Origin of the sequence: Xenophilus azovorans DSM 13620, assembly GCF_000745855.1 — a bacterium.
Lineage (GTDB): Bacteria > Pseudomonadota > Gammaproteobacteria > Burkholderiales > Burkholderiaceae_C > Xenophilus > Xenophilus azovorans.
The window spans coordinates 1-225200 of the sequence record NZ_JQKD01000003.1 but is presented as its reverse complement, the minus strand read 5'-3'; the positions used below and the strand labels follow the sequence as shown (position 1 = coordinate 225200).

The following is a 225200-nucleotide window of genomic DNA, read 5'->3' as shown; positions in this document are numbered from 1 at the left end:
CCGGCACGGCGCCGTGCTCGAGCTGCAGCTTGCGGGTCAGCTCGACCAGCGGGCCCTTGGCCAGCACCGCCGTCACCTGCGCACCGCCGGCCGTGAGGGCCGGGGCCAGGGTCTCCTGCGCGCGCGCGAACCACTTGGCGCGCCAGTTCTCGCGCGCGCTGTGGCTCACCCACTTGCTGATGCGGTGCGTCATGCGCGGGGCGCAGGCCACCAGCACCCAGTGCCGCGGCGCACCGCCGGCCGTGGCAGGGGCGAGCCGTTCGAGGTGTTCGCGGGCGTAGGCCGCGTCATCGACGTAGAGAATGATCTTGTCGCTCATCTCGAATCTCCTCCAGGGAGGGCGGCTCGCGCCGGGATGGAAGGCCGCGCCCGGGGGCGCGGCGGCAGGTGCGGACAGTGTGCCAGATCAGCCGTGCTGCGCGCCACCGCCGGTGCGGCGCGAGGCCAGCAGCTTGCCGATTGCCAGCACCAGCAGCGCGCCGGCGACGTGGGCCGTCCAGTACAGCGTGTCGGAGATGACGGCCTGGCCGTCGGCGCCCATGGTGCCCAGCTTGGGCATCCAGGTCCACTTCTCGGTGTTGACGAAGGCCGGGTCCGTCACCAGCATGCCGCCGGCGATCCAGCCCAGCAGCATGCCGCCCAGGGTGATGATCAGCGGGAAGCGCTCCATCAGCTTGATGACCAGCTGGCTGCCCCAGACGATGATCGGGATCGAGATCAGCAGGCCCAGGACCACGAGCAGCATCGAGTGGTCGCCCGCGTTCTGCGCGGCGCCGGCGATGGCGATCACGTTGTCCACGCTCATCACCAGATCCGCCACGATGATGGTCTTGATGGCCGCCAGCAGCCTGTCGCTGCCCTGGATGTCGCCGTGGCCGTCCTCGTCGGGGGCCAGCAGCTTCACGCCGATCCACACCAGCAGGATGGCGCCGACGAACTTGAGGAACGGGATGTTCAGCAGCGTCATCGCGAACGCGATGAGGATGACGCGCAGGACGATGGCGCCGGCGGTGCCGAAGATGATGCCCTTGGTGCGCTGCGCGGGCGGCAGCTTGCGGCAGGCCAGCGCGATCACCACGGCGTTGTCGCCGCCGAGCAGGATGTCGATGATGATGATCTGGCCCAGCGCGACCCAGAACTCGGGAGCAGTCAGAAATTCCATAGGTTCCTCAGTGTCAGCCACGGATGGGAAGGCGCGTGGGGACGCTGCTTCCCGCTTTGACCTGCCAGGGGCGACGGCCCAGGATGCATGGACCGCACACCGAAGAACGTGAGGGACCGACGCATGACCTTGACCAGCCCGAAGAAGGCTCAATCAAAGGTCTTGCTCGGCTGGCGCGGCGCATGGCGCTGCGCGCTCTGCCCGATCTGCCGGAAGCGGATGCTTCGTATTGACGACAGATCGACGGACCGCGGCGGGTGCATCCGCGTGGATGCATCGACGGGCCGGGAGCTACTCCCCCTCGAATCCGCGGATTGGACCACAGCCCATGCCGCCAGCGCAAGGAGGCCGCACGGCCTGCCGGGGCACTGGCGCTGCGCCTAAGATCGGCGCCCCGCGGCGCACGCCGCCCTTTCTCCGCGTCGCTTCCCGTTCCCTTCCATGGCCGGCATCCACATCACCGACATCGAGGCCGCCATCAACTTCTGGCGCGAGCGCAAGCCCTCGCCCGACGGCCTGACGCTGGCGCCCGAGGTGCGGGCGCTGGCCGAGGTGTATGCGCTCATGGTCTTCCACGGCGAGGACGAGGCCGACGAGGTCGGCTTCCCGCCGCGGGCCTGGGACGCCTGGCTGGCGTGGTACGGGACCACGCCCGATACGCCCTGCATCGCCATCTGCTCGACCAGCCAGGGCGACGACGAATGCAAGGGCTGCGGGCGCAGCTTCGAGGAAGTGCAGCACTGGCCCGCCATGACGCCGGCCGAGAAGCGCCGGACCTGGCGCCGCATCACCATGCAGGACACGGCCTGGCGCTTCAACCGCTACGCCGAGCGCGCGCGCGAGGCCGAGGCTGCGCGCCGCACCGCCGCCGCGGCGCCGGCCGGCGAAGGCAGCCCTTCGGCGGCCTGATCCGGCCCGACCGACCGAGGCCCCATGCGCCGGCTGGCCCAGGCTCCCAACCTCGCCATCGCCACGCTGTGGGCCGATGCGTTGCGCGCCGAGGGGCTGGACGTGACGGTGCAGCGCGAGTACCTCGGCGCCGCCGCCGGCGAGCTGCCGCCCGACCAATGCCTGCCCGAGCTGTGGATCGGCGACGACGCGCAGCACGCGCTGGCGCTGCGCCTGCTGGCGGCGCTCCGGCATCCGCCGCAGCGGCAGTGGCACTGCGCCTGCGGCGAGTTCGTCGAGGGCGGATTCGAGCAGTGCTGGCACTGCGGGGCGCCGATGCCGGGCGCTTGAGGCGGAAGCGCGTTCAGCCCCATTCAACCGTTCACGCTGAGCTTGTCGAAGCGCCGCCCCCGGCTTCGACAGGCTCAGCCCGAACGGTGTCTGTGGTTCGAAGATCCGCGGCAGGCGATGCGCTACTTCCAGCGCACCGGCTCGATGTCCACCGAGCGCGTGCCGTCGCCCAGCATCAGCACGCCCTCCTGGAGCGTCGCCTGCAGCCGCATGCTGCGCTGCGCCAGCGCGCCGAGCTGCTGCACGGCGGCGGTCGGTAGGCGCCATACCTCCAGGCCGGCCAGGCGCGCGAGCTTGCCCTCGATGCCCCGCCACCACACCTCGGCCGCGTGGCCGTAGGCGTACAGGCGCACGGCGTCGGCCTTGCCGCAGGCCTTGGCGATCGGGCGCTCCTCGGGCTGGCCCACCTCCACCCACAGGCGCGTGCGCCCGGTGAAGTCGCGCAGCCAGACGTCGGGCTCGTCCGGGTCCGACAGGCCGGCGCCGAAGGCCAGGGTGCCGTCGCCGCCGCAGCGGTCCTGCAGCTCGTGCGCGTTGAGCGCCAGCGCCGCCAGCCGCACCATCATGCGTTCGTCGGTCTCGCTCGGGTGGCGGGCCAGGGTGAGGGCGTGGTCGGCGTAGTAGCCGTGGTCGATGTCGGCCACGGCCACCTCGGCCTTGAAGACGGTGGATTTGAGCGCCACCGGGTCAGACGCGCCGGGCGAGTTCGGCCGCCTTGCCGGTGTAGCTGCCGGGCGTCATGGCCAGCAGCCGTTCCTTCTCGGCCTCGGGGATTTCCAGCGAGCGGATCAGCGCGTGCAGCGCCTCGGCCGTGACGGCCTGGCCGCGCGTGACCTCCTTGAGCTTCTCGTAGGCGCCGGGCACGCCGAAGCGGCGCATCACGGTCTGGATCGGCTCGGCCAGCACCTCCCAGCTCGCGTCCAGGTCGGCGGCCAGCGCGGACTCGTTCAGCTCCAGCTTGCCCAGGCCGGTGGCCAGGCTCGCATAGGCCAGCACCGCGTAGCCGAAGGCCACGCCGATGTTGCGCAGCACGGTGCTGTCGGTCAGGTCGCGCTGCCAGCGGCTGATCGGCAGCTTCTCGGAGAGGTGGCGCAGCAGCGCATTGGCCAGGCCCAGGTTGCCCTCGGCGTTCTCGAAGTCGATCGGGTTGACCTTGTGCGGCATGGTCGAGGAACCGATCTCGCCGGCCTTCAGCCGCTGCTTGAAGTAGCCCAGGCTGACGTAGCCCCACACGTCGCGCGAGAAGTCGATGAGGATGGTGTTGGCGCGCGCCACCGCGTCGAACAGCTCGGCCATGTAGTCGTGCGGCTCGATCTGGATGCTGTAGGGCTGGAACGTGAGGCCCAGGCCCTGCGGCGCGGGCGTCTCGACCACCTTGCGGCTGAAGGCCTCCCAGTCGAAGCCGGGCCAGGCCGCCAGGTGCGCGTTGTAGTTGCCCACGGCGCCGTTCATCTTGCCCAGCAGCTTCACCGCGGCGATGGCGGAGCGCGCGTTGGCCAGGCGCACGGCCACGTTGGCGATCTCCTTGCCCACGGTGGTGGGGCTGGCGGTCTGGCCGTGGGTGCGGCTGAGCATGGGCACGGCGGCGAAGTCGTGCGCCATCTTCTTCAGGGTGGCAATGATGCCGTCCAGCGCCGGCAGCAGCACCTGCTCGCGCGCGGCCTGGATCTGCAGCGCGTGGCTGGTGTTGTTGATGTCCTCGCTGGTGCAGGCGAAGTGCACGAACTCGGCGGCCGACTCCAGCTCGGGCCGGGCCTCGAACTTGGACTTGATCCAGTACTCCACCGCCTTGACGTCGTGGTTGGTGGTCTTCTCGATCTCCTTGATCGCCAGCGCGTCGGCCTCGCCGAAGTGCGACACCAGCCCCATCAGGTACTTGCGCGCGCCGGGCGTGAGCGGCTTGAACTCGGCGAAGCCGGCGTCCGACAGCGCGATGAACCAGGCCACCTCCACCTGCACGCGGCGGTGCATGTAGCCCTGCTCGCTCATCAGCGGGCGCAGCGCGGCGAGCCGGCCGGCGTAGCGGCCATCGAGGGGGGAGAGGGCGGAAACGGGGGAGAAGCTCATCCCGGAATTGTAGGAGCCGGCCTCCCGCGGGCGGGCCGCGGGCGCGGGGCCGCGCCCGTAGAATCCGGCCGCCACAATGACCACGCCCCCCGGGGGCGCCCGCGCATGAAACTCATCGGATCGACCGCCAGTCCGTACGTTCGGAAGGTGCGCGTCGTGCTGGCCGAGAAACGGCTGGACTGCCAGTTCATCCACGAGGATGTCTGGTCCGATGACACCACCATCTCCGCCTCCAACCCGCTGGGCAAGGTGCCCTGCCTGGTCATGGACGGCGGCGAGGCGATGTTCGACTCGCGCGTGATCGTCGAGTACCTGGACACCCTCTCGCCGGTCGGCAAGCTCATCCCGCCCTCGGGCCGCGAGCGCGCCGAGGTCAAGACCTGGGAGGCGCTGGCCGACGGCGTGATGGACGCCGGCGTGCTGTGGCGCATGGAGGCCATCTGGCCCAAGCGCGCCGAGGGCGAGCGCAGCCAGGCCTGGATGGACCGCCAGCGCGGCAAGGTCGAGGCCGGCATCGCCGCCATGGCCAAGGGCCTGGGCGACAAGCCCTTCTGCAGCGGCATCCACCTGAGCCTGTCCGACATCGCGGTGGGCTGCGCGCTGGGCTGGATCGCCTTCCGCTTTCCCGAGGTCGACTGGCGCGGCCGGCACCCCGAGCTGGCGCGCCTGCACGACAAGCTGCTGCAGCGGCCCAGCTTCGCCGACACCCAGCCGCAGTAGGCGCGTCGTCCGACTCCCAAACGCAAGAAGGGCGCCTCGTCGGGCGCCCTTTGCGTTCGTGCCGCCTGCATCGGCAGGCCGGCGGAAATAAAAATGCTGCGAAGCGCCCCGAAACGAAAGGAGGGAGGGAGGGAGGAGGAGAAGAGTCGCTCCGGGATTGCAGCCGGGGCCGAGAAGGCCCGGAAGGCTTCGCAGCAGCAAACCGTGCCGCCATCATGCGTGGCGGCGAAGTGTGGGAACGTAGGCGGAGGGCGACGGTTCCGGCGACTTCGTAAACGTTTGTGTCGCAGGGGTCAGTGCACGGCCGCCAGCTCGCGCTCGACGGCATGCACGAAGCCCAGGTCGTCGGGCGAGGTCATGCTGGACCAGGCCCGCACCACCCGTCCGTCGCGGGCGATCAGGTACTTGTAGAAGTTCCACTTGGGCGTGGTGCCGCTGGCCCGCGCCAGCTCGCGGAACAGCGGGTTCGCGTCCGCCCCGCGCACGGCGGACTTGGCGAACATCGGGAATTTCACGCCGAAGGTGTTCTCGCAGAACTCGGCGATCTGCTTGTTGGAGCCCGACTCCTGCGCGAAGTCGTTGGAGGGAAAGCCCAGCACCACCAGGCCGCGGTCGCGGTACCTGCGGTCCAGCGCCTCCAGCCCGCGGTACTGCGGCGTGAAGCCGCAGAAGCTGGCGGTGTTGACCACCAGCACCACCTTGCCGGCGTACTGGCACAGCGGCTGCGGCGTCTCGTCCTGCAGCCGCGGAAAGGTGTGCTGCAGGATGGCCGGGCAGGAAGCGGCGGGCTCGGCCGCCATCGCCGGCTGCGCGGCGGCCACCAGGCCGGCGAGAAGAACGAGGGTGCGCATGGCGATGCTCCTGTCGACGTTGGGGGCATGCGGCCCCGGGCGGCGGCGCAAGGCGCATCATCGCGCTTCGCACGCCGAAGGCCAAGGCCCCCGGGAGCGTCCCGGGGCCGCGCCGCCCGGCCTCCTAGAATCGAACGCCCCATGGGAAGGACGTCGATGCTGTATCCGGAACTCTTCAGGCAACTCGAATCCGTGCGCTGGCACATGGACCGGGACATCCCCTGGCAGGACTTCGATGCCGGCCTGCTCACCGACGAGCAGGCGCAGACCATCAAGATGAACGCCATCACCGAATGGTCGGCGCTGCCCGCCACCGAGATGTTCCTGCGCGACAACCGGCACGACAGCGATTTCTCCGCCTTCATGTCGATCTGGTTCTTCGAGGAGCAGAAGCACTCGCTGGTGCTGATGGAATACCTCAAGCGCTTCCGCCCCGACCTGGCACCGACCGAGGAGGAACTGCACGACGTGCGCTTCGACTTCGACCCGGCGCCGCCGCTGGAGACGCTGATGCTGCACTTCTGCGGCGAGATCCGCCTGAACCACTGGTACCGCCGCGCGTCCGAGTGGCACACCGAGCCGGTCATCAAGCACATCTACACCACGCTCAGCCAGGACGAGGCGCGCCACGGCGGCGCCTACCTGCGCTACATGAAGCGCGCGATGGAGAAGTTCGGCGACGAGGCGCGCGCCGCCTTCGCCAAGGTCGGCGTGCTGATGGCCAGCGCGCGCCGCACCGCGCAGGCGCTGCACCCGACCAACCTGCACGTGAACAAGGCGCTGTTCCCGCGCGACACCATCCAGAGCCGCATGCCCGACCCGGACTGGCTGGAGCGCTGGCTCGATACCCAGATCAAGTTCGACGCCGCCTGGGAGGGCAAGGTGGGCGAGCGCATCCTGCACAACCTGAGCCGGCTGCTGGGCCACAGCTTCAAGACGGTGCAGGAGCTCAACCGCTACCGCAAGGAACTGGCGGCCCGGCTCGGCCCGCAGCCCGAGTACCAGGGCGCCTGAGGCGGCGCAGGCCGCCGCCTTGTCACATCGGGCGGCCGCCGTCCGTCTTGACCTCATGGACGCCGCCACCGCCACCTTCGCCCGCCATCGCCCGCGCCTGAAGGGCATCGCCTACCGCATGCTCGGCTCCGTCGCCGAGGCCGAGGACGTGGTGCAGGACGCCTGGCTGCGCTGGCACGCCTCGGCCGGGCAGCCGCCGGACAATGCCGAGGCCTGGCTGGTCACCGTGACCACGCGCCTGGCCATCGACCGCCTGCGCGCGGCCCAGGTCCAGCGCGAGCACTATGTCGGCACCTGGCTGCCCGAGCCCGTGGTGGAAGCCGCCCGGGAAGACGGGCCGCCCACCCCGGAGGAACTGGTCGAGCGCGCCGACAGCCTGTCGGTGGCCTTCCTCGCCGTGCTGGAGCGGCTGGCGCCCGACGCGCGGGCCGCCTTCCTGCTGCGCGAGGTGTTCGAGGTGGACTACGCCGAGATCGCCGCCACGCTCGGCCGCAGCGAGGCCGCCTGCCGCCAGCTGGTGCACCGCGCCAAGGCGGCGGTGCAGGAGGAGCGCCCGCGCTTCGCCGTGCCGCGCGAGCGCCACCTGGCGCTGCTGCACAGCTTCGCCGAGGCGGCGGCCAAGGGCGACCTGCACGGCCTGAAGGCGCTGCTGGCCGAGGACGTGGCGCTGATCGGCGACGGCGGCGGCAAGGTGCCTTCCTTCGGCCGGCCGCTGGTGGGCGGCCAGCGGGTGGCGCAGGTGTACTTCGCGGTGGCGCGGCGCCACCCGGGCGCGCTGCGCGTCGAGGTGGCGCAGGTCAACGGCGCGCCCGGCCTGCTGCGCTGGGTGGACGGCGTGCTGGAGTCCGTGCAGTCCTTCGAATGGGAGAACGGGCGCATCGTGCGCATCCATTCGCAGCGCAACCCGGACAAGCTGGCGCGCGTGGCGGCCGCGCGCGGGGCTGCTGCCTGACCTCGGCCCTCAGGCCCGCATCAGCGCCTCGATCTCGTCGCCCCGGACCGGCACGCCGCGGGTGATCAGTTCGCAGCCGGTCTCGGTGACGACGGCGTCGTCCTCGATGCGGATGCCGATGTCGTGAAACTGCTTCGGCACGTCGTCGGCCGCGCGCACGTAGATGCCGGGCTCGATGGTCAGCACCATGCCGGGCTGCAGGATGCGGCTGGGCCGGTTCTTGATGATCTCGCCCGAGAGCGGGTCCTTGCGCTCGCTGACCTCGCCCACCTGCGAGGGCTCGACATAGCTGCCGCAGTCGTGCACGTCCATGCCCAGCCAGTGGCCGGTGCGGTGCATGTAGAAGCGGAAGTACGCGCGCTGCTCGATCACGTCGTCGACGCTGCCGACCTTGTTCGCATCCAGCAGGCCCAGGTCGAGCATGCCCTGCGCCAGCACCTTCACCGTCGCGTCGTGCGGGTCGTTGAAGCGTGCGCCGGCCTTCGTCGCCGCCACGGCCGCCTCCTGGCTGGCCAGCACCAGGTCGTACAGCGCGCGCTGCGGCCCGCTGAAGCGGCCGTCGGCCGGGAAGGTGCGGGTGATGTCGCTGGCGTAGCCGTCCAGCTCGCAGCCGGCGTCGATCAGCACCAGCTCGCCCGCGCGCACCGGCGCGGCGTCGGCGCGGTAGTGCAGCACGCAGGCATTCGCGCCGGCGGCCACGATGGAGCCGTAGGCCGGGAACTGCGAACCGCCGAGGCGGAACTCGTGCAGCAGCTCGGCGTCGAGGTGGTATTCGCGCACGTCCTGGCCGGCGCGCAGCATGCGGGCGCTGGTCTGCATGGCACGCACGTGGGCGCGGGCGCTGATGTCGGCGGCGCGGCGCATGGTGTCCAGCTCGTGCGCGTCCTTGATCAGGCGCATCTCGTCCAGCGGGCCGCACAGGTCGCGCTGCTGCTCGGGGCAGAGGGCACCGAAGCGCACGCGGGCGCGCACCTTCTGCAGCCAGCCGTCCACGCGCGATTCCAGGCCCGCGTGCGTGGCGAACGGAAACCACACCGTCTCGCGGTTCTCCAGCAGCCGGGGCAGGCGCGTGTCCAGCTCGGCGACGGAGAAGGCCTCGTCGACGCCCAGCACGCCCGGCGCGGCCTCGGGCCCGAGCCGGTAGCCGTCCCAGATCTCGCGCTCCAGGTCCTTGGGCGCGCAGAAGAGGGTGGCGCGGCCGCTGCCGTCCAGCACCAGCCAGGCGTTGGGCTCGGCGAAGCCGGTGAGGTAGTAGAAGTAGCTGTCGTGCCGGAACGGGAAATCGTTGTCGCGGTTGCGCTGGCGCTCGGACGCGGTGGGCACGATGGCGATGCCGCCGGTGCCGAGCTGCGCGGCCAGGCGCGCGCGGCGGGCGGCGTAAGGGGAGGAAGGGGTGTCGCTGCGGCTCATGGGGTGGCGTTCAACTGGGCAAGGCGTTCCGGCGTGCCGACGTCGGTCCAGCGGCCGGCGTACAGCTCGGCGCTGACCAGGCCATTGTCCATCGCGGCGCGCAGCAGCGGTGCCAGCGGGGCCTTCGCGCCCTGCGGGTTGCCCGGCGCAATGTCGCAGTACGGCGGCGCGAACAGGGCGCTGCGGTACAGGCCGATGGTGGAGAAGGTGAAGCGCGGCACGTCCGCGCCGGCCGGCGCGTTCAGGGTCAGGCCGCCGGGGCCGATGCCGAAGTCGCCCTTCGGGTTGTGCGGCGGGTTGGGCACCAGCCACAGGTGGGCGAGGGCGCCGCTGGCGGCGAAGCGGTCCACCGCGTGCTGCGTGAAGCGGAAGTCCGGCGCGAACACGTCGCCGGCCGCGACCCAGAAGACGTCCTCCAGCAGCGGCAGCGCGCGCACGATGCCGCCGGCCGTCTCCAGCGCGCCGCCGAAGTCGCGGCCTTCCTCGGAGTAGGCGATCGCCGTGTTGCCGTGCCGGGCGCCGAAGCGCGCGGGGATCTGCTCGCCCAGCCAGGCTGTGTTGATCACCAGCCGCGTGAAACCACCCGCCGCCAGCGCCTCCATCGGCCACTGCATCAGCGGCTTGCCATGCACGGGCAGCAGTGGCTTGGGGCAGGTGTCGGTGAGCGGGCGCATGCGCTCGCCGCGGCCGGCGGCCAGCACCATGGCGCTGGCGCGCGGGCCGGGGGCAGAGAGGGTGGTCGGTGTCATGAGGCGGCGGCGATCGCGCGGCCGCGCTGCAGCGCCTGGCGGTCGGCGGCGGTCGGCTCGAACAGGGCCAGCAGGCCGTCGAGAACGCGCTGCGCCTTGGCCGAATGGTCACCGCCGAAGTTGCACACGTACACGTCGAGCGTGACGGCGCGGCGCTCCGGCCAGGTGTGGACGCACAGGTGCGACTCGGCCAGCAGCACGGTGGCGGTCACGCCGCCCGGCCCGGCGTCCGTGTCGGGGAAGCGGTGAAAGAGCTGGCCGACCGGTTGCAGCCCGGCTGCATGGACGGCGGCCACGCAGCGCACGCCCAGGGCCTGCGCGTCGGTCAGCCAGCGCGTGTCGCACTGGCAGTCGTGGAGGTCGGCGGTGAGGTGCAGGCCCTGCATGCGGCGGACTCTAGCAGCCCACCCATGCGGCGTGCGGCGAGCACCTCGTCCGGGCGAGGCGCCGGCAGCGCTGCCGCCTATGACGGTATCTCTGTGATGGGATACAGGACGAGATAGGCGCCCGATGGGGTGGCGACGTCGGGTCGGGTGTAGTTCCAGGTGCCCGTGACGGTGCCATCGGTGTACAGGCGGCCCGTGAAAAGGATCGGCCCGTTCGACGACGCAGGGCCTGGGGCGGGTGTCATGGTGAACGAGAGATAGCCGCCCACGGCCATCTGCCCCGTGACCACGCCCGTGCCGCAGCAGTCGCCGCCTGGATACGAAGTGCCCTCGGCTGTGCCCGTGATGGCGCCGACGGCGTCGTCGCGCACGCTGAGGTTGCCAGACCACTCGTATTCGCTGCTGCCCCAGCCGCCACTCACGCCGAACGTACCCAGAAGATCGCCCACCGGCGTGTCCGGCGCCACGGGCTCCGGCGGGGGCGGCGGGGGCGGGGGCGTCCAGTCGGCCGTGCCGACCAGGGTGACGCAGGGCAGCAGTTCGACGGTCTGGCCGGGCGCCGTGGACGCGATGTTCAGTGTCTGGGTCGAGCCGTTGCCTGCATCGATGAAATGCAGTGTGAGCGGCGCGTAGGCCGGTGCGTTGAGGAACGAATGCTCGCCCGACGGCAGCGGGTCGGAGAACGGGCTCATGGAGAAACCGGGGCCGTTCAGCACGACCTGCACGCCTTGTCGGTAGGCTGCCCCGTTCTGGAAGTTCACGCAATACTTGATCGTGATGCCGGTGAAGGCGCCGCCCCATTGCCGGTCCAGGTTCCAGGCGCTGAAGTGCGACACCTGCCCGAGGTAGCTGCCGTCGCTCTGCCGCGTGGCCTGGCCCTCGCGGATCCACAGCATGCGCTGCTCGTCGTAGTACCACAGCGGGATCGAAGCCTCGCCGCCGTCCACGCGGCTGACGCCGGGGTAGACCAGCGTGGCCGGCTGGCTGAGCTGCAGCGGGTTGCCGGCCGGGTCGGTCAGCGTCGCCTCGATCACGCCCACCGTCTGCAGGTGGTAGCCGGCGCCGCTGTCCTCGCCGCGATAGGGCTGCAGGAACGCGTCCACGCCCTCGGCGGTGGTGGGGTTGCGGTAGGCCGCGGCCAGGTGCACCGGCCCGTCGTAGGGGTTGCCGGCGGCGTCCTGGATGCCGGCGGCCGGAATGTCGATCACGGCGCCGTTGACGATGGCGACCACCCCGCCGGCCGCCTCGAAGGTGCGCTGCACGTCCACCGGCTGGAGCGCCACGTCCAGGGTGGTGGTTCGTCCCTGCACGAGCGGCGCTTCCTTGGCCATCGTCAGGTGTCCCCTGGACTTGACGAGGACCGTGGCCGGCGCCTGCGCGTCGGCGATGGCCAGGCGGTAGCGGCCCTCGGCGTCGGTACGCGCCGTGGCGCCGCCAGCGCTCACCGCGGCGTCGGCCACGGGCGCGCCGCCGGCGGTCACCTGGCCGGCGAGCACCGTCTCCTGATTGGAGGGATGGGGCGGGGTGGTTGGGGTGGTGGGCGTGGTCGGCGGACCGGACGTCTCGCCCGTGGTGGGGCCGGAGGGCGTGCCCGCCACCGGAAGGAAGCCGCCGCCCCCTCCGCCTCCTCCGCAGCCTGCGAGCAGGCTCAATCCCAGCGCGCATGCCAGCGCGCGAATTCTTGTTCGCATATGCAACTCCCTGTAGTGACAGCTTGGTTTTTGTAAGCGGAAGAATAGATGAGCGTCCGGCGCCATGTCCAGCGCCATCGCGCCCGGTCCGCCGTGTGGCGATACCCCGCCGGCTAAAATCGAGGGCTTTCCCTCACCCCAACCCCCCGAAAGCCTCTCTCCGATGGCCAACCACGCCTTGATGGCCAACGCGATCCGCGCGCTGGCGATGGACGCCGTACAACAAGCCAATTCCGGCCACCCCGGCGCCCCGATGGGCATGGCCGACATGGCGGTGGCCCTGTGGGGCGAGCACCTCCGGCACAACCCCGCCAACCCGCACTGGGCCGACCGCGACCGCTTCGTGCTCTCCAACGGCCACGCCTCGATGCTGGTCTATGCGCTGCTGCACCTGACGGGCTACGCGCTGCCGCTCGAGGAGCTGAAGAACTTCCGCCAACTGCACAGCAGGACGGCCGGCCACCCCGAGGTGGGCATCACCCCCGGCGTGGAAACCACCACCGGCCCGCTGGGCCAGGGCATCACCAACGCGGTGGGCTTCGCGCTGGCCGAGAAGCTGCTGGCCGCCGAGTTCAACCGCGACGGCCACGCCATCGTCGACCACCACACCTACGTCTTCCTCGGCGACGGCTGCCTGATGGAAGGCATCAGCCACGAGGCCGCCGCGCTGGCCGGCGCGTGGAAGCTGGGCAAGCTGATCGCCCTGTACGACGACAACGGCATCAGCATCGACGGCAAGGTCGCGCCCTGGTTCATCGACGACAGCGCCAAGCGCTTCGAGGCCTACGGCTGGAACGTGATCGGCCCGGTCGACGGGCACGATGCGCAGGCCGTCTCCAAGGCCATCGCGCAGGCCCGCAAGGCCAAGGGCGACAAGCCGTCCTTCATCATCTGCAAGACGCAGATCGGCAAGGGCAGCCCCAACCGCGCCGGCACCGCCAAGGCGCACGGCGAGCCGCTGGGCGCCGACGAGATCGGCCTGACGCGCAGCGCCATCGGCTGGACGCATGCGCCCTTCGAACTGCCCGAGGCCGTCTACCAGGACTGGGACGCCAAGGCCCGCGGCGCGGACGCCGAGGCCGCATGGAACGGGAAGTTCGCCGCCTATGCGAAGGCCTTCCCCGACCTGGCCGCGGAGTTCGAGCGCCGCATGCAGGGCGAGCTGCCGAAGCACTTCGACCAGACCGTGGTGGACGCCGTGCTGCACGCCCACACCAAGGCCGAGACGGTCGCCAGCCGCAAGGCCAGCCAGCTCGCGCTGGAGGCCCTCACCGCCCAGCTGCCCGAGCTGCTGGGCGGCAGCGCCGACCTGACCGGCTCCAACCTCACCAAGACCGCCGCCACGCCCGACCTGCGCTTCGACGCGAAGGGCGAGGTGGTCAAGACGGAAGCCGGCCAGATCGGCCGCCACATCAACTACGGCGTGCGCGAGTTCGGCATGGCCGCCATCATGAACGGCGTGGCGCTGCACGGCGGCTACATCCCCTACGGCGGCACCTTCCTCACCTTCAGCGACTACAGCCGCAACGCCATCCGCATGGCGGCGCTGATGAAGCAGCGCGTGATCCACGTCTTCACGCACGACTCCATCGGCCTGGGCGAGGACGGGCCCACGCACCAGTCCATCGAGCACGCCGCCAGCCTGCGCCTGATCCCCAACCTGGACGTCTGGCGCCCGGCCGACACGGCCGAGACCACCGTGGCCTGGGCCTGCGCGCTGCGCAACAGCCAGCGTCCCACGGCGCTGCTGCTGTCGCGCCAGAACCTGCCCTACGCACCGAAGGACGCGCTGGCCGACATCAGCCGCGGCGCCTACGTGCTGGCCGAGCCCGAGCGCGTCGGCCTGAAGAACAAAAAGGCCAAGGCGGTCATCATCGCCACCGGTTCCGAGGTGCAGCTCGCGCTCAAGGCGCAGGAACTGCTGGCCGCGAAGAAGATCGCGGTGCGTGTGGTCTCCATGCCCAGCACCACCACCTTCGACCGGCAGGACGCGAAGTACAAGAAGTCCGTGCTGCCCGCCGGCCTGCCGCGCATCGCGGTCGAGATGGGCGTCACCGACTTCTGGTGGAAGTACGGCGCCGCGGCGGTGGTCGGCATCGACACCTACGGCGAGTCGGCCCCGGCCGGCGTGCTGTTCAAGCATTTCGGCTTCACGGCGGAGAACGTGGCCGAGACGGTCGAGGCGGCACTGGCCCGCTGAGGGCCGGCCGAGCAGTTTTCTCAACTTTCAGGAGCATTCGCATGACGATCAAACTGGGCATCAACGGATTCGGCCGCATCGGCCGCAACGTGCTGCGCGCAGCGGTGCAGAACTTCCCCGACATCGAGATCGTGGGCATCAACGACCTGCTGGAGCCGGACTACCTGGCCTACATGCTCCAGTACGACTCGGTGCACGGCCGCTTCAAGGGCGAGATCGCCGTCGAGGGCAGCACGCTGATCGTGGGCGGCAAGAAGATCCGCCTGACGCAGGAGCGCGACCCGGCCAACCTCAAGTGGAACGAGGTCGGCGCCGACGTGGTGCTCGAATCCACGGGCCTGTTCCTCACCAAGGACACGGCGCAGAAGCACATCGACGCCGGCGCCAAGAAGGTCATCCTCTCGGCGCCCTCCAAGGACGACACGCCGATGTTCGTCTTCGGCGTCAACGACAAGACCTACAAGGGCGAGGCGATCATCTCCAACGCGAGCTGCACCACCAACTGCCTGGCGCCGCTGGCCAAGGTGCTGAACGACAAGTGGGGCATCAAGCGTGGCCTGATGACCACCGTGCACGCCGCCACCGCCACGCAGAAGACCGTGGACGGCCCGAGCAACAAGGACTGGCGCGGCGGCCGCGGCATCCTGGAGAACATCATCCCCAGCAGCACCGGCGCGGCCAAGGCGGTGGGCGTGGTGATCCCCGAACTCAACAAGAAGCTCACCGGCATGAGCTTCCGCGTGCCGACCTCCGACGTGTCGGTGGTGGACCTGACGGTGGAACTGAACAAGGACGCCACCTACAAGGAGATCTGCGCCGAGATGAAGGCGCAGTCCGAAGGCGCGCTCAAGGGCATCCTGGGCTACACGGAAGACAAGGTCGTCGCCACCGACTTCCGCGGCGACGCGCGCACCTCGATCTTCGACGCCGAGGCCGGCATCGCGCTGGACGGCACCTTCGTCAAGCTGGTGAGCTGGTACGACAACGAGTGGGGCTACTCCAACAAGTGCCTGGAGATGGCGCGCGTGGTGAGCAAGTAAGCCGGCCGCTGCCTCCGTAAAAAACAAAAAACGCGCCCCGCGGGGCGCGTTTTTTGTTTCCGGCCTCAGCCGGGCCGCCGCTGCGCGCAGAAGGCCAGCGTGGTGTAGGGGAAGGCGATCTCCCGCCGGCCGCGCAGCTCGGGGTGGGTGGCGATCAGCGTCTCCAGTTCGGCGCGCACCCGGTCGCGTCCGGCGGCGGGCAGCGCGGCGATGAAGCTCACGGACATGAAGCGCCTGACGATCACGTCCTCGGGCGTGCCCGTGTGCAGATGGGGCCACTGCGCCCTCTCCAGCGGGCCGAACAGCGGGCTCGCCTCGAGCGGCCGGCGCCAGTCGCCCTTGTGGAAGCGCGGCGCGTCGCCTTCGTAGGGCGTGATGATCCGCGTGATCCCGGCCACCCAGTCCACCGTCTCGTCGCGCACGTTCCACACCAGCCCCAGGCGGCCCTCTGGCCGCAGCAGGCGATGGAATTCGCGCAGCGCCGCCTCGGAGGCGAACCAGTGGAAGGCCTGCGCGCAGACGATGGCGTCGGCCGAGGCGTCGGGCAGCGGCACGGCGTCCGCCGTGGCGGCCACGGCCTGCACCGCCGGCAGCGCGGCCTGCAACTGCGCGCGCATCGCATCGACCGGCTCCACCGCGGTCACCGCGGCGCCGGTGCGCGCCAGCAGGGCGGTGAACTTGCCGGTGCCGGCGCCCACGTCCAGCACGCTGCGGCCCGGCCCCAGCGCGAGCGTGTCCTGCAGCCAGCCGAGCAGGGGCGCCGGGTAGTCGGGCCGGCCGCGCACGTAGGTGCCGGCCTCGCGCGAGAAGCCCTGCTGCGCGGCGTCGTGCACCTTCGCCGTCATGTCCAGAAGGCCTCGAAACCTTCGAAGGGCTCGAAGCGTCCGGGGCCGGCCACCTTCAGGCGCAGCGGGCCGGGCATGGCGCGCTCGCGCTCGGGGTGCGCCGGGTCGCCGGGATAGGCCATCGCGCGCATGCCGCCGTCCAGCTCGAACACGTGCGGCCGCACGCAGTAGGGCGGGCGCGCCCGGGCGCCGGCCATCAGCGCCGTCACGTCGCGCAGGTGGCCGATGTGGGCCAGGCTCATGATCTGCGGCGGCGCCAGCGCCATCTCGCCGTCCCAGTAGCGCCGCAGCGCCTGGCGCGGGGTGAGCCAGGCGCTGGCGACGGCCTCGTGGTCGTCGTGCACGGCGGTTTGACCGGCCGGCAGCGCGGCGAGGAAGAAGCGGGTGTCGAAGCGCCGGCCCTGGAAGGAGACCGAGCGCTCCGGCGTGATCCAGCGCGACCAGGGCTGCAGCGCGCCCAGGTGCGGCGCCAGCCCGAGCCGGGCCAGCGCCTCGCCGAAGGGCAGGCCCTCGCCGCACAGCCGCGCCGCCTGCGCTGCTGCTGCGGCGTCCGCGCCCTCGGCGAAGAGCACGCCGCATTCCTCGAAGGCCTCGCGCAGGGCGGCCATGCACAGGGCGTGCGCGGCGTCCGGCGCCAGGTCCGGTTCGCCCAGTTGCCGGTGCAGCGCATCGGCCTGCGCGGCGGCGCCCGCCGGGCCGTCGCCGGCATCGACCTTGCCGCCGGGGAAGACCCAGGCCCCGCCCAGCACGGACGAGCGGCTGTGGCGCTGCACCATGAACACCTCCGGCCCCTCGGCGCCGTCGCGCACCAGCAGCACGCTGGCGGCAGGTTCGATGGGCAGGGCGGCGGGTGTCTCCATGGCGGGCTCGGGCGGGTGGCAGCCCGCCATTGTGCGCCGGGCACGTCCTTCGGCCTGTCGCCCGCATCCGGCGTTGCGGCGATGATGCGCCCCGGCATGACGATCAACCTGCAGACCCTCAAGTGTGGCGAGTGCGGCGGCGGCGAGCTGCGGCGCACCGGCCTGAACCAGTACGAATGCGCGCACTGCGGCTCGGTGTCGGTGGTGGAGGACGATGTCTCCGACCGGCTCGACCGCGTGCTCGACCAGGTCCAGCGCGCCGCGGCCGAAAGGCTGGCGGCCGAGGAGGCGGCGCGCCGGCGCCACTTGGCGCGCATCGCCGGCTACGCGGCGATCGGGGTGGCGGCGCTGGCGGGCGTGGTGGTGCTCGTCCAGCTCCTGTCCCCGCGGCCCGAGCCGGCCCGGCGCCCCGCCGTGGCGGCGCGCACGGCGCCGCAGCCGCCCGAGGTGCCGCCCGACAGCCTGGCGCTGAGCGAGGCCGTGCAGGTGCTGGCAGGCACCGGCAGCAGCGCGCGGCCGCGGCTGTTCGTGCTGGCGCGCAACCAGGGGCCGCTGCCGCTGGCCCGCCCGTCGGTCACCGCCGTGCTGCGCGACGCCGGCGGCGCGGTGATCGGCGAGCGCCGCGAGTCGCTGCCGCTGGACGTGCTGATGCCCGGCGAGTCGGCGCCGCTGCTGTTCGACCTGCCGGCGGGTCAGGCGGTCGCCGGCCAGACGCTGCGGGCCGAGCGGCTGGAGGCGGTGCGCGACGGCGTGCCGGCGCCGGCGTTGCGCTTCGCGCGCGTGCGCCTGGTGCAGCAGGACGAGTCGCTGCGGCTGGTCGGCCTGCTGGCCCACCCGCAGCCGCAAGGCGCGGGCGACGCCCTGGCCCAGTGCGAGGTGCTGGCGATGGTGTACGACGGCGCGGGCGCGCCGGTCGGCTTCGGCCGCGGCCACGCATCGGCCGGCGAACTGCCGCCCGGCGCCCGCACGGCGATGGACGTGCGCATCGAGCGCTTCGGCAACCGCCAGGCGCCCATCGGGGCGTGGGACTACCGCATCGGCTGCCGGCGTGCGGCGTCGCAGCCGCCGGGCGGGCGCGCCGCGCTGCTCGGCGCCGACCGCGTGGTGCGCACCGAGGGCGGCCCCGAGCCGCTCAACGCGCGCCTGCGCGTGAGCACCGAGGAGCTGCTGGCCGACGATGACGAGCGCTTCGACCCGGCCCGGCTCGAACTCGGGCCGCTGGTGGCCGGGCGCGACACGGTGCAGCGCCCGGTGTACCTGGCCGAGATCGTCAACCGCAGCCAGGAGGCCGTCGCCCTCGCGCCGGCCGCGCTGATCACGCACTTCAACGGCGCGCGCGCCGCCGGCGAGACGCTGGCCGCGGGGCCGGCGATGCTCTATCCGGGCGAGCGCTTCCCGCTGCTGCTCGACCCCGGCCGCGAGGAGCGCATCACCGCCACCCACATCGAGTGGAAGCCGATGCGCCGCGCCGCGCTGCCGGGCGCGCGCCCGGCGCTGGAGGTGCAGGTGACCGGCACCCGCGCCGACACCAGCAGCGTGCTGGTCAACTTCAGCCGGCGCTACACGTACCGCTATGCCGAGGTGAGCGGTACCGTGCGCAACACCGGTTCGGCCATCGTGCGCAAGCCCGTGCTGTGGGTCAGCCTGCGCGACCGCGAGGGCCGGCTCACCGGCTTCACCCGGGTGGACAGCCTGGGCGCCCTGGCGCCCGGCGAGAGCCTGCCCTTCCAGGCCAAGGTGGACCAGCGTGGGCGCGATTTCGCGACGGTGAGCACGCTGTACGACGCGCAGTAGCGCCGCCCGCGCGGCCTGGATCGCTTGTCATCCGCATGCGGCATCGTCCTGCATGCCGCGGCACGGCACCGGGCTAAGGTCTGTTTCTTGCTGTCCGCATCCAGGAACGCAGGAGAACAACAACCATGCTGCATGTCGAGGAAGGGCTGCCCCATCCCCTGGGCGCCACCTACACCGGCCAGGGCGTCAATTTCGCCGTGTTCTCCGCCCACGCCACGAAGGTGGAGGTGTGCGTCTACGACGAGGGCGGCCGGCACGAGACCGGCCGCGTCGCGCTGCCCGAGTACACCGACGAGGTGTGGCACGGCTTCGTGCCCGGCCTGGGGCCGGGCACCCGCTACGGCCTGCGCGTGCACGGCCCCTATGCGCCGCAGGAAGGCCACCGCTTCAACCCCAACAAGCTGCTGCTCGACCCCTACGCCAAGGCCCACATGGGCGAGGTGCAGTGGGTGCCCGAGATCTTCGGCTACACCGTCGGCCACGAGGACGGCGACCTCAGCTTCGACGAGCGCGACAGCGCCCCCTTCGTGCCCAAGTGCGTGGTGGTCGACTCGCGCTTCGAGTGGAAGCAGCCCATCGGCCCGCGCATTCCCTGGGAGCGCACGCTGATCTACGAGACGCACGTGCGCGGCCACACCATGCGCCACCCCGGCGTGCCCGAGCACCTGCGCGGCACCTTCGCCGGCTTCGCGCAGGACGAGGTGCTGCGCCACATCCGCGAGCTGGGCATGACCAGCATCGAGCTGCTGCCGGTGCAGCGCTTCATCACCCAGGCCTTCCTCGAGGAAAAGGGGCTGGTCAACTACTGGGGCTACGACACGCTGGGCTTCTTCGCGCTCGCGCCCAAGTACCTGCACGAGCCGAGCATCGACGAGTTCAAGTACTTCGTCGACCGCGTGCACGCGCACGGGCTGGAGCTGATCCTCGACGTGGTCTACAACCACACGCCCGAGGGCAACGAGCTGGGCCCCACGCTCAGCTTCAAGGGCATCGACAACGCGAGCTACTACCGCCTGATGCCCGGCGGCGAGGATGCGCCCGGCCCGCGCTACTACATCAACGACACCGGCACCGGCAACACGCTCAACCTCTCCCACCCGCGCGTGCTGCAGATGGTGACCGACAGCCTGCGCTACTGGGTCAGCGAGATGCACGTGGACGGCTTCCGCTTCGACCTCGCCACCATCCTCGGGCGCGAGGACCACGGCTTCGACGAAGGCGGCGGCTTCCTCGACAGCTGCCGGCAGGACCCGGTGCTGGCCAGCAGCAAGCTGATCGCCGAGCCGTGGGACTGCGGACCCGGCGGCTACCAGGTGGGCGGCTTCCCGCCCGGCTGGGCCGAGTGGAACGACCACTACCGCGACACCGTGCGCGCCTTCTGGAAGGGCGACGAGGGCACCGCCGCCGCGCTGGCCGGCTGCCTCACCGCCAGCGCCGACCGCTTCAACCGGCGCGGCCGCCGGCCCTGGGCCAGCGTCAACTTCATCACCGCGCACGACGGCTACTGCCTGGCCGACCTGGTGAGCTACAACGACAAGCACAACGAGGCCAACGGCGAGGACAACCGCGACGGCCACTCCGACAACCGGAGCTGGAACTGCGGCGCCGAGGGCCCGACCGACGACCCCGAGATCCTCGCCCTGCGCGCCCGCCAGCAGCGCAACCTGCTGGCCACGCTGCTGCTGTCGCAGGGCACGCCGATGCTGCTGGGCGGCGACGAGTTCGGCCGCACCCAGCAGGGCAACAACAACGCCTACTGCCAGGACAACGAGATCTCCTGGTTCGACTGGGCCGGCATCGACGACCGCGGCCGCGCGCTGATCGCCTTCGTCAAGCACCTCACGCACCTGCGCGAGACGCTGCCGGTGCTGCGGCGCAACCGTTTTCTCACCGGCGCCTTCGACGAGGAGCTGCAGGTCAAGGACGTGACCTGGCTGGCCTGCGACGGCGCCGAGATGGACCAGGCCCACTGGGACGACCCGCGCACCCGCTGCTTCGGCATGCTGCTCGAAGGCCATGCCCGCGCCACCGCCATCGCCCGCCGCGGGCTGGACCGCAGCGTGCTGCTGGTCTTCAACGCCTGGGAGGACGCGCTGGACTTCCAGCTGCCCGCGCACGGCGACGGCGCGCGGTGGACGCTGTCCGTGGACACCGCCCAGGAGGCGATCGAGGACCCCGACGCCGCGTTCGAGGCCGGGCAGGCCTACACCGTCACCGCGCGCTCGCTGCTGGTCCTCGTCGCCGCATGAAGGAAGCACACGCCATGCCGCCATCCCGTCTCGCCCCCACCGACCTGTACCTCCTGCGCGAAGGCACGCACAGCCGCCTGTACGAGAAGCTGGGCGCGCATCCGGCGCAGGAGGGCGGCGTGCGCTTCGCCGTGTGGGCGCCCAACGCCGCGCGCGTGTGGGCGGTGGGCGACTGGAACGGGTGGAGCGACGCCGACGCCCTGGCGCCGCGCGAGGACGGCAGCGGCGTGTGGGAGGGCACGGCCGCCGCGGCGCAGCCCGGCCACGCCTACAAGTACCGCATCCTCACGCCCGGCGGCGAGGTGCTGGAGAAGGCCGATCCCTTCGCCTTCCAGGCCGAAATGCCGCCGGCCACCGCCTCGCGCATCTGGGCCGGCGCGCACGACTGGGGCGACGGCGAATGGATGGCCGGCCGCGCCCGGCGCAACGGGCTGGATGCGCCCATCGCCATCTACGAGGTGCATCCCGGCTCGTGGCGGCGCGGCGAGGGCGGGCGCTTCCTGAACTGGCGCGAGCTCGCACCGCTCTTGGCCGACTACGTGAACGACCTGGGCTTCACCCAGGTCGAGCTGATGCCTGTCACCGAACACCCCTTCTACGGATCGTGGGGCTACCAGACGACGGGCTACTTCGCGCCCACCGCGCGCTACGGCACGCCGGAGGACTTCATGGCCTTCGTCGACCACCTGCACCGGCGCGGCATCGGCGTCATCCTCGACTGGGTGCCCAGCCATTTCCCGACCGACGCGCACGGCCTGGCGCGCTTCGACGGCACGCACCTGTACGAGCACGCCGACCCGCGCCAGGGCTTCCACCCGGAATGGAACTCGGCCATCTTCAACTACGGCCGCAACGAGGTGCGCAGCTTCCTGCTCTCGTCGGCGCTGTTCTGGCTGGAGCGCTTCCACATCGACGGCCTGCGCGTGGACGCGGTGGCCTCCATGCTCTACCTGGACTACGCGCGCGCGCCGGGCGAGTGGATCCCCAACGTGCACGGCGGACGCGAGAACCTGGAGGCGGTGCACTTCCTGCGCGAGCTGAACACCGCCGTCTACCGCGAGCACCCCGACGCCTTCACCGTGGCCGAGGAATCCACCGCCTGGCCGATGGTCTCGCGCCCCGTCGGGATGGGCGGCCTGGGCTTCGGCATGAAGTGGAACATGGGCTGGATGCACGACACGCTCGACTACATGGCCGAGCAGCCGGTGCACCGCAAGTGGCACCACCACCGGCTGACCTTCTCGCTGGTGTACGCCTTCAGCGAGAACTTCGTGCTGCCGCTCTCGCACGACGAGGTGGTGCACGGCAAGGGCTCGCTGCTGGGCAGGATGCCGGGCGACGACTGGCAGCAGTTCGCCGGCCTGCGCGCCATGCTCGGCTACATGTGGGCGCACCCGGGCAAGAAACTGCTGTTCATGGGCGGCGAGTTCGGCCAGCGCCGCGAGTGGACGCACGACGGCGAACTGGAGTGGTGGGTCACCGACCTGTCCGGCCACGGCGGCGTGCAGCGCTGGGTGCGCGACCTGAACCACCGCCTGCGCGATGAGCCCGCGCTGCACCGCGTCGACTTCAGCGGCGCCGGCTTCGAGTGGGTGCAGGCCGACGACGAGGACCACAGCGTCTACGCCTTCGTGCGCCAGGCCGAGGGGGCGCCGCCGGTGCTGGTGGTCTCCAACTTCACCCCCGTGCCGCGCGAGGGCTACCGCCTCGGCGTGCCGCGCGCCGGCACCTGGGAAGAGATCGCCAACAGCGACGCGGCCTCGTTCGACGGCGCCGGTTGGGGTAACTTCGGGGCCGTGGAGACAGCGCCCGTGCCCGCGCACGGGCGGCCACAGTCGCTGGTGCTGACGCTGCCGCCCTTGTCCACCCTCTACTTGAGGGGGCCTCTATCCAACGGAGCGACGACCTGATGGCCCAAGCCGCGAAGCTGCTGACCCTTTCCCCCATCGGCGTGGCCGACGGCCGCCAGCGCGCGGTGATCGACGCCGTGCTGCCCGGCGTGGACAACGGCCGCTTCGCCGCCAAGTGCGTGGCCGGCGAGCCCTTCCACGTCGAGGCGCACTGCTTCTGCGAGGGCCACGACATGCTGCGCGTGATGCTGCAGTGGCAGCGCGAGGGCGACGCCGCCTTCGCCGAGGTGCCGATGACGCTGAAGTGGAACGACGAGTGGCACGCGCACTTCACGCCGCCCGCGCCCGGCCGCTACCGCTACACGGTGCAGGCCTGGGTCGACGCCTTCGCGTCCTGGCGCCACGAGCTGGCGCGCCGCGTGGACGCGGCCGACATCCGCATCGCCGCGCGCGTGGGCGCCGGCGAGGCCCGCGCGGCCGCGCAGCGCGCCCCGGCGGCGGACGCGCAGGCCCTGCTGGGCTGGGCCGCCGCGCTGGAGGACGGCGCCGCCGACCCGTCGATGGACAGCTCGGTGCTCAAGGCGCTGGCGCTGGACGAGGCGATGGCCGAGACGATGCACCGCTGGCCCGACCGCAGCCATGCCACCGTGCTCGCGCCCGGCTTCCCGCTGGTGGCCGACCGCGAGCGGGCGCGCTACAGCACCTGGTACGAGCTGTTCCCGCGCTCGGCCTCGCCCGAGCCCGGCCGGCACGGCAGCTTCGCCGACGTGCAGAAGCTGCTGCCGCAGATTGCGCAGATGGGCTTCGACGTGCTGTACTTCCCGCCCATCCACCCCATCGGGCGGCAGCAGCGCAAGGGGAAGAACAACGCGCTCGCGGCGCAGGAAGACGACGTCGGCAGCCCCTGGGCCATCGGCGCGATCGAGGGCGGGCACAAGGACATCCTGCCCGCGCTGGGCACGCACGAGGACTTCCGCCGGCTGGTGCAGGCCGCGCGGCATCACGGCATGGAGATCGCGCTGGACATCGCCTTCCAGTGCGCGCCCGACCACCCCTGGGTGGAGCAGCACCCGCTGTGGTTCAAGTGGCGCCCCGACGGCACGGTGCAGTACGCCGAGAACCCGCCCAAGAAGTACCAGGACATCTATCCGTTCGACTTCGAGAGCGAGGACTGGCAGGGCCTGTGGGCCGAGCTCAAGGGCGTGTTCGACCACTGGATCGCGCAGGGCGTGGCGGTGTTCCGCGTGGACAACCCGCACACCAAGGCCTTCCCCTTCTGGGAGTGGGCGATCACGGAAATCAAGCGCGAGCACCCGGAAGTGATCTTCCTGGCCGAGGCCTTCACCCGGCCCAAGGTGATGCACCGGCTGGCCAAGCTGGGCTATTCGCAGTCGTACACCTACTTCACCTGGCGCAACGCGAAGGAGGAGTTGACGGCGTACTTCACGGAGCTGTCCACGCCGCCGGGCGTGCACTACTTCCGCCCCAACGTCTGGCCCAACACGCCCGACATCCTGCACGAGCAGCTGCAGACCGGCGGCGAGGCGATGTTCAGGCTGCGGCTGGTGCTGGCCGCCACGCTCAGCGCCAGCTACGGCATCTACGGCCCGGCCTACGAGCTGAAGGAACATCTGCCGCGCGAGCCGGGCAGCGAGGAGTACCTGGACTCCGAGAAGTACCAGCTGCGCCACTGGGACCGCGACCGGCCCGACAGCCTCGCGCCCCTCATCGCCCGCATGAACGCCATCCGGCGCGAGCATGCGGCGCTGCAGCGCAACGACACGCTGCAGTTCCTGCCCATCGACAACGACCAGCTCATCGCGTACATGAAGACCAGCAGCGACGGGCGCGACGTCGTCGTCACCGTGGTCAACCTCGACCCGTGGAACGCCCAGGTCGGCTGGCTGCAGCTCGACCCGGAACGCATCGGCGTGCCGCACGACCAGTGGTTCCAGATGCACGACCTGCTGGGCGGCGCACGCTTCATGTGGCGGGGGGGACATCACTACATCCGGCTCGACCCGGGCGAGGCGCCGGCGCACGTCATGCACGTGCGGCGCCGGACCCGGACCGAGCGGGACTTCGACTACTACCAGTGAAGCTCAGGGAAAGGACCGGCCGATGAACGCACCCGTGCCGCAACTGGCGCTGGAGACCGCCGAGGTCGACACCTCGCAGGACCCGCAGTGGTTCCGCGACGCGGTCATCTACCAGCTCAACGTCAAGGCCTTCAACGACACCAACGGCGACGGCATCGGGGACTTCAAGGGCGTGACGGCCAAGCTCGACTACGTCAAGGAACTGGGCGTCAACACCATCTGGCTGATGCCCTTCTACCCCTCGCCGCTGCGCGACGACGGCTACGACATCTCCGAGTACAAGAACGTCAAGGCCGAGTACGGCACGCTGGAGGACTTCAAGGAGATGCTGGACGCCGCGCACGAGCGCGGCCTGCGCGTGATCACCGAGCTGGTCATCAACCACACCTCCAGCGACCATCCCTGGTTCCAGCGCGCGCGCAACGCGCCCAAGGGCTCGCCCGAGCGCGACTTCTACGTCTGGAGCGACACCGACCAGATCTACCAGGGCACGCGCATCATCTTCACCGACACCGAGACGTCCAACTGGGCCTGGGACCCGGTGGCCAAGCAGTACTACTGGCACCGCTTCTTCAGCCACCAGCCCGACCTGAACTTCGACAACCCGGCGGTGCTGGAGGCGGTGTTCGACATCATGCGCTTCTGGCTGGACATGGGCGTGGACGGCTTCCGGCTGGACGCGATCCCCTACCTGATCGAGCGCGACGGCACCTCCAACGAGAACCTGCCCGAGACGCACGCGGTCATCAAGAAGCTGCGCGCCGCCATCGACGCCAACTACAGGAACCGCTTCCTGCTGGCCGAGGCCAACATGTGGCCGGAGGACGTGCGCGAGTACTTCGGCGACGCCGACGAGTGCCACATGTGCTATCACTTCCCGCTGATGCCGCGCATGTACATGGCCATCGCGCAGGAAGACCGCGACCCGATCATCGAGATCCTGCAGCAGACGCCGGACATTCCCGACGGCTGCCAGTGGGCCATCTTCCTGCGCAACCACGACGAGCTGACGCTGGAGATGGTGACCCACCGCGAGCGGGACTACATGTACAGCACCTACGCGGCCGACCTGCACGCGCGCATCAACCTGGGCATCCGCCGGCGGCTGGCGCCGCTGATGGACAACGACAAGGACAAGATCAAGCTGATGAACGGCATGCTGCTGTCCATGCCCGGCTCGCCCATCATCTACTACGGCGACGAGCTCGGCATGGGCGACAACGTGTTCGTGGGCGACCGCAACGGCGTGCGCACGCCGATGCAGTGGAGCAACGAGCGCAACGCCGGCTTCTCGCGCGCCGACCCGCAGCGCCTGTACCTGCAGCCGATCATGGACCCGGTCTACGGCTACGAGGCCGTCAACGTCGAGTCGCAGGCGCGCGACAACAGCTCGCTGCTGCACTGGACGCGCCGCATGCTCGCCGTGCGCAAGACCAGCAGCGCCTTCGGCCGCGGCCGCAAGACCTTCCTGCGCCCCGGCAACCGCAAGATCCTGGCCTACCTCAGCGAGTACGAGGGCGACGTCATCCTCAGCGTGTTCAACCTCTCGCGCGCGGCGCAGCCGGTGGAGCTGGACCTCGCCCACTGGAAGGGCCGCGTGCCGGTGGAGATGCTGGGCCGCTCGGTCTTCCCGCCCATCGGCGAGCTGCCCTACCTGTTGACGCTGCCGTCCTTCGGCTTCTTCTGGTTCCGCCTCTCGACCGACGCGCCGCTGCCCGCCTGGCACCAGGAGGGCCGGCCGCTGCGCGACCTGCAGACGCTGGTGTTCTTCGACGGCTGGGACAGCCTGTTCCGCGACAAGGTGATGCCCTGGCGCATCGGCCTCGCGGAGCGGCTGCGCGAGCAGTTCGAGGCACAGGTGCTGCCCGAGCACCTGCAGCTGCAGCGCTGGTACGCCGCCAAGGGCGAGCCCATCCGGCGCGTCGCGCTGGCCGAGCAGGCGATGTGGGCCTACGACGGCCGCCAGTGGATGCTGCCGCTGCTGGACGTGCAGGCCGGCGCGGCGCCGGCGCGCTACTTCATGCCGCTGGCCATCCTGTGGGAAGACATCGACGACGAGCGCCTGCAGCCCTTCGCGCCGGCCGTGGTGGCCAAGGTGCGCCAGCAGGCGCAGATGGGCGTGATGGGCGACGCCCTGTTCGACCCCGACTTCTGCCGCGCGGTGGCGGTGGCGATGGTCCAGGGCACGGTGCTGCCCGCCGCGCACGGCGAGATCCGCTTCACCGGCACGGCCGACCTGGCGCGCGTCGATCCGGCCGACATCCTCACGCTGGAGGCGGGCCGCCCCAGCGCGGCCAGCAGCAACACCGCGGTGACGCTGGGCGACCAGCTCTTCCTCAAGTGCTACCGCCAGGTGCAGGGCGGCATCCACCCCGAGCTGGAGATCGGCCGCTTCCTCACCGAGACGGTGCGCTTCGCCAACTGCGTGCCGGTGGCCGGCGCCATCGAGTACCACGGCGCCGACGGCCAGGTGCTCACGCTGGGCATGCTGCAGGCCTTCGTGCCGCACCAGGGCGATGCGTGGGAGTACACGCTGGCCTACCTGGACCGCGTGCTGGCCGAGCGCCAGCACATGGCCGAGGACGCGCCGGCGCCCGACCACGGCGCCTTCCTCACGCTGATGCGCCTGCTCGGCCAGCGCACCGCCGAGATGCACCTGGCCTTCGGGCAGGCGCCGGCCGACGACGCGGCCTTCGCCCCCGAGCCGCTGACCATGCCGGACCGCGAGTCGCTGCGCCGCACCGCGCTGCAGGCGCTGGACGACACCCTCGAGCTGCTGCGCGGCCGCATCGACGCGCTGACCGACGGCACGCGCGACGGCGCCGGCCACCTGCTGGCGCGCGCCGAGGCGCTGCGCGCGCGCATCGAGGCCTTCGACGGCGAGGCGCCGCCCGGCCAGCGCAAGATGCGCCTGCACGGCGACTACCACCTGGGCCAGGTGCTGGTCTCGCGCAACGACTTCGTCATCATCGACTTCGAGGGCGAGCCCGCGCGCCCCTTCGACGAGCGCCGCACCAAGGCCTCGCCGCTGCGCGACGTGGCGGGCATGCTGCGCTCCTTCAACTACGCGCGCTGGTCGGCGCTGCGCCGCGTGGCGCAGAACGCCGACGACCTGCTGCGCCTGGACGCCACCGCCGCGCAGTGGGAGGCGCAGGTGCGCCCCGCCTTCATGGGCGGCTACGTCGAGACGCTGGCGCTGGCAGGCCAGGAAGACTTCGACGAGGCGATGCTCGCCCTGTTCGAGATCGACAAGGCGCTGTACGAGCTGCGCTACGAACTGAACAACCGCATCGACTGGGTGCAGGTGCCGCTGCAGGGCCTGATCGCGCTGGCCGATGACGCCCCGCAAGGAGGGAACCCGGCATGAACGAGTTCGGAATCCAACTGGAGCCGCTGCGCGCCATCCTGTACCAGGTCGGTGCCTTCGTCCCGCGCCTGCTGGTGGCGGCGCTGGTGGTGCTGGCCGGCTGGCTGGTGGCCAAGGTGGCGCGCTTCGCCGTCACGCGCGCGCTGCGCGCCGTCAACTTCCCGGTGCTCACCGAGCGCGCGGGGCTCGACGGCTTTCTGCGCCAGGGCGGCATGCAGACCGACACCACCGGCGTGGCCGGCGCCCTGGTGTACTGGGTCGTCATCCTGGCCGCGCTCATCGTCGCCTTCAACGGCCTGGGCCTGGTCTACGTCACCGACCTGCTGGGCAAGGTGGTGTGGTTCGTGCCGAACATCTTCGTGGCGCTGCTGGTGCTGGCCTTCGGCGCGTACTTCGCGCGCTTCGTGGGCGACGCGGTGCACGCCTACGGCCGCAGCACCGGCCTGCGCGAGGCGCGCTTCTTCGCCAAGGTGGCGCAGTACGCCATCCTCGTGTTCGTGGTGCTGATCGCGCTGGACCAGGTGCGCGTCGGCGGCGACATCGTGCGCCAGAGCTTCATCGTCATCCTGGCCGGCTTCGTGTTCGCGCTGGCGCTGGCCTTCGGGCTGGCGGGCAAGGACTGGGCCGCGCGCCGCATCGAGGAATGGCTGCCGCGCGACGGCCCGGCGGCCGAGCCCGTCGCACCGCCTGCCGCGGCGGCGGCCGAGGGTGCGGACGAGACGCCCGCTTCGTCCGTGGCGCCGCTGGTGGTGGAGCCGCTTACCCCGGAGCCCGAGGCGCTGCACCACGACGAACCGCCCTTGCCGCGCCGGCCGCCGTCCGAGCCGCTGATCCCGCGCCGCCCGGTCGATCCGCCGCCGCCGATCTGAGAGCCTGAGAGTCTTTCGCCCATGCCCGCTCGTCACGCCAAAACGCCCCCGCTCGTCGTTGCAAATGCTCGCCATAGCCCGAGCCATGGCTGCGCTTTGCGCCTAGATCGGGCACCTTTTGACGCACCGCTCGGGCACGGCCAAAAAACGCCCAGGCTCTGATGCCGGCGGCGTGCACACTCAGGCATGCAGCTTGCAGCCGGACCCTTCCCGTGAATCCCCGCGCAGACCTTCGCTCTTCCTTCACCGGCCAGGCCGGGGGAGGCGCCCATGCATGAGGCCCTGCTGCGCGCCTGCGCGCGCGCCGGCCTGGCCCGCGACTACCACGACGTCTTCGGCCACCGCATCGAGGTGGCGCCGGCGCAGCTCGCCGCGCTGCTGCACCAGTTCGGCTGGGGCGCCCACGCGCCCGGCGACGGCGCCGCCTGGCACCGCGAGATCGAGCAGCGCGAGGACGCCGCCTGGCGCCGGGCGCTGCCGCCGGTGCAGGTGGTCGCGGCCGGCGCGCCCGGCTTCGCGCTGCGCGTGCGCGCGCCGCACGACGCGCCGGCGCGCGGCTGGACGCTGCACGGCGAGGACGGCCGCGTGCTCGGCAGCGGCCGCCTGCTGCCGGGCGAGGGCGCCGAGCACGGCCGCCGCCACGTCGACGGCGTGGAGCGCATCGAGCGCGTGCACGAACTGGCCGCCGAGCTGCCCCCCGGCTACCACCGGCTGTCGCTGGAGGGCGAGGACGAATCCCTGCTGCTGATCGCCGCGCCCGCGCGCTGCCACCTGCCGCCCGAAGGCGAGCGCAGCTGGGGCATCGCGGTGCAGCTCTACGCCCTGCGCTCCGAACGGCAGTGGGGCATGGGCGACTTCACCGACCTGGCCGAGCTGGTGCCGGTGGCGGCGCAGCTCGGCGCCCAGGCCATCGGGCTGAACCCGCTGCACGCGCTGTTCCCGGACGACCCGGGCAAGTGCAGCCCCTACAGCCCTTCCTCGCGCCAGCACCTGAACGTGCTGTACATCGACGTCGAGGCGCTGCCCGAATTCGCCGCCTGCGAGGCGGCGCGGCGCTTGGTGGCCGAGCCGGCCTTCCAGCAGCGGCTGGCCTCGCTGCGCGCCTCGGAGTTCGTCAACCACGCCGGCGTGGCCGCGGCCAAGCTGGAGGTGCTGTCGCTGCTGCACCGCCACTTCGCGGAGGACGGCGCCGATGCGCAGCGCAGCGCCGCCTTCGTCGCCTTCCGCGCCGCGCGCGGCGAGGCGCTGCAGCGGCAGGCGCTGTTCGATGCGCTGCAGGCGCACTTCCGCCGGCAGGGCCTGGCCGCCTGGGGCTGGCCCGCCTGGCCGGCCGAGTACCACGACCCGGCCGCGCCGGCCGTGGCCGCGTTCGCGCGCGAGCACGCGGCCGAGGTCGACTTCCATGCCTGGCTGCAGTGGGCGGCCGACGAGCAGCTGCAGGCCGTGGCCGCGCGCTGCCGCGAGGCCGGCCTGCGCATCGGCCTGTACCAGGACCTGGCCGTCTCCGTGGACCGCAACGGCGCCGACGCCTGGAGCGCGCGCGCCGTGCTGGCCGCCCAGGCCAGCGTCGGCGCGCCGCCCGACGCGCTGGGCCCGCTGGGGCAGGACTGGGGCCTGCCGCCGCTGGCGCCCGAGCGGCTGCGCGAGAGCGGCTACCGCCTCTTCATCGACAGCCTGCGCGCCTGCATGCGCGGCGCGGGCGCGCTGCGCATCGACCACGTGATGGGCCTCACACGCATCTTCTGCATGGCGCCCGGCGCCACGCCGGCCGACGGCGCCTACGTGTACTACCCGGCCGAGGAACTGCTGTCCATCGTCGCGCTGGAGAGCCAGCGCCACGGCTGCGTGGTGATCGGCGAGGACCTGGGCACCGTGGCCGACGCCACCCGGGCGCTGCTGGCGCGCTTCGCGCTGCTGTCGTACCGGCTGCTGTACTTCGAGCGCCACGGCAGCGGCTTCAAGCCGCCTGCCGCGTACCCGCACGACGCGCTGGCCGCCATCGGCACCCACGACCTGGCGACGCTGCAGGGCTGGTGGGCCGGCGCCGACCTGCACACCCGCATCCGGCTGGGCATCCTGCCCGGCCCGCAGGCCGGCTGGCAGCAGCTGCACGAGCGGGCCGCCGAGCGCGTGCAGCTCATGGCCGCGCTCGACGCCGAGGGCCTGCAGGGCCTGGAGGGCGCCGCCCACGCGCTGGGCGAAGGCACGCTCGGCACTGCGACGGCGGCGGCCATCCATGCCTACCTGGCGCGCTCGCCGGCGCGGCTGATGATGGTGCAGGCCGAGGACCTGCTGGCCCAGCAGGCGCAGGTCAACGTGCCAGGCACCGTGGACCAGCACCCCAACTGGCGCCGCCGCCTGGCGCTGCCGGCCGGGCGCTGGGCGGACGAGGCGCGCGTGCAGGCCATCGCCGCCGCGGTGTGCGCCGGGCGGGGCTGAAAAAGACCCCTCGGTCAACCGCTTCGCGCTTGCCCGATCCCCCAAGGGGATGCTTTTCATCTTGGGGCGGCCCGGCGATGAAAAAGGGCCCACGCCGGCGCGGCGGCGCATCGTGCGCCATCATCCGCGCCATGTCCTCCGCACCCACCCTGCCCCTGGCCATCCTCGACCTCTCGCCCATCCGCCACGACGGCGACGAAGGCCAGTCCTTCCGCCATTCGCTCTCGCTGGCGCAGCACGGCGAGACGCTGGGCTTTCGCCGCTACTGGCTGGCCGAGCACCACGGCATGCCCGGCATCGCCAGCGCCGCCACCTCCACGCTGCTGGCCTACATCGGCGCCGGCACCTCCAGCATCCGCATCGGGGCCGGCGGGGTGATGCTGCCCAACCACTCGCCGCTGGTCATCGCCGAGCAGTACGGCACGCTGGCGGCGCTGTACCCGGGCCGCGTCGACCTCGGCCTGGGCCGCGCGCCCGGCTCCGACGGCGCCACCGCCCGCGCCCTGCGGCGCGACCTGCACGAGAGCGCCGAGCGCTTCCCGCAGGACGTGGTGGAGCTGATGGACTTCATGAGCCGCGAGCCGCGCCAGCGCGTGCTGGCGGTGCCGGGCCGCGGCAGCGAGGTGCCGGTGTGGATCCTCGGCAGCAGCCTGTTCGGCGCGCAGCTGGCCGCGCACCTGGGCCTGCCCTTCGCCTTCGCTTCGCACTTCGCGCCGCAGGCGCTGATGCAGGCCCTGCAGATCTACCGCGAGACTTTCCAGCCGTCGGCCCAGCTCGCGCAGCCCTATGCGATGGCGGGCTTCAACGTCTTCGCGGCCGACGACGAGGCGAGCGCGCACCTGGTCGCCAGCTCGTGGCAGCAGTCCTTCGTCAACCTGCGCAGCGGCCGCCCGGGACGCCTGCCGCCGCCGGTGGCGGGCTACCGCGAGCGCATCGGCCCGGCCGAGAACGCGCTGCTGGACTCGGTGCTCTCGTGCGCCGCCATCGGCACGCTGGACACCGTGCGCGCGGGGCTGCAGGCCTTTGCCGACCGCACCGGCGTGGACGAGATCATCGTCGCCAGCGGCATCCACGACCACGCCGCGCGGCTGCGCAGCTACGAGATCACGGCCGAGGCCGGGCGCGGGCTGCGCATGAAGGGCGCCGCAGCCCTCAGAACCGCATCTTGACGGCCGCCACCGGCCCGTGGAACTTCAGCCGCAGGCGCTGCAGGCCGGCGTCGTCGCGCTTGAGGTCCACGTCGGTGACGGCGTAGGCCAGCGACACGCCGACGTTGCGCAGCGGGAACCACTCCACCCCGGCGGTGGCGTTGTAGATGCTGCCGCGCACCCCGCCGCCGCCCCCCTTGTGGATGCCCGAGCCGTCGAGGAACAGGCGCAGGTCGGGCGTGATCGCATGGCGCACGCCCACTTCCAGCATGGGTGCCACGGCGTCGTCGCTGTCGTGCCGCGTGTAGTAGCCGTTGTAGCCGGCGAAGCCCAGTCCCGCCAGCCCCGCGTTCGCGCTGGCGAAGGCGTGCGTTTCGAGCGAGACGCGGTAGTAGCCGATGCCGGCGCCCAGGCCGACGACGGTGTTGCCGGAGCCGAACCAGTAGCGGTAGCCCAGGCGCGCGACGTCCAGGTCGAAGTCCAGGCTCAGGCCGGTGGCCAGGCCGGCGCTGAAGGGGCCGGAGGTGTAGACGCCGCCCCACTGGTCCGCATACGACTGGCTGTAGCGAAAGGCCTCGAAGGAAATGCCGTGGTTGTCGCCGATCAGGAACTCGCCGCTGATGCGCGGCAGCGTCTTGCGGCCCGCGTCGAGGTCGCCGGTGCTCAGCGAGCCCCAGCGGTTGCCCACGGCGGCGCTGACCTCCGGCTTGGCGCTGAAGGCGCCCACCGACAGGCTGAAGCGGTCGAGCGCGGGAGACACCTGCGCATGGGCTGCGCCGGCGGTGCCGAGCACGGCGATGCCGGCGAGCGCGAAGGGCAGGGAAGGGCGGCGCCGGCGGGCATCGGCGCGGGGAGGATCCAGAGGCATGGGCGGAATGTCCTGCGGTGGAGCGGGGCCGCCAGGCGCCGCCGGCATCGGTCTGTGCGCGTGTCGGTGCCCCGCAAGGCTCCCTGAACGAGGCACCTTAGCGCCGCCGGGCGCGGCCGGGCCCGCGGCGCGCATCGGTCTTGCGCGTAGGACGACGCCGGCAGGTCAGCGGCGCCCGGCCGCCCGAAGGCACCGGCGCGCCTCGGGGGGCCGCGATACGCGAAGCGATGAGCGTGGGGCCGTTTCAATTCAGTTGTTCATAGCGCTGCGCGCCACCCGCAACGTATGAAACACATCGGCTGTCTCTGCTCCGAAGGCCGTGGAGCAGGTCATGCCAGGGCACCCGAGGAACTGGCTTGGCCAGGCCTCCGGGTGCGCCCCCCTCCCGCCGAAGGCGAGAGAGGGGGGAGCGGCGAAGCCGCTTGGGGGGTGTTTCATGCCAGCCGCCGCAGGGCGGCGCGCACCACCGCCTCGCTGCAGCGGCTGGCGACGGCCGCCACGAAGCGGGTGAAGTCGGTGTGCGCGGCGTCGTCGGCGCGGTCGGAGACGGTGCGCACCGCGGCGAAGGGCACGCCGTAGTCGTGGCACACCTGGGCCATGGCGGCACCTTCCATCTCCACCGCCAGCGCCTCGGGCAGCGCGGCGCGCAGGCGCCCGCTCTCGGCAGCGGTGGCGACGAAGCGGTCGCCGCTCGCCACCAGGCCGCGGTGCACGCGCGGGGCGGCGAGGCCGAAGTCCTGCACCGCCTGTGCGCCCAGCAGCGCGGCGGGCTCGCGCAGGGCCTCGGCCGCCGCGCCCGCCAGCGCCTCGGCCAGCGCCGCGTCGGCGGCGAAGCGCGCACGGCCGTACAGCGGCACCTCGTAGGCCGGGAACAGGGGCGAGGCATCCATGTCGTGCTGCAGCAGCTCGGTGGCCACCACCACGTCGCCCACGCGCACGCCCGGCGCCAGGCCGCCGGCGACCCCGGTGAACAGCACGGCGCGTGCGCCGAAGCGCTCCAGCAGCACCGTGGCGGTGGTGGCAGCCGCCACCTTGCCGATGCGCGAGAGCACCACCACCACCGGCTGCCCTTCGAGGTGCCCCAGCCAGAAGTCGCGCCCGGCGGCGCGCACCGGCTGTTCGTCCGGCATGGCCGCGAGCAGCGCGGCGAGTTCGTCGTGCATGGCGCCGACGATGGCGATGGGGGCGGGCGGGTGCAGCATGCTCACGCCGGCGCGGTGCCGCCCGCGCCGTGCAGCCACTGCCACAGCCGCGAGGGCGTGAGCGGCATCTGCAGCCTCGGCGACAGGTCGGCCCGGCCGTGGCGCGCCAGCGCATCGGCCACCGCGTTGACCACCGCCGGCGTGGCGCCGATGGTGCCCAGCTCGCCCACGCCCTTCACGCCCAGCGGGTTGTTGCGGCAGGGCGTGGACTCGTCCATCTCGGTGCGGAAGGCGGGCATCTCGCCGGCCTTGGGCAGCGCGTAGTCCATCAGGCTGCCGGTCACGGGCTGGCCGGTCTCGCGGTCGTACACCACCTGCTCCAGCAGCGCCTGGCCGATGCCCTGCACGGCGCCGCCGTCGAGCTGCCCGCGCACGATCAGCGGGTTGACCACGCGGCCCACGTCGTTGACCGAGGCGTAGGCCACCACCGCGACCTCGCCGGTCTGCGGGTCCAGCTCCACCTCGCAGACGTGGCATCCGTTGGGCCAGGTGGGACCGTTCACGCTGCTGGTGGAGTCCACGAAGATGCGCTGGTCGCTCTGCCGGCCGGCCAGTTCGAACAGGCCGATGCCCAGGTCCGTGCCCTTCACGCTGAAGCGGCCCTGCGCGTAGTCGATGTCGGCGGCGGCGGCCTCCAGCTCCTGTGCGGCCAGTTCCCGGCCCTTCTCGATGGTGCGCTCGGCGCCGATGCGCATGGCCGAGCCGCCGGTGAAGAGCGAGCGCGAGCCCGCGCTGCCGAAGCCGTCGCCGCGGTCGGTGTCGCCCAGCACCACGCGCACGCGCTCGATGGGCACGCCGAAGGCATCGACCACCAGCTGCGCCAGCGTGGTGGCGATGCCCTGGCCCATCGCATTGACGGCGGAGAAGACCTCGATCACGCCGTCGGCTTCGCGCGGCGCCGGGCCGCCCCAAGGCGCGCGCGCCCCCTCGGGGGGCAGCGAACCACGCGAAGCGGGGAGCGTGGGGGCCTTGATCTCGACGGTGACGCGCTCCTCGAACACGTTGCCGCCGGTCCATTCGAGGAAGGTGGCGATGCCCAGCCCGCGCCACAGGCCGCGCGCGGCGGATTGCGCGGCGCGCGCCTCGAAGCCGCCCCAGTCCGCCAGCGCGAGGCCCTGGTCCATCACCTGCTCGAAGGCGCCGGTGTCGTAGACCTGCCCCATCGGGTTGGTGTAGGGCATCTGCTCGGGGCGGATGAAGTTGCGCCGGCGCAGCTCGGTGCGGTCGATGCCGGTCTGCCGCGCGGCCTCGTCCATCAGCCGCTCCATGGTGTGGATGGCCTCGGGCCGGCCGGCACCGCGGTAGGCGCCGGTGGGCGCGGTGTTCGTCATCACCGCGGTGAAATGGAAGTCGATGAGCGGGATGTCGTACACGCTGGTCTGCACCCAGGGGCCGATCAGCAACTGGATCGCCACGCCGGTGCCGGTGGCGTACGCGCCGACGTTGGCATGCGTGCGCACGCGTAGCGCGAGGATGCGGCCGTCGCCCGCCAGCGCCAGCTCGGCCTGCGCCTCGATGTCGCGGCCGTGCGTGGTGGCGAGGAATTCCTCGCTGCGGTCGGCGATCCACTTCACGGGACGGCGCAGCGTGCGTGCCGCGAAGGCGGCGGCCGCGTCCTCCGGGTACAGGCCGGTCTTCATGCCGAAGCCGCCGCCCACGTCGTTGACCACCACGCGCACCTGCTCGCGCGGGATGCCCAGCACCGCGTCGCACAGCGTGTTGCGCACGCCCGAGGGCATCTGCGTGCTCATGCGCAGCGTCAGGCGTCCGTCCTGCGGGTCGATGTCGGCCAGCACCGCGCGCGGCTCCAGCGTCACCGCGGCCACGCGCTGGTTGGTGACGGCCAGCTTCACCACGTGCGCGGCCTGTGCGAAGGCGGCTGCCGCGGCCTGCGCGTCGCCGTGGTGCTGCTCGGCGGCGATGTTGTCGGGCGCCTCCTCGCACAGCGCCGGCGCGTCTTGCGCGAGCGCGTCGGCGAGGGCCACCACCATCGGCAGCTCCTCGTACTCGACCATCACCGCCTCGGCGGCATCGCGCGCCTGCTGCAGCGTCTCGGCGACCACCGCCACCACCGGCTCGCCGACGAAGCGCACGCGCTCGTGGGCCAGCACGCGGCGCGGGGCCGTCGCGGCGGGCGCGCCGTCGGGGCGCTTGAAGCCGGCCACGCCGGGCAGGGGCTTCACGCCGGCCGCCACCAGGTCGGCGCCGGTGTGGACGGCGAGCACGCCGGGCATGCCGCGCGCCGCCTCGGCGTCGATGGAGACGATGCGGGCATGCGGGTAGGGCGAGCGCTGGAAGACCAGGTGGGCCTGGTCGTGCGTGCGCAGGTCGTCGGTGTAGCGGCCGCGGCCGGCCAGCAGGGCGTCGTCTTCCAGGCGGCGCACGGCCTGGCCGCTGCCGAAGCGGCCGGCTTCGGCCAGGGGAGGGCTTGCAGTGTTCACGGGGGGTGTGGGGAACAGCGGGAAGGCCCACTGTGCCACGGATCGCGCGCGTGCGTTTCAGCGGGGCGCGGTGTCTCCGGCGGCCGGCGGCGCCTCGGTGACGAAGCCGATGCGGCCCAGCCCCGCCTGGTTGGCGATGCCCATCAGCTCCACCACCTGGCCGTAGGGCACCGTCCTGTCGGCGCGCAGCTGCACCTCGGTGTCGCGGCTGCGCTCGGCGGCGGCGCGCAGCTTCGTCGCCAGCTCGTCGTTGCCGGCGATGCGCTGCTCGTCCAGGAAGACCTCGCCCGCCGCGTTCACCACCAGGCTCACGAAGCGCGGCGTGTCGCTCGGCTGGCCGGCATCGGTGCGCGGCAGGTCCAGCCTGATGCTGCTGGCCATCAGCGGCGCGGTGATGATGAAGATCACCAGCAGCACCAGCATCACGTCGACCAGCGGCGTGACGTTGATGTCCGACAGCGGCCGCTGGCCGCCGCTGCCCAGCGCCCGGCCGCCCGAGGCGGCGGCGCTTCCGAGGGCGCTGCGGCCGAAGGCCATGGCGTTCAGGCGGTGGCCGCGGGCATCGGCCGCGCGGGGGGCGGCGGCGGTGCGCCCTCGGGCGCGAACACCGCCAGCAGGTCGTGCGCGAAGCCTTCCAGCTCCGCCTCGATGCGGCCGATGACGCGGCCGAAGACGTTGTAGGCCAGCACGGCGGGGATCGCCACCGCCAGGCCGAAGGCCGTCATCACCAGCGCCTCGCCCACCGGGCCGGCCACCTTGTCGATGGTGAAGCCGCCGGTCTGCACGGCAATGGTCGCCAGCGCGCGGTGGATGCCCCATACCGTGCCCAGGAGGCCGACGAAGGGCGCGGTGGCGCCGACCGTGGCCAGCAGGATCTGCCCCGACGAGAGGCGCCGCAGCGCGCCGTGCAGGGCGTCGCGCAGCGCGCGGGTCAGGCGCTGTGGCAGCGCACCCTGGCCTGCGAGGGTGCCTTGCGTTTCTCGCGCATCGGCCGCCACCTGGCCCAGCGCCGCGACCGCGGGGCCGACCAGGCCGGCGCGGTCGAAGGACGCCACGCGCTGGCGTGCGTCGTCCAGCGTGCGGGCCTGCCAGAAGGCGGCCGTGCTGCGCAGCACGTCGCGCGTGCCGCCGCGCAGCAGCCAGGCCTTCCAGAGGATCGCCACCCAGCTCGCGACCGACATCGCCAGCAGCAGCGCCGCCACGCCGCGGCTGAACGCGTCGCCGTGGGTCAGCAGTTCCAGCGCGGACATGCGGCGATCCGGCCCGGCGCGTTCAGCGCAGCTTCAGTACGTCGAACATGTCGAACAGGCCGGTCGGCCGGTCCGCCAGGAAGCGCGCCGCGCGCAGGCTGCCCTGGGCGTAGCCGGCGCGGCTGCTGGATTTGTGCGAGATCTCGATGCGCTCGCCGATGCCGGCGAACAGCACCGTGTGGTCGCCCACGATGTCGCCGCCGCGGATGGTGGCGAAGCCGATGGTGGACGGGTCGCGCTCGCCGGTGACGCCCTCGCGTGCGTACACGGCGCAGTCTTTCAAATCGCGGCCCAGCGCGTCGGCGATCACCTCGCCCATTTTCAGCGCCGTGCCCGAGGGCGCGTCCACCTTGTGGCGGTGGTGCGCCTCGATGACCTCGATGTCGTAGCCGGTGGCCAGCGCCTTGGCCGCCATCTCCAACAGCTTGAAGGTGACGTTCACGCCCACGCTCATGTTGGGTGCCATCACGATGGCGGCGGTCTTCGCACTTTCCGCGATCTGCGCCTTCTGCGCGTCGGAGAACCCGGTGGTGCCGATCACCATCTGCACGCCCAGTTCGCGGCAGGCGGCCAGGTGCGCCAGCGTGCCCTCGGGGCGGGTGAAGTCGATCAGCACCTGGGCGTTGCCGAGGCCCGCGCGCAGGTCGTCGGTGATGCGCACGCCGGTGCTGCGGCCGAGGAAGGCGCCGGCATCGGTGCCGAGCGCCGGGCTGCCGGGCACATCCAGCGCGCCGGCGAGCTGCAGATCGTCCGAGGCCAGCACGGCCTCGACCAGCATGCGGCCCATGCGGCCGGAGGCGCCGGCCACGGCCACGCGGCGCGGCGATGGGGAAGAAGCGGGAGCGTTCACGCGGAGATCCTCGGAAGGCATGCGCTCGAAGGACGACGGTGCGGGGCCGGCGGCCCCGGGCGGCTCTTTCTAAGCCGCCTCAGCGCGATTCGAGCGGGGGGTAGGACGGTGGCAGCGGCGCCGCGGCGTTGGTGCCGGATGCGCCGCCGGCGGCCTTGGCGTCGGCCGGCGCGTCGTATTTCTTGAGCTGGTCTTCGCTGGCTTCGAGCGGCGGCACCTTGCCCGGCTTCTTGCGGGTGTCAATGGTGGCGACGAACTCTTCCTCGGCGGGCATCTCGTCGCCCTCGAAGCGGGCCAGCGTGTCGCCCTCGAAGAACACGGTCAGGCGGCGCTGCTGCGCCTCCACGCCCTGGCGCTGGATGGTGAAGACGTAGTCCCAGCGGTTGGCGTGGAAGATGTCCGCCAGCAGCGGCGTGCCCAGCACTTCGCGCACCTGCTGGCGCGTCATGCCGTTGCGCAGCGCCTGCACCTGCTCCTTGGTCACGACGTTGCCCTGCACCACCTCGACCTTGTAGGGCGTGATGGCGTGCAGTGCGTTGCGCATGCGGTCGCTGGTGCTGCTGCAGCCGGCCAGGACGACCCCGGCGAGCAGGGCGGCGGCCGGCAGCACGAGCCGGCCGAGCTGGCGTCTTGGGGTACCAAGCATGGGGAAAAAGGGTGGCGATATGATCGCGCGATTGTAGCGGCCCCCCTCGGAGGGCCCTGGCCGCGGCCCGCCGCCGGGAACGACCATGAGCAACATCGACAATCTCAAGAGCACCGGCCTCAAGGCCACCCTTCCGCGCCTGAAGATCCTGGAGATCTTCCAGGCCGGCGCGCAGCGCCACATGACGGCCGAGGACGTGTACCGCGTGCTGCTCAACGAGCACTCGGACATCGGCCTGGCCACGGTGTACCGCGTGCTCACGCAGTTCGAGCAGGCCGGCATCCTCTCGCGCAGCCACTTCGAGAGCGGCAAGGCCGTCTACGAGCTGAACGAGGGCACGCACCACGACCACCTGGTGTGCACCTCCTGCGGCAAGGTCGAGGAGTTCTACGACGCCGAGATCGAACGCCGCCAGCAGATGATCGCCAAGGACAAGGGCTGGGTGCTGCAGGACCACGCCATGTCGCTGTACGGCTTGTGCGCCGACTGCGCCAGCCGCCGCTGAGTCAGTCGCCGCCTTTTTCCATGGCTCGGTGGTGCCGGGCCACGAAGTCGGCATAGGTGTCGATGCCGCGCAGCTGCAGGATGGAGTTGCGCACCGCCGCCTCCACCAGCACCGCGATGTTGCGGCCGGCCACCACCTGGATGACCGCCTTGCGGATGGGCACGCCCAGCACGTCCTGTGTCAGCGGCTCGGCCGGCATGCGCTCGTAGTCGCGCTCGAAGGAGTCGCGCCGCACCAGGTGCACGATCAGCTTCAGGCGCATCTTCCGGCGCACGGCGGTCTCGCCGAAGATGGCGCGGATGTCCAGCAGGCCGATGCCGCGCACCTCCAGCAGGTTCTGCAGCAGGTCGGGGCAGCGGCCCTCGATGGTGGTCTGGTTGATGCGGAACAGGTCGACCGCGTCGTCGGCCACCAGGCCGTTGCCGCGCGAGATCAGCTCCAGGCCCAGTTCGCTCTTGCCCAGGCCCGACTCGCCCGTGATCATCACGCCCATGCCCAGGATGTCCATGAACACGCCGTGCATCGAGGTGCGCTCGGCAAAGTGCTTGGACAGGTAGGCGCGCAGCACGTCGATGACGAAGGCCGAGCCCTCGCGCGTGGCGAACAGCGGCAACTGGGCCCGCTCGCAGATCGACAGCAGCTCGTCCGGCGCCGCCTGGCCGTCGGCCAGCACCAGCATCGGCGGCTCCAGCGTGACGATGCGGGCGATGCGGCGGATGCAGTCCTCCTGCGTGCCGCGCGTGAGGTAGGCGATCTCGCGCGCGCCCATGATCTGCACGCGGTAGGGGTGGATGTAGTTGAGGTAGCCGACCAGGTCCGCCGCCGACTGGGCCTGGCTGATGACCTCCGGGTCGAACTGCCGCTCCGAGGCGCCCAGCCCCGCCAGCCACTCCCAGCGCAGGGAGCCGCGGAACTCCTCGAACATCGCGTCCGCGCTGATGACGGTGGGTTTCAAGCAGCGACGGGGGGTGGGGAAATCAGGCGGCCAACTGGGCTGAACGCCAGCCGGCGATCAGGCCGTGCAGTTCGGCCGCGTCGGTGCTGGCCTTGATGCGCTCGCGCAGGGCGGCGTCGCTCAGCATCTCGGCGATCTCGGACAGGATCTCCAGGTGCTTCTGCGTGGCGGCTTCGGGCACCAGCAGGAAGATCAGCAGCACCACCGGCTGCTCGTCCGGGGCGTCGAAGCCGATCGGCTGCGCGAGCTGGAAGACGGCCGCCATCGGCGCCTTCAGGCCCTTGATGCGGCCGTGGGGGATGGCCACGCCGTGGCCGAGGCCGGTGGAGCCGAGCCGCTCGCGGGCGAACAGGCTGTCGGTGATGAGGGCGCGCCCGAGACCGTGCAGGTTCTCGAACAGCAGGCCCGCTTCCTCGAAAGCGCGTTTCTTGCTGGTGGCGTCGACGCTCACGAGCACTTGAGCGGGCGGCAGGATGGACGCGAGGCGGTTCATGGTGGGTCGGGGCGCGATTATGCACCCGCAGTCCAGACGACACAAAGCCGCCCGGAGGCGGCTTGGCAAGAGGATTTGCCCGGGGGTCTCCCCTCGGGTGAGGACGAACGCCCTACTGGATGGTGCGCTTGCTGCCGACGTGGTGGTGGTCCTGCAGGCGGTCCTTGTGCCGCACCACCTGACGGTCGAGCTTGTCGACCAGCTCGTCCACGGCGGCGTACAGATCAGCGTGGCTGCTCTCGGCGAACAGGTCGTTGCCCTTGACGTGGATGTTGCATTCCGCGCGTTGCCGCCTTTCCTTCTCCTTCTGCTTTTCCACCGTCAGGATCACCTTGACATCGACCACCTGGTCGAAGTGACGCGTGATCCGGTCGAGCTTGGTGGTGACGTAGCTGCGAAGCGCCGGGGTGACGTCGAGGTGATGGCCGCTGATCGTCAAATTCATGAATGACCTCCTGGAAATTGACGGTTGGGAAATCGGCCGCGCCGGGAGGCGTGGCCGGCGGGAAAAGAAGCTTGTCGTCGTTGTCGTTGTCGTCGCAAGAGAGGGTCGGATTCACTATGCCCGCGGTGTCATGGAAATGCAATCCCGGCCGTCAACGGTTGCGTTCGGCAACCGCAGACAACTCCTGAATCCATAGCGCGTACCGCAAGGCAGGCGTGGAGAAAGCCTAGGTGCGCCAGGCCGCGCGCAGGCGGCTGCGCAGGTCGATGACCGCAGGCGGCGGTGGGACAAAGGCGGGCTGCGGCGGTGGCGGCGGCCAGGTCAGGCGCTCGTAGCGGCCCAGGTCCGTTTCAGGGATGAAGCGGGTGCGCGCCGCGTACAGGTGGCGATCGCCGCGCGGCGTCTGCTGCGTGACGTGGAAGCGCTGCGGCATCACCAAGTGCAGGTGGTCGCGCGCGCGGGTCATGGCGACGTAGAGCAGGCGGCGCTCCTCCTCCAGCTCGTGCGCGCCCTGCACCACGTCGGCCGGCATGCAGCCGTCGACTGCGTTGAGCAGGTAGACGGCGTTCCATTCCTGGCCCTTGGCGGAGTGGATGGTGGAGAGGATGAGGAAGTCCTCGTCGAGCAGCGGCGGGCCGGGGCGGTCGCTGGTGGCCTCGGGCGGGTCGAGCGTGAGTTCGGTGACGAAGCGCTCGCGCGAGGCGTAGCCGGCGGCCAGTTGCGCAAGCTGCTCGATGTCGCCGCGGCGCACCGTGGCGTCGTCGAACAGGCGTTCCAGGTGCGGCAGGTACCAGTCCTGCGCCACGGCCATCTCGGCGGGCCAGCCGGCCGCGCCGCCGCGCAGGGCGGTCCAGGCGGCAGCCAGGCGCTGCCATTCATCGCGCGCGGCGGCCGGCGGCGCGAAGGCATGCAGCGCCGCGTCGGGGTCGGCCGCCAGCGCCATCGCGTCCATCAGCTTCGCGGCGGTGGCCGGGCCGATGCCGGGGATGAGCTGCACCACGCGAAAGCCCGCCAGCCGCGCGCGGGGGTTCTGGACGAAGCGCAGCAGCGCCAGCAGATCCTTGACGTGCGAGGCCTCCAGGAATTTCAGGCCGCCGTACTTGACGAAGGGGATGTTGCGGCGTGCCAGCTCCAGTTCGAGCGCCGCGCTGTGGCTGCTGGTGCGGAACAGCACGGCCTGCTGCTTGAGCCTGAGGCCGTTCTCGCGGCAGGCGAGCACGCGGTCGGCCACCCAGGTGGCCTGCGCGGCCTCGTCCGCCACCAGCACGAGCTGCGGCGCGCCGAGCGAGGGCCGCTCGGTCCACAGCCGCTTGGCGTGGCCTTCGCCGGCATGGGCCATCACCGCGTTGGCCGCGTCGAGGATGGGCTGCGTCGAGCGGTAGTTGCGCGCCAGCGTGACCACGCGCGCCGCTTGCGCGAACTGGCCGGGAAAGTCCAGGATGTTGCGCACCGTCGCGCCGCGGAACGAATAGATCGACTGCGCGTCGTCGCCCACCGCCGTCACGCCGCGGCCATCGGGCTTCAGGCGCAGGAGGATGCGCGCCTGCAGGCGGTTGGTGTCCTGGTACTCGTCGACCAGCACGTGGTCGAAGCGCGCGCCGACATGCGCGGCCAGCGCGGGCTCGCCCATCATCTCGGCCCAGGCCAGCAGCAGGTCGTCGTAGTCGAGCACGTTCTGCTGCGCCTTGGCCTCGACGTAGGCGCCGAAGAGGCGCTCCAGCTCGTCGTGCCATTCGGCGCACCAGGGGAAGTGCTGGCGCAGCACCTCGGGCAGCGGCATGCAGGTGTTGACGGTGCGCGAGTAGATCGAGAGGCAGGTGCTCTTGAGCGGGAAGCGCTTCTGGCCCTCCCGCGCCGCCAGGCCCAGGCGACTGCGCACCCAGCCCATCAGGTCCTCGGCATCGCCGCGGTCGTGGATGGTGAATTGGGGGTCCAGGCCGATCTGCGGCGCATATTCGCGCAGCAGCCGCGCGCCGATGCCGTGGAAGGTGCCGGCCCAGGGCAGGTGCGGCAGGGCGTCGGCGTGCAGGCCCAGCACACGCGCGGCCACCTGGCCGGCGCGGCGCGACATTTCCTGCGCCGCGCGGCGCGAGAAGGTGATCAGCAGGATGCGCTGCGGGTCGGCCCCGCGGGCGATCAGGTGCGCGACGCGGTGCGCCAGGGTGCTGGTCTTGCCCGAGCCGGCGCCGGCGATGACCAGCAGCGGCGGCGCGCCGGCGCCGTCGTCCGACGCGAGGCCGTGTTCCACCGCCGCCCGCTGCGCGTCGTTGAGCCCGGCCAGGGCCTCGGCCAGCCGCGCCTCGGCGGCGGCGATGCCGGAGGCGGTCGGGGTGTCGGAAGCCAGGGCGGACATGCCCCGAATGTACTGGACATCCATCCAGATGCCGCGCGGCGCGCGGGCGCGCCGCATCATGCTGCGGTGCCATAATCGCGCCCCGTTGCCACACAGGAGAAATCGCCTTGGATAGCGACCCGTCTCGGCAGCGTTCGGCGTCCCCCCTCTAGTCTCCCGCGCGCTGGGTGCGGTGCAGGGCCGGTCCATGGGAACAAGGGCGTGCGAGCGCGCCCCGTCTTCTTCCCCGTCTTTTGCCCTCACCGTCCGAACACACCAGGGGAGCACGCCATGCTCAACATCTTCACGCTCGCCAACGGCCGGCTCGTCCAGGAAGAGATCGAGTCGCTGGAGGAACTCTCGCGTTTCCAGCCCATCTGGGTGGACCTCGAATCGCCCTCGCTCGACGAGAAGCGCTGGGTCAAGCAGTACTACGGCCTGTCGATCCCGGAGGACGTGACCGACGAGGACATCGAGGAGTCGGCCCGCTTCTACGAGGAAGACAACGGCGACCTGCACGTGCGCAGCGACTTCCTGATCTCCGACGCCGACGAGCCGCGCAGCGTGCGCGTGGCCTTCATCCTGAACCAGCACAACGCCGAGCTGAAGAGCCGCGGCGTGCTGTTCTCCATCCACGACGAGGACGTGCCCGTGTTCCGCCTGCTGCGCATGCGCGCGCGGCGCGCACCGGGGCTGATCGACAACGCCAAGGACGTGCTGCTGGCGCTGTTCGATGCCGACGCGGAGTATTCGGCCGACACGCTGGAAGGCATCTACGACGAGCTGGAGAAGGCCGGCAACCGCGTGCTCAAGGGCAACGTGAGCGACGAGACCGCCGGCGAGGTGCTGGGCCTGATCGCGCACCAGGAGGACCTGAACGGGCGCATCCGCCGCAACATGATGGACACGCGCCGCGCCGTGAGCTTCATGATGCGCCAGCGCATGCTCGACGCCGAGCAGTTCGAGGATGCGCGCCAGATCCTGCGCGACATCGAATCGCTGGACAACCACACGGCCTTCCTGTTCGACAAGATCAACTTCCTGATGGACGCCACGGTCGGCTTCATCAACATCAACCAGAACAAGATCATCAAGATCTTCTCGGTGGCCAGCGTGGCGCTCCTGCCGCCGACGCTGATCGCCAGCATCTACGGCATGAACTTCAAGTTCATGCCCGAGCTGGAATGGGGCTTCGGCTATCCCTACGTGCTGGCGCTGATGGTCGCCAGCGCAGTCGGCCCGATGCTCTATTTCCGCAAGCGCGGCTGGTTGAAGTAGCGGCACCGGCGAAGGCGGCGGCGGACTGGGACAATCCGGCCCCATGACCCGTCACCGCATCGTCGTCGGCCTCTCGGGCGGCGTGGATTCCGCCGTCACCGCGCACCTGCTGAAACAGCAGGGGCACGAGGTCGTCGGCATCTTCATGAAGAACTGGGAGGACGACGACGACAGCGAGTACTGCTCGTCGAACATCGATTTCGTCGACGCCGCCAGCGTGGCGGACGTGCTGGGCATCGAGATCGAGCACGTGAACTTCGCGGCCGACTACAAGGACCGCGTCTTCGCCGAGTTCCTGCGCGAGTACCAGGCAGGGCGCACGCCCAACCCGGACGTGCTGTGCAACGCCGAGATCAAGTTCAAGGCCTTCCTCGACCATGCGATGCGCCTGGGCGCGGAGAAGATCGCGACCGGGCATTACGCCCGTGTCCGCTGCGTTGCAGCGGACACGGGCGAGCCCGTCGGGCAGGATGGAACATCACGCGCGACCGCGCGTGATGGCGCCCGCGTGCGCTATGAACTGCTCAAGGGCCTCGATCCGGCCAAGGACCAGAGCTATTTCCTGCACCGCCTGAACCAGGCGCAGCTGTCGAAGGCGCTGTTCCCGGTGGGCGAGCTGCACAAGACCGAGGTGCGCCGCATCGCCGCCGAGATCGGCCTGCCGGTGGCGGCCAAGAAGGACTCGACCGGCATCTGCTTCATCGGCGAGCGGCCCTTCCGCGAGTTCCTCAACCGCTACATCAGCAAGGCGCCGGGGCCGATCAAGGACGAGCGCGGCCGCGTGCTGGGCGAGCATCACGGCCTGTCGTTCTACACGCTGGGCCAGCGCCAGGGGCTGGGCATCGGCGGCGTGAAGGAGAAGGGGGCGCAGCGCGGCGGCGGCGAGCACGCGCCGTGGTTCGTGGCGCGCAAGGACATGGAGAAGAACACGCTGTGGGTGGTGCAGGGCCACGACCACCCGTGGCTGCTGTCGCGCGCGCTGGTGGCCGGCGACGCGAGCTGGGTGGCCGGCGCGCCGCCCGCGCCCGGCAGCTACGGCACCAAGACGCGCTACCGGCAGGCCGATGCGCCCGGCACGCTGGCGGTGGAGGGCGCCGACGCCTTCCGCCTGGACTTCCCGCAGCCGCAGTGGGCGGTGACGCCGGGCCAGTCCGCCGTGCTCTACGACGGCGAGGTCTGCCTGGGCGGCGGCGTGATCGCGGCCGCTACGCCCGCCCGGGCGACCTGACCGACGGATCGACGTGGAACAGGTCCAGCGGATGGCGCTGGCCTGCCAGGTGGTCCTCCATGCAGCGCAGCAGCAGCGGGCTGCGGTGGCGCTCGACGCTGGCGCGGATCTCGTCGGGCGTCATCCAGACCGTGCGCACGATGCCCTCGTCCAGCGCGCGGCCGGGCTCGAAGGCGCCCAGCTCGCCGGCGAAGGCGAAGCGCAGGTAGGTGATGTCGGTCTCGCCCTCGTCGCCGGGCGTGCCGCGCTCGAAGCGCGCCATGTACACGCCCACCAGCGCGGTGGGGGTGAAGTGGTGCGCCGTCTCTTCCAGCGCCTCGCGGGCGCAGCCCTCGGCCGGCGACTCGCCCGGGTCCAGGTGGCCGGCCGGCGTGTTGAGCTTCAGGCCGCGGTCGGTGTGCTCCTCCACCAGCAGGAAGCGGCCGTCGCGCTCGATCAGCGCGGCCGCGGTGACGTTCGGCTTCCAGCGGCGGCTCATGGCTGGCGCAGCACGTAGCCGGAGAAGCGCCAGGTGCCGTCGCGCCCGAGATGGAAGGACACCAGCTCGCGCGCGGCGCGCTCGGGTTTGCCGGCGAAGCGCGTCTCGTACTCGACGCTGACGTACTGCCCCGCCAGGTCGCCGTCGTCGTTGGCCAGCGCGTGCCGGTTGATCGCCACCCAGGTGCGCTGCAGCGGCGCGCCGAGCGGCTGGCGCGCCTGCGTCACCTGCCGGGCGAAGTCGTTGCGCGTCACCTTCTTGCGGGCACCGTCCGAGGCGCCGTCCCACAGCTCGCCGAGGCTGCCCCGGTCCACCAACTGGACGGCCGCCAGGCCGCCCTGGACGATGCCGGTGGCATCGACGTCCTGCGCGTGGGCTGCCGTGGCGGCCAGGGCGAGCGACAGGCCCAGGCCGGCGGCGGTGGTCCGCCATGGCCGGCGCAGGCATCGGGGGGCGAGGGGCGTGTTCATGCGGTCGTTCATTCCAGGTCGATGGGGAAGGCTTCCAGCTGCGTCCTGCTCGGCCGGGGCAGCAGCAGCGTGACGGTGCAGCCGCCGCCCTCGGCGCTGTCGATCTCGATCGAGCCGCCGTGGCGCTGGACGGCCGCGCGCACCAGCAGCAGCCCCAGCCCCACGCCCTGCACCTGGGGATGCGTCTCCCGGTGCAGCCGATGGAACGGCCGGAACAACTGGGACTGTAGCGCCGGCGGGATGCCCGGCCCCTGGTCGTGGACCGACAGCGCCCAGTGCGGCCCGCGCGTGTCCAGCGCGCAGCGGACCTGGCCGCCTTCCGGCGAGTACTTCAGGGCGTTGCTCAGCACGTTGACCAGGGCCCGCCCGAGCAGGCTGCGGTCGCCGACGAAAGGCGCTTCCGCAGGCACGGGGCCGATCGCCAGCTGCACCTTGCGCTTGCGCGCGGCGACCCAGCAGTCGTCGGCCGCCTCCTGCACCAGCGCCACCAGGTCCAGCGGCTCGGCATGGAAGGCCTGCACCTCGGCGCGCGCCACGTTGACGAAGCCGTCCGCCAGCTCCAGCCCGGCCTGCGCGTGGCGCTCGATGCGCGCATACGCCGCCTCGCCGTCGAACTGCTCGGGCCGCGAGCGTGCCAGCTCCAGGATGGTGAGGATGGAGGCCATCGGCTCGCGGATGTCGTGCGAGATGAAGCGCAGCGCCTCGTCGCGCTGGCTCTGGGCGCGGCGCACGCTGGTGATGTTGACCAGCGCGATCATCCAGCCGGCATGGTCGTTGCGGATGTCGTAGAAGGGGACGCAGCGCACCAGCAGGATGCGGCCCTGGTCGTCCTCGCCCTCGCCGAGGATCGGCTCCTGGCTGTGCAGCAGCCGGCCTGGCGCCAGCATCGGCGCACTGCCGTTGCGCCGCCGGATGTCGCCCAGCAGCTCGTGGGCGTCCCGTCCGGCCAGGCCCTCGCTCTCGGCGCCCCAGTGCCGCAGCGCCGACAGGTTGGCGATGAGCACGCGCGCCTCGTCGTCGAGCACCAGCGTCGCGTCGGGCAGGTGGTCGATGCCGTCGCGCACGAAGCGGTGCAGGTTGCGCAGCCGCAGCGCGGCCGTGGCGGTGGCGGCCATCTGCCGCTCCAGGTAGTCGCCGCCGTGCGCCGGCGGCGCGGGCGTGGGGAAGCCCTCGAATTCGCGGGTGAGCTGCTGCGTGCCGATGTGCAGGAAGCGCAGCGCCGCCGTCAGCCGCGTGAGGCTCCACAGCGGGTAGACCAGCAGCAGCGCCATGAAGCCCACCGCCGGCGCGAACTGCACTCCCACCCAGGGCCGCGCCACGTGCAGGCCCAGGCGCAGTGCCAGCATCGAGCCGATGAGCAGCAGCACGCCCGCCGGCGGCAGCCACAGCAGGCCCAGCAGCGCCACGGCCAGCGGCAGCACGTTGAAGGCGAGGTCCTGCCAGGACGAGGCGACCACCACCCGGTGCCCGCTCAGCAGCCCTTGCAGCACGTTGGCGAAGATCACCACGCCGGGGGTCAGGCCGGTCTCGCTCGGCGCCGAGGTGGCGTAGGCGTCGCCCAGGCCCAGCGCGGTGGCGCCGATCAGGACATAGCGGTCCTTGAAGATCGCCGGTGGCACGTTGCCACGCAGCACGTCGACGTAGGACACGGTGGTGAAGGGCTGGTCGGCGTGGGTGAAGACGATGAGCTGGTGCCCGCTGCGCTCCCATGGCTGTCCGTCGGGGAGCGGGGCCGGCAGCCGCGGGTGCGCGGGCAGCGCGCCGCCGTGGGCCCAGGCTTCGCCCGCCTCGTGCAGCACGCTGGCGAAGTGCTGCCAGGGCCGGCCGGCGAAGCCCTCGCTCAGGTACACGCTGCGGGCCACGCCGTCCTGGTCGAGCGAGATGTGCGCGTGGCCGATGCCGGCCGCCGTATCGGCCAGCCCGGGCAGCGGCACCAGTTCCCGCTGCGCCGCGGCGCCGGCCGACTGCAGCGCCATCGGCAGCACCACGCAGCCGCTGTCGCGGATGGCGTGGGCCAGCACCTCGTCGTCCAGCGGCGGCGCCGTGTCCTGCTCGGTCAGCAGCAGGTCCAGGCCGATGCAGCGCGGCGACTGGGCGGCGATGCGGCGCAGCACCTCGGCGTGCAGGGCGCGGCGCCAGGGCCAGCGGCCGACCGCGGCGAGCGAGGCATCGTCGATGGCGACGATCACCACGTCGCCGCCGTGGCCCTGGCCCATGGCGGCGCGGGCGTTGTCCTGCAGCATCCGGTCCACCCGCGGGAAGGGCTGCAGCAGGGTCAGCACCGCCGTCACCAGCAGCAGCCCGCCGGCCAGCAGCAGCCAGGGCGCGCGCCGGTGCCACAGCCGGCGCAGCCAGCCCTCCGGCGGCTCGGCCGTCGGGTCGTAGGGCAGCGGGGGTTCGGGGGCGCGGGGCATCGTGCTCGGCGGTCGACCGCTCAGGGCTGCGCCACCGGCTCGCCGTCGGTGCTGCGCAGCGCTTCCCCGCTGCCGCTGCGCACGATGCTGCCCACGTGCACGCGCCGTGCGGCCGTGAAGGGGCCGGCGGCGCCGCCCGGCTCGCGGGCGCGCAGGCGCACGAAGTAGGCGCCGCGAGGCAGCGCAGGCAGCGCCCAGCGGGCCTCCAGGGCTTGTGCGCTGGCCAGGATGTGGCCGAATGCCGGGTCGGCGGCGAGCTGGGCCTCGTAGGTCAGGCCCGGCTGCGCTGCCCAGTGCAGCGTCGGGCGCTCGCCGTCCTCCACCCATTGCAGGCCGCTCGGGGCGGCCACGTCCACCAGGGTGAAGGGCACGGCGGGCGCAAAGGGCCCCTGGTCGGGCCGTCCGTCCGCATCGCGCCGCACCGACGCCACGCGCCAGTGGTAGTCGCCCGCGGGCAGCGCCGACAGCCCCAGCTCGCAGTGCGCCAGCCGGGGCTCGTCGATCTCCGGCGCGGCGAAGTCCGCCCGGCGCGACACCTGCAGGTGCACCCACTGCGCATCGGCCACCGGCGAGCACAGCAGCCGCGCGTCCTCGGCCGCCACGCGTGCGCCCGGCGCCGGAAAGCGGTACAGCGGCGGCACCGGCTGCGCATCCACGTGCACCGTGCGCCGGCTCTCGGGGCCGGCCAGGCCATCGGCGTCCAGCGCGCGCACGCCCAGGACGTACACGCCATCCTCCACCGGAGCGAAGCGCACCCGACCGCCGCGCGCGACGCCGTCGCGCAGCACCTCGGCGAAGTCCGCCTCGCGCGCCAGCCGCACCTCGTAGTCGCCACGGGCGGCCGGGCCGAGGTCCACGGCCAGGCTGCCCGCGTCCTCGTAGCGGTCGGCGGCGGTGGACAGGTCGGGCGCCTCCGGCAGCGGGCGTTGCGTCCCGAGCTGCCCGTTGGCCTGCACCACCGCGCCCTGGCCGGCGCCCACGCGCGTCAGTCGCCGGCTGTTCCTGCGCACCGGCCTGGCGGCGCGCAGCGCCACCTCGCCCCGGGTCACGGCCGTGCCCACCTGGCCGTCGGCTCCCACGGAGACGTCGAAGCGGGTGCCGCGCACGCTGGCCACCGCGCCGGGCGCCTGGATCTCGAACACCCGCCCGCGCGGCTGCGGCGCGACCTCGGACTCGACCTTGCCGCGCCGCACGCCCAGCACCGACTCGAAGCTGGTGGCGCCGTTGCGCCGGCGCAGGCGCTTGAGTTCGACGTCGGAGCCGGCCAGCACGCGCACCACCGAGCCGTCGGCCAGCCGCAGGCTCAGGTAGCCGTCCTGCGGCACCTCGATGCGCGCGCCTTCGGCCAGCCGCGCGCCGGGTGCCGCCGGCTCGGGCGCCTTCGCGCCGGCCGGCGTGACCAGCGCCTGGCCGCGCACGAACTCCACCCGCGCGGCCACCGCCCCCGGCCTGAGCAGCCGGGCCGGGATGCGCACCGTGCTGCCCGCCGGCAGCGCCTGCGGGTCCTTCACGCCGTTGGGCCGCTGCAGCACGCGCCACCGCTCCGGCTGGCGCAGGTAGCGCTGCGCGATGGAGGGCAGCGTGTCGCCGGCCTCGACCCGGTGCTCCACATAGCCTTCGGCGCCTTGCACACCGGTCGCACCCAGCGCCAGCAGCAGGCACAGCACCGCCTGGGCGGCCTGTGCGCGGCCGGTCGTCATGTCGGCGAGCCGAGCGGCGCGGGGCGCGAGGACATCAGCGTGTCGGCGTCGATCGCCTCCAGCCGGTAGCCCAGGCCGTAGATCGCAGACAGGAGAAAGCCGTTGTGCGGCCGCAGGTCGAGCTTGGCGCGCAGGCGCGAGATGTGCGTGTCCAGCGAGCGCGACGAGGCCTCCGGCCCCTGGCCCCAGACCGCCTCGCGCAGGTGCTCGCGCGAGAGCAGACGCCCCATGTTCTGGAACAGGAACAGCGCCAGCTCGTACTCGCGGTGCTTGAGTTCCAGCGGCTCGCCATTGACCTGCAGCGTGCGCAGCTGCGGAGAGAAGTGATAGGGCCCGAAGACGATCTCCGGCTCGTGCTGGTGCGGGTAGGCGCGCCGCAGCAGCGCCTGCGTGCGCGCCGCCAGCTCGCCCGTGCGGATGGGCTTGACCATGAAGTCGTCGGCACCGGCTTCCAGGCCCCGGACCATGTCCGCCTCCTCGCGGCGGTTGGTCACGAACAGGATCGGCAGCCGGCTGAGCATCTCGCCGCGGATGGCGCGCACGACGTCCGGGCCCATCACGTCCGGCAGTGTCCAGTCCAGGATCAGCAGGTCGAAGGTCTGTTGGCGCAGTGCCCTGAGGAGGGACTTTGCATCCTCGAAGCCATGGCACTCGTGGCCAATGCTTTCCATCGTGTGCCGGATCAGCTCCAGCTGGCTCGGCTCGTCGTCGAGGGCGGCGATTCGCATTACTGTGACTCCCTGTCGCTTCTTGTGAGACAGGCAGTCTAGGCAAGGCTGCGAGTGATAACACTCACCCAACCTTTGTAACCGAGAACTTCCGCACATGCTTTTTCATTAATTCGGGGTATTTGCGAACATTGTTTGCAAGTGCAAAGACATTGTGTCAACAGCATCCAATTTGTCACAAATGCATCGATAAAGAGCTGATCGCACGACGTCGATCAGCGAGCGGTGAATTTCATCACGCAGAAAATTAGTACGTATTACATACAGTTTGCCGCCTGGCGCCATGCAGCGCCTCCCCACAAGGCAAACCATGAATCACTGCTATCGAAGCCTCTGGAACGACGCCCTCGGCGCTTGGGTGGCGGCTGCGGAAACCACTCGGACGAACGGCAAGCGCAGCACCGCGCGCACGGCCATCGCAGCGGCTGCGGCGGTGCTGTCGATGGCGGTCCCCGTGGGCGCGGCATGGGCGGACACGGCCATCGGCCCGGCCAAGATCGACAACGCCGGCGGCGCCGTCTGCACCACGCCGGATCGGCCGTCCACGTCAGCATCGACCTGGACCTGCCAGGTGCCCAACGGCAACGGCGGCTTCGCCACCGTCAGCGGGTTGCCGGGCGCGGCGAACGGATATCCGGACACAGCCGCCCTCTCCACCTGGGTCTCAGAGAACCTGGGCGCCCATGCCATCGCGATCGGCTCGATGGACACTTCTGCCGCAGGCGAGTACGCCATCGCGATCGGTGCCTATGCCTCCGCCGGCGGCAAGTACTCGATCGCGATGGGCACCAACGCACAGGCAGCAGGCCGCGGCACGATCGCCATCGGCGACGTGGCGGGTGTCGGCTCCACGGCCGAGCAGAGCGTCCATCTCGGCCACCAGGCCGGCCAGTTCTCCGAGGGGCAGTTCAACACGGCCGTGGGCATGGCGGCCGGCACGAACGTGAAGGGCAGCAACAACGCCGCCTTCGGCAACGGCGCCGGCAGCCTCGTCACCGGCAATGCCAACACCGCCTCGGGCTATTCGAGCGGCACGAACGTCACCGGCGACCAGAACGCGGCCTTCGGCGGCTCCGCGGGCATGGGCACGCAGGGTGACGCCAACACGGCCGTCGGCTACGGCGCGGGCATCGGTGTCCGGGGCAATGCCAACACCGCCGTCGGGAACCTGGCCGGCACGGTCTTCTCGGGCAACAACAACACCGCCATGGGCTACACGGCGGGCAGCGGCGTGACCGGCAACGACAACGCCAGCCTTGGCAGCTGGTCAGGGGCCTTCCTGCAAGGGAACAACAACGTCGCCGCCGGCAGCGCCGCGGCCAGCCTGGTGAGCGGCAACAACAACATCGCCGCGGGCACGAGCGCCGGCGTTGGGATCCAGGGCAGCAACAACGTGGCCATCGGGCGTGCGGCGGGCACCGGGATCCAGCTCGACTGGGCGACGGGCAAGGTCCTCGACCGCCACGGCAACGACATCCCCGACGATCCGCCGTTCACCCTGCCGGCCCTCAACGACGCCGTGGCCATCGGCGACCTGGCCATCACCGATGCGGACCGCAGCATCGCGATCGGCAAGAACGCACTGGCAGGCGCCGCGGGCAAGCCCGACGCCATCGCCATCGGCACGGGCGCCCAGGCCACGGGCGAGCGCAGCATCAGCATCGGCACCGGCAACGTGGTCAGCGGCGCGCGTTCGGGCGCCATCGGCGATCCGACCTACATCACCGGCGACGACAGCTACGCCATCGGCAACAACAACAAGATCGACGCCAGCAGGACCTTCGTTCTCGGCAACGACGTGACCGTGGCTGCAGGCCTGGATGGCGCTGTGGCCTTGGGCGACGGCAGCACGGTGTCCGCATCGAAGGGCGCCGCCTACAACCCGGGCACCGGCATCGTGGCGGGCGCGCCCAATGCCGCCGGCAGCAACGTGGTGAGCGTGGGCGCAGCCGGCAGCGAGCGGCGCATCACCAACGTCGCGGCGGGCAGTGCGCCGAGCGATGCGGTCAACGTCAGCCAGCTGCAGTCGCTGGCCGGCACGGTCGAGGCAGGCCAGGTTCACTACTACAGCGTGAAGTCCGCCGCCGTCGGCGCCGGCAGCAACCGCGACAACGATGGCGCGCAGGGCGCGAACTCCCTCGCGGCAGGAGCGAACGCCTCTACCACGTCCGCCGCGGCCAATGCGGTGGCTGTGGGCGGCTACGCCGCTGCATCGGCCGCCGATGCGACTGCCGTCGGCGGCGCGTCGACGGCGGCCAACGCGGCGCGGGCGCAGGGTGCGCGTGCCACCGCGCTGGGCTGGGGCGCCACCGCCGCCGGGGCAGACAGCGTGGCCATCGGCGACAGCACCGCCCAGGCGAACGCGATCGCCGTCGGCCGCTATGCGAGCGCCAACACCTACGGCGTCGCCATCGGCCACAGCGCCGACGCCAACCAGCAGGGTTCCGTGGCGATCGGCCAGAGCGCCTATGCGGGGGTGGATGCCATCCACATCGGCACCTCCAGCGTCAACGGCAATCGCAGCAACCACACCGGTGCGTTCCGGCGCGGCAGCACGCTGATCGGCGACAGCGCCAACTCGCAGGGCCTGTACTCGACCGTGATCGGCAACAGCAACAATCTGCTGGTCAACCAGAACATCACCGCCACCGGCCTGCTGGGAAGCCAGTTCGTGGCGCAGGGTGCCTTCTCCAACATCCTTGGCGCGTACAACACGGTAGGCACGCGTGGCACCTCCACCACCGACACCACCACCAACAGCAAGGTCTACAGCGGCGTCGCCGTCACCGTGGCCGGTTCCGCCAACAACGTGCAGGACAGCAACGGCGTGTTCGTGAGCGGCTACGGCAACACCGTCACCAACTCCTACGACGACCAGATCGACGTCAGCGGCATCCACGAGTCGCTCAATGCCGGCAGCCTCGCGAGCCTCATCCGCGACAACGGCACCAAGCTCGGCCAGGTCGGCGTGATCGGCGCCGGCAACACGCTCGACAACGGCAACAACGTGCTGCTGATGGGCATGCGCAGCAAGGTGAGCGATGCCGTGATGTCCTCGGTGCAGGGCTTCGGGAACGAGGCGTCGGGCATCGAGAACACGTTCATCGCCGGCGCCTCGAACCAGGTCTCGGATGCGAAGAACGCCTTCATCGCGGGCACCGGCAACAGCGTGGCCGGCGTGCGCAACGTGCTGGCCATCGGCAGCGAACAGTCGCTCGATGGCGCCAGCCAGAGCGTGCTGCTGGGCGACCGCATCGCGTTCGACGGCAAGGAGGCCGTCGCCGTCGGCAGCGACACCCAGGTGGCCGACCGCGCCGTGGCGCTCGGCGACGGCGCCGCGGCGACAGCCGTCAACAGTGTCGCGCTCGGCGCCGGCGCGCAGGCCACGCAGGACGCGGCGGCCCTCGCGGCCAAGGCGGCCTATGCGCCGGGCGGCGCGACGGTGGCGGGCCTGGTGCCGGTGGGCGAGGTGAGTGTGGGCACCACCGGCGGCGAGCGTCGCATCACCCACGTGGCGGCCGGCGCAGACGCCACCGACGCGGTCAACGTGAGTCAGCTCAGGGCCGTACAGGAGGCTGCGGCGGCGGGCGAGATGCACTACTACAGCGTCAACTCCACTGTGACCGGCGCCGGCAGCAACCACGACAACAAGGGTGCCACCGGCACCAATACGCTGGCGGCGGGCGTGAACGCGCACGCGGCCGAAATCAATGCCGTGTCGGTGGGCACCGGCGCGACCAGCTACGCGTACAGCGTGGCGATCGGCTCCGATGCACATGCGGACCAGATCGGCATGAACGCCGTCGACGGCGGCGTGGCGATCGGTTCGTCGGCGCAGACCGGCTACTACACCAAGGGCAGCGTGGCGCTGGGTAACGAGGCCAAGGTGATCGACGGCACCAACCCGGTGGACTATGCGGTGGCCATCGGGCAGGGCGCCACGGCGAGCCACAGCTACAGCGTGGCGCTGGGCGCGGGCAGTACGGACAAGGCCGTCGCGCAGGTGAGCAGCGCCACGATCCCCGGCGTGATCGCCACGCTCAAGGCGGACGGCACGGTCGAGTACTCGCCCGGCCCGGCCATCACCTACGGCGGCTTCGCCGGCACCGCCACGGGCGTGGTCAGCGTGGGCGCAGCGGGCGCGGAGCGCCAGATCGTCAACGTCGCGCCTGGTGCGATCAGCAAGGACAGCACCGACGCCGTCAACGGCAGCCAGCTGTATTCGGTGGCCAGCCAGGTGAACGCCATCAGCGGCAATATCACCACCATCGTCAACAACGCCAGCTCGCACTTCTACAGCGTCAACGGCGGCACCAGCGCGGACGGCAACTACGCCAACAACGGTGCCACGGCGGCCGGGGCCATCGCCTCGGGCATCAACGCCTCGGCCACTGCGGGCAACGCGGTGGCCATGGGCGCCAACGCCAGCGCCACCACCGCCAACAGCGTGGCCCTGGGCGCGGGCAGCACCACCACCGCGGCCACCCCCACCTCCGGCACCACCATCCGCGGGCAGGACTACACCTTCGCCGGGGGCAACCCCACGGGCGTGGTCAGCGTGGGCAGCGCGGGGGCCGAGCGCCAGATCCAGAACGTGGCGGCCGGGCAGCTCAGCGCCACCAGCACGGACGCGGTCAACGGCAGCCAGCTCTATGCCACCAACCAGGCGCTGGAGACGCTGAGCGTGACGGCCAACGCGGGCATCAACGTGACCACGGCGGCCACGGGCACGGGCGTGGCGGTGGGCACCAGCGTGGCCAACGTGGGCTCGGGCGGCGTGGCCACCTACACGGCGGGCAACAACATGGTGCTCACGCAGAACGGGGCGAACGTGGCCTTCGCGGTGAGCGACAACCCCACCTTCAACAGCCTGACCGTGGGCAACACCAGCATCACGAACAACGGGGTGAGCATCCAGGGCGGGCCGAGCATGACCACCGGCGGCATCAACGCCGGTGGCACCGCCGTCACCAACGTGGCGCCGGGCGTCAACGGCACCGATGCGGTCAACGTGAACCAGCTCAACGCCGGCATCGGCACGGTCAACCAGAACGTCAACGCCTTGCGCTCCGAACTCGCGGCCACGCGCCAGGACGCCGACGCCGGCACCGCCGGCGCGATGGCGATGGCCGGCATGCCGCAGGCCTACATGCCGGGCAAGGGCATGCTGGCCGCGGGCGTGGGCTACTACGAGGGGCAGAGCGCCATCGCCGTCGGCCTGTCGAAGATCTCTGACAACGGCAAGTGGGTGACCAAGATCACCGGCTCGGCCAATTCGCGCGGCAGGGTGGGCGCGGCGGTCGGCGTGGGCTACCAGTGGTAGGCAGGGAGAGGAAGAACACCATGAACATCGCCATGCATGCGATCTGCCTGCCCGCGGCGCTCGCCGCCGGGCTGCTCGCCGGCTGCAGCACGTCCCTCAGCCGGGGCATCGACGACCACGGCCGGGCCGAGGAGGTCGTCTTCCCGGACATCGCCGCCGACGCGACGCTGCCGGAAGGCGTCTTCCCCAACCTGGACAACCTGCGGGAGGTGGCGCCGGGGATGACCAAGGACCAGTTGTACGCGCTGCTGGGCCGGCCGCACTTCCAGGAAGGGCTGCTCGGCGTGCGCGAGTGGGACTACGTGTTCAACTTCCGCAGCGGCGGCGGCACGACGGTCTGCCAGTACAAGCTGATCTTCGACAAGGCCTACCTGGCGCAGAGCTTCCACTGGAAGCCCGCGCAATGCCGCGCGCTGCTGGCCGGCCCGGCACTGGCCGTGCCGGTGAAGGCGGCAGAGGCGCCCCGGTTCCGCCTGGCGACCGACGCACTCTTTCCCTTCGACAGCGCGGTGCTGCAGCCGGAAGGCCGAAGCGAGGTCGCGCGCCTGGCGGCGGAGCTGAACAAGACGGCCTACGAGCGCGTGGAACTCATCGGCCACACGGACCGGCTGGGCGCCGAGGGCTACAACCAGCAGCTGTCGCAGCGGCGCGCCGGCGCGGTGCGCGCCGCGCTGGTCGAGGCCGGCGTGGCGGCCGGGCGCATCGTGGCGCAGGGCCGCGGCGACCGCGAGCCCGAGGTCGAGTGTCACCAGCGCGACCACGCGGCACTGGTGGCCTGCCTGGCGCCGAACCGGCGCGTCGACGTGCGCGTGCACGCCGTCCGCTGACGCCGCCGCGGCGCGCCGCGCCGGCGGTGCGCATGTCATCTTCATGTAAGCTCGCACGCCATTGCCCCGGCCGGGGCAGGACGAGGAGACTTCCATGCAGATAGGCGTGCCTGCCGGGACGAAGGTGGGCGAAACCCGCATTGCCGTCATCACGCAGGCCACCCGGGTGACGGCCCTGCGGCCGACACCGTCGGCGAGGCCGGCCGCCACGCGGGCGTGGGGCCCGTGCGCCTCGTGAATCTGCCTGGCGCAGCGCAGGCGCTGCGAACGACATCGGCCGTGCCATCGCGGCCGGGCGCCCGCGCGGCATTGCGCCGGCGCCTCCCCGGACATCCCGGACCCCGCCCCCGGTGCTGCTGCGCGTGCACGCCGCCGGCACGCGCGCGCGGGGCCTGAGAAGGTGTGAACGAACCCGACATGCCCGCTCATCCCGCCAAAACGCACCCGCTCCGCGTTGCAAATGCTCGCCATAGCCCGAGCTATGGCTGCGCTTTGCGCCTTGATCGGGCACGTTTTGACGGCCTGCTCGGGCACGCCGGATTCATTCGCACCTTCTGAGTCCGTCCCGCATCACACACGAACCCCTTTTGCGAGGAGATTCTTCATGTCCAGCAGTCCCACTCCGCCCGTGCAGCGCATCGGCATCCCCCGGGAGACCTTCCCCGGCGAGAAGCGCGTGGCCACGGTGCCCGACGTCGTCGAGAAACTGATCAAGCTCGGCTTCCAGGTCGCCGTGGAGGCCGGCGCCGGCGAGGCGGCCAACTTCAGCGACGACGCCTACCGCGCCGCCGGGGCCGAGATCGTCGAAGGCGCAGCCGCCCTCTGGGCGACGTCCGACATCGTGTTCAAGGTGCGCCCGCCCAGCGAGGGCGAGGTGGCGCTGATGCGCGAGGGCGGCACGCTCATCGACTTCATCTGGCCGGCGCAGAACCCCGAGCTGATGCAGCAACTGGCGGGCAAGCAGGCCACGGTGCTGGCCATCGACTGCCTGCCGCGCACACTCTCGCGCGCGCAGAAGATGGACGCGCTCACGTCGATGGCCGGCGTCAGCGGCTACCGCGCCGTGATCGAGGCGGCCAACGCCTTCGGCCGCTACTTCAATGGGCAGATCACGGCCGCCGGCAAGGTGCCGCCGGCCAAGGTGTTCATCGCCGGCGCCGGCGTGGCGGGTCTGGCGGCCATCGGCACCGCAGCCGGCCTGGGCGCCATCGTGCGCGCCAACGACACGCGCGCCGAGGTGGCCGACCAGGTCAAGTCGCTGGGCGGCGAGTTCGTCAAGGTGGACTACGAGGAAGAAGGCTCGGGCGGCGGCGGCTACGCCAAGGTGATGAGCGAGGGCTTCCAGGCCGCGCAGCGCCAGATGTACGCGCAGCAGGCCAAGGACGCCGACATCATCATCACCACCGCGCTGATCCCGGGCAAGCCGGCGCCCAAGCTCATCACCGCCGAGATGGTGCAGTCGATGAAGCCCGGCAGCGTGATCGTGGACATGGCGGCCGAGCAGGGCGGCAACTGCGAGCTGACAGTGCCCGGCGAGGCGGTGGTGCGCCACGGCGTCACGATCATCGGCTACACCGACCTGGCCTCGCGCCTGGCCAAGCAGTCGTCCACGCTGTATGCGACCAACCTGCTGCGCCTGACCGAGGAGCTGTGCAAGGCCAAGGACGGCCATGCCGTGGTCAACATGGAGGACGACGCGATCCGCGGCCTCACCGTGATCAAGGACGGCGCCATCACCTGGCCCGCGCCGCCGCTCAAGCCCGCTGCCGTGCCCGCGCCCAAGCCGGCCACCGCGCCGGTGGCGGAGAAGAAGGGCGGCCACGGCCATGGCAGCGGCGGCCCGCTGCCGGCGAAGACGGTCGTCGTCCTGTTCGCGGTGGCGGCGGTGCTGTTCTGGCTCATCGGCGCCTTCGCGCCGGCCGCCTTCCTGGGCCACTTCACGGTGTTCGTGCTGGCTTGCTTCATCGGCTACATGGTGGTGTGGAACGTCACGCCCGCGTTGCACACGCCGCTGATGAGCGTGACCAACGCCATCTCCAGCATCATCGCCATCGGCGCGCTGGTGCAGATCGCGCCGCCCGATGCCGCGGCCGGCGGCCGGCCCGACGAGCTGATCCGCTGGCTGGCCTTCGCCGCGCTGGTGCTCACGGCAGTCAACATGTTCGGCGGCTTCGCCGTCACGCGCCGCATGCTCGCCATGTTCCGCAAGTGACGAGAACGACAACAACAAGAAGGAAGGACGACCATGTCTGAAAGTCTTGCGACGGTGGCCTACCTCGGCGCCACCATCCTCTTCATCCTGAGCCTGGGGGGCCTGTCCAACCCGGAGACCTCGCGCCGCGGCAACCTGTTCGGCATGATCGGCATGGCGATCGCCGTGCTGGCCACGGTGTTCGGCCCGCGCGTCAGCGCCTCGGGCCTCGCCTGGATCGTGATCGCGCTGGTGATCGGCGGCGGCGTCGGCCTGTACGCCGCCCGCATCGTGAAGATGACCCAGATGCCCGAGCTGGTCGCGCTGATGCACAGCCTGGTGGGCCTGGCGGCCTGCCTGGTGGGCTTCGCCAGCTACGTCGACACCTCGGTGCAGTTCCAGGGCGCGGAGAAGGTCATCCACGAGGTGGAGATCTACATCGGCATCCTGATCGGCGCCGTCACCTTCTCGGGATCGCTGATCGCCTTCGGCAAGCTCGCCGGCCGCATCGGCGGCAAGCCGCTGCTGCTGCCGGCGCGCCACTGGCTCAACCTGGTCGCGTTGCTGGTGGTGATCTGGTTCGGCCGCCAGTTCCTGGCCGCGCACGACGTGCAGGCCGGCATGCTGCCGCTGGTCGTGATGACCGTGATCGCGCTGCTGTTCGGCGTGCACATGGTCATGGCCATCGGCGGCGCCGACATGCCGGTGGTGGTGTCCATGCTCAACAGCTACTCGGGCTGGGCCGCGGCGGCCACCGGCTTCATGCTGAACAACGACCTGCTGATCGTCACCGGCGCGCTGGTGGGCTCGTCGGGCGCGATCCTGAGCTACATCATGTGCAACGCGATGAACCGCAACTTCATCAGCGTGATCGCCGGCGGCTTCGGCTCGGGCGCCGGCAAGCCGGCCAAGAAGGGCGAGGCCGCCGAGCCGCAGGGCGAGGCGGTGCCGGTCAGCGCAGCCGAAACGGCCGAGATGCTGCGCGAGGCCAGGAGCGTGGTCATCGTGCCCGGCTACGGCATGGCCGTGGCCCAGGCCCAGCACACGGTCAACGAGATCACGAAGACGCTGCGCGACCGCGGCGTCCAGGTCCGCTTCGCCATCCATCCCGTGGCTGGCCGCATGCCGGGCCACATGAACGTGCTGCTGGCCGAGGCCAAGGTGCCCTACGACATCGTGATGGAGATGGACGAGATCAACGAGGACTTCCCGGACACCGACGTGGCCATGGTCATCGGCGCCAACGACATCGTGAACCCCTCCGCGCAGGAAGACCCGGGCAGTCCCATCGCCGGCATGCCGGTGCTGGAGGTGTGGAAGGCGAAGCACTCGATCGTGATGAAGCGCTCCATGGCCTCGGGCTACGCCGGCGTGGACAACCCGCTCTTCTACAAGGAGAACAACCGCATGCTGTTCGGCGACGCCAAGAAGATGCTCGACGAGGTGCTGGCGGTGCTCAAAGGCTGATCGGCTGTCATGCCGATCTTCGACGCCTGCGGGGCCATCGGGTAGCATCCGGCAGGGATCGCTACTGTTTCGATAGCTGGCAGCGACCGCACGGCGGGCGCTTCGCTTGTTTGTCTTGTTGAATTCGAGAACGCGAGGAGACCTATGACCGACCGCCCCTGGCTTTCCGCCTACCCCGCCGGCGTGCCCGCCGACATCGACCCGACCCAGTACCGCTCCCTGGTGGCGCTGATGGAGGAGAGCTTCGGCCGTTTCGCGGATCGCACGGCCTACAGCTTCATGGGCAAGGACGTCAGCTATGCCGAGGTGGACCAGGCCAGCCGCGCCTTCGCCGCCTACCTGCAGCAGGGGCTGGGACTGGCCAAGGGCGACCGCGTGGCGGTGATGATGCCCAACTGCCCGCAGTACCCGATCGCCGTCGCCGGCATCCTGCGCGCGGGGCTGATCCTGGTGAACGTGAACCCGCTGTACACCGCGCGCGAGCTGGAGCACCAGCTCAAGGACGCGGGCGCCAAGGCGATCGTCATCATGGAGAACTTCGCCGCGACGCTGCAGCAGGCGCTGCCGCACACGCAGGTCAAGCACATCGTGCTGGCGGCCATGGGCGACCGGCTCGGCTTCCTCAAGGGCGCGCTGGTCAACTACGTGCTGCGCAACGTGAAGAAGATGGTGCCGGCCTTCCAGCTGCCGGGCGTCATCCGCTTCAACGACGCGATCGCGCAGGGCGGCAGCCGCACGCTGCAGGCGCCCGAGATCGGCCCGGACGACGTCGCCGTGCTGCAGTACACCGGCGGCACCACCGGCGTGAGCAAGGGTGCCGTGCTGCTGCACCGCAACGTCATCGCCAACGTGCTGCAGTCGGAGGCGTGGAACCAGCCGGTGATGGAGCGCGTGCCGAAGGACCAGCAGCCTACCAGCGTGTGTGCGCTGCCGCTCTATCACATCTTCGCCTTCACCGTGGGCATGATGCTGAGCATGCGCACCGGCGGCAAGCTGGTGCTCATCCCCAACCCGCGCGACCTGGCGGCCACGCTCAAGGAGCTGTCCAAGCACACCATCCACAGCTTCCCGGCCGTCAACACCCTGTTCAACGGCCTGGCCAACCATCCCGACTTCAAGACGGTGGACTGGAGCCACCTCAAGGTCTCGGTGGGCGGCGGCATGGCGGTGCAGGGCGCGGTCGCCAAGCTGTGGCTGGAGAGGACCGGCTGCCCGATCTGCGAGGGCTACGGCCTGTCGGAGACCAGCCCCTCGGCGAGCTGCAACCCGACCACCAGCAAGGAGTACACCGGCACCATCGGCGTGCCCCTGCCCAGCACCTGGATGAAGCTGCTCGACGACGACGGCCACGAGGTGCCGCCGGGCGAGCGCGGCGAGATCGCGATCAAGGGCCCGCAGGTGATGGCCGGCTACTGGCAGCGGCCCGACGAGACGGCCAAGGTCATGACCGCCGACGGCTACTTCAAGACCGGCGACATCGGCACGGTGGACGAACGCGGCTACTTCAAGATCGTCGACCGCAAGAAGGACATGGTGCTGGTCAGCGGCTTCAACGTGTACCCCAACGAGATCGAGGACGTGGTGGCGGCGCTGGACGGCGTGCTCGAGTGCGCGGTGGTCGGCGTGCCGGACGAGAAGACCGGCGAGGCCGTCAAGCTGGTGATCGTGAAGAAGCACGAGTCGCTCACCGAGCAGCAGGTGCGCGACTTCTGCAACGCCAACCTCACCGGCTACAAGCGGCCCAAGATCATCGAGTTCCGCACCGAGATGCCCAAGACGCCGGTGGGCAAGATCCTGCGGCGCGAACTGCGGGACAAATAGCCCACCCCCCAGCCTGTGCGTGTGCGGACTTCGTTCCGCTCCGGCAACCCCCTCCAGGGGGCACATCCTGCGGTCTGGCAGAGCCGGTCCCGCGGATGTTCCAGCATGGCCTGCTTCGCGGCCTTCTGTTCCGGTGGGCCGCTACCTACAGACTCACCGGCCTGGTGTGCCAGATCTCGTGCGCGTACTCGGCGATGGTGCGGTCCGACGAGAACACGCCCATGCCGGCCACGTTGAGGATGGCCTTGCGCGTCCAGGCGTCCGGGTCCAGGTACAGCGCATCGACTTCGGCCTGCTTGGCGACGTAGCTGGCGTAGTCGGCCAGCAGCAGGTAGTGGTCGCCCCAGTTCACCAGGGTGTCGAAGATGGCCTGGTAGCGGCCCGGCTCGCCGGGCGAGAACGCGCCTGACTGGATCGCGTCGAGCGCGCGGCGCAGCTCGGCGTCGTTCTCGTAGTACGTGCGCGGCTGGTAGCCGGCCGCGCGGATGTCCTCCACCTGCGGCGCCGTGTGGCCGAAGATGAAGATGTTCTCGTCGCCGACGTTCTCCTTCATCTCGACGTTGGCGCCGTCCAGCGTGCCGATGGTCAGCGCGCCGTTGAGCGCGAACTTCATGTTGCCGGTGCCCGAGGCCTCGGTGCCGGCGGTGGAGATCTGCTCCGACAGGTCGGCCGCCGGCATGATCACCTCCGCCAGGCTCACCGAGTAGTTGGGCAGGAACACCACCTTGAGCAGCTTGCCCACGCGCTCGTCGGCGTTGACGACGGCCGCCACGTCGTTGATGAGGCGGATCACCTGCTTGGCCATGACGTAGGCCGAGGCCGCCTTGCCCGCGAAGACGACCACGCGCGGCACGTGGCGGCCCTGCGGGTCGTCCAGGATGCGGTGGTAGCGCGTGACGACGTGCAGTACGTTCAGCAGCTGCCGCTTGTACTCGTGGATGCGCTTGACCTGCACGTCGAACATGGCGTCGGTGTCCACCACCAGGCCCATGTGCTGCTCGATCCAGTTGGCCAGGCGCAGCTTGTTCTCGCGCTTGGCATGGCGGAAGGCGCGCACGAAGGCCGGCTGCGAGGCCATGGGCCCGAGCGCCGCGAGCTGCGACAGGTCGCGCCGCCAGCCGCGGCCGATGCGCGCGTCCAGCAGCGCGGCCAGCGGCGGGTTGGCCTGCGCCAGCCAGCGGCGCGGCGTCACGCCGTTGGTCTTGTTGTTGAAGCGCTCGGGGAAGAGCTTCGCGAAGTCCGCGAAGATGGACTGCTTCATCAGCTCCGAGTGCAGCGCCGACACGCCGTTGACCGAGTGGCTGGCCAGCACCGCCACGTAGGCCATGCGCACGCGGCGCTCGCCGGTCTCGTCGACCAGCGAGAGGCGGCGCATCAGCTCGTGGTCGTGGCCCACCTTGTCCGCCACCTCGGCGAGGAAGCGCGAGTTGATGTCGAAGATGATCTGCAGGTGGCGCGGCAGCACGCGGCCGAGCATCTCCACCGGCCAGGTCTCCAGCGCCTCGTGCATCAGCGTGTGGTTGGTGTAGCTGAAGACCTTCTGCGTCTGCGCCCAGGCCTCGTCCCAGGGCACGCCGTACTCGTCCAGCAGCAGGCGCATCAGCTCGGGCACCGCCAGCACCGGGTGCGTGTCGTTCAGGTGGATGCTGACCTTCTCGTGCAGTTGGCCGAAGCCCTCGTGGTTGCGCAGGTAGCGGCGCACCAGGTCCTGCACGCTGGCGCTGCAGAAGAAGTACTCCTGGTGCAGCCGCAGCTCCTTGCCCGAGGCGGTGGAGTCGTCCGGGTAGAGCACGCGCGAGACGTTCTCCGAGTGGTTCTTGCTCTCCACCGCCTCGAAGTAGTTGCCGCGGTTGAAGGCCGAGAGGTCGATCTCCTCGGTGGCGCGGGCCGACCACAGGCGCAGCGTGTTGGTGGCCTGCGTGCCGTAGCCGGGGATGATGGTGTCGTAGGCCATGGCCAGCACGTCGTGCGTGCCCACCCAGCGCGCCGCACCGCCGGGCGAGTGGCCCTCCACGTGGCCGCCGAAGCGCACGCGGTACTGCACCTCGGGCCGCTGGAACTCCCACGGGTTGCCGCGGGTGAGCCAGTAGTCGGGCGTCTCCACCTGCTGGCCGCCGATGATCTGCTGGCGGAACATGCCGTACTCGTAGCGGATGCCGTAGCCCATGCCCGGCACGCCCAGCGTCGCCATCGAGTCGAGGAAACAGGCCGCCAGCCGGCCCAGGCCGCCGTTGCCCAGGGCGGCGTCGGGCTCGCGCTCGGCCAGGGCCGCCATGTCGATGTCGAAGTCGGCCAGCGCGGCCTTCACCGTGTCGTACAGGTCCACCGCCAGCAGCGCGTTGGTGAAGGTGCGGCCGATCAGGAACTCGGCCGAGAGGTAGTACACGCGCTTGGTGTCCTGCGCGTAGTTGGCGCGGGTGGTGGCCATCCAGCGCTCGACCAGCTGGTCGCGCACGGCCAGGGCGGTGGCGTGCAGCCAGTCGTCCTGGCTGGCGGCCACCGGGTCCTTGCCGACGGCGTACATGAGCTTGTTGGCCAGCGCGCGCTTGAAGGCGGCGACGTCGCGGTCGGGGTGGTCGTATTCGAAGGCGGCAGGGGTCATGGTGCGGGGGTGTCTTGCAGGGTTCGGTGGGGCGCGGCGTCAGCGTGCCGCGGCGTGGCGGTAGACCTCGATGTAGCGCTGCGCGGGCTCGGCCCAGCCGGCCGGCCGGCGCATGCCGGTGGCGCGCACGCGGCGCCAGTCGGCGGGCCGCGCGAACAGCGCGAAGGCCCGGCGCAGCGCGCGGCCGAAGTCGCGGGCGGTGAAGCCGTCGAAGACGAAGCCGTTGGCCGTGCCTTCGGCCAAGTCTTCCAGCGTGCAGTCGGTCACGGTGTCAGCCAACCCCCCGACCCGGTGCACCAGCGGCAGCGCACCATAGCGCAGCCCGTACATCTGCGTGAGGCCGCAGGGCTCGAACATCGACGGCACCAGGGTCACGTCGCCGCCGGCGAACAGGCGGTGGGCCAGCGCCTCGTCATAGCCGAGGCTGGCCGCGACGCGCCGCGGCGCGGCGGCGGCGCGCTGGCGGAACGCCTCTTCCAGCGCGGCGTCGCCCGAGCCCAGCAGGGCCAGCTGCCCGCCGCGGGCGAGCAGTTCGTCCAGCCCGTCGAGCACCAGGTGCAGGCCCTTCTGCTCGGTCAGGCGGCTGACCAGCACGAACAGCGGCGCGTCGGCGCGCACCTCCAGGCCCAGCGCGTGCTGCAGGGACGCCTTGCACAGCGCCTTGCCCGCCATGCGGCGGCCTTCGGGCATGCGGTAGCGGTGCGGCAGCAGCGTGTCGGTGGCGGGGTCCCACACGCGGTCGTCCACGCCGTTGAGGATGCCGTCGAGCACGCCGGCGCGCCCGCGCAGCAGGCCGTCCAGCCCCTGGCCCTGCGCGGGGGTCTGGATCTCCCGCGCGTAGCTGGGGCTGACGGTGGTGATCCGGTCGGCGAAGTACAGGCCGGCCTTCATGAAGGAGACGTCGCCGTGGAACTCCAGCCCGTTGACCTGGAAGGCGCTGGAGGGCAGCCCCAGCCCGGCGAAGACGTCGGGGCCGAAGCGGCCCTGGTAGGCCAGGTTGTGGACGGTGAACACGCTGCGCGCGGGCTGGCCGGGCAGGTAGGCCAGGTAGGCCGGCGCCAGGCCGGCGTGCCAGTCGTGCGCGTGCACCAGCTCGGGCGCCCAGTGGGGGTCGGCGCCCCGCGCCAGTTGCGCGGCGGCCCAGCCCAGCAGGGCGAAGCGGCGGTGGCTGTCGGCGTAGGGCCGGTGCTCGGCGTCCTCGTAGGGGTTGCCGGGCCGGTCGTACAGGGCCGGCGCGTCCAGCACGTAGGCCGGCAATTGCCCCAGGGCGGGGATGCGGCCGTGCAGCAGCCGCGCCGCCTCGCCCCACGGCGCGCGCAGCCCGGCCACGGGCACCAGGCCGGCCACGCCCGCCAGGATGGCCGGGAAGCCCGGCAGCAGCACCCGCACGTCCTCGCCGGCGGCGGCCAGCGCGGCCGGCAGGGCGCCGGCCACGTCCGCCAGGCCGCCGGTCTTGAGCAGCGGGAAGATCTCGGCGCTGACCTGGAGCACCCGCATCAGCGGCCCAGGTCCTGCAGCACGGAGGCGTCGCCCTCGTCGGGCGCGGGCGCCGCGCCGCCGGCCGCCGCCAGTCGGCGCAGCATCTCGCGCGTGATCAGCACCACGCCGCCCTCGGTGCGCTCGAAGCGGGCAGCATCGGCCGCCGGGTCCTCGCCCACCACCATGCCCGGCGGGATCTCGCAGGCGCGGTCGATCACCACCTTCGACAGGCGCGCGCCGCGGCCGATCGTCACGTCGGGCAGGATCACCGCCTGCTCGATGCGGCAGAAGGAATGCACCCGCACGCCCGAGAACAGCACCGAGTCGCGCACCACCGAGCCCGAGACGATGCACCCGCCCGAGACGATGATGTTCACCGCCTGGCCGGGCTCGCCGCGCCGGTCGTGCACGAACTTCGCCGGGGGCAGCTGGCGCTGGTAGGTCCATATCGGCCATTCGGGGTCGTAGATGTCCAGCTCCGGGGTCACCGAGGCCAGGTCGAGGTTGGCCGACCAGAACGCATCAATCGTGCCCACGTCGCGCCAGTAGGACGCGGCGCCGGGCGTGCGGGTGACGCAGGACAGGCCGAAGGGGTGCGCCAGCGCCCGCCCCTCGGCCACCGCGCGCGGGATGATGTCCTTGCCGAAGTCGTGGCTGGAGGCGGGGTTGGCGTGGTCTTCCTCCAGCAGCCGGTACAGGTAGTCGGCGTCGAAGACGTAGATGCCCATGCTGGCCAGCGCCGCGTCGGGCCGGCCGGGCATGGGCGGCGGGTCGGCGGGCTTCTCGACGAAGGCGCGGATGCGGCGGTCTTCGTCCACCGCCATCACGCCGAAGGCGCGCGCCTCCAGCCGCGGCACCTCGATGCAGCCGACCGTACAGCCGCCGCCGTTGGCGACGTGGTCGCGCAGCATCAGCGAGTAGTCCATCTTGTAGACGTGGTCGCCCGCCAGCACCACCACGTAGTCGTTGCGTAGCGCGCGCGAGCGGATGATGTCGGCGTTCTGGAACACCGCGTCGGCGGTGCCGCGGTACCAGTGCTCCTCGCTCAGGCGCTGCTGCGCGGGCAGCACCTCGACCATCTCGCCCAGCTCGGCGCGCAGGAAGTTCCAGCCGCTTTGCAGGTGGCGCATCAGCGAGTGCGACTTGTACTGCGTGACCACCGCGATGCGCCGGATGCCCGAGTTGATGCAGTTGGACAGCGCGAAGTCGATGATGCGGAACTTGCCGCCGAAGTAGACGGCCGGCTTGGCGCGGCGGTCGGTCAACTGCTTCAGGCGCGAGCCGCGGCCGCCGGCCAGCACCAGCGCGACGCTGCGGCGCACCAGCTGGTGGGTTTCGAGAGATTGGTTCATCCGGGTCTCCTCAGTCGTGTGGTGCGTCCTGCTGCGGCAGGCCCGTCAGTCTGGCACGGGCCGGGTGGTCTGGCAGCACAGCCACAGGCAGGCGGCCGATACGTTCTCGCGCGCCTGCAGCCTGCGCGGCGCGGGCGGGTCGTCGCCGGGGTCGCTGGCCAGGTGCAGGTCCCACGTGCCGGCGGGCGCGGCGAAGGCCTGCGGCTGCCCGGCCGCGTTGACCCACAGCAGCCAGCGCGGCGCCGCCGGGTCGGCGGGCTCGAACAGCACGGCCAGCGCCTGCTGCCGGCCGTCCTCCCAGTCGGCCGGCTGCAGGGGCGTGCCGTCGGGCTGCAGCCAGTGCATGCCGCCCTGGCCGGCGCCGGGGCGGGGCGGCCACCACTGCGTGTGGCGCAGGGGTTCGGCCCGGCGGCGCAGGGCGGCCAGCCGCGCCACGTAGGCGGCCAGCGCCGTGTCGGCACGGGCCCAGTCCAGCCAACTGGTCTCGTTGTCCTGGCAGTAGGCGTTGTTGTTGCCGCCCTGGCTATGGCCCAGTTCGTCGCCGGCCAGCAGCATGGGCGTGCCCTGCGACAGCAGCAGCGTGGCCAGCAGGGTGCGCGTTGTCGCGCGGCGGCGCGCCAGCACGGCCGGGTCGTCGGTGTCGCCTTCCACGCCCTGGTTGTGGCTGAGGTTGCGGTCGTGGCCGTCGCGCCCGTCTTCGCCGTTGGCCTCGTTGTGGCGCCGGTCGTAGCTCACCAGGTCGCGCAGGGTGAAGCCGTCGTGCGCAGCGATGAAGTTGACGCTGGCGGTGGGCGCGCGGCCCGCGTGGTGGAACTCGCCGCTGGAGCCCAGCAGCCGGTGCGCGAACGCGCCGCGCCCCGCCGCGCCGTCCAGGCCCTGGCGCAGCCAGAAGCCGCGCTGCGCGTCACGGTAGCGGTCGTTCCACTCCAGCCAGCCGGGCGGGAAGGCGCCGAGCTGGTAGCCGCCGGGGCCGACGTCCCAGGGCTCGGCGATCAGCAGCGCCTGCGAGAGCAGCGGGTCCTGCGCGCAGGCGGCGAAGAAAGGGGCGCGGCGATCGAAGGCGCCATCCGCGCCGCGCCCCAGCACCGGCGCCAGGTCGAAGCGGAAGCCGTCCACGCCCAGCTCGGCCATCCAGTGGCGCAGGCTGTCGGTGGCGAGCTGCACCACGCGCGGCTCGGAGAAGTCGAGGCAGTTGCCGCAGCCCGTCCAGTTCTCGTAGAGGAAGGGATCGTCCGCGCGCAGCCGGTAGTAGCGCTGGTTGTCGATGCCCCGCAGCGAGAGCGTGGGGCCGAGCTCGTCCGTTTCGGCGCTGTGGTTGTAGACCACGTCGATCACCAGCTCCATGCCGCGTGCGTGCACCGCGTCGGCGAGCTGGCGGAACTCCGACGACGGCGAGGTGCCCGGCCGGCCGCTCCAGTAGCGCGCCTCGGGGGCGAACCAGCCGATCGGGCTGTAGCCCCAGTAGTTGGACAGGCCCAGCTTCAGCAGCCGCTCCTCGTCGGCGCGGTGCTGCACCGGCATCAGGCTCAGCGTGGTGATGCCCAGGCGCTGCAGGTGGTCCAGCACCGCCGGCTCGGCCAGGCCGGCGTAGCTGCCGCGCAGCGCCTCGGGCACGGCGGGGTGCAGCATGGTCTGGCCGCGCACGTGCAGCTCGCAGATCACCCGCTCGCCCGGCGCGATGCGCGGCCGGCGAGGCGGCGGCCCGGGCAGCGGCGCGGTGACACGGGCCTTGAGGGCGATGGCACCGTTGTCGCGCGTGTCGCGCACCTCGGGCTGGCCCGGCACGTGGCCCAGGAAGATGTCCTCGCCGCCGTAGCGGCCGACGACCTCGCGCGCGTACGGGTCGAGCAGCAGCTTGGCCGGGTTGAAGCGCAGCCCCTGGCGCGGCGCCCAGGGGCCATGCACGCGCCAGCCGTAGACCAGCCCCGCACCGGCGCCCGGCAGCAGGCCGTGCCAGACGCCGTCGGTGCAGGCGGGCAGCGCCAGGCGCTGCTGCTCGCGCGTGCCGGTGGCGCCGTCGAACAGGCACAGTTCCACGCGCTGCGCCGCCGGCGCCGCCAGCGCGAAGTTGATGCCCTCGGGCAGCACGGTGGCGCCGAGCGGGTAGGGGCGGCCGGGGGTCAGCATGAAGGGCGATGAAGGCAGTGGTGGTGCACGCACGCAGGCCGGGCAGCAGAAACCGTGCCGCTGCGCTTCACGTCAACACCATTCGGCTCGCCGCTCAGAAGGCCGCGGAGCAGGCCATGCGGGAACATCCGCGGAACCGGCTCTGCCGGGCCGCTGGATGTGCCCCCTTGAGGGGGTTGGCGGAGCGGAACGAAGTCCGCGAAGACTGGGGGTGATTCATGTCAGCACGAAGTACACGCTCGCCAGCGGCGGCACCGTGATGTCGATGGACTGCGGCCGCCCGTGCCAGGGCAGCGATTCGGTGTGAACGACGCCGTTGCCCACGCCGCTGCCGCCGTAGACCTCGCCGTCGGTGTTGATGACCTCGCGCCAGGCGCCCGGCGCCGGCACCCCGAGGCGGTAGCCGCGCCGCACCTCCGGCGTGAAGTTGCACACCGCGACCACGCAGGTGCCGTCCTTCGCGCGGCGCACGAAGGCGAACACGGACTGCTGCTCGTCGTCGTGCACGATCCACTCGAAGCCCTGCGGCTCGCAGTCCAGCTCGTGCAGCGCCGGGAAGTGGCGCAACACGTTGTTCAGGTCGCGCACCAGCCGCTGCACGCCCTGGTGCGTCGGGTACTCCAGCAGGTGCCAGTCCAGGCCGTGGTCGTGGTTCCACTCGGCGCGCTGGGCGAACTCGCCACCCATGAAGAGCAGCTTCTTGCCCGAGTAGGCCCACAGGTAGCCGTACAGGTTGCGCAGCCCGGCGAACTTCTGCCAGTCGTCGCCCGGCATCTTGCCGATCAGCGAGCCCTTGCCGTGCACCACCTCGTCGTGCGAGAGCGGCAGCACGAAGTTCTCGCTGTGCGCGTACATCAGGCCGAAGGTGATCTTGCGGTGCTCGTGCCGGCGGTACAGCGGGTCGGTGCGCGCATAGGCCAGCGTGTCGTTCATCCAGCCCATGTTCCACTTGAAGTGGAAGCCCAGGCCGCCGTCCTCGGGCGGGCGGGTGACGGCTGGGAAGCTGGTCGACTCCTCGGCGATGGTGGTGGCGCCGGGCCGCTCGGTGCCCACCACGCGGTTGGTGCGGCGCAGGAAGTCGATCGCCTCCAGGTTCTCGCGGCCGCCGTGCTCGTTGGCCACCCACTCGCCGGGCGGGCGGCTGTAGTCGCGGTACAGCATGGAGGCCACCGCGTCCACGCGCAGGCCGTCCACGCCGTAGCGCTCCAGCCAGAACAGGGCGTTGCCCACCAGGTAGTTGCGCACCTCGGTGCGGCGCCAGTTGAAGATCAGCGTGTTCCAGTCGTTGTGGAAGCCCTCGCGCGGGTCGGCGTACTCGTACAGCGGCGTGCCGTCGAAGCGGGCCAGCCCGTGCGGATCGGTCGGGAAGTGCGCCGGCACCCAGTCGAGGATCACGCCCAGGCCGGCCTCGTGCGCCGCCTGCACGAAGTGGCGGAAGTCCTCCGGCGCGCCGAAGCGGGCCGTCGGCGTGTACAGCCCCACCGGCTGGTAGCCCCAGGAGCCGTCGAAGGGATGCTCGCTCACCGGCATCAGCTCCAGGTGGGTGAAGCCCATGTCGCGCGCGTAGGGCACCAGCGTCTCGGCCAGGTCGCGGTAGCTCAGCCACTCGTGGCCGTTCTTGCGCCGCCACGAGCCCAGGTGCACTTCGTAGATGCTGATCGGTGCATCGCGCCGGTTGGCTGCCGCGCGCGCCGGCGGCAGCGTGGCGGGCGGTGGCAGTTGTCGCACCACGCTGGCCGTGTCCGGCCGCAGGCGCGAGCCGAAGGCGTAGGGGTCGGCCTTGTGCAGCAGGTGGCCGTCGGCGCCGAGGATCTCGAACTGGTAGGCGTCGCCGGCCGCCATGTGGGGCACGAACATCTCCCACACGCCGCACTCGCGGCGCAGCCGCATCATGTGGCGGCGGCCGTCCCACTGGTTGAAGGGGCCGACCACCGAGACCCGGCGCGCGTTGGGCGCCCAGACGGCGAAGGCCACGCCCCGCGCGCCGCCCAGCTCGCACAGGTGCGCACCCAGCCGCTCCCAGGGGCGCAGGTGGGTGCCCTCGGCCAGCAGCCAGGCGTCCAGCTCGCCCAGCACGGGCGGGAAGCGGTAGGGGTCGTCCAGCAGCGCGGCGTGGTCCTCCCACTGCACGTGCAGGCGGTAGCCCATGCGCGCCGGCGCGGCCGGCACCAGGGCAGAGAACAGGTCGGAATCGCCCTGGCGCTGCAGCACCGCCAGCGGGTCGCCCGAGGCGGCATGCACCACGCCCACCTGGCGCGCGCCCGGCATCAGCACGCGCACGACCAGCCCCTCGGGTGTCTCGTGCGGGCCCAGCACCGCGAACGGATCGCCGTGCTCGGCGCGCATCAGGGCATGGACTTCGGCCTCTGGCAGGTGCATCGCTGGGGGAGGGGGCTGCGGCAGGTCCGGCACATCGTACGCCAGCCCGCAGGGTGCTCCGGCGAGGCGTCAGCGGGTGGTGATTCCTGCCGTGGGCGCTTCGGGCCCGCGAACCACGCGACGGCCTCCTGTTGGGTACCATGCCCCGCCATGGCGCCCACGTCCCCACCCGCCGGAGCCCCCCGCTGGTACTTCGGCTGGAACATCGTCGCGGCGGCGACGGTGCTCACCTTGCTCACGGTCGGCATGCGCATGGGCATCGGCCCATTCTTTCTTCCGATGGCGCAGGACCTGGGCTTCAGCCGCAGCCTGCTGTCGGCCATGATCGCCGTCGGCATGCTGGTCTACGGCCTGGGCCTGCCGCTGGCCGGCCACCTGGCGGCGGTGCGCGGCACGCGCTTCGTCCTGTTGCTGGGCACGGCGGTCACCGTCGCCTCCCTGGCGTGGACCGTGGTGACCCGCGGGGCCATCAGCTTCTTCCTCGCGTTCGGGGTCTGTGCCTCGCTGGGGCTGGCCTTCACCAGCCAGGTGGCGTTGACGCCGGTCCTCAGCCGGTGGTTCGTGCGCCGCCGCGGCACGGCGCTGTTCTTCCTGTCCACCGGGTCGATGGCGGGCATCGCCGTGCTGACGCCGGTGTTCGCGCATGCGATCGCCCATGTGGGCTGGCGCGCGACGATGCTGGGCTTCGCCGTCGTGTTCCTGGTGGTCGCGGTGCCCACCATCCTTCTCGTGATCCGCGACGAGGTGCCGCCGGGGGCCGACCGCCTGCCGGGACAGGAGGGCGCCGCGGCCTCGAAGGCCGGTCTCCAGCCGCTGGCCGGCGCCGGCAGCGCGGCCGAGGCGATACGCACGCCGGTCTTCTGGCAGATCTGCTTCGGCCTGTTCGCCTGCGGCTACAGCATGAACCTGCTCGGCACGCATGGCATGCCCATGCTCATGGACCACGGCTTCGATGGCCCGACCAGCGCCTCGGGCATCGGCCTCATCGGGGCGGTTGCGATCGTCGGCTCGCTGGTGCTGGGCCGCATCTCCGACGCGGTGCCGCGGCGCAATGTGCTCGCCGCCATCTACCTCGTGCGCGGCATCGGCTTCCTGTGCCTTGTTGCGGTCACCTCGCCGTGGGCGCTCTATGCGACCTCCGTCATCGGCGGTCTCGTGTGGGCCGGCAGCATTGCCGCCTCCTCGGCCATCCTGGCCGACGTCTACGGCGTGCGGCTGGTCGGCCTGCTCTACGGCCTGGCCTACGTCGCGCACCAGGTCGGCGGCATGATCAGTTCCTGGGCCGGCGGCTGGGCCTACGAGCACCTCGGCACCCACTGGCCGGCCTTCGGCTCCGCGGCGCTGTTCCTCGTCGCCGCGGCCGTGGTGTCGATGCGGTTGCCTGCCTACGGCGCCGGCAGCCCGCAGGCCAGGGTGGTGGCCGGGGCGTGAGGGCTGGCGGCGACAGGAGGCGCCAACTCAGCCGAGCACGTGGCCGGCCTGCTGGTCGGCGTGGTAGCTGGAGCGCACCATCGCACCCACCGCCGCGTGCGAGAAGCCCATCTCGTAGGCCTTCTCCTCGAACATCCTGAAGGTGTCCGGGTGCACGTATCGGCGCACCGGCAGGTGGCTGTTGCTAGGTGCCAGGTACTGGCCGATGGTCAGCATGTCGATGTCGTGCGCGCGCATGTCGCGCATCACGTCGAGGATCTCCTCGTCCGTCTCGCCCAGGCCGACCATCAGGCCGCTCTTGGTCGGCACCGCGGGGTGCAGCGCCTTGAACTTCTTCAGCAGGTTCAGGCTGAACTGGTAGTCGGAGCCCGGCCGCGCCTCCTTGTACAGGCGGGGGATGGTCTCCAGGTTGTGGTTCATCACGTCCGGCGGCGCGGCCTTCAGGATCTCCAGCGCGCGGTCGTCGCGGCCGCGGAAGTCGGGCACCAGGATCTCGATCTGCGTGGCGGGCGACAGCTCGCGCGTGCGCTGGATGCACTCGACGAAGTGGCCGCTGCCGCCGTCGCGCAGGTCGTCGCGGTCCACGCTGGTGATCACCACGTACTTCAGGCGCAGCTTGGCGATGGTCTTCGCCAGGTTGAGCGGCTCGTCCTTGTCCAGCGGGTCGGGCCGGCCGTGGCCGACGTCGCAGAAGGGGCAGCGGCGCGTGCACTTGTCGCCCATGATCATGAAGGTGGCCGTGCCCTTGCCGAAGCATTCGCCGATGTTGGGGCAGGAGGCTTCCTCGCAGACCGTGTGCAGGTTCGACTCGCGCAGGATCTGCTTGATCTCGTAGAAGCGCGTGGTCGGGCTGCCGGCCTTGACGCGGATCCACTCGGGCTTCTTCAGCACCTCGGCCTGCACCACCTTGACGGGGATGCGCGACAGCTTGGCGGCCGCCTTCTGCTTGGCCGATGCGTTGTAGTTTTCGGCGGACTGGGCCTCGCGGACGACTTCGGGGGTGCTCATGGGATCTTTCAGGGGGCCAGGAAGGCGACGAGCTTCCGGCCTAGGACCTGGGCGGCTTCGTCCCAGGCAACGGAGACGCCGATTGTAGAAAGGTCCACTGTCTTCAGCCCGGCATAGCCGCAAGGGTTGATCCGCGTGAAGGGTTCCAGGTCCATCGCCACGTTGAGCGACACCCCGTGGTAGGTGCAGTGCCGGCTGACCTTGATGCCCAGCGCGGCGATCTTGCCCAGGCCGCGGAAGGGGTCGCCGCCCGGTTGCGGGCCGGCCAGCGCGGCGTGGCTGAAAGGATCGTCCAGCCGCACGTAGATGCCCGGCGCGCCCGCCACGCGGTGCCCCGTCACGCCGAAGTGCGCCAGGGTGCGCAGCACCGCCTCTTCCAGCCGGTACACGTATTCCTTGACGTAGTAGCCGGCGCGGCGCAGGTCCACGAGCGGGTAGGCCACCACCTGGCCGGGGCCGTGGTACGTGACCTGTCCGCCGCGGTCGGTCTGCACCACGGGGATGTCGCCGGGCAGCAGGATGTGGTCCTGCCGGCCGGCCAGGCCCTGGGTGAAGACGGGGGGGTGCTCGCAGACCCACAGCCGGTCGGGCGCGTCGGCGGGGCGCTCCTGCGTGAACTGCCGCATGGCGGCGAAGGTGGCCTGGTAGTCGGCGCGGCCGAGCATGCGCAGCTCCGGCGCCCACGCCGGCGCGGCGGTCTCGGGCGCCGTGGCGGCGTTCACAGCACGACCTTCACCATCGGGTGCGAGGACAGGGCGCGGTACAGGTCGTCGAGCTGCTCGCGGCTGGTGGCCGTCACCGTGATGGTGACGCCCAGGTAGTTGCCGGCCTTGCTGTCGCGCAGCTCGACGGTGCTGGCGTCGAAGCCGGGATCGAACTGCCTGGCCACCTGCGTCACCGCGTGCACGAAGCCGTCGACGTTGGCGCCCATCACCTTGATGGGGAAGGGCGAGGGGTACTCGATCAGCGAGTCCTTGCGCGGGTCGTCGGTTTTCGTGGTCATGGCTTGCCTTTCAGAGGTTCATGCCGCCGCGGCCTGCTTGGCTTCCTGGTAGGCGGCGTACAAGCAGTCGTAGATGGGGCCGGGCACGCCCTTTCCAACCGGCTGCCCGTCCAGCCGCGTCACCGGCAGCACCTCCTTGGAGGCGGACGACAGCAGCAGCTCGTCCGCCTGCCGCACCTCCTCGCGCGTGATGTCGCGCAGCGCGAACGGGATGCCGCGCCGCGCGCACAGCCGCTCCAGCAGCCCGTAGCGGATGCCGCGCAGCACGCGGTGGTCGGCCTGCGGACCGCTCACGCGGCCGTCCTTCACCACCCACACGTTGCTCGACGAGGCCTCGCTGAGAAGATCGCCGCGGAACATGACGGTCTCGGCCGCGCCGGCCTCCACGCTGATCTGCCGCGCCAGCACCGCGCCCAGCAGGCTGGTGGCCTTGATGTGCGCCTTCTGCCAGCGGAAGTCCTCGGCGCTGACGCAGGCCACGCCGCGCGCACGCACCTCGGCCGGCACCGGCTTGAGCGGGTTGATCATGGCGAAGACCGTGGGCACCAGGCCGGTGGGCATCGCGTGGTCGCGCATCGCGACGCCGCGCGTCACCTGGAAGTACAGGCCCTGGGTGGCTGCGGGCGGCGCTTCGCGCACCAGCCGCTGCGCGATGGCGCGCCATCCGTCCAGGCCGTGCGGGTTCGGGATGCGCAGCTCGTCCAGCGATCGGGCCAGCCGCGCCATGTGTTCCTCGAAGCAGAACAGATGGCCGTCGTAGACGGGCACCACCTCGTAGACGCCGTCGCCGAAGATGAAGCCGCGGTCCAGCACGCTGACCCGTGCCTCCCGCAGCGGAAGGTAGTCGCCGTTCAGGTGGCAGGGCGTGGAGGGCAGGGCGTCCGGGAAGGCGGGGTGCATCGCGGGATTATCCGGAAGCCCCGACAAGTGGGCCGCCGCCCGGCGGCGAGGCCATGACGCCACATCTTTCGGCCGTGTCCTGCCGGGGATGGACGGGTTTTTACTTATAATGAGAGGCTTTGTAGAATTTCCGCGAGATTGGGGCGGCCATTCGAATGACAACCAACGCCCCGTCTTCCGAAGTCGACGCCGAAGCCTCCGACTTCAAGCCGCTGACCGCCGAGGAGGCGCAGCGCTTGCGCGAGCAACATCCCGAATTGTCATCCTGGTGGGTGATTGGCGCCCAGGTGGCGGCGGGCCTGCTCGTGGCGGTGGTGGCGTGGTTCTGGACGCACCGGCCGGTGGCGGCGGTGTCGGCGTTCTACGGAGCGATGGCGGTGGCCCTGCCGGCGGCGTTGTTCGCCCGGGCGATGCGGCGAGCGAAGGACGTCGCGTCACAGTCCGCTGCCATGATGGGATTCGTGATCTGGGAGCTGATCAAGATCGCGCTGACCGTGGCCCTGCTGGTCGCGGCGCGCTGGCTGATCGAGGGCGTCCACTGGCTGGCCCTGCTGGCTGGCATGGTGGTCGCGCTGAAGATGTACTGGGTGGCGCTTGCCGTGCGGCCCCGTTTGTTGAACCGGATTTGACCGTTTAAGAGAAGAGATCGAGAAAGATGGCCGCCGAAGGACACGCCCCGACCGCCAGCGAATACATCGTCCACCACTTGCAGCACTGGCAGGTGGACTGGAGTGGCCACCCGGTGGTGCAGAAGGCCATCGTCGACTTCAATGTCCTGAACCTGGACTCCATCCTCTATGCGCTGGTGCTCGGCGCGCTGGGCTGCTTCGTGATGTGGCTGGCCGCGCGCAAGGCCACCTCGGGCGTGCCGGGCCGCTTCCAGGCCGCGGTCGAGATCCTGGTCGAGATGGTCGACAACCAGGCCAAGGCCAACATCCACAACGCGCAGAGCCGCAAGTTCATCGCCCCGCTGGCGCTGACGGTGTTCGTGTGGGTCTTCCTGCTCAACGCGATGGACCTGCTGCCGGTGGACCTGCTGCCGGCCCTGTGGACCCAGCTGCACGCGGCGACGGGCGGCGACCCGCACCATGCCTACATGCGCGTCGTGCCCACGGCCGACCTGTCGACCACGCTGGGCCTGGCCGTCGCGGTGCTGTTCCTGCGCTTCTGGTACAGCCTGAAGGTCAAGGGCGCCGGCGGCTGGGGCCACGAGCTGGTGACCGCGCCCTTCGGCTCGCACCCCGTGCTGTGGCCGATCAACCTGCTGATGCAGTGCATCGAGTACATCGCCAACACCGTCTCGCACGGCATGCGGCTGTTCGGCAACATGTATGCGGGCGAGCTGGTGTTCATGCTGATCGCCCTGATGGGCGGCGCCATGGCGATGTCGCTCACGGGCGTGCTGTTGCCGGTGGGCCACGTGGTCGCCGGCTTCATCTGGGCCGTGTTCCACATCCTGGTGATCACGCTGCAGGCCTTCATCTTCATGATGCTGGCGCTCATCTACCTCGGCCAGTCGCACAGCGCGCACTGACCGTTCCGCTTTCCCTTCCCCTTTCCTCACTCTTGCCTTTCAACTAAGGAGTCATCATGGCAAACGTTCTCGGTCTCGTCGCTCTGGCTTGTGGTCTGATCGTCGGTCTCGGCGCGATCGGCGCGTCGATCGGCATCGCGCTGATGGGCGGCAAGTTCCTCGAGTCCTCGGCCCGTCAGCCCGAACTCATGAACGACCTGCAGACCAAGATGTTCATTCTGGCCGGCCTGATCGACGCCGCCTTCCTGATCGGCGTGGCCATCGCCCTGCTGTTCGCCTTCGCCAACCCCTTCGTCGTCGCCGGCGCCTGATCCTCTCCTGCCACACCGTCCTTAGAAAGGTGTTGCCGTGAGTATCAACGCGACCCTGTTCGTTCAGGCCGTCGTCTTCCTGCTGCTCGTGTGGTTCACGATGAAGTTCGTGTGGCCGCCGATCGCGAAGGCGCTGGATGAGCGAGCCCAAAAGATCGCCGCGGGTCTGGCGTCCGCCGAGAAGGCCAAGGCCGAACTCGCGTCCGCCAACCAGCGCGTCGAGCAGGAGCTGCAGGCTTCGCGCACCGAGACCAGCAATCGCCTGGCCGATGCCGAGCGCCGCGCGCAGCAGATCGTCGAGGAGGCCAAGTCCCGCGCGACGGACGAGGCCAACAAGATCGTGGCCGCCGCCCGCGAGGAAGCCGAGCAGCAGGCCGTGCGCGCCCGCGAGACGCTGCGCGAGCAGGTGGCTGCGCTGGCCGTCAAGGGCGCCGAGCAGATCCTGCGCAAGGAGGTCGATGCCAACGTGCATGCCGACCTGCTGGCCCGCCTGAAGACCGAGCTGTAAGAGGACGACGCGATGGCCGAACTCGCCACCATTGCCCGTCCGTACGCCGAGGCGCTGTTCAAGGCCAGTGCCGGCGACGCCGACGCGACGCTCGCCTGGCTCGAGCCGCTGGCCCAGGTGGCCGGCAGCGCGCAGCTGCAGGAGGCCGCGGCCAATCCCAGGCTGGGCGCCGAGCAGGTCTACGGACTGATCGCGGGCCTCGTGCCGCAAGGCCTGCCGCAGGCCGGGCAGAACTTCCTGCGCATGGTGCTGGAGAACGGCCGCCTGGCCGCGCTGCCCGAGGTGGCGACGCAGTTCCGCGCCCTGAAGAACGCCGCCAGCGGCGTGGCCGATGCCGCCATCTACAGCGCCTTCCCGATGGATGCCGCCGCGGTGGCCGAGGTGCAGGCCGTGCTGGAGAAGCGCTTCGGCCGCAAGCTGACCACCCACGTCGAGGTCGATCCCTCGCTCATCGGCGGCGTGCGCGCCGTGGTGGGCGACGAAGTGCTGGACACCTCCGTCAAGGCCCGGCTCGAACAAATGAAGGCGGCGCTCACCGCGTAAGGCGGCCGGGCCGTCACACCGATTGAAAGAAGGAAAGAGTCATGCAACTCAATCCCGCAGAGATTTCCGAACTGATCAAGAGCCGGATCGAGGGGCTGGGCGTCAGCGCCGACATCCGCAACGAGGGCACCGTCGTCTCGGTGACCGACGGCATCGTGCGCATCCACGGCCTGTCCGAAGCGATGCAGGGCGAAATGCTGGAGTTCCCGCCCACCCCGAGCGGCCAGCCGACCTACGGCCTGGCGCTGAACCTCGAGCGTGACTCGGTGGGCGCGGTGATCCTGGGCGAGTACGAGCACATCTCCGAAGGCGACACCGTCAAGTGCACGGGCCGAATCCTGGAAGTGCCGGTCGGCCCCGAGCTGATCGGCCGCGTGGTCAACGCCCTGGGCCAGCCGATCGACGGCAAGGGCCCGGTCAACGCCAAGCTGACGGACGTGATCGAGAAGGTCGCCCCCGGCGTGATCGCCCGCCAGTCGGTGGACCAGCCGATGCAGTCGGGCCTGAAGTCCATCGACTCGATGGTGCCGATCGGCCGCGGCCAGCGCGAACTGATCATCGGCGACCGCCAGACCGGCAAGACCGCCGTGGCGATCGACACGATCATCAACCAGAAGGGTCAGAACATGACCTGCGTCTACGTCGCGATCGGCCAGAAGGCTTCGTCGATCAAGAACGTGGTGCGCTCGCTGGAGCAGGCCGGCGCGATGGAATACACCATCGTGGTCGCCGCTTCGGCTTCCGAGTCGGCCGCGATGCAGTACGTGTCGGCCTACGCCGGCTGCACGATGGGCGAGTACTTCCGCGACCGCGGCCAGGACGCCCTGATCATCTATGACGACCTGTCCAAGCAGGCCGTCGCCTACCGTCAGGTTTCGCTGCTGCTGCGCCGCCCGCCGGGCCGCGAAGCCTACCCCGGCGACGTGTTCTACCTGCACAGCCGCCTGCTGGAGCGCGCCGCCCGCGTGAATGCCGACTACGTCGAAGCCTTCACCAAGGGCGAGGTCAAGGGCCAGACCGGTTCGCTGACGGCGCTGCCGATCATCGAGACGCAGGCCGGCGACGTGTCCGCCTTCGTGCCGACCAACGTGATCTCGATCACCGACGGCCAGATCTTCCTGGAAACCAACCTGTTCAACGCCGGCATCCGCCCCGCCATCAACGCCGGTATCTCGGTGTCGCGCGTGGGCTCGGCGGCGCAGACCAAGGTCATCAAGGGCCTGTCCGGCGGTATCCGTACCGACTTGGCGCAGTACCGCGAACTGGCTGCCTTCGCGCAGTTCGCCTCCGACCTGGACGAAGCGACCCGCAAGCAGCTCGACCGCGGCGCCCGCGTGACCGAACTGCTCAAGCAGCCGCAGTACAGCCCGCTGCCCATCTCGCTGATGGCCGCCTCGCTGTTCGCGGTGAACAAGGGCTTCATGGACGACCTGGACGTCAAGAAGGTGCTGCCCTTCGAGCACGGCCTGCACCAGTTCCTCAAGACCAGCCACGGCGCGCTGCTCGACAAGATCGAGCAGGCCAAGGCGCTGGACAAGGACGCCGAAGCCGACCTGACCGCCGCCATCACGGCGTTCAAGAAGTCCTTCGCCTGATGGCGCCCGGACGCAACGAGGCTTAAGGAGCATCGATGGCAGCCGGCAAGGAAATCCGCGGCAAGATCAAATCGGTGGAGAACACCAAGAAGATCACCAAGGCCATGGAAATGGTGGCCGCGTCGAAGATGCGCAAGGCGCAGGACCGCATGCGTGCGGCCCGTCCCTACAGCGAGAAGATCCGCGCGATCGCGGCCAACCTCGCGCAGGCCAATCCCGAGTACACCCACGCCTTCATGAAGACCAACGACGCCAAGTCCGCGGGCCTCATCGTGGTGACGACGGACAAGGGCCTGTGCGGCGGCATGAACACCAACCTGCTGCGCGCCGTGACGGCCAAGCTGCGCGAGCTGCAGCAGGCGGGCATGACGGCCGACACGGTGGCGATCGGCAACAAGGGCTTCGGCTTTCTCAACCGCATCGGCGCGCGCGTGGTCTCGCACGTCACGCAGCTGGGCGACACGCCGCACCTGGACAAGCTGATCGGCCCGGTGAAGGTGCTGTTCGACGCCTATGCCGAGGGCAAGATCAATGCGGTCTACCTGGGCTACACGCGCTTCGTGAACACGATGCGCCAGGAGTCGGTGGTCGAGCAGCTGCTGCCGCTGAAGGCCGAGTCGCTGCAGGACGAGAAGGGCCAGCACAGCTGGGACTACCTCTACGAGCCCGACGCGCAGACCGTCATCGACGAGCTGCTGGTGCGCTACGTGGAATCGCTGGTCTACCAGGCCGTGGCCGAGAACATGGCCTCCGAGCAGGCGGCCCGCATGGTGGCCATGAAGGCCGCCACCGACAACGCCGGCAACGTGATCAACGAGCTCAAGCTGGTCTACAACAAGACCCGCCAGGCCGGCATCACCACCGAGCTGTCCGAGATCGTGGCCGGTGCGGCTGCGGCCACCGGCAACTGACAAGACAAATTTACTGGAGCAGACAATGGCTCAAGCAGAAGGCAAGATCGTTCAATGTATCGGCGCCGTGGTCGACGTCGAATTCCCGCGCGACCAGATGCCCAAGGTGTATGACGCGCTGAAGTTCCAAGAGGGCGGCCTGACGCTCGAAGTGCAGCAGCAGCTCGGCGACGGCGTGGTGCGCACCATCGCGCTGGGCAGCTCGGACGGCCTGCGCCGCGGCATCACCGTGGTCAACACCGGCGCCCCCATCACCGTGCCGGTCGGCAAGGCCACGCTGGGCCGCATCATGGACGTGCTGGGCAACCCCATCGACGAGCGCGGCCCGGTCAGCCAGGAGCTGACGGCCTCGATCCACCGCAAGGCCCCCGCCTACGACGAGCTGTCGCCCTCCACCGAGCTGCTGGAAACCGGCATCAAGGTGATCGACCTGGTCTGCCCCTTCGCCAAGGGCGGCAAGGTGGGCCTGTTCGGCGGCGCCGGCGTCGGCAAGACCGTGAACATGATGGAGCTCATCAACAACATCGCCAAGGCGCACTCGGGCCTGTCGGTGTTCGCCGGCGTGGGTGAGCGCACCCGCGAGGGCAACGACTTCTATCACGAGATGTCGGATTCCGGCGTCGTGGTGCAGGACAACCTGGCCGACTCGAAGGTGGCCATGGTCTACGGCCAGATGAACGAGCCCCCGGGCAACCGCCTGCGTGTGGCGCTGACGGGCCTGACCATCGCCGAGTCCTTCCGCGACGAAGGCCGCGACGTGCTGTTCTTCGTGGACAACATCTACCGCTACACGCTGGCCGGCACCGAGGTGTCCGCGCTGCTGGGCCGCATGCCCTCCGCCGTGGGCTACCAGCCGACGCTGGCCGAGGAAATGGGCCGCCTGCAGGAGCGCATCACCTCCACCAAGGTCGGTTCGATCACCTCCATCCAGGCCGTGTACGTGCCTGCAGATGACCTGACCGACCCCTCGCCCGCCACGACCTTCGCCCACCTGGATTCCACCGTGGTGCTGAGCCGTGACATCGCCTCGCTGGGCATCTACCCCGCCGTGGACCCGCTCGATTCGACCAGCCGCCAGCTGGACCCGAACGTGGTCGGCGAGGAGCACTACAACGTGGCCCGCGCCGTGCAGGGCACGCTGCAGCGCTACAAGGAACTGCGCGACATCATCGCCATCCTGGGCATGGACGAACTGGCGCCGGAAGACAAGCTGGCCGTGGCCCGCGCCCGGAAGATCCAGCGCTTCCTGTCGCAGCCCTTCCACGTGGCCGAGGTGTTCACCGGCTCGCCCGGCAAGTACGTGCCGCTGGCCGAGACCATCCGCGGCTTCAAGATGATCACCAACGGCGAGTGCGACCACCTGCCGGAGCAGGCCTTCTACATGGTCGGCACCATCGACGAGGCGTTCGAGAAGGCCAAGAAGGTCGCCTGATAAGAGGCAGCGAGCATGGCAAACACCATTCACGTCGACGTCGTCAGCGCCGAGGAGTCCATCTACTCGGGCGAGGCGAGGTTCGTCGCGCTGCCCGGTGAAGCCGGCGAGCTCGGCGTCTATCCGCGCCACACCCCGCTCATCACCCGCATCCGTCCCGGCGCCGTGCGCATCGAGACGGCCGACGGCGGCGAGGAATTCGTCTTCGTCGCCGGCGGCATCCTGGAGGTGCAGCCGAACTGCGTCACGGTGCTGTCCGACACCGCCATCCGCGGCAAGGACCTGGACGACGAGAAGGCCAACGCCGCCAAGCGCGCGGCCGAAGAGGCGCTGAAGAACGCCAAGAGCGACATCGACATCGCCATGGCGCAGTCCGAGTTGGCGGTGATGGCCGCGCAGATCGCGGCGCTGCGCAAGTACCGTCAGAAGAAGTGAAAAGCGCCCGCAGGCGGCCGCCCGCCTGCCCGCGCTTCCAGCCAAAGCCGCCTCCGGGCGGCTTTTTCTTTGGCATCTCGGCATCACTTCGGCTCAAAATGGGCTGAAGTTAAGTCTTGTCTGGCCAAAGCGCGCTCCCTAGCATTCGCCCACTTCGCGCTTCCGGCATCGGCAAGGCGCCCGACGCGGAGCAAGAAGAGACATGCACGGAGACACACGCTTGGCCCCCTGGAACGGCCTGTCCACGCCCGAGATGCAGTTGCTGCAGACCACCTTCTGGTCGGCCGGCGGCTCGCGCCATGGCATGGCGGCGCGGCTGGGCTTTTCGCGCAGCAAGGCCAACTCGCTGATCGCAGGGCTGCTGGACCAGGGGCTGCTCTCCGAAGCCGGCCAGCGCGAATCCACCGGCGGGCGGCGCGCCGAGCACCTGTGCCTGCACGCGGACCTTGGCCTGCTGCTGGCGGTGGACATCGGCGCCACCAGCCTCGACGTGGCCGTGCTCCAGCCCGACCTCACCGTGCTGGCCCATGCGGCGGAGCCGGCCGACGTGCGCAAGGGTCCCGGCGTGGTGCTGGCGCGCGTGCGGGAGCTGATGCGTGAACTCCTCGGGCGCTGCGGCGCGCAGCCCGCGCGGGTGCTGGGCATCGGCATCGGCGTGCCCGGCCCGGTGGACTTCGACAGCGGCCAGCTCGTCAACCCGCCGCTGATGCCCGGCTGGGACGGCTTCTCGATCCGCGACTACCTGCGCGAGGAGTACGGCGCCCCGGTGTTCGTCGACAACGACGTCAACCTGATGGCGCTGGGCGAGCTGTGGCGCCTGCAGCGGCAGTTGCCCAACTTCCTCGTCATCAAGATCGGCACCGGCATCGGTTGCGGCATCGTCTGCCACGGCGAGGTGTACCGCGGCGCGGCCGGTTCGGCCGGCGACGTGGGCCACATCTGCGTGGACCACGACGGCCCGCGCTGCCACTGCGGCAACGTCGGCTGCGTGGAGGCGATGGCGGCCGGCCCGGCGATCGTGCGCATGGCGGTGGCAGCGGCCGAGGCGGGCCAGAGCCCGCTGCTGGCCGAGCACCTGCGCGCGCACGGCCGCATCGACGCGGTGGACGTGGGCCAGGCGGTGCGCGCGGGCGACGTGGCGGCCAACGGCATCATCCAGCGCGCCGGCGCGCTGGTCGGGCAGATGCTCGCGTCGGTGGTCAACTTCTTCAACCCGTCGCACGTGTTCATCGGCGGCGGCATCACGCACATCGGGCCGCTGTTCCTGGCGGCCGTGCGGCAGAGCGTCTACCAGCGCTCGCTGGCGCTGTCGACGCGGCACCTGGAGATCCAGTACACGCCGCTGGGGCCGCAGGGCGGCGTGATCGGCGCCGGCGTGCTGGCGATGCACGAGTCGCTCAAGGTCGGGAGGGCGATCGCATGAACACCCAGGGCGTCGCCGTCGCCTTCGACAACGTGGTCAAGGCCTTCGGCCCGGTGCAGGTGCTGCACGGCGTGAGCTTCGACCTGGCGCCCGGCCGCGTCTACGGCCTGCTGGGCGAGAACGGCGCCGGCAAGTCCACGCTGATGAAGATCCTGGCCGGCTACGAGCCGCTGACCGGCGGCGAGCTGCGCGTCAACGGCCAGGCGCAGCAGTTCCGCAGCTCGCGCGACGCCGAGGCGCTGGGCATCGTGCTGATCCACCAGGAGTTCAACCTGGCGGAAGACCTGAGCGTGGCCGACAACATCTTCCTCGGCCATGAGAAACGCAAGGGCCTGTTCCTCGACGACCGCGCGATGCGCGCCGAGGCGGCCGCCGCGCTGGCGCAGGTCGGCCTCGCGGTGGACCCGGCGACCAAGGTGCGCCGCCTGATCGTGGCCGAGAAGCAGCTGGTCGAAATCGCCAAGGCCATGGCCCGCCACGCGCGCCTGCTGATCATGGACGAGCCCACCGCCACGCTGACGCCGGGCGAGACCGAGCGGCTGTTCGGCCTGATCGCCCAGTTGCGCGCCGAGGGCGTGACCATCGTCTACATCTCGCACAAGCTCGACGAGGTGGAGCGCGTGACCGACGAGGTGATCGTGATGCGCGACGGCCGCTTCGTCGCGCGCGCGCCCACGCACGAGCTGACGCGCCACCAGATGGCCAACCTGATGGTCGGCCGCGAGATCGCCGACCTGTACCCGCCGCGCGACCCCATGCCCACCGGCGGCGTGCCGGCGCTGCGCGTGCAGGATTTCAGCGTGCCCGGCTGGGCGCAGAACATCGACTTCGAGGTGCGGCCCGGCGAGATCCTCGGCTTCGCGGGCCTGGTCGGCGCGGGCCGCACCGAGCTGTTCGAGGGCCTGCTCGGCCTGCGCCCGGCCAGCGGCACCGTCGAACTGCAGGGCCGCACCGTGCGCCTGCATTCGCCGCGCGAGGCGGCCCGCCACGGCCTGACCTACCTGAGCGAGGACCGCAAGGGCAAGGGCCTGCACGTGGCCTTCGGCCTGCGCGAGAACCTGACGCTGATGGCGCTGGAGCAGTACGCCCGTCCCTGGCTGCGGCCCGAGGCCGAGCGCGCCGCGCTGGCCACCGCCGTCAAGGACTACGGCATCCGCGCCGGCTCGCTGGAGGTCAAGGCCGCCTCGCTCTCGGGCGGCAACCAGCAGAAGCTCGCGCTGGCCAAGGTGCTGCAGCCGCGGCCCAAGGTGGTGGTGCTCGACGAGCCCACGCGCGGCGTGGACGTGGGCGCCAAGCGCGACATCTACTTCCTCATCCAGCGCCTGGCCCGCGAGGGCCTGGCCGTCATCGTCATCTCGTCGGAGCTGATGGAACTCATCGGCCTGGCCCACCGCGTCGCCGTGATGCGCGCGGGCCGGCTGGAGGCCACGCTGCCCGGCGAGGGGCTGACCGAAGAAACACTCATCGCCTACGCGACAGGGACCGCCCATGCCGAAGCCTGACACGCCCACCGCCGCCGCCGAGGGCGCCGCGCACCGCGCCGAATCCAAGCCGCGCTGGACCGAGCGCCTGCACGGCCTGGGCCCCGTCATCGGCCTGGTGCTGCTGTGCATCGCCGGCGGCGTGCTCAACAGCGACTTCGCCACGCTCGACAACCTGATGAACGTGCTCACCCGCACCGCCTTCATCGGCATCATCGCGGTGGGCATGTGCTTCGTCATCATCTCCGGCGGCATCGACCTGTCGGTGGGCTCGATGGCGGCGCTGATCGCGGGCAGCGTGATCCTGTTCATCAACTGGGCCGGGCCGGCGACGGGATCGCCGCTGCTGGCCGTGGTGCTGGGCGCGGGCCTGGCGGTGCTGCTGGGCGCGCTCTTCGGGCTGGCGCACGGCCTGCTCATCACGCGCGGGCGCATCGAGCCCTTCATCGTCACGCTGGGCACGCTGGGCATCTTCCGTGCCTACCTCACCTACTTCGCCAACGGCGGCGCGATCACGCTCGACAACGACCTGTCGGACCTCTACGCGCCGGTCTACTACGCGAGCCTGCTGGGCATCCCGGTGCCGGTGTGGGTCTTCCTGCTGGTGGCGGTGGCGGGCGCCGTCATCCTCAACCGCACCGCCTACGGCCGCTACGTGCAGGCCATCGGCTCCAACGAGCAGGTGGCCCGCTACGCCGCCGTGCACGTCGACCGCGTGAAGACGCTCACCTACGTGCTGTTGGGTGCGTGCGTGGGCATCGCCACGCTGCTGTACGTGCCGCGCCTGGGCTCGGCTTCGCCCACCACCGGCCTCCTGTGGGAGCTGGAGGCCATCGCCGCGGTGATCGTCGGCGGCACGGCGCTCAAGGGCGGCGCCGGCAGCATCACCGGCACGGTGGTCGGTGCGATCCTGCTCTCGGTCATCAGCAACATCCTCAACCTCACCAGCATCATCAGCGTGTACCTCAACGCGGCGGTGCAGGGCTTCGTGATCATCGTGGTGGCCTTCTTGCAAAGAGGCAGGCGATGAACGCGGGGCATCCGCCCGCCCGCCCCGTTCGGGCTGAGCCTGTCGAAGCCGCGCGCCGCGCTTCGACAGGCTCAGCGTGAACGGGTGAAGAACCTTCCCGTGTCAGTGAACTTTCAACCCAGGAGACATCCAGCATGACATCCATCACCCGTCGCATCGCCCTCACGGCCGTCGCTGCCGCCGCGCTCGCCAGCGTGCCCGCGCTGGCCGCCGAGAAAGTGAACCTGGGCGTGTCCATCCCGGCCGCCACGCACAGCTTCATGGGCGGCATCAACTACTGGGCGAACCAGGCCAAGAAGGACCTGGAGAAGCAGCACAAGGACCTGAAGATCACCATCAAGACGGCCGCCAACGCGCAGGAGCAGGCCAACCAACTGCAGGACTTCAGCACCGTCACCAAGATCAACGCGCTGGTGGTCTTCCCCTTCGAGTCGGCGGCGCTGACCAAGCCGGTGGCGCAGGTCAAGGCCAAGGGCGCGTACGTCACGGTGGTCGACCGCGGCCTCACCGACACCAGCGCGCAGGACGCCTACGTGGCCGGCGACAACACCGCCTTCGGCAAGATCCCGGCCGAGTACATCGCCAAGCAGCTGAACGGCAAGGGCAACGTCGTCGCACTGCGCGGCATCGCCACCACGCTGGACAACGAGCGCATGGACGCCTTCAACAGCGTGCTCAAGAACCACCCCGACATCAAGCTGCTGGACGCCAAGTACGCCAACTGGAACCGCGACGACGCCTTCAAGGTCACGCAGGACTACCTGACGCGCTTCAAGGAGATCGACGCCATCTGGGCGGCCGACGACGACATGGCGGTGGGCGTGCTCAAGGCCATCGAGCAGGCCAAGCGCAAGGACATCAAGATCGTCTTCGGCGGCGCCGGCGCCAAGGGCATGGTCAAGACCATTCTCGACGGCAAGGACCCGCGCATCCAGGCCGACGTGAGCTATTCGCCCAAGTTCATCTACGACGCCATCAAGCTCACTGCCGAGGCGCGGCTGAAGGGCGAGAAGCTGCCCGAGACCACCATCATTCCTTCCGTACTGATCACGAAGGAAAACGCCAAGGACTTCTACCACCCGAACTCGCCGTTCTGAACGACCCACCCCCAGTCTTCGCGGACTTCGTTCCGCTCCGCCAACCCCCTCAAGGGGGCACCGCCTGCGGCCTGGCAGAGCCAGTTCCGCGGCGGTTCCCGCATGGCCTGCTCCGCGGCCGCCAGAGGGGATGCGAGGTGGAGCGAGTGCCGAGCAAAGGAAACCCGAATGCCACGTCCCGTCACCCTCTTCACCGGCCAGTGGGCCGACCTGCCGCTGGCCGAGCTGGCGCCGCTGGCGCGGCGCATGGGCTACGACGGGCTGGAGCTGGCCTGCTGGGGCGACCACTTCGACGTGCAGCAAGCGCTCGCATCCGAGACCTACGTCAAGGACAAATGGGCGCTGCTGCGCGAGCACGGCCTGACCTGCCTGGCCATCGGCAACCACCTGGTCGGGCAGGCCGTGTGCGACCTGATCGACGAGCGCCACCGTGCCATCCTGCCGCCGCACGTGTGGGGCGACGGCGAGCCGGAAGGCGTGCGCCGGCGTGCGGCGAGCGAGCTGGCCGACACGGCACGCGCCGCCGCGAAGTTCGGCGTGAAGACCGTCACCGGCTTCACCGGCTCGTCGATCTGGCACGCGACCTACGCCTTCCCGCCCACCTCGCAGGCGTACTGGGACGCGGGCTTCGCCGACTTCGGCCGGCGCTTCGGGCCGATCCTCGACACCTTCGAGCAGCACGACGTCAACTTCGCGCTCGAGGTGCACCCGACCGAGATCGCCTTCGACATCGCCTCGGCCGAGCGCGCCATCGAGGCGGTGGGCGGGCACCGCCGCTTCGGCTTCAACTTCGACCCCAGCCACCTCGCCTACCAGGGCGTGGACTACGTGCGCTTCATCCGCCGCTTCGCCGACCGCATCTACAACGCCCACATGAAGGACGTGTGGTGGGGCAGGGGCGACGGCACGGTGGGCGTGTTCGGCGGCCACACCAGCTTCGGCGACGCGCGGCGCTTCTGGGACTTCCGCAGCGTCGGGCGCGGCATGGTGGACTTCGAGGCCATCATCGTCGCGCTCAACGACATCGGCTACGCCGGGCCGCTCTCGGTGGAATGGGAGGACAGCCGCATGGACCGTGTTCACGGCGCCACGGAGAGCGCCGCCTTCTGCCGCCGGCTGGATTTCCCTGCCGCGGCCGGCGCCTTCGATGCCGCATTCGACAAGGCCGCGCAAGGCGGCATGGCCGGCTCATGACGACGATGAGCCCCCACGCTCCCCACTTCGTGTGGTCGCTGCCCCCCGAGGGGGCCGCTTTTCATCTTGGGGCGGCCCGGCGATGAAAAGACTGCGCTACGCGATGGTCGGCGGCGGCCAGGGCGCCTTCATCGGCGCCGTGCACCGCAAGGCGCTGGCGCTGGACGGGCAGGCCGAGCTGGTGGCCGGCGCGCTGGCCTCCACGCCCGAGCGCGCCCATGCATCGGGCCGCGAGCTGGGCCTGGCCGACGACCGCAATCACGCCGACTGGCAGGCGCTGCTCGATGACGAACTGAAGCGCCCTGCCGATGAGCGCATCGACTTCGTCTCCATCGTCACGCCCAACCACCTGCACTACCCGGTGGCGAAAGCCTTCGCCGAGGCCGGCCTCCACGTCGTGTGCGACAAGCCGCTGGTGCACACCAGCGAGCAGGCCGCCGAACTGGCACGCATCGTCGAGCGCAGCGGCAGCGTGTTCGGCGTCACCTACAACTACGGCGGCTACCCGATGGTGCGCGAGGCGCGCGCGCTGGTGCAAAGCGGTGCCATCGGCGACATCCGCAAGGTCGTCGTCGAGTACCACCAGGGCTGGCTGGCGACGAAGCTGGAAGACGGCGGCGACAACAAACAGGCCGCATGGCGCACCGACCCGGCCCGCAGCGGCGCGGCCGGCGCGCTGGGCGACATCGGTTCGCACGCCGAGAACCTGGTCGCCACCGTCACCGGCCTGGAGACCGAGCGCCTGTGCGCCGACCTCGGCACCTTCGTGCCCGGCCGCCGGCTGGACGACGACGCCAGCATGCTGCTGCGCTTCCGCGGCGGCGCGCGCGGCGTGCTGGTCGTCTCGCAGATCGCCGCCGGCTGCGAGAACGGCCTGCGCCTGCGCGTCTTCGGCACCACCGGCACGCTCGACTGGCGGCAGGAAGAACCCAACACGCTGCTGCACGCGCCACTGGACGGCCCGCCGCGCCTGCTCACGCGCGGCTCGCCGTGGCTGAGCGAATCGGCGCGCCTGGCGACGCGGTTGCCCGCGGGCCACCCGGAGGGCTTCATCGAGGCCTTCGCCAACGTGTACCTCGGCGTGATCGCGCACATCCGCGCGCTGCAGCAGGGCGCGGCGCCCGATCCGATGCTGGCCGACTACCCGACGCTGGCCGACGGCGCGCGCGGCGTGCGCTTCATCGAGAGAGCATTGGAAAGCGCCGCCAGCGTACAGAAGTGGACCGATTTCTAGGCTAGCGTCGGGGACATCATGTTCCTCGGCATCGACCTCGGCACCTCCGGCCTCAAGGCCATCGTGCTCGACCGCACGCAGCGCGTGCTGGCCAGCGCCTCGGCGCCGCTCACGGTGCAGCAGCCGCAGCCGCTGTGGCGCGAGCAGGCGCCGGCCGACTGGTGGCAGGCCTGCGAGACGGCGCTGCATGCCGTGCTGGCGCAGGTGGACCGCCAGCGCATCGAGGCGATCGGCCTCTCGGGCCAGATGCACGGCGCCACGCTGCTCAACGCGCGCGGCGAGGTGCTGCGCCCGGCCATCCTGTGGAACGACGGCCGCGCCTGGCGCGAGTGCGCTGAACTGGAAGCGGCCGTGCCCGCGGCGCGCGGGATCACCGGCAACCTGATGATGCCGGGTTTCACCGCGCCCAAGCTGGCATGGCTGCGGCGGCACGAGCCGGCGGTGTTCGATCGCGTGGCCCATGTGCTGCTGCCCAAGGACTGGCTGCGCCTGCGCCTGACGGGCGAGTTCGCCACCGACCTCTCGGACGCGGCCGGCATGCTGTGGCTGGACGTGGCGCGCCGCGACTGGAGCGACGAACTGCTGGCGGCCACCGGCCTCACGCGCGCGCAGATGCCGCGGCTGCGCGAAGGCCCAGAAGTGACCGGCCGGTTGCGCGAGGACATCGCCGATCGCTTCGGCCTGCAGCGCATCCCGGTGGTCGCCGGCGGCGGCGACAACGCAGCCGGCGCCGTCGGCGTCGGCGTGGTGCGCGCCGGCCAGGCGATGCTGTCGCTGGGCACCTCCGGCGTGTGCTTCGCGGCCACCGACCGCTTCCTCGCCAACCCGGCGCAGGCGGTGCACAGCTTCTGCCATGCGCTGCCGGCCACCTGGCACCTGATGTCGGTGATGCTGTCGGCCGCGGCCTGCCTGGACTTCACCGCGCGCCTGGTCGGCGCCGAGGTGCCGCAATTGCTGGCCGAAGCCCAGGCGCGCGGCCTGAACGACGACACGCCGCTCTTCCTGCCCTACCTGAACGGTGAGCGCACGCCGCACAACAATCCGGCGGCGCAGGGCGTGTTCTTCGGCCTGACGGCGTCCACCGACCGGGCGGACCTGTTCAACGCCACGCTGGAAGGCGTGGGCCACGGGCTGGCGCAGGGCCTCGGCGCGCTGGAGGCGGCCGGCGCCGACTTCGGCGGCGGACTCACGCTCATCGGCGGCGGCTCGCGCAGCGCGTACTGGGCGCAGATGCTGGCGGATCTCTCGGGCAAGACCTTGCTGCGGCGGGCCGGCGGCGAGGTCGGTCCGGCGCTCGGCGCCGCGCGGCTGGCCTGGATGGGCTGCGAGGGCATCGACGCGGACGTGGCCTGTCCCGAGCCGGCGCTGGTCGCTGCGCATGCGCCCGATGCCGCACGCCACGCCCTGCTGCACGAACGTGCCGCGCGCTTCGACGTGCTCTACCACCGCGTCGCCCCCTGCTTCCCGGCGGCGGCCTAGCGCGAACAGGCTATTCCGGGCGCACGGCAAGGCCGGTACAACCGCGCCGTTGTGTTCCGCTGCGAAGAGGCCCGCCCCATGCCATCGTCCTCCATGCCCTGCCGCCCCTGCCTGGCGGCGCTGCTCGCGCTTGCCATGGCGGGTGCGGCCGCCGGCCCCGCCTTCCCCGAGCGCAAGCCCGGCCTGTGGGAAATGCGCACCAACGCCGAAGGGCCGCGGAAGGACAAGGAGATGGTCGTCACCCAGTGCGCCGATGCCGCCACCGACAAGGCGCTGCAGGAATACGGCCTCTCGCAGCCGAAGATGAACCGCAAGTTCTGCAAGGAGCAGATGCGCAACGAGGCCGGCAAGATGCTGGTCCACACCGAGGTCTGCAAGCAGAGCGAGACCACCGTGACGCGCCGCATCGTCATCTCCGGCGACTTCAACAGCGCCTACCGCGTGCAGTCGCACACCACCTACGAGCCGATGCCCAAGACCTCGCCGCCCAGGGACGACATGGTGGCCGAGATGCGTTGGCTCGGCGCCTGCCCGGCCGGCATGAAGCCGGGCGACATGGCGATGCCCGGCGGCATGAAGATGAACATCGCGGACCTCACCGCCCTGGGCGGCATGGCCAGCGGGATCATGCGCACCGGCCCCGACGCCCGCCCCGGCGAGATGACCCTGCCCGACGGCACCAAGGTCGACATGGAGGCGATGAAGCGCATGGCCGCCGAGATGCAGAAGCGCATGCCGGCCGCCGCCTCCGGCAAGTAGGCCGCCGCCCACGGCGCGGACGCGCCCTTGGCCGGTGCGTTGCGCGGCGGCGCGGGGCCTACCATCGCCGCCATGGCCGACGAGACCCTGCCGCCCGCCGCCGCGCCGCCACGCCCGGACGATCTCGTCATCGCCCGCCCCGAGGGCCTGTACTGTCCGCCCGGCGACTTCTACATCGACCCCTGGAAGCCGGTGGCGCGCGCCGTCGTCACCCATGGCCATTCCGACCATGCGCGCCCGGGCCACGCGCACTACCTCGCCCATACCGACAGCGAAGGGGTGCTGTGCCAGCGGCTGGGTGCGGACATCACGCTGCAGACCCTGGCCTACGGCGAGACCATCGAGCACCGCGGCGTGCGCGTGTCGCTGCACCCGGCCGGGCACGTACTGGGCTCGGCCCAGGTGCGGCTCGAACACGGCGGGCGCGTGTGGGTGGCCTCCGGCGACTACAAGACCGAGCCCGACGGCACCTGCGTGCCCTTCGAGCCCGTGCCCTGCGACACCTTCATCACCGAGTCCACCTTTGGCCTGCCGATCTACCGCTGGCCCGCGCAGCCGCAGCTCTTCGCCGAGATCGACGCCTGGTGGCGGCGCAACGCGGAGGAGGGCCGCGCCTCGGTGCTCTTCTGCTACGCCTTCGGCAAGGCGCAGCGCATCCTGCACGGCGTGGATGCGTCCATCGGCCCCGTCGTCGTGCACGGCGCCGTCGAGCCGCTCAATGCCGTCTACCGCGCCGCTGGCGTGGCGCTGCCGCCGACGCTGCGCGTCACCGATCCGGGCGTCGATGCGGCGCTGCTGAAACGCGCGCTGGTGCTGGCGCCGCCCTCGGCGCAGGGCACGCCCTGGCTGCGTCGCTTCGGTTCCTACGCCGATGCCTTCGCCAGCGGCTGGATGCAGTTGCGCGGCACGCGCCGCCGGCGCGGCGTGGACCGCGGCTTCGTCATGAGCGACCACGCCGACTGGCCCGGCCTGGAGCGCGCCATCGGCGCCACCGGCGCGCAGCGCGCCATCGTCACCCACGGCAGCGTGGCCGTGATGGTGCGCTGGCTGCGCGAGTGCGGGCTCGATGCGCAGGGCTTCGCCACCGAGTACGGCGAGGAGGACGGGCAGGCCGCTGGCGACGCAGGCGAGGGCGCGGCCGCATGAAAGCCTTCGCCGCCCTCTACCGCGACCTGGACGCCAGCACCTCCAGCCTCGCCAAGCAGGCCGCGCTGCAGCGCTACCTGCGCGCCGCGCCGCATGAAGACGCGGCCTGGGCCGTCTACTTCCTCGCCGGCGGCAAGCCGCGCCAGCTGGTGCCCGTCAAGCTGCTGCGCCTGCTGGCGCAGGAGGCGGCCGGCCTGCCCGAGTGGCTGTTCGAGGAGAGCTACCAGGCCGTCGGCGACCTGGCCGAGACCATCGCGCTGCTGCTGCCGCCGCCCGACGACGCGCACGACCTGGGCCTGGCGCAATGGGTGCAGGCGCATCTGCTGCCCCTGCGCGGCGCCCCCGCCGACGAACTGCCCGAGCGCCTGCGCACCCAGTGGCGCCGCCTCGCGCCCGACGAGCGCCTGGTCTACTTCAAGCTCATCACCGGCGCCTTCCGCGTCGGCGTGTCGAAGCTGCAGGTCACGCAGGCGCTGGCGGCGGTCGGCGGCGTGGACGCCAAGCGCGTCGCGCAGCGCCTGATGGGCTACACCCACATCGGCGCGCGGCCCGACGCCGCGGCCTATGCCGCCCTGATCGCGCCCGAGGCCGCGCAGGAGCGCGAGGCGCAGACCAGCGGCCAGCCGTACCCCTTCTTCCTGGCGCATCCCTTCAACGTCGACGTCGCGCAGTTCGATGCGCTGCTCGGTCCGCCCGCCGGCTGGCTGGTCGAGTGGAAGTGGGACGGCATCCGCGCGCAGTTGGTCAAGCGCGCCGGCCAGGTGTGGCTGTGGTCGCGCGGCGAGGAACTGGTGACCGAGCGCTTCCCCGAACTCGCCGCGATGGGCGAGGCATTGCCCGACGGCACCGTGCTCGACGGCGAGATCGTGGTCTGGCGCGACGGCAAGGCGCAGCCCTTCGCCGACCTGCAGAAGCGCATCGGCCGCAAGACGCTGGGCCCCAAGCTGCTGCGCGACGTGCCGGTGGTGCTGCTGGCCTACGACCTGATCGAGCACGCGGGCCGCGACCTGCGCGCGCTGCCGCAGGACGAGCGCCGCGCGCTGCTCGACAACCTGCTGCGCGAGGTGAACCACCCGCTGCTCATCCCCAGCCCGGTGATCGAGGGCGACGACTGGCCCGCCCTGGCCCGCCTGCGCGAGTCGGCCCGCGAGCGCGGCGTCGAGGGCATGATGCTCAAGCGCCGCGACGCGCAGTACGGCGTCGGCCGCACCAAGGACGTGGGCGTGTGGTGGAAGTGGAAGATCGACCCGCTTAGCATCGACGCCGTGCTGGTTTACGCGCAACGCGGCCACGGCCGCCGCGCCAGCCTCTACACCGACTACACCTTCGCCGTGTGGGACGGGCCGCCCGGCAGCACCGATCGCAAGCTGGTGCCCTTCGCCAAGGCCTACTCCGGCCTCACCGACGCCGAGATGGCGCGCGTCGACGCCGTCATCCGAAAGACCACCGTCGAGAGCTTCGGCCCCGTGCGCTCCGTGAAGCCCACGCTCGTCTTCGAACTCGGCTTCGAGGGCATCGCCCGCAGCACCCGACACAAGAGCGGCATCGCCGTGCGTTTTCCTCGCATGCTGCGCTGGCGCGAGGACAAGCCGGTGGAGGAGGCCGATACGCTGCAGACGCTGGAGGCGCTGCTGCCGCCATGAAGCGCCCGCTCGCCGACTGGTTCACCGCCCGCGCCTGGAAGCCCTTCGCCTTCCAGCGCGAGGTGTGGCGCGCCATCGGAAAGGGTGAAAGCGGCCTGCTGCATGCGACCACCGGCGCCGGCAAGACCTATGCGGTGTGGCTCGGGGCGCTGCAGGCCTTCGCCGCGGCGTCCGAGGGCGGCAGGCCGCCGCCGCTCACCGTGCTGTGGCTCACCCCCATGCGTGCGCTCGCAGCCGACACGCTGCGCGCGCTGAAGGAGCCGCTCGAAACCCTCGCGCCACAGTGGTCCGCCGGCGCGCGCAGCGGCGACACGCCCTCGGGCGAGCGCGCCGCGCAGGACAGGCGCCTGCCCACCGTGCTCGTCACCACGCCCGAAAGCCTGTCGCTGATGCTGGCCCGCGCCGATGCGCGCGAGATCTTCCGGCACCTGAAGCTGGTGGTGGTCGACGAATGGCACGAGCTGCTGGGCAACAAGCGCGGCGTGCAGGTGCAACTGGCGCTGGCGCGGCTGCGCGGCTGGCATCCCGCGGTGCTCACCTGGGGCATGTCGGCCACGCTGGGCAACCTGCACGAGGCGATGCACACGCTGCTGGGGCCGGGCGCGCAGGGCACGCTGGTGCAGGGCCAGGTGCCCAAGAAGCTGGTCGTCGATTCGCTGCTGCCGGGCCGCGCCGAGCGCTTCCCCTGGGGCGGGCACCTCGGCATCACCATGCTGCCGCAGGTGGTGGCCGAGATCGAGGCCAGCGCCACCACGCTGGTCTTCACCAACACCCGCTCGCAGGCCGAGCTCTGGTACCAGGCCCTGCTGGACGCGAAGCCCGAGTGGGCCGGCGTCGTCGCGCTGCACCACGGCTCGCTCGACAAGGCGGTGCGCGAGTGGGTCGAGCTGGGCCTGAAGAGCGGCCAGCTCAAGGCGGTGGTCTGCACGTCGAGCCTGGACCTGGGCGTGGACTTCCTGCCGGTCGAGCGCGTGCTGCAGATCGGCTCGCCCAAGGGCGTGGCACGGCTGCTGCAGCGCGCCGGCCGCTCGGGCCATGCGCCGGGCCGGCCCTCGCGCGTGACCCTCGTGCCCACGCACAGCCTGGAGATCGTCGAGGGCGCCGCGGCGCGCGACGCCATCGCCGCCGGCCACATCGAGTCGCGCCACTCGCCCGAGGAACCGCTGGACGTGCTGGTGCAGCACCTCGTCACCGTGGCGCTGGGCGGCGGCTTCCGGCCCGAGGATCTGCTGGCCGAAGTGCGCCGCACGGCGGCCTACGAACACCTGTCCGACGAGAACTGGCAGTGGTGCCTGGACTTCGTGCGCCAGGGCGGCCCCTCGCTCGCCGCCTACCCTGACTACCACCGCGCCGTGCCCGACGCCGGGGGCGTGTGGCGCGTGCCCGACGCGCGCCTGGCGCGGCGCCACCGCATGAACATCGGCACCATCGTCAGCGACGCCAGCATGAGCGTGCAGTTCGTCGGCGGCGCGCGCATCGGCAGCGTGGAAGAAAGCTTCGTCGCCCGCATGAAGCCGGGCGACTGCTTCCTCTTCGGCGGCCGCATGCTGGAGCTGGTGCGGGTGCACGAGATGACCGCCTGGGTGCGCCGCGCCACCGGCGGCCGCCCCGCGGTGCCACGCTGGAACGGCGGGCGCATGCCGCTGTCCACCACGCTGGCCGATGCGGTGGTGGACCAGCTCGCCCGCGCCGACGCCGGCCGCTTCGACGCGCCCGAGCTGCAGTGCGTGCGGCCGCTGCTGGAGATCCAGCAGCGCTGGTCGCACCTGCCCACGCCCGACACGCTGCTGGCCGAGGTGCTGGCCTCGCGCGAGGGGACGCACCTCTTCCTCTACCCCTTCGCCGGCCGCCCGGTGCACATGGGCCTGGCGAGCCTGATCGGCTGGCGCGTGGCGCAGCACGCGCCGCGCACCTTCTCCATCGCCGTCAACGACTACGGCTTCGAACTGCTGAGCGCCACGCCGGTCGACTGGGCCGAGCTGCTGCCGCAGGTGCTGCACGCGGGCCACGACGCGCGCGGCGACCTGCTGCACGAGGTGCTGGCCAGCCTCAACGCCGGCGAGCTGGCGCAGCGGCGCTTCCGCGAGATCGCGCGCGTGGCGGGCCTGATCTTCCAGGGCTACCCGGGCGAGCGGCGCAGCAGCCGGCAGGTACAGGCCTCCTCGTCGCTGTTCTGGGAGGTGCTGCGCAAGTACGACCCGGCCAATCGCCTGCTGGCCCAGGCCGAGGCCGAGCTGCTGGCGCAGGAGCTGGAGATCGGCCGCCTGGCCGCCAGCCTGGCGCGCATGGCCGGCCAGCGCCTGGTGCTGCAGCCGCTGGCGCGGCCCTCGCCCTTCGCCTTCCCGCTGATGGTCGAGCGCTTCCGCGAGAAGCTCAGCAACGAGAACGTGGCCGACCGCATCGCGCGCATGGTGGCGCAACTGGAGCAGGCGGCCGGGGGTGCCGTCGCGCCCGGCGAGGTGGCCTCGGCCACGGCCGACGGCGTGCGCGCGCGGCTGGCCTTCGGGCAGGACGCGCCCGACGGCGCCGCCGGGCCGCGGGTGCCGCGACGGCGCCGTCCGCCCTCGCGCCCGCTGCCGCCGCTGTAGCGCCGAAGCCCACGCGAACGGGCGATTCCCCCATCGTTACACTCGGCCGCGCAGGGAGCGGGTACGAAAAAACGGTTCTTCTGGGACACTGTCCGACCTGTGAGCCGCGCCGCCTCCCCCTCTTCCCTTCCTGCCGCCTGCGAAGCCGTCTGGGCCGGCGAACGCCTGCACCTGCTGGCCGGACGGGCGCTGTGGTGGCCGGCGCGCCGCACCCTTTTCGTGGCCGACCTGCACCTGGGCAAGGCGGCGGCCTACCGGGCGCTCGGCCAGCCGGTGCCCGGCGGCACCACGCAGCAGAACCTGGCGCGGCTGGATGCGCTGATCGCTGCGCAGGCGCCGCAGGCCATCGTCTTCCTGGGCGACTTCCTGCATGCGCCCGAGGCGCGCACCCCGGCGCTGCTGCAGGCGGCGCTGGCGTGGCGGTCGCGGCATGCGGGCATCGCCATGACGCTGGTGCGCGGCAACCACGACAGCCGCGCCGGCGACCCGCCGCCCGCGCTGGACATCGCCGTCGTCGACGAGCCGCACCTCCTCGGCCCCTTCGCCTGCTGCCACCACCCGCAGCGGCACGCCACGCATTTCGTGCTGGCCGGCCACCTGCATCCGGTGTGCAGCCTGCAGGGGCGCGGGCGCGACAGCCTGCGCCTGCCCTGCTTCGTCAGCGAGCCGGGCCTGGCGCTGCTGCCGGCTTTCGGCGAATTCACCGGCGGCGCGTCGATGCCCGCCGCGCCCGGGCGCCGCTTCCATGCCGTGGGCGGGGGCGGCGTGTGGGCGCTGCCGGCACCGGCGCCGGCGCAGGAGACCGAAGCATGAAGGCCTCCGACGACCTGCCGCGCTCCGGCCACCTGCTGCGCGAGGAGGCGGTGCGCATGCTGATGCGCTCGTCCATCGTCGCCGAGCTGGACGCGCACGATGCGCGCCTCGTCATCGACGCCATGCAGCCGGTGCGGGTGCCCGCCGGCACCGTGCTGATGCGCGAGGGCCAGCGCGACGACACCGACTACATGGCGCTGCTGCTCGAAGGCCAGGTGCGCGCCGAGAGCGCCGCTCTGCTGCCCGGCGAGGAAGTGGTCATCTCCATCATCGGCCCCGGCCAGCTCATGGGCGAGATGGGCCTGCTGGACGGGGCGCCGCGCTCGGCCACCTGCACCGCGCTGACGGAGGTGAAGATGGCCACGCTGTCGCGCACCGCGCTGCGCGGGCTGGTGGAGGTCAACCCGGCCGTCGCCTCGCGCCTGCTGCTGGGCCTGGCGCAGGCCATGGCCGATCGCGTGCGCAGCACCAACCGGCGCCTGCGCACGCTCTCGCAGGTGGCGCGGGCGTTGCAGCGCGAGCTGGACGCCACCCACGCCGTGAACCGGCGCCTGCTGGGGCAGGACACCGACATGGGCACTGCCTGACGGCGGCCCTCAGATCACGATCGGCGAATCGGGCAGCTCGTTGCCGCGCGGCGGGGCGTCCTCGCGCGCGGGGAAATGTTCCACCAGCAGCGCCGAGACCTCCTCCAGCGCCAGCGTCAGGCCGTCCTCGAAGCGATGCTCGCCGAAGGCCCGGCCCATGCGCCGCGCCATCTCGCGCCACTGCTGCGGGTCGGCATGCACGTCGATGCCGCGGTCGGCCACGATCTCGATCGCGTGCTCGGCCAGCAGCAGGTAGATCAGCACGCCGTTGTTGTGCTCGGTGTCCCACACGCGCAGCTTGCCGAACTGGGTGACGGCGCGCTGGCGCGCCGGCGCGTCGCGGCGGATGTAGCTCCACGGCAGGCCGGCCTCGATGCAGATGCGGATCTGGCCCGTGTGGCGCCGCTCGCTGGCGGCCACGCGCTCGCCCAGGCGCGCCAGCGCGTCGGGCGGCAGCACGCGGCGCACGTCGGCGCGGTCGGTCAGCCGGTTGCGCAGCAGCCGCTGCAGGCGGCCGGCCCAGGTGGGCGGATAGGTCTTGCGTCCAGGCATCACCAGTCTCCCGAGGCGCCGCCGCCACCGAAATCGCCGCCCCCGCCGGAGCTGAAGCCGCCCCCGCCGCCCCAGTCGCCGGAGGAAGAGGAGGACGAGCCGCTGCTCCAGCCGCCCGAGCCGTAGCCGTGGCCCGAGCCACCGCCGCCGCCGCTGAAACTGGCCGGCTTGGCGAGCAGCGTGTAGCCGAGCGCCAGCAGGCCCGCGATGCCCGACACGACCAGGCTGCTGGTGAACGCGAAGGCCAGCAGCCCGCCCAGGCCGCCGGCGGCGAGCGGGCCGAGGATCGCGCCCATCAGCTTGCGCAGGATGGGGCCGCCGATGAGCACGCCGAAGAACAGGAACAAGATCAGGTGCTCCCAGTCCACGTCCATCAGGCTGCGCTGCTCGTAGCTGGCCGAGGCCACCTCCGGCAGCGCCTCGCCGTCGATGCGGGCGATGAGCTGGTCGGCCGCCGCCATCAGGCCGCCGGCGAAGTCGCCGTTGCGGAAGGCCGGCTTCATCTGCTGGTCGATGATGCGCGCCGCCGCCAGGTCGGGCACCGCGCCTTCGAGCGTCTTGGCGACCTCGATGCGCATGCGCCGGTCGTCCTTGGCGACGATCACCAGCACGCCGTCGCCCACGTCGCGCCGGCCGATCTTCCAGGTGTTGGCCACGCGGTTGGCATACGCGGCGATGTCTTCCGGCGCCGTCGTCGGCACCATCAGCACCACGATCTGCGTGCCCTTGCGCTGCTCGAAGGCAGCGAGCTTGGCGTCCAGTGCCTGCCGGTCGCCCGCCGAGAGCGTGGCGGTCTGGTCGATCACCCGGCCGGCGAGCGCGGGTACGGCCTGCTGCGCCCAGGCTGCCGCCATGAACGCGGCCGAGGCGGCGGCGATCAGGAACAGCGCGCCGAGCGCGCGCCACATGCGCTGGAATGCCATCGGGCTCAGTGCACCTGCGCCGTCACTTCTTCTCGAAGTCCACCGTCGGCGGCCGGGAGATCTCCGCCTCGTTCTGCACGCTGAAGTTCGGCTTCGGGTCGTAGCCGAAGGCCATGGCCGTCAGGTTGGTCGGGAAGCTGCGGGCCAGCACGTTGTACTCCTGCACCGTCTGGATGTAGCGGTTGCGCGCCACCGTGATGCGGTTCTCGGTGCCCTCCAGCGTCACCCGCAGGTCGCGGAAGGCCTGGTTGGCCTGCAGCTGCGGGTAGCGCTCGGCCACCACCATCAGGCGCGACAGCGCGCCCGACAGCTCGCCCTGCGCCTGCTGGAACTTGTTGAAGGCCTCGGGGTTGTTGAGCGTCTCGGGCGTGACCTGGATCGAGGTCGCCTTGGCGCGCGCCTCGATCACCTTCGTCAGCGTCTCCTGCTCGAAGTTGGCCTCGCCCTTGACCGAGGCGACGATGTTGGGCACCAGGTCGGCGCGGCGCTGGTACTGGTTCAGCACCTCGCTCCAGGCGGACTTGCTGGCCTCGTCCAGGCGCTGGAAGTCGTTGTAGCCGCAGCCGGTGAGCAGGGCGGCGAGCAGGGCCAGCGGCAGCCAGCGCTTGAGGATTCGGATCATGGTGGTTCGGCCTCCTTGGCGGCGGCCCGGCGGGCCGCGAGGCGGCAAAGGTAGCATAGGCGCGGCCATGTCCCTCGATCCCCTCCAGGCCCTGCAGGCGGCCAACCGGGCGCCGCCGCGTCCGGCCGATGCCGACCGCACGCTGCTGATCGCCGGCGCCACCGGGCCGCTGGGCAGCGAGATCGTGCGTCGCCTGTCGGGCACCCACCGCTTCGCCCGCACGCGCGTGCTGGCGGCCGAGCCGATGCGCGACGGGCTGCGCGGCGTCGAATCCGTGCGGGTGCCGGCCGGCGCGCCGCTGAGCGACTGGCCGCCGGCCGCGGCCGACGTGGCGGTCGTCGCCTTCGATCCGCCGCGCCTGCGCAACGGCCGCGAACGCGCGCTGTGGGCGCCCGATCCGTCGCAGCTCGGCGAACTGGCCGCCTGGCTGCGCCGCTGCGGCGTGCGCACGCTGGCGGTGGTGCAGCCGCACGACCAGGGGCGGCTTCCCGATGCCCTCAAGCACGGCCTGGCCGATGCCGGCGAGCATGCGCTGGCGGCGCTGGACTTCGAGTGCGTGCTGCTGCTGCGCAGCGCGCGCCGGCCCGCGGGGGCGCCGCGGCTGGCCGCGCTGCACCGCCTGGCGGCGTGGATGCTGTCCGTCGCCCGCTTCATGGTGCCGGCCACCGAGCGGCCGGTGCGCGCGGCCCGCGTCGCCGAGCTGCTGGACGTGGCGCTGGCCCTGGCGCCGCCGGGCGTGCACGTGGCCGCGCCGGAGGTGGTCTGGGCCGCCGCCCAGGGCGACGCGCATGCGGTGGCCGCGCGCTGGCTGCTGGGGCGCGCCGGCGGCGATCCGGTGCCGGCCCGCGATGCCTGGAAAGCCGTCTGAGCATCCCGCGGCGCGGCACAATCCATGGCGCCATGTCCACCAAGTCCAGACTCCGCGCCGCCACCCTCGGCGGCACCGCAGACGACGTCGAGAACGCCTTCTACGAGGCGCTGCAGCGCGGCGACGTGGACGCGCTGATGGCCTGCTGGGCCGACGAGGACGAGGTCTTCTGCGTCCACCCCGGCGGCCCGCGCCTGGTCGGCGCGGTGGCGATCCGGGCGGCCTTCGAGCAGATGTTCGCCAACGGCGGCGCGATCCACGCCCGGCCGGCGCGCGTGCGCAAGGTCGATGCGCTGGCCAGCAGCGTGCACAACGTGCTCGAGCGCATCGAGGTGCTCACGGCCGAGGGGCCCAAGCACGCCTTCGTGCTCGCCACCAACGTCTATCACAAGACCGCCCAGGGCTGGCGCATGGTGGCGCACCATGCCAGCCCCGGCACCGCGCAGGCGCCGGACGAGGGGCTCGACATCCCGACCGTCCTGCATTGAGCGCGCTGCCTTCCGCCTCCCTCTCGCTGCACGGGCACCGCGCGCCGCGCTGGCTGCCCGGCGGCAACCTGCAGACCATCTGGCCGGCGCTGTGGTCGCGCCGCCATGCCGGGCAGGCGCCGGTCTATCGCCGCGAGCGCTGGACCACGCCCGACGGCGACTTCGTCGACGTGGACTTCCAGGACGCGCCCGACCCGGCGGCGCCGCTGCTGGTGCTGTTCCACGGGCTGGAGGGTTCCTCGCGCAGCCACTATGCCGAGGCCTTCGCCGCCTGGGCCGCGGCGCAGGGCATGCACTTCGCGGTGCCGCACTTCCGCGGCTGCAGCGGCGAGCTCAACCTCGCGCCGCGCGCCTACCACTCCGGCGACCACGAGGAAGTGGGCTGGATGCTCGGGCAGTTCGCCCTGCGGCGGCGCGTGCCGACCGTCGCCGTGGGCGTTTCGCTGGGCGGCAACGCGCTCCTGCGCTGGGCCGAGGAGGCCGGCGCCACCGCCGCCGCCAGCGTGCGCGCCGTGGCCTCGGTGAGCGCGCCGCTGGACCTGGCGGCCGGCGGCGCGGCCATCGGGCGCGGCTTCAACCGGCTGGTCTACACGCGCATGTTCCTCGCGACCATGAAGCCCAAGGCGCTGGCCAAGCTGGCGCAGCACCCGGGCCTGTTCGACGCGGACGCGCTGCGCGCCGCGCGCGACCTGTACGCCTTCGACGACGTCTTCACCGCGCCGCTGCACGGTTTTGCCGGCACGCGCGACTACTGGTCGCGCGCCTCCGCCAAGCCGCGGCTGGCCGACATCCGCGTGCCGGCGCTGGTGGTCAATGCAGTCAACGATCCCTTCGTGCCCGGCGACAGCCTGCCCGGCCCCCACGAGGTGGGTCGGCACGTCACGCTGTGGCAGCCGCGGCACGGCGGCCACGTGGGTTTCGCGCTCGGGCTGCCGCCGGGGCACGTCACCGGGCTGCCGTCGGCCGTGGGCGGCTGGCTTCGCGACCGTCTCTGACAGCGCCCGCCGCGCCGCGGGGCGCAGAATGCCGCCATGGACGACATCGTCAGGCAGGCCATCGCCAAGTGGCCCAACGTGCCCCACTGCCACGGCTGGCTGGGGCTGGACGCGCGGGGCCAGTGGTTCCTGCGCGATGCGCAGGCGCAGGCGGCGGGTGCCTTCCCCGCATCGAAGGGCGCGCTGCTGGAGCACGAGGGGCTGATCGCCTTCATCCAGCGCAACTACGAGCACGACGAGGCGGGCCAGTGGTTCTTCCAGAACGGCCCGCAGCGCGTGTACGTGGAACTGGAGCGCACGCCGCTGGTGTGGCGGATGCACGAGGACTTCTCGGTGGTCGCCCACACCGGCGCGCCGGCGGTGCCGACGGGCTGCCTGCTGGACGAGGCGGGCCGGCTGTACCTGGCATCGGACGCCGGGCTGGGGCTGGTCCACACGCAGGACGTCGGCGTGGCGGCCGAGGCGATCGAGCAGGGCCGCTGGCAGCCTGAAGAGGTGCGCGCGGCCGACCTGCCGCAGCGCTTCGGTTATGTCATGAGCCCGCAGGCCCGCGCGGCGGTGGCATCGACATAAAAAACCGGCCCTGGAGGCCGGTTCCTTGCTGGCAGGCGCCTTTTGTTACTGCTTGGGCGCGGCGTCGGCCGGCGCTGCGGCAGCGGCACCTTCGGCCGGCGCCTCCGCGGCCGCCGGGCGCTGCGGTTCGTCGAACTTGGCGCCGCCGGAGTTGGCCATGTAGACCACCGCACGGCCGATTTCCACGTCCTCGAAGTCGCCGCCGCCCTGGGGCGGCATGGCGCCCTTGCCCTTGAGCGCGTGCTCCAGCAGCGTGGCGTAGCCCTGGCCGATGCGCGGGCCCCAGCCGGCGGCGTCGCCGAAGTGCGGGGCGCCGGGGATGCCCGGGCTGCCGTGGCAGGCCGCGCACTGGGCCTTGAAGACGGCCTCGCCGGTGGCCAGCGGGCGGTTGGCGTCGCGGATCTCGATGGAGCCCACCTTGCGGATGCGCTCGGCCACCTCGCGCTCGCGCGCTTCCTGGCTCACGCCGTACAGCGCCATGCTGTCGCCCTGCGCCGAGCCCGAGGGCTTGAGCCCGGCCACGACGTAGGACACCAGGCCCGCGATGATCAGGATCGGCGCCAGAAAGCCGAAGAGCACCGCCATCAGGAGCTGCTTGGGATTCTTGATGGGACCGGTGTGGGCCTCTTCCGTGGCGTGGTGGTGCGCGCTGTCGCTCATGGCGTCCTCAGTATCGGGGGGCTTTTTCGAATCAGCCGACGATTATAGGGAGCGGCCCCCGGACGCCCCGGGGACCGCGTCCGGGCGGGGCCGCGCCGGCCCCGCGCCGCGGGTCAGGTCGCCGGCTGCTGCGCCGACGGCTCCGTCGCCGTCCAGCCGCCGCCGAGCACCTTGTACAGCGTCACGCGGTTCTGCAGCTCCTGCAGCCGCGCCTGCACCGCCTGCTGCTGGGCGGCGAACAGCGAGCGCTGCGCGTCCAGCAGGTCGAGCGAGCTGGCGACGCCGTTGCGGTAGCGCAGGTCCGACAGCTCGAAGCGCCTGCGCTCGGCCTGGGCGGTGGCGTCCAGCGCGCGCGCCTGCTCGGTCAGCGTCTCGCGGCCGGCCAGCGCGTCGGCCACCTCGCGGAAGGCCGACTGGATCGACTTCTCGTATTCCGCCACCGCGATCTCGCGCGCCGCCCGGGCGGCGTCGAGGTTGGCCTGGTTGGCCCCGGCGGTGAAGATCGGCAGCGTGATCTGCGGCGAGAAGGCCCAGGCACGGGTGCCGGAATGGAACAGGTTGTCGAACTGCGAGCTGACGGTGCCCACCGAGGTGGTGAGCGCCACGCGCGGGAAGAAGGCCGCGCGCGCCGCGCCGATGTTGGCGTTGGCGGCGACGAGCTGCTGCTCGGCGGCGCGGATGTCGGGCCGCTCGGCCAGCAGGTCGGACGGCAGGCCGGCGGGCACGTCCGGCATCGGCGTGAGCGAGCGCAGCCCGCCCTCGAGGCCGGCCAGCGCCCCGGCCGGCACCGGCGCGCCCAGCAGCAGGGCCAGCGCGTTCTCGTCCTGCCGGCGCAGCCGCTGCTGCTGGGCATAGGTGGCGCGGGCCGACTCGGCCAGCGAGTTGGCGGCCTGGTAGTCCAGGTCGGAGGCCACGCCGTTGTCGAAGCGCAGCTTGGTCAGCTTGAGCGTGTCCTCGCGCGTGGCCAGCGTCTGGCGGGTGATGGCCAGCAGTTCCTCGTCAGCCACCAGCGTCAGCCAGCCGGTGGCGACGGCGGCGACCAGGCTGATCTGCGTGGCGCGCATCGTCTCCTCGGTGGCGAGGTAGCGGGCCAGCGCCGCGTCGCTCAGGCTGCGGATGCGGCCGAAGAAGTCGATCTCCCAGGCGGTCATGCCCAGGTTGACCGAGTAGCTGGAGGACACCTTGCCGGCGTCGTCGCGGTAGGCGCGGGCCGGGTTGGGCTCGGAGCGCGAGCCGGAGGCCGTCACGCCCACCGCCGGGAACAGCGCCGCGCGCTGTACGCCGAACTGGGCGCGCGCCTGCTCGATGTTCTGCGCCGCCACGCGCAGGTCGCGGTTGTTGGCCAGCGCGGTGTCGATCAGGCCGGCCAGGCGCGGGTCGGTGAAGAACTGCTGCCAGGGCGTTTCGGCCGCGGCGCGGCCGCCGGGCTGCGCCGGGTCGCCCGGGAAGGTGGTGGGCACCGGTGCGGCGGGGCGCTCGTAGGTGGGCGCCAGGGAGCAGCCGGCCGCCAGCAGGGCGGCGGCCAGGGCGGCAGGCAGGAAAGGCCGGCCCAGGGTTCGGTCAGGACGCGTCATGGCTCGATTCTTCCTTGATTCCGGCCGCTTCGGCGTGCCGCTTGTTCAGTTCCTGCTGGCGCCTGCTGCCCTTGAACAGCGAGCGCACCACGACGAAGAAGACCGGCACGAAGAACACGGCCAGCGTCGTGCCCGTGATCATGCCGCCGACCACGCCGGTGCCGATGGCGCGCTGGCTGGCCGAGCCGGCGCCGGAGGCGAGGAACAGCGGCAGCACGCCCAGGCCGAAGGCCAGCGAGGTCATCACGATCGGCCGGAAGCGCAGGTGCGCCGCCTCCAGCGCCGCGGCCACCGCGCTCTTGCCCTGGGCCTGCAGGTCCTTGGCGAACTCGATGATCAGGATGGCGTTCTTCGCCGACAGGCCGATGATGGTGATCAGGCCCACCTGGAAGTACACGTCGTTCGAGTACTGCCGCAGGAAGGTGGCGGCCAGCACCCCCAGCACGCCCAGCGGCACCACCAGGATCACCGACAGCGGGATCGACCAGCTCTCGTACAGCGCCGCCAGGCACAGGAACACCGCCAGCACCGCGAAGCCGTAGAGGATGATGGCCTGCGAGCCGGCCTGCTTCTCCTCGCGCGACTGGCCGGTCCACTCGAAGCCGAAGCCCTCGGGCAGCTGCCCGGCCAGGCGTTCCATCTCCGCCATCGCCGCGCCGGTACTGTGGCCCGGCGCCGCGTCGCCGCTGATGCGCATCGACGGGTAGCCGTTGTAGCGTACCGTCTGCTGCGCGCCGTTGATCCAGCGCGTGGCGGCGAAGGCCGACAGCGGCACGGGCTGGCCCTGTGCGTTGGGGGCGGTCAGGCGCAGCAGGTCCTCGGGCTGCATGCGCGAGGGCGCGTCGGCCTGCACCACCACGCGCTGCAGGCGGCCGCGGTTGGGGAAGTCGTTGATGTAGCTCGACCCCAGCGCGGAGGACAGCGAGGTGTTGATGGCGTCGAAGCCCACGCCCAGCGCCTGCGCCTTGTCGCGGTCGATGTCGATCTCCAGCTGCGGCGCGTCCTCCAGCCCGTCGGGGCGCACCTGCGACAGGACCTTGCTCTGCGAGGCCATGCCCAGGAGCTGGTTGCGTGCGTTGACCAGCGCCTGGTGGCCCTGGCCGGCGCGGTCCTGCAGCCGGAAGCTGAAGCCGCTGGCCGAGCCCAGCTCGGGGATGGGCGGCGGGTTCAGCGGGTAGATGAAGGCGTCGCGGATGCCCGACAGCGCACCGAAGGCGCGGCCGGCCACCGCTTCGGCGGCGTGGGCCGGGTCCTTGCGGTCGTTCCAGTCCTTGAGCGTCACGAAGCCGATGCCGGCGTTCTGGCCCTGGCCGGAGAAGCTGAAGCCCAGCACGCTGACCATGCTCTCGACCTCGGGCTGCTTGAGCATGTAGCCCTCGACCTGCTGCATCACGTCCAGCATGCGCTCCTGCGTGGCACCGGGCGGCAGCTGCACGTTCACCAGGATGTTGCCCTGGTCTTCCTGCGGCAGGAAGGACGTGGGCAGGCGCTGGTACATCAGCACCACGGCGGCGATGATGGCCGCATAGATGAGCAGGTAGCGCGCCGCACGCCGCAGGATGCGCGACACCATGCTCTCGTAGCCCTTGGCCGTGCGCGAGAAGCCGCGGTTGAACCAGCCGAAGAAGCCCTTCTTCTCGTGGTGGTGGCCCGCCTCGACCGGCTTGAGCAGCGTGGCGCACAGCGCCGGCGTGAGCGACAGAGCCATGAAGGCCGAGAAGGAGATCGAGGCCACCATCACCGCCGAGAACTGGCGGTAGATGTTGCCGGTGGAGCCGGCGAAGAAGGCCAGCGGCACGAACACCGAGATCAGCACCACCGTCACGCCGATGATGGCGCCGGAGATCTGCTGCATGGCCTTCTTGGTCGCCTCCAGCGGCGGCAGGCCCTCCTCGCTCATGATGCGCTCGACGTTCTCCACCACCACGATGGCGTCGTCCACCACGATGCCGATCACCAGCACCATGCCGAACATGGTCAGCACGTTGATCGAGAAGCCCAGCGCCAGCAGCGTCGCGAAGGTGCCCAGCAGCGCGATGGGCACCACCAGCGTTGGGATCAGCGTGTAGCGCCAGTTCTGCAGGAACAGGAACATCACCAGGAACACCAGCGCCACCGCCTCCAGTAGCGTGTGGGTGACCTGCTCGATGGAGATGCCGACGAACTTGGAGCTGTCGTAGGGGATGTCCCACTTCACGCCCTCGGGGAAGTACTTCGCCAGCTCCTCCATCTTCTCGCGCACCAGGCGGGCCGACTCCATCGCGTTGCCGGTGGGCGAGGGCTGCACCCCCAGGCCGACGGCCGGCACGCCGTTCAGGCGCGCCGAGGTGGCGTAGCTCTGGCCGCCGAGCTCGATGCGGGCCACGTCCTTCAAGCGCACGGAGGAGCCGTCGGGGTTGGCGCGCAGCACGATGTTGCGGAACTGCTCGACGTTCGACAGCTGGCCCTTGACCACCACCGTCGCCGCGATGCTCTGGCCGGCCACGTTGGGCAGGTCGCCGATGGTGCCCGAGGCCACCTGCGCGTTCTGCGCGCGGATGGCCGCCGCCACCTCGGCCGAGGACAGGCGCAGCCCCTGCAGCTTGGCCGGGTCGATCCACACCCGCATGGCGGTCTCGCTGCCGAACAGCTGCACCTGGCCGATGCCCTTGACGCGCTGCAGCTCGGGCTGGATGTTGCGCGCGGCGTAGTCGCCCAGCTGCACCGTGTCGAAGTCCGGGTTGTCGGACGACAGCATGGCGAACAGCAGGAAGTTGTCGCGCGACTTGTCGACGCGCACGCCCTGCTGCGTCACCGCCGCCGGCAGGCGCGGCGTGGCGCGCGACAGGCGGTTCTGCACCTCCACCTGCGCGAGGTCCTCGTTCGTGCCCGGCTCGAAGGTGATGGTCAGCGAGCCCGTGCCGTCGGCCTGGGCCACCGACTCCATGTAGATCAGGCCCGGCGCGCCGTTCATCTCGCGCTCGATGACCGACAGCACGCTGTCCTCCAGCGTCTGCGCGGAGGCGCCGGGGTAGGTGGTGTTGATGACGATCGCGGGCGGCGCGACCGGCGGGTACTGCGCGATCGGCAGCTGCGTGATCGATACCGCGCCCATCACGATGATGAACAGGGCGATCACCCAAGCGAAGATCGGGCGGTCAATGAAGAACTTGGCCATGGGTGCGTGTGTTCCTGTGGTTCCTCGGCGGCGTCATTGCTTCGGCGCGGCCGGTGCCGGCGCCGGGGCGGCAGGCGCGCTGCCCGGGGCCTTCCAAGGCACGGCCTTCACCGGCGTGCCCGGCGGCAGCATCTGCAGCTTCTGGAAGCCGTCGACCATGACCTGCTCGCCTTCCTTGAGGCCGTCCGTGACGATCCAGCGGTTGTTCTGCCCGGCGGTGATCTTCACGCTGCGCTGGCTGAGCTTGCCGTCGGCGCCCACCACCGTGACCGTGTCGCCCTGCTCGGTGCGCGTCACCGCCTGCTGCGGCACCGCGATCGCGTTGGACGCCTGGGCCTGCTCCATGCGCACGCGCACGTACAGGCCGGGCAGCAGGTCGCCGCGGGGGTTGGGCACCTCGGCGCGCAGCGTCACCTGCCCGGTGGTCTCGTCCACGCTCAGGTCGGTGAACAGCAGCCTGCCGGGCTGCGCGTACTCGGAGCCGTCCTCCAGCAGGATCTTCACGCTGGCCGCGCCTTCGCCCGAGCGCTTGAGCGTGCCGGCCTCGAAGGCCCGGCGCAGGCGCAGCGCCTCGCTGGCCGACTGCGTGAAGTTGACGTACAGCGGGTCGATCTGCTGGATGGTCGCCAGCGGCGTCGCCTCGCCCTGGCCCACCAGCGCGCCCTCGGTCACCAGCGCGCGGCCGATGCGGCCCGAGATCGGCGCCGTCACGGTGGCGTAGCCCAGGTTGATCCTCGCCGTCGTCACCGCGGCGCGGCCGGCGGCCACGTCGGCCTCGGCGGCCTTCCACGACGCCACCGCGTTGGCGTATTCCTGCTTGCTCACGGCGTTGGCCTCGACCAGCGGACGGTAGCGCTCGGCCAGCGCCTTGGCCTGCGCCGCGTTGGCCTCGGAGCGCGCCACGCTGGCCTGCGCGCTGCGCATGGCCGCCTCGTAGGGCGCGGGGTCGATGGCGAACAGCGGCTGGCCCGCCTTGACGTCGCTGCCTTCCTTGAACAGGCGCCTGTTCAGGATGCCGGCCGCGCGGGCGCGCACCTGCGACACGCGCGAGGCCTCCAGCCGGCCGGGCAGCTCGGTCACCAGGCCCACCTCGCCCGGCGTGGCCACCACCACGCCGACCTCCGGCGCCGGCGCGCCGCCACCGCCTGCGCCGGGGGCGCCGCCCCCTGCGGGCGCCGCGTCCTGGTTGCCGCAGGCGGCCAGCGTCAGCGCCAGCAGCGCTGCCGCGGCTGCGCCGGCACGGCGCGGCGAGCGCAACGAATCACGTGAGACATGCAGGAAGGGCATGCGAATCCTTTGTCGAGAAGGGCTGAAAGCGAAGATGTGACGCAGACACCCGTGTCGCGCCCATGCCGGAGAGACACGGGCGCGACACGGGAATTTGTCGAAGCCGCGAGTTTACATACATTCATGCATGTATATTCAAGACCTTCGAATTTCAGCGCCGGCAGGCGCGCCACCCCACCCGGAGACATCGTCGTGGTACGTCGGACCAAGGAAGAGGCGCAGGCCACGCGCGAGCGGCTGCTGGATGCGGCGGAGGTCCTGTTCCAGGCGCAGGGCGTGTCGCGCACCACCCTGCAGCAGATCGCCGAGGAGGCGGGCGCGACCCGCGGCGCCATCTACTGGCACTTCAAGGACAAGGCCGACCTGTTCAACGCCATGATGCACCGCGTGACGCTGCCCATCGAGGCCGGCGTGAGCGCCGCGGCGGCCTGCCGCGGCCAGGCGCCGCTGGACGTGCTGGAGGCGGGCATGCTCGATGCGCTGCGGCTGGTGACGACCGACCCGCAGGTGCGCCGCGTGTTCGAGATCGCCTCGCACAAGGTCGAGTACACGAAGGAGATGGCCTCGGTGCAGGCGCGCCACCTGAGCGGCCGCGGCGCCTGCATCGGCGACTTCGAGCGGGCCCTGCGGCTGGCCGCGCGGCAGGCGAATCTGCGCCTGCCGATCCCTGCCGCCACGGCCGCCGTCGGCCTGCACGCGCTGCTGGCCGGGCTGATCCAGGACTGGCTGCTCGACCCCGGCGCGTTCGCGCTCGTGCAGGCCGGGCGGCGGTTGTTCCGCGTGTACATGCGCGGCCTGGGCTTCGATCGCCGCGATGCCGAACCCCTCCTCGAGCCGCCCTGCGAGCTGCCGCCGCGATCGGTCATAATCGCGGGTTCGCGTCGCCGCGAGGCACGCCACTCTCGCCGTATTTCAATGGATAGAATTCGGCCCTCCGAAGGCTGAGATCCAGGTTCGATTCCTGGCGGCGGGACCAGACAGCAAGCCGGACACGTCCAAAGTGTCCGGCTTTTTTGTTTTCTTCCTCCGTGGAGGCTGCCTGGAGTCCGTTCGGGTCCGAGGACGTATGTCTCAATCCGACGCATGCCGGGGGTGTCGGAGGAGGGACTGATCGGATGAGCATTTCTCGCCGAGCAGCGGTCGAGTGCCTGCGCGCGATGTGCGGCCAGCCGGGCGGCGCGCAGCCTGAGCCGACGGGCCGGGTGGTGCTTCATCGAGACGAAGGCGGGATCAGCTGCGCGCCGAGGCCGCTTCGTTGATCTCCGGCTCGACCAGCTTGGCAAGCTTGCGCAGCGACTCCTGCCAGCCGAGGTAGCAGGCCTCGGCAGGGATCACATCCGGTACGCCCTGCTGCTCGATGTGAATCTCGGTGCCCACCGACACGGCCTTCAGGTCCACCGTGACCTTCATCTCGCCGGGCATGCCCGGATCGTCGAAGCTGTCGGTGTAGACGAGGCGCTCGCCGGGCACGAGTTCCAGATAGGTGCCGCCGAAGGCGTGGCCGTGGCCTGTCGTGAAGTTCCGGAACGACATCCGGTGACGGCCGCCGACTTTCGCCTCCAGTTCGTGGACGGTGCAGGTGAACCCGAAGGGCGGAAGCCAGCTCGCCACCGCATCCGGCTCGAGGAAGGCGCGATAGAGCTTTTCGGGCTTGGCGGCGAAGACGCGGTGCAGGCGGATCGTGTTGGGCATGGCTGTTTCCTTGTTCGTTGGGGGTTCGACGCCTGGCGACTTCAGGCGCCTCGACGAGAGAACGTCATGTGCATCACGCCGCTGGGCGATGCGACGGCCTCGATCTCGAACATGTTCTCGAGGCCTTCCAGGTTGTCCCACAGGCGCACGCCGCGTCCGAGCAGGATCGGCACGACCACGATGTGCATGTGGTCGACCAGCCCCGCCGCGATGAAGTCGCGGATCATGCCGGGGCCGCCCCCGAGGCGCACGTCCTGCCCGTTCGCCGCCTTGCGGGCGGCTGCAAGCGCCTCGGCCGGCGGGGCATCGATGAAATGGAACGACGTGCCGCCCTCCATCTCGATCGATGGCCGTGGATGATGCGTGAGCACGTAGACGGGCGTGTGGAAGGGTGGGTTGCGGCCCCACCACCCCTGCCACTGCGGATTCTCGTGCCATCCGGGAGGACCGAACTTCCCGGCGCCCATGATCTCGGCGCCGATCCCGGGAGCGAACAGGCGCAGGAAGGCATCGTCGATGCCGCGGGTGCCGTCCGTCCGGCCGATCATCCTGCTGCCCCATCGGGTCTTGAACATCCATTCATGCAGCCTTTCGCCGGCGTGGCCGAAGGGCGCTTCGAGGCTCAGGCCCTCTCCGGTGCCGAAGCCGTCGAGGGAAATGGAGACGTGTTGGACGCGTACAAGCGACATGCGGTTTCTCCTCGGGAATGATCCGGAACAGGATGCCCGGATGCCGAAATGCCAAAAAAAGAAGCGGGTGTTCCGCCGGCGACATGGGCCAGGCACTTCACCGTCGATGCGGCGATGAACAGCAGCGTCTCGACCACGAGGAACGGAATCACCCGGGTGCGGCGGATCATCGGCAGCCTCCATCGCGGCGTTGCGCGCCGGCGATCGGCGTGTTCATGGCGCGGCCCCGGGCTGCGCAGGGGGCCCGGAATATTCGAGCTGCATGGCGACGACGTCGGCCGTGCGGCGTCCGTAGCGCGCGCCGATGTCCGCCAGGGCCTGGTCCAGGGCATCCGCCGGTTTGCGGTCCTGCCACGAGGCCGTGCCGTGCTTCTTTGCAGCGGCGCCTTCACCCGGAATGACGCGGATGCCGTGGCGGCTTTCGACCACCGCCGCCCCTGAGGCCGCGAAGGTGACGGCCCTCGACCGGTAGGTCCGCGACCAGGCATCGGCCACGAGCGCCAGCGACACCTCGTCCATGCCGGGGGTCAACTCGATGCCGATCTGCTCGCGGTTCCAGAAGGCCATCACGTTGCCGAGCACGGTGGCCGCGAACGGCCGCGTGAACTTGAACGCACCGCTGGCGTGACGTGCATCCCATTGCGCGACGCCGAGGCTGCGCGCCGCCTCCGCGGCCTTCTGCCGCCCGCCCATGGCCTCGATCAGGGTCAGCATCATGGGTATCGAGGCCGTGATGCCGGTGGTCGTGGCGACGTTCCGGTCCACGACCATCCGCCGGTTCGGCACATAGGTGATCGCCGGATGCTTGCCGAGCAGTGTCTTCAGGTAGTACCAGTGCGTCGTGGCCCGCCTGCCGTCCAGCAGCCCTGCGGCCGCGATCACCTTCGCCCCGGCGCACACGCTGACGATGATGGCGCCCTTGCCCGCCTGGTCCCGCAGCCAGGCGAGCACGGCCGGATCGTCGTCGCGGCGCATGGCCGGCACGATGACGTAGTCGGCCCCGTCGGGATGGCGTGCGTCGAAGTCCGCGAGGGTCGCATCGGGTTGCACGGCCAGCGCCGGATAGAGCTGCACAGGTCCCGGGCCGGTCGCCAGCAGGAGCACGTCGGCGACATCGGCGCGCCGCAGGATGCCGGTGGGCACCAGGTAGTCGGTGGTTTCGGTAGCGTCGTTCAGGCCCACCATCGCCACCAGCGGCCGCGCCCGCTTGGGTGGCTTCAGGGACGCCAGCATCGCTTGCACTTCCGCTTCGGGGACGGGCGGCGCCTGCACCGCCGCGGGCACCGGCAGGCTGGACAGCCAGAGGCCGAGGCCCGCCAGCGCCAGCACCAGCAGCGTCAACCCGGCCCAGGCGACATGGCGGACAGACATGGCAGGGCTCCGGACAGCGAAGAACGACACATGGCGATCAGGCTATTCCTGTCGGTGTTGGCAGTCATGCCAAAAACATGCAAATTCCTGCCAATGCGCCGCATCGTCTTCGTCGTCTATCCGGGCTTCGAGCTGCTCGACATGGCCGGGCCGATCTCGGTCTTCCACGGCGCCAACTGTGCGCTGGCGGTGCGTGACGCGCCACCGTGCTACATCATCGATCTGGCCTCGGCCGCCGGCGGCCCGGTGGCGAGCAGCAGCGGAGTGCTCGTCGAGACGCGCGCTATCGGCGACCTGCGCGCCGAAGCCGTCGACACGCTGCTGGTCATGGGTGCCGAGCGGGAGCCGTTGCTGCAGGCGATGCGGGATCCGGCCCTGCGCGATGCGCTGCCGGCCCTGGCCGGCAAGGCCAGGCGCCTGGGCTCCGTGTGCACCGGCGCCTTCGTCCTGGCGGCGCTCGGCCTGCTCGACGGCCGCCGCGTCGCCACGCATTGGGACGGCTGCGCGCCGCTCGCGCAAGCCTTCCCTGCGCTGAGCGTCGACGCCGAGGCGCTGTACGTGGAAGACGGCCGGCACTGGACTTCCGCCGGCGTCAGCACCGGCATCGACATGGCACTGGCGATGGTGGCCGGCGACCTGGACGCGGCGGTCGCCGGCGAGGTGGCCAAGCGGCTGGTGCTCTACGCCCGCCGCCCCGGCCATCAATCGCAGTTCAGCCCGCTGCTGCAGGCGCAGGCGAAGGCCGACAGCCCCTTTGCCGATCTCATCGGATGGATCCATGCCCATCTCGCGGCGCCGCTGGACATCGCAGCGCTGGCGGCCCGTGCCGGCCTGTCGGAGCGCACCTTCCACCGCAAGTTCGTGGCGGCCACGGGCGAGACGCCGGCCCGCTTCGTCGAGACCGCGCGGCTGGACGCCGCGCGGCTGCTGCTCGCGCGCGGGGTGTCGCTCAAAGCGGTCGCTGCGCAGGTGGGGCTCTTTCCGGCGACGCGGCTGAGCCAGGCTTTCGAGCAGCGTTTCGGCATTTCGCCGCGGCTGTTCCGCGACGTGCATGCAGGGTTCTGAGCGCGTCTGGAGGCTTGCGAACTGCGCATCCTGCAACGTGCAACATTCCGGCGAACTGCACCACTGCCCGGAAGCAGTCGGTCCCGGGGGCCGTGCGCACGGGAACCCTCCGGCCATCGACCGCTGCGCTCACCTCGCTCACGCCCGGGCCAGCGCCAAACCCTGGTCGCCATCGCGGGCGAGGTCCGCGTTGTAGCCGCTTTCCACCGGGCCCTTGCGCAGATAGTCGCCCAGCTTCTCCTCGCCTCCGTCCACTGGCAGATGCATGGGAAGGATGGCAGCCCGCGCGCCGGCGGGCCCAGATTGCATTCCCGCCATCGTGGCCGCCGTGCAGCCGGTGGCCGGTGCAGTTGCCGTCCGATCGCGCACCGGATAGTGCGGTCGGCGATCGCCGAAGGAGCGGGGAGCCGACGTCGCTGACGAGCTCAGCGTTCGAAGGACGAGATGGAAATCGGCAGCTGGGGCGCCCTCCAGCGGTATTGCTGATCGAGCACGTCCTGCGATGGCTGCCGTCCCGCCCATCGCAGGTGCATGAGATTGGCCAAGGTCCAACCCGCCCAGTCCGCCCGGAACGGCCTGGAAGCAATCGCTGCACCCGCCGTCCAGGGCGGATCGCTGCGCCACAGCAGTGCAGGAATGCGATAGCCCGATTCGCTGGTCGGACTGTGGCCGGCCTGATCGCGCACATGCCCCACTTCCTGCCCGTGGTCGGAGAGATACATCCATGCGCGATGGCCCTGCGGCGCACCCGCGGTGCGCGTGAGCTGCAGCGTTTCCGAGACCACGAAGTCGTGATACAGCAGCGCCGCGTCATAGTCCTGTCTGAACCGCCGAACCCATGCCGAGCGGCCTTGTTCTTCCAACTGCTGGTCTACCTGGTCGGGCACATCGTCGAACGGGTTCTGTCCGGCCGGGAAGCGTAATCGGTAGTGCGGGTGCGCGCCCAGGAGGTGCACCACGATGAGCTTGCGCGGCGTCGAATCCTCCAGCGCCTCCTGCAGACAGTCCAGCAGTTCGCCATCGAGCGAAGCGCTCGCCCGCCCCGGCGTCCTGTTGACGAAGTCCACCACGTCCGCCAGCCGCGCATGCTGCTGCTCGACCGCGATGTCGTCATGGTTGCTCATCCACCAGACCTTGTAGCCAGCCGCCCTGGCCAGGGCCAGCAGGTGTTGCGCATCCTGCGCATCCGGGCTGCCCAGGCCGAAGATGTTGCGCAGCGCTGGCAGGGTGCTGGCATCCACCGACCAGGCGTTGCGCAGGGTCAGCATCCGCTCGCCCAACTGGTGGGCCTGGTCGGCCAGGCGGGGCGTCGTGGCCCTTGCATAGCCGTACAGCGACATGTTGTCGCGGTTGATGCTGTCGGTGATGACCAGCACCACCGTGGACGGACCGTCGCGGTCGATGGTGGGGCCGAGCGAACGGGCGCGTTCGAGGGCGAGCGCCCGCAGCCGTTGCTGATCCGCCAGGCTGCTGCGCAGGCTTTCCAGCGAAAGCATCCATCCGGGCCAGAAGGCCATCGGATGCAGCCGGCGCCAGGGCTTGCTCGCGTAGCCGACGGCGGCGATGAGCAGGCACACGCAGAGGGCCGCGACCATCGGCCTGCGCGGTGCACCGGCCTCCGGGGTGGCACCGTGGGCGGCTAGGCGCCAGGCCACTGCCACGGCAGCGGTGGAGGCCGCCAGCCACAGCACGATCGTGCGCCAGTTCGCCTGCAGATATTCGCCCGCCTCGCGGGGATTGCTGTTGGCGGCCGAGCCGAGCACGAGGGCGCCGTCCGGTGCCGCTGCGTACGCGCCCAGCAAGAACCCGCGAACGGCGCCATCCAGGACAAAGCACAGGGCCCAGGACCAGACGACGATCTGCCGGATTCGCCGCGCGGCGGCGCTGGCGACCGGCCATGCGAGCCAGGCCAGTGCCGGCAGGAACAGCACCAGCAGCTGGGCCACGCGCCGCCCGTCGTGCCCCAGGACGATGAAAGCCGTCACCAGCGCCAGCAGCCCCGCGGCGGCGTAGGTCGGCTGACGGTGCGGCGTCTGGCTCCTGTTCGGAGGGTGCATGCTCAGAACGGCTTTCCGACCTTGAGCAGCATCGGCGCACCCGGTACGCCGAAGATGGCGGCGGCAATGCCGTGCGCCGCGCGCATCGAGGGTTTCTCGGCGATCCTGTCCGGAATCAGCATCCAGCCAGCCATGACGATGAACGATATGCCGATGGACCGGCGAAGGGTGTCCGGCCCGAGGGCTTGGGCAGCCCAGCCGCCGGCTGTGCCCGCGGCCGGATGGTTCAGGATGGTGGCCACGAAATGCACGTGCGCCCCTGCATTGCGCAGGTCAGCGACTCCGAATGACAACAATGAAAATGTAGGTCATCAGGTGCGCGAGGCGTTGAATGTCCCTCGATCGGGACTGCAATCAAGAGAGAAGCGCTCTGTCGCGTCTCCGGCCTCCAATGTGTGTCTGGCACCGGCCATCAGGGCACGGTTCGATCTCGAGCCGGGCCGGCGTCACGAAGCAACGCCACGGCTTCCACCTCGACCTGCAGCCCGTAGTGCAGCGCACCGACCGGGACCACGGCCCGGGCCGGCTTCCAATCCCCGATCCACTGCGCATAGAGGTCGTTGAAGCGCGGCCAGTGGTCGACGTCGGCCAGGTAGACGCGCACCTGCACGAGGTCCGACTTGTCCGCGCCGGCCGCTTCGAGGATGGCGGAGATGTTCTGCAGCGTCTGGCCGGCCTGTTGCTCGAACGATGCGCCGGTGAGCTTCTCGCCGGATGCAGTGATCGGCAGCTGCCCGGAGATGTAGAGCATCCCGTTGGCCGCAACGGCATGGCTGTAGTGGCCGCCGGGCCTGGCCGCGCCCGGGATGTCCATGAGCGGGCGTGCCACCATGCCGATCGTCGCGGCCTTCATCAATCGGCCTTGATCCCCGCAGACTGGATGATGTCGCCGTACTCTTTGGCGTTCTTCTTCAGGAACGCGTCGAAGTCCTTCTGCGAGCTGCCCACGGCATCGATCCCCATGGCATAGAGGCGTGCCTTGACTTCGGACTGGTTGAGGACGCCGACCACGCCGCGGTTGATCTCGGCGAGCACGTCCGGCGGCGTGCCGGCCCGGGCGATCAGCCCGAACCAGGACGTCGAGACGAAGTCCGGCACCCCGCCCTCGGTGAACGTCGGCACATCCGGCAGCGTCTTCGTGCGCGCCTGGCTGGCCGAGGCGATCGGCCGGATCTTGCCGCTGGAGAGAAACTGGATCACCTGCTGCGTGTCGCAGAACATCGCATCCACCTGGCCGCTCATGAGATCGGAAATCGCCGGCGCCGCGCCCTTGTATGGCACGTGGACCATGTCGATGCCCGTCGCATGCTTGAAGCGCTCGAAGCCCAGGTGCCCCGACGACCCGATGCCGAAGGAAGCGTACGTGCCGCTCCCCTTCTTCGCCTTCGCCCATGCGATGAACTCCTTGAGGTTGCCGGCCGGCACCGCCGGGTTGACGATCAGGATGTGCGGGTTGGTCGCCAGCAAGGTGACCGGCGCGAAGTCGCTGGCGCTGTCATAGGGCAGCTTGGACAGCAGGTGGGGGTTGATCGTGAAGTTCGAGGCCGACACCAGCAGGGTGTGGCCGTCCGCCGGCGAGGTGGCGATCATCTGCGTCGCCACCACGGCGCTGCCGCCTTGCCGGTTTTCGACGATGGCCGGCGTCTGCCAGACCAGGGCGAGCTTTTCGGCCAGGAGGCGGGCCAGCGTGTCGCCGCTTCCGCCGGGGGCGAACGGCGCGACGATCTTGACCGCGCGGGGCGAGGGGAATGCCGAAGACTGGGCTTGCACCGCCGCGAGGCATCCGGCGGACAAGGCCAGTGCAGCGGCGCACTTGAGGATCGTGTGCATGATGGACTCCAGGGATGTGGTGGTTGTCGGCGCTTCAGCGCCCTGCATCGGCCAGAAGCCGCTGCGCATTGCCGCGATAGACCTTCTCGCGGTCGGCCGGCGGGAGCCCGTCCACCACCGGCACCGAGCGCTTGCCTTCCGGGTCGCCGATGTCGAAGGGATAGTCGGAGCCGAACACGACGCGCTCCGGCCCCATGGTCTGGATCGTGAACCGGTTGCTGTCTTCGCTCAGGGCGCAGGTGTCGTAGTACAGGCGGTCCAGGTAGGCGCTGGGCCGCTGGCTGATGTGCTGGCGGAAGTAGGGGTCCGCCTCCCAGCCGGTGGCGTCGTAGGCCGAGTCGAGGCGCCCGCGCAGGTACACCAGGTTGCCGCCGCCATGCGCCAGCACCAGCTTGAGCCGGGGGTGGCGCTCCAGCAGGCCGTTGAAGATCATGCGCGTCACCGCCAGCGTCGTCTCGAAGGGCCAGCCCACCAGCACGTGGATGCCGTACATGCCGAAGCGCTCGGACGTCACGGCCGACGTGGGGTGCATGAAGACGATCAGCCCCAGCTTCTCGATCAGCGTGAACAGCGGCGCGAATTCGGGCCCGTCCAGCGGCCGGCCGCCGGCGGAGCTGGGCATCATCACGCCGCGCACGCCGTATTCGTCCACCGCCCGCTGCAGCTCCTGCACCGCGACCTCCGGTTCGCCCAGGGCCAGCACCGCGAGCATCTCCATGCGGCCTTCCGAATCCGCGGCGATGTCACGGCTGGCCCGGTTGAGCGCGCGCACGAGTTCGGTGCCGGCGGCGCCGTCCGGCCAGGCCAGCATGAAGGGCGGCGGCGCGAACAGCTGCAGTTCGACGTTGCGGCGCTTGAGGCTGTCGATGCGCCCGGGCAGGTCGTGCAGGTTCGGATCGATCGAGCTCTTGCGGTCGTCGCCGTGCCGGCGGATCACCCAGTAGCCGTCGTCGCCGCGTTCGGCGCGAAGGCCGGCCACCGGGGTCCTGGCGAGGTCGTGGAGGAAGCGCTCTCCGAGCGCGTGGGCGTGCAGGTCGATGATCATGGCGGTCCTCCGCATCAGTCCAGCCTGGCGCCGGAGAGCTCGATGCGCTTCTTCTGCAGCGGCTTGTCCTTGGCGATGAAACCGGCGAACTCGGCCGGGCTGTCCCCGGCGGCCTCGAGCGCGAGTTCGTCGACGAATTTCGTGCGGAACGCCGGGTCGTTGACGGCATCCCGCACCTTTGCCGAGATGGCGTTGACGACGTCCGGCGGCGTGCCGGGCGGTGCGAACAGGCCCATGTTCAGGCTCGACTCGATGTCCGGGTAGCCGCTCTCCGCGAACGTGGGAACCGACGGCAGCAGCTTCGCCCGCTTCGTGCCGGAGATGGCCAGGGCCTTGAACTTGCCCGCGCGGATGTAGGGCTCCAGCGCGGACGGCACGCCGAACGCCGCATCGACCTGCCCCGAGAGCATGTCCTGGATCACCGGTGCAAGGCCCTTGTAGGGCACATGCGTCATCTGCAGCGACTGCGTCTTCGCGACGTAGGCCATGGACAGGTGCGTGATGTTGCCCATGCCGGCAGACCCGTAGTTGATCTTGTTGGGCTTGCTGCGCGCATAGGCGATGAACTCGCGCACGTTGGTGGCAGGGAAGTCCCTGGGTACGAACAGGACCAGGTTGGCGAAGACCACCCGCGACACCGGCACCAGGGCATTCGGGTCGTACGACAGCTTTTCGTAGAGGTACTGGTTCTGCGAGAAGGTCGAATCCGTGGCCAGCAGCAGCGTGTAGCCGTCGGCCGGCGCGCGCGCGACTTCCGAGGCGCCGATCATCTCGTTCGCGCCGGGCCGGTTGTCGACTACGACGCCCATCTTCCAGTCTTCCGACAGCTTGGCGCCGAGACCCCGGCCGATGATGTCCACGGGGCCTCCCGCCGGATAAGGGACGACGATCCGCACGGGCTTGGCGGGGAACGGGTCCGCTGCGTGCGACAGGTGCGGGAACACCGTCAGCCACAGCGAGGCGAGGACAAGGAAGACTCGTTTCATGGGCGCTCCTTCGGGGGGAGATGAATCGACGGGCGAGAAGGAATCCGGCGTCGCTGCTGGTGCTGCTGCCGGGCTCTCGTGAACTCCGAAATCGTTTCGGCCCAAATGACTCGAAAACGATTTCGTTAAATTCAGCTTATTCCTCACGATTCGCCAGGAATACTAGGGAGAATACCTACGCCTATTCGCGTTGACGCGGATGGATTTGACATTCTAAGATCGAAAACGTTTTCGATAAAGGAGATGGCAATGAGCGAATCGCAAGAGGTTCGGATGATCAGAGAGACCGCTCGCCGCTTCGTGCGATCGCAGTTGGTGCCGCTGGAGGCGGACATCGACGCGGCCGACGAGGTCGAGCCCGCGGTGCTGGCCCGGCTGCGCCGCCAGGCGGCGGAACTCGGCCTGTACGGCTTCAACCTGCCGGAGGAGATCGGCGGCCCCGGCCTGGACACGGACGCCAAGCTGGCCATCCTGGAGGAGATCACCTACACCTCCGTGCCGCTGAGCGAGGTCATCGGGCACCTGCCGCTGTCGATGAAGTTCTTCAACGAAGAGCAGCGCCGGCGCGTGATGCCGGGCATCCTGTCGGGCGAGACGGTGATCACCTACGCGCTGACCGAGCCCGATGCCGGCTCGGACCTGTCCGCCGTGCGCACCCGCGCCCAGCGCGCCGAGGGCGGCTGGGTGCTGAACGGCAGCAAGCATTTCATCTCGCACGCGGAGACGGCCGACCACATCCTGGTGCTGGCGCTGACCGACCCCGACGCGTCGCTGAAGGCGCGGCTCACCACCTTCCTCGTGCGGCGCGACAACCCCGGCATCGCCGGCATGACGCGCTACCGCAAGATGGGCTGGCGCGGCTATCACCTGAACGGCTTCACGCTGGAGAACTGCTTCGTGCCCGACGCCGACGTGGTCGGCGGCGTCGGCGACGGCTTCCTGTCCATGATCGAGTCGATCAACCACGACCGCATCTTCTCGGCCAGCCGCTCGCTCGGCCTGAGCCGGCGCGGCCAGGAGATGGCCTGCCAGTACGCCCGCGAGCGCAGGGCCTTCGGCGCAACCCTCGGCGACCACCAGGCCATCCAGTTCATGCTGGCCGACAACGACGTGGACATCGAGGCGGCGCGGCTGCTGATCCGCCGCGCGGCCGAGCTCGTCTACGCGGGCGACCCGCTGGGGCGCATCGCGGCCTCGCGCGCCAAGCTGTTCGCCAGCGAGATGGGCTGCCGCGTCTCCGACCGGGTGCTGCAGGTCTACGGCGGCATGGGCTACATGTGCGAGCTGCCGGTCGAGCGCTTCTACCGCGATGCGCGCGCCTTCCGCATCGGCGAAGGCACCTCGGAGATGCAGCGCATCCAGATCGCGCGCCAGGCGCTGGCGGAGGTCCAGGTATGAGCCCCCGCCCGGCCGTTCCGAAGAGGGCTCGCACCGCAGTGCGAAGCACGGAGGTTATCCAATGAGCGGCGAAGGGGATTTCGCGGCGCTCCTCGAAGGCGACCCGCAACACCGCGCCATCGTCTGCGAGGGCTTTTCGGCCACGCGCGGCGAACTGCGGGAGGCGTCGCTGCGCGCGGCCGCGCTGCTGCACGCCATGGGCCTGAGGCGCGGCGACGCCGTCTGCGTGTGGCTTCCCGACGGCGGCGCCTGGCTGCAACTGCTGTTCGCCTGTGCGCACCTGGGCGTGCTGATGGTGCCCGTCAGCACCCGGCTGCGGCGCGACGAGGCGCGCCACATCGTGGCCAGCGCGCAGGCCAGGGCCATCTTCGTGCCGCGGCAGTTCCTGAACTTCGACTACCCGGGCACGGCCCGCGCCATCCAGGCCGAGCTGCCGGGCGTGCGCGAGGTCAGGGTGGTGGACGTGCCGGAACGCTTCATCCCGGTGGAGCGCGAGCTGCCCGACGTGCCCGCAGGCGGCCAGCCGGACGACCCGCTGTGCACCTTCAGCACCTCGGGAACGACCGGCCGGCCCAAGCTCGCGGTGCACAGCCAGGGCGGCATCGCGCGTCATGCGCTGAACGTAGCCCGCCGCACCGAGATCGGCCCCGGGAGCGTGATGCTGTGCGGCCTGTCGCTATACGGCGTGCTGGGCTTCGTGCAGATGGCCGGCGCGCTCGCGGGCGGTGCGCCCTGCGTCTTCCTGCAGGTGTTCGACGCCGGGCGTGCCGCGCAGGCCATCCGCGCCCATGGCGTGACCCATCTGTTCGGCTCCGACGGCATGCTCGCGCCGATCTGGGACGCACTGGGGCCTGCGCCCACGACGCTGCGCTGGTGCGGCTTCGCCGAGTTCGCGGGCCTGGGCGCGGCGGTGGTGGCGCGGGCCGAGCGCGACTGGGGCGTGCGTGCCTTCGGCCTGTACGGCGCATCGGAATGCTTCGCGCTGGCCGCGACCGGCCTGCCCGGCGAAGACCCGGAGACGCGCCGGCTGCCGGGCGGCTCGCCCATCGCACCCGGGATCGCGTTCCGCATCGTCGACCTCGACGCCGGCGAGCCGCTGGCCGACGGCGAGAAGGGCGAACTGCAGATGCGCGGCTACCACGTCATGCAGGGCTACCTGCACAACCCCGACGCCACCCGGGCCGCCTTCACGGCGGACGGCTGGCTGCGCACCGGCGATCTCGCGGTGGGCCGGGGCGGGCGCTTCGTCTACCTGTCCCGGCTCAAGGACAGCCTGCGCCTCAAGGGCTACCTGGTGGACCCGAGCGAGATCGAGGCCTTCCTCGGCACGCATGCGGCGGTGGAGGACGCACAGGTCGTGGCCGTCACGCAGCCCGGCATCGGTGATGTCGCGGTGGCCTTCGTGCGCACCAACGGCGCTGCCGTGCAGGAGGCCGAGCTGCTGCGCTTCTGCAAGGCCGGCATGGCCAACTACAAGGTGCCGCAGCGCATCCTGCAGGTGGCCGATTACCCGTCCATGGAGGGTCCCAACGGGACCAAGATTCTGAAGAACAAACTGCGCGAGATCGCCGAGGCGGCGATGGCGCAGCCGCAAGGAGAAAAGGTATGAAGCGAGGTGAAGTGCGTTCCGACATCGCCTGGGCCACGCCCACGAAGGTGGTGATCCACGGGCTGGATCTGTGCGAGCAGATCGTCGGCCAGCTCGATTTCGGCCAGATGGCCTTCCTGCAGATCTTCGCGCGGCTGCCCAGGGACGCCGACGAGCTGCGCATGTTCAACGCCATGATGGTGATCCTGGTCGAGCACGGCATCACCCCGTCGACGCTGGCCACGCGCATGACCTATTGCGGCGCGCCTGAGGCCGTGCAGGCCTCCGTGGCCGCCGGCCTGCTCGGCCTGGGCTCGGTGTTCGTCGGTTCGCTGGACAACGCGGCGCGCATGCTGCAGGAGGCCATCCCCGACAGCATGCAGCCCGGCGACATCGGCGTGCTGGCCCGGCGCATCGTGGCCGACCACCGCGCGCGCAAGGAGATCATCCCGGGCGTGGGCCATCCGTTCCACAAGCCCGTCGACCCGCGCACCGAGGCGCTGTTCCGCGTGGCGAAGGAGACCGGCTACTACGGCCCGTACGCCGAGCTGATGACGGCCATCGGCGCCGAGGCCGAGCGCGTGACCGGCCGCGTGCTGCCGGTCAACGTCACGGCCGCCATGGCGGCGGTGGCCTCGCAGATGGGCGTTGCCTGGCAGGTGTGCCGCGGGCTGGCGGTGGCCGCGCGGGCCGTGGGCCTGGTGGGCCATGTCATCGAGGAGATGAAGCGCCCCATGGCCGACGAGCTCTACCTGCGGATCGAGCACGAGGCCAGCCAGCACCTGCTGCCGCGGGAGTGAATGTGCGAGGCCCCGCTCCCGCGCGGTCGGCGTTCGGACGCTGGTGCCGCGAGAAGCTGCGCAATGCCGACACCGACCAGTTCGGCCACGTGAACAACGCGGCCATGGCCTCGCTGTTCGAGGCAGGCCGGATGGATCTGTTCGGCGACCCGGCCATCGCGCCGCAGCTCGGCGGCGCGCACCCCGCGGTGGTGCGGCTGGCGCTCGACTTCCACCGCGAGCTGTTCTATCCGGGCGAGGTCGCGGTCGGCACGCGCGTGGCGCGCGTCGGCACCCGCTCGGTCGACATCGTGCAGGGCCTGTTCGATGCGCAGGGCTGCGTGGCCTCGGCCGAGGCGGTCTGCGTCTTCCTGGACCCGGCCGGCCCGCGCGCCGCCGCCATCTCCGGCGAACTCCGCCAACGGCTCATGGCCCAGGGAGAGCCGACATGACCGTGCACTATGCGATCGAGGACCACATCGCGGTCCTGACCCTTTGCGACCCGCCGCGGCGCAACGCGCTGTCGCGCGCCATCGTGCGCGACATGCTGGCGCAACTGGCGCGCGCACGGCACGAGCGCGCACGCGGCGTCGTCGTCGCGGCGCAGGGCAAGGTCTTCTGCAGCGGCGCCAACATGGACGACCTGCGCGACGGCTGGATGGACGGCCACGAGGAAGACACCGACCCGGTGCGCATGTTCCAGGCACTGACCGAGATGCCCGTGCCCGTCATTGCCGCCGTGCAGGGCCCTGCACTCGGCGGCGGCTTCGAGCTGACGATGTGCTGCGACCTGGTGGTGGCCAGCGATGCGGCCTGGTTCGCGCTGCCGGAGCTGGGCGTGGGCGTGATTCCGAACACCGCGGCGGCGCTGCTGCCTCCGCTGGTCGGCACGCGCCAGGCGCTGGAGATCATGCTGGGGCGCGAGCGCATCGCGGCGGCGCAGGCCCACGCACTGCACCTGGTGAACGCCGTCGTCCCCGCGGGCGATGAACTGCGCAGCGCCGTCGCCTGGGCCGCGAAGATCGCTGCCGGCACGACACCCAGCGCCGTGCAGGTGGCCAGGCGTGCGCTGCGCCGCCACCATCCGGTCGATTGGGAGGCCGTGCGCCGCTCCCTGCACGAGGTCGACCGCGCAGAATGGGAGGAAGGCCTGAGCGCCTTCACCGCGCGCAGGCCGTTCGACCACCAGAAGTTCTGGGCCGGGACGGGCGCCGCCGCCGGCGGCTGAACGTCCGACCCGCCCACCGCCCGCGTGCACCCATGTCCGACTCCACCGACCGCTTCCACAGCTACGTGCCGCGCGAAGGCCACGGCCTGCCGCACGATCCGTTCAACGCCATCATCGGCCCGCGGCCCATCGGCTGGATCTCCAGCCGCAGCCCGGATGGCGTGCTGAACCTGGCGCCCTACAGCTTCTTCACGGCGTTCAACTACGTGCCGCCGCTGATCGGCTTTTCCAGCCTCGGCCGCAAGGACACGATGCGCAACATCGAGGCCACCGGCGAGTTCGTCTGGAACCTGGCGACGCGGCCGCTGGCCGAGGCCATGAACCAGAGCTGCGCCGTCGTGCCGCCCGAGGTGGACGAGTTCCAGCTCGCGAAGCTCACGCCGCTGGCTTCGCAGGTCGTCGCGCCGCCGCGCGTGGCGCAAAGCCCGGTCTCGATGGAGTGCAAGTGCACGCAGATCCTGCCGCTGCTGGGCCTGGACGGCACGCCCTCGCCGAGCCACCTGGTGCTCGGCGAAGTGGTGGCCGTGCACATCGACCGCAGCCTGCTCAAGGACGGCATCTACGACACGGCCGCCGGCCAGCCCATCTTGCGCGGCGGCGGTCCCGGCGACTACTTCTTCATCGAGGCGGCTCAGCGCTTTCGCATGTTCCGGCCCGAATAGGTCCGCAGGGGGCTTCTCTGAAAGAGGCCCCGTGCAGGTTCTCGTTCGCCTGCCGGCCCGGCCCGGGCGTTGCTCGCCCAACCTTCCGAAGCTCTGGCGCAGACATCCGGCAAGACCCGCATCCAGGCCTGCTCCATCGCTTCGGCACGGCTCTCCGGCGTCGGATACTCCGCGTGCCCGTCGCGCGTGGCCACCGGCTTCCACTTCCGGTCCTCGCGGCAGGCCGCGTGGCCGGCGATGGCGAGGAAGCTCATGGTCTACTCCTCGTCATGACGCACAGGAGCTTCTCCCACACCTGGGCCATGGGCTGAACAGGGGTAGAAAACGGTCTCAGGCCCGGCCCGGGAGGCCGGCCGCGCGTCCGGCTCATGAAAGAAAGAACGATGTGAACATCCAGGAATTCGCCAGGCACCTGAATCTGTCGGTGGCCACCGTGTCCAAGGCCATGAACGGCAGGTCCGATGTCAGCAGCGCGACCCGCGCACGGGTGCTGGAGGCCGCCCGGCAGCTGGGCTTCACGCCCGATCCGGCGGCCCGCCGGCTGCGCAGGCAGTCGTCGGACACGATCGGCTTCGTCCTGTCGTATCCGCAGAGTTCCTTCGCCCACCCCTTCTTCCTGAACATGCTGACGGGGGTGGACGAGGTGTTCCAGGAGACCAACTACCAGGTCATCATCGCCTCGGCCAGGAGCTTCGAGTCGGAGATCGACGTGTTCAAGCGGCTGGTGGAGCGCCAGCGCGTGGACGGCATGCTGTTCGGCCGCACCCGGCGCCAGGACGAGCGCATCGCGTACCTGATGGCCGCGGAGGTGCCGTTCGTGGCCTTCGGCCGCAGCGAGACGGCGCAGCCGTTCTCCTTCGTGGACATCGACCACACCCTGGTCGGGCGCGTGGGCTGCTCGCGCTTCATCTCGCTCGGCCATCGCCGCATCGCCCTCGTGCACGGCCCCGAGGTCTTCATGTTCAGCCACCATGAACGCCTGGGCTACGAGGCGGCGCTGCGTGCCGCGGGCATCGCCTTCGATCCGGCGCTGTGCATCGAGGCGCCGATGACGGAAGAGGGCGGCGTGCAGGCGGCACGCGCGCTGTTCGACCTTGCGGATCCGCCGACGGCCATCGTCTGCGGCCACGATCTGGTCGCGCTCGGCGTGATTCGCGGCGTGGCGGAGACCGGCCGGGTCGCCGGCAAGGACGTGGGCATCATCGGCGGCGACGACCATCCCATCGGGCGCTACATCCAGCCTGCATTGACGACCTTCTCCGCAGAAACCCAGCGCGCGGGGCGGCGCATGGCCGAGATGCTGCTCGCGCGCTTGGGGGGAGCGGCAGCTGAAGACCTGCAGGAGGTGTGGCCGCCCGAGATCGTTCTTCGTGCATCGGACGGTCCGCCACGCGAAGTGAACCGGGCGGCCGGCCGTTGAGCTGCCGGCACTGGGGCGCCGTAGGTCCGTCTCCCTATCGGCCGTCCCGCTCGATCAGCGCCAGCGCGAGCGCTGCCCGCGCCGCGACATCCGCCTTCTTGGCGAGCCACGCCGCAGGCCCGTTGCCGTCCAGGGCGCGCTTCACCACGCCCTGCAGGATCGCCGCGCTCTTGAACAACTGCAGCGCCAGGTGGAAGGTCCACGCCTGCACGCAAGCGCCTGTGCGGTCGCAGTAGCGGGCCACGATCTCGGATTCGGTGGGGATGCCGAGGGTGGCCGGGTCCGCTCCACCGAAGCCCACGGGCGGCTCCTGGATGTAGTAGCAGAAGCAGGTGTACGCCAGATCGCACAACGGGTCGCCCAGCGTGCTCAGCTCCCAGTCGAGCACCGCCACGACGCGCGGCTCGGTCGGGTGGACCAGGATGTTGTTCGGCCGGTAGTCGCCGTGCACGATGCCGGTGCGGCCTGCCGGGGGCACGTTGCGGCCGAGCCAGTCGCCCAGCCTGTCCATCGATGCCAGCTCCTCGGTCTGCGCTGCCCTGAACTGCCGGGTCCAGAGGGCGACCTGGCGCTGCAGGTAGTCGCCGGGCCTGCCGTAGTCGGCGAGCCCCAGTGCCTGGACATCGAGGCCGTGCAGGCGGGCGAGCACGTCCACCAGATCGTGGTAGATGAGCCTGCGCTCATGCGGCGTGCAGCCCGGCAGCGTGGGGTCGGAAAACAGGCGGCCCGCCACGCGGTCCATCACGAAGAAGGCCGACCCCAGGACCGACGGATCCTCGCAAAGCACCCGGGCGCGGGGCACGGGCACGTCCGTGCTCTCCAGCGCCCGCAGCACGCGGAACTCGCGGTCGATCCGGTGCGCGGAAGGCAGGGCGGCGGCGGGGCGCTTGCGCAGGACGTACTGGCAGGGCCGTCCGCCCCTGCCCGCCGCCTCCAGGGCGTAGGTCGGATTGGAGAAGCCGTTCGGGAATTGCGCGACGCGCAGGCCGCCTGCATATTCCGGCAACCGGTCGCGAAGAAAACGGTCGAGCGCGGCTTCGTCGAATCGGTTCTGCGGCGGGACGTCGACGGTCTGCGGGATCATGGCGGCACTCTAGGAGCGCGAACGCGGCCCGGCATCGTCGGATGCGACGACGCGAAGCGCCTCGCCCGGCGCCAGACTCCATGCATGGACGTCCTGCTCATCGAACGCCGCGGCGGTACCGCCGTGCTCACCCTGAACCGCCCCGAGGCGCGCAATGCCCTGGACCCGGCGCTGCGCGATGCCTTGGCGGCCTCGATCCCCCAGCTGCGCGACCCTGCGGTCAAGGCGGTGGTGATCTGCGGAGCGGGGGGGCATTTCTGCGCGGGCGGCGACGTCAAGGCCATGAAGCCGGAGCCGGCGCAGGACGAGGTCTTCGGGGGCCGCGAGCGCCTGCTGCGGCTGGACCGCTGGTTCGACGAACTCGTCGATCTCGAGAAGCCGGTCATTGCGGCCGTCGACGGCGTGGCCTTCGGCGCCGGCCTGTCGCTCGTGCTGGCGGCCGACATCGTGCTGGCTTCGCCGCGCGCGCGCTTCTGCAGCGTGTTTGCACGGCTGGGCTTCGTGCCGGACGCCGGCGGCATGTATCTGCTGCCGCGCGCGATCGGCCTGGCGCGCGCCAAGGACATGGTCTTCAGCGCCAGGGTGGTGGAGGCCCGGGAAGCCCTTGCCATCGGCCTGGTGCAGCAGGTCTGCGAGGGCGACGTGGTGCAGGCGGCGCTGGCGCATGCCGAGCGTTTCCGGCATGCGCCCACCGCCGCCATCGGCATCGCCAAGACGGTGATGAACCACGCCTTCGAGAGCGAGCGCCGCGAGGTCTACGCCCAGGAGGCGCTGGCCCAGGCGCTGTGCCTGCAGAGCGCCTTCCACAAGGAGGCTGCGCGCCGCTTCATCGACAAGCAGCCGCCGCTGTACGCGTGGCCGGAAACGAAGGCGTGAGGTGCCGACATGCCCAACAGCCGCCCCTTTTCCACCGACCTGCTCGCCATCGTCCAGGCGTATCTGGAGACCGAGATCGCACCGCAGGTCTCTTCGGTGCACCAGTTCCAATTGAGGATCGCGTCGCGCGTGCTCGCCACCGTGCGGCGCGAGATCGAGCTCGGCCCCGCTGCCAACGCGGCCGAAGTCCGGAGGCTGAAGGCGCTGCTGCGGTGCGACGGGTCGCCGGAGGAGCTCGAAGCGGCGCTGGCACGGGCGATCCGCGCCGGCGATTTCGCGGTCGACGATCCTGCACTGCTCGCGCATCTTCGGGCCTCGACCGAGGACGCGCTTCGCATCAACAACCCCAAGTGGCTGGCGAGCGCGCGATGACAGGCGTGATGCTGCGCGGTGCACCCAACTTCAGGGATCTCGGCGGCCTGGGTACCCGCGAAGGCCGCTTCATTGCGCCCGGCCGCCTGCTGCGCTCGGGCCAGCTCGGCGAGCTGCATGCGGAAGACATCGAGCACCTGGCGGCCTGGCTCGGCGCGGACGTCTGCGTGATCGACCTGCGCGGCGCTTCCGAACGCCTGCGGCAGGCCTGTGCGCTGCCGCAGGCGGTGGTCCATTCGCTGCCGATCGAGCCCAGCGTGGCGCTGAAACTCGATACGGCCATCGCCTCGGGGCAGGACCTGACACCGGCGATGGCACGCGCGTTCATGGCCGAGGCCTACCGCGGCTTCGTGCGCAAGGCCCAGGCCCAGGCCACGAGCCTCTTCGCCCACGTGCTCGATCGCGCAGGGCGGCCGCTGGTCGTGCATTGCGCCGCCGGCAAGGACCGCACCGGCTTCATGGTCGCGCTGCTGCTCTCGGCGCTGGACGTTCCGCGCGAGACGATCCTGGAGGACTACCTGCTCACCAACCAGCGCGTCCAGCCGCGGGAGAGCCGGCGCTATGCGCCCGAGATCATGGAAGTGCTGGGCACCGTCCGGGCCGAGTTCCTCGAAGCAGCCTTCGATCTGATCGACGAGGGCTTCGGCGGCACCGCGCGCTACCTGCAGCAGGCGGCGGCGCTCACGCCGCAGCGCCGCGCGCGCCTGCACGAGGTGCTTCTCAGTCCTTGACCTCGACGCCGGCCTTCACCAGCAATTCGCGCCACACCACCTTTTCGCTCGCATAGGTGGCGGCGAACGTCGCGCTGTCCGCGCCGATCGGCTCCAGGCCCAGGTCGCTGAGCTTCTGGTTCACTTCGGGCGTCCGGACGGCGGCGGCGTATTCGGCCTCCAGCCGGCGCACGGCCACGGCCGGCGTGCCGGCCGGCGCGACGATGCCGATCCACCCGGCGTTCATGCGGAACAGCGGGCTGTCGAATCCCTGCTCGGCGAAGGTGGGCACGTCGGGGAACAGCTTGATCCGCTTGGTGCCGGTCACTGCCAGCAGCCGCAGCCGGCCCGCCTCCGCCATGGCGCGCACGCCCGGCGGCGTCACCAGCGCCATCTGGATCTGGCCGCCGACGAGGTCCTGAACCAGCGGCGCCTCGCCCTTGTAGGGCGAGTGGACCATGGCGGCGTCGTACAGGTCGCTCATTTCCTTGATGGCCACGTGGCCGAAGTGACCGACCGCCATCGAGCCGTAGCTCATCTTGCCCTTGTGCGCCTTCAGGTAGGCCGGCAGCTCGGCCGCCGTCCTGACCGGAACGGATGGGTTCACCGCCAGCGCCATCGGGGCGACGGCGAGCAGCGACACGAACGTGAGGTCCTTGGCCACGTCGACGTTCGAGGCCGGATTGGTCATCGGGGTGGCGATCAGGGTCGACGTGGCGCCCACGCCGATCGTGTAGCCGTCGGGCGCGGCCCGGGCCACGATGCCGGTGCCCACCACGCCGCCGGCGCCGGGGTGGTTGTCGATGAGGATCGGCTGGCCGAGCTTCTCGGACACCTGTTTGCTCACCAGGCGCAGGGTGACGTCGTTGGCGCCGCCCGGGGCATAGGGCACGATGAGCTTGATCGGCTGCCGGGGCCAGTCGGACTGGGCGAACGCCTCGGGCCGCAGCGAGAGTGCGGCGGTGCCTGCGGCGGCCTGGGCCAGGAAATGGCGGCGGGTGGTGGAACGGGGCATGTTGTGTCTCCAGGTGGGGCTTCAGTCGCGGCCCTCGATGACATTGAGCAGATCGTAGATCGGCTCCTCGATACGCCGCCCGACGGCGGCGAATTCCAGCCTGCGCTCGTGCTGGTGGCGCCAGGCATGCGCGCGCCGCACGCAGCCCAGTGCCCAGCGCATCGCGCCGACCACTTCCCAGAAGCGCACCTGCTGCGGATCCACCGCCTGGCCGGAGGCCTGCTCGTAGGCATTGAACAGGTCCTCGCGCGTGCCGAAGCCGCCCACCGGCAGGCGGCCCCCGAAACGCCAGGTGCGCATGCACACGTAGCCAAGGTCCTCCATGGGGTCGCCCAGGTGCGCGATCTCCCAGTCCAGCACCGCGCGGATGCCCTCCGGCCCCACGATGAAGTTGCCGGTGCGGAAGTCGCCGTGCACGAGCGCGGTGCCGGTGCGGCCCGGCAGGCGCGCGCGTGCCCAGCGCAGCGCCAGTTCCAGCGCCGGCAGCGGCATGCCCGCCCGGTCCAGCGTCCGCTCGAAGAGCGCCAGCGTCTCGCGGGCATCGAAGCGCCGCAGGAAGCCGAGGCTGTCGGCCGGCACGCGGTGGATCGCCGCGAGGATGCGTCCGCACTGCGCTGCCATGCGCCCCCGCGCCTCGGCGAGTTCAGGCTGGCGCAGCACCCGGGCGGGGATCGTCTCGCCGTCGATGCGCTCGGTGACGGCGCCTTCGCCCAGCCCGTCGTCCGGCACCAGGATGTGCCGCACGCGCGGCACGGGCACGTCGGCCGCCTCGGCCGCGCGCATCACCTGGAATTCCTGCGTGCCGTCCAGGTGGGGCACCCAGTCGTCGGGCCCGGCGTCGGGATCGGGCGCGCCCGAGGCCGCCTGGCGCTGCAGGATGAAGCCGGTGCCGCCTGTGCGGAAGGCCCAGGTGCCCTTGTTGGCCCCGGCCGTCAGCGTCTGCAGGTCGCGCGCGCCTTCGCCCGCGCCGAGGCGGCGGCGGGCCAGCGTGTCGACCCGCTGCTGCAAGGTCTGCGCGTCGGGCGTGGCGCTCACCGGATGACCTCCGCGTCTCGCACTGCGGTGCGAGCGCCCCTCGGAGCGGCCGGGCGGGCGTTCATGCCGGCGGCCCCTCGCGCGCCGCGCCCTCGGCGACCAGGCGCTCGATCTCGTCGGCGCCGTATTCGAACTCGCGCAGCACCTCGCGCGTGTGCTCGCCCAGCCGCGGCGGCAGCCTGCGGATGGAAGGCGGCGTGCGCCTCAGCCCGATCGGATTCGACGGCAGGCGCAGCAGGCCTTCGGTGGGATGCTCCCGCAGGTTCCAGAAGTCCACGCTCTCCAGGTGCGGGTGCTCCAGCATGTCGTCGATCTGGTTGACCGCCGACATGGGGATGTCGGCCTCGCCGAAGAGCTGCACCCATTCGGCCGTCGTGCGTCCGCTCAGCGTGTCGCGCACGAAGCCGAACACGGCGTCGTAGTTCTTCTGGCGCGCCGGGAAGGTGGCGAAGCGCGGGTCCTGCGCCAGCTCCGGCCGGCCGACGAGGTGGAAGAACTTGTGCCAGTGCAGGTCGGAATAGGGCAGGAACGCCAGGTGGCCGTCCCGGGTGGGATAGGGCTTGCGCACGCCGCGGCGCACGCTGTCGTAGCCCATCGGCCCGAGCGCCGGCTGGAAGGCCTGGCCCCACAGGTGCTCGGTGAGGTTGAAGGCCGTGATCGTCTCGAACATCGGCAGTTCCACTTCCTGGCCCAGCCCGCTGCGGGCGCGCTCGAACAGAGCCAGCACCACGGCGTAGGCGGCGTGGATGGCGCAGATCTTGTCGACGATGGACGAAGGCACGTAGCGCGGCTCGCCCGCCACCACCGACTGCAGCATGGCGAGCCCGCTCTCGGCCTGCATGGTGTCGTCGAAGGCCGGCTGGCCCGCGTAGGCGCCCTCGTCGGAATAGCCCTTGACGTGGCAGTACACCAGGCGATCGTTGTGCTTGCGCAGTTCCTCGTAGGTCAGGCCGATCTTGCGGGCGGGCGCGCTGCGCACCGAGTGGATCAGGACGTCGCTGCCCGCCACCAGCCGGTGCAGCACCTCGCGTGCCTGCGGTTGCTTGAGATCGAGCACCACGCTGCGCTTGTTGCGGTTGCAGGTGATGAACACCGCACCCATGTCGCTGGACCTGCGCGGCCCGATCGAACGGGTGAGGTCCCCCTCGGGCGCCTCGACCTTGATCACGTCGGCGCCCATGTCGGCCAGATGCTGGGCCGCCACCGGGCCCATGATCACCGAGGCCAGGTCCAGGACCCTGATGCCCGACAACGGGCCGCGTCCGTCGTTCTGCTTCATGCGCCCGTGTCCTTCTTCGCTGCCGGCTGCTTCCCGGGGCCGGCATAGCCGAACAGGTAGGCCGCGATCTTGCGGATCTGCACCTCGTCCGACCCCTCGGTGATGCGATAGCGCCGGAAATGCCGGTAGATGTGCTCGAAGGGCTTGCCGCGCGTGTAGCCGATGCCGCCGTGCACCTGCATCGCCAGGTCGGCCGCGTTGCAGGCGAGGCGGTTGGCGCGGAAGTTCGCGATCGCCACCTGGTCGCTCACGCTCTCGGCCGGCTTGCGGTCGAGCTCGTTGGCGACCTTGAACACGTAGCTGCGCAGCATCTCCACCTCGGCGTGCATCTCCGCGATGGGGAACTGGATCGCCTGGTGCTGCGCGATCGGGCGGCCGAAGGTCTTGCGCGCCCGGGCGTACTTCACCGACTCCTGCACGCAGTAGCGCGCCACGCCCACGCTCTGCGCGGCCTGCCGGATGCGGTTCTGGTGCACGAAGTTCTGCGCCACGTCCAGGCCGTGGCCGATCCGGCCGACGACGGCCGAGTGCGGCACCCGCATGTCGTTCACCGAGACCTCGGCGTGGTCCGAGGGCATGTTGAAGCACCAGTGGTAGTACTCCACCTTCAGGCCCGGCGTGTCCATCGGCACCAGGAAGGCGGTGATGCCGTCGGCATCGCCTGGCTGGCCCGAGGTCCGCGCGAAGACCAGGTCGGCGCTGGCCTTGTGCACGCCGCTGTTGAAGCGCTTCCTGCCGTTCAGGATCCAGTGATCGCCGTCGCGCACCGCGGTGGTCTCCAGCCAGGTGGCGTCGCTGCCGTGGTCGGGCTCGGTCAGCGCGAAGGCGATGAAGTCGTCGCCGGTGACCAGCCCTTCCAGGTAGCGTGCCTTCTGCTCGGGCGAGCCGAATTTCTCCATCAGGTGCACCATCGGGATGCTGGGCACCACCGACTGTTCGTCGTGCAGGTTGCCCTGCAGCCCGATGCCGCGCGCCGAGAGGTGCTCGCGGATGATGACGACGGCGAGGTTCGAGGCCTCCTGGCCACCCACCGACCGGGGCAGGCCCATGCGCAGGAAGCCGGCGCGGTCGCAGCGGTCGCGCGCCTCGCGCACCACGGCCTCGTAGCCGGCGCTCGGGATGCCGTCGCGTTCCCAGTCGGTGCGGGCGAACTCGCGGCGATGGTCGAAGTATTGGGGATGGGCCTGCTCCAGCGGCACCAGCTCGCGCTCGACGAAGGCGTCGATCTCGTTCAGCGTGCGGCGGATGTCCTCGGGAATGTCGAAATCCAAGTGCGTCTCCTGTGGCGGCGCGTGGTGCACCGGCATGTCAGCGCATGCTAGGAAAGGGCCCGTGCGCGGGCATCGTCGCAAACGACGAATCGGCCCGCGGGCCGGGCAGGGCGTGCGAAATCGTCTCAATCGACGATGGCCGCGCCTGGGGCGGTTCCTAGGATCCGGTCCAGGCTGGGCGCCTCGACCCGGCCGTACTTCACAGGAGACTGCAATGCACGACCGCGTCCTTTCCCGCCGGCATCTGCTGGCCCATGCGGCCGCAGGCGCCGGGCTGCTCGGTCTGGGGCCGCGCGCCCTCGCCCAGGGCGGCTATCCGAACCAGTCGATCCGGTTCATCGTGCCCTACGCGGCCGGCGGCGTCACGGACCTGGTGATGCGCATCGTGAGCAAGCAGGTTTCCGAGAAGATCGGGCAGCCGGTGGTCATCGACAACCGGGCGGGGGCCGGCGGCATGGTGGGCGTGACGGCCGTCGCCAAGGCCGCCGCGAACGGCTACACCATCGGTGCGACGGCATCCTCCAGCATCATCGCGAGCCCGCTGCTGAACGCCGAGGTTCCCTATAACGCGGACACCGACTTCAGCTACATCAGCCTGGTGGCCACGGTGCCGATGGTGCTGTGCGTGGCCGCGTCGGTGCCGGTGAAGGACGGCGCGGACTTCCTCAAGTGGGTGCGGACCAACAAGGGCAAGCTGAGCTACGGCTCGACCGCCATCGGCCACTACGGGCACGTGGCGCTGATGGAGGTGAGCGATTCGCAGCAGGCCGGCATGGTCCATTCGCCCTACAAGGGCGAAACGCCGCTGATGCAGGACTTCCTGGGCGGCCAGCTCAACTGCGCCTTCTTCGCGCCTTCCACCGCCAGGCCGTACGCCGAGTCGGGCAAGCTGCGCATGATCGGCGTCTCGGGCACCCAGCGGCTGAAGAACATGCCGGACCTTCCCACGCTGGTGGAGCAGGGCTGGACCGCGCCCGTGTTCGCGATGAACCCCGGCTGGGTCGGCGTGATCGCGCCGGCCGGGACGCCGGCGCCCATCGTCCAGCGGCTGTCGGCCGAGTACCAGGCGGCGGTGAACACCCCCGAGGTCTACGGCAAGATCATCGACAACGGCATGGCCCCGGTGGGCAGCACCAGCGAGCAGTTCTTCGCCACCTACCGGAAGGAGCGGCCGATGTGGAAGGAGCTTCTCGTCAAGGCCGGCCTCGACGTGAAGGGGGCCTGAGCGCATGCGGGCCGTGGTGGCGCGGCGGCACGGCCCGCCCGAGACGCTCACCCTGGAGGATCTGCCTTCCCTGGTCCCGGCCGCAGGCGAGGTCGTGGTGGCCGTGCATGCGGCCGCGGTGAACTTCCCCGACACCCTCATCATCGAGGACCGCTACCAGCTCAAGCCGCCGCTGCCCTTCTCGCCGGGCGGGGAAGTGGCCGGCGTGGTCAAGGCCCTGGGCCAGGGCGTCACCGGCTTCGCCGTCGGCGACCGTGTCATCGCGGCCTGCCGCTGGGGCGGCTTTGCCGAGGAAGTCATCGCGCCGCCGGACCGGCTGGCGCCGGTGCCGCGCGGCGTGGGCATGGCTGCGGCCGCGGCGCTGATGATGACCTACGGCACCACGCACTATGCCCTGCAGGAGTGCGCGCGGATCGCGCCCGGCGAAACCCTGCTGGTGCTCGGCGCCGGCGGCGGCACAGGCCTGTCGGCGATCGAGCTCGGCAAGCTGATGGGCGCGCGGGTCATCGCCGCCGCCTCGAGCCGGGAGAAGCTGGCGCTGTGCCGTGATCGCGGCGCCGACGAGACCATCCTCTATACGCCGGAGAACCTCAGGAACGAAATCCGGCGGCTCACGCAGGACCGTGGCGTCGACGTGGTGTACGACCCCGTCGGCGGCGACTACGCGCAGCCCGCCCTGCGCGGCATGGCCTGGGGCGGCCGCTACCTGGTGATCGGCTTCACCGCGGGCATCCCGAAGCTGCCGATGAACCTGCCGCTGCTCAAGGGCTGCAGCATCGTGGGCGTGTTCTACGGCGCCTTTGCGAAGCGGTTTCCCGCGCGCTATGCGGCGCTGCGCGCGCAGTTGGTCGACTGGCTCGCCGAGGGCCGCGTCAGGCCCGCGATCACCGCGCTGCTGCCGCTGGAAGAGGCCGCGAAGGCCCTGCGGCTGGTGGCCGGCCGGCAGGCCATCGGCAAGATCGTCCTGACCACGGCACTCGGGCGCGGCGAGGGCGGCTGACGGCCTCAGCGCCCCCGCCAGCGCGGCGCGCGCTTTTCCGCGAAGGCCTTCGGGCCCTCGACGTAGTCCTGCGATGCGAACATCGCCTGCGCCGCCGGATACGCCCGCTCGTTGCGGATCGCCTCGGCGAGGGAGGGTTCATCCAGCCCGCGCATCAGGGCCTGCTTCGAGGCGCGCACCGCCAGGGGGCTGCAGGCCAGGATCTCCGCGGCCCAGCGCTTCGCCGCGGCCAGCGCCTGGCCGGCCGGCGCCACCTCGTTCACGAAGCCGAGCGCCTGCGCCTCGGCGGCTCCGACGTGGCGGCCCGTCAGGATCATGCCCATCGCGCGCTTGCTGCCGATCTGGCGCCCGAGCCGCTGCAGGCCGCCGGCCAGCGCGGCCAGTCCCACCTTCGGTTCGGGCAGGGCGAAGGTCGCTTGCGCGTCCGCGACGATCAGGTCGCAGGCGAGCGCGATCTCCAGTCCGCCGCCCATCGCCACGCCGTTCACCGCCGCGATGAGCGGCTTGTCGAGGTCGAAGCGCGCGGTGACGCCGCCGAAGCCGTTCGCCAGACGCCAGCGCGGCGCGCCCGACGCGTGGTACTTCAGGTCGTTGCCGGCGCAGAAGGCGCGCGTTCCGGCGCCGGTGAGGATGGCGACCCATTGCGACGGGTCCGCCGCGAAGGCGTCCACGGCCTCGGCCAGCGCTTCCTGCGCCGGCGGATGCAGCGCATTCATCACTTCGGGCCGGTCGATGGTGATGACGGTGAGCGCGCCTTCGCGCTCGACCTTGCAGAAGCCGTCGCTCAAGCGTCCGCCCTCGGCTGCAGGCCGGCCAGCGAGGCACGGGCCGGTAGCTGCCGGCGCGAGATCCCGGGAGGGTGCATTCACGTCTCCTTGTCGTCGTGATTCGAGCGGCTGTGCGCGAACAGCCGCAGCACCTCGTGGTCCTCTGCCAGGAAGATCGGCGAGGCGGCCAGGTCGATGAAGCGGCGCTCGTCTTCCAGCAGCACCGCGTTGGCCCGCCGGGCCGCTTCCTTCTGCGGTGCGTCGAGGCGGCGCGCATGCCACCAGAGTTGCGCGATGCCGTCGAACGAAGGCGGCGCGCCGCGCTGGCGGGCCAGGTGCGTGTCCATCGTCTCGGGCAGCGCATGGCTCTGGACGTAGGCCGACAGGCCCAGCGCCCCGGCGTGCGCGCGCACCAGCGGCCCGTGCACGTTGCGCCAGTGGTGCTGGAACTGCTCGCGCGTGAGATGGGGCAGGCGGCGCAGGCAGAACATGAGGTGCGCCACGGGCTGTCCCTCAGGTCTTGCCGGTCACCGGAATCAGCGCGCCGGTCACGGCGGCGGCGGCGTCGGACAGCAGGAAGGCGATCACGCGTGCGATCTCCTGCGGCTTGACCCAGCGGTCGTGCTTCGCCTTGGGCATGTCGGCGCGATTGGCGGGCGTGTCGATCACGCTGGGAAGCACCGCGTTCACCGTGATGTCCTGGAGCTTCAGTTCGTCGGCCAGCGCCTCGGTGAAGCGCATCACGCCCGCCTTGGACGCAGCGTAGGCACCCATGCCGCTCGCGCCCTTGACCGCGCCCATGGCCCCGACGTTCACGATGCGGCCGCCGCCTGCACGCTGCAGGAAGGGCAGCACGGCCTTCGATGCGGTCACGCAGGTGCCCAGGTTGAGCCGGTGCAGGGCGGTCCATTCGGCCAGGTCCACGCTCTCGTCCAGTGTCTGCCAGCGAAAGCCGCCGGCGACGTTGGCGAGGCCGTCGATGGCGCCGAACCGGCCGGCGACCTCGGCGAGGACGCGGGTGGTGTCGTCCAGCGAGGCGAGATCCACCGTCCAGGCGCGCGCGCCGGGCGGCACGTCGCCGTCGCCCAGGTCGAGGGCGGCCACCTTGCCTCCCTGCGCGAGCACCTCCCTGGCCACCTCGCGACCCAGATGCCCGAACGCGCCGGTGACCACGATCACCCTGCCGTCAAGCCGCATGCGCCTTCTCCTGCGGGCCGCGCACCAGGCGGCCGGGCAGCTCGCCGGTGGCCTCGCCGTCGCGGTAGGTCACCACGCCCGACAGCACCGTCGCGCGGTATCCCTCGGCCTTCTGCAGCAGCCGCTTGCCGCCGGCCGGCAGGTCGAAGGTCATGCGCGGCGCCGGCAGTCCGAGCCTGTCCACATCGATCACGTTGATGTCGGCCTTCATGCCGGGCGCGATCACGCCGCGGTCGTTCAGGCCCACCGTGCGCGCCGTGTCCGAGGTCTGCCGCTTGATGAGCCAGCTCAGGTCGAAGCCGTCCTCGCGGCCGCATTCGCGCGCCCAGTGCGTCATGAGGAAGGTGGGGAAGCTCGCGTCGGAGATCATGCCCACGTGCGCGCCGCCGTCGCCCAGCCCGATCACCGTGTTCGGGTCGGCCATCATCTCGCGGCAGGCGTCGAGGTTGCCGTCGTGGTAGTTGGCGAACGGCGTGTAGAGGAAGGCGCGGCCCTCGTCTTTCAGGATGAGCTCGTAGGCCACGTCGTCCGGGCTGCGCCCTTCGCGCTCGGCCTGCGCGGCGATCGAGGTCGACGGATCCGGCTCGTAGTTGGGCGGATCCCCGAAGGGGAACAGCAGCCTCAGGTCCAGGCGCTTGCGGGTGGTGCGCGCGAGGTGGTCCAGCACCTTGGCCTTGAACGCCGGGTCGCGCATGATGGCGTAGCGCTCGGCCAGCGGCCTGTCGGCGATCTCGCGGACCATCGGCGAACCCGAGAAGGGATTGAGGCTCGCCTGCAGGCCGAGCAGCATGCCGATCGGCCGCGGCGCCACCTGGCCGCGGATCGGGAGGCCGTCCTTCACCGCCTGGCCGACCAGCGCGAGGAGCTGGCGCCAGCCCTGCGGGTCGTCGTGCTTCTGGGCGACGGTGAAGGACAGCGGCCGGCCGGACTTCTCCACCACCCGGCGCAGCATCGCGAATTCCTCCTCGAGCGAAGGCGTGTCGAAGTCCGACAGCAACTGCAGCACGCCGCGCCCCGCGTCCGCCAGGCCCATCGCGATGCCCGTCAGCTCGGCCTCGCTGGCGCGCAGCGAGGGCGTGGGGTCGCCCTTGATGGTGCGGTGGTTGATCGAGCGCGAGGTGCTGAAGCCCAGCGCGCCCGCGCGCATGGCGGCGGCGGCGATCTCGCGCATGCGCGCGATGTCGTCCTCCGTGGCCGGCTCCAGCCGGGCCGCGCGCTCGCCCATCACGTAGACGCGCAGGGCGCCGTGCGGCAACTGCGCGCACAGGTCCACGTCGTGCGGGCGCCGCTCCAGCGCGCAGAGGTATTCGGCGAAGCTCTCCCAGGCCCAGTCCAGGCCCTCGTGCAGGGCGATGCCCGGGATGTCCTCGACGCCCTCCATCAGCTCGATCAGGCGCTGCCGGTCGTGCTGGCGCACCGGGGCGAAGCCCACGCCGCAGTTGCCCATGACCACCGTCGTCACGCCGTGCCAGCTCGACGAGGCCAGTTGCGAATCCCACACGGCCTGGCCGTCGTAGTGGGTGTGGATGTCGACGAAGCCTGGCGCGACCACCGCGCCGGCAGCGTCCAGCACCTCGCGCGCGCCGCCCTCGATGCGGCCGACGGCGCTGATGCGGCCGTCGCGGATCGCGACGTCGGCCTCGAACAGCGGGGAGCCGACGCCGTCGGCAATGCGGCCGCCGCGGATCAGGAGATCATGCTGGGTCATGGTTCACCACCAGGGGTAGAGGCTCGGCATGTCCGTGCTGGGCCGGCCGGGGAAGTGGGGAAGGCGCTTCTCGCGGAAGGCGGCGAAGCCCTCCTTGACGTCGGGCGCCTGCGACAGCGCGAGGTTGAGCGCGGAGTCGACCTTGAGCGCGCTCATCGGATCGGCGCCGGCCGAGGCGCGCCACATCAACTGGCGCGTGAGCACCGTGGCCACCGGCGAGGTGTTCTCGGCGATCTCCAGCGCGATGGCGCGGGCGCGCGCCAACAGCCGGTCGGGCGCGACCACCTCGCTGACGAGGCCGGCGGCGCGCGCCTCCTCGGCGTCGACGGTGCGGCCGGCATATACCCATTCGAGCGACTTCGGCAGACCGACGATGCGCGGCAGGAACCAGGCGCTGCCCGCCTCCGGCACCAGCCCGCGCCGCGTGAAGATGAAGCCGAACTTGCTGCCCTGCGCGCAGATGCGGTAGTCCATCGGCAGCGTCATCGTCACGCCCACGCCCATCGCGGCGCCATGGATCGCGGCGATCATCGGCTTGCGGCATTCGAAGAGGCGCTGGCCGATGCCGCCGGGCGGCAGGCCCTTCCGTTCCATGCCGGAGCCCGCACCGACGGAGCCGCCGTCGGAGATGTCGGCGCCGGAGCAGTACGCACGCCCGGCACCCGTGAAGATCACGACGCGCACCTCGTCGTCCTGGTCCGCCCGGTCGAGCGCGGCGCCGATCTCCTGGCCCATGCGCGTGGTGAAGGCGTTCAGCTTGTCGGGCCGGTTGAGCGTGACGGTGAGGATGCCCTCGGAGAGTTCGCTCGTGATGTGATCGCTGTCCATGGGATGTCTCTGGTGGATGGCGCAGTCTAGGAAGGCGCCCCCGGCGCGCCATCGTCGGATGCGACGAAATCGGCGGGCCGCGCAACCGGTTCCAAATTCGTCGCATGCGACGATGCCCGGGATGGGGCGGGTTCAAAGAATGGGAACCCATGAAAACCCGCGTCACTGAACAGCTCGGTATCGCCTACCCCATCATCCAGGGCGGCATGCAATGGGTGGGCCTGGCCGAGCTGGCATCCGCCGTGTCCAATGCCGGCGGCCTCGGCATCCTCACCGGCCTCACGCAGCCCACGCCCGAGGCGCTGCGCGAGGAGATCGTGCGCTGCCGGGCGATGACGGACAGGCCCTTCGGCGTCAACCTCACGATCCTGCCGACCGTGAAGCCGCCGCCCTATGCCGAGTACGTGCGCGCCATCGTCGACAGCGGCGTGCGCATCGTGGAGACCGCCGGCAACAGCCCCAGGGAATTCATCAAGACCTTCAAGGACCACGGCATCACCATCGTCCACAAGTGCACGACGGTGCGGCATGCGCTTTCGGCCGAGCGCAACGGCGTGGACATGGTGTCGATCGACGGCCTGGAATGCGCCGGCCATCCCGGCGAAGACGACGTGGGCGGGCTGGTGCTCATCCCGGTGGCGGCGCGGGCGCTGAAGATCCCGGTGATCGCCTCCGGCGGCATTGCCGACGGCCGGGGCATGGCCGCCGCGCTGGCGCTGGGCGCCGAGGGCATCAACATGGGCACCCGCTTCTGCGCCACGCGCGAGGCGCCGATCCACGACAACGTCAAGCAGGCGCTGGTGAACGGCTCCGAGCGCGACACGGCGCTGATCTACCGCACGCTCAGGAACACGGCCCGCGTCTACCGCAACCAGATCGCGCACCAGGTGCGCGAGATGGAGTACCGCCCCGGCGGCTGCCGGTTCGAGGAGATCCGGCCGCTGGTGATCGGCACCCGCGGGCGGGCGGCGCTGCAAGGCGGAGAGGTCGACGGCGGCATCATCAGCGCCGGCCAGAGCATCGGCCTGATCGACGATGTGCCCACCTGCGCCGAACTGATCGGGCGCATGGTGGCCGACTGCCGCCGGCGGCTGCACATCGCATCCGGATGGGCCGGGGAGGGGCACGATGTTCGCGTCTGACACCGTGCAAGTGCGGCCGCTGGAGGGCGGGCTGGTCGAACTGTGTTTCGACCGCCGGGGCGAAGCCATCAACAAGCTCGACGACAAGGCGGTCGCCGAATTCGACCAGGCGGTGCGCGCGATCGCCGCCGCCGGCGGCGGCGTGCGCGGCGTGCTGGTGACCAGCGCCAAGGACGTGTTCATCGTCGGCGCCGACATCACCGAGTTCGGCCGCAAGTTCCGCCGCGGCGGCGAACAGGTCGCGCGCGAGGTGCTGGAGGCCAACCAGGTGTTCGTCCGCTTCGAGGACCTGGATGTGCCGGCGGTGGTGGCGATCAACGGCTTCGCGCTCGGCGGCGGGCTGGAACTGGCCCTGTGCGCGTCGCACCGCGTGATGTCGGAGCACGCCCGGATCGGCGTGCCGGAGGTGAAGCTGGGGCTGTTCCCTGGCTTCGGCGGCACGGTGCGGCTGGCGCGGGTGGGGGGGCCGCAGGCCGCGGTCGACTGGGTCGCGAGCGGCCGCAGCATCAAGGCGGACGAGGCGCTGCGCGCGGGCGTGGTCGACGCCGTCGCGGCGCCGGAGAGGTTGCGCGACGAGGCACTCGCCGTCCTGTGGCAGTGCGTGGAGGGCCGGCTCGACTGGCGGGCGGCGCAGCAGAAGAAGCGGGCCGCCGTGCCGGCCGCCGACCGGCGCGTGTTCGACGACGCGCTGGCGCAGCTCGCCCGGCACGCCAGCAGGCACCAGCCGGCCGCCGAGATGGCGGTGCACATGATGCGCGCCGCGGCCGGCGAGGACCGCGCCCGCGCGCTGGCGATGGAGGCCGAGGCCTTCGGCGCCGTGACGCAGACCCAGGCGGCGCGATCGATGGTGCAGGCCTTCCTCAACGAGCAGGCGGTGAAGAAGCGCGCCCGCAGCCAGGCCGAGGGAGGGCGCACGGTGCGGCAGGCGGCCGTGATCGGCGCCGGCATCATGGGCGGCGGCATCGCCTACACGACCGCGCTGCGCGGAACGGCGGTGCGCCTGAAGGACATCGCGCCCGCGGCCCTCGAGCTCGGCGTGAACGAAGCGCGCCGCCAGCTCGCGAAGCAGGTACAGCAGGGGCGGCTCACCCAGGAGAAGGCGGACCGCATCGCCGGCGCGATCACGCCGCAGCTCGACGACGCCGGCCTGGACGCGGTGGACATCGTGGTCGAGGCCGTCGTGGAAAGCCTGCCGGTCAAGCACCGGGTGCTGACCGCCCTGGAAGAACATGTCCGGCCCGGCACCGTGCTCGCATCGAACACGTCGAGCCTGCGCATCGACGACATCGCCGCGCCGCTGGCGCGGCCCGAGGACGTGGTCGGGCTGCATTTCTTCAACCCGGTGCCGGTGATGCCGCTGGTCGAGGTCGTGCGCGGCACGCGCAGCAGCGACGCCGCGGTCGCGACCGCCACCGCGCATGTCATCGGCCTGGGCAAGACGCCGATCGTCGTGAAGGACTGCCCGGGCTTTCTGGTCAATCGCATCCTCACGCCCTACGTGCTCTCCTTCTGCGACCTGGTGGCCCAGGGTGCGGACCACGAGCGCATCGACCGCGCGCTGGAAGCCTTCGGCTGGCCCATGGGGCCGGCCTACCTGGAAGACGTGGTGGGCCTGGACACCGGCAGCCATGTGATCGACGTGATCTCCGCCGGCTATCCGCAGCGCATGCACCCCGGGGAGCGCAACGTCATCCGCGCGTTCGCCGAGGCCGGGCGCCTGGGCCAGAAAAGCGGGGCCGGGTTCTACGACTACGACGCGGCCGGCGGCAGGCCGAAGCGCAGCAGCTCGGCCGAGGCGCGCGCGCTGGTGCGGCAGATGCAGCGCGGTGCCGTCTGCGGCCTGGACGATGCGCAGATCGTCGAACGCATGATGCTGCCGATGCTGCTGGAGGCCATCCGCTGCCTGGAGGAAGGCGTGGTGCGGACCGCCGCCGAACTGGACCAGGCCATGCTGCTGGGCGTGGGCTTTCCAGCCTATCTGGGCGGGCCGCTGCAGTACGCGGACTGGCTCGGGCTGCCCCGCCTGGCGGCGCGCTGCGCGTCGCTCGCCGCCTGCGGGCCGATGTTCGAGGCGCCCGCATTGCTGAGCGAGATGGCCGCGCAAGGCGGCAGCTTCTACCCTGCCGAGCGCTGATGGGCCCGGGCCTGCCCGAACCGGCCGGGGGTCTGCCCTCGTTCTCGCTGGCCGGGCGATGCGCGCTGGTCACCGGCGCCTCGGGCGGCCTGGGCGAACACTTCGCGCAACTGCTCTCGGCTGCCGGCGCGCGTGTCTGGCTGGCAGCGCGGCGCGTCGAACGCCTGCGCTCGCTGGAGTGCCGGTTGCGCGCGCAGCAGACGCAGGCCGACAGCGTGGCCATCGACGTGACCTGCGCGCAATCGGTGGCGCAGGCCTTCGACGCCATGGCGGCGCACGGCTGCGTGCCCGACCTGGTGGTGAACAACGCCGGCATCGGGCTGGGCACGCCGGCGCTGGAAACGCCCGAGCATGATTGGGACCGCGTGGTGGATACCAACCTCAAGGGCGCCTGGCTGGTCGCCACCGAGTCCGCGCGCCGGCTGGTCGCGGCCGGGCTGGGGGGCAGCATCGTGAACGTCGCCTCGATCCTCGGCCAGCGCGTGCAGCCGGCGGTGGCGCCGTACGCTGCCTCCAAGGCCGGCCTGGTGCACCTGACCCGGGCATTGGCACTCGAGTGGGCACGCCATGGCATCCGGGTGAACGCGCTGTGCCCCGGCTACATCGTCACGGACATCAACCGGGACTTCCTGAACAGCGAGCCGGGCGACCGCCTGCGCCGGCGCATCCCGCAGCGCCGGTTCGGCCGGGCGTGCGATCTCGACGGCCCGCTGCTGCTGCTGGCCAGCGACGCGGGGCGGTACATGACCGGCGCCGTCGTGGCGGCCGACGGCGGCCATCTGGTGAGCGGACTCTGAGCATGCACTTCGAACTCGACGACGAAGAGGAACAACTGCGCGCGAGCGTGGCGCGGCTTCTGCGGGACCGGGCGCCCTTCGAGCAGCGTGGGCGGCTGGCGTGCAGCGAGCAGGGTTGGGACCCGGCCCTGTGGCCCGCACTCGCGGCGCTGGGCGTCACTGCGCTGGCGCTGCCCGAGGCCGACGGCGGCTTCGGACGCCGCCCGGTGGCGCTGCTGCCGACGCTGCGGGCGCTGGGCGACGCGCTGGCGGTGCAGCCCTTCCTGGCGACCGCCGTGCTCGGGGCCACCGCACTGGTGCACGCCGGCAGCGACGCCCAGCGCAAGCGCCTGCTGCCCGGCATCGCCGACGGCAGCCGCATCGTCGCCTTCGCGCATGCCGAGGCGGCTGCCCGCCACGAGCGGCTGTGGATCGGGACACGCGCACGTTGCGCGCAGGGCCGCTGGCTGCTGGACGGCTGCAAGCACAACGTCCTGTTCGGGGCCCAGGCCGGGGCGATCGTCGTCAGCGCGCGCGATGCGCAGGATGCGATCAGGCTGTTCCTGCTCGATCCGGCGCAGCCCGGCGTGGAGCGCGAGGCGACGCGCCTGATCGACGACACGCCTGCGGCGGACCTGGCATTGAGCGCCGCCCCGGCGGAGCTTCTGCCGGGAGATGGGGCCGCGGCGCTGGACGCGGCGTGCGACGCGGGCATGGCGGCCGTCTGCGCCGAAGCCCTGGGCGTGGCCGAGCGCGCCCATGCGTTGACGGTGGAGTACGTGCAGGCGCGCCAGCAGTTCGGGCGCGCGATCGGCAGCAACCAGGCCGTGCGGCACCGGGTCGCCGAGATGCGGGTGGCGCTGGAGATGCTGCGCAGCGCCGCGATGGCGGGCCTGCTGGCGCTCGAGACGCCGGACAACGACGAACGCGCGCGCGAACTGGCGCGGGCCAAGATGCTCGCCGCGCGCCACGGGACTTTCGTGACGCGGCAGGCGATCCAGTTGCACGGCGGCATCGGCATGACCACCGAGTACGCCGTGGGCCACTGCCTGCGCCGCATGACCGTGCTGGACATGCTGTTCGGCGACGGCTCGCACCATGCCGCCTGGCTCGGCACGGCGCTCGCGCGGGGAATCGTCGCAAGCGACGATGGAATGCGCGCGGCCGCGCCCTAGCATGCCCGGCATGGAACATCCGCATGCGCGCATGAAGCGCGACGGCGACGTCGCCGTGATCACACTGGACAATCCCGGCAGGCGCAATGCGCTCAGCCGCGAGATGCAGGAGGGGCTCGCGAAGCTGCTGGCCGAGGTGCGCGCGGACACGTCCATCGGCGCCCTGCTGCTGACGGCCGAAGGCGGCGCATTCTGCGCCGGCGCGGACCTCGCGGGCAATGCGATCCCTGCCGGCCAGGCGCACCTCTCGCGCGGCCAGGCCACCCGGCAGGTGATGGAGGAGCTCTCCAATCCGCTCATCCTCGCCCTGCGCGACCTGCCGATGCCGGTGGTGTGTGCCCTGCCGGGCGTGGCGGCGGGCGCGGGCGTGGGTCTCGCGCTGGCCGCCGACGTGGTGATCGCCGCGCGCTCGGCCTACTTCTACCTGCCCTTCATTCCCAGGTTGGGCATCGTGCCGGACCTGGGCACCACGTGGTTCCTCCAGCAACTGCTGGGACGCGGCCGTGCCACGGCGCTGACCCTGCTGGGCGACCGCGTGAGCGCGGAGCAGGCGCTGGCGTGGGGGCTGGTGTGGCGCTGCGTGGACGATGCCTCGCTGCAGGACGAAGCCCTGGGCATCGCGCGGCGGCTGGCCAGCCTGCCCGCGCACGCCGCGGTCGAGACGCGCCAGGCCTACGAAGCCGCCGGGCGCAACGATCTGCGCGCGCAGTTGCAGTACGAGGCTCAGCGGCAGGGCGTGTTGCTGGACCGGCCCGAGTTCGAGGAGGGCGTGCGCGCCTTCCTGGAGAAGAGAGAACCCCGGTTCCGGAGACCTGCCCCATGATCCATCGCCGCGCCTGCCTGGCTGCTCTGGCGCTCGCTGCCGCATGCACCGCCCATGCCCAGCGGGGTTTTCCGATCGCCGGCAAGCCGGTGACGCTGATCCTGCCGGCGGTGGGCGGCTCCACCGGCGACCGTGTGCTGCGGATGTTCGCGGAGCGTCTCAAGGACGACTGGAAGGTCCCCGTGGTCGTCGACGCGAAGCCGGGCGCCTCCGGCGTGGTCGGCACCGTCCATGCCGTCAATGCGGCGCCCGACGGCCACACGATCCTGCTCGGCTACAGCCACCTCACGCAGGCCTATGCCTTCGAGCAGAAGCGGCCCTACGACGCGCTGACCGACCTCATTCCGGTCGCGCGCATCTGCGACCTGCCGATGCTCCTGCTCACCGCCGACACGTCGGTCAGGACGCTGGACGAGCAGATCGCCAAACTCAGGACCGTCAAGGGCAGCTACGGCAGCTATGGCAACGCCACCACCTCGCAGATCTACTCCGAGCTGGTCGACAAGCGCAACGGCCTCGGCATGGTGCACGCGGCGTACAAGGGCACGCCGCCGCTGGTGACCGACCTGCTGGGCGGGCAGATCGATACCGCGGTGATCGACCTGGGCAACACGATGGGCCATGTCAAGGCCGGCAAGCTCAGGGCGCTGGCCATCACCGGCGAGAAGCGCAACAAGCTGGTGCCGGACGTTCCCACCTTCGCCGAACTGGGCTACGACGAGGTGTCGCAGCCCGGCCGCTACTGGCTGATGCTGCCCAAGGGCACGCCCCCGGCCACGGTGGAGCGCATCCGGGCCTCCGTGCTCGACGTGCTGAAGTCGCCCGAACTGCAGGAGCAGCTCTACGCGATGGGCATCGAGCCCGCGCCGCCGGTGCGCGAGGACGTCGCCGCCAACATGCGCGCGGACGTGGACTACTGGAAGCGGGTGGTGGAGATCACCGGAAGGCCCGTCGAGTGAGCGCCGGGATCGGCGTCGAGCGCAGGGACGACGGCTGCACCGTCGTCACGCTCGACCGTCCGCAGGCGCTCAATGCGCTGTCCATGGCCTTGAGGCGCGCGCTGGCGGAGGTGTTCGCTTGCCTGGTGCGCGATGAGTGCACGCGCGTCGTCGTGCTCACGGGGGCGGGCCGCGCATTCTGCGCGGGCCTCGACCTGCGCGAACTGGCACAGTCCGACCGGCTCGCCGAGCTGGCCGTCAGCGGCGCGGCCGACGACGTCGTGCATGCGGTGCGCTCCTTTCCCGGGCCGGTGATCGCCGCCGTCAACGGGCCCGCCGTCACCGGCGGCCTGGAACTGGCGCTTGCGTGCGACGTGCTCATCGCCTCGGACCGGGCCACCTTCGCCGACACCCATGCCCGCGTGGGCGTGCTCCCGAGCTGGGGCATGTCGCAGTATCTGCCGCGCCTCATCGGTCGGGCGCGTGCGCTCGAGATGTCGCTGGGCGGCGGCTTCGTCGATGCCCGGCAGGCCGAGGCCTGGGGGCTGGTCAACCGCGTCGTGCCGCACGAGGAACTGCTCCCCGAGGCCCTGCGCCTGGCGGCCGGGATGCTGGCCGCCGCGCCCGGTCTCCTGCCGGCGTACAAGCGCCTGGTGGACGAGGGCCTGGCGGGTACCCTGCAGCAGGGCCTGCAGACGGAGGCGCTGCGTGCCCGCGAATGGGCCGGACGCATCGATCGCACCGCGCTGGGCGGGCCTGCCAGACGATTCGTCCGAACGGACGACCCGGCGCCGCCGCATGCTGTCTAGGATCGACGGGAATGAAACAACCCTGGGGAGATCAACATGGCCGGCCCGCTTGAAGGACTGCGCGTGGTCGAGATGGCCGGACTCGGGCCCGGGCCGTTCTGCGGCATGCTGCTTGCCGATCTCGGCGCCGACGTGGTCTGCATCGAGCGCATCGGCACGGCGCGCGACGCCACCGACATCACCGCGCGCGGCAAGCGCCACGTGGCGCTGGATCTCCAGGCCGCGGACGGCATCGACGCCGCGCTGGCGCTGATCGCGAAGGCCGACCTGCTGGTCGAGGGCTTCCGGCCCGGCGTGATGGAGCGCCTGGGCCTCGGTCCCGCCCCGTGCCTGAAGCTCAATCCCACGCTGGTGTACGGCCGCATGACCGGCTGGGGCCAGACGGGGCCGCTGGCCGGCGCTGCCGGCCACGACATCAACTACATCGCCGTCACCGGGGCGCTGCACGCCATCGGCCGCCCGGGCGAGGCGCCCCCGCCGCCGCTCAACTACGTGGGCGACTATGGCGGCGGCGCGATGCTGCTGGCGGTGGGGCTGCTCGCGGCGCTGCACGAAGTCCGCCGTTCGGGGCAGGGGCAGGTGATCGACGCGGCCATGACCGACGGGGCCGCGCTGATGTCGTCCCTGTTCTACGGGCTCAAGAGTGCGGGTGGCTGGAGTTCTCATCGGGGCGACAACCTGCTGGATGGCGCCGCGCACTTCTACGACACCTATGCCTGTGCCGACGGCAAGTTCGTTTCCGTGGGGGCGCTCGAGCCGAAGTTCTTCGCGCAACTGTGCGAGCTGTGCGGCCTGGAGAGCGAGTTCGCCGCCGGGCAGATGGATCGCTCGCGCTGGCCCATGATGAAGCTGCGGCTGGCGGACGTCTTCCGGACGCGCACGCGCGACGAGTGGTGCGCCGTGCTCGAAGGCACGGACGCCTGTTTCGCGCCGGTGCTCGATTTCGACGAGGCGCCGCACTACCCGCACAACCTGGCGCGCGGCACCTTCGTCACCCTGCAGGGCGTGCTGCAGCCCGCACCGGCCCCGCGCTTCTCCCGCACGCCGTCCGCCCAGCCTGTCCCTGCGGGCCGGGAGGACGTCTCGGTCGTGCTCCAGCGCTGGAGTGCCGTGGCCCGGACCGGCGTGGAGGCCTGAGTGCAGCTCACGCAACTGTTGCGCAAGGCCGCGCGCGAGCGGCCGCAGGACGTGGCCATCGTGGACGGCGCGCGCCGTCTCGGCTTCGCGGAACTCGCCGAACGCAGCGCCCGCCTCGCCGCCGTCCTTCACGAGTTCGGCGTGCGCGCGGGCGACCGCGTCGGCCTGCTGGCCCACAACTCGCATCGCTATGCCGAATTCCTGATGGGCGCGTGGTGGGCGGGCGCGGTGGTCAACCCGGTGAACACGCGCTGGTCCGCCGCCGAGGTGGCGGCTTCGCTCGACGACTGCGACACGCGGATCCTGCTGGTCGACGAGCACTTCGCGGACATGGCCGCCGGCCTGCCCGAACGCGCTGCCTGCCTGCGCTCGCTCGTGTTCTGCGGCAACGGTCCGCCGCCGCACGGCATGGCCGACCTGGAGGCGCTGCTCGCGGCGGCGTGGCCGGCGGCCGATGCCGACAGGGGCTTCGACGACCTGGCGGCGGTGATGTACACGGGCGGCACCACCGGGCGGCCCAAGGGCGTGATGCTCTCGCACCGAAACCTGCTGGTGAATGCGCTGGCCACGGCCGCCGTCTTTCCCGAGCCGCTGGACCGCGTGGGCCTGGTGGCGGCGCCCATGTTCCATATCGGGGGCTGCGCGCAATGGCTCCAGTTGCTCGTGGCGCTGCGCGCCCGGACGGTGCTGGTGCCCTTCTTCGACGAGCTGCGGGTGCTGCAGGCGATCCAGCAGGAGCAGGTGACAGACACCTTCCTCGTGCCGACCATGCTCAAGCGGCTGATCGAACACGCGCGCTTCGGCAGCTTCGATCTTTCATCGCTGCGCACGGTGCTGTACGGCGCCGCCGCCATCGACGAGACGCTGCTCGCGGCGGCCATGCGGGCTCTGCCCGGCGTGAAGTTCCAGCAGCTCTATGGCATGACGGAGGCGGCCCCGGTCGTCTGTGCGCTGCCGCCGTCGATGCATGCGCCCGGCCCGCAGCAGGGGCGCCGGCTGCGGGCCGCCGGCTTCCCGACGGCCGTCGCGGCCATCCGCATCGTCGATGCGTCGGGCAACGAGGCGGAGCGCGGCGCCACCGGCGAAATCACGGTCCGCGGACCCACGGTGATGCAGGGCTACTGGCAGCGCCCCGAGGAGACGGCCGCCGTGCTGGCGGACGGCTGGCTGCACACCGGCGACGCCGGCCGCATCGACGAGGAAGGACTGCTGCACGTGGTCGACCGCATCAAGGACATGATCGTGACCGGCGGGGAGAACGTCTTCTCGGCGGAGGTGGAGAACGTGCTGGCGGAGCATGCGGCGGTGCAGTCCTGCGCCGTGATCGGCATTCCCGATGCCGACTGGGGCGAGAAGGTGCATGCGGTGGTGGTGATGCGGCCGGGCCACACCGTCGCGGAGCAGGCGCTGATCGCGCATTGCCGCGAGCGCATCGCCGGCTACAAGTGTCCGCGCAGCGTCGAGTTCCGGGCCGAGCTGCCGCTGTCCGCGGCAGGCAAGCTGCAGAAGTTCCAATTGCGCGCTCCCTGGTGGGAAGGGCAGGCGCGTCGCGTGGGCGGCACGGCCGCCGCCGGGAGGTGAGATCCATGGCCATCCGGTTCGACAGAAGCTGGTCCGACCCCGACCTGGACCTCTACCGCGACACCGTCGTGCGCTTCATCGAGGAAGAACTCGCACCCGGCGACGAGGCGGCGCGCCGCGACGGCCACGTGGGCCATGCGGTGTGGCGCAGGGCGGGCGAGCTGGGCCTGCTGTGCGCCGACATCCCCGAGGACCATGGCGGAGGCGGCGGCGACTTCCGGCACGAGGCGGTGGTGTACGAGGAGATGGCGCGCCGCGCGCTCACCGGCATGAACACCTCGGTGCATGCCATCGTGGCGCACTACATCCTGAACCACGGCACGCAGGCGCAGAAGCAAAAGTACCTGCCGCGCATGGCGCGCGGCGAACTGGTGGGCGCGATCGCCATGACCGAACCCGGCACGGGCTCGGACCTGCAGGCGATCCGCACCCGCGCCGAGCGCACGCCGGGCGGGGGCTGGCGGATCGACGGCAGCAAGACCTTCATCAGCAACGGCTACCTGGCCGGACTGGTGCTCGTGGCGTGCAAGACCGACCCGGCGCAGCGCGCCCGGGGCATCTCCATCCTGATCGTGGAGACGGCGCAGGCGCCCGGCTTTCGCGTGGGCCGCATGCTGGCCAAGATGGGGCTGAAGGCGCAGGACACGTCCGAACTCTTCTTCGACGGCGTGCAGGTGCCCGCCGAGAACCTGCTCGGCGGCGAAGAGGGCCAGGGCTTCCGCCAACTGATGAGCGACCTTCCCTACGAGCGGCTGATCATCGGCGTGATGGCGCTGGCCGCGATGGAAGGGGCCTACGAGGCGACGCTGCGCTACGTGCGCGAACGCGAGGTGTTCGGCAAGCCGCTGGCCGAGCAGCAGAACACCCGCTTCAAGCTGGCGGAGATCGCCACGCAGATCGCGGCGGGCCGCGCGTTCATCGACCAGTGCGTGCACAGGCTGATGGCCGGAACGCTCGACACCGCGACCGCGTCGATGGCGAAGCTGTGGGGCTCCGAGACGCAGGGCCGCGTGATCGACGAATGCCTGCAGCTCTTCGGCGGCTACGGATTCATGGACGAATATCCCATCAGCCGCATGTATACGGACGCGCGCGTGCAGCGCATCTACGGCGGCACCAGCGAGATCATGAAGGAAGTGATCGCGCGTGCGCTCTGACACGAAAGACCAGGATGGACCTGCAACTCGACGCTGCGCAGGCGGCCTTCCGCGACGAAGTGCGCGCCTTCATTCGCGAACGCCTGCCCACGAAGCTGCGCGAGCGCGTGCGCAAGGGCCTGCGGCCTTCGCGGGAAGACGTGGTGGCGTGGCAGCGCATCCTGCACGAGCGCGGTTGGGCTGCGCCGCACTGGCCACGCGAGTTCGGCGGTGCAGACCTGGGACAGATGGAGCGGCTGATCCTGGTCGACGAGATCCAGCGCGCGCCGGCGCCCATGCCGCTGCACTTCAACCTCACCATGCTGGGGCCGGTGCTGTTGCAGTTCGGAACGCCCGGCCAGAAGCGCGACTGGTTGCCGCGCCTCGCGCGGCTCGACACCTGGTTCTGCCAGGGGTTCTCGGAGCCGGGCGCCGGCTCGGACCTGGCGTCGCTGCGCACCACGGCGCGCCGCGAGGGCGACCACTACATCGTCAACGGCCAGAAGATCTGGACGACCTACGCGCACATGGCGGACTGGATCTTCTGCCTGGTGCGCACGGGCAGCGAGAGCCCGCGCAAGCAGGAGGGCATCAGCTTCCTGCTGATCGACCTGAAGACGCCGGGCATCGCCATCCGGCCGATCCGCACGATCGACGGGGATCACCACCTGAACGAGGTCTTCTTCGACGATGTGAAGGTGCCCGCCGGCAACCTCGTGGGCGCCGAGGGCAGGGGCTGGGAGATCACCAAGTACCTGCTGGGCAACGAGCGCACGGGGCTGGCCTACGCGGGCACCAGCCGTGACCGCCTGGCGCACGCGCTCGAGATCGCCGCGCGTACGCGCGAAGGCGGCGCCCGCGCGATCGACGATGCGTCGATCCGGTCCGAATTCGCATGGCTGGACGCAGAGCTGCGCGGACTGGAGATCGCGAACTGGCGGCTTCTGCTCACGCCGTCTGCGCAGCGGGAGAACCACGCGTTCGCGTCCGTGCTCAAGCTCAAGGGCGTGGAGATCCAGCAGCAGATCGCCGCGCTGATGCTGCGCGTGCTGGGGCCCGCCGGTCTCGTGCGAGCGGACGAGCACGAGGGCGAACGCGCCGAGATGGCAGTGCCGGCGACCCGTTACCTGTTCACGCGCGCGTCCTCCATATATGGCGGGACGAGCGAAGTCCAGAAGGACGTGCTCGCAAGGGCCCTGCTCGGTTGAGTCCGCGCCGCCGCGGGGATTCGTCGATATCGACGATGTGCGGCCTCGGGCCCGGCTGGAATCATCTGCCCAGGAGACAACGGCACGGACGCGGGATCGCGCCGCCGCCACCAGAAAGCGCATGATCGACAAAGCGAGCGAAGCCGGGCGCGAACCCTTCCGGAAAATACTGGTTGCCAACCGCGGCGAGATCGCTGTGCGCGTCGCGCGCGCTGCCGCCGAGCTGGGCATGAAGACCGTGGGTGTGTATTCGGCCGACGACGAGGCGTCGCTGCACTGGCGCCGCTGCGACGAAGCCGTGGCATTGGGCGCCACCGGCGCGTCGGCCTACCTGGACGGTGAAGCCCTGGTCGCTGCCGCGCTGGCGACCGGCTGCGATGCGGTGCATCCGGGCTACGGCTTCTTGAGCGAGAACGCGGGCTTCGCGCGCCGTTGCGCCGAGGTCGGCCTGGTGTTCGTTGGTCCCAGGCCGGAAGTCCTGGACCTGCTGGGCGACAAGGCGCGCGCGCGCCGGCTCGCGATGGGGTGCGGCATCCCGGTCGCACGAGGCCTGTCGGAAGCGGTCACGCTGGACGCTGCACGCGAATTCATGGCCGGGCTGGGTAACGGCGGCAAGGTCATGGTCAAGGCGCTCGCGGGCGGCGGCGGCCGGGGCATGCGGGTGGTGGAAGACATCGCGGCCCTGGACGAGGCCTATGCCAGTGCACGGTCGGAAGCCGGCGCCGCCTTCGGGCTCGACGGGGTGTACGTCGAGGAACTGGTCTTTCCCGCCCGGCACATCGAGGTGCAGGTGGTAGGCGATGCCGGCGGCGAGGTCGCGCACCTGCACGAGCGCGAGTGCAGCCTGCAGCGGCGCCAGCAGAAACTGGTGGAGTTCGCGCCGTCTCCCTCTCTCTCGCCGTCGCTGCGCGAGCAACTGGCGGAAGCCGCCACGGCGCTGGCGAAAGCGGCGGGCGTGCACACGCTGTGCACCTTCGAATTCCTGGTGGAGACGAATGGGCGTTTCGTCTTCATGGAAGCCAATCCGCGCCTGCAGGTCGAACACACCGTGACCGAGGCAGTCACCGGCATCGACCTCGTGCAGGCCCAGTTCCGGCTCGCGGCGGGTCGCTCGCTCGCGGCGCTTCATCTGGCGCAGCGCCACATCCCGGTCCCACGGGGCCTCGCGGTGCAGCTGCGCATCAACATGGAGCGCGTCGACCCCGATGGCCGGGCCGTTCCGGCGGGCGGCATGCTGCGCGCCTTCGATGCGCCGGGCGGTGGCGGCGTGCGCATCGACACCTTCGCCCGCAGTGGCTGGTCGCCTTCGACCCGCTTCGACTCGCTGCTCGCCAAGCTCATCGTGCACGTGCCTTCCGGCGATCCGAAGGAACTGTTCTCGCGGGCCTCGCGCGCCCTGGCCGAGTTCCATGTCGATGGCGTGCCCACCAACATCGGCTTCCTGCAGGCGCTGCTGTCGGATGCGGACGTGGTGGCCGGACGCGTCGACACGCGCTTCGTCGAGCGTCATGCGCGGCGGCTGGCGGAAGCGATGGCACACCAGCCGCGCCTGCCCGCGCTGCCCGCACCTGCCTCGCATCCAGACGCGGCCTCGGCGCCGGCGGTGGAGGACGCGCCCGCCGGGTGCATCGTGGCGACCGCCCCGATGGGTGGCGTGCTTGTGCGCTATGCCGTGGCCGCCGGCGAACCGGTGCATCGCGGCCAACTGCTGGCCGTGATCGAGGCGATGAAGATGGAACATGCGGTGCAGGCCGCCGAGTCCGGCGTGATCCTGTCCTTGCAGGCGACGCTTGGCGACGCTGTGCTGGCCGGCCGCCCGCTGCTCTGGCTGGCGCCGCAGGACGTGGCGCACGAGGCCGTCGAGGGCGTCGCAGTCGAGGACGACCCGCTGGCCGCCCGCCGCCTGGAAGAACTGCGCGAGCGCAACGCGGCGCGGCAGGACGAAGCCCGGCCCGACGCGGTGGCCAAGCAGCGTGCCCGCGGCGCGCTGACCGCGCGCGAGCGCATCGCCCGGCTCTGCGACGCGGACAGCTTCGTGGAAACGGGAGGCCTGGTGATGCCGGAGGGCGCGGACAACGCGCCGGCCGACGGGCTCATCATCGGCTCGGCGCGCATCGGGGGCCGCGGCGTGATCGTCATGGCACAGGACTTCACCGTGTTCGGCGGCAGCTCCGGCCACCTGGGCCGCAGCAAGCTGCTGCGCGGCATCGCGCAGGCGCGGCGCAACGGCATGCCGCTGGTGATGCTGTTCGACGGCGGCGGCCACCGCATCCAGGACGGCCAAAACTCGCGCCAGTTCTCGTCGTCGACGCCGATCTTCCAGGAGTTCTCCTGGCTGTCGGGCTGGGTGCCCATCGTCTCGGCGGTGCTCGGCGCGGGCTTCGCGGCCAACACCAACTACTCGGCGATGTCCGACCTGGTGGTCATGGTGCGCGGCAAGTCGGAGATGGGCCTGGCGGGGCCGGCCCTGGTGAAGGCCGGCACGGGGGAGACCATCAGCGGCCAGGCACTCGGCGGCGCCGCCCTGCAGGTGGACCGGCACGGCCTGGCCGATCTGGCGGTGGACACCGAGGAGGAGGCGTTCGCGGCCATCCGCGGCTTCCTCGCGTTCCTGCCTTCGAACGCCCGCCTGCCCGCGCCCGTGGCGGCCGGCGCGCCGGCGCCCGACGGCGCATCGCTGCGCGGCCTGGTGCCGGCCAACACCCGCCAGGGCTACGACATCCGCGGCGTCGTCGCGGGCATCGCGGACACCGGCTCCTGCTTCGAGCTGAAGCCGAGCTACGGCGCCAACATCGTCACCAGTTTCGCGCGCCTGCGCGGCCAGCCGGTCGGCTTCATCGGCAACCAGCCGCTCGTGAAGGGCGGCATGATCGACAGCGCCGCCGCGGAGAAGGCCGCGCGCTTCATAGCGCTGTGCGACGCCTACGGCCTCCCGCTCATCTACCTGGTGGACATCCCGGGCATGTCGATCGGCTCCGAGGCCGAGCGCAGCATGCTCGGCCGGCGCAGCGCGAAGATGCTGTTCGAACTCGGCCACGCCACCGTGCCGCGCATCTCCATCGTGCTGCGCAAGGGCTACGGCCTGGGCTACGTGGCCATGTGCGGCGGCCGCGGCTTCGAGCCCGATGCCTGCCTCGCCTGGCCCACGGCGGAGATTTGCGCGATGTCGGTCGAAGGCTCGGTCGACGTGGCCTACCGCAAGCAGTTCGTGGATGCCCCGGACCCAGCCGCGCGCCGCCAGGAGATCATCGACGGCATCCGCGCGCGCGTGAGCGCGCTGCAGGCGGCCGAAGGCTTCGGCATCGACGATGTCATCGACCCCGCCGAAACGCGCGCCCGGCTGCTCGAGGTGCTTGCGCTGGCACCGCCGCGGCGCCCGTCCGGCATGCCGGCCAAGTACCGGTCGATCCCCCCTATCTGAGGAAGTGCAGCGATGCATGCCGATTCCGCCACTCCACGGCCTGTACCGGACCCGCTGGATTTCGAGCGCCTGCTCGATGCGCGGGCCAGCTGCCGCGGATTCCTGCCGGCTCCCGTACCCGAGGCGACACTGGGCCGCATCCTGCGAGCCGCGCAGCGCACGCCCTCCTGGAACAATGTGCAGCCCTGGCAGGTCATCGTGACGCAGCCTCCGGCCACCGGCAAGCTGCGGGCGGCACTGCAGGAACCGCAGCCAGAGGAGGCGGGATTCGAGATCCCGCCGCCGTCGGAATACCGCGGCGTCTACCTTGAGCGGCGCCGCGCCTGCGGCTTCGGCCTGTATGCGAGCGTCGGCATCGCCAAGGGCGACCGCGAGGCTTCGGCGCGGCAGGGCGCCGAGAACTTCCGGCTGTTCGGTGCGCCGCACATGGCGCTCGTCACCAGCGACAGGCTGCTGGGGACCTATGGCGTGCTCGACTGCGGCGCCTATGTCAACAACTTCATGCTGGCTGCGACCGCCAACGGCGTGGCCACGATTGCGCAGGCCGCGCTTGCGCAGCGCTCGGCATTCCTGCGCCGCTGGTTCGGAATCGCCGAGGATCGGCTGATCGTCTGCGGCATTTCCCTCGGCTATGCGGATCCTGCTCATCCGGCCAACCGCTTCCGCACGTCGCGGGCGCCGATCGAGGACACCGTCCGATGGGTGCGGGAGTGACGACCGGCGCCGCGGGTGCACGGACCGGCCCGTTGCACGGGCTGAAAGTCATCGAGTTCGCCGGCCTCGGCCCGGCACCCTTCTGCGCCATGCTGCTGGCCGACATGGGTGCGGAAGTCCTGCGCATCGCGCGCCCGGGCTCGCGCGTCGGTCCGTACGACGTGACCTGCCGCAGCCGCGCCACCGTCACGGTGGATCTCCGGGCCGACGGCAGCGCCGACGCGCTGCTGCAGGTGATTGCCGGCGCAGACGCGTTGATCGAGGGCTTCCGCCCGGGCGTCATGGAGCGCCTGGGCCTGGGCCCCGCTGCGTGCCTGGCCGCCAACCCGGGCTTGGTCTACGGCCGCATGACTGGCTGGGGCCAGGACGGTCCGCTGGCCCAGGCGGCGGGGCACGACATCAACTACATCGCGATCTCCGGTGCGCTGCACGGCATCGGTCCCGCCGGCGGCAAGCCCGTGCCTCCGCTGAACCTGGTGGGCGACTATGGCGGCGGCGCCATGATGCTGGGCCTGGGCGTGCTCGCCGCGCTGCTCGAGGCGAAGAGTTCCGGCAAGGGCCAGATCGTGGACGCTGCGATGACCGACGGCTCCGCGCTCCTGTGCGCGGGCATGTTCGCCGGCCATGCCTCCGGCCGCTTCAATACCGAGCGCGGCGACAACCTGGTGGACGGTGGTGCGCACTTCTACGACACCTACGCCTGCGCGGACGGCAAGTACGTCGCCGTCGGCGCCATCGAGCCTCAGTTCTACGCACTGCTGCGGGAACTCTGCGGCATCGACGATCCGGTATTCGATGCCCAGATGGACCGGGTGCTCTGGCCGCTGCTGAAGCTGCGGCTGGCCGATGCGTTCCGCACCCGGACGCGCGACGAATGGTGCGCGCTACTGGAGGGCACGGATGCCTGCTTCGCGCCGGTGCTCGACTGGACCGAGGCGCCGCTCCATGCGCACAACGTGGCACGAGAGACCTTCGTGAACGTCGCGGGCGTCGTCCAGCCGGCGCCCGCCCCGCGCTTCTCGCGCACCCTGTCCACGGTCCCGACGCCGGCCCGTCAGGCCGGCCGGGAAGAGCTGTCGCGACGTTGGGGATTCCCGGCATCGCTGCTCGACAACACATCGCAGGAGAACCCGTCTTGAGACCTGAACTTCCCCCTGTCCGGCCGCGTCCCGCGGGCAGCGAGACGCCGCTGCGCGACCTGCGCATCGTCGACTTCTCGCATTTCATCGCCGGCCCGTATGCCACCCTGATCCTGGCGGACATGGGCGCCGAAGTCATCAAGATCGAGACCGCGGGGCAGGGCGACAGCTTCCGCCAGTACCCGCCGCAGTTGGGCGACCAGGGCGTTCCCTATCTCTGGGTGAACCGCAACAAGCAGAGCGTGGCGCTGGATCTGAAGAGCGACGAAGGCCGTCGGGTCGCGTTGGAACTCATCGCCAAGGCCGACGTCGTCGTCGAGAACTTCTCGACCGGCGTCATGGAGCGGCTGGGCCTGGACTACGCCACGGTCTCGCGCGACAACCCGGGGCTGATCTACTGCTCCATCTCGTCCTACGGCCGCAGCGGCCCGTATGCGGACCGCGTCGGCTTCGACCCCATCGTGCAGGCGGAAAGCGGATTCATCTCGATGAACGGCGACCCGGCGCTCCAGCCCGGCTATCGCGCCGGGCCGTCCATCATGGACATCGCCACGGCGATGATGTCGGCCAACGCGATCCTCGGCGCCTACGTGGCGAGGCAACGCACCGGCAAGGGCCAGATGGTGGAGACCACCATGATCGAGAGCGCCGTGAACATGCTCGGCAACTTCTCGCTCGCGTACCTGGCCACGGGCACGAGTCCCACGCGCTTCGGCAACACGCAGGCGACCGCTGCGCCCGTGGGTGCGTTCGAGACGGCAACCGGCCCGCTCTACCTGGCCTGCGCGAACGACCGGGTGTTCCAGCGCTTCGCGCGCGACGTGCTGGACGATCCCGAGATGGCGGAGTACCCGGCCTATGCCAGCAGTGCGAAGCGGCGCGAAAACCAGAAACAGCTGATGACCGAGGTGGGGCGCCGGCTGAAGCTGCACGACCGCGAGACCTGGCTCGCGCGCATGCACGCCGCCGGCGTGGCGGGCGGCGCCATCCGCACGGTGGGCGAGGCCATGGATGCGCCGGAGATCCGCGCGCTGGGATTGCTCAGCGAGATCCCGCATCCCACGCTGGGTTCGATCCCGAACGTCGGTTTGCCGATGCACTTCAGCGGGACCCCGCTGGCGGATCCGGTGGCCGCACCCGTCCTGGGCGCCGACACGGAAAAGGTGCTGCGGGATCTCCTGGGATACGACGCCGCGCACGTGGCCCGGCTGCGCGAGCGCGGGATCTTCGGATGAGCCCCGGGCCCCGCATCGGGGCGCTTCCCGGCGCTCCGCCGCGAGCGCCTGCTATTTCATCGTGCCGGGCAGCCACAGCACCAGCGCGGGCCAGATCGTGAGGATCGCCACCGCCACCAGGTGCGCGTACACGTGCGGCCAGATGGAGGCGTAGACCTCGTTCACCTTCGCGCCCGTGACGCGCGCGACGATGAACACGTTCAGCCCCACCGGCGGGATCACCATGCCGAGCTCCCCCAGCAGGATCACCACGATGCCGAACCAGATCGGGTCGTAGCCGAGTGCCACGATCATCGGAAGCACCACGGGGATGGTCAGCACCAGCATCGCGGACAGCTCCAGCAGGCACCCGAGGATCAGGTACATCGCGTACAGCATGACCAGAATTCCCCACGACGGGATGGAGAGCGACTTCGCCCAGAGCACCAGCGCCTCCGTCACGTGCGTCAGCACCAGGAAATAGGCGAACACGTGTGCCGCCATCACGATCAGCAGGATCATGCAGGTGGTGCGCGCCGCGCGGTAGGCGGCCTGTATCGCCTTCTCCCACGTCATGCGCCGCATGGCCACGCAGATCAGCAGCGCTCCGAAGGCACCGATCGCCGAGGCCTCGGTTGGTGTGCACACCCCCGTGTAGATGAAACCCACGACCGAGAGGAAGAGCAGGGTGACCGGAAGCGCGACCTGCAGCGACTGCCACTTCTCGCGCCAGCTGTGCGAGCGGGAAGGCGGCGCGATATCGGGATGCAGCCACACCATGACGACGATCGTGAGAACGATGGTGATGGCCACGAGCACGCTCGGAATCACCGCCGCGATGAAGAGCTTGCCGATGTTCACGTCGGCGATGAGTCCGTACAGCACCAGCGCCACGCTCGGCGGTATCAGCATGCCCAGGGTGCCCGAGATCGAGACCACGCCGTAGGCTAGCTTCGGCTCGTACTTCGCCTTCAGCATCGCCGGGATGGAGGTCGACGACAGTGTCGCCGCCGACGCCGTGCTCGAATGGCAGATGGCGGCGAAGCCGGCGCCGGCGAGCGCGGTCGCGATGGCGAGGCCGCCGCGCACGCGACCCACCCAGGCCGCGGCCGCCGCGAAGATGCCGTCGGCCACGCCGCTGGCGATCACGAACTCGGCCATCAGGAGGAAGAGCGGCACCGTCACGAACTCGTAGTTCGACACGGCTGAGACCGGCGCGGATTCCAGTACGCCCATCACCACGGACGGGCCCGCGATCATCGCCAGCCCGCCGGCCGAGGAAGCGAGGATCGCGAGCGCGATCGGAAGGCGAAGCATCATCATGAGCACCAGTACGCCCAGCGTCGCGGGGATTGCCCAGGCAGCCATCAGTGCACCCCCGCCGTGGCCGATTCGGCCGCGGATTCATCCTTGTTGAAGACCGACGCGTCCTGGCCCCTCTGCAGGTAGCGCGCCAGGCGCGCGAGGATGCGCAGCGTGAGAAGGCCGAGGCCCAGGGTGATGGTCGCCTTCTCGATCCATACCGGCCATTCGTAGAGCCCGGGATGCACTTCGCCCTTTCCGAAGCTCTCGGCCATCGATTGCCCGACGACCCAGGTCGTGAGCACCAGCACGGCGGCAGCGGCGACCCAGGCCACCGCCTGCAAGACGCCCCAGGCACGTGGAGGCAGGAAGCGAACCTGCAGGTCGAGCTCGATGTGCGTCTGGGTGCGCAACACCTCGGAGACCATGAAATACACGACGATGTTGATCACGTAGATCGAGACCACGTCGTAGACCCAGGGCAGGGGGTGGCTGAAGAAATAGCGGCCGCCCACGTCGCAGGCGATCATCAGCATGACCGCCAGTACCAGCAGCGCGGCCAGGCGGGACAACAGCCAGTCGATCGCCGACAGGCCTTTCTCGAACGAAGCAAGCAAGATGTTTTCTCCGATGGGATCAGGCTGCCGCGCGCATCTGCGCGAATGCCCGGGTCTGGGCTTCGATGTGGGCTTCCATGGCGGCGCCGAGGTCGAGTCCGAGGCCGCCGGCCAGCGAGGTCTTCGCCACCGTCAGCCCGGTGGGCGCGAGCGCGCCGAGTTCTTCCGCGAGCGCCTGGGCCCGTGCATCGAGTTCGTCGGCCTCGCAGACTTCGCCGACGAGCCCGAGTTCGAGCGCACGCCTGGCATCGAGCGTGCGGCCCAACAGCACCATCTCGGCGGCGCGGTGCCTGCCCAGCAGGCGCGGCATGAGCCAGCCGCCGCCGGCGAGGCCGCGGTGCACCTCCGGCAGGCCGAATGCCGCGCCTCGCACGGTGATCGTGTAGTCGCTGCAGAACGCGAGCGCCGCGCCGCCGCCGAGGGCATCGCCCTGGACCAGGGCGACGATCGGCTGCGGGAAGCGGATCATCTCCATGTAGAGCGCAAGAATGCCCGTCATCGCGGCGCGAAAGCCGTCGACGTCGAACGAGCGGAACTCCTTGACATCCGCGCCGGCGCAGAACGCGCGACCCTCAGCGCGGATGAAGAGGCCATGCCGGTCCGCGCGCGCCGCCTGCTCTCGCAGCAGGTTCCGCAGTTCCGCCACTGTTCCGGAAGACAGCGGGTTGACCCCGCTGGGCGACCGGAGGCAGATCTCGGTGAAGACGCGGGATGCGGCGTGTCGCTCGGTGCGGGTGAAGGTGGTGCGGGTCACGCGCGGCGCTTCAGCGGTAGGGCTTCACCGCGTCGCGGAAGGCCGCCAATGTCTCGCTGCCCTTCCGGCCTCGCCTGTCGGCCGCATCCGCCCATTCCTGGGCCACCGTTGCAAGCTCGTCGTCGAACTTCTTGCGGTCTGCCTCGTTCAGGATCACGGGCGTCATGCTGCTGGCGGCCACCAGCTTCTTGATCGCGTCCTGTTCCTCCTTGTCGATGAGTTCGCAGGCGCGGCGCGTGGTCTTGTCCCCGATATCGGAAAGGATCTTCTGCTGTGCCGGCGACAGCTTGCCCCAGGACCTGGTGGAGATCGCGTACAGGGTCATGCTGCTGCCGAAGGAGAGGTTCGTCGTGCCGTACTTCGTCTTGCCCTGCAGGTCGTAGGTGAAGACGCTCGCGCCCGGGAACGCCATGCCGTCGACCGTGCCGCGTGAGAAGGACTCGCTCAGCTCGGCCGCACTCATGCGGATCGGCACCATGCCCAGCACGCGCAGGGCGGCATCCATCGCTGGGCCGGAGGAGCGGATCTTCAGGCCCTTCATGCTGGACAGGTTGTCGAACTTCTTCGACGTGAAAAGCTGGTAGGCGGGCAGGCCCACCACGTAGAGCAGGCGCAGGCCCTGCGGCGCGAGCTCCGTGCGGTCGATGAAGCCGCCCGGCTTGGCCAACTGCTCGTAGGCGAGCGAAGCGGCGCAGGCGTTCGGCAGGATGCCGGGCAGTTCGGCGACGGTGGACAGAAGCAGCGGATCGCCCAGGTAGCCGGGGACGAACTCGCCGATGTCGGTGATGCCGGCCTTCGTGAGCGTCATCATGTCCTTCGACTTGCCCAGCCGCTCGCTCGGGTAGCGCTCGATCTTGACGGCGCCATCGGTCGCCTTCTGCACCTCGTCGATCCAGTAGTTGGTGGAGTAGCGCGCAACGTAGTGATCCTGCGCCAGCCTGTCGGCCAGCTTGAGTTCGACGGTCTGGGCCGTGGCGGTGGTGGCCAGCAGGGTGGCCGCGAGCACGGTGCAGGCAGTGAATTTCATGATGTCTCCTGTGGTTGTAGGGGAAGGCCGATGAGGTCAGGCGCGGCCCTTGCGCAGCAGCCGGCCCGGCAGCGGCTCGCCGGCGCCCAGGGCGTCCTGCCCTGTGCGCCGGATGACGACGCCGTTCACCACCACCGCGTCGATGCCCGTGGCCTCGGACACCAGGCGCGGCGCGCCGGCCGGCATGTCGTTCACGCGCTTGAGGGGGCCCGCGGCCACGGTGTCGGGGTCGAAGACGACGACATCCGCGGGCCGGCCGACGGCCAACAGCCCGCGGTCTTCGATGCCGAACGCCTCCGCGGGCCGCGAGGTCAGCATGCGCACCGCCTCTTCCAGCTTCAGTACCTTCTTCTCCCGGACCCAGCGGCCCAGGAGGTGCGTGGCCTGGCAGGCATCGCACAGCTGGCTGGCGTGGGCGCCGGCATCGGACAGGCCCAGCACCATGTTGCGGTTGGTCAGCAGTTCCTCGACCTGGGTCTCGTCGTGGTTCGCCAGCGGCATGCGGAAGCGGGCTTCCAGGTTGGTCGCGAGCGCCATGTCGAGCGCGAGGTCGACGGGGTGGATGCCGCGCTCCCGGCCCACCTCGGACAGGAGCCGTTCCTCCAGGGCCGGCTCGGGCGCGTATTCGACGATGGCCATCAGTTCGAAGGCCTTCTTCAGTTCCGGCCAGGCCGTGTCCCAGCGATCGCGGAACTGTGCGCGAAATGCCGGGTCGCCGTAGATGGCGCGCTTTCCCTCGGCGTCCGCGACCGCCACCGGCTTGAAGAATGACATGCCCTCCAGGATGGTCGGCTCGCTGAACTGGAACTCGAAGTTCAGCGGCCGCGGCGTCACCTGCGGTGCGATGCGCAGGCCCTTGGCCGCCAGCTCCTCCGACTTCGCGAGCTGCTCCTTGTGCCCGGACTTGCCGAAGGCCGAGCCCGCGAGCAGGGCGGACCAGCTGATCGGCGCGCCGGTTTCGACAGCCAGCTGCTCGATCTGCTCCAGCAGCAGGCCGGGGCCCAGCGTGGTCTGCAGCATGCCGTGGCCGGCTTCCTTCAGGGTCGAGGCCAGGGTACGGACCTCGTCGAAATCCGCAGCGCGGCTGGGCACGGGCCGCCCGGCGAAGCCCACGTGCGCCTGCAGCTTGGACGTGGCGAGGCCGAGCGCACCGGCATCCAGTGCTTCCTTGACGATGCGGCGCATGGCCGCGATCTCGTCCGCGGTGGCGTTGCGCTCCGTCGCTTGTTCGCCCATCACATAGAGGCGCAGCGGCGTGTGGCCGATTAGCGCGGCCACGTTGATCGCGGCTCCGCGCTGTTCCACCAGGTCCAGGTACTCGGGAAAGGACTCGAAGCCCCAGTCCCCCAGGCCTTCGTGCAGCGCCGCTGCGCTCATGCCCTCGACTTTCTCCAGCGTCTGGATCAGCAGATTGCGATGGTCCCTGCGCACCGGTGCGATGCCGAAGCCGCAGTTGCCCATCACCACCGTCGTGACGCCGTGCCAGGGCGAGATCGACAGCAGACGGTCCCACAGCACCTGCGCGTCGTAGTGGGTGTGAATGTCGACGAAGCCGGGGCACACTACGCGGCCTGCGGCATCGAGTGTCTGCGCGGCGTTGCCGGGTGCCTCGCCGAGGGCGACGATGCGGCCGCCGCGAATGCCGACGTCACCGGCGCGGCCGGGCGCGCCCGTGCCATCGACGATGAGGCCACCGGTGATCTTCAGGTCATAGTCCATCTTGTCTTCCATGGGATGTGATGCGCGGCCTCAGTCGACCTGGACCTTGGCTTCCTTGTTGAATTGCGTCCACTTTTCCAACTCGTCCTGCACGAAACGGCGGAACTGGGGCGCGGACATCGTTCCGGCGACGGCGCCGTTCTGGCGCAGCCAGTCGCGCTCCCTGGCGCTGCCCATCGTGCGGACGGCGATCGCGTTGAGCGCGGTGGTGATCGGCTCGGGCAGCCTGGCCGGACCGTAGAGCGCGATCCAGGTCGAGACGTCGTAGCGCGCGAAGCCCTGCTCGGCGACGGTGGGAACGGAGGGCAGGGTCTCGCTGCGCGCGGCGGACGACATCGCGATCGCCTTCAGCCGGCCGCTGCCGACGTGCTGCGCGACGGTGGCTACGTCCAGGAAGATGGAAGGCAACTGGCCGCCGAGCAGGTCGTTCACCGCCGGGTTGGCGCCCTTGTAGGGGACGTGCGTCATCGGCGCCTTCGTCATCAGGCGCAGCATCTCGCCGGCGAGGTGGCTGGTGCCGCCGGCACCCGTGGAGCCGAACGACGCGCCGCCGTTCTGCGTCTTGGCATACGCGAGGTATTCACCGAGCGTGTTCGCCGGCACCGACGGATGCACCACGAGCACCATGGGCGAGCTCAGCAGCATCGCGACAGGCGTGAAGTCGCGCAGCGCGTCGTAGGGCATCCTGCTGCGGAAGGCCTGGTTGATCACGTGGCTGGGGCTGTTCACCAGTAGCGTGTAGCCATCGGGACGCGCCTTCGAGGCTAGCTCGGTGCCGATCATTCCGCCTGCTCCCACGCGGTTCTCCACCACCACCGGCTGCTTGAGCTCTTCCTGCAGGCCTTGTGCGAGGTGGCGCGCCGCGACGTCCGTCAGGCCGCCGGCCGGGAAGGGCACGATGATGGTGATCTGCCTGTCGGGCCAGGCCGCGTGGGCGGTGGCCGCAAGCAGCCATGCGGCAAACGCCCACAGCAGACGGGCCGTGCACGCTAGGACGGAATGGGGCATCTCACATGTCTCCTGATCTTGGCGTGCATGGTGCGTGGGTGCCGCACCTGTCGAATCGTCGGTACCGACGATTTGCGCGGGGCCTGGGTTCAGCGCGGCGGCTCGATGCGCGCGGCGTCGATGGTCCGTTGCGACAGACCCCACGCACGCAGATCCGCATCGCTCGCTTCGCTGCTGGCATGCGGCAGCGCGGACGGGGTCCGCGAGAACCGGGGTGCCGGCGCCGGCTGTGCGAAGCCGTCGACCTCGACGAAGGTGTGCCGGTCCGCGTGGTGCGGATGGAAGGGTGCCTCGTCCCAGTCCATGACGGGCGAAAGGCAGCAGTCGCGGCCTTCCGCCAGCCGGCACCATTCATCGCGCGGCCGCGTGCGGAAGACATCCGCGAGCCGAGCCTTGTGTGCCGGCCACTGCGTGCGATTCCATTGATCGGCGAAGGCGGGATCGTCGGCGACGCCGCAAAGCGCCAGCAGTTGTGCATGGAACTGCGGCTCCGTCGCTGCCACGGCGACATAGCCGCCGTCTGCGCAGAGATAGGTGTTGTAGAAGTGGGCGCCGCCGTCGAGATGGTTCTCGCCGCGGCCGAGCCATCGGCCTGCGGCCCTGCGGCCATGGAACAGGGCGCCGAGCAGCGCGCTGCCGTCGCTCATCGCCGCATCGATCACCTGGCCGCGGCCGGAGATGCTGCGTTCCTGCAACGCGGCCAGCACGCCCACGGCCAGCAGCATCGCGCCGCCGCCGTAGTCGGCCACCAGGTTGAGCGGCGGAACCGGCGGCTCGCCGGGCCGGCCGATGCCGTGCAGGGCGCCGCTCAGCGCGAGGTAGTTGAGATCGTGGCCTGCCGCCTGCGCCAGGCTTCCATGCTGGCCCCAGCCCGTCATGCGGCCATAGACCAGCCGCGGATTGCGTTCCAGACAGGGCCCGGGCCCCAGGCCGAGGCGCTCCATCACGCCGGGGCGGAAGCCTTCGATCAGCACATCGGCCGCGGCCGCGAGGTCGAGCGCGGCGGCAGCCCCGGCGGACGAGCGCAGGTCGAGCGCGATGCGCCGACGCCCGCGGGCGGGCACGTCGAAGCGGTCGTGCGGAACGCCGGGGCGGGTGACCTGCATCACTTCGGCGCCCAGGTCCGCCAGCACCATGCCGCAGAACGGTGCCGGACCGATGCCTCCGGCCTCGAACACGCGGACTCCCGTGAGCGGACCGGCCATGCAAGCTCCTTGAATTTCTGCGACGCGTGATGGTCGTGGCGTCGCCCGCGGGAGGCAATCGTCCGAAGCGACGAGCGTGTGCCTCCGGCGGCGCGAGGATGGATTCGTCCATTCCGACGGTTCGCCGCCCCGAGGCCGTCCCTAGACTGGCCGGATCTGCAACGAATCCATCGCCATGAACCTCGATTCCTCCGTTTCCGCCATCGTTACCGGCGGCGCCTCCGGCCTTGGCGGCGCCACGGCGCGCCGCCTCGCATCCCGTGGCGTGCGCGTAGCCATCTTCGATTTCAACGCGGAAACCGGCGAGGCGATGGCCCGCGAGATCGGTGGCCTGTTCTGCCGGGCCGACGTGACCAGCGAGGAGCAGGTCGTGGCCGCCTTCGGCAAGGCGCGCGCCGCTCATGGGCAGGAACGCATCCTGGTCAATTGCGCGGGCACCGGCAATGGCATCAAGACGGCCAGCCGCGACAAGGCGACCGGCCAGCCGAAGCACTTCCCGCTGCCCGATTTCGAGAAGATCATCCAGATCAACCTGATCGGCACCTTCCGCTGCCTCGCGCACAGCGCCGCCGGCATGCTGGCGCTGGATCCCGTGGGCCCGCACGGCGAGCGCGGCGCCATCGTCAACACGGCGTCGGTCGCGGCGCAGGACGGCCAGATGGGCCAGGCGGCCTATGCGGCGTCCAAGGCCGGCGTGGTGGGCCTCACGCTGCCGGTGGCGCGCGACCTCATGGGCGAAGGCATCCGGGTCAACACCATCCTGCCCGGCATCTTCGCGACGCCGCTGCTCATGGCGCTGCCGGACAACGTGCTGCAGGGGCTCGCGCAATCGGTTCCCTTCCCCAAGCGCCTGGGCGACCCCGAGGAGTACGCCCAACTGGCCGAGACCATGATCACCAACGGCTATTTCAACGGCGAAAGCGTTCGCCTCGACGGCGCGATCCGCATGGCGCCGCGCTGACCTCCGCTGACGTCGCCGACCCATTTCACAGGAGCACACCCACCATGGCAGAAGCATTCATCGTCGCCGCCGCACGCACCGCGGGCGGCCGGCGCAACGGCAGGCTCGCGGGCTGGCACCCGGTCGAACTCGCAGCGCGTGTCCTCGACGAACTGCTGGAACGTTCCGACTGCGATCCGTCCCTCGTCGAGGACGTCATCATGGGCTGCGTCAGCCAGGTCGGCGAGCAGTCCACCAACGTGGCCCGCAACGCCGTGCTGGCGTCACGGCTGCCCGAGTCGGTGCCCGGCACCTCGCTGGACCGGCAGTGCGGCTCGTCGCAGCAGGCGCTGCACTTCGCGGCGCAGGCCGTGATGTCCGGCTCCCAGGACATCGTCATCGCCGCCGGCGTGGAGAGCATGACCCGCGTGCCGATGTTCACGCCCTCGGCGCTGCCGCAGAAGCACGGGATGGGCTTCTACATGAGCCCGGAGATCCGCCGGCGCTACGGCGAGCAGGACTTCAGCCAGTTCACCGGCGCCGAGATGATCGCCGTGAAGTACGGCTTCGAAAAGGAGGCGCTCGATCGCTATGCGCTGCGCAGCCATGAACTGGCCGCGCGCGCGGCCGACGAGGGCCGCTTCGACGCCGAGATCCTGCCGCTGGCCGTGCGCGATGCGAACGGCGCCGAGACCGACGAGGTGCACCGGCGCGACGAGGGCATCCGCGCCGGCGCGAGCCTGGAGGCGATCGCCGCAGTGAAGCTGCTGGCCGAGGGAGGCCGCATCACCGCCGCCAATGCCAGCCAGATCTGCGACGGCGCCAGCGGCGTGCTCGTGGTGAACGAGCGTGGCCTGGCGCGCCTGGGCGCGAAGCCGATGGCCCGCATCCACCACATGAGCGTGATGGGCCACGATCCGGTGATCATGCTGGAGGCGCCCATCCCGGCGACGCGGCGCGCGCTGGAGAAGGCGGGCCTGAAGATGGCCGACATCGATCTGTACGAGGTGAACGAGGCCTTCGCGCCGGTGCCGCTGGCCTGGCTGCAGGCGCTGGAGGCCGACGCCGGGCGCCTCAACGTGCACGGCGGCGCCATCGCCCTGGGCCATCCGCTGGGCGCTTCCGGCACGCGGCTCATGACCACCCTGCTGCACGCACTGGCGCAGCGCGGCGGGCGCTACGGCCTGCAGACCATGTGCGAAGGCGGGGGCATGGCCAACGTCACCATCGTGGAGCGGCTGTAGCGGGCCGCGCGGGGGGATCTCTCAGCGGATCAGGCCGTAGCGCCTGGCCAGGGACACCGCCTGCGTGCGGTTCTGCGCGCCGAGCTTCATGTTGATGTTGCGCAGGTGCGTGCGCACGGTGCTGTCGGAGACGAACAGCTTCTCGGACATCGCGCTGTTCGAGTAGCCCTCGGCCAGCAGCTTGAGCACCTGCATCTCCTTCTGCGTCAGGGGCTCCACCTGCCATGGCGCCTCGCTGGCCGCCGGGCCCTGCGCCAGCTCGGCGGCCAGGGCGTCGGGGCCGAGGGCGTCGAGCAGGCGCTGCGCGTATTCGACCAGGATCGGGTCGGACTTCTCCGGCGCCGCCTTCAGCGGAGCGAGCACCGCCTGGATCGGCCCCGCGACGTAGGGGCCGTCGTCGATCACCAGCCGCACGAAGCCTTCGCGGCTGCCTTCATGCAGGATGTCCCGCATCACGTCCGCCGCGGCCTCGTGCTGCCTGAGCTTCCACAGGGCCATCGACTTGAGCACGCGCAGCTTGCGGCTGCGGCGCACGCGCGCCTCGGCGTCGATGGCCGGCAGGTCGCGGTCGATGCGGCGCAGCGCCTCCTCGGGGTCGCCGAACAGGATCTCCCAGCGCAGGCGCGCGATGCCGAGGTCCAGCACGTCGTGCGCGGGCAGGCGCTGGCGGGCGACCCGCGCCCAGACGACCGGGTCGTCGGCGCGGTCCAGTTCCTCGCGCGCACCGTAGGCATTGCCCTGGCGCATCAGCATGCGCGAGCGTTCCAGCTTGGCCGACGCCACCACGCGCGGCAGCTTGCGCACGTGGCCCAGGGTCTCCAGTTCGGTGAGCACGCGCAGGGCGCCGTCCACGTCGCCGCGCCAGAAGAGCAGGCGCGAGCGCATGGCGTAGCTGCTGATCATGTGGTCCGGCAATCCCACCTCCCGCGCCAGCGGCAGGTACACGTTCAGCAGGCGGTCGCAGGCGTCGAGCTCGTCCGCCTCGTACATGGCGCCGGCGTACAGCACGCCGGCCCAGGCGTTGCCGCCGGTATGGCTGTAGTCGCTTTCATTCGTGGTGGCGTCCACGGCGATGCGGAAGCGCGCGGTGGCCTGCCGGAAGCGGCCCCGCTCGATGTCCAGCAGTCCTTCGGTGGACTCGGTGTACATGCGGTTGAACATGCTGCTGCCCTGCGCCTTGCGCGCGGCGTCGAGCAGGCGCTGCGCCTCGCGCTTCTCGCCCAGCACGGAGGTCACGTGCGCCATGCAGTTGGTCAGCACCGTGTCGGCGAAGGGCACGGCGGTGGGCAGGCGCGCCAGGCCGGCGCGGCCCACCTCGTTGGCTTCGTCGTAGCGGTCGAGCATCGCCAGCAGCAGCGGCTGCAGCGCGTTCACATGTGCCCTGATCGTCGGGTCCTCGCTGTCCTCGATGCCGCTGGCGGCCAGCAGCGCCATGCCTTCCAGCGCGCCCTGCGTGAACAACACAGCCCAGACGTAGATGGCCTGCATGCGCGGGTGCGCGGCCAGCTGTTCCGGAGGCACCGCCGCAAACCAGCGGGCCATCAGGCGCATCCGGCCCTGGTCGAGGAAGCGCTGGGCATGCCGCTCCAGCAGCGTCAGCGCATGCGGATGGTCGCCGCCCTCGATGGCGTGTTCGATCGCCGGCACGGGCCGTCCGACCGATTCGTACCAGCCGCAGGCGGCCAGGTGCAGTCGCAGCAGCTCGCCCGGGTGCTCGCGCTGCAACTGGGTGCGCAGGAAATTGGCGAACAGCGCGTGGTAGCGGTAGTGAGGCTCGGCGTCCTCGCTCTCGACCGGCAGCAGGAACAGGCTGGAGGCGTTCAGCCGCCCCAGCATGCGGGCGCAGTCGGTGCGCGGGACGAGCGCCTGGCACAGCGGCGCATCGAGCTGCCGCAGGATGCTGGTGCGCAGCAGGAACTCGCGCACGTCCGGCGGCTGGCGCTCCAGCACGTCCTCGGCCAGGTACTGGGCGATGGCGCCGCCGGAGCCGGCCAGCCGCTCGATGAATTCCCTGCCGGCGTCCCGGTTGTCCAGCACCATCGAGGCCAGCAGCAGCGCCGCGATCCAGCCCTCGGTTCGCGCATGCAGCAGTTCCAGCGTATCCGGCGGCAGGGGCGGCAGGCCGCGCAGGCGCAGGAACTCCGCGGTCTCGTCGATGCTGAAGCGCAGCACCTCGATGCCGATCTCCGCCAACTGGCTGCGCACCCGCAGCCGGCCGAGCCCGATGTCCGGCAGGCTGCGCGAACCGATGACGAGCCGGCCGCTGCGCGGCAGGCGCTCGATCACCTGGCGCACCAGGCTCACCACGGCCGGGGACTGCAGGGCCTCGAACTCGTCAAGGAACAGCGCGAAGGGCGGGCCGTCGCGCTCCAGAGCGGCGAGCGCCTCCGTGTCGGGGCCGGCGGCGAGGTGGTCCTCGATCTGCAGGCGGGCCACGGCCTCCGCCAGGCAGCTCAGGAAGCGAGGCATGTCGTTGTCGGCGGTGTCGAGCGTGACCCATGCGGTGGCCACGCCGGCGCTGCTGAGCTGTTCGTGGATCTGCCGCAGCGCGGTCGTCTTGCCGAAGCCGGCGGGCGCGCGGACCAGGATGAGCTTGGCAGCCGCGGCGCGCTCGACCCGTTCGGCGATGGCCGAGCGCCGCACGAACGCCGCGTTGGTACCGGGCAGGTTGAACTTGCTGGACTGCGCCATCACGCGGCCGCGCAACAGCGCCGGAGCGGCGAAGGGAGAGCTGGGGGGCGTCATGAACGGCGGCGGCCGGCACGAAGGCGGTGCCTGGGGCCGTGCATTCTAGGGACGCGTCTGCGGTGCCGCCCGGGCAGTCGGCGCCGGCGGCGGCACGCCCGGCGCGGCGCCGTGGGCCCCCGCCGGATGCTCGTCCACCAGCAGTTCCACCGGGATCTCGATCTGGCGCGACAGCACGAACTCGCCCACCGCCTTGCCGACCTGGTCGGCCTGCAGGTTCGTGCTGCCGCCGCACCCCAGCAGGCCGCGCACGATGAAGTGCACGGCGCGCAGGTGCGCGAATTCGTGGCGCACGATCTCCAGCCCTTGCGCCTGTGGCAGCAGGCGGCGCAGCATCTCGGTCGACAGCGCCTGCCGCAGCCACGGCCAGGCCTTCTCCTGGGCAGCCCACACGCCCACGTTGCTGTTGCCGCCCTTGTCGCCCGAGCGGGCGAAGGCCACGCGGCCCAGCGGCGCCCGTTGCGTCGCGCGGCCGGCCGCCGGCGGCAGCGGTTCCGGCTCAGCATGCACGGGCTGCGGCCGGGCGGGCCCGGCCTGCGGATGCGGCGGGATGTCGAGCGTGCGGCCGTCGTCCAGCACCACGGTGTGCGCCAACTGGCCCACGTGCAGCACGGCCGGCCAGTACTCGATCCGGCGCATCGGCTTGAGCGCCCGTTCCGCGCCGGAGTCGGTGTAGAAGCCCGGTACGCTCCACAGGTACAGGCTGTTGAGGCGGGTGAAGAAGTTCTCCTCGGTGAGCGCATCGCGCTCCCCTGCCTGGGCCGCAATGCGCACCGCGACGGTGGCCTCGTACTGCGACTCGGGCTGCGCCGCGGGCGCGCCGAAGGCGGTGATCTCCAGGTGATCCACGTGCCCGGCCAGCAGCCGGTGCAGCTGGGCGCGCAGCAGCGCGAGCTTGCGGTCGATGTCGACGCCGGTGACGAAGGCCCAGGACACGATCTGCCAGCCCTCCGGCGCGAAGACGGCCACCTTGGTGGTGTCCGGCGGCGGCTCGCCGCGCGCACCGCCGACGCGCACCCGGTCCGGCCCCACCTGTTCGCAATGGACGCCAGAGAGGTCCACCGTCACGTCGGGGTTCAGGTACTTCGGCCCCTGGATCTCGTACACGAGCTGGGCGGTCACCGTGTCGGTGGTCACCGCGCCGCCGTCGCGCGCGTGCTTGGTGATGATGCTCGAGCCGTCCGCCGCGATCTCGCCCACCACGAAGCCGGGGAAGGTGATGCCGGGCAGCGCCGCGAAGCCGCTGAAGTTGCCGCCGGTGGCATGGGGTCCGCATTCGAGGATGTGGCCCGCGATCACGCCGCCGGCCAGGCGGTCCCAGTCGTCCTGGCGCCAGCCGTGCCACCAGGCGGCCGGGCCCAGCGTCAGCGACGAATCGGTGACGCGCCCGCACAGCACGATGTCGGCGCCTTCGCGCAGCGCGGCGGCGATGCCCCAGGCGCCCAGGTAGGCGTTCGCCGAGATCGGCGCGCGGCCCCAGCTCGCCAGCGGTGCGCCCGTGTCCAGGTGCCTCAGCGGGTGTCCTGCGGCCTGCAGCAGCGCGAGCCGGTCGAGCACGTTGTCGCCCTCCACGCATGCGACCTTCAGCGCCAGGCCGGCCTCGGCGATCAGGCCGCGCAGCACCTGCGCCAGTGCGCGCGGGTTCAGCCCGCCGGCGTTGGTGACCAGCTTGACGCCGCGCGCGGCGATGCCGGCCAGGTGCGGCTGCACCTGGCGCACGAAGTACTCCGCGTAGCCCTGGGACGGGTCCTTGCGAAAACGCGCGGAGATGCCCGCCAGCGTGATCTCGGCGAGGTAGTCGCCGATCAGCACGTGGAGCGGGTCTCCGGCCATCGCCTCGTCGAGCGCGCTCGCGCGGTCGCCGAAGTAGCCGGAGAAGCTGGCGACGACCAGGGGCTCGCGCGGCGGGGAGTCGATCATGCTCATGCGCGGCATGGTCGGATGCGGGCCCGGCGTCCGCCATCGTCGGTTGCGACGATTCGCGCCGGCCCTCGGCTTCCTAGACTGCCGCGCATGAATTTCAATCACTCTCCCAAGACGCTCGAACTCCAGGCCCGTCTGCGCGAGTTCATGGACCGCCACATCTATCCCGCGGAGAAGGACGTCTACCAGGAGGCGCGAAAGAACGCGGAGGCCGGCGCGCCCTGGACGCCTTCGGTGATCATCGAGAACCTCAAGCCCAGGGCGCGCGAGGCAGGGCTGTGGAACCTGTTCCTGCCGCTGCACACCACGCAGAAGTCGGGCGTGATGGGCGCCGGCCTGACCAACCTGGAATACGCGCCGCTCGCCGAGGAGCTGGGCAAGGTCTCGTGGTGCAGCGAGGTGTTCAACTGCTCGGCGCCGGACACCGGCAACATGGAGACGCTGGCGCTCTACGGCACGGCCGAGCAGAAGGAGCAGTGGCTCAAGCCGCTGATGGAAGGCCGGATCCGTTCGGCCTTCGCGATGACCGAGCCGGAAGTCGCCTCCAGCGACGCGACCAACATCGGCACCCGCATCGAGCGCGACGGGGACGACTACGTGATCAACGGCCGCAAGTGGTGGACCTCTGGCGCGGGCAATCCGCATTGCAAGGTCTACATCACCATGGGCAAGTCCGACCCCGAGGGGCCCAGGCACGCGCAACAGAGCATGATCCTCGTGCCGGCGGGCACGCCCGGCATCAAGGTGCTGCGCCACCTCGACGTGCTGGGCTTCTCCGATGCGCCGCACGGCCACATGGAGATCGTGTTCGAGAACGTGCGCGTGCCGGCCGGCAACATGCTGCTGGGCGAGGGGCGCGGATTCGAGATCGCACAGGGCCGCCTGGGGCCCGGGCGCATCCACCACTGCATGCGCCTGATCGGCCTGGCCGAGCGCTGCCTGGCGCTGATGTGCCGCCGCCTGGCCGGCCGCACGGCCTTCGGCAAGGTCCTGGCGACACAGTCCGTCTGGCACGAGCGCATCGCCGAGGCGCGCAGCCGCATCGAGATGGCGCGCCTGCTCACGCTGCGTGCGGCGTGGCGGATGGACGAGCACGGCAACAAGGTGGCGAAGAACGACATCGCGATGATCAAGGCGGTGGCGCCGGGCATGGCGCAGCAGGTGATCGACTGGACCATCCAGGCGCACGGCGCGGGCGGCCTGTGCCAGGACTTCCCGCTCGCCAGGTTCCTGGCGAACGCGCGCACCCTGCGCATCGCCGACGGCCCGGACGAGGTGCACCGCAACGCGATCGCGAAGAACGAGCTGGCCCCCTACCTTGCCGCATCGACGTGACGCCGTGCCGCCAGGGGAGGCGCCCGGGGCCATGACCGGCGCCGCGGCCGAGGCGCCGCCCGCCGGCCGGCTGGACGTCGCCGCGCTGCAGCGCTGGCTCGCCGGCCGCCTGCCCGGCTGCGAAGCCGGCCTGCACGTGCACCGGTTTCCGGGCGGCTCCTCCAATCCCACCTACGCGCTCGGCGCCGGCGGGCGCGAGTACGTGCTGCGCAAGCGTCCGGAGGGTGCGCTGTCGAACTCGGCGCACCGGGTGGAGCGGGAGTTCCGTGTGATGCAGGCGCTGCAGGGCAGCGGGGTGCCGGTGCCGCGCGTGCACCTGCTGTGCGAGGACAGCGCCGTGCTGGGACAGTCCTTCTACGTCATGGACCGCGTCCCGGGCCGCGTGCACGCGGACCCGGCGATGCCGGGCTGCAGCCCCGCGCAGCGCCGCGCCGCGTGGGACGAGATGAACGCCGTGCTGGCGCGGCTGCATGCGGTCGATGTCCGCGTGATCGGCCTGGACGACTACGGCCGCCCGGAGCGCTACGTGGCGCGGCAGCTCGAGCGCTGGCTCGCCCAGTACCGCGACGCGCGCACCGAGGACATCCCGGAGATGGAGCGCCTGGGCGCCTGGCTGCACGACCACGCGCCGCGCCAGGCGCGCGCGGCCCTGGTGCATGGCGACTACCGGCTGGGCAACCTGATCCTGGCCCCCGATCGGCCGGAGGTGGCCGCCGTGCTCGACTGGGAGATGAGCACGCTCGGCGATCCGCTCTGCGACCTCGCCTACAACTGCCTGTGCTGGCACCTGCGGGAGCTGCCCATCGGCTTCCAGGATGCGGACCCGGGCGCGCTCGGCATCCCGGCGGAGGCCGACTATGTGGAGAGCTACCGGCGGCGTGCCGGACTCGCCGAGATCCCGCACTGGACCTTCTACGTGGCCTTTTCCATCTTCAAGATCGCGGTCATCTCGCAGATCAACTACCGGCGCGCCCTGGCGGGCCATGCGCCGGCCGATTCCATCGAGAAGAAGAAGTACGTCGCCCGCCGGGCGCGGCTCGGCTGGGCGCTGGCGAGCCGGGGCGGCTGATCCGGGCTCGCCCCGGCTTCGCCGCGGTCAGCACGCGTGGTTCAGGCGCAGGCCCCGCGTCGGCCACGGTGCGGCCACCAGCTTGCCCGACCACGACAGGGTCAGGAACGCGGTGCGCGAGTCCTTGCCTCCGAAACACAGGTTGGTGACGTAGAGGTCGTCGATCGGGACGTGCGTCGCGCGCCCGCCCTCGGGCGGCACCACGGTGACCCCGCCATGGACCAGCGTGCCCACGTTCACGTTGCCTTCGCTGTCGACCGCGAGCGAGTCGAAGCGCTGAAGCCTGTGGTCGCCGCAGGCGGCCAGCAGCCGTCCGCCGGTGGCGGACGGAAAGGGCTCCTTGCGCACCACGCCGGGCGCCAGGATGTCCCAGGCCCACAGCCGCGCCGACTCGGTGTCCGCGACATAGAGCGTCTTGTTGTCGGGCGCAAGCCCGATGCCGTTGGGCGTGAAGATGGGAAAGATGACTTCCTGGATGAAGCTGCCGTCGGCCTTGGCGTAGTAGACGCTGCCGAGGTCCCGGCGCCGGTCCGACTCGACGGTCTTGCCCAGGTCGGTGAACCAGAAGCCGCCCTGATCGTCGAACACGAGGTCGTTCGGGCCGAGCAGCCTGTGGCCGTCGCACTGGTCGTAGAGGACCTCCGCGCGCCCGGTGTGCAGGTTCACGCGCTGGATGCAGCCGCCCTGGTAGCGGCTGCCGACGCCGTGCGGGCGGCGTCCGCCCTTCTCCTCCTTCCAGCCGAAGCCGCCGTTGTTGGCCACGTAGCACGCCCCGTCGGGGCCCATCGCCGCGCCGTTGGGTCCGTCGCCGAGCACGGCCACGGTGCTCACGCGCCCATCGGGCGTCCAGCGCCTGAGGCTGTCGCCGGCCACCTCGACGAACAGCACCGAGCCGTCGTCCATGGCCACCGGCCCCTCGGGGAAGGCCAGGCCGCCCGCCAGTTCCTTGATATGCATGTCGTCTCCATCCCGCGGGCCGCGGGTGTTGCAGTGTGTGGCACGCGCAGGGCGGGGGTCTTCGTCGATTGCGACGAAGAGCGCCTGGCGCGATTCGTCGCAACGGACGATGCCGGGTGCCGATGCCGTACCCATCATCCCCCGGGCACGACAAGGAGACATGAGCGATGGACTGGAACTTCGGCAGGGCCTTCAGGGCCATGGCGGCGCTCGCCGCGGGCGCGGCGTTGTCGTTTGCGGTGCATGCGCAGGGCAGCCTGAAGCTCGGCGTGCTGCTCAGCACCAGCGGCCCGGCGGCGGTGTTCGGCATTCCCGAGCGCGACGCGATCGTGGTCGCGGCCGAGCACATCAACGCGAACGGCGGCGTCAACGGCCGCAGGATCGAGCTGATCCACTACGACGACAAGACCAACCCGACGGAGGCGGCGCGGGGCGTGACGCAGCTCGTGTCCAACCACCGGGTCGTCGCGATCATCGGGCCCGGCACCGGCGGCGGCGCCCTCGCCGCGGGGCCGGTGGCGGCCCGGCTGCGGGTCCCGCTGCTGGTGCCGGGCGGCACCATCGCCGTGACCGACCGCCAGAACGCCTTCTATCCCTGGGTGTTCCGCGTGGGCGTGAACGACCTCGTCACGGTGCGCGGCATCCTGGCCGACATCGTGAAGAACGGCGGCAGGCGCATCGGCGTCTTCTACCAGGAGGACGCCTATGGCAAGGCCGGCGCCGACTACGCCGCGCAACTGGCGCCGGAACTCGGCTTCGAGGTGGTGGAGTCGGTCAGCGCGCCCTACAACGCCACCGACGTGAGCGCGCAGGCCACGCGCCTGCGCAATGCGAAGGTCGATGCGGTCTTCACGCAGGTCGCGATCTCCTCGCTGGGCGCGGCCTACGTCAAGGCCGCGGACCAGGTCGGGCTGAAGGTACCGACCTACGGCGGCTCCGGCCTGGTGCAGAAGAGCTTCCTCGACGCGGTCGGCAAGGCCGGCGACGGCATGCGGGTCACCAGCATCGGCAACCTGGCGCACGACCCGTCGCCGAGCGAGGCGAAGTTCGGCGAGATCCTGAAGAAGGCGGGCAAGACGCCCAGCGGGTGGATGGAGCTGATCGGAAGCAACGGGCTGATGACGGCCGTGGCCGCCGCCCGCAGGATCGACGGCGAGCCGACCGGCGAGGCGATGCGCGACGCGATCGAGACGCTGTGCGACTTCGAGATCCATACGCGCGGACGGGCCTGCTTCTCGAAGGACAACCATGACGGCTTCGGCGAGAGTTCGCTGGTGATCACCGAGATCCGCGACGGTGCATTCCGCTCGCGCCCATGAACGACCAACGACCAGGAGACATGAGGATGAAGGCCAGGAGATATCTCGCGAGAACGGTGCTGGGTTGGGCGGCCGGGGTGTTGCTCGGCCTCGGGGCGCAGGCGGCGGAGCCGATCCGGATCGGCGTGGTGCTCAGCACCAGCGGGCCGGCGGCGAGCTTCGGCATTCCGGAGCGCGACGCGCTGGTGCTGGCGACGGAGCACGTCAACGCCGGCGGCGGCGTGAACGGCCGCAGGATCGAGCTCTTTCACTACGACGACAAGACCAACCCGACCGAGGCCGCCCGCGGCGTGACCCAACTGGTCGCGAGCCACAAGGTGGTGGCGATCGTCGGGCCCGGCACCGGCGGCGGCGCGCTGGCCGCCGGGCCGGTGGCCGAGCGCCTGAAGGTGCCGCTGCTGGCGCCGGCCGCCACCATCGGCGTGACGGACCGCAAGCACTCCTTCTTCCCCTGGATCTTCCGCGTGGGCGTCGACGACAGCAAGGTGGTGCACGGCATCCTGGCCGACATGGCCCGGCATGGCCTGAAGCGCGTGGGCATCTTCCACCAGGAGGATGCCTACGGGAAGGCAGGCGCGGACTATGCCCGCAGCGTCGCCGCGGACCTGGGCGTGGAGATCGTGGAGGTCGTGAGCGTGCCCTACAACGCCATTGATGTCGGCGCGCAGGCCACGCGGCTGCGCAACGCCCGGCCCGATGCGGTTCTGCTGCAGGTGGCCTCGACGCCGCTGGCCACCGCCTACGTGAAGACGGCGGAGCAGATCGGCCTGAAGGCCGTGACCTACGCCGGCGCGGCGATGGTGCAGAAGACCTTCGTGGACTCGGTGGGCAAGGCCGGCGAGGGCATCCGCGTCACCAGCATCGGCAACCTCGCGCACGATCCGAGCCCGAGCGAGGCGAAGTTCGCGGAGGTGGTGAAGAAGGCGGGACGCACCCCCGGTGGCTGGATGGAGTTGATCGGCGCCGACGCGATCATGGCGATCGTGGCCGCGGCCGGGAAGATCCCCGGCGAGCCCACCGGGCCGGCCATGCGCGACGCCATCGAGTCCCTGTGCGGGTTCGCGCAGTACACCCGGGGCAAGACCTGCCTGTCCAGCGACTACCACGAAGTGCTGAACGAATCGTCGCTCGTGATCACGGAGATCCGCGACGGCGAGTTCCGCACGCGAAAGTGAGGCGGACCGGATGTTCCAGCTCCTGGAGTACGGGGTCCGCGGCCTGCTGTCGGGTGCCGTCTACGGCCTGCTCGCGCTGCCGATGAGCCTGCTGTTCCTGACCACCGGGACCATCGACTTCGCCGTCGGCGCCTACGCCCTCATCGCGGCGGCGGTCGCCGTCACGGTCGGCGGCGTGGCCGGGTTCGCCGCCGGTATCGGCGCCGCGCTGCTCGCGGCGGCGCTCATGGCGCTCGTCTTCGTGCTGCTGAAGCGGCGTGGCAACGAGGATTCGATCACGGTGGCACTGGCCAGCTTCGGCCTGGCCGTCGGCATCGCCTCCCTGGTGCTGTGGCGCTGGAGCACGCAAGCCTTCGTGCTGCCGTCCTTCGCCACCTTCTGGGACGTAGGGGGCATCCGGATCAGCCCCCAGGGCTTCATCAACCTCGGCATCGCGCTGGCCATGGTGGGCCTGCTCTACGTGGTGCTCTACCGCACCGACCTCGGCCGGATGATGCGCGCGGCGGCCGTGAACCCGCGGGGCGCGGAGCTGGCCGGCATCCCCGTGACGCGCGTGCAGTGCGGGGCTTTCCTGGCGGGCGGCGCGGTCGCCGGCCTGGCGGGCCTGCTGATCGTGTGCAGCTCCGGGCTGGACTACACGATTCCGCTGCCGCTGACCCTCGCCGGCTTCGGCGCGGCGATCATCTTCGGCATCCGAAGCCCTCTGCGCGGCTTCGCGGGCGGGGCCGCGATGGGGATCGTCGAGGCCGTGAGCGCCGGCTACGCCAGCAGCGTCGTGGCGTCGCTGGTGCCTTCGCTGTTCGTGCTGGCGGTGCTGTCGGCGCAGTTCTTCTTCCAGAGCCGCTTCAGTGGAGACCGGCCATGATGCGGGTGCTGCGCGAACGTCCCAACACCTGCATCATCGTCGTGGCGGCCGCCGTCGGCGTGCTCGCGGTGCAGGGCCGGCCGGTGGGCACGGACAACGCCGTCCTCATCGGCATCCAGGCGCTGATCGCGCTGTCCGTGGGGCTGAGCTACGGGCAGGCGGGCATCCTGTCGATGGCGCAGGCGGTGATCGCGGCCGTCGGCGGCTACCTGTCCGCCATCCTGGCCCTGCGCTTCGGCGTGTCGCCCTACCTGACCCTGGTGCCGGCCATCGCGCTGCCGACGGCGCTGGCCTGGGTCCTGGCGCGCTTCGTGACGCCGCTGGACCACCTGGCCGCCGCGCTCGCCACGCTGGCCCTGAGCACCGTGGTGGAGATCGTCGCCCGCAGTTGGGACAGCGTCACCGGCGGCTACGTCGGCCTGACCGGCGTGCCGTCGCTGCCCGGCGTGACGACGCCGGGCATGTTCGCCGGGCTGGTCTGGCTCGTCGTGGCCCTGGCGGTGTTCCTGTACGAGAACCTCATGCGATCGGCCTACGGGCGCGCGCTCAACACGGTGCGGCACGACCGCGCCCGCGCGACCGCCGACGGCGTCGACGTTCCCGCGCTGATGAGCGCCGGATTCGCATTCGCCGCCGCCCTCGCGGGCCTGGCGGGATGGCTGTACGTGCACTACATCACCTACATGTCGCCCAGCTCGCTCGACACGCATGCATCGATCTCGGTGCTGCTGATGGCGGTGGTCGGCGGCGTCGGCTACGTGCTCGGCCCGGTCATCGGCACGGTGCTGCTCAGCCTGCTGATGCACCTGCTGCCCGCACAGGAAGTGCAGGGCCTGTTCTTCGGCGGCGCACTGGTCCTGATCCTGCTCCTGGCCCGCGACGGGCTGCTCGGCTATGCCGATCGCACCACGCGGACATGGCGCGCCGCACGCAAGGGCACGGCATGACGCGGGAGCTTCGCGCCACCGGCGTGCGCATGCAGTTCGGCGGGGTGGTCGCGCTGCAGGATGCATCGATCGCCGTGAGCCCGGGCCGCATCCACGGCCTGATCGGCCGCAACGGCTCGGGCAAGAGCACGCTGTTCAACTGCATCACCGGCTTCCTGCAGCCGACGGCCGGGCGGATCACCGTGGACGGGCAGGTCGTCACCGGATGGGCGCCGCATCGCCTGGTGCGCGCCGGCGTGGCGCGCACCTTCCAGACGCCGCGGGTGGACATGCGTTCGAGCGTGCGCGAAGCGGTGCTGGCGGGCTTCTACAGCACCCTGCGCAGCGGCTTCATGGCCGCCATGCTCGGCCTGCCCTCGGCGCGGAGCGAGGAGCGCCGGCTCCGCGACGCGGCCGCGCAGCTCATGGAGCAGCTCGGCCTGCTGCCGCTGGCCGGCAGCGAGATCGGCAGGCTGTCCATGGGCCAGGTGCGGCTGGTGGAGGTTGCGCGGTGCCTGGCGGCAGGCGCGCGCTACGTACTGCTCGACGAACCGGCCGCCGGGCTGACGCGCAAGGAGCAGGCGCTGCTGGCCCAGCAGATCCGTGCGCTGGCCGCGCGCGGCATCGGCGTGCTGCTGGTGGAGCACAACTTCGGCCTCATACGCGCACTGTGCGACGAGGTGACCGTGCTCGAGACCGGCCGCGTGCTCAGCACTGGCACGCCGGATGCGGTGGCCGGCGATGCCCGCGTCGTCGAGAGCTACCTCGGCCGCGCCGAGGCATCGGAAGACGAGGCCGCGGTCAGGCCGGTCAGGGAGGCCGCATGACGTTTCAGGTGGCGCGGCTGTGCGCGCGCTATGGCCGGCTTCAGGTGTGCCACGACATCGGCCTCGGCGCGGACAGCGGCGAGTTCCTCGTGGTTCTCGGGCCGAACGGCGCGGGCAAGAGCAGCCTGCTGGGCGCCATTGCGGGCGTCGTGTCCGCCAGCGGCAGCGTGCTGCTGGACGGCGAGGCCCTGGATCGGTGCGCCGCGGACCGGCGTGCCTTCCGAGGCATCGCGCTGGTGCCCGAGGGGCGGCGCAACCTCTTCATGCCGCTCACGGTGGACGAGAACCTGCGCCTCGGGCTCCGGCTGCTGCCGAAGGCCGAGCGCGCCGGGATGAGGGAGCGGCTGCTCGGCATGTTCCCGATCCTGCGACACCGGCCGCACCAGCCCGCCGGGATGCTGAGCGGCGGCGAGCAGCAGATGCTGGCGATCGCGGTAGCCCTGGCGCGGCGCCCCAGCGTGCTGCTGCTCGACGAACCGACCCAGGGCCTGGCACCGGTGATCCTGGGCGAGCTGATCGAGACGATCCGCGAACTGCGGCACATGGGCCTGTCGCTGGTGCTCGCCGAGCAGAACCATCGCTTCGCGGCGCAACTGGCCGACCGGTTCGTGGTGCTGCAGTCCGGCGAGATCGTGGACCAGGGGGCCGGCCACGAACTGCAGGACCCGCAACGCGTCGCCGCGGCCATGATCGGCTGAGAGCGATGCCGGCGCGCGAATCGTCGCTTTCGACGGTGTCGTGCCGCTGCACCCTTCCTAGACTGGTTCTCACAGGAGACAAGCCATGAAACGGTTTCTTGCCGTGATGTTCGCACTGAACGTGCTGAACGCGGCGGCGCTGGAAAAGGTCGTCCTCGCCATTCCGACCACGGTCGGCTCCCAGTACTCGGATCTCCTGTACGGCAAGGAGCTCGGGTTCTTCGCCGAGGAGGGCATCGACCTGCAACTGGCCGGATTCACCGGCGGGACGGCGGTGGTCGTGCCGCAGCTGGCGAACAAGTCGGTGCTGTTCGGCCTGGGCGAATCGTCGCTGCTGATCGCCAACGCCGCCAAGAAGACGCCGGTGCCGGTACGCTTCGTCTACAACTACCTGGCATCGACGGTCTACGACTACGCGGTGCTTGCCGACAGCCCGATCCGGGGGGTGGCGGACTTCAAGGGCCGCAAGCTCGGCGTGGTGAGCATGGCCGCCGGCAACATCATGATGACCCGCGCACAGCTCAAGGAGCACGGCCTGTCGGTGCCGGCCGACGTGGCCCTGGTGCCGGTGGGCAGCGGCCCCGCCGCGTGGAAGCAGCTTCAGGAGGGCAAGGTCGATGCCCTGAACCTGTGGGCCAGCGAGGACGCGAAGATGACGCTCTCCGGCATCGCCATCCGGCGCATCCCGCATTCGGACAAGCTCCGGCCGATCTTCTCGTCCGCGATGATGGCGCACGTCGACACCATCCGCGAGCGTGCGCCGCTCGTTGCCGGGATGGGCCGTGCGATGGCGAAGTCCTCGGTGGCCTGCGCGGCCGCGCCGCAGCCCTGTGCCCGAGCGTTCTGGCGCTTCGATCCCACCAGCAGGCCCACCGCCGACAAGGAGGCCGATTGGATCAAGGGCACGGTGGCCGTGCTCGACGCCAACTACGCGTCCATCCAGTACGCGCTCACGCGCAATCCGCAGTGGGGTGCCTTCGACCCCGCGGTGATCGACACCTACGTGACGGTGCTGGAGCAGGGCGGCACGATCCCCGCCGGCGCGGCCGTGTCGGCGGACGAGGTGCTGACGAACCGGTTCGTGCTGGAATTCAACAAGTTCGACGCCGCCGCCGTGCGGCGCCGGGCGAACTGAGGCCGCCGATGCGTGCTGCGAGCGGCGGGCTTCCCGCAACGCTGCCCGGCGCGCCGCCGCGCGCAGCCTCGCTGTCGGTGCGCGGGCTGGACCTGACCTACGCCTCCAGCCGCGGACCGGTGCACGCCCTGCAGCGGCTGTCCTTCGAGGTGCCGCGGGGCGCCTTCGTGTCGGTGCTCGGGCCGTCGGGCTGCGGAAAGTCCACGCTGCTGAAGCTCGCCAGCGGCCTGCTGCGGCCCGGCGCGGGGCAGATCGAGCTTTCGGGCAGCCCGGTCACCGGGCCGCGCCGCGAGGTGGGCATCGTGTTCCAGCAGCCCACGCTGCTGCCGTGGAAGAACGTGCTGGAGAACGTCCTGGTGCCGGTGCGTGCCATGCGCGGCGACGTGCCGGCCGCGCGCGAGCGGGCGCTCGAGCTGCTTCGCATGGTGAAGCTGGATGCCTTCGCCCGCCACCATCCGCACGAACTCTCGGGCGGCATGCAGCAGAGGGTGGGCATCGTCCGTGCACTGGTGCACGACCCGGCGCTGCTGCTGATGGACGAGCCCTTCGCCGCACTGGATGCCATGACGCGCGAGAACATGATGGTGGAACTGCAGCGCATCTGGAGCACCACCGGCAAGTCGGTCCTCTTCATCACCCACTCGATCCCCGAGGCGGTGTTCCTGTCGGACCGCGTGGTGGTGCTTTCGCCGCGGCCCGGCCGCGTGCTGCAGACCATGGAGATCGATCTGCCGCGGCCGCGGACCCTGGAGACGATGGGCAGCCCGCGCTTCGCGGCGCTGGCCGGTGCGCTGCGCGGCACCTTCGCGCGCATGGAGGAGGCGTGAGGGGACTGCTGCGTCCGATCGCTCCCTTCGTCACGCTGGCGGCGGTGCTGCTGGCGTGGCTCCTGGCGGTGCGGGTCTTCGGTGCGCCGCCCATGCTGCTGCCGGACCCTGCGGATACGGCCCGCAGCTTCCGGGCCGCCTTGCGCTCGGGCGAGCTGGCGACGGATGCGCTCGCCACCGTGGCGTCCGCGGCGGCCGGCTACGCGATCGGCTGCAGCTTCGCCTTCGCGCTGGCCGCCTGCATGGCCCTGTCGCGCACCGCGGAGCGGATGCTGATGGTGCCGGTGATGGCCTTCCAGTCGATTCCCAAGGTGGCGCTTGCCCCGCTCATCTACCTGTGGGTCGGCTTCGGAGCGCGCAGCAGCGTGACGCTGGTGGCGCTGGCCTGCATCTATCCGGTGTTCGTCAACGGCTTCACCGGCTTTCGTGCGGTCGATCAGAACCTGGTGGACCTGCTGCGCAGCGCAGGCGCGGGGCCGGGGCGGATCTTCTGGTCGGTGCGGCTTCCCGCGGCGGCGCCGCAGCTCTTCGTCGGCCTGGAAGTGTCGGTGGTCTTCGCGCTGCTCGCCGCCGTGGTGATGGAACTGGTGGCCGGAGAGCGGGGACTGGGTGTCCGCATCCAGTCCGCCTCCGCCACGCTCGACGTCGCCACCGTCTTCGGCGCGCTGGCCGTGCTGGCTGCCATCGGCATCCTTGCCAGCGCGCTGCTGCGGGCCGTGCGGCGCCGGCTGGTGTTCTGGCAGCGCGACACCGGCGGCGTGGAGGCCACGGCATGAAGGAAGCCTGGAAGACGGCATTGGCATCGACGGCGACCCTGGGGGCACTGGTGCTGCTCTGGGCCTGGGCCGTGCACGCGGGCGCCCTGGACAGATCGGTGCTGCCCCCGCCGCAGGAGGTGGCGGCGGCGATGAAGGCCGGGTTGGTGGACGGCACGCTCCATCCGCACATCCTGGCCACCGGCCGCGCGGCGCTGGCAGGCCTGGCCATCGGCGTGGGGCTCGGCGTCGCGGCGGGCGCGCTGATCGCGCTGGTGCCGCTGCTGGAGACATTCCTGCTTCCGCTGGTCACCGCGGTTCAATCGGTGCCGAAGGTCGCGCTGGCGCCGCTGATCGTGGCCTACCTGGGCTTCGGCGCGGCTTCCAAGGTGTTCACCGCGGCGATGCTGGCCTTCTTCCCCGCGTTCATCGCGGCGGTGGCGGGCCTGCGTGGCGCAGACCGTTCGCATCTCGACCTGCTGCGTGTCTGCGGCGCGTCGGCGCTCCATACGCTGTGGAACGTCCGGCTGCCGGCGGCGGCGCCCTATCTCCTCGCGTCGCTGCAGGTCGCGGTGGTGTTCAGCCTGATCGGCGTGGTCGTGTCGGAATTCATCGCGGCCACCGAGGGACTGGGCTACGTGATCAAGGCGCGCTCGCAGGAGCTCGACGTCTCGATGATGTTCGCGGCCATCGTCGTGCTGTGCGCCATGGGCGTCGCCGGCGGGCTGCTGGTTCGGATCGCGCAGCGCCGGCTCGTGTTCTGGGTGCGCAGTTGACGAGGAAGAAAGAGGACATGCTGAACGAAACGACGGAGGTGCTGCCGCGGAACCGCTTCGACGAGGAGGCGCTGCACCGCTACCTGGCCGCCCACCTGGCGGGCTATGCGGGCGCCCTGCAGGTGCGGCAGTTTCCCGGCGGCTACTCCAACCCGACCTATGCGCTGAGCGCCGAGATGCGCGACGGAGCGCGGCGCGAGTTCGTGCTGCGCAAGCGGCCTTCCGGGCAACTGCTGCCTTCGGCCCACCAGGTCGATCGCGAGTTCCGGGTGATGCGCGCCCTGGACGGCACCGGCGTGCCGGTGCCGCGTGTGCATTTTCTGTGCGAGGACACGGCGGTCCTGGGGCAGAGCTTCTTCCTGATGGACCATGTGCCCGGGCGCATCTTCGGCGATCCTTCCATGCCGGGCAGCACGGCGGCCGAGCGCGATGCGGTGTACGGCGCCAAGATGGAGACGCTCGCGCGGCTGCATGCCGTCGAGCCGGCCGCGGTGGGGCTGGCCGACTACGGCCGGCCCGACAATTTCCTCGGCCGGCTCGTCGAGCGCTGGATCCGGCAATACCGCGCAGCCCAGACCGACGACATCCCGGAGATGGAGAAACTCGCGGCGTGGCTGCAGGCCCACCAGCCGCCGGCGCAGCCCGCGCGCATCGTGCACGGCGACTTCCGCCTCGGCAACCTGATCGTCCATCCCGCGCAGCCGCGCGTCGTCGCCGTGCTCGACTGGGAACTCTCGACGCTGGGCGACCCCTTCTGCGACGTGGCCTACGGTTGCCTCGCCCATCACCTGTTCGAGGGCCCGATCGGCTGGGAGGGCGCCGACTGGCGGTCGCTCGGCATCCCGGAGGAATCCGAACTGGTGCGCCGCTACTGCGCGCTGCGCGGCCTGGACGGCATCCCGCACTGGCGCTTCTACATCGCCGTCAACGTGTTCAAGCTGGCCGCGATCGCGCAGGGGGCCTACAGGCGCGCGTTGGACGGCATCGCGCCCGCCGCCGGCCTGAGCCGCAGGAAGAACGTCCTGACACGTGCCCGGCTGGCCTGGGAACTCGTCCATCGCGCGCCGTGCGCCGCCTGATCCCATGACATCGACATTCCCCTCCGAACGCAGCCGCGCGCTGGCCGAGCGGGTCGAGGCCTTCGTCCGATCCACCGTGCTGGCATACGAGCGAGATGCCCGCTGCGGTCCCCACGGGCCTTCCGACGACCTGGTGCGCGAACTGCGTTCCCGTGCACGCGAAGCCGGCGTGCTCACGCCGCACATCCTGCCCGACGGCAGCCATCTCACCCAGCGCGAGACGGCGGTGGTGCTGCGCGCCAGCGGCCTGTCGCCGCTCGGCCCCGTGGCGGTGAACACCATGGCGCCGGACGAGGGCAACATGCTCCTGCTGGGCCGCATCGGAACGCCCTTGCAGAAGGAGCGCTTCCTGGCACCGCTCGTGCGCGGCGAGGCGCGCTCGGCCTTCTTCATGACCGAACCCGCCGGGCAGCAGGGCGCCGGCTCCGATCCATCGATGCTGCGCACGACCGCCACGCGCGAGGGCGGCCGGTGGCGCATTTCCGGGCGCAAGATGTTCATCACGGGGGCGCAGGGCGCCACGGTCGGCATCGTGATGGCGCGCACCGGCGCGCCGGAAGCGGGCCGGGCGACGCTGTTCCTGACGGAACTGCCGCATCCCGCCGTGCGCATCGAGCGCATCGTCGACACCATCGACAGCGCCATGCCGGGCGGCCATGCACAGGTGCTGATCGACGACCTGCTGCTGTCCGACGAGCACGTGCTCGGCGAGGTGGACGAAGGGTTCCGCCATGCGCAGGTGCGGCTCGCGCCGGCGCGTCTGTCGCACTGCATGCGCTGGCTGGGCGCGGCCACCCGCGCGCAGGAGATCGCCACCGGCTATGCCACGACCCGCAGCGGCTTCGGCAAACTGCTGGTGGACCACGAGGGGGTCGGCTTCATGCTGGCGGACAACGCCATCGAGCTGCAGCAATGCGCGCTGATGATCGACTGGTGCGCCGGCGTGCTGGACGCCGGCCTGCCCGGCACCACCGAGAGTTCGATGACCAAGGTCGCGGTGTCCGAAGCGCTCTTTCGCATCGCCGACCGCTGCGTGCAGGTGATGGGCGGAACGGGCGTCGCGCGCGACACGGTCGTCGAACAGGTGTTCCGCGAGACGCGCGCCTTCCGCATCTACGACGGCCCGTCGGAGGTGCACCGGTGGGCCCTGGCGCGCAAGATCAAGCGCGACGCGCTGGCGCTGCGCGCATGAACATCGCCCATCTCGAACGCTGGATGGCGCAGCGTGTGGCCGGATTCGCCGGCCCGGTCGCGCTGGAGAAATTCGCCGGCGGGCAGTCCAACCCCACCTACCGGGTGCGCACGCCCGGCGCGAACTACGTGCTGCGCCGCAAGCCGCCCGGCCCGTTGCTGAAAGGAGCCCATGCGATCGAGCGCGAGGCGCGGGTCATCCGTGCCCTGGCCGGGGCAGGCTACCCGGTGCCCAGGGTGCATGGCCTTTGCGAAGACCCGGGCGTGATCGGCAGCGCGTTCTACGTCATGGACCTGGTGGAAGGCCGCATCTTCTGGGACGCAAGCTTCTCCGGGCTGCCGCATGCGGCGCGCGCCGCCCACATGGACGCGATGAACGCGGCGCTGGCTGCGCTGCACCGGATCGCCCCGGAGGCCGTCGGCCTGGGCGACTTCGGGCGCAGCGGCGGCTACGTCGCACGCCAGGTGGCCCGCTGGTCGAAGCAGTACCTGGAGGACCCGGCGGCAGGGCGCCATCCCGCCATGGACCGGCTGCTCGAGTGGCTGCCGAGGCACCTGCCGGCGGAGGAACAGACCGCGATCGTGCACGGCGACTTTCGTGCCGACAACCTGATCTTCCACCCGAGCGAACCCCGCGTGATCGCGGTGCTCGACTGGGAACTGTCGACCCTGGGCGACCCGCTGGCCGATTTCGCCTACCACGCCATGACCTACCGCATGCCGCGCGACATCCAGGGCGGCATCGCGGGGCTGGACCCACGGCAGCACGGCCTGCCGACCGAGGAGGACTACGTGCTCGCCTACTGCCGGCGCACCGGCCGGCGTGCGCTGCCCGGTCTCGACTACCACATCGCCTTCAACATGTTCCGCTTCGCCGCGATCCTGCACGGCATCCGCGGGCGGGTCGTTCGCGGTACCGCGGCGAATGCGCAGGCGGCGCGCATGGGCGCCCTGTTCGAGCGCGTTGCCGAACTCGCCTGGGCGCAGGCGGCCCGGGCAGGCGCCGTTGGCTGAGGTGCCCGGACGCGCCTGACGCGGCGCCGCGGAACGGGGCCTACGGGGCGGCCTTGATGCCGGTCATCTGCACCACGCGCTTCCAGTAGTCGATCTCCTTGCGCATGTCGGCGGCCACGTCCTCGCGCTCGCCGGATGCGGGCTCCAGGCCGATCGAGACCATCTTCTGCTGAACGTCGGGCATCTTCAGCACGCGCAGCACCGCGTCGCGGATCTTGTCCACCGTCTGCGGCGCGACGCCGGCCGGCAGCATCAGCCAATAGCGGCCGCCGGCCGAGATGTCGTAGCCCAGCTCGCTGAACGTCGGCACGTCCGGCAGCAGGGGCGAGCGCCGGGAGCCGGTGATGGCCAGCGCCCGGAGCTTGCCGGCCTGGACGTGCGCAAGGCTGTCCAGGTTGCTGACGCCGCTTTTCACATGCCCGCCCAGCAGCGCAGCGGTGAGCGGCGGCGTGCCGCGGAAGGGCACGTGCACCAGGCTCAGGCCGTTCTTCAGGTTGATGAGGCTCGAATAGACATGGCCGGTGGTCGCGGCGCCGTAGCTGCCGAAGCTGAACTGCTCCGGATTCGCCCTGGCCCTGGCGACGAAGTCCGCCAGGCTGGTGATGCCCATGTCGCCGGTGAGGAACACCAGCGGAACGTCGTTCAGCCGCGCCACCGGCTCGAAGTCGGTCTGCGTGACATAGGGCGTCTGGATGCCGAAGGCCTCCGATTGGACCAGCGCGCTGAAGCCGAGCAGCATGGTGTGGCCGTCGGGGGCCGAGCGCGCCACGAACTGGGCGCCGATGGCGCCGTTGGCGCCCGGCCTCGAGTCGACGACGATGGGCACCATCCATTCGTCCTTGAGCTTGTCGGCCAGCAGGCGCAGCACCTGGTCGCCGGCGGAGCCGCCGGCCGAGGGCAGCACCAGCGTGATCGGCTTGCCCCGGACCGGAAAGGCATCGGCGGCATGCACGCCGGCGGCGGCGGCGGCCAGCGAGGCGGCGCAGAAGCGGCGGCGCGTGATCATGCCGCCACCCCGGAAGATGCACGGCCGATCCGGCCCGGGCCGGCGAAGCCGAACAGGAAGCCGGCCGCCTTGCGGATCTGCACCTCGTCGGAACCCTCGGTGATGCGATAGCGCCGGTGGTGCCGGTAGATGTGCTCGAAGGGCTTGCCGCGCGTGTAGCCGATGCCGCCATGCACCTGGATCGCGAGGTCGGCAGCCCTGCATGCGAGGCGGTTGGCCCTGAAGTTGGCCATGCCCACCTGGTCGCTCATCCGTTCGTGCGGCGTGCGGTCCATTTCCCATGCGGTGCGGAACACGTAGTTGCGCACGATCTCCACTTCCGCATGCATCTCGGCCAACGGAAACTGGATGGCCTGGTGCTGCGCGATCGGCTTGCCGAAGGTCTTGCGCTCCCTGGCGTACTTCACCGACTCCTGAACGCAGTAGCGTGCGGAACCGACGCTCTGCGCGGCCTGCCGGATCCGGTTCTTGTGCACCACGTGCTGCGCCAGCATGAGGCCCTGGCCCTCCTCGTGCAGGATCGCCGAGTGCGGCACGCGCACGTCGCGCAGGCTCACTTCCGCGTGGTCGCTGGGCATGTTGAAGGTCCAGTGGTAGTACTCGATGTGCACGCCCGGGGTGTTCATCGGAACGATGAAGCCGGTCAGGCCGGTGGCGTCGCCGCTCTTGCCGGAGGTCCGCGCGATCACCAGGTCGGCGTGCGCGGTGTGGACGCCGCTGTTGAAGCGCTTGGCGCCGTTGATGATCCACTCGTCGCCGTCGCGCACGGCGGTGGTTTCCATCCAGGTGGCGTCGCTGCCGTGGTCGGGCTCGGTCAGGCCGAAGGCCACGCGCTTCTCGCCCGTGATGATGCCTTCCAGGTACTCGGCCTTCTGCGCCTCGTTGGCGTAGCGGTCGAACACCTCGGCCATGGAGATGCTGCCGACGACCGAGGTCTCGCTCTGCAGGTCCGCGTGCAGTCCCACGCCCAGGCCGGCCAGGTGCTCGCGCAGCACCGCCTGGGCGAGGTTGCCGGCGTCGCGACCGCCCAGCCGCCGGGGCAGCCCGATGCGGTAGAAGCCGGCCCTGTCGGCGCGGCGGCGCATTTCATGGAGCAGGGCCTCCCACTCGGCGTGCGGAATGCCGCCAGCCGCCCAGTCGGTGCGCGCATGCTCGCGCCGGTGATCGAAGAACTGGGGGTGGGCCTGTTCCAGAGGTTTGATCTCGGAGGCGATGAAGGCATCCATCGTCGCGATGACGTCCTGCAGGTCGCTGGGAATGTCGAAATCCATGATGTCTCGGCTCCTGGGCTACGGCTCGGGATCATTTCGGATCGGCGCGGCAGCGCCATCGTCCGATCCGACGAATCGGCCTGGCCCTCGACGCGTCCGCCGCCGCCTCAGGCGAGCGTCCGGCCGAAATCGGCTGCGCAGGTCCGCAGCAGCCGGGCCGTCCTGCCTTTCGCGTCGGCCGCGAAATAGCCGCCCAGCCCGAGCACGGTCAGGATGCCGGCGAACTGCCGGCTGCGGGTCAGCACCGGGCATGACAGGGCATTCACGTTGCTGATCATCGTCCCGCGCGTTCGCGCGATGCCCGCGCGCCGCACGGCCTCGGCGTCTTCCTGCCGGGCGCGTCGCAGCGCCTGGCGCGAGGCGGGATCGATGCGCCGCAGTTCCGCCTCGAGCACGGGCAGGCTTCGCTCGCGGTCGAATGCCAGCCACACGAGGCCCGTCGCGGAGTTCAGCAGGGGCATGACGGTGCCGAGCCGGGCATGGACGGTCAGCGGCCTGGAGCCCTGTTCCCATCGGACGATCAGGGGGCCGCGGGGAGAGGGCACCGCGAAGAAGCTGGACTCCCCCGTCTGCTCCGAGAGCCGGTGCAGCCATGCGGCGCTGGTGTGCTGGATGGAGAGGCTGTCCGCGGCGGCCAGCCCCAGTTCGAGCGCAAAGGCCCCGAGCACGTAGCCCTTGGACTGCGGGTCCTGCCGCACGAGCCCCGTGCGCACCAGGCTCACCATGTAGTGATGCACCCTCGAGGCGCTCATCCCCGTCTGCGCCGCCAGCGCCTGCAGGCCGACGAGCTGGTTGTGGGCGCGCAGCACCCTGAGGATGGCCGCGGCCGCCTCCACGGAGGCGACGCCGCGCTGGGCCGCAGCAGTCATTTACGCATGGTAAATCGATCTAGGTGCTTGCCGGGACGCGCTCCGAGAATTTCGGCTTCCCACGGAGACACCTTCCATGAAAGCACAACCGGGCCGCCGCGCGGCCATCTCGCTCGCATTGCTCGGCAGCCTGGGGGCGCCGTTCATGGCGCTCGCACAGGCCGGATACCCGAACAGGCCGATCACCTGGATCGTCGCCTACCCCGCCGGCGGCGGGTCGGACTTCCTGGCCAGAACCGTCGCCAACAGCCTGGGCAGGCAACTGGGCCAGCCCGTCGTCATCGACAACCGGCCGGGCGCGGCGACCATCGTCGGTGCGCAGGCCGCGGCGCGCGCTCCGGCGGACGGCTACACGGTGTTCACCGCCGACAACGGCTCGCTGGTGTTCAACCCCGCCCTCTACTCGAAGCTGCCCTACAAGCCGGGCGACTTTGCGCCGATCGGGCTCATGGCGCGCTTTCCGCTGCTGCTGGTCACCACGGCCGCCAGCAACTACGCCACCGGGAAGGCCATGATCGATGCCGCCAGGGCCGATCCGGCGAAGGTCTCGTATGCCTCGCCCGGCGCGGGCGGGCCGCACCACCTGGCGATGGAACTGCTCAAGAGCCGGGCCGGGTTCGAGGCCCAGCACGTTCCCTACAAGGGCGCCGCGCCCGCGGTGCAGGACGTGCTGAGCGGGCAGGTGCCGGTCATGATGCTGGACACGGCCAGTGCGCTGCCGCACCTGAAGAGCGGCCGGCTCAGGGCGCTCGCCGTGGCCTCCGCCCGCCGGCTGGCGCAGTTCCCCGATGTGCCGACCTTCGAGGAACTGGGATATCCGGGCGTCGAGGTCTACGCCTGGCAGGGGCTGATGGTGCCCGCGGCGACGCCCGCGCCCGTGCGGCAGCGGCTGGCGGACGCGTTGCAGAAGGCCCTCGCCGATGCCGAGGTGCGCAAGTCGCTGACGGATTTCGGCCTCGAAGTGACGCCGGGCGATGCAGCGCAGATGGCCGGCTACATCGCGTCCGAAACGAAGCTCTGGCACGCCCTCATCCGCGAACGCGGCATCAAGCTGGAGAACTGAGCGTGCCGATGAACATGTTCGTCCGCAATTGCTGGTACGTCGCCGCCTGGTCGCACGAGGTGGCGCAGGGCCTCTTCAGCCGCACGATCCTGGACGAGCCGATCTGCTTCTTCCGCGGCCAGGACGGGGAGGTCGTCGCGCTCGCAGACCGCTGCGCCCACCGCGGGGCGCCGCTCTCGATGGGCCGGCTCGAGGCCGGCGCGCTGCGCTGCATGTACCACGGCGTGAAGTTCGCCCCGGACGGCAAGTGCATCGAGATCCCCGGCCAGGACCGCATCCCGACCGGCATGTGCGTGCGCAGCTATCCGGTGGCGGAGCGAAACCGGTGGGTCTGGATCTGGATGGGCGATCCCGCTCGGGCCGACCCTTCGCTCATTCCCGACACCTGGTCGCTCGGAAGCCCGCAGTGGGCCTACAAGCCCGGCTACTACCACTACGACGCGCCGCACATGCTCATATGCGACAACCTGCTGGACTTCTCGCACATCGGCTACGTGCACCCGACCACGCTGGGCGGGACGGAGAACATCGCGCTGAGCAAGCCGGTCGTCAAGCCAGCCGACAACGGCGTGCGGGTCGAGCGGTGGCTGCTGAACGAGGTCCCGGCGCCGTTCCACACCAAGGTCGCCAGCTTCGCGGGGCGGGTGGACCGCTGGCACTTCTACGAGTTCGTCGCGCCGGGCGTTCTGATCATGCACTCGGGCGTGCAGGCCACCGGCACCGGTGCGCCGCAGGGCCGCTATCACGATGCCCTGGAGTTCCGCAGCTGCCAGGCCGTCACGCCCGAGACCACGGGCACCTCGCACTACTTCTATGCCGTGCCGCGCAACTTCGCGATCGAGGACGAGCAGATCACGGAGACGATCTTCGCGGACGTCGTCGCCGCCTTCGAGGAAGACCGGGTGATGATCGAGGCGCAGGCCAGACGCCTGGCCGCCTGCCCGGACGCGCCGATGGTGGCCATCGGCGCGGACGCGGGGCTGATGCAGTTCCGCCGGCTGCTGGCGGCGCGGCTGCAGCAGGAGCAGGCGCCTGTCAGCGCGGCGAATGCCTGACGCAGGCGGCTAACCGCCCAGCGTCCGCTCGACCTGCGTCACGTCATGCCGGTAGATCCACTCGGCACGGTGCGTCGTCGCATTCGGCGACACCACCTGCTGCCAGGCGAAGGCCACGTCCCGCTTGAACGCCGCCCAGGGCGACTTGATGTGCGTCGTCAGGCTCCTGGCGCGCGCCGCGAGCTGGATGCGCGCCGTGCGGGCCTGGCGCTCGGCCTCGTAGGCGGCGAGCGCCTCGGCCGGCCGGTCCGGGTAGCGGCCGAGCCAGTCGGCGACGGCATAGGCGTCTTCCAGCGCCTGCCCGGCGCCCTGTGCGAGGAAGGGCAGCATCGGATGGGCCGCGTCGCCGAGCAGGGTGGCGCCGCCCTTCGACCATGCGGGCAGCGGATCGCGGTCGAACAGGCCCCACTTGTGGATGCCGTCCGCGCGCTCGAACAGCGCCAGGAGGCGGGGATGCCAGCCTTCGAACGCCTGCAGCAGCTCCTCCTTCGAACTCGGCGTGGTCCACGATTCCCCGAGCCAGGCGTCGGTCTCTCGCACCGCGACAAAGTTGACCAGCGATCCGCCGCGCAGGTAGTAGTGCACGACGTGGCCCTGCGGCCCCATCCAGTTCGACGAGGCCGGCGCGATGTGGCCGGCAGGCAGCGCATCGGCCGGGATCACGCCGCGCCAGCACATGTTGCCGGTGAAGCGCGGCGCTTCGGGGCCGAACAGGCAGCGCCGCACGGCGGAGTGGATGCCATCGGCCCCGATGACGACGTCGGCATGGGCCGTGTGGCCGTTCTCGAAGCTGGCCCGCATGCCGCCGCCGTCGGCTTCGGCGAGATCGACCAGGCGATGCGCGAGATGGATCGACCCGGCGGGCACGCCGTCCGCAAGCGCCTCCAGCAGGTCGGCGCGGTGGATGTGCACGTAGGGCGCGCCGAAGCGCTGCTCGTGCAGCGGGCTGATGGGCGTCCGGTACAGCCGCCGGCCGGACTTCCAGCTCCAGCCGATGAAGTGAGTCGGCAGGAAGCCGCGGCTGACGGCGTGCTCCTCCATCTCCAGGCTGCGCAGCACCTTGACCGCATTCGCGCTCAGCTGCACCCCGGCCCCCACTTCCTGCAGGCGCCGGGCCTGCTCGTACACGGCGACCTCGAAGCCGCGCCTGCGCAGCAGGGCCGCGGCGGCCAGGCCGCCGATGCCTGCGCCCGCGATGATCACCGATGGTCTGTGTGCCATGCGGCTCATCCCCGGGCGTGGAAGGTCGCGCCCGTGGCGGCCATCTCGCGCAGCAGCGGCGGCACGGCGAACCTCGGCCCGAATGCCTGGGCCATGGTGTCGCTGCGCTGCACGAAGCGGGCGACACCGGTGTCGTCGATGTTCGCCAGCACGCCGCCGCGGAAGGTCGGGTAGCTCCAGCCCAGCACCGCGGCCAGGTCCAGCGCGAGCGGGTCGCTCGCGATCCCCTCGGCCACCACGTGCGCCGTCTCGATCGACTGGATGTCCAGCAGGCGCTGCATCACCTCTTCCTCCGCGGGCTGCTGTGCCTGGGGCGGGAACAGCGCCGCCAGCCCCTCCCAGACACGCTTGCCCTCCGGGCCGTGGTCGTACACGCCGCCGGCGCCCTTGCGGCCGACGCGGCCTGCCGCCAGCAGGCGGTCGATGGCGTCCATCGCCCCTTGCGAATCGGCGGCCGTCCCGCGCCCGGCGCGCGCCAGGCTGCCGAGGATGTCCTTCAGCAGGTCGTAGGACGTGAGGTCGCCCATGGCGAGGGGGCCGATCGAGAAGCCCGCCGCCAGCGCGGCGCGGTCGATCCGTTCCGGCGAGATGCCCGCGCCCAGCATGTGCAGCGCCTCGCGCGTATAGGCGGCCACCACGCGCGAGGTGTAGAAGCCGGGGCCGTCGTTCACCACCACCGGCGTCTTGCCCATGGCCTTGAGCAGCGCCTGCGAGCGCGCGAGCGTCCGCTCGTCCGTCTCGCGCCCGAGGATCACCTCCACCAGCGCCATCCGGTCGACCGGCGCGAAGAAATGCAGTCCGATGAAGTTCTTCGGCGCCGCCACGGACTCGGCCATGGCGCTGATCGACAGCGTCGACGTGTTGGACGCCACCACCACGTCCGGCCCCGCGGCGTCGGTGATCCTGCGGAAGACCGACTGCTTCACCTCCGGCACCTCGACGACGGCCTCGACGACGATCTGGCTGCCATGCAGCCGCGCGAAGTCCGTCGTCGCCTCGATGCGGGCGAGCGTCTCGTCGCGCTGCGCCGGCGTCATCCGCTGGCGCTCGACGGCGCTGGCCAGGCTCCTGGCGATCCGTTGCATGCCCTTCTGCAATGCCGCTTCCGACTGGTCGATCAGGACGGTCCGGATGCCCGACCTGGCCGCCACCAGGGCGATGCCTCCGCCCATCGTGCCTGCACCGACCACGCCCACCTGCGTCGGCTGCGCCGCGGCGGCATCCGCGGACCGCGCGGCCTTCCTGACCGCGCCCGGCGCGATGAACTGCGTGCGGATGCGGTTCTTCGCGGCGGCGGACACGGCGACGCGCGCGAACTGCTGCGCCTCCACTGCCAGGCCGCGGTCGAGACCGGCGGCGGTGCCTTCGGCGAGCACCTGGAGGATCGCGTGCGGTGCGAGATCGGCGGCCGGCCGCTGGCGCTGCACCTCGGCCTGCATGTCGCCGAAGAAGGCCGCGGCCTCGGGCGAGCCGGGCTGGAAGCCGGGATACCGGAAGCCCTCGGCATCCCACGGCTGCCGCGCCTGGGGATGCGCCAGCGCCAGGCGCCGCGCCGCGTCGATCAACTGCCCGGCCGGCACGGCCTCGTCGACGAGGCCGCAGGCCAGCGCGTCGCGCACGCCGACCGGCTTGCCGTCGATCAGCATCCGCGCCGCCGCCGCGATGCCGATGAGGCGCGGCAGGCGCTGCGTGCCGCCCGCGCCGGGAATGAGCCCCAGCGTCACCTCGGGCGCGCCCAGCCTGAGCGCCGGCTCGTCGGCGGCCACGCGGTGGTGGCAGGCCAGCGCGAGTTCCAGCCCTCCGCCCAGCGCGGAGCCGTTGAGCACGGCCACGAAGGGCTTGGGCGAGCGCTCGATCCGGCGCAGGCAGGCGCCGATGCCGCCGACCAGCGCCGCTGCCTCTTCGGGCGTCGCGGCGGCGTAGAGCGCCGTCAGGTCGCCGCCGGCGACGAAGTCGCGCTTGGCGGAGCGCACCAGCACGCCCTTGACCGTGCCGTCCGCGATGGCGCGGTCCACCGCCTGCGCGAAGGCTGCCATCGCCGCCGCGCTCTTGACGTTCACCGGCCCGTCCGGGTTGTTCCAGACGATGTGCGCGATGCCGTCGCCGTCCTTGTCGTAGTCGATCACTGCGTTCGATCCTCTCGTGCTGCCATCACCTGCGCGGCCAGATGCCCCGGGCGATGATTTCCTTCATGATTTCCGACGTGCCGCCGGCGATGCGCTCGACGCGCGCATCGGCATAGGCGCGCGAGACGTTGTATTCGCTCATGTAGCCCCAGCCGCCGTGCAGCTGCAGGCAGGCGTCGGCGGTGCGCCCGAGCATCTCGGTGGTCCATAGCTTGCCCGCCGCGGCGGTGGTCTCGTCCAGCGAGCCGTCGCGGTAGGCGCCGATCAGCCGGTCGACCAGCGCGCGCCCGGCCGTCAGGTCGGCCTTGACCGCCGCGAGCTGGAAGCGCGTGTTCTGGAACTGCGCGACCGCCTGGCCGAAGGCCTGCCGCTCGCCCACGTAGGCCACCGTGTCGCGGAACACGGCCTCGGCGCGGGCCTGGCAGATGATGCAGATGGTCAGGCGCTCGCGCGCCAGGCCGTGCGCCAGGCACTTCATGCCGGCGCCCTCGGCGGCGAGCAGGTCGCCCTCGGCCAGCGCCACGCCGTCGAAGAAGATCTCCGAGGTGTCCTGCGCATGCTGCCCCATCTTCTCCAGCCGCCTGCCGCGCTGCACGCCCGGCAGGGCGGCGTCGACGAGGAAGATGGACAGGCCTTTGGCGTCGTCGTCGGTGCGGGCCGCGACGACGAAAAGGTCGGCGAGCTGCCCGTTCGAGATGAACACCTTCTGGCCCGACAGGCGCCAGCCGGACGCGGTGCGCACGGCGCGCGTGCGGATGCCGCGCAGGTCGCTGCCCGCCGCCGGCTCCGTCATCGCCACGGCCGCGATGGCCTCGCCCGTCACCAGCCGGGGCAGCCAGCGCGCCTTCTGCGCATCGGAGCCGAAGTTCGAGACGTAAGGCGACGCCATCTCGGAGTGGATCGCGAAGCCGGGGCCCGGCGCATGCGCGTAGGCCATCTCCTCCAGCGCCACCACCGTGTACAGGTAGTCGGCGCCGGCGCCGCCCCACTGCTCGTCGACCGTGCAGCACAGCATGCCGACGGCGCCGGCTTCGCGCCAGATCGCGCGCGGCACGCAGCCCTGGCGTTCCCATTCGAGGTGGTGGGGCGCGATCCGCTCGGCCACGAAGCGGCGCACCTGGGCGCGGAATTCCCGATGCTCCGCCTCGAACATCGGGCGGGCGAGCACGTCAGTCATGGCTGTCCTTCGATCGCTGCAGGCACTGCTCGCGCAGCGCCTTCTTCTGTACCTTGCCGACGGCCGACAGGGGCAGCGCGTCGGCGAATTCGTAGCTCTTCGGCGCCTTGTAGCCGGCGATGCGGCCCCGCACGTGTTCCCGCAGCTCGTCGGCGCTCACGCGGGCGCCTGCCTTGCGCACCACCACCGCGTGGACGCGTTCGCCCCACTTGTCGTCCGGCAGGCCCACGACCGCGCAGGCCTGGACGGCGGGATGGCCGGCCAGCGCGCTCTCGACCTCGCTGCAGTAGATGTTCTCGCCGCCGCTGACGATCATGTCCTTGATGCGGTCGACGACGTAGAGGAAGCCGTCCTCGTCCAGGTAGCCGCCGTCGCCGGAGTGCAGCCAGCCGCCGGCCAGCGCCGCTTCGGTCTGCGCCGGGTCCTTCCAGTAGCCCTTCATGACCGGAGCGCCGCGCATCAGGATCTCGCCCACGGCGCCGGCCGGCAGCGGGCGGCCCTCGGGGTCGGCGATGCGCAGCTCGAAGCCCGGGATCGCCTGCCCCGCTGCCTTCAGCTTGCCGGCCATCGGGCCGTCCAGCACGTGCCGCTCGGGCGCGAGGAACACGCTCGCGCCGCAGCACTCGGTCATGCCGTAGAACTGGTTGATGGCCGCCCGCGGAAAGCCCTGCAGCACGCGCTCCAGCAGCGCGGGCGTGATCGGCGCGGCGCCGTAGCTGATGTGCGTCACCTGGGCCAGCAGGCGGTCGTCGCGGCACGGCGCGTCGAGCACGGCGGCCAGCATCGTGGGCACGAGGTTGAGGTGGGTGACGCCGTCGTCGCGCAGCCGCCGGTACACGTCCTCGGGCGTGAAGCGGGCGAGGAAGCTGTGCGCGCCGGCGCCCATCGTGACGCCCAGGCCGATGCCGAAGTCGGCCAGATGGAACATGGGCGCCGCGTGCAGGTACACCGACGACGGGCCGAGCCGCAGGTCGCGCAGCATGCCCGAGGCCGCGAACGCGAAGTTGCGGTGGCTCAGCTCGACGCCCTTGGGCAGCCCGGTGGTGCCGCCGGTGTAGAAGATGGCGGCCGTGGCCTCGTAGTCCGGCGCGGCGGCGTCGATCGCCGGTCCCTGCAGCAGGTCGCGGTGCATGGCCTCGTCGACGACCACCAACTGCGCCGGGCCTGGCGTCGCCGCCGCCTCGGCGAGGCCGGCCATGTCGGTGTCGGCGAGGACCAGCGAAGTCTCCGCGTGCCCGAGGATGTAGCGGATCTCGTCCGCGGCCAGGCGCGTGTTCAGCGGCACGAGCACGCCGCCGCACCACCAGACGGCCAGCAGCAGCTCGAAGTACATCGGCGAGTTCAGCGCCAGCGTGGCGACGCGCGTGCCGGGCTCGACGCCCAGTTCGCGCAGGCGCCCGGCGATCCGCGCGATGCGCCCTTCGAGTTCGCGCCAGCCGATGGTGCGTTCCGCGTCGATGACCGCCGCGCCCCGGGGGCGCACCTGCGCGGCGCGGCGCACGGCAAGGATGAGTGACATGGAGCTGCCGGCCTCCGGGCTACTGTTCCAGGCGGATCTGGTGCGCGCGGATCATGCCGCCGGCGTACGTGTCGTCGCGTTTGACCAGCGCCTGGAACTCCTCCACGCTCATGAGGCCGGGCTCCTGGTAGAAGCCGTTGATCTTCTGGACGAGCTCGGGCGCCTGCAGCGCCGCGCGCATGTCGGCGCCGAGCTTCTGGACCACCTCCGCCGGCGTACCCCTGGGCGCGAAGACGCCGATCCACGAGGGGGACTCCATGATGGGCAGGCCCAGCTCCTTGAGCGTGGGAACGTCCGGCGCGAAGCGGTAGCGCCTGGCGCCGGTGACGGCGATCGGCACCAGCCTGCCGGCGGCGATGTGCTGCTGGACGCTGCCGAAGTTGGACAGGGCCATCGCCACCTCGCCGCTGAGCACCGCCTGCACGGCCGGCGCCGCGCCGCGGTAGTGCGCGATCACCATGTCGATCTTCTTCTGCTTGGCGATCTCCGCCGCGACCAGGTGGGCGGTGGAGCCCACGCCGAAGGTGCCGAAGGAGAAGGCCTTCGGGTCCTTGCCGGCCTTCTCGGCGAAGTCGCCGAAGCTCTTCACGCCCAGGTTCGGGTTGACCACCAGCACCAGTTGTTCCAGCGTGATCGCGCCGACGGGGATCAGGTCCGTCATCGGGTTGAAGGGAAGCTTCTGGCCCAGATGCGGCAGCTGGAAGGTCAGGTTGATCGTCGCCAGGAAGGTGTGGCCGTCGCTCGGCGCGCCCAGCACGGAATTGACGGCAATGATCGTGTTGGCGCCCGTCTTGTTGTCGACGATCGCCGACTGGCGGCCGCCCCACACGGTGCGCAGCTGGTCCGCCAGCATGCGCGTGGCGACGTCCGCCCCGCCGCCGGGCGCGAAGGGCACGACGAACTTGACCGGCTTGGTCGGCCAGTCGAGGGCGGCCCCTGCGCCGGACTGGGCATGAACGGCCGCGGCCGGCATGCCGAGCGCCACGGCGCCCGCGTGGATGAATGTGCGTCTGCGGATGGTCATGTGTGTGTCTCCTGGTGGGTTTCTAGAAAATCGCCTTGCTCTCGCGCAGCGCCTGGATCTGCTCGCCTGTCTTGCCGAGCTCTCTCAGGATCTCGTCGGAGTCCGCGCCCGGGGCGGGCGGGGTCTTGCGCAGCGTGCCCGGCGTCCGCGAGAAGCGAGGGGCCGGCGCCGCCTGGATGCGGCCGCCGAAATCGACGTAGGTGCCGCGCGCGACGTGGTGCGGGTGCCGTGGCGCCTCGCCGAGCGACAGCACGGGCGAGACGCAGGCGTCGCAGTCGTCGAAGATGGCGCGCCACTCGGCCTGCGAGCGCGTCTCGAAGATCGCCTGGAAGCGGCGCTGCTGCGCGGGCCAGTCCGCCGGATCGGTCGCGGTGCCGGCGGGCTCGGGCGGCAGGCCCAGGCGCCGGACGAACTCGGCGTGGAACTCGGGTTCGATCGGCCCGACCGCCATGTAGCGGCCGTCGCGCGTGCGGTAGGTCGTGTAGAAGGGCGCGCCGGAATCCAGCAGGTTGGCGCCGCGCTCTTCCTTCCAGTGCCCGGCCTGCGCCAGGCCCTGGATGACCGTCATCAGCGAGGCCACCGCGTCGGTCATGGCGACGTCCACCACCTGCCCGGCGCCGGAGCGCGCCGCCTCGGCCAGCGCGCAGGCCATGCCGAATGCCAGGTACAGGCCGCCGCCGCCGTAGTCGGCCACCAGGTTCAGCGGCGGCACCGGCGGGCCGCCGCGCGTGCCGATCGCGGCGAGCGCGCCGCTGAGCGCCAGGTAGTTGATGTCGTGCCCCGCGCGGGGCGCGAGCGGGCCCTCGCGGCCCCAGCCCGTCACGCGGCCGTACACCAGCCGCGGGTTCCTGGCCAGCAGTGCGTCCGGGCCCAGGCCGAGACGCTCCATCACCCCCGGGCGGAAGCCTTCGACCAGGCCGTCGGCGCCGTCCAGCAGTTCGTGCGCGACGGCGCGGCCGGCGTCGCTGCGGAGGTCGAGGCTGATGGAGCGGCGGTTCCGGTGGAGGATGGTAAACCCTGATTCACTTTCGGAAATCCCGCTGCCGCGACCCGTGCGCTCGATGCGGATCACGTCCGCGCCCATGTCGCCCAGCAGCATGGCACACAGGGGGGCGGGCCCCTTCGAGGCGAACTCGACGATGCGCAGCCCGTGCAGCGGGCCCCGGCGAGGCATGGAGTCGGAGGGAGAAGTCATGGCGACGCGTGTTCTATGAACGAAAGTAAATCATGATTCAGTTTTTTGTGCAAGCCAAACAAGGCACTGAAATCTCGAAGAATCTCTATGAAATTTCTGGACGGCCCCTGGGTGGAGTCGCATAATCTGCCACGTGAATGAAGATTTAGATATAGACGACGTCGAGTCCGACGACGGCGCACCCCGCACCAAGGGCGCCGTGACGCGCGACGCCATCAAGGCCGCCGCCCGCCGCGCGATCGCCATCGACGGCTTCGCCGGCGTCAAGGTGGCGGACATCATGAAAACGGCCGGCAAGTCGCCGGGCGCCTTCTACCTGTACTTCAAGAGCAAGGAGGCGCTGCTGCACGACCTGCTGGCGGATTTCCAGGACAAGCTGCTGGTCGAGGTGAATGCGCCGCATGCGCCGCACGAGGACATCGCCACCCACCTGATGGAGCGGCTGCGCGCCTTCTGGCGCATCTACCGCGAGGACTGGCCCATCGCGACGGCGGCGTTCCAGATGTCGATGACCGACCGCCAGTTCGCCCGGGCGTGGCACAACATCCGGCAGCAGGGCATCCGCGGCTTCGCGGCCGTGGTGCGCAAGGCGCAGTCGCGCGGTGCGATGCCGGGCATGGACGCCGAGCTGGTCGCCTCGGCGATGACCTCGATGATCGAGTACGCCTGCTACAACTGGACGGCGCGGGGCGGCGACTTCCCCGACCGCGTCATCGACGACCAGACCGCCACCGGCGTCCTGTCGCACCTGATCCTGAAGGCCATGGCCGACGAGCGCTGAGCGCTTCGCGGCCCGCTGCCTGCGGCCGCCGCTGTCCGCCGCCGCCTGCTTCCGTTTCCTTTCTTCCTCTGGAGAACCCCTTGCCTGTCGCTCAACTCCCAGCGTCCCGGGACCCGGTCTCGGGACAGATCTACGTGCCGCCGCGCAGCTTCGTGGCCGACGGCTCGCTGCGCGAGGCGGAAGCCCTGGCGGTGCCGGCCGCCGGCGTGCTCTTCAGCGCGACCACGTTCAACGGCCAGGCCTACGGCATCGTCGACCTGGACTGCGGCGCGCGCATCCAGACGCTGCTGGAGGCAGGCACTGACCGCATCGGCGCGCGCGTCGCCGCGCAGGCCGTCGACGAGCAAGGCCATGCGAGGTTCGCCCATGAATGACGTGCTGATCGCCGGCGTCGGCATGGTGCCCTTCGGCAACCACGGGCCCGGCGTGGGCGTCCGGCTGGGCCGCGACGCCGCCCTGGCCGCGCTGGAGGATGCGGGCCTGAGCTACCGGGACATCGATGCGGTGGTCGTCGGCACGGCGCACCCCCTGTCGCCGCGCGGCATCTTCATCGCGAAGGAGCTGGGATTGACGGGCGTGCCGGTGCAGCACGTCACCAACGCATCGGCCACGGGCCTGGCGGCCGTGCACGCGGCGCGCCAGGCGATCCGCTGCGGCGACGCGCGGCGCGTGCTCGTGATCGGCATGGACTCGCCGCAGAAGGCCGTGCCCGTGGAGGAGCTCATCGTCGCGGAGGGGAACTTCCCGCCCGTCGTCTCCTTCGCCCTGTGGGCGAAGCGGCGCATGCACGAGCGTGGCACCACGCGCGAGCACCTGGCCATGATCACCGCGAAGAACTGGAACTACGCGCGCGGCAATCCGTTCGCGGCGCGCCGTGCGCCGGAGGAGGTGGGCATCGAGCGCGTGCTCGGCAGCCGCATGATCGCGGATCCCTTCACGTCGATGATGTGCACGCCCTGGGGAGAGGGCGCCGCGGCGGCGGTCCTGTGCAGCGAGGAGGCCTGGCCGGCGGGCTCGGCGCACCCCCGCGTGCGGCTGGCCGGCAGCGCCTTCGGCAGCGACGCCTATTCCCGGGAGCTGATCCTCGAAGGCGCGATCGTCGGCCCGCCCGAGCTCTCGCGCGTCACCACCGCGGCGGCGCTGGCCCAGGCGGGGCGCAGCGTGCGCGATGTGGACGTGGTGCAGGTGCACGACGCCTTCGCGGTGGAGGAACTGATGTACTACGAGCTGCTCGGCTTCTCGGAGCCCGGCGCCACCGAGGCGCTGGTGGAGCAGGGCGCCTTCGGGCCCGGCTCGCGCGAGCGCTTCGGCCTGCCGGAGTTCTCCACCGACGGCGGCCTGCTGGCCCGGGGCCATCCCGGCGGGCCCACGGGCCTGGCGCAGATCTGGGAGACGGTGCGGCGGCTGCGCGGAAGCGATCGCGTCGGCGTGTGCCACCTGCTGGGCGCCGGCTCCGTCTGCGTGGTGCAGGTCCTGGTGCGCGACTGAGCCGATCGTCCCGTCCGTCCTGATCACAGGGGGCGCGCGCTTCGCCGGCCCTCGGATCAGTAGCGCAGCAGCTCCAGTTGCGCGCCGATCTTGCGGGCCTCGGCGTTCAGCCGCTCCAGCAGCCGGCTGCGCCGCGGCGGCGCCAGGTCGGCGCCCGCCGCCGCCAGGCTCAGCGAGGCCAGCGGCTCGCCCGCCGCCGAGCGGATCGCCACGCCGATCGCGGCGATGCCGGGGATGATGTCCTCCTGGTTGCAGCCGTAGCCCAGCCGGCGGGAGCGCTGCAGCATGCGCCGCACGGCCGTCTGCTGCGCCTCGCCGCGCCGCACGATCGCGCGCAGGTTCAGCGCCTGGATGCGCGATTGCTCCGCGCGCGGCAGCGCGATCAGCATCGCCGCGCCGCCGGCCGAAAGGCTCAACGGCCGGCGCGTGCCGACCTCCACCGTGTAGGCCTTCAGCGCCTTGCGTCCCTCGAAGCGCGCCACGCACACCGACTCGGCGCCGCTGCGCACGTTGAGGAACACGATGTCGCGCGTCTCGGCGGCCAGTTGCGCGAGCGCCGGGCCGGCCAGCCGCTCGATCGCGAAGTGCGGCGCGGCGGCCACGCCCAGCTCGTAGGCCAGCGGCCCGAGCGTGTAGCGCCGCGTGCCCGCCACGCGCACCGCCAGGCGCTCGTGCAGCAAGCAGCCCAGCATGCGGTGCACCGTCGAATGCTCCAGCGCGGCCTCCTGCGCCAGGTCGCTCAGCCGCCAGCCGGTGGCGGTGCGCGCCGACAGCAGGCGCAGCAGGCCGATGGCCCGGTGCAGGCTCTGCGCGCCGTCGGCGGCGTGGGTGCGCGAAGTCATTTTGTCCACTATACGGAAAAACAGGCAGGCCCCGGCGACACGGACCGCATTGCGCTTCGAATAATTCCCTCACGCCCGATCGGGGCGGAGAGACACGGAGATGCAGGAGATGGAGACACGAGCGGACTTCGCGCCGGCCGCGCAGGTGACGGACAGCGACGTGGTGGTGCTGGGCGCGGGCGCAGCCGGCATCGCGGCCGCGCTGGCGGCGGCGCGCGGCGGCGCGCGCACCACGCTGGTGGAGTCGGGGCCGATGCCCGGCGGCGAGCTGATCAGCGGCATGGCGATCGATGGCGCGCTCAACGCGCGCGGCGAGTGGATCCTCGGCGGCGTGGGCCGCGAGCTGCTGGCCGAGTGCGAGCGCCTGGGCGGCTACATCGGCCCGCTGAACGACTTCCGGCTGATCTGGTACGTGTGCCTGGACCCGGAGGTGATGAAGCTCGCCGTGGCGCGCACCCTCGCGCGTGCCGGCGTGCGGCTGCTGCTGCACACCTGCGCGACCGGCGTGAGCATGGAGGCGGGCCGCGTGCGCGCGCTGCACGTGCTTAACAAGGAAGGCCGCACGGAGATCCGCGCGCCGCTGTTCATCGACTGCTCGGGCGACGCCGACATCGTGCGCGCCGCCGGCGGCGCGGTGCTGCAGGGCGGCCCCGGCGGCGAGCTGCAGCCGGTGTCGCTGATGTTCCGCATGTCCGGCGTGCGCACCGGGCCGCTGCTGGAATTCCTGCACGCGCATCCCGAGCACTTCGCGCTCGGCGAGAGCGAGGCGATCCGCCAGGGCCGCACCGACCGCGAGCTGGCGCAGGCGGCGCAGGCGCAGGGCGAGCCCACGGTGTTCCTGAAGGGCGACGGGCCGCTGGTGTCCGGCGCGATCGCGCGCGGCGAGCTGTATCCCACCGCGCTCATCATGATCCAGCCCACCTCGCGCCGGCGCGGCGAGGTGTGCCTGAACACCACGCGCATCGGCGGCATCGACGGCACCCGCACGGCGGACCTGAGCGCCACCCTCGCGGCCCTGTCCGACCAGGTCTGGCAGTGCAGCGAGTTCATGCGCCGCCACGTGCCCGGCTTCGAGCAGGCGGCCTACAGCGGCATCGCCAGCCGCGTGGGCGTGCGCGAGACGCGCCGCATCGACGGGCACGCCAGCCTGTCGCAGGAGGACGTGCTGGCGGCGCGCAAGCGCGAGGACGGCATCGGCAAGGGCTCGCACCACGTGGACATCCACCAGTCCGGCACCGGGCAGGTCCGCATCCCGGTGCAGGGCGGCGGCTCCTACGACATCCCCTGGGGCTGCCTGCTGCCGAAGGGGCTGCGCAACGTGGCGGCGGCGGGGCGCATCCTCTCGGCCGACCGCGGCGCGCACGGCTCGGCCCGCGTGATGGGCCCCTGCCTGGCGATGGGCCAGGCGGTGGGCACGGCCGCCGCGATGCTGCGCGACGCGGACGGCGACGACTTCGCCGCGCTGGACGTGCAGGCGCTGCGTGCGCGGCTGCGCGCCGAGGGCGCGATCCTGGACGGCACGCATTGATCCGCACCCGCAGCGGACACCCAGAGAGCAAAAGGAGACATGCCATGAAGAAGCTCATCGCCGCCGTGCTGCTTGGCGCGTGCGCGCTGGCTGCCTCGGCAGAAGCCGGCGACTACCCGAGCGCGCCGGTTCGCATCGTCGTGCCCTTCCAGGCCGGCGGCCTGACCGACATCCTGGCGCGCGCTATCGCGCAGCACGCGGGCCAGCACCTGGGCCAGCAGTTCGTCGTGGAGAACAAGGCCGGCGCCAGCGGCAACATCGGCGCCGACTTCGTCGCCAAGAGCAGGCCGGACGGCTACACCCTGCTGATGGGCTCGATCGGCACCAACGCGGTCAACGCGCACCTGTTCTCGCGCATGCCCTACGACACGCTGAAGGACTTCGCGCCGATCGGCCTGGTGGCCAGCGGCACGCTGATGCTGGTGGCGCATCCGTCGGTACCGGCGGCCGACATGAAGTCGCTGCTGGCCTACGCGCACGCCCACCCCGGCAAGCTGACCTATGCCTCCGGCGGCGCCGGCGCCTCGCAGCACCTGGCCGGCGAACTGCTCAAGACCATGGCGAAGGTGGACATCGTGCACGTGCCCTACAAGGGCGTGGTGCAGGGCGTCACCGACGTGGTGGCCGGCCAGGTCGACCTGACCTTCGACCTGGCGACGGTGGAGCCGCACATCCGCGCGGGCAAGCTGCGTCCGATCGCCGTGGCCAACGGCAAGCGCTCGGCCGCCTTCCCCGAGGTGCCGACGATCGCCGAGGCCGGCGTGCCCGGCTACGAGGCCAGCGCCTGGTACGGCCTGTTCGCGCCGGCCGGCACGCCGCCGGCAGTGATCGCGAAACTCAACGCCGAGGTGGTGCGCGCGCTGAACGACCCGGCGCTGCGCCAGCGGCTGGCGACGCTGGGCGCCGAGCCGGCCGGCAGCTCGCCCGGGGAGCTCGCGCGTTTCGTGCGCGCCGAGTACGACAAGTGGGGCCGGGTGGTGCGGGAGGCCGGGATCCGGCTGGACTGAACGATGCAATGCACGCAACAGGAGGAACGCATGTTTGAAACGCAACGCGCTTGGGAAGAATCCGCGCGACGGCTGTCGCGCCGCAGGCTGCTGGGCGCAGCCGCCGCTGCCGCGCTGCCGCTGCTGGGCGCGCCGGGCCGCGCCTCGGCCCAGCCGGGCTTTCCGTCGAAGCCCGTGCACCTGGTCGTGCCGTTCGCGGCGGGCGGCGCCACCGACGTGCTCGCCCGGCTGCTGGCGAAGTCGATGGAAGGCGCGTTCGGCCAGCCGGTGATCGTCGAGAACCGCGTCGGCGCGGCGGGCGTGCTCGCGGCGTCCTACGTCGCCAAGGCGCCGCCCGACGGGCAGGTCGCGCTGTTCGGCGGCGTGGGCACCAACGCGCTGCTGGAGTACACGCAGCCCACGCTGCCGTACAAGCCGGCGCGCGACTTCGTCGACGCCGGCAACTTCTGCTACGTGGACTTCGTGATGGCAGTGGCGGCCGACAGCCGCCATCGGTCGCTGCGCGACCTGCTGGACGATGCGCGCGCGAACCCCGGCAAGGTGTCCTACATGTCGGCGGGCCCGATGGGCACGCTGCACATCGCGCAAGAGGCGTTGTGGAAGCGCGCGGGCGTCACCCTGAACCACGTGCCCTACAAGGGCGAGAGCCACGTGGTGCCCGACCTGGTGGCCGGCCGCGTCGACCTCGCGCTGATGACCTTGTCGCTGACCCGCCAGCTCGCGCAGGAAGGCAAGGTCCGCATGCTGGCCACCCTGGCGCCCGAGCGGCTGCGCGCCGCACCGGACCTGCCCACGGTGGCGGAGCAGGGCTTCCCGGGCTTCGCCATGCCGACGTGGAACGGCGTCTTCCTGCCCCGGCAGACGCCGGCCGAGGCGGTGCGCGCCTTCAACGACGCCATCAACGCGGCCCTGCGCGATCCGGCCGTCGTGCGGCGCATCGAGGACATGGGCCTGTCGCCCAGCGAGCTGAACACGCCGGCGCAGCACGCGCAGTTCATGGAGAACGAGCGCCGGCGCTGGCGCACCATGGTGGCTGAAAGCGGCGTGCAGGTGCAGTAGGCGCGGGCCCGCTTCATGACAGGTGCGGCGAAAAAGGCATGCATCGCCCTCGGCGGTTTCTCGCACGAGTCCAACTCCTTCGCGCCGTCGCAGGACGTGGGGCTGGACCACTTCCTGTCGCGCCGCGACCGCCCGCCGCTGCTGCCCGGCGCCCGGATGCTGGACGAACTGGGCTCGGGCGCCTTCCCGACCACCGGCTTCCTGCAGGCGATCGGGCAGGACCACGCGCTGCTGCCGCTGGCCTGGGCCAGCGGCGGCGCCGGCGGCATGGTCAGCGACGAGGCCTTCGAGCACGTGTGCGGCGAACTGGTGTCGCGCCTGGCCGGTGCGCCGCGACCCGACGCCATCTACCTCGAATTGCACGGCGCCATGGCGACGCCTCGTCTCGACGACCCGGAGGCCGAGCTGCTGCGGCGCGTGCGCGCAGTGGCGGGCGAGCAGGTGCCGATCGTCGTCACGCTCGACTACCACGCCAACCTGTCGCCCGCCTTCGCCCGGATGATCGACGGCGCGGTGGTCTATCGCACCTACCCGCACGTCGACCGGGTGGCGTGCGGACGGATCGCCGCGGGCCTGGTCCGGCGGCTGCTGGTGCGCGGGCGCAGCGCCGGCGTGGCGATCGCGCACCTGCCCTTCCTGATCCCGCTGCATGCCCAGTCCACGCTGGACGGCCCCAGCCGCAGGATCGTCGACCGCTCGCTCGCCGATGCCGGCGAGGTGGTCAGCCGCTGCTATGCGGCCGGCTTCCCCCTGAACGACCGCCACTGGTGCGGCCCCGCCGTGATGGTGCATGCGGACAGCCAGTCCGCGGCCGACGAGGCATGCGCCAGCCTGCTGCGCGCCGTGCTGGACGAAGCGCCGCACTTCGAGGCGGCGCTGTGGCCGATGGACGCCGCCGTCGAGGAAGCGATGCGGCGCAGCAGCGCGCCCGGCACCGGGCCGGTGCTGCTGGCGGACGTGCAGGACAACCCCGGCGCCGGGGCCGGATCGGACACGACCGGCCTGCTCGCCGCGCTGGTGCGCGCGCAGGCGCAGGGCGCGCTGCTGGGCATCCTGTGCGATGCGGCCGCGGCAGCCGCGGCCCACGCCGCCGGGGAGGGCGCGTCGATCGACATCGCCCTGGGTCGCCCGCCCTTCGCCGGCCGTTTCGTCGTCGAGCGGCTGGGGGACGGCCGCTTCGTGTCCACCGGCAGCGTGGCCGGCGGCCTGCGCATGGACCTCGGCCCGATGGCGCTGCTGCGCATCGGCGGAACGCGCGTCGTCGTCAGCACCACCCGCATGCAGGCCTTCGACCCGGCGCCGTTCCACCACCTCGGCGCCGACCCGGCGCGCGCCGCCATCCTGGTGCTCAAGAGCACCTGCCACTTCCGCGCGGACTTCGGCCCGCTGAGCCGCGACGTCCTGCTGGTCGAGGCGCCCGGCGACGCCGCGGCGGACCCGGCCCGCTACCCGTACAGGCGGCTGCGCCCCGGCGTGCGGCCCGGCCCCGCCGCCTGAGGCGCGGGCGAAGACCTTCCGGGTGGCGCAGCGGCGCATCGTCCGACGCCGCGCGCCGACGCCGCGGCGCAGACTGCTGGCATGACCGGCACGAACCGCACTCCCTACCAGCTCCACTACTGGCCCACCATCCAGGGCCGCGGCGAGTTCGTCCGGCTGGCGCTGGAGGCGGCCGGCGCGCCCTACGTGGACGTGGCGCGCGAGCCGCCCGCGCGCGGCGGCGGCGAGGAGGCATTGATGCGCACGCTGGGCGATCCGCACAACCCGCGTCCCTCCTTCGCGCCGCCCTTCCTGATCGACGGGGACGTGGTGGTGGGCCAGACGGCCGCCATCCTGCTCTACCTGGGCCCGCGGCTCGGGCTGGTGGCCGAAGGCGAGGCCGACCGCGTGTGGACGCAGCAGCTCCAGCTCACCGTCGCCGACGTGGTGGCCGAGGCGCACGACACGCACCACCCGCTGTCGGTGTCGATGTACTACGAGGACCAGCGCGAGGCCGCGATCGAGCGCAGCCGCGCCTTCTGCCGCGAGCGCATCCCCAAGTACCTCGGCTGGTTCGAGCAGGTGCTGGCGCGCAACCCGGCGGGCCCGGCGCACCTGGTGGGCGATGCGCTCAGCTATGCCGACCTGTCGCTGTTCCAGCTGGTGGCCGGGCTGCGCCATGCCTTCCCGCGGGCCGCGAAGCGGGCACTCGCCCGCACGCCGGCCGTGGTGCAACTGCACGACCGCGTGCAAGCCGTGCCCCGCGTGGCGGCCTACCTGCGCAGCCCGCGCCGCATCGCCTTCAACGAGGAAGGCATCTTCCGGCGCTATCCCGAACTCGACCTCTGAATGCTCAGGCGTCCGGCGCCGCCTGCTGCAGCGCCACCGCCCGCGCATAGAGCGCATTGCGCGGCGCGCCGGTGATCTGCGCGGCCAGCCGCACCGCGCCCTTGGTCGGCAGCTCGGCCAGCAGCAGGCCGAGCACGCGCTCGGCCTCGGCGTCCAGCGCCGGCTCGGCCCCGCCGGCGGCGGGGCGCGCGAGCGGGTGCAGCGCCAGCACGAACTCGCCGCGCGTGCGCTGCGGCGCGGCGACCAGCCAGGCCGCCAGTTCCTGCGCCGGCAGCGTGGCGATCTCCTCGAACTGCTTGGTCAGCTCGCGTCCCACGGTGACGGGGCGCGCGCCCAGCGCGGCCAGCGACTGCGCCAGCGCCTCGATGCGGTGCGGCGCCTCCAGCAGCAGCGCGGCGCGGGGCTCGGCGGCGAGCAGCCGCAGCGCCGCCTCGCGCTCCCGCCCGCGCGCCGGCAGGAAGCCGGCGAAGACGAAGGCGCCGCCCGCGTCGTCCACCAGCGCGGCGGCGCTGACCAGCGTGGTGACGCTGCTCGCACCGGGCAACGGCAGCACGCGGTGCCCGGCCGCGCGCACGGCGGCGGCGAGGCGGGCGCCGGGATCGCTCACGCCGGGCGTGCCGGCGTCGCTGACGAAGGCGATGCGCTGGCCCGCGGCCAGCCGCGCGACCACGGCCTGCGCCGCCTCGGCCTCGTTGTGCTGGTGCACCGCCAGCAGCTGCGCGGCGGGCCGCTCGATGCCGTAGGCGCGCAGCATCTGCTGCGTGTGGCGCGTGTCCTCGCAGGCGACCGCGTCGGCGATCTGCAGCACGTGCAGCGCGCGCAGCGTGATGTCGGCCAGGTTGCCGATCGGCGTGGCGACGGCGTAGAGCGTGCCCCCCGGATAATGCTGCGCGCCCGCCGCCTCGTGTGCGGCTTGCAGGGCGGCGCCGAAGGAGGCGCTGGAAGTCAGGGAGGTCACGATGGGTTTTCTGTCTCGCGTCGTCGCGGGCGCTGCGCGCGCCACGACCAAGTCGCAGGGCGACGCCGCCGAGGACGCGGCGCTGGCGCACCTGCGCGCCGCCGGCCTGGCGCTGCTGGCGCGCAATTATCGAACCCCCGGCCGCGGCGGCGGCGAGATCGACCTGGTGATGCGCGAGCCCGGCGGCACGCTGGTCTTCGTCGAGGTGCGGCGGCGCGGCAGCACGGCCCACGGCGGCGCCGCGGCCAGCATCGGCGCGGCCAAGCGCCGCCGCATCGTCTTCGCCGCGCGGCACTACCTGCTGCGCCTGCCTTCGCCGCCGCCCTGCCGCTTCGACGCGGTGCTGGTGGAGCCCACGGGCATCACCTGGCTGCGTGCCGCCTTCGACGCGGAATGAGGCCACCCCCAAGCCGGGAACCTCGCACGCGGCATCGCGCTCCATTCCACGCATGCGCGGCGCCGTCCTGCACGTTTGGTTGCAGGGCCCGCCGCTATCATCGCCCGCCAACATGCTCGAGCTTCGCATCCAGCAGCATTTCATCGACAGCGCCGACCTCAAGTACCAGGGTGGTCCGGGGCTGAGCAAGCCGCTCGTGCAGGCCGTGCAGGCGCTGCTGGCCTGCGTCACCAGCGGCGGCAAGGTGCTGGCCTGCGGGGCCGGCGTGTCCGGCCTGCTGGCCGCGCAGTTCGCCGCGCAGTTCGTCGGCCGCTTCGAGCGCGAGCGGCCCTCGCTGGCCGCCCTGGCCATCGACGGCCCGCTGAGCGACCCGCAGGCCGACACGCGCGCTGCCGCCGACGCCCAGGGCTTCGCGCGGCAGGTGCGCGTGCTGGGCGAGGCGGGCGACGTGCTGCTGGCCCTCACGCCCAGCGGCGAGTCGGCCGCCGTGCTGGCGGCGGTGTCGGCGGCGCACGAGCGCGAGATGACCGTGATCGCCCTGACCGGCGGCGTCGGCAGCGGGGCCGGCGGCGCCGTCGGCCGCGCGCTGCGCGAGACGGACGTGCAGGTCTGCGTGCCGCACGAGCGGCCGCTGCGCGTCCATGAAGTCCACCTCACCGCGCTGCACTGCCTGTGCGACGCGGTGGATGCCCAACTACTCGGAGAACAGGAAGTTTCGCCATGACGATCACGACCCTTCGCACCCGTTCGACGGCGCCGCTGCGCCTGGCTGCCGCCGCGCTGGCGGCCTGCACGCTGGCCGGCGCGCTCTCGGCCTGCGTGCCGCTGGTGGTGGGCGGCGCCGCCGCGGCCGGGGTGGGCCTGATGGCCACCGACCGCCGCAGCTCCGGCGCCCAACTGGACGACCAGGCGATCGAGCTGCGCGCCGCCGCGCGCATCCGCGAGATCGCCAACGACCAGATGAACGTCACCGTCATCAGCTTCAACCGCACGGCGCTGGTGATCGGCACCGTGGGCAGCGAGCAGGACAAGGCCCGCGCCGGCGAGGCGGTGCGCACCACGCCCAACGTGCGCCACGTGGTCAACGAGGTGGTGGTCGGCCCGGCGCTCGACATCCGGCGCCGCTCCAACGACACCTACATCACGAGCAAGGTCAAGGCCTCGCTGCTGGACGCCAGCGACGTGCCGGCCAACTCGATCAAGGTCGTGACCGAGGGCGGCGCGGTCTACCTGATGGGCCTGGTCACGCGCCGTGAGGGCGACCGCGCCACCGACATCGCGCGCGGCATCTCCGGCGTGGCGAAGGTGGTGCGGGTGTTCGAGTTCATCGACGAGGGCGCCACCGCCGTGCCGGGCGGCACCGGCGCGCCGCCGCAGGCCACGCCCACCGAGGGCTCGCACGTGCCGCTGCCGCCGATGGACTCGCCGCCGCCGGCCGCGCCGGGCGTGGTGACGACGCCCGTGCGCTGAAAAGAAACTGACGCAACGCTTCCGATCCGAAGGCCGCGGAGCAGGCCATGCGGGAACACCCGCGGAACTGGCTCTGCCAGGCCGCAGGGTGTGCCCCCTTGAGGGGGTTGGCGGAGCGGAACCCTTCGACAGGCTCAGGGCAGGCCAAGGTCCGCGAAGACTGGGGGTGGGTTTATTTCAGCCGAGTGACGAGGCTGGAGGTGTCGAAGCGGCTGCCGCCGGCCTGCTGCACGTCGGCATAGAACTGGTCCACCAGCGCCGTGACGGGCAGGCGCGCGCCGTTGCGCTTGGCCTCGTCGAGCACCAGGCCGAGGTCCTTGCGCATCCAGTCGACCGCGAAGCCGAAGTCGAACTTGCCTTCGATCATGGTCTTGCCGCGGTTGTCCATCTGCCAGCTCTGCGCGGCGCCCTTGCCGATCACCTCGAGCACCTTCGCCATGTCCAGCCCGGCGCGCTGGCCGAAGGCGATGGCCTCCGCCAGCCCCTGCACCAGGCCGGCGATGCAGGTCTGGTTGACCATCTTCGCCAACTGGCCGGCGCCGCTGGCGCCCAGCAGCGTCACGGCGCGGGCGAAGGCGCCGACGACCGGCTCCACCCGCTCGAAGGGCGCGGCCTCGCCGCCGCACATCACGGTGAGCACGCCGTTCTGCGCGCCGGCCTGGCCGCCGGAGACGGGGGCGTCGATGAAGTGCAGGCCCTTGGCCTGCGCGGCCTCCGACAGCTCGCGCGCGACGTTGGCGGAGGCGGTGGTGTGGTCGACGAACACGGCGTCCGCCTGCATGCCGGCGAAGGCGCCGTCGTCGCCCAGCACCACGCTGCGCAGGTCGTCGTCGTTGCCGACGCAGCAGAACACGATGTCGGCACCGGCGGCGGCCTCGCGCGGCGTGGGCGCGCCGGCGTGCGGCGCGCCGCCCAGCTCCTGCAGCCACGCGGCGGCCTTGGCGGGCGTGCGGTTGTAGACGGTGACCGTGTGGCCCGCCTTGGCCAGGTGGGCGGCCATGGGGTAGCCCATCACGCCCAGGCCCAGGAACGCGACGCGCCGGGCCGGGGTGGGGGAATAGCTCTTGGGGGTGAAGGAGGGGGTGGTCATCCCGCGAGCTTAGTCCAGCCCCCGGGCGCGTGCAGCGCCCGGAGGCGCCGCGTCACTTCTTCGCGGTGGCGGCGTCCAGGCGCTTGCGCATCGCGGCCGCGCGCTCCGACGACGGCGGGTGCGAGCTGAGGATCGAGCTGCCGCCGGACGCGCCGCCGCTGAGCTGGGCCAGCTTCTCGAAGGCGGTGACCAGGCCCTTGCGCTCCAGCTTGCGCTCGGTCAGCAGGTCGAAGGAATAGTTGTCGGCCGCGCTTTCCTGCGCCTGCGAGAACTGCGCGTTGACGAACTTCTCGGCCAGGTCGCCGGCCTGCGACTGCGACAGCTGCCCCACCACGCCGCCGGCCGATGCGGCCAGCGCCCGCGCGGCGGAGGCGGCGTAGGCGGTCTGCATGCGGGACTTGCTGTGGCCCAGCGCCACGTGGCCGATCTCGTGGCCCAGCACGCCGCGTACCTCGTCGTCGGTCATCAGGTCCATCAGGCCGCTGTAGACGCGGATGCAGCCGTTGGCCATGGCCCAGGCGTTCACGTCCTGCGTCACGTAGACCTTGTAGACCGCCGGCTTGCCGTTGACGGTGGTCGGCATCTGGCGCACGAGCTGGTTCAGGCGCTGCGTGTACTTGCTGCCGGCCGGCGCGATCTGGTTCTTCTGGTCCATCGCGGCGCAGGACTGGTCGGACATGGCGACCACGTCGCCGTCGCTCAGCGACATGGCCTTGGCGGCGGTTCCGCCGGCAGCCAGCAGCGCACTGGCGCCGTCGGCGGACTTCATGGTTTCGCAGCCCGTGAGCGCGGCCACGGCTGCCACGGCCGCGCATGCGGCCCAGCGATAACGATGCATGGGAACTCCCTGGTTTCTTGGAAGCGAAGGCCGGCCCGCCGCGCTGCGGCGCGGGCCGGCCCGCCGGATGCCGCCCGATGCGGCGCGCGGATCATAGAAGGTCCACGCGCCGGCGCGTCAATCCAGCTTGATGCCGGCGGCCTTGATCACCGGCCCCCAGCGCCGCGATTCGGCACGCGCCAGCTGGTGGAACTGCTCGGGCGTGCCCGGCATCGCGTCCATGCCGATGTCGGCGAAGCGCTTGATCACGGCCGGGGTGGAGAAAGAACGGTTCAGCTCCGTGTTCAGGCGCTGCACCGTCGCCGCCGGCAGCCCGGCCGGGCCCAGCAGGCCCTGGAAGGCGAACACTTCCGAGTCGCGCACGCCCACCTCGGCCAGCGTCGGCACGCTGGGCAGCAGCTTGCTGCGTGCGCCCGAGCCGATGGCCAGCACGCGCACCTTGCCGCTCTGCATGATCTGCAGGCCCGAGGCCAGGTCGAGGAACATGCACGGCACCTGGCCGCCCATCACGTCCTGCATCGCCGGCGCCGCGCCGCGGTAGGGGATGTGGGTGAGGAACGTGCTCGTGCGGTTCTTGAACATCTCCATCGCCAGGTGGTGCGGCGAGCCGTTGCCGGGCGAGGCGTAGTTCACCTTGCCGGGGTTGGCCTTCACGTAGGCGAAGAACTCCTTGAAGTCCTTGGCCGGGAAGTCCGGGTGCACCACCAGCGCCAGCGGGAACTTGCCGATCGCGCCGATGTAGCTGAAGTCCTTGTCGGGGCTGAAGGGCAGCTTGCTGAACAGGTACTCGTTGAAGGCCAGCACGGCGTTGTCGGCCGACATGATGGTGTAGCCGTCGGGCTTGCTCTTGGCCACCAGGTCGGCGCCGATGTTGGTGGCGGCGCCGGGGCGGTTGTCGATCAGCAGCGGCTGGCCCAGCGGGCCGCGCATGGCCTCGGCCAGGGCGCGGGCGATCACGTCGGTGCCGCCGCCGGCCGGGTAGGGCACGATCCACTTGATGGGCTGCTCGGGCCAGCCCTGGGCGCGCGCGAAGGGGGTGGCGGCCAGGGCCGCGCCGGAAGCCAGCGTGGCCAGCAGGTGTCGTCGTTGCATCGTTCAATCTCCTTGTGTGTCGTTGCCGAACGCGGACAGGGATGGTACGGGCAGGGCGTGGAGGGCGTCGGCCAGGGCCTGGCGGCATCGCGCCTCGTCGCCGAGCTGCTCGAACAGCAGCAGCGCCAGGCGGGCCAGCAAGAGCGACTCGCGCTCGGCGCCGGCCTCGCTGACGGCGCGGGCGCACTCGGCGTACAGGCGGTCGCG

At 71.2% G+C, this 225200-nt stretch carries 199 protein-coding genes and 1 tRNA gene (1 of these 200 running past the window's edge); 110 read left to right on the top strand and 90 right to left on the bottom strand.

Annotated elements, in window-relative coordinates; genetic code table 11:
* Positions 1–319 carry the 5' portion of a hypothetical protein gene (locus Q392_RS00985; RefSeq protein WP_038200382.1) on the bottom strand. It extends 146 nt beyond the left edge of the window, so only the first 319 of its 465 coding nucleotides appear in the window; its start codon is at positions 317–319; its stop codon lies off the left edge, out of view.
* An 87-nt stretch (positions 320–406) separates the two neighbouring features.
* Positions 407–1162 carry a TerC family protein gene (locus tag Q392_RS00980; protein WP_038200381.1) on the bottom strand — a complete coding sequence of 252 codons (756 nt, stop codon included), beginning with the start codon at positions 1160–1162 and terminating at the stop codon, positions 407–409.
* A 441-nt stretch (positions 1163–1603) separates the two neighbouring features.
* Between Q392_RS00980 and Q392_RS00975 the strand changes: the two genes are divergently transcribed.
* Both Q392_RS00975 and Q392_RS00970 read left to right on the top strand, forming a co-directional pair.
* Complete coding sequence (locus Q392_RS00975; protein WP_038200380.1) at positions 1604–2071, top strand: DUF3717 domain-containing protein; 468 nt, start codon at positions 1604–1606, stop codon at positions 2069–2071.
* Between the two features lie 24 nt (positions 2072–2095).
* Positions 2096–2401: a hypothetical protein gene (locus Q392_RS00970; protein ID WP_038200379.1), complete on the top strand. Its 306-nt coding sequence runs from the start codon at positions 2096–2098 to the stop codon at positions 2399–2401.
* A gap of 122 nt (positions 2402–2523) precedes the next feature.
* Here the strand turns inward: Q392_RS00970 and Q392_RS00965 are convergent, their stop codons facing one another.
* Together Q392_RS00965 and purB are read right to left on the bottom strand one after the other, a co-directional pair.
* Complete coding sequence (locus tag Q392_RS00965; RefSeq protein WP_038200377.1) at positions 2524–3084, bottom strand: YaeQ family protein; 561 nt, start codon at positions 3082–3084, stop codon at positions 2524–2526.
* A gap of 4 nt (positions 3085–3088) precedes the next feature.
* Positions 3089–4468, bottom strand: coding sequence for an adenylosuccinate lyase (gene purB / locus Q392_RS00960; protein ID WP_038200527.1), 1380 nt, complete (start codon positions 4466–4468; stop codon positions 3089–3091).
* Between the two features lie 105 nt (positions 4469–4573).
* Here purB and Q392_RS00955 point away from each other — a divergent pair, with 105 nt between their 5' ends.
* Entirely contained in the window at positions 4574–5188 is a 615-nt protein-coding gene (locus tag Q392_RS00955) for a glutathione S-transferase N-terminal domain-containing protein (RefSeq protein WP_038200375.1), read from the top strand.
* Positions 5189–5481: 293 nt separating this feature from the next.
* Here the strand turns inward: Q392_RS00955 and Q392_RS00950 are convergent, their stop codons facing one another.
* Positions 5482–6039 (bottom strand): glutathione peroxidase, encoded by a 558-nt coding sequence (locus Q392_RS00950; RefSeq protein ID WP_051952613.1) that lies wholly within the window; start codon positions 6037–6039, stop codon positions 5482–5484.
* A 156-nt stretch (positions 6040–6195) separates the two neighbouring features.
* On the opposite strand from Q392_RS00950, the gene Q392_RS00945 reads away from it, so the two are divergent.
* Positions 6196–7053, top strand: coding sequence for a ferritin family protein (locus Q392_RS00945; protein ID WP_038200374.1), 858 nt, complete (start codon positions 6196–6198; stop codon positions 7051–7053).
* Positions 7054–7108: 55 nt separating this feature from the next.
* Positions 7109–8005: an RNA polymerase sigma-70 factor gene (locus Q392_RS00940; RefSeq protein ID WP_038200372.1), complete on the top strand. Its 897-nt coding sequence runs from the start codon at positions 7109–7111 to the stop codon at positions 8003–8005.
* 9 nt (positions 8006–8014) lie between these two features.
* Here Q392_RS00940 and Q392_RS00935 read toward each other — a convergent pair whose 3' ends face one another.
* The 4 genes from Q392_RS00935 to Q392_RS00920 form a co-directional block, all read right to left on the bottom strand.
* Positions 8015–9415, bottom strand: a complete 1401-nt coding sequence (locus Q392_RS00935; RefSeq protein ID WP_038200371.1) for an aminopeptidase P N-terminal domain-containing protein — start codon at positions 9413–9415, stop codon at positions 8015–8017.
* Positions 9412–10119, bottom strand: a complete 708-nt coding sequence (locus Q392_RS00930) for a nucleotidyltransferase family protein (protein WP_038200523.1) — start codon at positions 10117–10119, stop codon at positions 9412–9414. The genes Q392_RS00935 and Q392_RS00930 overlap by 4 nt, the downstream gene beginning before the upstream one ends.
* 41 nt (positions 10120–10160) lie before the next feature.
* Positions 10161–10550 carry an S-adenosylmethionine decarboxylase family protein gene (locus Q392_RS00925; RefSeq protein ID WP_038200370.1) on the bottom strand — a complete coding sequence of 130 codons (390 nt, stop codon included), beginning with the start codon at positions 10548–10550 and terminating at the stop codon, positions 10161–10163.
* A gap of 77 nt (positions 10551–10627) precedes the next feature.
* Positions 10628–12241, bottom strand: coding sequence for a carboxypeptidase-like regulatory domain-containing protein (locus Q392_RS00920; RefSeq protein ID WP_157007678.1), 1614 nt, complete (start codon positions 12239–12241; stop codon positions 10628–10630).
* Positions 12242–12404: 163 nt separating this feature from the next.
* Here Q392_RS00920 and tkt point away from each other — a divergent pair, with 163 nt between their 5' ends.
* Both tkt and gap read left to right on the top strand, forming a co-directional pair.
* The gene (gene tkt, locus Q392_RS00915) at positions 12405–14441 is read left to right on the top strand and encodes a transketolase (RefSeq protein ID WP_038200368.1); all 2037 of its coding nucleotides are present in this window, start codon (positions 12405–12407) and stop codon (positions 14439–14441) included.
* Positions 14442–14482: 41 nt separating this feature from the next.
* The gene (gap, locus tag Q392_RS00910; protein ID WP_038200367.1) at positions 14483–15481 is read left to right on the top strand and encodes a type I glyceraldehyde-3-phosphate dehydrogenase; all 999 of its coding nucleotides are present in this window, start codon (positions 14483–14485) and stop codon (positions 15479–15481) included.
* A gap of 65 nt (positions 15482–15546) precedes the next feature.
* Here the strand turns inward: gap and Q392_RS00905 are convergent, their stop codons facing one another.
* Together Q392_RS00905 and Q392_RS00900 are read right to left on the bottom strand one after the other, a co-directional pair.
* Entirely contained in the window at positions 15547–16326 is a 780-nt protein-coding gene (locus tag Q392_RS00905; protein WP_038200366.1) for a class I SAM-dependent methyltransferase, read from the bottom strand.
* The gene (locus tag Q392_RS00900) at positions 16323–17186 is read right to left on the bottom strand and encodes an NUDIX hydrolase (protein ID WP_038200522.1); all 864 of its coding nucleotides are present in this window, start codon (positions 17184–17186) and stop codon (positions 16323–16325) included. Before Q392_RS00900 ends, Q392_RS00905 begins: the two co-directional genes overlap by 4 nt.
* Before the next feature lie 96 nt (positions 17187–17282).
* Between Q392_RS00900 and Q392_RS00895 the strand changes: the two genes are divergently transcribed.
* The 8 genes from Q392_RS00895 (at position 17283) to Q392_RS00860 (ending at position 33022) form a co-directional block, all read left to right on the top strand.
* Positions 17283–18980, top strand: coding sequence for an FxLYD domain-containing protein (locus tag Q392_RS00895; RefSeq protein WP_038200521.1), 1698 nt, complete (start codon positions 17283–17285; stop codon positions 18978–18980).
* Positions 18981–19105: 125 nt separating this feature from the next.
* Positions 19106–21229 (top strand): glycogen debranching protein GlgX, encoded by a 2124-nt coding sequence (glgX, locus tag Q392_RS00890; protein WP_084216744.1) that lies wholly within the window; start codon positions 19106–19108, stop codon positions 21227–21229.
* 14 nt (positions 21230–21243) lie between these two features.
* Positions 21244–23139, top strand: a complete 1896-nt coding sequence (gene glgB, locus Q392_RS00885; RefSeq protein ID WP_038200365.1) for a 1,4-alpha-glucan branching protein GlgB — start codon at positions 21244–21246, stop codon at positions 23137–23139.
* The gene (locus Q392_RS00880; RefSeq protein WP_038200363.1) at positions 23139–25178 is read left to right on the top strand and encodes an alpha-1,4-glucan--maltose-1-phosphate maltosyltransferase; all 2040 of its coding nucleotides are present in this window, start codon (positions 23139–23141) and stop codon (positions 25176–25178) included. The genes glgB (Q392_RS00885) and Q392_RS00880 overlap by 1 nt, the downstream gene beginning before the upstream one ends.
* Before the next feature lie 22 nt (positions 25179–25200).
* Positions 25201–28545: a maltose alpha-D-glucosyltransferase gene (treS, locus tag Q392_RS00875; protein ID WP_038200362.1), complete on the top strand. Its 3345-nt coding sequence runs from the start codon at positions 25201–25203 to the stop codon at positions 28543–28545.
* Complete coding sequence (locus Q392_RS00870; protein WP_084216741.1) at positions 28542–29414, top strand: mechanosensitive ion channel family protein; 873 nt, start codon at positions 28542–28544, stop codon at positions 29412–29414. Before treS ends, Q392_RS00870 begins: the two co-directional genes overlap by 4 nt.
* A 270-nt stretch (positions 29415–29684) precedes the next feature.
* Positions 29685–31853, top strand: coding sequence for a 4-alpha-glucanotransferase (gene malQ, locus Q392_RS00865; protein ID WP_038200361.1), 2169 nt, complete (start codon positions 29685–29687; stop codon positions 31851–31853).
* A gap of 131 nt (positions 31854–31984) precedes the next feature.
* Positions 31985–33022 carry an LLM class flavin-dependent oxidoreductase gene (locus Q392_RS00860; protein WP_038200518.1) on the top strand — a complete coding sequence of 346 codons (1038 nt, stop codon included), beginning with the start codon at positions 31985–31987 and terminating at the stop codon, positions 33020–33022.
* Here the strand turns inward: Q392_RS00860 and Q392_RS00855 are convergent.
* The 7 genes from Q392_RS00855 to Q392_RS00825 form a co-directional block, all read right to left on the bottom strand.
* Positions 33006–33869, bottom strand: coding sequence for a hypothetical protein (locus Q392_RS00855; RefSeq protein ID WP_051952609.1), 864 nt, complete (start codon positions 33867–33869; stop codon positions 33006–33008). The two genes, Q392_RS00860 and Q392_RS00855, sit on opposite strands and share 17 nt — an antisense overlap.
* 434 nt (positions 33870–34303) lie before the next feature.
* On the bottom strand, positions 34304–35071 hold the full coding sequence (locus Q392_RS00850) for a 5'-methylthioadenosine/adenosylhomocysteine nucleosidase (protein WP_038200516.1): 768 nt from the start codon (positions 35069–35071) through the stop codon (positions 34304–34306).
* 2 nt (positions 35072–35073) lie between these two features.
* A complete protein-coding gene (locus Q392_RS00845; protein WP_084216739.1) occupies positions 35074–37512 on the bottom strand; it encodes a xanthine dehydrogenase family protein molybdopterin-binding subunit in 2439 nt (812 codons plus the stop codon).
* A 57-nt stretch (positions 37513–37569) separates the two neighbouring features.
* A complete protein-coding gene (locus Q392_RS00840; protein ID WP_038200360.1) occupies positions 37570–38049 on the bottom strand; it encodes an ExbD/TolR family protein in 480 nt (159 codons plus the stop codon).
* Positions 38050–38054: 5 nt separating this feature from the next.
* On the bottom strand, positions 38055–38762 hold the full coding sequence (locus tag Q392_RS00835; protein ID WP_038200359.1) for a MotA/TolQ/ExbB proton channel family protein: 708 nt from the start codon (positions 38760–38762) through the stop codon (positions 38055–38057).
* Between the two features lie 22 nt (positions 38763–38784).
* Complete coding sequence (gene dapB / locus Q392_RS00830; protein ID WP_038200358.1) at positions 38785–39633, bottom strand: 4-hydroxy-tetrahydrodipicolinate reductase; 849 nt, start codon at positions 39631–39633, stop codon at positions 38785–38787.
* A gap of 58 nt (positions 39634–39691) precedes the next feature.
* A complete protein-coding gene (locus Q392_RS00825; RefSeq protein ID WP_051952607.1) occupies positions 39692–40258 on the bottom strand; it encodes an outer membrane protein assembly factor BamE in 567 nt (188 codons plus the stop codon).
* Between the two features lie 85 nt (positions 40259–40343).
* Here Q392_RS00825 and fur point away from each other — a divergent pair, with 85 nt between their 5' ends.
* Positions 40344–40763, top strand: coding sequence for a ferric iron uptake transcriptional regulator (gene fur / locus Q392_RS00820; protein WP_038200357.1), 420 nt, complete (start codon positions 40344–40346; stop codon positions 40761–40763).
* A 1-nt stretch (position 40764) separates the two neighbouring features.
* On the opposite strand, the gene hprK is transcribed toward fur, so the two are convergent.
* The 4 genes from hprK to Q392_RS00800 all read right to left on the bottom strand — a co-directional run bounded on the left by hprK (position 40765) and on the right by Q392_RS00800 (position 45009).
* On the bottom strand, positions 40765–41718 hold the full coding sequence (gene hprK, locus Q392_RS00815; protein ID WP_038200356.1) for an HPr(Ser) kinase/phosphatase: 954 nt from the start codon (positions 41716–41718) through the stop codon (positions 40765–40767).
* Between the two features lie 22 nt (positions 41719–41740).
* Complete coding sequence (locus Q392_RS00810; RefSeq protein ID WP_038200355.1) at positions 41741–42211, bottom strand: PTS sugar transporter subunit IIA; 471 nt, start codon at positions 42209–42211, stop codon at positions 41741–41743.
* A 112-nt stretch (positions 42212–42323) separates the two neighbouring features.
* The gene (gene hpf, locus Q392_RS00805) at positions 42324–42656 is read right to left on the bottom strand and encodes a ribosome hibernation-promoting factor, HPF/YfiA family (RefSeq protein WP_038200354.1); all 333 of its coding nucleotides are present in this window, start codon (positions 42654–42656) and stop codon (positions 42324–42326) included.
* A gap of 226 nt (positions 42657–42882) precedes the next feature.
* Positions 42883–45009, bottom strand: coding sequence for an ATP-dependent helicase (locus tag Q392_RS00800; RefSeq protein ID WP_038200512.1), 2127 nt, complete (start codon positions 45007–45009; stop codon positions 42883–42885).
* A gap of 270 nt (positions 45010–45279) precedes the next feature.
* Here Q392_RS00800 and corA point away from each other — a divergent pair, with 270 nt between their 5' ends.
* Together corA and mnmA are read left to right on the top strand one after the other, a co-directional pair.
* Positions 45280–46266, top strand: coding sequence for a magnesium/cobalt transporter CorA (gene corA, locus Q392_RS00795; protein ID WP_038200353.1), 987 nt, complete (start codon positions 45280–45282; stop codon positions 46264–46266).
* Positions 46267–46309: 43 nt separating this feature from the next.
* Positions 46310–47494 carry a tRNA 2-thiouridine(34) synthase MnmA gene (mnmA, locus tag Q392_RS00790; protein ID WP_038200352.1) on the top strand — a complete coding sequence of 395 codons (1185 nt, stop codon included), beginning with the start codon at positions 46310–46312 and terminating at the stop codon, positions 47492–47494.
* On the opposite strand, the gene Q392_RS00785 is transcribed toward mnmA, so the two are convergent.
* The 5 genes from Q392_RS00785 to Q392_RS00765 are packed head-to-tail and all read right to left on the bottom strand — an operon-like array spanning position 47472 to position 53284.
* Complete coding sequence (locus Q392_RS00785) at positions 47472–47972, bottom strand: NUDIX hydrolase (protein ID WP_038200350.1); 501 nt, start codon at positions 47970–47972, stop codon at positions 47472–47474. The two genes, mnmA and Q392_RS00785, sit on opposite strands and share 23 nt — an antisense overlap.
* A complete protein-coding gene (locus Q392_RS00780; protein ID WP_084216765.1) occupies positions 47969–48442 on the bottom strand; it encodes a DUF4019 domain-containing protein in 474 nt (157 codons plus the stop codon). Before Q392_RS00780 ends, Q392_RS00785 begins: the two co-directional genes overlap by 4 nt.
* Positions 48443–48450: 8 nt before the next feature.
* Positions 48451–50856 carry a CHASE2 domain-containing protein gene (locus tag Q392_RS00775; RefSeq protein ID WP_051952605.1) on the bottom strand — a complete coding sequence of 802 codons (2406 nt, stop codon included), beginning with the start codon at positions 50854–50856 and terminating at the stop codon, positions 48451–48453.
* 20 nt (positions 50857–50876) lie between these two features.
* Positions 50877–52556 (bottom strand): FecR family protein, encoded by a 1680-nt coding sequence (locus tag Q392_RS00770; protein ID WP_051952603.1) that lies wholly within the window; start codon positions 52554–52556, stop codon positions 50877–50879.
* A complete protein-coding gene (locus Q392_RS00765) occupies positions 52553–53284 on the bottom strand; it encodes a response regulator transcription factor (RefSeq protein WP_038200348.1) in 732 nt (243 codons plus the stop codon). Before Q392_RS00765 ends, Q392_RS00770 begins: the two co-directional genes overlap by 4 nt.
* A 310-nt stretch (positions 53285–53594) precedes the next feature.
* Here Q392_RS00765 and Q392_RS34005 point away from each other — a divergent pair, with 310 nt between their 5' ends.
* From Q392_RS34005 to Q392_RS00740, 5 genes are all read left to right on the top strand, one after another.
* Positions 53595–58607 (top strand): YadA-like family protein, encoded by a 5013-nt coding sequence (locus Q392_RS34005; protein WP_038200347.1) that lies wholly within the window; start codon positions 53595–53597, stop codon positions 58605–58607.
* Positions 58608–58627: 20 nt separating this feature from the next.
* Entirely contained in the window at positions 58628–59434 is an 807-nt protein-coding gene (locus tag Q392_RS00755; RefSeq protein ID WP_038200346.1) for an OmpA family protein, read from the top strand.
* A 604-nt stretch (positions 59435–60038) separates the two neighbouring features.
* Complete coding sequence (locus tag Q392_RS00750) at positions 60039–61646, top strand: Re/Si-specific NAD(P)(+) transhydrogenase subunit alpha (RefSeq protein WP_038200345.1); 1608 nt, start codon at positions 60039–60041, stop codon at positions 61644–61646.
* Positions 61647–61679: 33 nt separating this feature from the next.
* Positions 61680–63092 (top strand): Re/Si-specific NAD(P)(+) transhydrogenase subunit beta, encoded by a 1413-nt coding sequence (gene pntB / locus Q392_RS00745; protein WP_038200344.1) that lies wholly within the window; start codon positions 61680–61682, stop codon positions 63090–63092.
* A 144-nt stretch (positions 63093–63236) separates the two neighbouring features.
* Entirely contained in the window at positions 63237–64913 is a 1677-nt protein-coding gene (locus Q392_RS00740) for a long-chain-fatty-acid--CoA ligase (RefSeq protein WP_038200343.1), read from the top strand.
* A gap of 145 nt (positions 64914–65058) precedes the next feature.
* On the opposite strand, the gene Q392_RS00735 is transcribed toward Q392_RS00740, so the two are convergent.
* The 5 genes from Q392_RS00735 to glgB (Q392_RS00715) form a co-directional block, all read right to left on the bottom strand.
* Complete coding sequence (locus Q392_RS00735; protein WP_038200342.1) at positions 65059–67515, bottom strand: glycogen/starch/alpha-glucan phosphorylase; 2457 nt, start codon at positions 67513–67515, stop codon at positions 65059–65061.
* A 39-nt stretch (positions 67516–67554) separates the two neighbouring features.
* Positions 67555–69012, bottom strand: a complete 1458-nt coding sequence (gene glgA / locus Q392_RS00730; protein WP_038200341.1) for a glycogen synthase GlgA — start codon at positions 69010–69012, stop codon at positions 67555–67557.
* A complete protein-coding gene (gene glgC, locus Q392_RS00725; protein WP_051952601.1) occupies positions 69012–70346 on the bottom strand; it encodes a glucose-1-phosphate adenylyltransferase in 1335 nt (444 codons plus the stop codon). Before glgC ends, glgA begins: the two co-directional genes overlap by 1 nt.
* Before the next feature lie 45 nt (positions 70347–70391).
* A complete protein-coding gene (glgX, locus tag Q392_RS00720; RefSeq protein ID WP_051952599.1) occupies positions 70392–72473 on the bottom strand; it encodes a glycogen debranching protein GlgX in 2082 nt (693 codons plus the stop codon).
* A gap of 216 nt (positions 72474–72689) precedes the next feature.
* The gene (gene glgB, locus Q392_RS00715) at positions 72690–74852 is read right to left on the bottom strand and encodes a 1,4-alpha-glucan branching protein GlgB (protein WP_038200339.1); all 2163 of its coding nucleotides are present in this window, start codon (positions 74850–74852) and stop codon (positions 72690–72692) included.
* A 150-nt stretch (positions 74853–75002) separates the two neighbouring features.
* Between glgB (Q392_RS00715) and Q392_RS00710 the strand changes: the two genes are divergently transcribed.
* Complete coding sequence (locus tag Q392_RS00710; protein ID WP_038200338.1) at positions 75003–76283, top strand: MFS transporter; 1281 nt, start codon at positions 75003–75005, stop codon at positions 76281–76283.
* 27 nt (positions 76284–76310) lie between these two features.
* On the opposite strand, the gene lipA is transcribed toward Q392_RS00710, so the two are convergent.
* Genes lipA through Q392_RS00690 form a run of 4 tightly spaced genes read right to left on the bottom strand, consistent with a single transcriptional unit; the run spans position 76311 to position 79194 of the window.
* Complete coding sequence (gene lipA, locus Q392_RS00705) at positions 76311–77291, bottom strand: lipoyl synthase (protein ID WP_038200337.1); 981 nt, start codon at positions 77289–77291, stop codon at positions 76311–76313.
* Between the two features lie 8 nt (positions 77292–77299).
* On the bottom strand, positions 77300–77956 hold the full coding sequence (gene lipB, locus Q392_RS00700) for a lipoyl(octanoyl) transferase LipB (protein ID WP_038200507.1): 657 nt from the start codon (positions 77954–77956) through the stop codon (positions 77300–77302).
* Between the two features lie 53 nt (positions 77957–78009).
* The gene (locus Q392_RS00695) at positions 78010–78294 is read right to left on the bottom strand and encodes a YbeD family protein (RefSeq protein ID WP_038200336.1); all 285 of its coding nucleotides are present in this window, start codon (positions 78292–78294) and stop codon (positions 78010–78012) included.
* An 18-nt stretch (positions 78295–78312) separates the two neighbouring features.
* Positions 78313–79194, bottom strand: coding sequence for a D-amino acid aminotransferase (locus Q392_RS00690; RefSeq protein ID WP_038200335.1), 882 nt, complete (start codon positions 79192–79194; stop codon positions 78313–78315).
* A 155-nt stretch (positions 79195–79349) separates the two neighbouring features.
* On the opposite strand from Q392_RS00690, the gene Q392_RS00685 reads away from it, so the two are divergent.
* From Q392_RS00685 to Q392_RS00580, 22 genes are all read left to right on the top strand, one after another.
* Complete coding sequence (locus Q392_RS00685) at positions 79350–79823, top strand: ATP synthase subunit I (protein WP_038200334.1); 474 nt, start codon at positions 79350–79352, stop codon at positions 79821–79823.
* A gap of 26 nt (positions 79824–79849) precedes the next feature.
* Positions 79850–80728 carry a F0F1 ATP synthase subunit A gene (gene atpB / locus Q392_RS00680; RefSeq protein ID WP_038200333.1) on the top strand — a complete coding sequence of 293 codons (879 nt, stop codon included), beginning with the start codon at positions 79850–79852 and terminating at the stop codon, positions 80726–80728.
* Between the two features lie 56 nt (positions 80729–80784).
* Entirely contained in the window at positions 80785–81039 is a 255-nt protein-coding gene (atpE, locus tag Q392_RS00675) for a F0F1 ATP synthase subunit C (RefSeq protein ID WP_038200332.1), read from the top strand.
* 37 nt (positions 81040–81076) lie between these two features.
* Positions 81077–81547: a F0F1 ATP synthase subunit B gene (locus Q392_RS00670; protein WP_038200331.1), complete on the top strand. Its 471-nt coding sequence runs from the start codon at positions 81077–81079 to the stop codon at positions 81545–81547.
* Positions 81548–81559: 12 nt separating this feature from the next.
* The gene (locus tag Q392_RS00665) at positions 81560–82090 is read left to right on the top strand and encodes a F0F1 ATP synthase subunit delta (RefSeq protein ID WP_038200329.1); all 531 of its coding nucleotides are present in this window, start codon (positions 81560–81562) and stop codon (positions 82088–82090) included.
* 41 nt (positions 82091–82131) lie between these two features.
* On the top strand, positions 82132–83685 hold the full coding sequence (gene atpA, locus Q392_RS00660; protein ID WP_038200327.1) for a F0F1 ATP synthase subunit alpha: 1554 nt from the start codon (positions 82132–82134) through the stop codon (positions 83683–83685).
* Between the two features lie 35 nt (positions 83686–83720).
* On the top strand, positions 83721–84596 hold the full coding sequence (atpG, locus tag Q392_RS00655; RefSeq protein WP_038200325.1) for a F0F1 ATP synthase subunit gamma: 876 nt from the start codon (positions 83721–83723) through the stop codon (positions 84594–84596).
* A gap of 25 nt (positions 84597–84621) precedes the next feature.
* Entirely contained in the window at positions 84622–86028 is a 1407-nt protein-coding gene (gene atpD / locus Q392_RS00650) for a F0F1 ATP synthase subunit beta (protein ID WP_038200324.1), read from the top strand.
* A gap of 15 nt (positions 86029–86043) precedes the next feature.
* Positions 86044–86463 carry a F0F1 ATP synthase subunit epsilon gene (locus tag Q392_RS00645; protein WP_038200323.1) on the top strand — a complete coding sequence of 140 codons (420 nt, stop codon included), beginning with the start codon at positions 86044–86046 and terminating at the stop codon, positions 86461–86463.
* Positions 86464–86716: 253 nt separating this feature from the next.
* On the top strand, positions 86717–87886 hold the full coding sequence (locus Q392_RS00640) for an ROK family protein (RefSeq protein ID WP_038200505.1): 1170 nt from the start codon (positions 86717–86719) through the stop codon (positions 87884–87886).
* Positions 87883–89388, top strand: coding sequence for a sugar ABC transporter ATP-binding protein (locus Q392_RS00635; RefSeq protein ID WP_038200322.1), 1506 nt, complete (start codon positions 87883–87885; stop codon positions 89386–89388). Before Q392_RS00640 ends, Q392_RS00635 begins: the two co-directional genes overlap by 4 nt.
* Entirely contained in the window at positions 89375–90397 is a 1023-nt protein-coding gene (locus Q392_RS00630) for an ABC transporter permease (RefSeq protein ID WP_038200320.1), read from the top strand. Before Q392_RS00635 ends, Q392_RS00630 begins: the two co-directional genes overlap by 14 nt.
* 134 nt (positions 90398–90531) lie before the next feature.
* The gene (locus Q392_RS00625; RefSeq protein WP_038200318.1) at positions 90532–91494 is read left to right on the top strand and encodes a substrate-binding domain-containing protein; all 963 of its coding nucleotides are present in this window, start codon (positions 90532–90534) and stop codon (positions 91492–91494) included.
* A gap of 168 nt (positions 91495–91662) precedes the next feature.
* Positions 91663–92688, top strand: a complete 1026-nt coding sequence (locus Q392_RS00620) for a sugar phosphate isomerase/epimerase family protein (RefSeq protein WP_038200317.1) — start codon at positions 91663–91665, stop codon at positions 92686–92688.
* An 82-nt stretch (positions 92689–92770) separates the two neighbouring features.
* On the top strand, positions 92771–93922 hold the full coding sequence (locus Q392_RS00615) for a Gfo/Idh/MocA family protein (protein WP_038200316.1): 1152 nt from the start codon (positions 92771–92773) through the stop codon (positions 93920–93922).
* 18 nt (positions 93923–93940) lie between these two features.
* Positions 93941–95401: a xylulokinase gene (xylB, locus tag Q392_RS00610; RefSeq protein ID WP_038200315.1), complete on the top strand. Its 1461-nt coding sequence runs from the start codon at positions 93941–93943 to the stop codon at positions 95399–95401.
* A 78-nt stretch (positions 95402–95479) separates the two neighbouring features.
* Positions 95480–96160: a DUF3617 domain-containing protein gene (locus tag Q392_RS00605; protein ID WP_157007672.1), complete on the top strand. Its 681-nt coding sequence runs from the start codon at positions 95480–95482 to the stop codon at positions 96158–96160.
* Between the two features lie 72 nt (positions 96161–96232).
* Complete coding sequence (locus Q392_RS00600) at positions 96233–97306, top strand: ligase-associated DNA damage response exonuclease (RefSeq protein WP_051952644.1); 1074 nt, start codon at positions 96233–96235, stop codon at positions 97304–97306.
* Entirely contained in the window at positions 97303–98949 is a 1647-nt protein-coding gene (locus Q392_RS00595; RefSeq protein ID WP_038200314.1) for an ATP-dependent DNA ligase, read from the top strand. Before Q392_RS00600 ends, Q392_RS00595 begins: the two co-directional genes overlap by 4 nt.
* The gene (locus Q392_RS00590) at positions 98946–101537 is read left to right on the top strand and encodes a ligase-associated DNA damage response DEXH box helicase (RefSeq protein WP_038200313.1); all 2592 of its coding nucleotides are present in this window, start codon (positions 98946–98948) and stop codon (positions 101535–101537) included. Before Q392_RS00595 ends, Q392_RS00590 begins: the two co-directional genes overlap by 4 nt.
* A gap of 99 nt (positions 101538–101636) precedes the next feature.
* The gene (gene pdeM / locus Q392_RS00585) at positions 101637–102350 is read left to right on the top strand and encodes a ligase-associated DNA damage response endonuclease PdeM (RefSeq protein WP_038200312.1); all 714 of its coding nucleotides are present in this window, start codon (positions 101637–101639) and stop codon (positions 102348–102350) included.
* Positions 102347–102937 (top strand): Crp/Fnr family transcriptional regulator, encoded by a 591-nt coding sequence (locus Q392_RS00580; protein WP_051952595.1) that lies wholly within the window; start codon positions 102347–102349, stop codon positions 102935–102937. Before pdeM ends, Q392_RS00580 begins: the two co-directional genes overlap by 4 nt.
* 9 nt (positions 102938–102946) lie before the next feature.
* Here Q392_RS00580 and Q392_RS00575 read toward each other — a convergent pair whose 3' ends face one another.
* Genes Q392_RS00575 through Q392_RS00565 form a run of 3 tightly spaced genes read right to left on the bottom strand, consistent with a single transcriptional unit; the run spans position 102947 to position 105034 of the window.
* Positions 102947–103489 carry a TPM domain-containing protein gene (locus Q392_RS00575; RefSeq protein WP_084216731.1) on the bottom strand — a complete coding sequence of 181 codons (543 nt, stop codon included), beginning with the start codon at positions 103487–103489 and terminating at the stop codon, positions 102947–102949.
* On the bottom strand, positions 103489–104412 hold the full coding sequence (locus Q392_RS00570) for a TPM domain-containing protein (protein WP_038200311.1): 924 nt from the start codon (positions 104410–104412) through the stop codon (positions 103489–103491). Before Q392_RS00570 ends, Q392_RS00575 begins: the two co-directional genes overlap by 1 nt.
* 22 nt (positions 104413–104434) lie before the next feature.
* Positions 104435–105034, bottom strand: a complete 600-nt coding sequence (locus Q392_RS00565) for a LemA family protein (RefSeq protein ID WP_051952594.1) — start codon at positions 105032–105034, stop codon at positions 104435–104437.
* Positions 105035–105101: 67 nt separating this feature from the next.
* On the opposite strand from Q392_RS00565, the gene Q392_RS00560 reads away from it, so the two are divergent.
* From Q392_RS00560 to Q392_RS00545, 4 genes are read left to right on the top strand one after another with little or no spacing between them, the layout of a single operon-like run.
* Positions 105102–105902: a hypothetical protein gene (locus Q392_RS00560; protein WP_051952592.1), complete on the top strand. Its 801-nt coding sequence runs from the start codon at positions 105102–105104 to the stop codon at positions 105900–105902.
* Positions 105903–105934: 32 nt separating this feature from the next.
* The gene (locus tag Q392_RS00555; RefSeq protein WP_038200310.1) at positions 105935–106390 is read left to right on the top strand and encodes a YybH family protein; all 456 of its coding nucleotides are present in this window, start codon (positions 105935–105937) and stop codon (positions 106388–106390) included.
* Positions 106387–107385, top strand: coding sequence for a YheT family hydrolase (locus Q392_RS00550; protein ID WP_051952591.1), 999 nt, complete (start codon positions 106387–106389; stop codon positions 107383–107385). The genes Q392_RS00555 and Q392_RS00550 overlap by 4 nt, the downstream gene beginning before the upstream one ends.
* Positions 107386–107421: 36 nt before the next feature.
* Positions 107422–107958 carry a DUF2946 family protein gene (locus Q392_RS00545; protein ID WP_038200309.1) on the top strand — a complete coding sequence of 179 codons (537 nt, stop codon included), beginning with the start codon at positions 107422–107424 and terminating at the stop codon, positions 107956–107958.
* A 45-nt stretch (positions 107959–108003) separates the two neighbouring features.
* Here Q392_RS00545 and Q392_RS00540 read toward each other — a convergent pair whose 3' ends face one another.
* From Q392_RS00540 to Q392_RS00525, 4 genes are all read right to left on the bottom strand, one after another.
* The gene (locus Q392_RS00540) at positions 108004–108618 is read right to left on the bottom strand and encodes a c-type cytochrome (protein ID WP_038200308.1); all 615 of its coding nucleotides are present in this window, start codon (positions 108616–108618) and stop codon (positions 108004–108006) included.
* A gap of 113 nt (positions 108619–108731) precedes the next feature.
* Complete coding sequence (locus Q392_RS00535) at positions 108732–110192, bottom strand: efflux transporter outer membrane subunit (protein WP_281173384.1); 1461 nt, start codon at positions 110190–110192, stop codon at positions 108732–108734.
* Entirely contained in the window at positions 110179–113349 is a 3171-nt protein-coding gene (locus Q392_RS00530) for an efflux RND transporter permease subunit (protein ID WP_038200306.1), read from the bottom strand. The genes Q392_RS00535 and Q392_RS00530 overlap by 14 nt, the downstream gene beginning before the upstream one ends.
* A 33-nt stretch (positions 113350–113382) precedes the next feature.
* Entirely contained in the window at positions 113383–114636 is a 1254-nt protein-coding gene (locus tag Q392_RS00525) for an efflux RND transporter periplasmic adaptor subunit (RefSeq protein ID WP_038200305.1), read from the bottom strand.
* Here Q392_RS00525 and Q392_RS34115 point away from each other — a divergent pair.
* Entirely contained in the window at positions 114622–115581 is a 960-nt protein-coding gene (locus Q392_RS34115) for a TetR family transcriptional regulator (protein ID WP_342665574.1), read from the top strand. The genes Q392_RS00525 and Q392_RS34115 overlap by 15 nt on opposite strands.
* Positions 115538–115612, top strand: a tRNA-Arg gene (locus tag Q392_RS00515). Before Q392_RS34115 ends, Q392_RS00515 begins: the two co-directional genes overlap by 44 nt.
* A gap of 254 nt (positions 115613–115866) precedes the next feature.
* Here the strand turns inward: Q392_RS00515 and Q392_RS00510 are convergent.
* Genes Q392_RS00510 through Q392_RS00500 form a run of 4 tightly spaced genes read right to left on the bottom strand, consistent with a single transcriptional unit; the run spans position 115867 to position 118388 of the window.
* On the bottom strand, positions 115867–116328 hold the full coding sequence (locus Q392_RS00510) for an SRPBCC family protein (RefSeq protein ID WP_038200301.1): 462 nt from the start codon (positions 116326–116328) through the stop codon (positions 115867–115869).
* Positions 116329–116369: 41 nt separating this feature from the next.
* Entirely contained in the window at positions 116370–117017 is a 648-nt protein-coding gene (locus Q392_RS00505) for a dihydrofolate reductase family protein (protein WP_038200299.1), read from the bottom strand.
* Positions 116951–117187 (bottom strand): hypothetical protein, encoded by a 237-nt coding sequence (locus tag Q392_RS32545; RefSeq protein ID WP_157007669.1) that lies wholly within the window; start codon positions 117185–117187, stop codon positions 116951–116953. The genes Q392_RS00505 and Q392_RS32545 overlap by 67 nt, the downstream gene beginning before the upstream one ends.
* A 43-nt stretch (positions 117188–117230) precedes the next feature.
* Positions 117231–118388 (bottom strand): DJ-1/PfpI family protein, encoded by a 1158-nt coding sequence (locus Q392_RS00500; protein ID WP_038200298.1) that lies wholly within the window; start codon positions 118386–118388, stop codon positions 117231–117233.
* A gap of 93 nt (positions 118389–118481) precedes the next feature.
* Here Q392_RS00500 and Q392_RS00495 point away from each other — a divergent pair, with 93 nt between their 5' ends.
* A complete protein-coding gene (locus Q392_RS00495) occupies positions 118482–119453 on the top strand; it encodes a GlxA family transcriptional regulator (RefSeq protein ID WP_051952589.1) in 972 nt (323 codons plus the stop codon).
* A gap of 138 nt (positions 119454–119591) precedes the next feature.
* On the opposite strand, the gene Q392_RS34000 is transcribed toward Q392_RS00495, so the two are convergent.
* The 7 genes from Q392_RS34000 to Q392_RS00465 form a co-directional block, all read right to left on the bottom strand.
* On the bottom strand, positions 119592–119720 hold the full coding sequence (locus Q392_RS34000) for a response regulator (protein ID WP_281173383.1): 129 nt from the start codon (positions 119718–119720) through the stop codon (positions 119592–119594).
* Between the two features lie 158 nt (positions 119721–119878).
* Entirely contained in the window at positions 119879–121510 is a 1632-nt protein-coding gene (locus Q392_RS00490) for a phosphoethanolamine transferase (protein ID WP_038200295.1), read from the bottom strand.
* A gap of 2 nt (positions 121511–121512) precedes the next feature.
* Positions 121513–121752: a TMEM165/GDT1 family protein gene (locus Q392_RS00485; protein WP_157007666.1), complete on the bottom strand. Its 240-nt coding sequence runs from the start codon at positions 121750–121752 to the stop codon at positions 121513–121515.
* 170 nt (positions 121753–121922) lie between these two features.
* The gene (locus Q392_RS00480; protein ID WP_051952584.1) at positions 121923–122363 is read right to left on the bottom strand and encodes a RidA family protein; all 441 of its coding nucleotides are present in this window, start codon (positions 122361–122363) and stop codon (positions 121923–121925) included.
* Positions 122363–123340 (bottom strand): Bug family tripartite tricarboxylate transporter substrate binding protein, encoded by a 978-nt coding sequence (locus tag Q392_RS00475; RefSeq protein ID WP_038200491.1) that lies wholly within the window; start codon positions 123338–123340, stop codon positions 122363–122365. Before Q392_RS00475 ends, Q392_RS00480 begins: the two co-directional genes overlap by 1 nt.
* A gap of 34 nt (positions 123341–123374) precedes the next feature.
* Complete coding sequence (locus tag Q392_RS00470; RefSeq protein ID WP_051952579.1) at positions 123375–124385, bottom strand: amidohydrolase family protein; 1011 nt, start codon at positions 124383–124385, stop codon at positions 123375–123377.
* Between the two features lie 14 nt (positions 124386–124399).
* Positions 124400–125371: a Bug family tripartite tricarboxylate transporter substrate binding protein gene (locus tag Q392_RS00465; protein WP_038200293.1), complete on the bottom strand. Its 972-nt coding sequence runs from the start codon at positions 125369–125371 to the stop codon at positions 124400–124402.
* A gap of 273 nt (positions 125372–125644) precedes the next feature.
* On the opposite strand from Q392_RS00465, the gene Q392_RS00460 reads away from it, so the two are divergent.
* The 6 genes from Q392_RS00460 to Q392_RS00435 all read left to right on the top strand — a co-directional run bounded on the left by Q392_RS00460 (position 125645) and on the right by Q392_RS00435 (position 131026).
* Positions 125645–126769 carry an acyl-CoA dehydrogenase family protein gene (locus tag Q392_RS00460; RefSeq protein WP_245610608.1) on the top strand — a complete coding sequence of 375 codons (1125 nt, stop codon included), beginning with the start codon at positions 125645–125647 and terminating at the stop codon, positions 126767–126769.
* Between the two features lie 61 nt (positions 126770–126830).
* Positions 126831–128378 (top strand): AMP-binding protein, encoded by a 1548-nt coding sequence (locus Q392_RS00455; RefSeq protein ID WP_084216727.1) that lies wholly within the window; start codon positions 126831–126833, stop codon positions 128376–128378.
* Positions 128375–129157, top strand: a complete 783-nt coding sequence (locus Q392_RS00450; RefSeq protein WP_038200291.1) for a citryl-CoA lyase — start codon at positions 128375–128377, stop codon at positions 129155–129157. Before Q392_RS00455 ends, Q392_RS00450 begins: the two co-directional genes overlap by 4 nt.
* A gap of 2 nt (positions 129158–129159) precedes the next feature.
* The gene (locus Q392_RS00445; protein WP_051952575.1) at positions 129160–129588 is read left to right on the top strand and encodes an acyl-CoA thioesterase; all 429 of its coding nucleotides are present in this window, start codon (positions 129160–129162) and stop codon (positions 129586–129588) included.
* On the top strand, positions 129585–130364 hold the full coding sequence (locus Q392_RS00440) for an enoyl-CoA hydratase/isomerase family protein (protein WP_038200289.1): 780 nt from the start codon (positions 129585–129587) through the stop codon (positions 130362–130364). Before Q392_RS00445 ends, Q392_RS00440 begins: the two co-directional genes overlap by 4 nt.
* Positions 130365–130396: 32 nt before the next feature.
* The gene (locus Q392_RS00435; protein ID WP_038200288.1) at positions 130397–131026 is read left to right on the top strand and encodes a flavin reductase family protein; all 630 of its coding nucleotides are present in this window, start codon (positions 130397–130399) and stop codon (positions 131024–131026) included.
* On the opposite strand, the gene Q392_RS32540 is transcribed toward Q392_RS00435, so the two are convergent.
* Positions 130996–131280, bottom strand: a complete 285-nt coding sequence (locus tag Q392_RS32540) for a hypothetical protein (protein WP_157007663.1) — start codon at positions 131278–131280, stop codon at positions 130996–130998. The two genes, Q392_RS00435 and Q392_RS32540, sit on opposite strands and share 31 nt — an antisense overlap.
* Positions 131281–131411: 131 nt before the next feature.
* Here Q392_RS32540 and Q392_RS00430 point away from each other — a divergent pair, with 131 nt between their 5' ends.
* Positions 131412–132446 (top strand): LacI family DNA-binding transcriptional regulator, encoded by a 1035-nt coding sequence (locus Q392_RS00430; protein WP_038200286.1) that lies wholly within the window; start codon positions 131412–131414, stop codon positions 132444–132446.
* Positions 132447–132480: 34 nt separating this feature from the next.
* Here the strand turns inward: Q392_RS00430 and Q392_RS00425 are convergent, their stop codons facing one another.
* Positions 132481–133530 (bottom strand): phosphotransferase family protein, encoded by a 1050-nt coding sequence (locus Q392_RS00425; protein ID WP_038200285.1) that lies wholly within the window; start codon positions 133528–133530, stop codon positions 132481–132483.
* Between the two features lie 84 nt (positions 133531–133614).
* Here Q392_RS00425 and Q392_RS00420 point away from each other — a divergent pair, with 84 nt between their 5' ends.
* Genes Q392_RS00420 through Q392_RS00410 form a run of 3 tightly spaced genes read left to right on the top strand, consistent with a single transcriptional unit; the run spans position 133615 to position 135509 of the window.
* Positions 133615–134406 (top strand): enoyl-CoA hydratase/isomerase family protein, encoded by a 792-nt coding sequence (locus tag Q392_RS00420; protein ID WP_038200284.1) that lies wholly within the window; start codon positions 133615–133617, stop codon positions 134404–134406.
* A 9-nt stretch (positions 134407–134415) separates the two neighbouring features.
* A complete protein-coding gene (locus Q392_RS00415; RefSeq protein ID WP_038200283.1) occupies positions 134416–134778 on the top strand; it encodes a DUF6285 domain-containing protein in 363 nt (120 codons plus the stop codon).
* Positions 134775–135509: a tyrosine-protein phosphatase gene (locus Q392_RS00410; protein ID WP_038200282.1), complete on the top strand. Its 735-nt coding sequence runs from the start codon at positions 134775–134777 to the stop codon at positions 135507–135509. Before Q392_RS00415 ends, Q392_RS00410 begins: the two co-directional genes overlap by 4 nt.
* Here the strand turns inward: Q392_RS00410 and Q392_RS00405 are convergent.
* The 4 genes from Q392_RS00405 to Q392_RS00390 form a co-directional block, all read right to left on the bottom strand.
* Positions 135499–136503 carry a Bug family tripartite tricarboxylate transporter substrate binding protein gene (locus Q392_RS00405; RefSeq protein ID WP_038200281.1) on the bottom strand — a complete coding sequence of 335 codons (1005 nt, stop codon included), beginning with the start codon at positions 136501–136503 and terminating at the stop codon, positions 135499–135501. The genes Q392_RS00410 and Q392_RS00405 overlap by 11 nt on opposite strands.
* A 21-nt stretch (positions 136504–136524) precedes the next feature.
* Complete coding sequence (locus Q392_RS00400; RefSeq protein ID WP_051952572.1) at positions 136525–137538, bottom strand: phosphotransferase family protein; 1014 nt, start codon at positions 137536–137538, stop codon at positions 136525–136527.
* 61 nt (positions 137539–137599) lie between these two features.
* Positions 137600–138817, bottom strand: a complete 1218-nt coding sequence (locus Q392_RS00395) for a CaiB/BaiF CoA transferase family protein (RefSeq protein ID WP_038200280.1) — start codon at positions 138815–138817, stop codon at positions 137600–137602.
* Positions 138814–140088, bottom strand: a complete 1275-nt coding sequence (locus Q392_RS00390; RefSeq protein WP_038200487.1) for an acyl-CoA dehydrogenase family protein — start codon at positions 140086–140088, stop codon at positions 138814–138816. The genes Q392_RS00395 and Q392_RS00390 overlap by 4 nt, the downstream gene beginning before the upstream one ends.
* Before the next feature lie 214 nt (positions 140089–140302).
* Between Q392_RS00390 and Q392_RS00385 the strand changes: the two genes are divergently transcribed.
* Both Q392_RS00385 and Q392_RS00380 read left to right on the top strand, forming a co-directional pair.
* Positions 140303–141313, top strand: coding sequence for a Bug family tripartite tricarboxylate transporter substrate binding protein (locus Q392_RS00385; protein ID WP_038200279.1), 1011 nt, complete (start codon positions 140303–140305; stop codon positions 141311–141313).
* A gap of 4 nt (positions 141314–141317) precedes the next feature.
* Complete coding sequence (locus tag Q392_RS00380; protein WP_038200278.1) at positions 141318–142313, top strand: NADPH:quinone oxidoreductase family protein; 996 nt, start codon at positions 141318–141320, stop codon at positions 142311–142313.
* Between the two features lie 5 nt (positions 142314–142318).
* Here the strand turns inward: Q392_RS00380 and Q392_RS00375 are convergent, their stop codons facing one another.
* The 5 genes from Q392_RS00375 to Q392_RS00355 form a co-directional block, all read right to left on the bottom strand.
* Positions 142319–143101 (bottom strand): enoyl-CoA hydratase-related protein, encoded by a 783-nt coding sequence (locus Q392_RS00375; protein ID WP_038200276.1) that lies wholly within the window; start codon positions 143099–143101, stop codon positions 142319–142321.
* Between the two features lie 77 nt (positions 143102–143178).
* Complete coding sequence (locus tag Q392_RS00370; RefSeq protein WP_051952639.1) at positions 143179–143571, bottom strand: EthD domain-containing protein; 393 nt, start codon at positions 143569–143571, stop codon at positions 143179–143181.
* Between the two features lie 22 nt (positions 143572–143593).
* Positions 143594–144277 (bottom strand): SDR family NAD(P)-dependent oxidoreductase, encoded by a 684-nt coding sequence (locus tag Q392_RS00365; RefSeq protein WP_038200274.1) that lies wholly within the window; start codon positions 144275–144277, stop codon positions 143594–143596.
* Positions 144267–145985, bottom strand: a complete 1719-nt coding sequence (locus Q392_RS00360) for an N-acyl-D-amino-acid deacylase family protein (protein ID WP_038200272.1) — start codon at positions 145983–145985, stop codon at positions 144267–144269. Before Q392_RS00360 ends, Q392_RS00365 begins: the two co-directional genes overlap by 11 nt.
* 3 nt (positions 145986–145988) lie before the next feature.
* Positions 145989–146813, bottom strand: coding sequence for an enoyl-CoA hydratase-related protein (locus Q392_RS00355; protein WP_038200270.1), 825 nt, complete (start codon positions 146811–146813; stop codon positions 145989–145991).
* Positions 146814–146962: 149 nt separating this feature from the next.
* On the opposite strand from Q392_RS00355, the gene Q392_RS00350 reads away from it, so the two are divergent.
* The 15 genes from Q392_RS00350 (at position 146963) to Q392_RS00280 (ending at position 166181) form a co-directional block, all read left to right on the top strand.
* The gene (locus Q392_RS00350) at positions 146963–147955 is read left to right on the top strand and encodes an NAD(P)H-dependent flavin oxidoreductase (RefSeq protein ID WP_038200268.1); all 993 of its coding nucleotides are present in this window, start codon (positions 146963–146965) and stop codon (positions 147953–147955) included.
* Entirely contained in the window at positions 147942–150089 is a 2148-nt protein-coding gene (gene fadB, locus Q392_RS00345; RefSeq protein ID WP_038200266.1) for a fatty acid oxidation complex subunit alpha FadB, read from the top strand. Before Q392_RS00350 ends, fadB begins: the two co-directional genes overlap by 14 nt.
* Positions 150089–150886 carry an SDR family NAD(P)-dependent oxidoreductase gene (locus tag Q392_RS00340; RefSeq protein ID WP_051952570.1) on the top strand — a complete coding sequence of 266 codons (798 nt, stop codon included), beginning with the start codon at positions 150089–150091 and terminating at the stop codon, positions 150884–150886. Before fadB ends, Q392_RS00340 begins: the two co-directional genes overlap by 1 nt.
* 2 nt (positions 150887–150888) lie before the next feature.
* Positions 150889–152040, top strand: a complete 1152-nt coding sequence (locus tag Q392_RS00335; RefSeq protein ID WP_038200264.1) for an acyl-CoA dehydrogenase family protein — start codon at positions 150889–150891, stop codon at positions 152038–152040.
* A 10-nt stretch (positions 152041–152050) separates the two neighbouring features.
* Positions 152051–152863: an enoyl-CoA hydratase-related protein gene (locus Q392_RS00330; RefSeq protein ID WP_051952637.1), complete on the top strand. Its 813-nt coding sequence runs from the start codon at positions 152051–152053 to the stop codon at positions 152861–152863.
* Positions 152860–153822, top strand: coding sequence for a tripartite tricarboxylate transporter substrate binding protein (locus Q392_RS00325; RefSeq protein ID WP_051952568.1), 963 nt, complete (start codon positions 152860–152862; stop codon positions 153820–153822). The genes Q392_RS00330 and Q392_RS00325 overlap by 4 nt, the downstream gene beginning before the upstream one ends.
* On the top strand, positions 153819–154610 hold the full coding sequence (locus tag Q392_RS00320; RefSeq protein ID WP_157007657.1) for an enoyl-CoA hydratase: 792 nt from the start codon (positions 153819–153821) through the stop codon (positions 154608–154610). The genes Q392_RS00325 and Q392_RS00320 overlap by 4 nt, the downstream gene beginning before the upstream one ends.
* A gap of 36 nt (positions 154611–154646) precedes the next feature.
* Positions 154647–155747, top strand: a complete 1101-nt coding sequence (locus Q392_RS00315; protein WP_038200263.1) for a CaiB/BaiF CoA transferase family protein — start codon at positions 154647–154649, stop codon at positions 155745–155747.
* Complete coding sequence (locus tag Q392_RS00310) at positions 155748–157328, top strand: class I adenylate-forming enzyme family protein (protein WP_038200261.1); 1581 nt, start codon at positions 155748–155750, stop codon at positions 157326–157328.
* Positions 157329–157333: 5 nt separating this feature from the next.
* Positions 157334–158485: an acyl-CoA dehydrogenase family protein gene (locus tag Q392_RS00305; protein WP_038200259.1), complete on the top strand. Its 1152-nt coding sequence runs from the start codon at positions 157334–157336 to the stop codon at positions 158483–158485.
* 14 nt (positions 158486–158499) lie between these two features.
* Positions 158500–159672: an acyl-CoA dehydrogenase family protein gene (locus Q392_RS00300; RefSeq protein ID WP_038200250.1), complete on the top strand. Its 1173-nt coding sequence runs from the start codon at positions 158500–158502 to the stop codon at positions 159670–159672.
* 121 nt (positions 159673–159793) lie between these two features.
* Complete coding sequence (locus Q392_RS00295) at positions 159794–163093, top strand: acetyl-CoA carboxylase family protein (RefSeq protein ID WP_051952566.1); 3300 nt, start codon at positions 159794–159796, stop codon at positions 163091–163093.
* Positions 163094–163105: 12 nt separating this feature from the next.
* Positions 163106–163807, top strand: a complete 702-nt coding sequence (locus Q392_RS00290; RefSeq protein WP_038200248.1) for a nitroreductase — start codon at positions 163106–163108, stop codon at positions 163805–163807.
* Positions 163792–164946 carry a CaiB/BaiF CoA transferase family protein gene (locus Q392_RS00285; RefSeq protein WP_051952563.1) on the top strand — a complete coding sequence of 385 codons (1155 nt, stop codon included), beginning with the start codon at positions 163792–163794 and terminating at the stop codon, positions 164944–164946. Before Q392_RS00290 ends, Q392_RS00285 begins: the two co-directional genes overlap by 16 nt.
* Positions 164943–166181, top strand: coding sequence for a CaiB/BaiF CoA transferase family protein (locus Q392_RS00280; protein ID WP_038200244.1), 1239 nt, complete (start codon positions 164943–164945; stop codon positions 166179–166181). Before Q392_RS00285 ends, Q392_RS00280 begins: the two co-directional genes overlap by 4 nt.
* 51 nt (positions 166182–166232) lie before the next feature.
* On the opposite strand, the gene Q392_RS00275 is transcribed toward Q392_RS00280, so the two are convergent.
* From Q392_RS00275 to Q392_RS00245, 7 genes are all read right to left on the bottom strand, one after another.
* Positions 166233–167528 carry a TRAP transporter large permease gene (locus tag Q392_RS00275; RefSeq protein ID WP_038200241.1) on the bottom strand — a complete coding sequence of 432 codons (1296 nt, stop codon included), beginning with the start codon at positions 167526–167528 and terminating at the stop codon, positions 166233–166235.
* Positions 167528–168079: a TRAP transporter small permease gene (locus tag Q392_RS00270; RefSeq protein ID WP_038200240.1), complete on the bottom strand. Its 552-nt coding sequence runs from the start codon at positions 168077–168079 to the stop codon at positions 167528–167530. The genes Q392_RS00275 and Q392_RS00270 overlap by 1 nt, the downstream gene beginning before the upstream one ends.
* A gap of 19 nt (positions 168080–168098) precedes the next feature.
* The gene (locus Q392_RS00265; protein ID WP_051952561.1) at positions 168099–168833 is read right to left on the bottom strand and encodes an enoyl-CoA hydratase/isomerase family protein; all 735 of its coding nucleotides are present in this window, start codon (positions 168831–168833) and stop codon (positions 168099–168101) included.
* A gap of 10 nt (positions 168834–168843) precedes the next feature.
* Complete coding sequence (locus tag Q392_RS00260; RefSeq protein ID WP_038200238.1) at positions 168844–169860, bottom strand: TRAP transporter substrate-binding protein; 1017 nt, start codon at positions 169858–169860, stop codon at positions 168844–168846.
* 36 nt (positions 169861–169896) lie between these two features.
* Positions 169897–171591 carry an N-acyl-D-amino-acid deacylase family protein gene (locus Q392_RS00255; RefSeq protein ID WP_084216721.1) on the bottom strand — a complete coding sequence of 565 codons (1695 nt, stop codon included), beginning with the start codon at positions 171589–171591 and terminating at the stop codon, positions 169897–169899.
* Between the two features lie 18 nt (positions 171592–171609).
* A complete protein-coding gene (locus tag Q392_RS00250; protein WP_051952559.1) occupies positions 171610–172587 on the bottom strand; it encodes a tripartite tricarboxylate transporter substrate binding protein in 978 nt (325 codons plus the stop codon).
* Between the two features lie 89 nt (positions 172588–172676).
* Positions 172677–173792, bottom strand: a complete 1116-nt coding sequence (locus Q392_RS00245) for a CaiB/BaiF CoA transferase family protein (protein WP_038200236.1) — start codon at positions 173790–173792, stop codon at positions 172677–172679.
* Positions 173793–173967: 175 nt separating this feature from the next.
* On the opposite strand from Q392_RS00245, the gene Q392_RS00240 reads away from it, so the two are divergent.
* Both Q392_RS00240 and Q392_RS00235 read left to right on the top strand, forming a co-directional pair.
* A complete protein-coding gene (locus Q392_RS00240; protein WP_038200234.1) occupies positions 173968–174753 on the top strand; it encodes an SDR family NAD(P)-dependent oxidoreductase in 786 nt (261 codons plus the stop codon).
* A gap of 44 nt (positions 174754–174797) precedes the next feature.
* The gene (locus tag Q392_RS00235; RefSeq protein ID WP_038200225.1) at positions 174798–175976 is read left to right on the top strand and encodes an acetyl-CoA C-acetyltransferase; all 1179 of its coding nucleotides are present in this window, start codon (positions 174798–174800) and stop codon (positions 175974–175976) included.
* A 21-nt stretch (positions 175977–175997) separates the two neighbouring features.
* Here Q392_RS00235 and Q392_RS00230 read toward each other — a convergent pair whose 3' ends face one another.
* The gene (locus Q392_RS00230; RefSeq protein ID WP_245610607.1) at positions 175998–178721 is read right to left on the bottom strand and encodes a winged helix-turn-helix domain-containing protein; all 2724 of its coding nucleotides are present in this window, start codon (positions 178719–178721) and stop codon (positions 175998–176000) included.
* A gap of 45 nt (positions 178722–178766) precedes the next feature.
* The gene (locus Q392_RS00225; RefSeq protein WP_211260186.1) at positions 178767–180647 is read right to left on the bottom strand and encodes an acyclic terpene utilization AtuA family protein; all 1881 of its coding nucleotides are present in this window, start codon (positions 180645–180647) and stop codon (positions 178767–178769) included.
* Positions 180648–180734: 87 nt separating this feature from the next.
* Here Q392_RS00225 and Q392_RS00220 point away from each other — a divergent pair, with 87 nt between their 5' ends.
* A complete protein-coding gene (locus Q392_RS00220) occupies positions 180735–181979 on the top strand; it encodes an acyl-CoA dehydrogenase family protein (protein WP_038200223.1) in 1245 nt (414 codons plus the stop codon).
* A gap of 31 nt (positions 181980–182010) precedes the next feature.
* Positions 182011–183048 (top strand): phosphotransferase family protein, encoded by a 1038-nt coding sequence (locus tag Q392_RS00215; protein ID WP_051952558.1) that lies wholly within the window; start codon positions 182011–182013, stop codon positions 183046–183048.
* Between the two features lie 27 nt (positions 183049–183075).
* Here Q392_RS00215 and Q392_RS00210 read toward each other — a convergent pair whose 3' ends face one another.
* Positions 183076–184005, bottom strand: coding sequence for an SMP-30/gluconolactonase/LRE family protein (locus tag Q392_RS00210; protein ID WP_038200221.1), 930 nt, complete (start codon positions 184003–184005; stop codon positions 183076–183078).
* Between the two features lie 167 nt (positions 184006–184172).
* Between Q392_RS00210 and Q392_RS00205 the strand changes: the two genes are divergently transcribed.
* From Q392_RS00205 to Q392_RS00145, 13 genes are all read left to right on the top strand, one after another.
* Positions 184173–185324 carry an ABC transporter substrate-binding protein gene (locus Q392_RS00205; protein WP_038200219.1) on the top strand — a complete coding sequence of 384 codons (1152 nt, stop codon included), beginning with the start codon at positions 184173–184175 and terminating at the stop codon, positions 185322–185324.
* A gap of 26 nt (positions 185325–185350) precedes the next feature.
* Positions 185351–186499 (top strand): ABC transporter substrate-binding protein, encoded by a 1149-nt coding sequence (locus Q392_RS00200; protein WP_169748269.1) that lies wholly within the window; start codon positions 185351–185353, stop codon positions 186497–186499.
* Between the two features lie 10 nt (positions 186500–186509).
* Complete coding sequence (locus Q392_RS00195; RefSeq protein ID WP_051952554.1) at positions 186510–187364, top strand: branched-chain amino acid ABC transporter permease; 855 nt, start codon at positions 186510–186512, stop codon at positions 187362–187364.
* The gene (locus Q392_RS00190) at positions 187361–188311 is read left to right on the top strand and encodes a branched-chain amino acid ABC transporter permease (RefSeq protein WP_245610606.1); all 951 of its coding nucleotides are present in this window, start codon (positions 187361–187363) and stop codon (positions 188309–188311) included. Before Q392_RS00195 ends, Q392_RS00190 begins: the two co-directional genes overlap by 4 nt.
* Positions 188308–189117, top strand: coding sequence for an ABC transporter ATP-binding protein (locus Q392_RS00185; protein ID WP_051952630.1), 810 nt, complete (start codon positions 188308–188310; stop codon positions 189115–189117). Before Q392_RS00190 ends, Q392_RS00185 begins: the two co-directional genes overlap by 4 nt.
* The gene (locus Q392_RS00180; RefSeq protein WP_038200215.1) at positions 189114–189815 is read left to right on the top strand and encodes an ABC transporter ATP-binding protein; all 702 of its coding nucleotides are present in this window, start codon (positions 189114–189116) and stop codon (positions 189813–189815) included. The genes Q392_RS00185 and Q392_RS00180 overlap by 4 nt, the downstream gene beginning before the upstream one ends.
* Positions 189816–189900: 85 nt before the next feature.
* A complete protein-coding gene (locus Q392_RS00175; protein WP_084216717.1) occupies positions 189901–190950 on the top strand; it encodes an ABC transporter substrate-binding protein in 1050 nt (349 codons plus the stop codon).
* Between the two features lie 8 nt (positions 190951–190958).
* The gene (locus Q392_RS00170) at positions 190959–191777 is read left to right on the top strand and encodes an ABC transporter ATP-binding protein (protein ID WP_084216715.1); all 819 of its coding nucleotides are present in this window, start codon (positions 190959–190961) and stop codon (positions 191775–191777) included.
* Positions 191774–192553, top strand: a complete 780-nt coding sequence (locus tag Q392_RS00165) for an ABC transporter permease (RefSeq protein WP_038200210.1) — start codon at positions 191774–191776, stop codon at positions 192551–192553. The genes Q392_RS00170 and Q392_RS00165 overlap by 4 nt, the downstream gene beginning before the upstream one ends.
* The gene (locus Q392_RS00160; RefSeq protein WP_038200208.1) at positions 192550–193308 is read left to right on the top strand and encodes an ABC transporter permease; all 759 of its coding nucleotides are present in this window, start codon (positions 192550–192552) and stop codon (positions 193306–193308) included. Before Q392_RS00165 ends, Q392_RS00160 begins: the two co-directional genes overlap by 4 nt.
* A 17-nt stretch (positions 193309–193325) precedes the next feature.
* Positions 193326–194387, top strand: coding sequence for a phosphotransferase family protein (locus tag Q392_RS00155; RefSeq protein ID WP_038200205.1), 1062 nt, complete (start codon positions 193326–193328; stop codon positions 194385–194387).
* A 4-nt stretch (positions 194388–194391) separates the two neighbouring features.
* Complete coding sequence (locus Q392_RS00150; RefSeq protein WP_038200463.1) at positions 194392–195579, top strand: acyl-CoA dehydrogenase family protein; 1188 nt, start codon at positions 194392–194394, stop codon at positions 195577–195579.
* A complete protein-coding gene (locus Q392_RS00145) occupies positions 195576–196592 on the top strand; it encodes a phosphotransferase family protein (RefSeq protein WP_084216713.1) in 1017 nt (338 codons plus the stop codon). The genes Q392_RS00150 and Q392_RS00145 overlap by 4 nt, the downstream gene beginning before the upstream one ends.
* Positions 196593–196632: 40 nt before the next feature.
* Here Q392_RS00145 and Q392_RS00140 read toward each other — a convergent pair whose 3' ends face one another.
* From Q392_RS00140 to Q392_RS00130, 3 genes are all read right to left on the bottom strand, one after another.
* Positions 196633–197598 (bottom strand): Bug family tripartite tricarboxylate transporter substrate binding protein, encoded by a 966-nt coding sequence (locus Q392_RS00140; RefSeq protein ID WP_038200201.1) that lies wholly within the window; start codon positions 197596–197598, stop codon positions 196633–196635.
* The gene (locus tag Q392_RS00135; RefSeq protein WP_038200198.1) at positions 197595–198869 is read right to left on the bottom strand and encodes an acyl-CoA dehydrogenase family protein; all 1275 of its coding nucleotides are present in this window, start codon (positions 198867–198869) and stop codon (positions 197595–197597) included. Before Q392_RS00135 ends, Q392_RS00140 begins: the two co-directional genes overlap by 4 nt.
* A 107-nt stretch (positions 198870–198976) precedes the next feature.
* The gene (locus Q392_RS00130) at positions 198977–199738 is read right to left on the bottom strand and encodes an IclR family transcriptional regulator (protein WP_051952551.1); all 762 of its coding nucleotides are present in this window, start codon (positions 199736–199738) and stop codon (positions 198977–198979) included.
* Between the two features lie 76 nt (positions 199739–199814).
* Between Q392_RS00130 and Q392_RS00125 the strand changes: the two genes are divergently transcribed.
* Positions 199815–200801: a Bug family tripartite tricarboxylate transporter substrate binding protein gene (locus tag Q392_RS00125; protein ID WP_038200195.1), complete on the top strand. Its 987-nt coding sequence runs from the start codon at positions 199815–199817 to the stop codon at positions 200799–200801.
* 8 nt (positions 200802–200809) lie between these two features.
* Entirely contained in the window at positions 200810–201856 is a 1047-nt protein-coding gene (locus Q392_RS00120; protein WP_342665571.1) for an aromatic ring-hydroxylating dioxygenase subunit alpha, read from the top strand.
* Between the two features lie 9 nt (positions 201857–201865).
* Here the strand turns inward: Q392_RS00120 and Q392_RS00115 are convergent, their stop codons facing one another.
* The 6 genes from Q392_RS00115 to Q392_RS00090 are packed head-to-tail and all read right to left on the bottom strand — an operon-like array spanning position 201866 to position 210118.
* Positions 201866–203077 carry an FAD-dependent monooxygenase gene (locus Q392_RS00115; protein WP_038200193.1) on the bottom strand — a complete coding sequence of 404 codons (1212 nt, stop codon included), beginning with the start codon at positions 203075–203077 and terminating at the stop codon, positions 201866–201868.
* Between the two features lie 5 nt (positions 203078–203082).
* Entirely contained in the window at positions 203083–205203 is a 2121-nt protein-coding gene (locus Q392_RS00110) for a 3-hydroxyacyl-CoA dehydrogenase NAD-binding domain-containing protein (protein WP_038200191.1), read from the bottom strand.
* A 25-nt stretch (positions 205204–205228) separates the two neighbouring features.
* On the bottom strand, positions 205229–206380 hold the full coding sequence (locus tag Q392_RS00105; protein WP_245610605.1) for an acyl-CoA dehydrogenase family protein: 1152 nt from the start codon (positions 206378–206380) through the stop codon (positions 205229–205231).
* Positions 206373–207899 (bottom strand): long-chain-fatty-acid--CoA ligase, encoded by a 1527-nt coding sequence (locus tag Q392_RS00100; RefSeq protein WP_038200189.1) that lies wholly within the window; start codon positions 207897–207899, stop codon positions 206373–206375. Before Q392_RS00100 ends, Q392_RS00105 begins: the two co-directional genes overlap by 8 nt.
* A gap of 19 nt (positions 207900–207918) precedes the next feature.
* Positions 207919–208923: a Bug family tripartite tricarboxylate transporter substrate binding protein gene (locus Q392_RS00095; protein ID WP_051952546.1), complete on the bottom strand. Its 1005-nt coding sequence runs from the start codon at positions 208921–208923 to the stop codon at positions 207919–207921.
* Positions 208924–208945: 22 nt separating this feature from the next.
* Positions 208946–210118 carry a CaiB/BaiF CoA transferase family protein gene (locus tag Q392_RS00090; protein ID WP_038200188.1) on the bottom strand — a complete coding sequence of 391 codons (1173 nt, stop codon included), beginning with the start codon at positions 210116–210118 and terminating at the stop codon, positions 208946–208948.
* Positions 210119–210251: 133 nt separating this feature from the next.
* Here Q392_RS00090 and Q392_RS00085 point away from each other — a divergent pair, with 133 nt between their 5' ends.
* The 3 genes from Q392_RS00085 (at position 210252) to Q392_RS00075 (ending at position 212387) form a co-directional block, all read left to right on the top strand.
* On the top strand, positions 210252–210899 hold the full coding sequence (locus Q392_RS00085) for a TetR/AcrR family transcriptional regulator (RefSeq protein ID WP_169748268.1): 648 nt from the start codon (positions 210252–210254) through the stop codon (positions 210897–210899).
* An 80-nt stretch (positions 210900–210979) separates the two neighbouring features.
* Positions 210980–211273, top strand: a complete 294-nt coding sequence (locus Q392_RS00080) for a PhlB family protein (RefSeq protein WP_157007654.1) — start codon at positions 210980–210982, stop codon at positions 211271–211273.
* Positions 211266–212387: a thiolase family protein gene (locus Q392_RS00075; RefSeq protein ID WP_169748267.1), complete on the top strand. Its 1122-nt coding sequence runs from the start codon at positions 211266–211268 to the stop codon at positions 212385–212387. The genes Q392_RS00080 and Q392_RS00075 overlap by 8 nt, the downstream gene beginning before the upstream one ends.
* A gap of 56 nt (positions 212388–212443) precedes the next feature.
* Here the strand turns inward: Q392_RS00075 and Q392_RS00070 are convergent, their stop codons facing one another.
* Entirely contained in the window at positions 212444–213229 is a 786-nt protein-coding gene (locus Q392_RS00070; RefSeq protein ID WP_051952542.1) for an IclR family transcriptional regulator, read from the bottom strand.
* Between the two features lie 109 nt (positions 213230–213338).
* On the opposite strand from Q392_RS00070, the gene Q392_RS00065 reads away from it, so the two are divergent.
* From Q392_RS00065 to Q392_RS00045, 5 genes are all read left to right on the top strand, one after another.
* Entirely contained in the window at positions 213339–214757 is a 1419-nt protein-coding gene (locus Q392_RS00065; RefSeq protein WP_169748266.1) for an FAD-dependent oxidoreductase, read from the top strand.
* A gap of 44 nt (positions 214758–214801) precedes the next feature.
* A complete protein-coding gene (locus Q392_RS00060) occupies positions 214802–215764 on the top strand; it encodes a Bug family tripartite tricarboxylate transporter substrate binding protein (protein ID WP_038200177.1) in 963 nt (320 codons plus the stop codon).
* A gap of 30 nt (positions 215765–215794) precedes the next feature.
* Positions 215795–216823: a Bug family tripartite tricarboxylate transporter substrate binding protein gene (locus Q392_RS00055; protein ID WP_051952540.1), complete on the top strand. Its 1029-nt coding sequence runs from the start codon at positions 215795–215797 to the stop codon at positions 216821–216823.
* Positions 216824–216838: 15 nt separating this feature from the next.
* Positions 216839–218320, top strand: coding sequence for a M81 family metallopeptidase (locus Q392_RS00050; protein ID WP_038200175.1), 1482 nt, complete (start codon positions 216839–216841; stop codon positions 218318–218320).
* 81 nt (positions 218321–218401) lie between these two features.
* The gene (locus Q392_RS00045; RefSeq protein WP_038200174.1) at positions 218402–219148 is read left to right on the top strand and encodes a glutathione S-transferase; all 747 of its coding nucleotides are present in this window, start codon (positions 218402–218404) and stop codon (positions 219146–219148) included.
* A 4-nt stretch (positions 219149–219152) separates the two neighbouring features.
* On the opposite strand, the gene rsmI is transcribed toward Q392_RS00045, so the two are convergent.
* On the bottom strand, positions 219153–220106 hold the full coding sequence (rsmI, locus tag Q392_RS00040) for a 16S rRNA (cytidine(1402)-2'-O)-methyltransferase (protein WP_038200172.1): 954 nt from the start codon (positions 220104–220106) through the stop codon (positions 219153–219155).
* A 1-nt stretch (position 220107) separates the two neighbouring features.
* Between rsmI and Q392_RS00035 the strand changes: the two genes are divergently transcribed.
* From Q392_RS00035 to Q392_RS00025, 3 genes are all read left to right on the top strand, one after another.
* Positions 220108–220503 (top strand): YraN family protein, encoded by a 396-nt coding sequence (locus Q392_RS00035; protein ID WP_038200169.1) that lies wholly within the window; start codon positions 220108–220110, stop codon positions 220501–220503.
* Between the two features lie 112 nt (positions 220504–220615).
* On the top strand, positions 220616–221227 hold the full coding sequence (locus tag Q392_RS00030; RefSeq protein WP_038200166.1) for an SIS domain-containing protein: 612 nt from the start codon (positions 220616–220618) through the stop codon (positions 221225–221227).
* Positions 221224–221973 (top strand): BON domain-containing protein, encoded by a 750-nt coding sequence (locus Q392_RS00025; protein WP_038200164.1) that lies wholly within the window; start codon positions 221224–221226, stop codon positions 221971–221973. Before Q392_RS00030 ends, Q392_RS00025 begins: the two co-directional genes overlap by 4 nt.
* Before the next feature lie 172 nt (positions 221974–222145).
* Here the strand turns inward: Q392_RS00025 and Q392_RS00020 are convergent, their stop codons facing one another.
* From Q392_RS00020 to Q392_RS00005, 4 genes are all read right to left on the bottom strand, one after another.
* The gene (locus tag Q392_RS00020) at positions 222146–223063 is read right to left on the bottom strand and encodes an NAD(P)-dependent oxidoreductase (protein WP_038200162.1); all 918 of its coding nucleotides are present in this window, start codon (positions 223061–223063) and stop codon (positions 222146–222148) included.
* A 52-nt stretch (positions 223064–223115) separates the two neighbouring features.
* On the bottom strand, positions 223116–223901 hold the full coding sequence (loiP, locus tag Q392_RS00015) for a metalloprotease LoiP (protein WP_038200160.1): 786 nt from the start codon (positions 223899–223901) through the stop codon (positions 223116–223118).
* Positions 223902–224018: 117 nt separating this feature from the next.
* Complete coding sequence (locus tag Q392_RS00010) at positions 224019–224993, bottom strand: Bug family tripartite tricarboxylate transporter substrate binding protein (protein ID WP_038200158.1); 975 nt, start codon at positions 224991–224993, stop codon at positions 224019–224021.
* A gap of 3 nt (positions 224994–224996) precedes the next feature.
* On the bottom strand, positions 224997–225200 hold a 204-nt coding region (locus Q392_RS00005), incomplete at its 5' end, for a hypothetical protein (RefSeq protein WP_157007651.1).

Bases quoted from the DNA above. Each gene is read 5' to 3' on its own strand.
- Q392_RS00980 (WP_038200381.1), bottom strand. From the start codon at position 1,162: ATGGAATTTCTGACTGCTCCCGAGTTCTGGGTCGCGCTGGGCCAGATC.
- Q392_RS00975 (WP_038200380.1), top strand. From the start codon at position 1,604: ATGGCCGGCATCCACATCACCGACATCGAGGCCGCCATCAACTTCTGG.
- Q392_RS00970 (WP_038200379.1), top strand. From the start codon at position 2,096: ATGCGCCGGCTGGCCCAGGCTCCCAACCTCGCCATCGCCACGCTGTGG.
- purB (WP_038200527.1), bottom strand. From the start codon at position 4,468: ATGAGCTTCTCCCCCGTTTCCGCCCTCTCCCCCCTCGATGGCCGCTAC.
- Q392_RS00955 (WP_038200375.1), top strand. From the start codon at position 4,574: ATGAAACTCATCGGATCGACCGCCAGTCCGTACGTTCGGAAGGTGCGC.
- Q392_RS00950 (WP_051952613.1), bottom strand. From the start codon at position 6,039: ATGCGCACCCTCGTTCTTCTCGCCGGCCTGGTGGCCGCCGCGCAGCCG.
- Q392_RS00945 (WP_038200374.1), top strand. From the start codon at position 6,196: ATGCTGTATCCGGAACTCTTCAGGCAACTCGAATCCGTGCGCTGGCAC.
- Q392_RS00940 (WP_038200372.1), top strand. From the start codon at position 7,109: ATGGACGCCGCCACCGCCACCTTCGCCCGCCATCGCCCGCGCCTGAAG.
- Q392_RS00935 (WP_038200371.1), bottom strand. From the start codon at position 9,415: ATGAGCCGCAGCGACACCCCTTCCTCCCCTTACGCCGCCCGCCGCGCG.
- Q392_RS00930 (WP_038200523.1), bottom strand. From the start codon at position 10,119: ATGGTGCTGGCCGCCGGCCGCGGCGAGCGCATGCGCCCGCTCACCGAC.
- Q392_RS00925 (WP_038200370.1), bottom strand. From the start codon at position 10,550: ATGCAGGGCCTGCACCTCACCGCCGACCTCCACGACTGCCAGTGCGAC.
- Q392_RS00920 (WP_157007678.1), bottom strand. From the start codon at position 12,241: ATGCGAACAAGAATTCGCGCGCTGGCATGCGCGCTGGGATTGAGCCTG.
- tkt (WP_038200368.1), top strand. From the start codon at position 12,405: ATGGCCAACCACGCCTTGATGGCCAACGCGATCCGCGCGCTGGCGATG.
- gap (WP_038200367.1), top strand. From the start codon at position 14,483: ATGACGATCAAACTGGGCATCAACGGATTCGGCCGCATCGGCCGCAAC.
- Q392_RS00905 (WP_038200366.1), bottom strand. From the start codon at position 16,326: ATGACGGCGAAGGTGCACGACGCCGCGCAGCAGGGCTTCTCGCGCGAG.
- Q392_RS00900 (WP_038200522.1), bottom strand. From the start codon at position 17,186: ATGGAGACACCCGCCGCCCTGCCCATCGAACCTGCCGCCAGCGTGCTG.
- Q392_RS00895 (WP_038200521.1), top strand. From the start codon at position 17,283: ATGACGATCAACCTGCAGACCCTCAAGTGTGGCGAGTGCGGCGGCGGC.
- glgX (WP_084216744.1), top strand. From the start codon at position 19,106: ATGCTGCATGTCGAGGAAGGGCTGCCCCATCCCCTGGGCGCCACCTAC.
- glgB (WP_038200365.1), top strand. From the start codon at position 21,244: ATGCCGCCATCCCGTCTCGCCCCCACCGACCTGTACCTCCTGCGCGAA.
- Q392_RS00880 (WP_038200363.1), top strand. From the start codon at position 23,139: ATGGCCCAAGCCGCGAAGCTGCTGACCCTTTCCCCCATCGGCGTGGCC.
- treS (WP_038200362.1), top strand. From the start codon at position 25,201: ATGAACGCACCCGTGCCGCAACTGGCGCTGGAGACCGCCGAGGTCGAC.
- Q392_RS00870 (WP_084216741.1), top strand. From the start codon at position 28,542: ATGAACGAGTTCGGAATCCAACTGGAGCCGCTGCGCGCCATCCTGTAC.
- malQ (WP_038200361.1), top strand. From the start codon at position 29,685: ATGCATGAGGCCCTGCTGCGCGCCTGCGCGCGCGCCGGCCTGGCCCGC.
- Q392_RS00860 (WP_038200518.1), top strand. From the start codon at position 31,985: ATGTCCTCCGCACCCACCCTGCCCCTGGCCATCCTCGACCTCTCGCCC.
- Q392_RS00855 (WP_051952609.1), bottom strand. From the start codon at position 33,869: ATGCCTCTGGATCCTCCCCGCGCCGATGCCCGCCGGCGCCGCCCTTCC.
- Q392_RS00850 (WP_038200516.1), bottom strand. From the start codon at position 35,071: ATGCTGCACCCGCCCGCCCCCATCGCCATCGTCGGCGCCATGCACGAC.
- Q392_RS00840 (WP_038200360.1), bottom strand. From the start codon at position 38,049: ATGGCCTTCGGCCGCAGCGCCCTCGGAAGCGCCGCCGCCTCGGGCGGC.
- Q392_RS00835 (WP_038200359.1), bottom strand. From the start codon at position 38,762: ATGTCCGCGCTGGAACTGCTGACCCACGGCGACGCGTTCAGCCGCGGC.
- dapB (WP_038200358.1), bottom strand. From the start codon at position 39,633: ATGCCTTCCGAGGATCTCCGCGTGAACGCTCCCGCTTCTTCCCCATCG.
- Q392_RS00825 (WP_051952607.1), bottom strand. From the start codon at position 40,258: ATGCTTGGTACCCCAAGACGCCAGCTCGGCCGGCTCGTGCTGCCGGCC.
- fur (WP_038200357.1), top strand. From the start codon at position 40,344: ATGAGCAACATCGACAATCTCAAGAGCACCGGCCTCAAGGCCACCCTT.
- Q392_RS00810 (WP_038200355.1), bottom strand. From the start codon at position 42,211: ATGAACCGCCTCGCGTCCATCCTGCCGCCCGCTCAAGTGCTCGTGAGC.
- hpf (WP_038200354.1), bottom strand. From the start codon at position 42,656: ATGAATTTGACGATCAGCGGCCATCACCTCGACGTCACCCCGGCGCTT.
- Q392_RS00800 (WP_038200512.1), bottom strand. From the start codon at position 45,009: ATGTCCGCCCTGGCTTCCGACACCCCGACCGCCTCCGGCATCGCCGCC.
- corA (WP_038200353.1), top strand. From the start codon at position 45,280: ATGCTCAACATCTTCACGCTCGCCAACGGCCGGCTCGTCCAGGAAGAG.
- mnmA (WP_038200352.1), top strand. From the start codon at position 46,310: ATGACCCGTCACCGCATCGTCGTCGGCCTCTCGGGCGGCGTGGATTCC.
- Q392_RS00785 (WP_038200350.1), bottom strand. From the start codon at position 47,972: ATGAGCCGCCGCTGGAAGCCGAACGTCACCGCGGCCGCGCTGATCGAG.
- Q392_RS00780 (WP_084216765.1), bottom strand. From the start codon at position 48,442: ATGAACACGCCCCTCGCCCCCCGATGCCTGCGCCGGCCATGGCGGACC.
- Q392_RS00775 (WP_051952605.1), bottom strand. From the start codon at position 50,856: ATGCCCCGCGCCCCCGAACCCCCGCTGCCCTACGACCCGACGGCCGAG.
- Q392_RS00770 (WP_051952603.1), bottom strand. From the start codon at position 52,556: ATGACGACCGGCCGCGCACAGGCCGCCCAGGCGGTGCTGTGCCTGCTG.
- Q392_RS00765 (WP_038200348.1), bottom strand. From the start codon at position 53,284: ATGCGAATCGCCGCCCTCGACGACGAGCCGAGCCAGCTGGAGCTGATC.
- Q392_RS34005 (WP_038200347.1), top strand. From the start codon at position 53,595: ATGAATCACTGCTATCGAAGCCTCTGGAACGACGCCCTCGGCGCTTGG.
- Q392_RS00755 (WP_038200346.1), top strand. From the start codon at position 58,628: ATGAACATCGCCATGCATGCGATCTGCCTGCCCGCGGCGCTCGCCGCC.
- Q392_RS00750 (WP_038200345.1), top strand. From the start codon at position 60,039: ATGTCCAGCAGTCCCACTCCGCCCGTGCAGCGCATCGGCATCCCCCGG.
- pntB (WP_038200344.1), top strand. From the start codon at position 61,680: ATGTCTGAAAGTCTTGCGACGGTGGCCTACCTCGGCGCCACCATCCTC.
- Q392_RS00740 (WP_038200343.1), top strand. From the start codon at position 63,237: ATGACCGACCGCCCCTGGCTTTCCGCCTACCCCGCCGGCGTGCCCGCC.
- Q392_RS00735 (WP_038200342.1), bottom strand. From the start codon at position 67,515: ATGACCCCTGCCGCCTTCGAATACGACCACCCCGACCGCGACGTCGCC.
- glgA (WP_038200341.1), bottom strand. From the start codon at position 69,012: ATGCGGGTGCTCCAGGTCAGCGCCGAGATCTTCCCGCTGCTCAAGACC.
- glgC (WP_051952601.1), bottom strand. From the start codon at position 70,346: ATGAACCAATCTCTCGAAACCCACCAGCTGGTGCGCCGCAGCGTCGCG.
- glgX (WP_051952599.1), bottom strand. From the start codon at position 72,473: ATGCTGACCCCCGGCCGCCCCTACCCGCTCGGCGCCACCGTGCTGCCC.
- glgB (WP_038200339.1), bottom strand. From the start codon at position 74,852: ATGCACCTGCCAGAGGCCGAAGTCCATGCCCTGATGCGCGCCGAGCAC.
- Q392_RS00710 (WP_038200338.1), top strand. From the start codon at position 75,003: ATGGCGCCCACGTCCCCACCCGCCGGAGCCCCCCGCTGGTACTTCGGC.
- lipA (WP_038200337.1), bottom strand. From the start codon at position 77,291: ATGAGCACCCCCGAAGTCGTCCGCGAGGCCCAGTCCGCCGAAAACTAC.
- lipB (WP_038200507.1), bottom strand. From the start codon at position 77,956: ATGCTCGGCCGCGCCGACTACCAGGCCACCTTCGCCGCCATGCGGCAG.
- Q392_RS00695 (WP_038200336.1), bottom strand. From the start codon at position 78,294: ATGACCACGAAAACCGACGACCCGCGCAAGGACTCGCTGATCGAGTAC.
- Q392_RS00690 (WP_038200335.1), bottom strand. From the start codon at position 79,194: ATGCACCCCGCCTTCCCGGACGCCCTGCCCTCCACGCCCTGCCACCTG.
- Q392_RS00685 (WP_038200334.1), top strand. From the start codon at position 79,350: ATGACAACCAACGCCCCGTCTTCCGAAGTCGACGCCGAAGCCTCCGAC.
- atpB (WP_038200333.1), top strand. From the start codon at position 79,850: ATGGCCGCCGAAGGACACGCCCCGACCGCCAGCGAATACATCGTCCAC.
- atpE (WP_038200332.1), top strand. From the start codon at position 80,785: ATGGCAAACGTTCTCGGTCTCGTCGCTCTGGCTTGTGGTCTGATCGTC.
- Q392_RS00665 (WP_038200329.1), top strand. From the start codon at position 81,560: ATGGCCGAACTCGCCACCATTGCCCGTCCGTACGCCGAGGCGCTGTTC.
- atpA (WP_038200327.1), top strand. From the start codon at position 82,132: ATGCAACTCAATCCCGCAGAGATTTCCGAACTGATCAAGAGCCGGATC.
- atpG (WP_038200325.1), top strand. From the start codon at position 83,721: ATGGCAGCCGGCAAGGAAATCCGCGGCAAGATCAAATCGGTGGAGAAC.
- atpD (WP_038200324.1), top strand. From the start codon at position 84,622: ATGGCTCAAGCAGAAGGCAAGATCGTTCAATGTATCGGCGCCGTGGTC.
- Q392_RS00645 (WP_038200323.1), top strand. From the start codon at position 86,044: ATGGCAAACACCATTCACGTCGACGTCGTCAGCGCCGAGGAGTCCATC.
- Q392_RS00640 (WP_038200505.1), top strand. From the start codon at position 86,717: ATGCAGTTGCTGCAGACCACCTTCTGGTCGGCCGGCGGCTCGCGCCAT.
- Q392_RS00635 (WP_038200322.1), top strand. From the start codon at position 87,883: ATGAACACCCAGGGCGTCGCCGTCGCCTTCGACAACGTGGTCAAGGCC.
- Q392_RS00630 (WP_038200320.1), top strand. From the start codon at position 89,375: ATGCCGAAGCCTGACACGCCCACCGCCGCCGCCGAGGGCGCCGCGCAC.
- Q392_RS00625 (WP_038200318.1), top strand. From the start codon at position 90,532: ATGACATCCATCACCCGTCGCATCGCCCTCACGGCCGTCGCTGCCGCC.
- Q392_RS00620 (WP_038200317.1), top strand. From the start codon at position 91,663: ATGCCACGTCCCGTCACCCTCTTCACCGGCCAGTGGGCCGACCTGCCG.
- Q392_RS00615 (WP_038200316.1), top strand. From the start codon at position 92,771: ATGAAAAGACTGCGCTACGCGATGGTCGGCGGCGGCCAGGGCGCCTTC.
- xylB (WP_038200315.1), top strand. From the start codon at position 93,941: ATGTTCCTCGGCATCGACCTCGGCACCTCCGGCCTCAAGGCCATCGTG.
- Q392_RS00605 (WP_157007672.1), top strand. From the start codon at position 95,480: ATGCCATCGTCCTCCATGCCCTGCCGCCCCTGCCTGGCGGCGCTGCTC.
- Q392_RS00600 (WP_051952644.1), top strand. From the start codon at position 96,233: ATGGCCGACGAGACCCTGCCGCCCGCCGCCGCGCCGCCACGCCCGGAC.
- Q392_RS00595 (WP_038200314.1), top strand. From the start codon at position 97,303: ATGAAAGCCTTCGCCGCCCTCTACCGCGACCTGGACGCCAGCACCTCC.
- Q392_RS00590 (WP_038200313.1), top strand. From the start codon at position 98,946: ATGAAGCGCCCGCTCGCCGACTGGTTCACCGCCCGCGCCTGGAAGCCC.
- Q392_RS00580 (WP_051952595.1), top strand. From the start codon at position 102,347: ATGAAGGCCTCCGACGACCTGCCGCGCTCCGGCCACCTGCTGCGCGAG.
- Q392_RS00575 (WP_084216731.1), bottom strand. From the start codon at position 103,489: ATGCCTGGACGCAAGACCTATCCGCCCACCTGGGCCGGCCGCCTGCAG.
- Q392_RS00570 (WP_038200311.1), bottom strand. From the start codon at position 104,412: ATGGCATTCCAGCGCATGTGGCGCGCGCTCGGCGCGCTGTTCCTGATC.
- Q392_RS00565 (WP_051952594.1), bottom strand. From the start codon at position 105,034: ATGATCCGAATCCTCAAGCGCTGGCTGCCGCTGGCCCTGCTCGCCGCC.
- Q392_RS00560 (WP_051952592.1), top strand. From the start codon at position 105,102: ATGTCCCTCGATCCCCTCCAGGCCCTGCAGGCGGCCAACCGGGCGCCG.
- Q392_RS00555 (WP_038200310.1), top strand. From the start codon at position 105,935: ATGTCCACCAAGTCCAGACTCCGCGCCGCCACCCTCGGCGGCACCGCA.
- Q392_RS00545 (WP_038200309.1), top strand. From the start codon at position 107,422: ATGGACGACATCGTCAGGCAGGCCATCGCCAAGTGGCCCAACGTGCCC.
- Q392_RS00540 (WP_038200308.1), bottom strand. From the start codon at position 108,618: ATGAGCGACAGCGCGCACCACCACGCCACGGAAGAGGCCCACACCGGT.
- Q392_RS00535 (WP_281173384.1), bottom strand. From the start codon at position 110,192: ATGACGCGTCCTGACCGAACCCTGGGCCGGCCTTTCCTGCCTGCCGCC.
- Q392_RS00530 (WP_038200306.1), bottom strand. From the start codon at position 113,349: ATGGCCAAGTTCTTCATTGACCGCCCGATCTTCGCTTGGGTGATCGCC.
- Q392_RS34115 (WP_342665574.1), top strand. From the start codon at position 114,622: ATGCAGGAAGGGCATGCGAATCCTTTGTCGAGAAGGGCTGAAAGCGAA.
- Q392_RS00525 (WP_038200305.1), bottom strand. From the start codon at position 114,636: ATGCCCTTCCTGCATGTCTCACGTGATTCGTTGCGCTCGCCGCGCCGT.
- Q392_RS00510 (WP_038200301.1), bottom strand. From the start codon at position 116,328: ATGCCCAACACGATCCGCCTGCACCGCGTCTTCGCCGCCAAGCCCGAA.
- Q392_RS00505 (WP_038200299.1), bottom strand. From the start codon at position 117,017: ATGTCGCTTGTACGCGTCCAACACGTCTCCATTTCCCTCGACGGCTTC.
- Q392_RS32545 (WP_157007669.1), bottom strand. From the start codon at position 117,187: ATGATCCGCCGCACCCGGGTGATTCCGTTCCTCGTGGTCGAGACGCTG.
- Q392_RS00500 (WP_038200298.1), bottom strand. From the start codon at position 118,388: ATGTCTGTCCGCCATGTCGCCTGGGCCGGGTTGACGCTGCTGGTGCTG.
- Q392_RS00495 (WP_051952589.1), top strand. From the start codon at position 118,482: ATGCGCCGCATCGTCTTCGTCGTCTATCCGGGCTTCGAGCTGCTCGAC.
- Q392_RS34000 (WP_281173383.1), bottom strand. From the start codon at position 119,720: ATGCATCTGCCAGTGGACGGAGGCGAGGAGAAGCTGGGCGACTATCTG.
- Q392_RS00490 (WP_038200295.1), bottom strand. From the start codon at position 121,510: ATGCACCCTCCGAACAGGAGCCAGACGCCGCACCGTCAGCCGACCTAC.
- Q392_RS00480 (WP_051952584.1), bottom strand. From the start codon at position 122,363: ATGAAGGCCGCGACGATCGGCATGGTGGCACGCCCGCTCATGGACATC.
- Q392_RS00475 (WP_038200491.1), bottom strand. From the start codon at position 123,340: ATGCACACGATCCTCAAGTGCGCCGCTGCACTGGCCTTGTCCGCCGGA.
- Q392_RS00470 (WP_051952579.1), bottom strand. From the start codon at position 124,385: ATGATCATCGACCTGCACGCCCACGCGCTCGGAGAGCGCTTCCTCCAC.
- Q392_RS00465 (WP_038200293.1), bottom strand. From the start codon at position 125,371: ATGAAACGAGTCTTCCTTGTCCTCGCCTCGCTGTGGCTGACGGTGTTC.
- Q392_RS00460 (WP_245610608.1), top strand. From the start codon at position 125,645: ATGATCAGAGAGACCGCTCGCCGCTTCGTGCGATCGCAGTTGGTGCCG.
- Q392_RS00455 (WP_084216727.1), top strand. From the start codon at position 126,831: ATGAGCGGCGAAGGGGATTTCGCGGCGCTCCTCGAAGGCGACCCGCAA.
- Q392_RS00450 (WP_038200291.1), top strand. From the start codon at position 128,375: ATGAAGCGAGGTGAAGTGCGTTCCGACATCGCCTGGGCCACGCCCACG.
- Q392_RS00440 (WP_038200289.1), top strand. From the start codon at position 129,585: ATGACCGTGCACTATGCGATCGAGGACCACATCGCGGTCCTGACCCTT.
- Q392_RS00435 (WP_038200288.1), top strand. From the start codon at position 130,397: ATGTCCGACTCCACCGACCGCTTCCACAGCTACGTGCCGCGCGAAGGC.
- Q392_RS32540 (WP_157007663.1), bottom strand. From the start codon at position 131,280: ATGAGCTTCCTCGCCATCGCCGGCCACGCGGCCTGCCGCGAGGACCGG.
- Q392_RS00425 (WP_038200285.1), bottom strand. From the start codon at position 133,530: ATGATCCCGCAGACCGTCGACGTCCCGCCGCAGAACCGATTCGACGAA.
- Q392_RS00420 (WP_038200284.1), top strand. From the start codon at position 133,615: ATGGACGTCCTGCTCATCGAACGCCGCGGCGGTACCGCCGTGCTCACC.
- Q392_RS00415 (WP_038200283.1), top strand. From the start codon at position 134,416: ATGCCCAACAGCCGCCCCTTTTCCACCGACCTGCTCGCCATCGTCCAG.
- Q392_RS00410 (WP_038200282.1), top strand. From the start codon at position 134,775: ATGACAGGCGTGATGCTGCGCGGTGCACCCAACTTCAGGGATCTCGGC.
- Q392_RS00405 (WP_038200281.1), bottom strand. From the start codon at position 136,503: ATGCCCCGTTCCACCACCCGCCGCCATTTCCTGGCCCAGGCCGCCGCA.
- Q392_RS00395 (WP_038200280.1), bottom strand. From the start codon at position 138,817: ATGAAGCAGAACGACGGACGCGGCCCGTTGTCGGGCATCAGGGTCCTG.
- Q392_RS00385 (WP_038200279.1), top strand. From the start codon at position 140,303: ATGCACGACCGCGTCCTTTCCCGCCGGCATCTGCTGGCCCATGCGGCC.
- Q392_RS00380 (WP_038200278.1), top strand. From the start codon at position 141,318: ATGCGGGCCGTGGTGGCGCGGCGGCACGGCCCGCCCGAGACGCTCACC.
- Q392_RS00370 (WP_051952639.1), bottom strand. From the start codon at position 143,571: ATGTTCTGCCTGCGCCGCCTGCCCCATCTCACGCGCGAGCAGTTCCAG.
- Q392_RS00365 (WP_038200274.1), bottom strand. From the start codon at position 144,277: ATGCGGCTTGACGGCAGGGTGATCGTGGTCACCGGCGCGTTCGGGCAT.
- Q392_RS00360 (WP_038200272.1), bottom strand. From the start codon at position 145,985: ATGACCCAGCATGATCTCCTGATCCGCGGCGGCCGCATTGCCGACGGC.
- Q392_RS00355 (WP_038200270.1), bottom strand. From the start codon at position 146,813: ATGGACAGCGATCACATCACGAGCGAACTCTCCGAGGGCATCCTCACC.
- Q392_RS00350 (WP_038200268.1), top strand. From the start codon at position 146,963: ATGAAAACCCGCGTCACTGAACAGCTCGGTATCGCCTACCCCATCATC.
- fadB (WP_038200266.1), top strand. From the start codon at position 147,942: ATGTTCGCGTCTGACACCGTGCAAGTGCGGCCGCTGGAGGGCGGGCTG.
- Q392_RS00340 (WP_051952570.1), top strand. From the start codon at position 150,089: ATGGGCCCGGGCCTGCCCGAACCGGCCGGGGGTCTGCCCTCGTTCTCG.
- Q392_RS00335 (WP_038200264.1), top strand. From the start codon at position 150,889: ATGCACTTCGAACTCGACGACGAAGAGGAACAACTGCGCGCGAGCGTG.
- Q392_RS00330 (WP_051952637.1), top strand. From the start codon at position 152,051: ATGGAACATCCGCATGCGCGCATGAAGCGCGACGGCGACGTCGCCGTG.
- Q392_RS00325 (WP_051952568.1), top strand. From the start codon at position 152,860: ATGATCCATCGCCGCGCCTGCCTGGCTGCTCTGGCGCTCGCTGCCGCA.
- Q392_RS00315 (WP_038200263.1), top strand. From the start codon at position 154,647: ATGGCCGGCCCGCTTGAAGGACTGCGCGTGGTCGAGATGGCCGGACTC.
- Q392_RS00305 (WP_038200259.1), top strand. From the start codon at position 157,334: ATGGCCATCCGGTTCGACAGAAGCTGGTCCGACCCCGACCTGGACCTC.
- Q392_RS00300 (WP_038200250.1), top strand. From the start codon at position 158,500: ATGGACCTGCAACTCGACGCTGCGCAGGCGGCCTTCCGCGACGAAGTG.
- Q392_RS00295 (WP_051952566.1), top strand. From the start codon at position 159,794: ATGATCGACAAAGCGAGCGAAGCCGGGCGCGAACCCTTCCGGAAAATA.
- Q392_RS00290 (WP_038200248.1), top strand. From the start codon at position 163,106: ATGCATGCCGATTCCGCCACTCCACGGCCTGTACCGGACCCGCTGGAT.
- Q392_RS00285 (WP_051952563.1), top strand. From the start codon at position 163,792: ATGGGTGCGGGAGTGACGACCGGCGCCGCGGGTGCACGGACCGGCCCG.
- Q392_RS00275 (WP_038200241.1), bottom strand. From the start codon at position 167,528: ATGGCTGCCTGGGCAATCCCCGCGACGCTGGGCGTACTGGTGCTCATG.
- Q392_RS00260 (WP_038200238.1), bottom strand. From the start codon at position 169,860: ATGAAATTCACTGCCTGCACCGTGCTCGCGGCCACCCTGCTGGCCACC.
- Q392_RS00255 (WP_084216721.1), bottom strand. From the start codon at position 171,591: ATGGAAGACAAGATGGACTATGACCTGAAGATCACCGGTGGCCTCATC.
- Q392_RS00250 (WP_051952559.1), bottom strand. From the start codon at position 172,587: ATGCCCCATTCCGTCCTAGCGTGCACGGCCCGTCTGCTGTGGGCGTTT.
- Q392_RS00245 (WP_038200236.1), bottom strand. From the start codon at position 173,792: ATGGCCGGTCCGCTCACGGGAGTCCGCGTGTTCGAGGCCGGAGGCATC.
- Q392_RS00240 (WP_038200234.1), top strand. From the start codon at position 173,968: ATGAACCTCGATTCCTCCGTTTCCGCCATCGTTACCGGCGGCGCCTCC.
- Q392_RS00235 (WP_038200225.1), top strand. From the start codon at position 174,798: ATGGCAGAAGCATTCATCGTCGCCGCCGCACGCACCGCGGGCGGCCGG.
- Q392_RS00230 (WP_245610607.1), bottom strand. From the start codon at position 178,721: ATGACGCCCCCCAGCTCTCCCTTCGCCGCTCCGGCGCTGTTGCGCGGC.
- Q392_RS00225 (WP_211260186.1), bottom strand. From the start codon at position 180,647: ATGAGCATGATCGACTCCCCGCCGCGCGAGCCCCTGGTCGTCGCCAGC.
- Q392_RS00220 (WP_038200223.1), top strand. From the start codon at position 180,735: ATGAATTTCAATCACTCTCCCAAGACGCTCGAACTCCAGGCCCGTCTG.
- Q392_RS00215 (WP_051952558.1), top strand. From the start codon at position 182,011: ATGACCGGCGCCGCGGCCGAGGCGCCGCCCGCCGGCCGGCTGGACGTC.
- Q392_RS00210 (WP_038200221.1), bottom strand. From the start codon at position 184,005: ATGCATATCAAGGAACTGGCGGGCGGCCTGGCCTTCCCCGAGGGGCCG.
- Q392_RS00205 (WP_038200219.1), top strand. From the start codon at position 184,173: ATGGACTGGAACTTCGGCAGGGCCTTCAGGGCCATGGCGGCGCTCGCC.
- Q392_RS00200 (WP_169748269.1), top strand. From the start codon at position 185,351: ATGAAGGCCAGGAGATATCTCGCGAGAACGGTGCTGGGTTGGGCGGCC.
- Q392_RS00195 (WP_051952554.1), top strand. From the start codon at position 186,510: ATGTTCCAGCTCCTGGAGTACGGGGTCCGCGGCCTGCTGTCGGGTGCC.
- Q392_RS00190 (WP_245610606.1), top strand. From the start codon at position 187,361: ATGATGCGGGTGCTGCGCGAACGTCCCAACACCTGCATCATCGTCGTG.
- Q392_RS00185 (WP_051952630.1), top strand. From the start codon at position 188,308: ATGACGCGGGAGCTTCGCGCCACCGGCGTGCGCATGCAGTTCGGCGGG.
- Q392_RS00180 (WP_038200215.1), top strand. From the start codon at position 189,114: ATGACGTTTCAGGTGGCGCGGCTGTGCGCGCGCTATGGCCGGCTTCAG.
- Q392_RS00175 (WP_084216717.1), top strand. From the start codon at position 189,901: ATGAAACGGTTTCTTGCCGTGATGTTCGCACTGAACGTGCTGAACGCG.
- Q392_RS00170 (WP_084216715.1), top strand. From the start codon at position 190,959: ATGCGTGCTGCGAGCGGCGGGCTTCCCGCAACGCTGCCCGGCGCGCCG.
- Q392_RS00160 (WP_038200208.1), top strand. From the start codon at position 192,550: ATGAAGGAAGCCTGGAAGACGGCATTGGCATCGACGGCGACCCTGGGG.
- Q392_RS00155 (WP_038200205.1), top strand. From the start codon at position 193,326: ATGCTGAACGAAACGACGGAGGTGCTGCCGCGGAACCGCTTCGACGAG.
- Q392_RS00150 (WP_038200463.1), top strand. From the start codon at position 194,392: ATGACATCGACATTCCCCTCCGAACGCAGCCGCGCGCTGGCCGAGCGG.
- Q392_RS00145 (WP_084216713.1), top strand. From the start codon at position 195,576: ATGAACATCGCCCATCTCGAACGCTGGATGGCGCAGCGTGTGGCCGGA.
- Q392_RS00140 (WP_038200201.1), bottom strand. From the start codon at position 197,598: ATGATCACGCGCCGCCGCTTCTGCGCCGCCTCGCTGGCCGCCGCCGCC.
- Q392_RS00135 (WP_038200198.1), bottom strand. From the start codon at position 198,869: ATGGATTTCGACATTCCCAGCGACCTGCAGGACGTCATCGCGACGATG.
- Q392_RS00130 (WP_051952551.1), bottom strand. From the start codon at position 199,738: ATGACTGCTGCGGCCCAGCGCGGCGTCGCCTCCGTGGAGGCGGCCGCG.
- Q392_RS00125 (WP_038200195.1), top strand. From the start codon at position 199,815: ATGAAAGCACAACCGGGCCGCCGCGCGGCCATCTCGCTCGCATTGCTC.
- Q392_RS00120 (WP_342665571.1), top strand. From the start codon at position 200,810: ATGAACATGTTCGTCCGCAATTGCTGGTACGTCGCCGCCTGGTCGCAC.
- Q392_RS00115 (WP_038200193.1), bottom strand. From the start codon at position 203,077: ATGGCACACAGACCATCGGTGATCATCGCGGGCGCAGGCATCGGCGGC.
- Q392_RS00105 (WP_245610605.1), bottom strand. From the start codon at position 206,380: ATGACTGACGTGCTCGCCCGCCCGATGTTCGAGGCGGAGCATCGGGAA.
- Q392_RS00100 (WP_038200189.1), bottom strand. From the start codon at position 207,899: ATGTCACTCATCCTTGCCGTGCGCCGCGCCGCGCAGGTGCGCCCCCGG.
- Q392_RS00095 (WP_051952546.1), bottom strand. From the start codon at position 208,923: ATGACCATCCGCAGACGCACATTCATCCACGCGGGCGCCGTGGCGCTC.
- Q392_RS00090 (WP_038200188.1), bottom strand. From the start codon at position 210,118: ATGACTTCTCCCTCCGACTCCATGCCTCGCCGGGGCCCGCTGCACGGG.
- Q392_RS00075 (WP_169748267.1), top strand. From the start codon at position 211,266: ATGAATGACGTGCTGATCGCCGGCGTCGGCATGGTGCCCTTCGGCAAC.
- Q392_RS00070 (WP_051952542.1), bottom strand. From the start codon at position 213,229: ATGACTTCGCGCACCCACGCCGCCGACGGCGCGCAGAGCCTGCACCGG.
- Q392_RS00065 (WP_169748266.1), top strand. From the start codon at position 213,339: ATGGAGACACGAGCGGACTTCGCGCCGGCCGCGCAGGTGACGGACAGC.
- Q392_RS00060 (WP_038200177.1), top strand. From the start codon at position 214,802: ATGAAGAAGCTCATCGCCGCCGTGCTGCTTGGCGCGTGCGCGCTGGCT.
- Q392_RS00055 (WP_051952540.1), top strand. From the start codon at position 215,795: ATGTTTGAAACGCAACGCGCTTGGGAAGAATCCGCGCGACGGCTGTCG.
- Q392_RS00050 (WP_038200175.1), top strand. From the start codon at position 216,839: ATGACAGGTGCGGCGAAAAAGGCATGCATCGCCCTCGGCGGTTTCTCG.
- Q392_RS00045 (WP_038200174.1), top strand. From the start codon at position 218,402: ATGACCGGCACGAACCGCACTCCCTACCAGCTCCACTACTGGCCCACC.
- Q392_RS00035 (WP_038200169.1), top strand. From the start codon at position 220,108: ATGGGTTTTCTGTCTCGCGTCGTCGCGGGCGCTGCGCGCGCCACGACC.
- Q392_RS00030 (WP_038200166.1), top strand. From the start codon at position 220,616: ATGCTCGAGCTTCGCATCCAGCAGCATTTCATCGACAGCGCCGACCTC.
- Q392_RS00025 (WP_038200164.1), top strand. From the start codon at position 221,224: ATGACGATCACGACCCTTCGCACCCGTTCGACGGCGCCGCTGCGCCTG.
- Q392_RS00020 (WP_038200162.1), bottom strand. From the start codon at position 223,063: ATGACCACCCCCTCCTTCACCCCCAAGAGCTATTCCCCCACCCCGGCC.
- loiP (WP_038200160.1), bottom strand. From the start codon at position 223,901: ATGCATCGTTATCGCTGGGCCGCATGCGCGGCCGTGGCAGCCGTGGCC.
- Q392_RS00010 (WP_038200158.1), bottom strand. From the start codon at position 224,993: ATGCAACGACGACACCTGCTGGCCACGCTGGCTTCCGGCGCGGCCCTG.